Origin of the sequence: Nocardia sp. BSTN01, from assembly GCF_015354405.1 — a bacterium.
Classification (GTDB): Bacteria; Actinomycetota; Actinomycetes; order Mycobacteriales; family Mycobacteriaceae; genus Nocardia.
In genome coordinates, this window is sequence record NZ_JADKYP010000006.1 from 1 (window position 1) to 225,283 (window position 225,283).

At 68.2% G+C, this 225,283-nt stretch carries 225 protein-coding genes, 1 pseudogene and 2 riboswitches (1 of these 228 cut by a window edge); of the genes and pseudogenes, 114 read left to right on the plus strand and 112 right to left on the minus strand.

The window, feature by feature from the left end:
- Position 1 precedes the first annotated feature (1 nt).
- The gene (locus IRT45_RS07440; RefSeq protein WP_194805135.1) at positions 2-865 is read right to left on the minus strand and encodes an alpha/beta fold hydrolase; all 864 of its coding nucleotides are present in this window, start codon (positions 863-865) and stop codon (positions 2-4) included.
- A 233-nt stretch (positions 866-1,098) separates the two neighbouring features.
- On the opposite strand from IRT45_RS07440, the gene IRT45_RS07445 reads away from it, so the two are divergent.
- Positions 1,099-2,340, plus strand: a complete 1,242-nt coding sequence (locus IRT45_RS07445; RefSeq protein WP_194805136.1) for a cytochrome P450 — start codon at positions 1,099-1,101, stop codon at positions 2,338-2,340.
- A gap of 91 nt (positions 2,341-2,431) precedes the next feature.
- Positions 2,432-2,977, plus strand: coding sequence for a dihydrofolate reductase family protein (locus tag IRT45_RS07450; protein WP_228533921.1), 546 nt, complete (start codon positions 2,432-2,434; stop codon positions 2,975-2,977).
- Here IRT45_RS07450 and IRT45_RS07455 read toward each other — a convergent pair.
- Both IRT45_RS07455 and IRT45_RS07460 read right to left on the minus strand, forming a co-directional pair.
- A complete protein-coding gene (locus tag IRT45_RS07455) occupies positions 2,950-4,251 on the minus strand; it encodes a sensor domain-containing diguanylate cyclase (protein ID WP_194805137.1) in 1,302 nt (433 codons plus the stop codon). The two genes, IRT45_RS07450 and IRT45_RS07455, sit on opposite strands and share 28 nt — an antisense overlap.
- Before the next feature lie 135 nt (positions 4,252-4,386).
- Positions 4,387-5,475, minus strand: coding sequence for a terpene synthase family protein (locus tag IRT45_RS07460; RefSeq protein WP_194805314.1), 1,089 nt, complete (start codon positions 5,473-5,475; stop codon positions 4,387-4,389).
- 451 nt (positions 5,476-5,926) lie between these two features.
- Here IRT45_RS07460 and IRT45_RS07465 point away from each other — a divergent pair, with 451 nt between their 5' ends.
- The 5 genes from IRT45_RS07465 to IRT45_RS07485 all read left to right on the plus strand — a co-directional run bounded on the left by IRT45_RS07465 (position 5,927) and on the right by IRT45_RS07485 (position 11,622).
- Positions 5,927-6,676, plus strand: coding sequence for a 2-phosphosulfolactate phosphatase (locus IRT45_RS07465; RefSeq protein ID WP_309240830.1), 750 nt, complete (start codon positions 5,927-5,929; stop codon positions 6,674-6,676).
- A gap of 623 nt (positions 6,677-7,299) precedes the next feature.
- Positions 7,300-8,043: a hypothetical protein gene (locus IRT45_RS07470; protein WP_194805139.1), complete on the plus strand. Its 744-nt coding sequence runs from the start codon at positions 7,300-7,302 to the stop codon at positions 8,041-8,043.
- A 500-nt stretch (positions 8,044-8,543) separates the two neighbouring features.
- The gene (locus IRT45_RS07475) at positions 8,544-9,140 is read left to right on the plus strand and encodes an SMI1/KNR4 family protein (protein ID WP_194805140.1); all 597 of its coding nucleotides are present in this window, start codon (positions 8,544-8,546) and stop codon (positions 9,138-9,140) included.
- A gap of 130 nt (positions 9,141-9,270) precedes the next feature.
- The gene (locus IRT45_RS07480; protein WP_194805315.1) at positions 9,271-10,710 is read left to right on the plus strand and encodes an amidase; all 1,440 of its coding nucleotides are present in this window, start codon (positions 9,271-9,273) and stop codon (positions 10,708-10,710) included.
- A gap of 108 nt (positions 10,711-10,818) precedes the next feature.
- The gene (locus IRT45_RS07485) at positions 10,819-11,622 is read left to right on the plus strand and encodes an aldose 1-epimerase (RefSeq protein ID WP_309240831.1); all 804 of its coding nucleotides are present in this window, start codon (positions 10,819-10,821) and stop codon (positions 11,620-11,622) included.
- A 218-nt stretch (positions 11,623-11,840) separates the two neighbouring features.
- On the opposite strand, the gene IRT45_RS07490 is transcribed toward IRT45_RS07485, so the two are convergent.
- A complete protein-coding gene (locus IRT45_RS07490) occupies positions 11,841-12,293 on the minus strand; it encodes a MarR family winged helix-turn-helix transcriptional regulator (protein ID WP_194805141.1) in 453 nt (150 codons plus the stop codon).
- Between the two features lie 97 nt (positions 12,294-12,390).
- Between IRT45_RS07490 and IRT45_RS07495 the strand changes: the two genes are divergently transcribed.
- A complete protein-coding gene (locus IRT45_RS07495; protein ID WP_194805142.1) occupies positions 12,391-13,203 on the plus strand; it encodes an alpha/beta fold hydrolase in 813 nt (270 codons plus the stop codon).
- A gap of 76 nt (positions 13,204-13,279) precedes the next feature.
- Here the strand turns inward: IRT45_RS07495 and IRT45_RS07500 are convergent, their stop codons facing one another.
- Together IRT45_RS07500 and IRT45_RS07505 are read right to left on the minus strand one after the other, a co-directional pair.
- Positions 13,280-13,804 carry a hypothetical protein gene (locus IRT45_RS07500; RefSeq protein ID WP_194805143.1) on the minus strand — a complete coding sequence of 175 codons (525 nt, stop codon included), beginning with the start codon at positions 13,802-13,804 and terminating at the stop codon, positions 13,280-13,282.
- A 329-nt stretch (positions 13,805-14,133) separates the two neighbouring features.
- Positions 14,134-14,829, minus strand: a complete 696-nt coding sequence (locus tag IRT45_RS07505) for an MBL fold metallo-hydrolase (protein WP_194805144.1) — start codon at positions 14,827-14,829, stop codon at positions 14,134-14,136.
- A 60-nt stretch (positions 14,830-14,889) separates the two neighbouring features.
- Between IRT45_RS07505 and IRT45_RS07510 the strand changes: the two genes are divergently transcribed.
- Entirely contained in the window at positions 14,890-15,096 is a 207-nt protein-coding gene (locus IRT45_RS07510) for an SDR family oxidoreductase (RefSeq protein WP_194805317.1), read from the plus strand.
- 275 nt (positions 15,097-15,371) lie between these two features.
- On the opposite strand, the gene IRT45_RS07515 is transcribed toward IRT45_RS07510, so the two are convergent.
- Genes IRT45_RS07515 through IRT45_RS07525 form a run of 3 tightly spaced genes read right to left on the minus strand, consistent with a single transcriptional unit; the run spans position 15,372 to position 17,018 of the window.
- Positions 15,372-15,545, minus strand: a complete 174-nt coding sequence (locus IRT45_RS07515) for a hypothetical protein (RefSeq protein WP_228533923.1) — start codon at positions 15,543-15,545, stop codon at positions 15,372-15,374.
- A gap of 38 nt (positions 15,546-15,583) precedes the next feature.
- Complete coding sequence (locus IRT45_RS07520; protein WP_194805145.1) at positions 15,584-16,549, minus strand: TIGR00341 family protein; 966 nt, start codon at positions 16,547-16,549, stop codon at positions 15,584-15,586.
- A 19-nt stretch (positions 16,550-16,568) separates the two neighbouring features.
- Positions 16,569-17,018, minus strand: a complete 450-nt coding sequence (locus IRT45_RS07525; RefSeq protein WP_194805146.1) for an SRPBCC family protein — start codon at positions 17,016-17,018, stop codon at positions 16,569-16,571.
- Positions 17,019-17,105: 87 nt separating this feature from the next.
- On the opposite strand from IRT45_RS07525, the gene IRT45_RS07530 reads away from it, so the two are divergent.
- Positions 17,106-17,408, plus strand: coding sequence for a hypothetical protein (locus IRT45_RS07530; protein ID WP_228534034.1), 303 nt, complete (start codon positions 17,106-17,108; stop codon positions 17,406-17,408).
- 297 nt (positions 17,409-17,705) lie between these two features.
- On the opposite strand, the gene IRT45_RS07535 is transcribed toward IRT45_RS07530, so the two are convergent.
- Positions 17,706-18,602: an alpha/beta fold hydrolase gene (locus tag IRT45_RS07535; protein ID WP_194805147.1), complete on the minus strand. Its 897-nt coding sequence runs from the start codon at positions 18,600-18,602 to the stop codon at positions 17,706-17,708.
- 80 nt (positions 18,603-18,682) lie between these two features.
- On the opposite strand from IRT45_RS07535, the gene IRT45_RS07540 reads away from it, so the two are divergent.
- From IRT45_RS07540 to IRT45_RS07550, 3 genes are all read left to right on the plus strand, one after another.
- Positions 18,683-19,309, plus strand: coding sequence for a helix-turn-helix domain-containing protein (locus IRT45_RS07540; protein ID WP_194805148.1), 627 nt, complete (start codon positions 18,683-18,685; stop codon positions 19,307-19,309).
- A 140-nt stretch (positions 19,310-19,449) separates the two neighbouring features.
- Positions 19,450-19,644, plus strand: coding sequence for a hypothetical protein (locus tag IRT45_RS07545; RefSeq protein WP_194805149.1), 195 nt, complete (start codon positions 19,450-19,452; stop codon positions 19,642-19,644).
- Between the two features lie 213 nt (positions 19,645-19,857).
- Positions 19,858-20,259 (plus strand): hypothetical protein, encoded by a 402-nt coding sequence (locus IRT45_RS07550; protein WP_194805150.1) that lies wholly within the window; start codon positions 19,858-19,860, stop codon positions 20,257-20,259.
- 395 nt (positions 20,260-20,654) lie between these two features.
- On the opposite strand, the gene IRT45_RS07555 is transcribed toward IRT45_RS07550, so the two are convergent.
- The gene (locus tag IRT45_RS07555) at positions 20,655-20,993 is read right to left on the minus strand and encodes a hypothetical protein (RefSeq protein ID WP_228533926.1); all 339 of its coding nucleotides are present in this window, start codon (positions 20,991-20,993) and stop codon (positions 20,655-20,657) included.
- A gap of 1,126 nt (positions 20,994-22,119) precedes the next feature.
- Between IRT45_RS07555 and IRT45_RS07560 the strand changes: the two genes are divergently transcribed.
- A complete protein-coding gene (locus IRT45_RS07560; RefSeq protein ID WP_194805152.1) occupies positions 22,120-23,151 on the plus strand; it encodes a hypothetical protein in 1,032 nt (343 codons plus the stop codon).
- Between the two features lie 706 nt (positions 23,152-23,857).
- On the opposite strand, the gene IRT45_RS07565 is transcribed toward IRT45_RS07560, so the two are convergent.
- The gene (locus tag IRT45_RS07565) at positions 23,858-24,226 is read right to left on the minus strand and encodes a VOC family protein (RefSeq protein WP_194805153.1); all 369 of its coding nucleotides are present in this window, start codon (positions 24,224-24,226) and stop codon (positions 23,858-23,860) included.
- A gap of 544 nt (positions 24,227-24,770) precedes the next feature.
- Here IRT45_RS07565 and IRT45_RS07570 point away from each other — a divergent pair.
- The 3 genes from IRT45_RS07570 to IRT45_RS07580 all read left to right on the plus strand — a co-directional run bounded on the left by IRT45_RS07570 (position 24,771) and on the right by IRT45_RS07580 (position 26,787).
- Positions 24,771-25,565 carry an SMP-30/gluconolactonase/LRE family protein gene (locus tag IRT45_RS07570; protein WP_309240832.1) on the plus strand — a complete coding sequence of 265 codons (795 nt, stop codon included), beginning with the start codon at positions 24,771-24,773 and terminating at the stop codon, positions 25,563-25,565.
- Between the two features lie 326 nt (positions 25,566-25,891).
- Positions 25,892-26,323 (plus strand): SRPBCC family protein, encoded by a 432-nt coding sequence (locus IRT45_RS07575; RefSeq protein WP_194805155.1) that lies wholly within the window; start codon positions 25,892-25,894, stop codon positions 26,321-26,323.
- A gap of 17 nt (positions 26,324-26,340) precedes the next feature.
- Positions 26,341-26,787, plus strand: a complete 447-nt coding sequence (locus IRT45_RS07580; RefSeq protein ID WP_194805156.1) for a limonene-1,2-epoxide hydrolase family protein — start codon at positions 26,341-26,343, stop codon at positions 26,785-26,787.
- A gap of 223 nt (positions 26,788-27,010) precedes the next feature.
- Here the strand turns inward: IRT45_RS07580 and IRT45_RS07585 are convergent, their stop codons facing one another.
- From IRT45_RS07585 to IRT45_RS07605, 5 genes are read right to left on the minus strand one after another with little or no spacing between them, the layout of a single operon-like run.
- Complete coding sequence (locus IRT45_RS07585) at positions 27,011-28,069, minus strand: hypothetical protein (protein ID WP_228533928.1); 1,059 nt, start codon at positions 28,067-28,069, stop codon at positions 27,011-27,013.
- 28 nt (positions 28,070-28,097) lie between these two features.
- A complete protein-coding gene (locus tag IRT45_RS07590) occupies positions 28,098-28,874 on the minus strand; it encodes an acetoacetate decarboxylase family protein (RefSeq protein WP_194805157.1) in 777 nt (258 codons plus the stop codon).
- A gap of 1 nt (position 28,875) precedes the next feature.
- Complete coding sequence (locus IRT45_RS07595; RefSeq protein WP_194805158.1) at positions 28,876-29,676, minus strand: SDR family oxidoreductase; 801 nt, start codon at positions 29,674-29,676, stop codon at positions 28,876-28,878.
- Between the two features lie 13 nt (positions 29,677-29,689).
- On the minus strand, positions 29,690-30,931 hold the full coding sequence (locus IRT45_RS07600; RefSeq protein WP_194805159.1) for an NADH:flavin oxidoreductase/NADH oxidase family protein: 1,242 nt from the start codon (positions 30,929-30,931) through the stop codon (positions 29,690-29,692).
- Positions 30,932-30,962: 31 nt separating this feature from the next.
- The gene (locus IRT45_RS07605) at positions 30,963-32,354 is read right to left on the minus strand and encodes an NAD(P)/FAD-dependent oxidoreductase (protein ID WP_194805160.1); all 1,392 of its coding nucleotides are present in this window, start codon (positions 32,352-32,354) and stop codon (positions 30,963-30,965) included.
- Between the two features lie 147 nt (positions 32,355-32,501).
- Here IRT45_RS07605 and IRT45_RS07610 point away from each other — a divergent pair, with 147 nt between their 5' ends.
- Positions 32,502-33,083, plus strand: a complete 582-nt coding sequence (locus IRT45_RS07610; RefSeq protein WP_194805161.1) for a TetR/AcrR family transcriptional regulator — start codon at positions 32,502-32,504, stop codon at positions 33,081-33,083.
- A 197-nt stretch (positions 33,084-33,280) separates the two neighbouring features.
- Here IRT45_RS07610 and IRT45_RS07615 read toward each other — a convergent pair whose 3' ends face one another.
- The 3 genes from IRT45_RS07615 to IRT45_RS07625 all read right to left on the minus strand — a co-directional run bounded on the left by IRT45_RS07615 (position 33,281) and on the right by IRT45_RS07625 (position 37,195).
- Entirely contained in the window at positions 33,281-34,774 is a 1,494-nt protein-coding gene (locus IRT45_RS07615; protein WP_194805162.1) for a hypothetical protein, read from the minus strand.
- Between the two features lie 164 nt (positions 34,775-34,938).
- The gene (locus IRT45_RS07620; RefSeq protein WP_194805318.1) at positions 34,939-36,060 is read right to left on the minus strand and encodes an acyl-CoA dehydrogenase family protein; all 1,122 of its coding nucleotides are present in this window, start codon (positions 36,058-36,060) and stop codon (positions 34,939-34,941) included.
- A 124-nt stretch (positions 36,061-36,184) separates the two neighbouring features.
- On the minus strand, positions 36,185-37,195 hold the full coding sequence (locus IRT45_RS07625) for an AraC family transcriptional regulator (RefSeq protein ID WP_194805163.1): 1,011 nt from the start codon (positions 37,193-37,195) through the stop codon (positions 36,185-36,187).
- 150 nt (positions 37,196-37,345) lie between these two features.
- Here IRT45_RS07625 and IRT45_RS07630 point away from each other — a divergent pair, with 150 nt between their 5' ends.
- Positions 37,346-38,353: a zinc-binding alcohol dehydrogenase family protein gene (locus IRT45_RS07630; protein ID WP_194805319.1), complete on the plus strand. Its 1,008-nt coding sequence runs from the start codon at positions 37,346-37,348 to the stop codon at positions 38,351-38,353.
- 86 nt (positions 38,354-38,439) lie between these two features.
- Positions 38,440-39,360, plus strand: a complete 921-nt coding sequence (locus tag IRT45_RS07635; RefSeq protein WP_194805164.1) for an alpha/beta fold hydrolase — start codon at positions 38,440-38,442, stop codon at positions 39,358-39,360.
- A 5-nt stretch (positions 39,361-39,365) separates the two neighbouring features.
- Here the strand turns inward: IRT45_RS07635 and IRT45_RS07640 are convergent, their stop codons facing one another.
- From IRT45_RS07640 to IRT45_RS07655, 4 genes are all read right to left on the minus strand, one after another.
- Positions 39,366-40,766 carry a wax ester/triacylglycerol synthase family O-acyltransferase gene (locus IRT45_RS07640; RefSeq protein WP_194805165.1) on the minus strand — a complete coding sequence of 467 codons (1,401 nt, stop codon included), beginning with the start codon at positions 40,764-40,766 and terminating at the stop codon, positions 39,366-39,368.
- A 56-nt stretch (positions 40,767-40,822) separates the two neighbouring features.
- Complete coding sequence (locus IRT45_RS07645; protein ID WP_194805166.1) at positions 40,823-41,539, minus strand: polysaccharide deacetylase family protein; 717 nt, start codon at positions 41,537-41,539, stop codon at positions 40,823-40,825.
- Between the two features lie 46 nt (positions 41,540-41,585).
- On the minus strand, positions 41,586-43,601 hold the full coding sequence (locus IRT45_RS07650; RefSeq protein ID WP_194805167.1) for an SDR family oxidoreductase: 2,016 nt from the start codon (positions 43,599-43,601) through the stop codon (positions 41,586-41,588).
- Positions 43,602-43,918: 317 nt separating this feature from the next.
- Positions 43,919-44,599, minus strand: a complete 681-nt coding sequence (locus IRT45_RS07655) for a heme oxygenase (biliverdin-producing) (protein ID WP_194805168.1) — start codon at positions 44,597-44,599, stop codon at positions 43,919-43,921.
- 355 nt (positions 44,600-44,954) lie between these two features.
- Here IRT45_RS07655 and cutA point away from each other — a divergent pair, with 355 nt between their 5' ends.
- The gene (cutA, locus tag IRT45_RS07660) at positions 44,955-45,287 is read left to right on the plus strand and encodes a divalent-cation tolerance protein CutA (RefSeq protein WP_194805169.1); all 333 of its coding nucleotides are present in this window, start codon (positions 44,955-44,957) and stop codon (positions 45,285-45,287) included.
- Here the strand turns inward: cutA and IRT45_RS07665 are convergent.
- Positions 45,268-46,329, minus strand: a complete 1,062-nt coding sequence (locus tag IRT45_RS07665) for an XRE family transcriptional regulator (RefSeq protein WP_194805170.1) — start codon at positions 46,327-46,329, stop codon at positions 45,268-45,270. The genes cutA and IRT45_RS07665 overlap by 20 nt on opposite strands.
- Before the next feature lie 432 nt (positions 46,330-46,761).
- Here IRT45_RS07665 and IRT45_RS07670 point away from each other — a divergent pair, with 432 nt between their 5' ends.
- A complete protein-coding gene (locus IRT45_RS07670) occupies positions 46,762-47,076 on the plus strand; it encodes a hypothetical protein (protein ID WP_309240834.1) in 315 nt (104 codons plus the stop codon).
- A 286-nt stretch (positions 47,077-47,362) separates the two neighbouring features.
- On the opposite strand, the gene IRT45_RS07675 is transcribed toward IRT45_RS07670, so the two are convergent.
- The gene (locus tag IRT45_RS07675; RefSeq protein ID WP_194805171.1) at positions 47,363-48,112 is read right to left on the minus strand and encodes a helix-turn-helix transcriptional regulator; all 750 of its coding nucleotides are present in this window, start codon (positions 48,110-48,112) and stop codon (positions 47,363-47,365) included.
- A 270-nt stretch (positions 48,113-48,382) separates the two neighbouring features.
- On the opposite strand from IRT45_RS07675, the gene IRT45_RS07680 reads away from it, so the two are divergent.
- The 4 genes from IRT45_RS07680 (at position 48,383) to IRT45_RS07695 (ending at position 53,049) form a co-directional block, all read left to right on the plus strand.
- On the plus strand, positions 48,383-48,691 hold the full coding sequence (locus tag IRT45_RS07680; protein ID WP_309240835.1) for a hypothetical protein: 309 nt from the start codon (positions 48,383-48,385) through the stop codon (positions 48,689-48,691).
- Between the two features lie 244 nt (positions 48,692-48,935).
- Positions 48,936-50,780 carry an asparagine synthase (glutamine-hydrolyzing) gene (gene asnB / locus IRT45_RS07685; protein ID WP_194805172.1) on the plus strand — a complete coding sequence of 615 codons (1,845 nt, stop codon included), beginning with the start codon at positions 48,936-48,938 and terminating at the stop codon, positions 50,778-50,780.
- Between the two features lie 186 nt (positions 50,781-50,966).
- Positions 50,967-52,202, plus strand: coding sequence for a cytochrome P450 (locus IRT45_RS07690; protein ID WP_194805173.1), 1,236 nt, complete (start codon positions 50,967-50,969; stop codon positions 52,200-52,202).
- Between the two features lie 127 nt (positions 52,203-52,329).
- The gene (locus IRT45_RS07695) at positions 52,330-53,049 is read left to right on the plus strand and encodes a TetR/AcrR family transcriptional regulator (protein ID WP_062997415.1); all 720 of its coding nucleotides are present in this window, start codon (positions 52,330-52,332) and stop codon (positions 53,047-53,049) included.
- 52 nt (positions 53,050-53,101) lie between these two features.
- Here the strand turns inward: IRT45_RS07695 and IRT45_RS07700 are convergent, their stop codons facing one another.
- Positions 53,102-54,484 carry a threonine/serine exporter ThrE family protein gene (locus IRT45_RS07700; RefSeq protein ID WP_194805322.1) on the minus strand — a complete coding sequence of 461 codons (1,383 nt, stop codon included), beginning with the start codon at positions 54,482-54,484 and terminating at the stop codon, positions 53,102-53,104.
- A 201-nt stretch (positions 54,485-54,685) separates the two neighbouring features.
- Between IRT45_RS07700 and IRT45_RS07705 the strand changes: the two genes are divergently transcribed.
- Both IRT45_RS07705 and IRT45_RS07710 read left to right on the plus strand, forming a co-directional pair.
- Complete coding sequence (locus tag IRT45_RS07705) at positions 54,686-56,707, plus strand: acyl-CoA dehydrogenase (protein ID WP_375540068.1); 2,022 nt, start codon at positions 54,686-54,688, stop codon at positions 56,705-56,707.
- A 65-nt stretch (positions 56,708-56,772) separates the two neighbouring features.
- The gene (locus IRT45_RS07710) at positions 56,773-57,507 is read left to right on the plus strand and encodes a phosphatase PAP2 family protein (RefSeq protein ID WP_194805174.1); all 735 of its coding nucleotides are present in this window, start codon (positions 56,773-56,775) and stop codon (positions 57,505-57,507) included.
- 24 nt (positions 57,508-57,531) lie between these two features.
- Here IRT45_RS07710 and IRT45_RS07715 read toward each other — a convergent pair whose 3' ends face one another.
- Positions 57,532-58,425, minus strand: a complete 894-nt coding sequence (locus IRT45_RS07715; RefSeq protein ID WP_194805175.1) for a nuclease-related domain-containing protein — start codon at positions 58,423-58,425, stop codon at positions 57,532-57,534.
- A 90-nt stretch (positions 58,426-58,515) separates the two neighbouring features.
- The gene (locus IRT45_RS07720; RefSeq protein ID WP_194805176.1) at positions 58,516-60,210 is read right to left on the minus strand and encodes a GMC oxidoreductase; all 1,695 of its coding nucleotides are present in this window, start codon (positions 60,208-60,210) and stop codon (positions 58,516-58,518) included.
- Between the two features lie 272 nt (positions 60,211-60,482).
- Between IRT45_RS07720 and IRT45_RS07725 the strand changes: the two genes are divergently transcribed.
- The 7 genes from IRT45_RS07725 (at position 60,483) to gcvP (ending at position 67,615) form a co-directional block, all read left to right on the plus strand.
- On the plus strand, positions 60,483-61,052 hold the full coding sequence (locus IRT45_RS07725; protein ID WP_309240850.1) for a CDP-alcohol phosphatidyltransferase family protein: 570 nt from the start codon (positions 60,483-60,485) through the stop codon (positions 61,050-61,052).
- Between the two features lie 101 nt (positions 61,053-61,153).
- Positions 61,154-61,552, plus strand: coding sequence for a glycine cleavage system protein GcvH (gcvH, locus tag IRT45_RS07730; RefSeq protein WP_194805178.1), 399 nt, complete (start codon positions 61,154-61,156; stop codon positions 61,550-61,552).
- A gap of 220 nt (positions 61,553-61,772) precedes the next feature.
- Positions 61,773-62,243 carry an FHA domain-containing protein gene (locus IRT45_RS07735; RefSeq protein ID WP_036500944.1) on the plus strand — a complete coding sequence of 157 codons (471 nt, stop codon included), beginning with the start codon at positions 61,773-61,775 and terminating at the stop codon, positions 62,241-62,243.
- A 54-nt stretch (positions 62,244-62,297) separates the two neighbouring features.
- Entirely contained in the window at positions 62,298-63,071 is a 774-nt protein-coding gene (locus tag IRT45_RS07740) for a MerR family transcriptional regulator (RefSeq protein ID WP_104363541.1), read from the plus strand.
- 79 nt (positions 63,072-63,150) lie between these two features.
- A complete protein-coding gene (locus IRT45_RS07745; RefSeq protein WP_030517724.1) occupies positions 63,151-63,624 on the plus strand; it encodes a bifunctional nuclease family protein in 474 nt (157 codons plus the stop codon).
- Between the two features lie 229 nt (positions 63,625-63,853).
- Positions 63,854-64,444: a MerR family transcriptional regulator gene (locus IRT45_RS07750; RefSeq protein WP_051024556.1), complete on the plus strand. Its 591-nt coding sequence runs from the start codon at positions 63,854-63,856 to the stop codon at positions 64,442-64,444.
- 92 nt (positions 64,445-64,536) lie between these two features.
- Positions 64,537-64,632: riboswitch (glycine riboswitch) on the plus strand.
- Between the two features lie 169 nt (positions 64,633-64,801).
- Positions 64,802-67,615: an aminomethyl-transferring glycine dehydrogenase gene (gene gcvP / locus IRT45_RS07755; protein WP_194805179.1), complete on the plus strand. Its 2,814-nt coding sequence runs from the start codon at positions 64,802-64,804 to the stop codon at positions 67,613-67,615.
- A gap of 23 nt (positions 67,616-67,638) precedes the next feature.
- Here the strand turns inward: gcvP and IRT45_RS07760 are convergent, their stop codons facing one another.
- From IRT45_RS07760 to IRT45_RS07790, 8 genes are all read right to left on the minus strand, one after another.
- Entirely contained in the window at positions 67,639-68,151 is a 513-nt protein-coding gene (locus tag IRT45_RS07760; protein ID WP_309240836.1) for a helix-turn-helix domain-containing protein, read from the minus strand.
- 94 nt (positions 68,152-68,245) lie between these two features.
- Positions 68,246-69,919 (minus strand): VWA domain-containing protein, encoded by a 1,674-nt coding sequence (locus IRT45_RS07765; RefSeq protein ID WP_194805180.1) that lies wholly within the window; start codon positions 69,917-69,919, stop codon positions 68,246-68,248.
- Positions 69,920-70,024: 105 nt separating this feature from the next.
- Positions 70,025-70,285, minus strand: a complete 261-nt coding sequence (locus tag IRT45_RS07770; protein ID WP_194805181.1) for a WhiB family transcriptional regulator — start codon at positions 70,283-70,285, stop codon at positions 70,025-70,027.
- A gap of 55 nt (positions 70,286-70,340) precedes the next feature.
- Positions 70,341-70,889 (minus strand): HNH endonuclease, encoded by a 549-nt coding sequence (locus tag IRT45_RS07775; RefSeq protein WP_194805182.1) that lies wholly within the window; start codon positions 70,887-70,889, stop codon positions 70,341-70,343.
- A 52-nt stretch (positions 70,890-70,941) separates the two neighbouring features.
- Positions 70,942-71,073, minus strand: coding sequence for a hypothetical protein (locus tag IRT45_RS37460; protein WP_255535549.1), 132 nt, complete (start codon positions 71,071-71,073; stop codon positions 70,942-70,944).
- A 254-nt stretch (positions 71,074-71,327) separates the two neighbouring features.
- Positions 71,328-72,116 carry an NAD(P)H-dependent oxidoreductase gene (locus IRT45_RS07780; protein WP_194805325.1) on the minus strand — a complete coding sequence of 263 codons (789 nt, stop codon included), beginning with the start codon at positions 72,114-72,116 and terminating at the stop codon, positions 71,328-71,330.
- 134 nt (positions 72,117-72,250) lie between these two features.
- Entirely contained in the window at positions 72,251-74,434 is a 2,184-nt protein-coding gene (locus IRT45_RS07785; RefSeq protein WP_194805183.1) for a malate synthase G, read from the minus strand.
- A 362-nt stretch (positions 74,435-74,796) separates the two neighbouring features.
- A complete protein-coding gene (locus tag IRT45_RS07790) occupies positions 74,797-75,366 on the minus strand; it encodes a TetR family transcriptional regulator (protein WP_194805184.1) in 570 nt (189 codons plus the stop codon).
- Between the two features lie 97 nt (positions 75,367-75,463).
- On the opposite strand from IRT45_RS07790, the gene IRT45_RS07795 reads away from it, so the two are divergent.
- A complete protein-coding gene (locus IRT45_RS07795; protein ID WP_194805326.1) occupies positions 75,464-76,372 on the plus strand; it encodes an oxidoreductase in 909 nt (302 codons plus the stop codon).
- A gap of 69 nt (positions 76,373-76,441) precedes the next feature.
- Here the strand turns inward: IRT45_RS07795 and IRT45_RS07800 are convergent, their stop codons facing one another.
- Positions 76,442-77,449: a hypothetical protein gene (locus tag IRT45_RS07800; RefSeq protein WP_194805185.1), complete on the minus strand. Its 1,008-nt coding sequence runs from the start codon at positions 77,447-77,449 to the stop codon at positions 76,442-76,444.
- 97 nt (positions 77,450-77,546) lie between these two features.
- Here IRT45_RS07800 and IRT45_RS07805 point away from each other — a divergent pair, with 97 nt between their 5' ends.
- Positions 77,547-78,143: a TetR/AcrR family transcriptional regulator gene (locus tag IRT45_RS07805; protein WP_194805186.1), complete on the plus strand. Its 597-nt coding sequence runs from the start codon at positions 77,547-77,549 to the stop codon at positions 78,141-78,143.
- Between the two features lie 23 nt (positions 78,144-78,166).
- Here the strand turns inward: IRT45_RS07805 and IRT45_RS07810 are convergent, their stop codons facing one another.
- The 3 genes from IRT45_RS07810 to IRT45_RS07820 form a co-directional block, all read right to left on the minus strand.
- Positions 78,167-78,880 (minus strand): hypothetical protein, encoded by a 714-nt coding sequence (locus IRT45_RS07810; RefSeq protein ID WP_194805187.1) that lies wholly within the window; start codon positions 78,878-78,880, stop codon positions 78,167-78,169.
- A gap of 162 nt (positions 78,881-79,042) precedes the next feature.
- Positions 79,043-79,690 (minus strand): DUF305 domain-containing protein, encoded by a 648-nt coding sequence (locus tag IRT45_RS07815; protein WP_194805188.1) that lies wholly within the window; start codon positions 79,688-79,690, stop codon positions 79,043-79,045.
- Entirely contained in the window at positions 79,691-81,268 is a 1,578-nt protein-coding gene (locus IRT45_RS07820) for an LVIVD repeat-containing protein (RefSeq protein ID WP_194805189.1), read from the minus strand.
- 256 nt (positions 81,269-81,524) lie between these two features.
- Between IRT45_RS07820 and IRT45_RS07825 the strand changes: the two genes are divergently transcribed.
- Positions 81,525-81,899 (plus strand): hypothetical protein, encoded by a 375-nt coding sequence (locus IRT45_RS07825; protein WP_228533931.1) that lies wholly within the window; start codon positions 81,525-81,527, stop codon positions 81,897-81,899.
- A gap of 58 nt (positions 81,900-81,957) precedes the next feature.
- Positions 81,958-82,431 (plus strand): nuclear transport factor 2 family protein, encoded by a 474-nt coding sequence (locus tag IRT45_RS07830; protein ID WP_194805191.1) that lies wholly within the window; start codon positions 81,958-81,960, stop codon positions 82,429-82,431.
- A 16-nt stretch (positions 82,432-82,447) separates the two neighbouring features.
- Here the strand turns inward: IRT45_RS07830 and IRT45_RS07835 are convergent, their stop codons facing one another.
- From IRT45_RS07835 to IRT45_RS07850, 4 genes are all read right to left on the minus strand, one after another.
- Positions 82,448-83,350 (minus strand): 3-methyladenine DNA glycosylase, encoded by a 903-nt coding sequence (locus tag IRT45_RS07835; protein WP_228533932.1) that lies wholly within the window; start codon positions 83,348-83,350, stop codon positions 82,448-82,450.
- On the minus strand, positions 83,347-84,411 hold the full coding sequence (locus IRT45_RS07840; protein ID WP_194805192.1) for a hemolysin family protein: 1,065 nt from the start codon (positions 84,409-84,411) through the stop codon (positions 83,347-83,349). The genes IRT45_RS07835 and IRT45_RS07840 overlap by 4 nt, the downstream gene beginning before the upstream one ends.
- A complete protein-coding gene (locus IRT45_RS07845; RefSeq protein WP_194805193.1) occupies positions 84,404-85,786 on the minus strand; it encodes a hemolysin family protein in 1,383 nt (460 codons plus the stop codon). The genes IRT45_RS07840 and IRT45_RS07845 overlap by 8 nt, the downstream gene beginning before the upstream one ends.
- Positions 85,787-86,053: 267 nt before the next feature.
- Positions 86,054-87,490, minus strand: a complete 1,437-nt coding sequence (locus tag IRT45_RS07850; protein WP_039777986.1) for a GuaB1 family IMP dehydrogenase-related protein — start codon at positions 87,488-87,490, stop codon at positions 86,054-86,056.
- A 67-nt stretch (positions 87,491-87,557) separates the two neighbouring features.
- Between IRT45_RS07850 and IRT45_RS07855 the strand changes: the two genes are divergently transcribed.
- Entirely contained in the window at positions 87,558-88,016 is a 459-nt protein-coding gene (locus tag IRT45_RS07855; protein WP_194805194.1) for a PPOX class F420-dependent oxidoreductase, read from the plus strand.
- Here the strand turns inward: IRT45_RS07855 and IRT45_RS07860 are convergent.
- On the minus strand, positions 88,013-88,549 hold the full coding sequence (locus tag IRT45_RS07860; RefSeq protein ID WP_194805195.1) for a DUF1992 domain-containing protein: 537 nt from the start codon (positions 88,547-88,549) through the stop codon (positions 88,013-88,015). The genes IRT45_RS07855 and IRT45_RS07860 overlap by 4 nt on opposite strands.
- Before the next feature lie 145 nt (positions 88,550-88,694).
- On the opposite strand from IRT45_RS07860, the gene IRT45_RS07865 reads away from it, so the two are divergent.
- Positions 88,695-90,107: an ethanolamine ammonia-lyase subunit EutB gene (locus IRT45_RS07865; RefSeq protein ID WP_194805196.1), complete on the plus strand. Its 1,413-nt coding sequence runs from the start codon at positions 88,695-88,697 to the stop codon at positions 90,105-90,107.
- Positions 90,104-90,916: an ethanolamine ammonia-lyase subunit EutC gene (eutC, locus tag IRT45_RS07870; protein ID WP_194805197.1), complete on the plus strand. Its 813-nt coding sequence runs from the start codon at positions 90,104-90,106 to the stop codon at positions 90,914-90,916. Before IRT45_RS07865 ends, eutC begins: the two co-directional genes overlap by 4 nt.
- 121 nt (positions 90,917-91,037) lie before the next feature.
- Here the strand turns inward: eutC and IRT45_RS07875 are convergent, their stop codons facing one another.
- From IRT45_RS07875 to IRT45_RS07900, 6 genes are all read right to left on the minus strand, one after another.
- Positions 91,038-92,555, minus strand: a complete 1,518-nt coding sequence (locus IRT45_RS07875; RefSeq protein ID WP_375540072.1) for a DEAD/DEAH box helicase — start codon at positions 92,553-92,555, stop codon at positions 91,038-91,040.
- Positions 92,556-92,874: 319 nt separating this feature from the next.
- Positions 92,875-93,852, minus strand: a complete 978-nt coding sequence (locus IRT45_RS07880; RefSeq protein WP_194805198.1) for a M56 family metallopeptidase — start codon at positions 93,850-93,852, stop codon at positions 92,875-92,877.
- Positions 93,853-93,915: 63 nt separating this feature from the next.
- Positions 93,916-94,353, minus strand: coding sequence for a BlaI/MecI/CopY family transcriptional regulator (locus IRT45_RS07885; RefSeq protein WP_194805199.1), 438 nt, complete (start codon positions 94,351-94,353; stop codon positions 93,916-93,918).
- 77 nt (positions 94,354-94,430) lie between these two features.
- On the minus strand, positions 94,431-95,321 hold the full coding sequence (locus tag IRT45_RS07890; RefSeq protein WP_194805200.1) for an ABC transporter ATP-binding protein: 891 nt from the start codon (positions 95,319-95,321) through the stop codon (positions 94,431-94,433).
- A complete protein-coding gene (locus IRT45_RS07895) occupies positions 95,318-96,352 on the minus strand; it encodes an iron chelate uptake ABC transporter family permease subunit (protein ID WP_194805329.1) in 1,035 nt (344 codons plus the stop codon). The genes IRT45_RS07890 and IRT45_RS07895 overlap by 4 nt, the downstream gene beginning before the upstream one ends.
- A 245-nt stretch (positions 96,353-96,597) precedes the next feature.
- Complete coding sequence (locus IRT45_RS07900; RefSeq protein ID WP_194805201.1) at positions 96,598-97,668, minus strand: iron ABC transporter permease; 1,071 nt, start codon at positions 97,666-97,668, stop codon at positions 96,598-96,600.
- A 72-nt stretch (positions 97,669-97,740) separates the two neighbouring features.
- On the opposite strand from IRT45_RS07900, the gene IRT45_RS07905 reads away from it, so the two are divergent.
- On the plus strand, positions 97,741-98,448 hold the full coding sequence (locus tag IRT45_RS07905; RefSeq protein WP_194805202.1) for a hypothetical protein: 708 nt from the start codon (positions 97,741-97,743) through the stop codon (positions 98,446-98,448).
- 222 nt (positions 98,449-98,670) lie between these two features.
- On the opposite strand, the gene IRT45_RS07910 is transcribed toward IRT45_RS07905, so the two are convergent.
- Positions 98,671-99,996 carry a bifunctional o-acetylhomoserine/o-acetylserine sulfhydrylase gene (locus IRT45_RS07910; RefSeq protein WP_194805203.1) on the minus strand — a complete coding sequence of 442 codons (1,326 nt, stop codon included), beginning with the start codon at positions 99,994-99,996 and terminating at the stop codon, positions 98,671-98,673.
- 90 nt (positions 99,997-100,086) lie between these two features.
- Positions 100,087-100,629, minus strand: coding sequence for an OsmC family protein (locus IRT45_RS07915; protein ID WP_194805204.1), 543 nt, complete (start codon positions 100,627-100,629; stop codon positions 100,087-100,089).
- 214 nt (positions 100,630-100,843) lie between these two features.
- Between IRT45_RS07915 and IRT45_RS07920 the strand changes: the two genes are divergently transcribed.
- From IRT45_RS07920 to IRT45_RS07940, 5 genes are all read left to right on the plus strand, one after another.
- Positions 100,844-101,302, plus strand: coding sequence for a PaaI family thioesterase (locus IRT45_RS07920; protein WP_375540069.1), 459 nt, complete (start codon positions 100,844-100,846; stop codon positions 101,300-101,302).
- Between the two features lie 94 nt (positions 101,303-101,396).
- A complete protein-coding gene (locus IRT45_RS07925) occupies positions 101,397-101,699 on the plus strand; it encodes an urease subunit gamma (protein ID WP_063009767.1) in 303 nt (100 codons plus the stop codon).
- A 9-nt stretch (positions 101,700-101,708) separates the two neighbouring features.
- Complete coding sequence (locus IRT45_RS07930; protein WP_194805205.1) at positions 101,709-102,092, plus strand: urease subunit beta; 384 nt, start codon at positions 101,709-101,711, stop codon at positions 102,090-102,092.
- Positions 102,089-103,810, plus strand: coding sequence for an urease subunit alpha (locus IRT45_RS07935; protein WP_194805206.1), 1,722 nt, complete (start codon positions 102,089-102,091; stop codon positions 103,808-103,810). Before IRT45_RS07930 ends, IRT45_RS07935 begins: the two co-directional genes overlap by 4 nt.
- A 79-nt stretch (positions 103,811-103,889) precedes the next feature.
- Positions 103,890-104,552, plus strand: coding sequence for an O-methyltransferase (locus IRT45_RS07940; protein ID WP_194805207.1), 663 nt, complete (start codon positions 103,890-103,892; stop codon positions 104,550-104,552).
- On the opposite strand, the gene IRT45_RS07945 is transcribed toward IRT45_RS07940, so the two are convergent.
- Positions 104,542-105,111: a PadR family transcriptional regulator gene (locus IRT45_RS07945; protein WP_063906030.1), complete on the minus strand. Its 570-nt coding sequence runs from the start codon at positions 105,109-105,111 to the stop codon at positions 104,542-104,544. The genes IRT45_RS07940 and IRT45_RS07945 overlap by 11 nt on opposite strands.
- Before the next feature lie 113 nt (positions 105,112-105,224).
- Here IRT45_RS07945 and IRT45_RS07950 point away from each other — a divergent pair, with 113 nt between their 5' ends.
- Positions 105,225-105,623 (plus strand): nuclear transport factor 2 family protein, encoded by a 399-nt coding sequence (locus tag IRT45_RS07950; RefSeq protein ID WP_228533936.1) that lies wholly within the window; start codon positions 105,225-105,227, stop codon positions 105,621-105,623.
- Here the strand turns inward: IRT45_RS07950 and IRT45_RS07955 are convergent.
- Positions 105,617-106,348, minus strand: a complete 732-nt coding sequence (locus tag IRT45_RS07955) for a TetR/AcrR family transcriptional regulator (RefSeq protein ID WP_194805208.1) — start codon at positions 106,346-106,348, stop codon at positions 105,617-105,619. The genes IRT45_RS07950 and IRT45_RS07955 overlap by 7 nt on opposite strands.
- Positions 106,349-106,432: 84 nt before the next feature.
- Here IRT45_RS07955 and IRT45_RS07960 point away from each other — a divergent pair, with 84 nt between their 5' ends.
- Both IRT45_RS07960 and IRT45_RS07965 read left to right on the plus strand, forming a co-directional pair.
- Positions 106,433-107,959, plus strand: coding sequence for an MFS transporter (locus IRT45_RS07960; RefSeq protein ID WP_194805209.1), 1,527 nt, complete (start codon positions 106,433-106,435; stop codon positions 107,957-107,959).
- A 64-nt stretch (positions 107,960-108,023) separates the two neighbouring features.
- Positions 108,024-108,890, plus strand: a complete 867-nt coding sequence (locus tag IRT45_RS07965; protein ID WP_309240838.1) for an SDR family NAD(P)-dependent oxidoreductase — start codon at positions 108,024-108,026, stop codon at positions 108,888-108,890.
- A 9-nt stretch (positions 108,891-108,899) separates the two neighbouring features.
- Here IRT45_RS07965 and IRT45_RS07970 read toward each other — a convergent pair whose 3' ends face one another.
- From IRT45_RS07970 to IRT45_RS07980, 3 genes are all read right to left on the minus strand, one after another.
- Positions 108,900-109,727, minus strand: a complete 828-nt coding sequence (locus IRT45_RS07970; RefSeq protein WP_194805211.1) for an alpha/beta fold hydrolase — start codon at positions 109,725-109,727, stop codon at positions 108,900-108,902.
- Positions 109,728-109,865: 138 nt separating this feature from the next.
- Positions 109,866-110,843, minus strand: a complete 978-nt coding sequence (locus IRT45_RS07975; RefSeq protein ID WP_194805212.1) for a zinc-binding dehydrogenase — start codon at positions 110,841-110,843, stop codon at positions 109,866-109,868.
- Positions 110,844-110,876: 33 nt separating this feature from the next.
- The gene (locus tag IRT45_RS07980) at positions 110,877-111,440 is read right to left on the minus strand and encodes a TetR/AcrR family transcriptional regulator (protein WP_194805213.1); all 564 of its coding nucleotides are present in this window, start codon (positions 111,438-111,440) and stop codon (positions 110,877-110,879) included.
- Between the two features lie 147 nt (positions 111,441-111,587).
- Here IRT45_RS07980 and IRT45_RS07985 point away from each other — a divergent pair, with 147 nt between their 5' ends.
- The 4 genes from IRT45_RS07985 to IRT45_RS08000 all read left to right on the plus strand — a co-directional run bounded on the left by IRT45_RS07985 (position 111,588) and on the right by IRT45_RS08000 (position 114,613).
- Positions 111,588-112,442: an oxidoreductase gene (locus tag IRT45_RS07985; RefSeq protein ID WP_194805214.1), complete on the plus strand. Its 855-nt coding sequence runs from the start codon at positions 111,588-111,590 to the stop codon at positions 112,440-112,442.
- 34 nt (positions 112,443-112,476) lie between these two features.
- Positions 112,477-113,109 carry an urease accessory protein UreF gene (locus tag IRT45_RS07990; RefSeq protein WP_228533939.1) on the plus strand — a complete coding sequence of 211 codons (633 nt, stop codon included), beginning with the start codon at positions 112,477-112,479 and terminating at the stop codon, positions 113,107-113,109.
- 111 nt (positions 113,110-113,220) lie between these two features.
- Positions 113,221-113,934 (plus strand): urease accessory protein UreG, encoded by a 714-nt coding sequence (ureG, locus tag IRT45_RS07995; RefSeq protein ID WP_194805216.1) that lies wholly within the window; start codon positions 113,221-113,223, stop codon positions 113,932-113,934.
- Entirely contained in the window at positions 113,924-114,613 is a 690-nt protein-coding gene (locus IRT45_RS08000) for an urease accessory protein UreD (RefSeq protein WP_194805217.1), read from the plus strand. Before ureG ends, IRT45_RS08000 begins: the two co-directional genes overlap by 11 nt.
- A 129-nt stretch (positions 114,614-114,742) precedes the next feature.
- Here the strand turns inward: IRT45_RS08000 and IRT45_RS08005 are convergent, their stop codons facing one another.
- Both IRT45_RS08005 and IRT45_RS08010 read right to left on the minus strand, forming a co-directional pair.
- On the minus strand, positions 114,743-116,281 hold the full coding sequence (locus IRT45_RS08005) for an NAD(P)/FAD-dependent oxidoreductase (RefSeq protein ID WP_194805218.1): 1,539 nt from the start codon (positions 116,279-116,281) through the stop codon (positions 114,743-114,745).
- A gap of 138 nt (positions 116,282-116,419) precedes the next feature.
- Complete coding sequence (locus IRT45_RS08010) at positions 116,420-117,085, minus strand: TetR/AcrR family transcriptional regulator (protein WP_194805219.1); 666 nt, start codon at positions 117,083-117,085, stop codon at positions 116,420-116,422.
- A gap of 87 nt (positions 117,086-117,172) precedes the next feature.
- Between IRT45_RS08010 and IRT45_RS08015 the strand changes: the two genes are divergently transcribed.
- A complete protein-coding gene (locus IRT45_RS08015; RefSeq protein WP_194805220.1) occupies positions 117,173-118,636 on the plus strand; it encodes a cytochrome P450 in 1,464 nt (487 codons plus the stop codon).
- Here the strand turns inward: IRT45_RS08015 and IRT45_RS08020 are convergent, their stop codons facing one another.
- Together IRT45_RS08020 and IRT45_RS08025 are read right to left on the minus strand one after the other, a co-directional pair.
- Positions 118,637-119,527, minus strand: a complete 891-nt coding sequence (locus IRT45_RS08020; protein ID WP_309240839.1) for a tat pathway signal sequence — start codon at positions 119,525-119,527, stop codon at positions 118,637-118,639.
- Positions 119,528-119,653: 126 nt separating this feature from the next.
- A complete protein-coding gene (locus IRT45_RS08025; protein WP_194805221.1) occupies positions 119,654-119,860 on the minus strand; it encodes a hypothetical protein in 207 nt (68 codons plus the stop codon).
- A 363-nt stretch (positions 119,861-120,223) separates the two neighbouring features.
- On the opposite strand from IRT45_RS08025, the gene recC reads away from it, so the two are divergent.
- The 3 genes from recC to recD are packed head-to-tail and all read left to right on the plus strand — an operon-like array spanning position 120,224 to position 129,515.
- A complete protein-coding gene (gene recC / locus IRT45_RS08030; protein WP_309240840.1) occupies positions 120,224-123,688 on the plus strand; it encodes an exodeoxyribonuclease V subunit gamma in 3,465 nt (1,154 codons plus the stop codon).
- Complete coding sequence (locus tag IRT45_RS08035; RefSeq protein WP_228533941.1) at positions 123,685-127,638, plus strand: UvrD-helicase domain-containing protein; 3,954 nt, start codon at positions 123,685-123,687, stop codon at positions 127,636-127,638. The genes recC and IRT45_RS08035 overlap by 4 nt, the downstream gene beginning before the upstream one ends.
- Positions 127,635-129,515: an exodeoxyribonuclease V subunit alpha gene (gene recD, locus IRT45_RS08040; protein WP_194805223.1), complete on the plus strand. Its 1,881-nt coding sequence runs from the start codon at positions 127,635-127,637 to the stop codon at positions 129,513-129,515. Before IRT45_RS08035 ends, recD begins: the two co-directional genes overlap by 4 nt.
- A 21-nt stretch (positions 129,516-129,536) precedes the next feature.
- Here the strand turns inward: recD and IRT45_RS08045 are convergent, their stop codons facing one another.
- The gene (locus IRT45_RS08045) at positions 129,537-130,241 is read right to left on the minus strand and encodes a TetR/AcrR family transcriptional regulator (protein ID WP_194805224.1); all 705 of its coding nucleotides are present in this window, start codon (positions 130,239-130,241) and stop codon (positions 129,537-129,539) included.
- A 130-nt stretch (positions 130,242-130,371) separates the two neighbouring features.
- Here IRT45_RS08045 and IRT45_RS08050 point away from each other — a divergent pair, with 130 nt between their 5' ends.
- Together IRT45_RS08050 and IRT45_RS08055 are read left to right on the plus strand one after the other, a co-directional pair.
- On the plus strand, positions 130,372-131,943 hold the full coding sequence (locus IRT45_RS08050; RefSeq protein ID WP_194805225.1) for a succinic semialdehyde dehydrogenase: 1,572 nt from the start codon (positions 130,372-130,374) through the stop codon (positions 131,941-131,943).
- A gap of 37 nt (positions 131,944-131,980) precedes the next feature.
- A complete protein-coding gene (locus tag IRT45_RS08055) occupies positions 131,981-132,808 on the plus strand; it encodes an SDR family NAD(P)-dependent oxidoreductase (RefSeq protein ID WP_194805226.1) in 828 nt (275 codons plus the stop codon).
- A gap of 30 nt (positions 132,809-132,838) precedes the next feature.
- Here the strand turns inward: IRT45_RS08055 and IRT45_RS08060 are convergent, their stop codons facing one another.
- Positions 132,839-133,354, minus strand: coding sequence for an NUDIX domain-containing protein (locus tag IRT45_RS08060; protein WP_309240841.1), 516 nt, complete (start codon positions 133,352-133,354; stop codon positions 132,839-132,841).
- An 83-nt stretch (positions 133,355-133,437) separates the two neighbouring features.
- Here IRT45_RS08060 and IRT45_RS08065 point away from each other — a divergent pair, with 83 nt between their 5' ends.
- The 3 genes from IRT45_RS08065 (at position 133,438) to IRT45_RS08075 (ending at position 136,603) form a co-directional block, all read left to right on the plus strand.
- Positions 133,438-134,610, plus strand: coding sequence for an SPFH domain-containing protein (locus tag IRT45_RS08065; protein WP_194805228.1), 1,173 nt, complete (start codon positions 133,438-133,440; stop codon positions 134,608-134,610).
- Between the two features lie 63 nt (positions 134,611-134,673).
- Positions 134,674-136,095, plus strand: a complete 1,422-nt coding sequence (locus IRT45_RS08070; RefSeq protein WP_194805229.1) for a hypothetical protein — start codon at positions 134,674-134,676, stop codon at positions 136,093-136,095.
- 1 nt (position 136,096) lies between these two features.
- Positions 136,097-136,603: a hypothetical protein gene (locus tag IRT45_RS08075; protein ID WP_194805230.1), complete on the plus strand. Its 507-nt coding sequence runs from the start codon at positions 136,097-136,099 to the stop codon at positions 136,601-136,603.
- Positions 136,604-136,613: 10 nt separating this feature from the next.
- Here the strand turns inward: IRT45_RS08075 and IRT45_RS08080 are convergent, their stop codons facing one another.
- Both IRT45_RS08080 and IRT45_RS08085 read right to left on the minus strand, forming a co-directional pair.
- Positions 136,614-137,438: a putative protein N(5)-glutamine methyltransferase gene (locus IRT45_RS08080; protein WP_309240842.1), complete on the minus strand. Its 825-nt coding sequence runs from the start codon at positions 137,436-137,438 to the stop codon at positions 136,614-136,616.
- A 53-nt stretch (positions 137,439-137,491) separates the two neighbouring features.
- On the minus strand, positions 137,492-138,364 hold the full coding sequence (locus IRT45_RS08085; RefSeq protein ID WP_309240843.1) for a YdcF family protein: 873 nt from the start codon (positions 138,362-138,364) through the stop codon (positions 137,492-137,494).
- Between the two features lie 181 nt (positions 138,365-138,545).
- Between IRT45_RS08085 and IRT45_RS08090 the strand changes: the two genes are divergently transcribed.
- The gene (locus tag IRT45_RS08090; protein WP_194805232.1) at positions 138,546-139,394 is read left to right on the plus strand and encodes a bifunctional 5,10-methylenetetrahydrofolate dehydrogenase/5,10-methenyltetrahydrofolate cyclohydrolase; all 849 of its coding nucleotides are present in this window, start codon (positions 138,546-138,548) and stop codon (positions 139,392-139,394) included.
- On the opposite strand, the gene IRT45_RS08095 is transcribed toward IRT45_RS08090, so the two are convergent.
- Positions 139,395-140,135: a L,D-transpeptidase family protein gene (locus tag IRT45_RS08095; protein ID WP_194805233.1), complete on the minus strand. Its 741-nt coding sequence runs from the start codon at positions 140,133-140,135 to the stop codon at positions 139,395-139,397. It abuts the gene before it with no gap.
- A 140-nt stretch (positions 140,136-140,275) separates the two neighbouring features.
- Positions 140,276-140,932 (minus strand): cyclodeaminase/cyclohydrolase family protein, encoded by a 657-nt coding sequence (locus tag IRT45_RS08100; RefSeq protein ID WP_194805234.1) that lies wholly within the window; start codon positions 140,930-140,932, stop codon positions 140,276-140,278.
- Positions 140,933-141,163: 231 nt separating this feature from the next.
- On the opposite strand from IRT45_RS08100, the gene IRT45_RS08105 reads away from it, so the two are divergent.
- Positions 141,164-142,201 carry an LLM class F420-dependent oxidoreductase gene (locus IRT45_RS08105; RefSeq protein ID WP_194805235.1) on the plus strand — a complete coding sequence of 346 codons (1,038 nt, stop codon included), beginning with the start codon at positions 141,164-141,166 and terminating at the stop codon, positions 142,199-142,201.
- Positions 142,202-142,246: 45 nt separating this feature from the next.
- On the opposite strand, the gene IRT45_RS08110 is transcribed toward IRT45_RS08105, so the two are convergent.
- Positions 142,247-142,585 carry an STAS domain-containing protein gene (locus IRT45_RS08110; RefSeq protein WP_194805335.1) on the minus strand — a complete coding sequence of 113 codons (339 nt, stop codon included), beginning with the start codon at positions 142,583-142,585 and terminating at the stop codon, positions 142,247-142,249.
- Between the two features lie 270 nt (positions 142,586-142,855).
- Between IRT45_RS08110 and IRT45_RS08115 the strand changes: the two genes are divergently transcribed.
- Entirely contained in the window at positions 142,856-143,269 is a 414-nt protein-coding gene (locus IRT45_RS08115; protein WP_194805236.1) for a phage holin family protein, read from the plus strand.
- Positions 143,266-143,529, plus strand: coding sequence for a DUF3618 domain-containing protein (locus IRT45_RS08120; RefSeq protein WP_194805237.1), 264 nt, complete (start codon positions 143,266-143,268; stop codon positions 143,527-143,529). Before IRT45_RS08115 ends, IRT45_RS08120 begins: the two co-directional genes overlap by 4 nt.
- A 4-nt stretch (positions 143,530-143,533) precedes the next feature.
- Here IRT45_RS08120 and IRT45_RS08125 read toward each other — a convergent pair whose 3' ends face one another.
- From IRT45_RS08125 to IRT45_RS08145, 5 genes and pseudogenes are all read right to left on the minus strand, one after another.
- Positions 143,534-143,872 carry a hypothetical protein gene (locus tag IRT45_RS08125; protein WP_194805238.1) on the minus strand — a complete coding sequence of 113 codons (339 nt, stop codon included), beginning with the start codon at positions 143,870-143,872 and terminating at the stop codon, positions 143,534-143,536.
- Between the two features lie 453 nt (positions 143,873-144,325).
- Positions 144,326-144,990: pseudogene (locus IRT45_RS08130) on the minus strand (methyltransferase domain-containing protein).
- A gap of 46 nt (positions 144,991-145,036) precedes the next feature.
- Positions 145,037-145,783, minus strand: coding sequence for an SDR family oxidoreductase (locus IRT45_RS08135; RefSeq protein ID WP_194805239.1), 747 nt, complete (start codon positions 145,781-145,783; stop codon positions 145,037-145,039).
- Positions 145,780-146,802 (minus strand): phosphotransferase family protein, encoded by a 1,023-nt coding sequence (locus IRT45_RS08140; protein WP_194805240.1) that lies wholly within the window; start codon positions 146,800-146,802, stop codon positions 145,780-145,782. Before IRT45_RS08140 ends, IRT45_RS08135 begins: the two co-directional genes overlap by 4 nt.
- Positions 146,799-148,007: an acyl-CoA dehydrogenase family protein gene (locus tag IRT45_RS08145; protein ID WP_194805241.1), complete on the minus strand. Its 1,209-nt coding sequence runs from the start codon at positions 148,005-148,007 to the stop codon at positions 146,799-146,801. The genes IRT45_RS08140 and IRT45_RS08145 overlap by 4 nt, the downstream gene beginning before the upstream one ends.
- 130 nt (positions 148,008-148,137) lie before the next feature.
- Between IRT45_RS08145 and IRT45_RS08150 the strand changes: the two genes are divergently transcribed.
- On the plus strand, positions 148,138-149,034 hold the full coding sequence (locus IRT45_RS08150; RefSeq protein WP_194805242.1) for a TetR family transcriptional regulator: 897 nt from the start codon (positions 148,138-148,140) through the stop codon (positions 149,032-149,034).
- A gap of 2 nt (positions 149,035-149,036) precedes the next feature.
- On the opposite strand, the gene IRT45_RS08155 is transcribed toward IRT45_RS08150, so the two are convergent.
- From IRT45_RS08155 to IRT45_RS08180, 6 genes are all read right to left on the minus strand, one after another.
- Entirely contained in the window at positions 149,037-151,349 is a 2,313-nt protein-coding gene (locus IRT45_RS08155) for a SpoIIE family protein phosphatase (protein WP_375540070.1), read from the minus strand.
- On the minus strand, positions 151,339-151,971 hold the full coding sequence (locus IRT45_RS08160; RefSeq protein ID WP_194805243.1) for a SpoIIE family protein phosphatase: 633 nt from the start codon (positions 151,969-151,971) through the stop codon (positions 151,339-151,341). Before IRT45_RS08160 ends, IRT45_RS08155 begins: the two co-directional genes overlap by 11 nt.
- A complete protein-coding gene (locus IRT45_RS08165) occupies positions 151,964-152,362 on the minus strand; it encodes an ATP-binding protein (protein WP_174372303.1) in 399 nt (132 codons plus the stop codon). Before IRT45_RS08165 ends, IRT45_RS08160 begins: the two co-directional genes overlap by 8 nt.
- Before the next feature lie 17 nt (positions 152,363-152,379).
- Positions 152,380-152,754 carry an STAS domain-containing protein gene (locus tag IRT45_RS08170; RefSeq protein ID WP_030518329.1) on the minus strand — a complete coding sequence of 125 codons (375 nt, stop codon included), beginning with the start codon at positions 152,752-152,754 and terminating at the stop codon, positions 152,380-152,382.
- A gap of 12 nt (positions 152,755-152,766) precedes the next feature.
- The gene (locus IRT45_RS08175; protein WP_030518330.1) at positions 152,767-153,660 is read right to left on the minus strand and encodes an STAS domain-containing protein; all 894 of its coding nucleotides are present in this window, start codon (positions 153,658-153,660) and stop codon (positions 152,767-152,769) included.
- 152 nt (positions 153,661-153,812) lie between these two features.
- On the minus strand, positions 153,813-154,340 hold the full coding sequence (locus IRT45_RS08180; RefSeq protein WP_194805244.1) for a MarR family winged helix-turn-helix transcriptional regulator: 528 nt from the start codon (positions 154,338-154,340) through the stop codon (positions 153,813-153,815).
- Positions 154,341-154,591: 251 nt separating this feature from the next.
- Between IRT45_RS08180 and IRT45_RS08185 the strand changes: the two genes are divergently transcribed.
- Positions 154,592-156,268: a fumarate hydratase gene (locus tag IRT45_RS08185; RefSeq protein ID WP_194805245.1), complete on the plus strand. Its 1,677-nt coding sequence runs from the start codon at positions 154,592-154,594 to the stop codon at positions 156,266-156,268.
- Positions 156,269-156,324: 56 nt separating this feature from the next.
- Here IRT45_RS08185 and IRT45_RS08190 read toward each other — a convergent pair whose 3' ends face one another.
- Complete coding sequence (locus IRT45_RS08190) at positions 156,325-156,630, minus strand: putative quinol monooxygenase (protein WP_194805246.1); 306 nt, start codon at positions 156,628-156,630, stop codon at positions 156,325-156,327.
- Positions 156,631-156,686: 56 nt separating this feature from the next.
- Positions 156,687-157,481 (minus strand): helix-turn-helix domain-containing protein, encoded by a 795-nt coding sequence (locus IRT45_RS08195; protein ID WP_194805247.1) that lies wholly within the window; start codon positions 157,479-157,481, stop codon positions 156,687-156,689.
- Between the two features lie 87 nt (positions 157,482-157,568).
- Here IRT45_RS08195 and IRT45_RS08200 point away from each other — a divergent pair, with 87 nt between their 5' ends.
- Positions 157,569-157,934, plus strand: coding sequence for a nuclear transport factor 2 family protein (locus IRT45_RS08200; RefSeq protein ID WP_194805248.1), 366 nt, complete (start codon positions 157,569-157,571; stop codon positions 157,932-157,934).
- A gap of 19 nt (positions 157,935-157,953) precedes the next feature.
- Here the strand turns inward: IRT45_RS08200 and IRT45_RS08205 are convergent, their stop codons facing one another.
- The gene (locus IRT45_RS08205; protein ID WP_194805249.1) at positions 157,954-159,177 is read right to left on the minus strand and encodes an FAD-dependent monooxygenase; all 1,224 of its coding nucleotides are present in this window, start codon (positions 159,175-159,177) and stop codon (positions 157,954-157,956) included.
- 337 nt (positions 159,178-159,514) lie between these two features.
- Here IRT45_RS08205 and IRT45_RS08210 point away from each other — a divergent pair, with 337 nt between their 5' ends.
- Both IRT45_RS08210 and IRT45_RS08215 read left to right on the plus strand, forming a co-directional pair.
- The gene (locus tag IRT45_RS08210) at positions 159,515-159,913 is read left to right on the plus strand and encodes a PPOX class F420-dependent oxidoreductase (protein ID WP_194805250.1); all 399 of its coding nucleotides are present in this window, start codon (positions 159,515-159,517) and stop codon (positions 159,911-159,913) included.
- 75 nt (positions 159,914-159,988) lie between these two features.
- Positions 159,989-160,243 carry a hypothetical protein gene (locus tag IRT45_RS08215; protein WP_194805251.1) on the plus strand — a complete coding sequence of 85 codons (255 nt, stop codon included), beginning with the start codon at positions 159,989-159,991 and terminating at the stop codon, positions 160,241-160,243.
- A gap of 54 nt (positions 160,244-160,297) precedes the next feature.
- On the opposite strand, the gene IRT45_RS08220 is transcribed toward IRT45_RS08215, so the two are convergent.
- Positions 160,298-161,509, minus strand: a complete 1,212-nt coding sequence (locus IRT45_RS08220; RefSeq protein ID WP_194805252.1) for an FAD-dependent monooxygenase — start codon at positions 161,507-161,509, stop codon at positions 160,298-160,300.
- 95 nt (positions 161,510-161,604) lie between these two features.
- Between IRT45_RS08220 and IRT45_RS08225 the strand changes: the two genes are divergently transcribed.
- Positions 161,605-162,366 (plus strand): TetR family transcriptional regulator, encoded by a 762-nt coding sequence (locus tag IRT45_RS08225; RefSeq protein WP_194805253.1) that lies wholly within the window; start codon positions 161,605-161,607, stop codon positions 162,364-162,366.
- Here IRT45_RS08225 and IRT45_RS08230 read toward each other — a convergent pair.
- Both IRT45_RS08230 and IRT45_RS08235 read right to left on the minus strand, forming a co-directional pair.
- Positions 162,361-163,020: a hypothetical protein gene (locus IRT45_RS08230; protein ID WP_194805254.1), complete on the minus strand. Its 660-nt coding sequence runs from the start codon at positions 163,018-163,020 to the stop codon at positions 162,361-162,363. The genes IRT45_RS08225 and IRT45_RS08230 overlap by 6 nt on opposite strands.
- Position 163,021: 1 nt before the next feature.
- A complete protein-coding gene (locus IRT45_RS08235; protein WP_194805255.1) occupies positions 163,022-163,852 on the minus strand; it encodes a class I SAM-dependent methyltransferase in 831 nt (276 codons plus the stop codon).
- A gap of 144 nt (positions 163,853-163,996) precedes the next feature.
- On the opposite strand from IRT45_RS08235, the gene IRT45_RS08240 reads away from it, so the two are divergent.
- Entirely contained in the window at positions 163,997-164,275 is a 279-nt protein-coding gene (locus tag IRT45_RS08240; RefSeq protein WP_194805256.1) for a hypothetical protein, read from the plus strand.
- Positions 164,238-164,699, plus strand: coding sequence for a hypothetical protein (locus IRT45_RS08245; protein WP_194805257.1), 462 nt, complete (start codon positions 164,238-164,240; stop codon positions 164,697-164,699). The genes IRT45_RS08240 and IRT45_RS08245 overlap by 38 nt, the downstream gene beginning before the upstream one ends.
- Positions 164,700-164,750: 51 nt before the next feature.
- Here IRT45_RS08245 and IRT45_RS08250 read toward each other — a convergent pair whose 3' ends face one another.
- On the minus strand, positions 164,751-165,482 hold the full coding sequence (locus tag IRT45_RS08250; RefSeq protein WP_194805258.1) for a dienelactone hydrolase family protein: 732 nt from the start codon (positions 165,480-165,482) through the stop codon (positions 164,751-164,753).
- Positions 165,483-165,856: 374 nt separating this feature from the next.
- Here IRT45_RS08250 and IRT45_RS08255 point away from each other — a divergent pair, with 374 nt between their 5' ends.
- Positions 165,857-166,804: a decaprenyl-phosphate phosphoribosyltransferase gene (locus IRT45_RS08255; RefSeq protein ID WP_194805259.1), complete on the plus strand. Its 948-nt coding sequence runs from the start codon at positions 165,857-165,859 to the stop codon at positions 166,802-166,804.
- Positions 166,805-166,976: 172 nt separating this feature from the next.
- Here IRT45_RS08255 and IRT45_RS08260 read toward each other — a convergent pair whose 3' ends face one another.
- Positions 166,977-167,690 (minus strand): cation transporter, encoded by a 714-nt coding sequence (locus IRT45_RS08260; protein ID WP_194805260.1) that lies wholly within the window; start codon positions 167,688-167,690, stop codon positions 166,977-166,979.
- Positions 167,690-168,025, minus strand: a complete 336-nt coding sequence (locus IRT45_RS08265) for a helix-turn-helix transcriptional regulator (RefSeq protein ID WP_194805261.1) — start codon at positions 168,023-168,025, stop codon at positions 167,690-167,692. The genes IRT45_RS08260 and IRT45_RS08265 overlap by 1 nt, the downstream gene beginning before the upstream one ends.
- A gap of 115 nt (positions 168,026-168,140) precedes the next feature.
- Here IRT45_RS08265 and IRT45_RS08270 point away from each other — a divergent pair, with 115 nt between their 5' ends.
- From IRT45_RS08270 to IRT45_RS08285, 4 genes are all read left to right on the plus strand, one after another.
- Positions 168,141-168,476: a hypothetical protein gene (locus IRT45_RS08270; protein WP_194805262.1), complete on the plus strand. Its 336-nt coding sequence runs from the start codon at positions 168,141-168,143 to the stop codon at positions 168,474-168,476.
- Positions 168,473-168,892: a MerR family transcriptional regulator gene (locus IRT45_RS08275; protein ID WP_194805263.1), complete on the plus strand. Its 420-nt coding sequence runs from the start codon at positions 168,473-168,475 to the stop codon at positions 168,890-168,892. Before IRT45_RS08270 ends, IRT45_RS08275 begins: the two co-directional genes overlap by 4 nt.
- A gap of 41 nt (positions 168,893-168,933) precedes the next feature.
- A riboswitch (ZMP/ZTP riboswitch) is annotated at positions 168,934-169,011 on the plus strand.
- A 22-nt stretch (positions 169,012-169,033) separates the two neighbouring features.
- Positions 169,034-169,555: a GNAT family N-acetyltransferase gene (locus IRT45_RS08280; protein WP_309240844.1), complete on the plus strand. Its 522-nt coding sequence runs from the start codon at positions 169,034-169,036 to the stop codon at positions 169,553-169,555.
- 72 nt (positions 169,556-169,627) lie between these two features.
- Positions 169,628-170,251, plus strand: coding sequence for an HAD family phosphatase (locus IRT45_RS08285; protein ID WP_194805265.1), 624 nt, complete (start codon positions 169,628-169,630; stop codon positions 170,249-170,251).
- On the opposite strand, the gene IRT45_RS37705 is transcribed toward IRT45_RS08285, so the two are convergent.
- Positions 170,179-170,688, minus strand: coding sequence for a hypothetical protein (locus IRT45_RS37705; RefSeq protein WP_309240852.1), 510 nt, complete (start codon positions 170,686-170,688; stop codon positions 170,179-170,181). The genes IRT45_RS08285 and IRT45_RS37705 overlap by 73 nt on opposite strands.
- On the opposite strand from IRT45_RS37705, the gene IRT45_RS08290 reads away from it, so the two are divergent.
- Positions 170,650-171,189, plus strand: coding sequence for a uridine kinase (locus IRT45_RS08290; RefSeq protein ID WP_309240845.1), 540 nt, complete (start codon positions 170,650-170,652; stop codon positions 171,187-171,189). The two genes, IRT45_RS37705 and IRT45_RS08290, sit on opposite strands and share 39 nt — an antisense overlap.
- 158 nt (positions 171,190-171,347) lie before the next feature.
- Here IRT45_RS08290 and IRT45_RS08295 read toward each other — a convergent pair whose 3' ends face one another.
- Positions 171,348-171,560 (minus strand): DUF397 domain-containing protein, encoded by a 213-nt coding sequence (locus tag IRT45_RS08295; RefSeq protein WP_194805267.1) that lies wholly within the window; start codon positions 171,558-171,560, stop codon positions 171,348-171,350.
- The gene (locus IRT45_RS08300) at positions 171,557-172,426 is read right to left on the minus strand and encodes a helix-turn-helix transcriptional regulator (RefSeq protein WP_194805268.1); all 870 of its coding nucleotides are present in this window, start codon (positions 172,424-172,426) and stop codon (positions 171,557-171,559) included. Before IRT45_RS08300 ends, IRT45_RS08295 begins: the two co-directional genes overlap by 4 nt.
- Positions 172,427-172,764: 338 nt before the next feature.
- Here IRT45_RS08300 and IRT45_RS08305 point away from each other — a divergent pair, with 338 nt between their 5' ends.
- Positions 172,765-173,118, plus strand: coding sequence for a hypothetical protein (locus IRT45_RS08305; RefSeq protein WP_228533947.1), 354 nt, complete (start codon positions 172,765-172,767; stop codon positions 173,116-173,118).
- A gap of 343 nt (positions 173,119-173,461) precedes the next feature.
- The gene (locus IRT45_RS08310; RefSeq protein ID WP_194805270.1) at positions 173,462-173,674 is read left to right on the plus strand and encodes a hypothetical protein; all 213 of its coding nucleotides are present in this window, start codon (positions 173,462-173,464) and stop codon (positions 173,672-173,674) included.
- Between the two features lie 83 nt (positions 173,675-173,757).
- Here IRT45_RS08310 and IRT45_RS08315 read toward each other — a convergent pair whose 3' ends face one another.
- A complete protein-coding gene (locus IRT45_RS08315) occupies positions 173,758-173,985 on the minus strand; it encodes a hypothetical protein (RefSeq protein WP_194805271.1) in 228 nt (75 codons plus the stop codon).
- A 165-nt stretch (positions 173,986-174,150) separates the two neighbouring features.
- Here IRT45_RS08315 and IRT45_RS08320 point away from each other — a divergent pair, with 165 nt between their 5' ends.
- Positions 174,151-175,302, plus strand: coding sequence for a serine hydrolase domain-containing protein (locus IRT45_RS08320; RefSeq protein WP_194805272.1), 1,152 nt, complete (start codon positions 174,151-174,153; stop codon positions 175,300-175,302).
- Between the two features lie 21 nt (positions 175,303-175,323).
- Here IRT45_RS08320 and IRT45_RS08325 read toward each other — a convergent pair whose 3' ends face one another.
- The gene (locus IRT45_RS08325; protein ID WP_194805273.1) at positions 175,324-175,719 is read right to left on the minus strand and encodes a hypothetical protein; all 396 of its coding nucleotides are present in this window, start codon (positions 175,717-175,719) and stop codon (positions 175,324-175,326) included.
- 101 nt (positions 175,720-175,820) lie between these two features.
- Here IRT45_RS08325 and IRT45_RS08330 point away from each other — a divergent pair, with 101 nt between their 5' ends.
- Positions 175,821-176,279, plus strand: coding sequence for a MarR family winged helix-turn-helix transcriptional regulator (locus IRT45_RS08330; protein ID WP_194805274.1), 459 nt, complete (start codon positions 175,821-175,823; stop codon positions 176,277-176,279).
- A 16-nt stretch (positions 176,280-176,295) separates the two neighbouring features.
- On the opposite strand, the gene IRT45_RS08335 is transcribed toward IRT45_RS08330, so the two are convergent.
- Positions 176,296-176,763 carry a nuclear transport factor 2 family protein gene (locus IRT45_RS08335; RefSeq protein ID WP_194805275.1) on the minus strand — a complete coding sequence of 156 codons (468 nt, stop codon included), beginning with the start codon at positions 176,761-176,763 and terminating at the stop codon, positions 176,296-176,298.
- An 11-nt stretch (positions 176,764-176,774) separates the two neighbouring features.
- Positions 176,775-177,359, minus strand: coding sequence for an NADPH-dependent FMN reductase (locus tag IRT45_RS08340; RefSeq protein ID WP_194805276.1), 585 nt, complete (start codon positions 177,357-177,359; stop codon positions 176,775-176,777).
- Between the two features lie 158 nt (positions 177,360-177,517).
- On the opposite strand from IRT45_RS08340, the gene IRT45_RS08345 reads away from it, so the two are divergent.
- Together IRT45_RS08345 and IRT45_RS08350 are read left to right on the plus strand one after the other, a co-directional pair.
- Positions 177,518-178,006, plus strand: a complete 489-nt coding sequence (locus tag IRT45_RS08345) for a M15 family metallopeptidase (RefSeq protein ID WP_194805277.1) — start codon at positions 177,518-177,520, stop codon at positions 178,004-178,006.
- A gap of 219 nt (positions 178,007-178,225) precedes the next feature.
- On the plus strand, positions 178,226-178,468 hold the full coding sequence (locus IRT45_RS08350; protein WP_036501865.1) for a hypothetical protein: 243 nt from the start codon (positions 178,226-178,228) through the stop codon (positions 178,466-178,468).
- Between the two features lie 43 nt (positions 178,469-178,511).
- Here the strand turns inward: IRT45_RS08350 and IRT45_RS08355 are convergent, their stop codons facing one another.
- The 5 genes from IRT45_RS08355 to IRT45_RS08375 all read right to left on the minus strand — a co-directional run bounded on the left by IRT45_RS08355 (position 178,512) and on the right by IRT45_RS08375 (position 187,827).
- Positions 178,512-182,735, minus strand: a complete 4,224-nt coding sequence (locus IRT45_RS08355) for a TIGR02680 family protein (RefSeq protein WP_194805278.1) — start codon at positions 182,733-182,735, stop codon at positions 178,512-178,514.
- A 3-nt stretch (positions 182,736-182,738) separates the two neighbouring features.
- Positions 182,739-184,184 (minus strand): DUF2398 family protein, encoded by a 1,446-nt coding sequence (locus IRT45_RS08360; protein WP_194805279.1) that lies wholly within the window; start codon positions 184,182-184,184, stop codon positions 182,739-182,741.
- The gene (locus IRT45_RS08365; protein WP_194805337.1) at positions 184,184-185,692 is read right to left on the minus strand and encodes a TIGR02677 family protein; all 1,509 of its coding nucleotides are present in this window, start codon (positions 185,690-185,692) and stop codon (positions 184,184-184,186) included. The genes IRT45_RS08360 and IRT45_RS08365 overlap by 1 nt, the downstream gene beginning before the upstream one ends.
- 159 nt (positions 185,693-185,851) lie before the next feature.
- Complete coding sequence (locus IRT45_RS08370) at positions 185,852-186,616, minus strand: DUF2127 domain-containing protein (RefSeq protein ID WP_194805280.1); 765 nt, start codon at positions 186,614-186,616, stop codon at positions 185,852-185,854.
- 71 nt (positions 186,617-186,687) lie between these two features.
- Complete coding sequence (locus IRT45_RS08375) at positions 186,688-187,827, minus strand: XRE family transcriptional regulator (protein ID WP_194805281.1); 1,140 nt, start codon at positions 187,825-187,827, stop codon at positions 186,688-186,690.
- A 286-nt stretch (positions 187,828-188,113) separates the two neighbouring features.
- On the opposite strand from IRT45_RS08375, the gene IRT45_RS08380 reads away from it, so the two are divergent.
- Positions 188,114-188,419 (plus strand): hypothetical protein, encoded by a 306-nt coding sequence (locus IRT45_RS08380; RefSeq protein WP_036501858.1) that lies wholly within the window; start codon positions 188,114-188,116, stop codon positions 188,417-188,419.
- Between the two features lie 73 nt (positions 188,420-188,492).
- On the opposite strand, the gene IRT45_RS08385 is transcribed toward IRT45_RS08380, so the two are convergent.
- Entirely contained in the window at positions 188,493-189,353 is an 861-nt protein-coding gene (locus IRT45_RS08385) for a PAC2 family protein (protein WP_210743458.1), read from the minus strand.
- Between the two features lie 161 nt (positions 189,354-189,514).
- Between IRT45_RS08385 and metH the strand changes: the two genes are divergently transcribed.
- From metH to IRT45_RS08400, 3 genes are all read left to right on the plus strand, one after another.
- Positions 189,515-193,093: a methionine synthase gene (metH, locus tag IRT45_RS08390; protein WP_194805282.1), complete on the plus strand. Its 3,579-nt coding sequence runs from the start codon at positions 189,515-189,517 to the stop codon at positions 193,091-193,093.
- Positions 193,094-193,166: 73 nt separating this feature from the next.
- Positions 193,167-194,804: a serine/threonine-protein kinase gene (locus IRT45_RS08395; protein ID WP_194805283.1), complete on the plus strand. Its 1,638-nt coding sequence runs from the start codon at positions 193,167-193,169 to the stop codon at positions 194,802-194,804.
- A 25-nt stretch (positions 194,805-194,829) separates the two neighbouring features.
- On the plus strand, positions 194,830-195,495 hold the full coding sequence (locus IRT45_RS08400; RefSeq protein WP_194805284.1) for an HAD family phosphatase: 666 nt from the start codon (positions 194,830-194,832) through the stop codon (positions 195,493-195,495).
- Between the two features lie 6 nt (positions 195,496-195,501).
- Here the strand turns inward: IRT45_RS08400 and IRT45_RS08405 are convergent, their stop codons facing one another.
- Positions 195,502-198,003: an AAA family ATPase gene (locus IRT45_RS08405; RefSeq protein ID WP_194805285.1), complete on the minus strand. Its 2,502-nt coding sequence runs from the start codon at positions 198,001-198,003 to the stop codon at positions 195,502-195,504.
- A 267-nt stretch (positions 198,004-198,270) separates the two neighbouring features.
- Here IRT45_RS08405 and IRT45_RS08410 point away from each other — a divergent pair, with 267 nt between their 5' ends.
- From IRT45_RS08410 to hisG, 6 genes are all read left to right on the plus strand, one after another.
- On the plus strand, positions 198,271-199,131 hold the full coding sequence (locus tag IRT45_RS08410) for an arpA protein (protein ID WP_194805286.1): 861 nt from the start codon (positions 198,271-198,273) through the stop codon (positions 199,129-199,131).
- 28 nt (positions 199,132-199,159) lie between these two features.
- Complete coding sequence (locus IRT45_RS08415; protein WP_309240846.1) at positions 199,160-199,969, plus strand: class I SAM-dependent methyltransferase; 810 nt, start codon at positions 199,160-199,162, stop codon at positions 199,967-199,969.
- Complete coding sequence (locus IRT45_RS08420) at positions 199,966-201,780, plus strand: choline/carnitine O-acyltransferase (RefSeq protein WP_194805287.1); 1,815 nt, start codon at positions 199,966-199,968, stop codon at positions 201,778-201,780. Before IRT45_RS08415 ends, IRT45_RS08420 begins: the two co-directional genes overlap by 4 nt.
- 219 nt (positions 201,781-201,999) lie before the next feature.
- The gene (locus IRT45_RS08425; protein ID WP_309240847.1) at positions 202,000-202,587 is read left to right on the plus strand and encodes a GNAT family N-acetyltransferase; all 588 of its coding nucleotides are present in this window, start codon (positions 202,000-202,002) and stop codon (positions 202,585-202,587) included.
- 85 nt (positions 202,588-202,672) lie between these two features.
- Entirely contained in the window at positions 202,673-202,936 is a 264-nt protein-coding gene (locus IRT45_RS08430) for a phosphoribosyl-ATP diphosphatase (RefSeq protein WP_030518144.1), read from the plus strand.
- Positions 202,937-203,028: 92 nt separating this feature from the next.
- Entirely contained in the window at positions 203,029-203,880 is an 852-nt protein-coding gene (gene hisG, locus IRT45_RS08435) for an ATP phosphoribosyltransferase (RefSeq protein WP_194805288.1), read from the plus strand.
- Positions 203,881-203,901: 21 nt separating this feature from the next.
- On the opposite strand, the gene IRT45_RS08440 is transcribed toward hisG, so the two are convergent.
- Positions 203,902-204,765 (minus strand): RecB family exonuclease, encoded by an 864-nt coding sequence (locus tag IRT45_RS08440; RefSeq protein WP_194805289.1) that lies wholly within the window; start codon positions 204,763-204,765, stop codon positions 203,902-203,904.
- 83 nt (positions 204,766-204,848) lie between these two features.
- Here IRT45_RS08440 and IRT45_RS08445 point away from each other — a divergent pair, with 83 nt between their 5' ends.
- The gene (locus IRT45_RS08445) at positions 204,849-205,682 is read left to right on the plus strand and encodes a tRNA (adenine-N1)-methyltransferase (protein ID WP_194805290.1); all 834 of its coding nucleotides are present in this window, start codon (positions 204,849-204,851) and stop codon (positions 205,680-205,682) included.
- Between the two features lie 118 nt (positions 205,683-205,800).
- Here IRT45_RS08445 and IRT45_RS08450 read toward each other — a convergent pair whose 3' ends face one another.
- A complete protein-coding gene (locus IRT45_RS08450) occupies positions 205,801-206,388 on the minus strand; it encodes a nuclear transport factor 2 family protein (protein ID WP_228533948.1) in 588 nt (195 codons plus the stop codon).
- Between the two features lie 182 nt (positions 206,389-206,570).
- On the opposite strand from IRT45_RS08450, the gene arc reads away from it, so the two are divergent.
- A complete protein-coding gene (arc, locus tag IRT45_RS08455) occupies positions 206,571-208,331 on the plus strand; it encodes a proteasome ATPase (protein ID WP_194805292.1) in 1,761 nt (586 codons plus the stop codon).
- Between the two features lie 63 nt (positions 208,332-208,394).
- On the opposite strand, the gene IRT45_RS08460 is transcribed toward arc, so the two are convergent.
- On the minus strand, positions 208,395-209,126 hold the full coding sequence (locus IRT45_RS08460; RefSeq protein WP_375540071.1) for a peptidylprolyl isomerase: 732 nt from the start codon (positions 209,124-209,126) through the stop codon (positions 208,395-208,397).
- Positions 209,127-209,246: 120 nt separating this feature from the next.
- On the opposite strand from IRT45_RS08460, the gene IRT45_RS08465 reads away from it, so the two are divergent.
- Positions 209,247-209,927, plus strand: a complete 681-nt coding sequence (locus IRT45_RS08465; protein WP_194805293.1) for a TIGR00266 family protein — start codon at positions 209,247-209,249, stop codon at positions 209,925-209,927.
- Here IRT45_RS08465 and IRT45_RS08470 read toward each other — a convergent pair.
- Positions 209,924-210,451 (minus strand): NUDIX domain-containing protein, encoded by a 528-nt coding sequence (locus IRT45_RS08470; protein WP_194805294.1) that lies wholly within the window; start codon positions 210,449-210,451, stop codon positions 209,924-209,926. The two genes, IRT45_RS08465 and IRT45_RS08470, sit on opposite strands and share 4 nt — an antisense overlap.
- A 106-nt stretch (positions 210,452-210,557) precedes the next feature.
- Between IRT45_RS08470 and IRT45_RS08475 the strand changes: the two genes are divergently transcribed.
- Genes IRT45_RS08475 through IRT45_RS08485 form a run of 3 tightly spaced genes read left to right on the plus strand, consistent with a single transcriptional unit; the run spans position 210,558 to position 212,814 of the window.
- Entirely contained in the window at positions 210,558-211,307 is a 750-nt protein-coding gene (locus IRT45_RS08475; RefSeq protein WP_194805295.1) for a LamB/YcsF family protein, read from the plus strand.
- Positions 211,304-211,936, plus strand: a complete 633-nt coding sequence (locus IRT45_RS08480) for an allophanate hydrolase subunit 1 (RefSeq protein WP_194805296.1) — start codon at positions 211,304-211,306, stop codon at positions 211,934-211,936. The genes IRT45_RS08475 and IRT45_RS08480 overlap by 4 nt, the downstream gene beginning before the upstream one ends.
- 17 nt (positions 211,937-211,953) lie before the next feature.
- Entirely contained in the window at positions 211,954-212,814 is an 861-nt protein-coding gene (locus tag IRT45_RS08485) for a biotin-dependent carboxyltransferase family protein (protein ID WP_194805297.1), read from the plus strand.
- Between the two features lie 232 nt (positions 212,815-213,046).
- On the opposite strand, the gene IRT45_RS08490 is transcribed toward IRT45_RS08485, so the two are convergent.
- Both IRT45_RS08490 and IRT45_RS08495 read right to left on the minus strand, forming a co-directional pair.
- Entirely contained in the window at positions 213,047-214,648 is a 1,602-nt protein-coding gene (locus tag IRT45_RS08490) for an FAD-dependent monooxygenase (protein ID WP_194805298.1), read from the minus strand.
- Between the two features lie 51 nt (positions 214,649-214,699).
- A complete protein-coding gene (locus IRT45_RS08495) occupies positions 214,700-215,308 on the minus strand; it encodes a TetR family transcriptional regulator (protein ID WP_194805299.1) in 609 nt (202 codons plus the stop codon).
- Between the two features lie 114 nt (positions 215,309-215,422).
- Here IRT45_RS08495 and IRT45_RS08500 point away from each other — a divergent pair, with 114 nt between their 5' ends.
- Positions 215,423-215,791 (plus strand): arsenate reductase family protein, encoded by a 369-nt coding sequence (locus IRT45_RS08500; RefSeq protein WP_194805300.1) that lies wholly within the window; start codon positions 215,423-215,425, stop codon positions 215,789-215,791.
- A gap of 11 nt (positions 215,792-215,802) precedes the next feature.
- Positions 215,803-215,979 (plus strand): hypothetical protein, encoded by a 177-nt coding sequence (locus tag IRT45_RS37710; protein WP_309240848.1) that lies wholly within the window; start codon positions 215,803-215,805, stop codon positions 215,977-215,979.
- A gap of 12 nt (positions 215,980-215,991) precedes the next feature.
- On the opposite strand, the gene IRT45_RS36725 is transcribed toward IRT45_RS37710, so the two are convergent.
- Both IRT45_RS36725 and IRT45_RS08515 read right to left on the minus strand, forming a co-directional pair.
- Complete coding sequence (locus tag IRT45_RS36725; RefSeq protein ID WP_228533950.1) at positions 215,992-216,882, minus strand: DUF4873 domain-containing protein; 891 nt, start codon at positions 216,880-216,882, stop codon at positions 215,992-215,994.
- The gene (locus tag IRT45_RS08515) at positions 216,879-217,778 is read right to left on the minus strand and encodes a diiron oxygenase (RefSeq protein WP_194805301.1); all 900 of its coding nucleotides are present in this window, start codon (positions 217,776-217,778) and stop codon (positions 216,879-216,881) included. Before IRT45_RS08515 ends, IRT45_RS36725 begins: the two co-directional genes overlap by 4 nt.
- 99 nt (positions 217,779-217,877) lie before the next feature.
- Between IRT45_RS08515 and IRT45_RS08520 the strand changes: the two genes are divergently transcribed.
- The 8 genes from IRT45_RS08520 to IRT45_RS08555 all read left to right on the plus strand — a co-directional run.
- The gene (locus IRT45_RS08520) at positions 217,878-218,633 is read left to right on the plus strand and encodes a TetR/AcrR family transcriptional regulator (RefSeq protein ID WP_309240849.1); all 756 of its coding nucleotides are present in this window, start codon (positions 217,878-217,880) and stop codon (positions 218,631-218,633) included.
- 82 nt (positions 218,634-218,715) lie between these two features.
- Positions 218,716-220,215, plus strand: a complete 1,500-nt coding sequence (dop, locus tag IRT45_RS08525; RefSeq protein ID WP_030518124.1) for a depupylase/deamidase Dop — start codon at positions 218,716-218,718, stop codon at positions 220,213-220,215.
- A 182-nt stretch (positions 220,216-220,397) separates the two neighbouring features.
- Positions 220,398-220,592 (plus strand): ubiquitin-like protein Pup, encoded by a 195-nt coding sequence (locus IRT45_RS08530; protein WP_030518123.1) that lies wholly within the window; start codon positions 220,398-220,400, stop codon positions 220,590-220,592.
- A 26-nt stretch (positions 220,593-220,618) separates the two neighbouring features.
- On the plus strand, positions 220,619-221,437 hold the full coding sequence (gene prcB / locus IRT45_RS08535) for a proteasome subunit beta (RefSeq protein ID WP_194805342.1): 819 nt from the start codon (positions 220,619-220,621) through the stop codon (positions 221,435-221,437).
- On the plus strand, positions 221,434-222,216 hold the full coding sequence (gene prcA / locus IRT45_RS08540) for a proteasome subunit alpha (protein WP_194805302.1): 783 nt from the start codon (positions 221,434-221,436) through the stop codon (positions 222,214-222,216). Before prcB ends, prcA begins: the two co-directional genes overlap by 4 nt.
- A gap of 213 nt (positions 222,217-222,429) precedes the next feature.
- Complete coding sequence (pafA, locus tag IRT45_RS08545) at positions 222,430-223,788, plus strand: Pup--protein ligase (protein WP_181320965.1); 1,359 nt, start codon at positions 222,430-222,432, stop codon at positions 223,786-223,788.
- Between the two features lie 120 nt (positions 223,789-223,908).
- Positions 223,909-224,904 (plus strand): YafY family protein, encoded by a 996-nt coding sequence (locus tag IRT45_RS08550; RefSeq protein ID WP_157104306.1) that lies wholly within the window; start codon positions 223,909-223,911, stop codon positions 224,902-224,904.
- Positions 224,905-224,944: 40 nt separating this feature from the next.
- Positions 224,945-225,283 carry the start of a YafY family protein gene (locus IRT45_RS08555; protein WP_194805303.1) on the plus strand. Its footprint extends 666 nt past the window's final position, so 339 of the gene's 1,005 nt are visible here — the first part of the coding sequence; it begins with the start codon at positions 224,945-224,947; its stop codon lies beyond the right edge, outside the window.

A 225,283-nucleotide genomic window follows, 5' to 3' on the forward strand; every position in this document is an offset into this window, starting at 1 on the left:
ACTAGCGGGCGAGGAACGCCGAGACGGTCGCCTCCCACGCCTGCTTCTGCTCGATCATCACCCAGTGTCCGCAGTTCGGGAAGATGTGCACCTCGCCGTGGGGCAGGGTCCGCATCGCGATCAGCGACATGTCGACCGGGCTCACCCGGTCGTCGCGCCCCCACGTGATCAGCGTCGGGACGGCGATCCGGCGCAGATTCGCCCAGCCCGGCGTGACATCGGCGGCGCGCGCTCCCTCTGCCATGCGCGCCAGCGCCGCGCGGCCGTACATCCGCCGTGAATTCTCCAGGACGCCGGGTTCGGTGGCCTGCTGCCAGCGCTGTTCGATCAGCTCCTCGGTCAGCAGAGTCTGGTCGTAGACCATCGAGCGCAGCCAGGCGACCAAACTGTCGCGGGTCGGATTCTCGACGAATTCGCTGAGCCGGATGATCCCCTCGCCCGGCTGCGGACTGAAGATGTTCGTGCCGATGCCGCCGATGGTGACCAGGCGGTCGACTCGCCGCGGCGCGGCGAGAGCGAATTCCGTTGCCACGAAACCGCCCATCGAGTTGCCGATGATCCGGACGGTCTCGAGCCCGAGTCCGTCCAGGAACGCGGTGACCGCCAGCTGCGCCGACATCATCGGATGTGCCGCACCGAAGTCGTCGCTGACCCCGAATCCGGGGAACTCGAGCACCAGCGTGCGGTAGTGCCGGGCGAAGGTCGGCACATTACCGCTGAAGTTGCGCCAGCCGGTGACACCGGGCCCCGACCCGTGCAGCATCAGCAGCGGCGGGCCCTCGCCGCTGTCGCGGTAGCGCAGCACGCCGTGTTCGGTGGGCAGTTCCAGTAATTCGGGTACCGAGCGGGTATCGACGGAAGTCATATCCCGAGCCTGCCATCGCCGCGACCCGGCACTCCCGATATTTCCCGGTCAGCGGTCGCCGATCGGGGGTGAGACCGGAACCTTCCCTGCTTCACAGGCCTCATGAAACCGGTGCGGCGGTCGGCGAGAGTCCTTGCGGGACTGGGTCCGTTGATCGCGTCCGAGGGCGCGGTGATTGTGCTTGAATACCTCTAGAACCTGTTTCAGTCAGCGATGACGGTCCGGTGGTTGATATGCGTGCGACACGTCCCGATATCCCGGCGAATTTCGACGTCACGGATCCGGATATGTGGGCCCGGCGGGTGCCGGTCGAAGAGCTGGCGGAACTGCGTCGTGCGGCTCCGATCTGGTGGAATTCGAAGCCGCCTCACAGCGACGGTTTTCCGGACGACGGATTCTGGGTCGTGACCAAACACGCCGACGTCAAAGAGGTGTCTCGGCGCAGCGATGTGTTCTCCAATGCCGAGAACACCGCGCTGCCGCGCTACGGCGTCGAACTCACCCCCGAGCGGATGGATATGCAGCGGCTCGTCCTGCTCAATCAGGATGCGCCGCAGCACACCAGGATGCGCAAGCTGATCTCGAAAGGTTTCACCCCGCGGTCCGTCAACGGGCTGCGCGCGGAGTTGTCCGCCCGCGCCGAGGCCATCGTGGCCGCGGCCGCCGAGGCGGGCGCGGGTGATTTCGTCACGCAGGTGGCATGCGAACTGCCGTTGCAGGCGATCGCGGAATTGATCGGCGTGCCGCAGGAGGACCGGATGAAGATCTTCCGGTGGTCCAACGAGATGATCGGCTACGACGACCCGGAGTATGCGGGCGTGGACCCGCTGGCCGCCTCTACCGAACTCCTGGCCTATGCCTGGCAGATGGCCGAAGACAGAAAGTCGTGGCCCGCCGACGATATCGTGACCGAACTGGTCCACGCCGACGTCGACGGGGAAGCGCTGACCTCGGAGGAATTCGGTTTCTTCGTCATCCTTCTGGCCGTGGCGGGCAATGAGACCACCCGTAACGCGATCACGCACGGAATGATCGCATTCCTCGAAAATCCCGGCCAATGGGAGCTTTTCAAAACACAGCGGCCCAAGACCGCCGTCGACGAGATCGTCCGCTGGGCGACGCCGGTGAGTACGTTCCAGCGAACCGCGCTGGAGGACACCGAACTCGGCGGCGTGCGCATCCGGAAGGGGCAGCGGGTACTGATCGTCTACCGATCCGCGAATTTCGACGAAGAGGTCTTCGACGCTCCGTTCACCTTCGACATCACCCGAGACCCCAATCCGCACTTGGCCTTCGGTGGTACGGGCGCCCACTTCTGCATCGGGGCCAATCTGGCCAGACTGGAGATCGACCTGATCTTCAATGCCGTCGCCGACCACCTCCCCGACATCACCAAGCTGGGCGATCCGCGGCGGTTACGGTCGGGCTGGTTGAACGGCATCAAGGAATTCCAGGTGCGCTACCGGGGCGAGTGAAGGGCCGCCTGCCACCACCGGTTGGCGTGGACGCACCGAACCGCCGATGATTTTCGGCCGCACGCGTCGTCTCTTCTGCGAACTCGACAGAATGGATGAACCGATGCAGATCCTGGCCCGCCTGTGCATGACCGCTGATGGTTACGTGACGACTCCGGACGGCTGGCCGCCCCAGGTCGTGGACCCGGTGCACGGTCCGGGCAGTCACGGCATCGCCGAATTTCTGCGCACCTGCGAGGCCGCCCTGATGGGACGCACGACGTTCGAACCGGCGCTGTCCGCCGATCGCTGGCCGTGGCCGGACCTGGAGGTTTTCGTGCTGGGTTCGCGCCGGCCCGACGGCACGCCCGACGAGGTGACCATCGACGACGATCCGGTGCGGCTGCTGGAGAAGGTCCGTGCGACCAATCGCGGCGGCGATGTTCACCTGATCGGGGGGCCCGCCACGATCGAGACCTATCGCGCGCTCGGCGTGGTCGACAAACTCGAGCTCGTGATCCTGCCGTTCTTCGTCGGCAGCGGCGTACGCCTGACCGATTCGCTGGACCCGCGGACCGATCTCGAATTCGAGAGTTCGCGGCCGTTGGACGGCGGTGGCGTGGAGATCGTCTACCGAGTGTTGCCGGCCGCCGGATAATCGCTGTCGAAGCCCTCGCCGGCGGGCTCTGCAGCGTGGACGGTGTGCAGGATCCAGTTGCCGCGGGCGCCGGATTTGGCGTCGTACAGCGAGGTGTCGGCCGCGTCGAGCAGCCATTCGGGGTCCTTGCCGGCGACCGGTGTGACGACGGCGCCGATGCTGGCGGAAATGTGGAGCCTGTGCCCGCCGACGATGAGGGGGTGCGACAGTGCGCCGCGGAGGCGATCGGCGACAGCGGAGACCCGTCGCGTATCGGCCGGGGGCGGGATGAGGGTGACGAACTCGTCGCCGCCGATCCGGGCGACCAGGCATCCGTCGTCCTGCAGGCTGTCGTGCAGGCGACGAGCGACGGTGGCCAGCACCTGATCGCCGACACCGTGACCGTATCGGTCGTTGACCTCCTTGAAGTGGTCCAGATCGGTGAAGCACAGCCCCATCAGATCGTTCTCGCCGGCCGCGGAGATCACCGCTCTGAGCGTGTCGAGCAGGTGTCGGCGGTTGGGCAGCTCGGTGAGGGCGTCGTGGCGCGCCTGGTAGTGGAGCTGCTCCTGCAGTTGGTGGCGTTCGGTGACGTCCTCACCGATGGCGAGTAGATAGTCCGGCCCGAAGGCGCTCCGGACATAGGTGATCGCGAAGGTGGCCCATCCTGTGCTGCCGTCCGCGCGCTGGAGGCGCCGTTCGATCTTCGCGGTACCGGCCCTGGCCGGTACCAGGTCGTCGTAGACCATCTGGCGGATCGCGGCCTGGTCGTCGGGGTGGGCGAAGTCGTAGACGCTGATTCCGCGCAGCGAGTCGACCGGTACGCCGATCATGTCGGCCAGATGCGGATTGGCTTCCAGCAGAACACCGTTGGTGTCACCGATAGCGATGGCGATGGAGGCGTGGTCGAACACGAGCCGGAACCGGCGCTGGCCTTCCTCGACATCGTCGGCCCGGATCGCTTCGGCCAGGAAGTGGTGGCCGTGGCCGAACGCGACGAGCAGGGCGGCCATGCGCCGGTCGGTATCGGGGTGATCGCTGAATTCCGTGAGCCTGTGCAGAACCGGGGCGGACACGACCGGGACCGCCGGATCGGTGAGCCGGGCACCCGCCAGCGCCGCTCCCGCTCGGGATCCGGCGGCCGCGTCGAAGATCTCCGCGGTGAGACCGGCGTGCAGTTCTTCCAGCAGATCGCGCAGAAACGAAATTTCTACGTCGGCGTAGGAAGGATGGGCGGTGATCGTCGCGAGCGCGCGCTCCCATTGCTGGGCGAGTGCCGTGCTCAGATCATCCACTCCAACTCCCCATGTCCGATGCGCTTGTGCTGCTACTTCGGGTGCCCGGTGATACTCCCCTGGCTGGTACTGCTGATCGAGACGCTGCAATCAAAGGTACTGCATGCCCGATTCGTCACGTCATCGGCGGACTACTCAGGTGTGGTGGGCTTCGGCGAATATCGACCGGCCCTTGTAGCGCGAGGTGGCGCATTGCCACACCCAGCTCGCTTGCACGCATTGGTCGAGGTCGTCGGCATAGGCGGTGACGGCGGTGGCCAGCGGTGGACCGAGTGCGGCGCAGCGGTCCAGGAGGTCCTGGCGCAGCGCGCGGAAGTGTGTGAATCGCTCGCGCACGATCTGCGCCGCGCCGAGCACGGCGTCGGCCAGCGTCGCGCCGGGCGTATTGAGCAGCAGAATCGAGATGAGGTTGAAATCCGAACGGTCCACGATGACTTCCTTCTCGAAGGAGAAGACATCGTTCATCAGGGCGCCGACCTCGGCGGTCAGGCGTTCCAGCGTGCGGAGGTCCTCGGCGAGGCCGGCGGCCGTGAGCCGATCCCAGGGCAGGGTGGTGTCGCGTGCGAACTCGCACAGCTGGATGGCGGGGTACATCCCCGAGACTTCGTTTCGCAGGGCGATGTAGTCGTCGACGCTGAGCAGGTCACCGCGCGCGCCGACGTTCTGATCGCGGATAGCCGAGCGCAGGTGGTCGATCGTCGATGCGCGGAATCGCTGCAACCATACGGGCTCGGCTTGCTCGGTGAGGGTCGTCAGGAATTCGACGCTCGCCTCGACAATGGGCGTGGAGATGTCCGGCCGGATCCGGCCGGACTCGAATAATCGACACAGATGGTCGACCTCCCGCTGTGCCTGCGCACGTTCGTCCTCGGACAGATGGCTGAACTTCTCGCGTCCCACCGTGTCGTTGAGCGCGAACAGGATCGCGTTGTAGACACCGATCGTCGTCATCCGCGGTAGGTCTATCGTGCGCGGATGCAGGTAGGGTGTCATCGAATTGTAGGCGGCACCACCGCTTTCCAGCCAGATCCGGTGTCTGCGACAGAACGTCTCGACCGCCTCGCACGCCTCGGCGCCGAACCGGTTCGGCGCGAAAGTGTCACAGTATTCGGCGATATCGCAGTCGTCGGTGCTGAACAGCGCGCGCAGCGACCATCGATCCCCGTGCAGAAGTGACTGGTATTCGGTGTGCATGGCGGCGATATCCGATTCGAAATGAGGCATGTACTGCACGAACGTCTCCCAACCAAGAGCGGCATCAGCCGACCCTAAAGTATCGCCGACAGTTGGCGATACCCGGTACCAGTGTCTCATCGGACGCCGGACGCGCGAAGCGGACGCGTTTCAGAATTTGCCGCGGTGGGGATTGCGCTGGGCTTGTGGTTCAGGTTGGGGCCGAGACGAGTCGAGTCTTGCCTCGGTCCAAGGGGCACTGCGGTGCTGGTTGCTCCGCTTCGTCGTGATGGTGGCGTCGGCGCGGACCGCAGCGGCTCACGGTCGACTAAACAAACGACACGACTGCCGCGGCAGTACGATTCGCGACGGTGAGTGTCGACCTTTCGTCGGAGCCGGCGAATGTGGTCCGGCCGCCGGAGTCGTCGGGCCGCCCGTGGTGTAGCGCGGATCGTTGGTGTGGCGCAGCGATCAGCCCTGGCATCAGCGAAAGGTCATGGGAGTGAACGCAGGAATCTTCCGGCAGCAGAACTACCGCATCCGCCTCGAGTGGGGGCGGGAGGGAGTCGAGCAGCTCGGCCCGGAGTGCGGGGCACTGATCATCGTCGATGTTCTTTCCTTCTCGACATCGGTGGACATCGCGGTCTCCCGGGGCGGTCGGGTACTGCCGCTACCGCTGCGGCGCGCCGATCCCCGAGCCGCCGTCGTAGCCAAGCGAGCCGGTGCCGTGCTGGCCGCTGCGAAACACGACAGTGGATGGTCGCTGAGTCCCTCGTCCCTGGTCGAACTTCCGGCAGGCACGTTGCTGGCGTTGCCGTCACCGAACGGCGCGACGCTATCGGCCTGTGCCGCCCGATTCGATACGACTGTGTTCGCCGGCTCGCTCCGCAATGCCGATGCGGTCGCGACGGCCGCGATCGCCGCCGCCGGTGATCGGCCCGTCGGCATCATTCCGGCGGGCGAGCGGTGGGGAATCGTCGACGGGCCGCTGCGCCCGAGCCTCGAAGACCACCTGGGCGCGGGCGCGATTTCCGCCGCACTACTCGCGCACGATGGCGACGGCTCACCGGAGGCCCGACTTGCCGCCATCGGATTCCGCTCCGCGGCAAGCGAATTGCCCGCACTTCTGGCCGAGGCGATCTCCGGCCGGGAACTGACCGACATGGGGCTGGCTCGTGACGTCCACCTCGCCGCGCAGTGGAACGCCAGTACGGCCGCGCCCGTGCTGGTCGACGGAATCTATCGAGGGTGAACATATTCGAGCGATGCCCACCGTGCCATTGCGGCCGACACCGACCGGCATCTTCCGTGGGATGAGTGCGGTGTCGGTCGGGAAGGGAAATGCGCCGACCGGCAAATGCGGTAGAAGCTGAACTTGCTTGGTTCACCTATTAGGGCCGGGCTGTCCTTCAATTGAATGATTCCATCCCTGATTATTGGCATGTTAGCCTATAAATTTACTGATCCTGGCCCGAAACCAGCGCTTCCGATTTTTTCGCATAGAAGTGTTGTTCAACTCTGCTCGGGTGTATGGTTCATCGGTCGCATAAGGCAGATCTCGAAAGGCGGGGGTTTGATGAAAATCACGATGAAGATCGCAGCTTGCTCTACTCTGATAATCGGATTGTGCAGCACCGGAGTTTGCTCCGCTGAACCGAGCTCGGTGTCCGGTGACCCCGCGCAACCCGTTATAGCTGGGGCGATCGATATCTTCCGCACGCTCATGGATGACATACGTTGTTGGGGTAGCCCTGTGGCCTTTCCTGTCGGCAGTGGCGGCGGTGGTCTGCCGGGAGGAGTCGCGCCGCAGGATCAGCAGCAACAGACCTGGGTTTGCTTTCCGGACACGGGCTCGGCGGGGTAGGGGACATTTTCTTGCTGGAATCACCACCTACTGCCTCCGGGCCGGCCTCGGAGAATACCGAATATTCGGATGACGCGATCGCCGACGACAAGCGTGGCTCGGTACCTGAGAGGGTGGCGACCATCGGCGCCGGCCGTGGCGCCGGGCTGCTGTGGTGGCGTCATCGTCGAACCGATCGGGCGGCACGGAAAAAGCGTAAGAAGAAAAGGAAGAAGCCGGACTCTGCCATCCGAGCTGCTCGCATAAACCAAATTTCCTCCCTGGCGGCCGTGATCGTCACGGGAGTGGTCGCGATCGTGACGACTTCTCATACGGCGCAGTCGGCGTCCGACTCCGTCAGAGAACAGATACAAAGTGCAAATACGCGATCCCGAGAAGAGTTTCTGACAAAGGAACAAGAGGGGGCGTATACCGAGTACATGAACGCTTTGAACGATCTCATACAACGAGCTGACGTCGTGTCAAGGGCCCTGTCTTCACCGAGCCTTCCGGATAGAAGCGCTGTCTCCTCCTCGGGCGAGTGGAAGGAACTGCACGATGCTCACCAAACGGCTGTGAAAGCTCAGATAAAAATAAACTTTTTGTCTTCCGCCGGAGTCACCAAAGAGACGGACAAAATCGGGGGGCTTCTGGACAGGCTGGAGGCGCCGTTGATGCGGTTCCAGCCACTTGACCCGAATGTGGAAAAGGAGTTGATAGAAGCCGAGGAGGCCTTCGCCAATGCTGCCAGGGCCGACCTACACGCAGACGGCTGACAGCGCATGTTTGCCATCGAGCCCCCACCCTCCTCTGCGATGACTCGAGCCTTCATTGTGCGCTGGGGCTGAGCGCCCCGATCGCGTCGGTGTTCGCCAGTGGCGGCGGTCACTCTTGACCGATCGAAGTCGGTGACGTTAAGGGGTGAAATGTCGTCTTCGACAGGACGTTTCGTTAGCGAAACTGTAGCTGTTCTCGCTGTCGTCCTCGGCGTCTTCGGGATGCTGGTGGTCGCGGCGCCGGTAGGGTCTGCCGATCCGTCCGGAACTCGGGGCGATCAACACCGGCATCATTCGCGACTGGGACGTCGAGATCAGCAAGGTCGTCAGCGGCGCCAGAGTTGCCGACGGGATCCCGCAGCAGAACGTCTCGCTGGGCAAGATTCCGCTCTACGTCGGCGACAACGCCATCCCCGACTACATCCTGATGTGGGCGATCGGCGACCAGGGATGGAATCCCGGGCCCGTGCTGATCCAGAATTTCTCACAGGATCGAGACGATGACCGCCTTCGACGAGCTCACCACCTTCCTCCCGCCGCCACGGGCACGGCCGCCGGTGGCGTGGGAGGCGACCGAGGCCGAGCTCGGCGTCGAGCTGCCGGCCGAATACAAGCGGCTCTACGATGCCTACGGCGATGTTCTGTGGTGCAACGCATTCCGGCTGCTGGGCCCCGCGCCCGAGGAATGGGACGATCTCGCCGCCCGCACCCACCGAGCCCGCGGCGACCTGCTGCCACCGGAACAATTGCTGCCGCAATGGCAGCCCGCGGTGCCGGCCGGGGTGTCGATCGAACCGGCACAGCTGATCCAGTGGGGCGCTCACGAGGGCGGGGACTATCTGCTGTGGTACTCCGGACCGGATCCGGCGGTGTGGACGATCATCCTCACCAACGTCCACCAATCCGCGTGGTTGTTCACCGCCATGCCGGTCACCGACTTCCTGCTCGCCTGGACCACCGGGAGCCTCGACCTGGCCGGCAACGACTACTTCGATGTCGCCCATTACCTCGACGGCGAGCCGCCCTACTACGAGATCGACAATCCCGCAGGCGATCTCGCGGGCGATGAACCGATCCGGGTCCAAGCCACACCCTGAACCGACACGATCCACTCCTCGGAGGGCGGGTGCAGCGCTGCGGCGCAGCCGAATCGACGCGCGATCACCCGTGCGCCGAGTCGCTTCCCGATAGGGTGCCGGTGTGGATGCCTACACGAGTTCGGACGCGATGGCGCTGGCTGCGCTGGTGCGGTCGGGTGAGGCCGAGCCGTCCGAATTGCTGGAGGCGGCGCGGGCGCGGGCGGCCCAAGTCAATCCGCGGATCAACGCGATCGTCGCCGATGTCGATCCGGCCTGTGCTGTCGAGGTGGACGACGCGCCTTTCGCCGGGGTGCCATTCCTCATCAAGGACCTGCATCAACATCTCGCCGGCTATCCCACCAGCGGCGGTTCGCGGGCGCTCGCGTCGATTCCCGCGACCGAGAATGCCACGGTGGTGCAGCGGTGGCTCGATGCCGGGCTCGTCATCTTCGGTAAGACCAATACCCCCGAATTCGGTGCCAAGGGAATCACCGAACCGGAGTTGTTCGGTCCGGCGCGCAATCCGTGGAACACCGGCCACACGCCCGGCGGTTCCTCCGGTGGTGCCGCGGCGGCGGTGGCCGCGGGCATCGTGCCGTGCGCGGGTGCCGGCGACGGCGGTGGTTCGATCCGAATTCCGGCCTCGGCCTGTGGGCTGCTCGGGCTCAAAGCTTCTCGCGGTCTGATCCCGGCCGGTCCCGTGCACGGTGAGTATCTGGGTGGAACCGCCACCGATGGTGTCATCTCTCGTTCGGTACGAGACACCGCCGCCATGCTCGATGTGCTGGCCGGGCCGACTCGGGTCGTGCCGTACCTGGTGGCACGCGAGCAAGGGAGCTATCTCGCGGAGGTCGAACGCGATCCTGGGCGCCTTCGGATCGGCGTGTGCACAGCCAGTTCGGTCACTCCGGCCCCACATCCCGAGGCCGTGGCGGCGGCGAACCGAGCGGCCGAACTACTGGTGAGCCTCGGCCATGACGTGGTGGAGCTGGCCCGCGCTCCGTTCGATGACGCGGCCTTGGCCAAGGATTTTCTCACCACCTGGTTCGTCGAGTGTGCCTTCTCGGTGGACGAGGCCAAAGCGACTGGGGGCGTGGGGGAGGGGGGATTCGAACTCGATACGCGGCTCATGGCCGCGCTGGGGCGCGCGATCAAGCCCGTCGAGTTGACTCGCGCCGTCGAGCGGCGGCACCGGTACGTGCGGCGGCTGGCGGAATTTCACGAGTCCTACGACTTGCTGCTCACACCGACCACAGCGACTCCACCACCTCGGATCGGGGCGTTCGGCCTCTCACCGACGCTGCGCACCGCCCAGCGACTGTTGCTGACCGCCCGTGTCGCCGGGCTACTGCGCTGGACACCGATCGTCGACCAGCTCATCCACGACAACCTGGGCTGGGTTCCCTACACCCAATTGGCGAACATCACCGGCCGCCCCGCCATCAGCGTGCCACTGCACTGGACTCCCGACGGGCTGCCGATCGGCGTCCAATTCGTCGGCCGCCTCGGGGCGGAAGGACAACTCATCCGGCTGGCCGCGCAGCTCGAGCAGGCCCAGCCCTGGGCCCAGCGCCGCCCCAACCTCTGACCTGTCGTCGGTCGTCGGGACGGAAAGGTTGTGCGTGTAGGTCCGAATACAGCGCACCGCGTCCCGGTGTGGCCTCCTGGCTATCGGGCTTCGAACCGTATCGTCAGGGTGGTGACCAATGCCAAGCAGATCGTACGACTCGCACAGGGCGACGCTGCTGTCACCATCGACCCCGGCAACGGATGCCGGATCAGCAGCATGACCGTTGACGGCATCGAATTGCTCCGCCAGGGAACCGAATACGGCGCGTTTCCGATGGTGCCCTGGTGCGGCCGCCTCGCTTACGGCCGCTTCCGCAACGGTGACGACGTCCACCAGATGCCCATCAACCATCCGCCGCACGCCATCCACGGCACCGGCCGGGATTCCGCGTGGGACACCGCCCGAGCGGACGACACGACAGCTGCATTCACCGTCGACCTTGCTGATCCATGGCCCTACCCCGGCCGCATCACGCAGCTGGTAGAACTCGGCGGGAACTCTCTGACACTCACTCTGGGGATCGAAGCCTCGGCGGATTCGTTTCCGGCGCAGGCCGGCTGGCATCCCTGGTTCCTGCGCAACCTCGGCAAGGGCGAGGATGTCGAGATCGACTTTCGTGCGTCCTGGCAGGAATCCCGTGGCCGGGACTATCTGCCGACCGGTGAGCGCATCAACCCCCTGCCCGGTCCCTGGGACGACTGCTTCGGGATGCCCGACGGCGTCGATGTCACCCTGACTTGGCCCGGCGCCCTCGAACTGAAGGTCACCAGCGCCGCCGAATGGGTGGTCGTCTATGACCAGCAGCCCCGGGCGGTCTGCGTCGAACCGCAGACGGGGCCACCGAACGGCCTCAACACCCTCCCGCGACTGGTCACGCCCGTCGACCCTCTCGAGATCTCTACGACCTGGAGCTGGCGGCCCCTGACATGACGGCGCCGACCGACTCGGCAGGGCAAGCACGCCATTGATCTGTTTCCGGCGCCCCGGAACGGGAAATCGTTGCTACGTCGCCCGGTCGCCGCGGATTTTCGTCGCGCCGACGACTTGGGAGTGTCTTCGGCGCGGCGGCCCGGCAGCGGAGGCTGCTCACGTAGCCACCGCCTACGCGGGTGTGTGGTTCAGTGGTGGCGGCCGGTGCGGTCGCGCCGTTACTCGCCGGCGCGTTCCCGCGTGCCCTCGATCACCGCGTCTGGTCGGTCGCCGATTCGGTGGAGTAGTTCCAGAAGCACTGTTCGCTCGTGTTCGGAGAGTGCGGCGAACGACGCGGTCAGGACCTTGTCGGCGACGTCGTTGGCTGCCCGCAGGATGTGTTGTCCATGTGGTGTGAGGCGGTGTTCGATCGCGCGGCCGTGGCCTGGAGTGCGTTCGATCAGGCCACGTGCCTGCATGCGGGTCGCCAGTGTTCCGAAGGCTTGCTGGGTTTGGAAGGTCTCCTCGGCCAGAACTCGGGCGGAAGCTCCCGGGCTGCGGGCGATCGCTCGGAGGGCGTCCCATTGGGCGAGGCTGGTGCCGATCGCTGCCAGCTGGGTGTCGAGGGCGCGGTGGTGGCGGTATTGGGCCTGTTTGACGGCGCGGCCAAGGGTTTGGGGGTCGATCGGCATGGACATCAACGTAGCACCGCGTATAAGGTGGTTTTTATAAACATATTTAGTCGTCGGAGGCGGCGGGCGAGCCCGCGAGAGAAAGGGAGTGGTCGAGATGAGTGTCGACAGTGAGCTTCGGATGTTCGAAAAGGGCAGTGGCCCAATGGTTCTCGTGCTGCATGGCGGTGGGGGACCAGCTACCGTCGCGGGTCTGGCCGAACATCTGGCGGGTCGGGCGCATGTGCTGGCGCCGACACATCCGGGCTGGGACGGGACGTCACGGCCGCGGGATGTGACCAGCATCGGCGCGCTGGCCGAGTTGTACTTGGGCATGCTGGCGGCCCGGGGCGTGCGGGAGGTGGTTGTGGTCGGTTCGTCGATCGGCGGGTGGATCGCGGCCGAGATGTCGGTCCGAGACCGGGAGGGGCTTGTCGGCGGTGTAGTGCTGATCAATGCCACCGGAATCCGGGTCGAGAGCGAGCCGATCGTCGACTTCTTCGCACTCGATGCGCGTGAAGTGGCGGAGTACTCGTATCACGATCCCGGCCGGTTCTACCAGGATCCGGCGCTGGTGCCGGCCGAGCAGCTGGCCGCTCGGCGAGTGAATATGGCTGTGCTGCAATTGATCGCGCAAGATATGTGTGATCCTGGACTGGCGTCGCGGCTCGGAGGTGTCGACATCCCGGCGTTGCTGATCTGGGGTGAAAGCGACCGGATCGTGACGCCCGCCTACGGCGCGGCCTATGCCGACGCCTTCGGTAACGCTCGCCTCGAAATCATCGGCGCCGCAGGGCATCTACCACACCTGGAACAGCCCGAGGCCACCTTCGCCGTGATCGATACCTTTCTCGACGCAGCGCCGACCGGGCGGCAAACCCCCGAGGCGGGAGCGACCGCCGGTTTCGATCGGTGTGGCTCTACCCGGTGACCGAGGCCGGTCACCACGCCGGCGCGAGGGTTGTTCGTGAGCACATCCACGGTGATGGGTGTGCAAGCCCGCGCGGCTATCTGAGGATGATCGTCAGTCCGATGGCGGCTGCGACAACGGCGGCGACGATGAGGATTGCCGCGACGACCCGCGATGTCATCGGCAGTGCTGCCTGCAGGTGGGCGAGCATGCGATGTCCGGCCTCGGTGGGACAGAGCAGCAGCGCGATCACGAGTGCGGCGACGGGCGCAACCGCGATCACGACGAAGACCGTCGACAGTCCCAGGCGTGAGGCAATCGTCTCGTCGGCCATGACGGCGATGGCCCCGTAGAACGGTGCCGAGGTCAGCGACTGGGCCGTCCAGATGATCAGACCGATCGCGCTGGCCGCGACCGGATGCAGATCGCGATGCACCGGCAGCGACATCGGTGGGCGGAGGAATCCGTGCAGCGCCATACCGATGACCAGTAGCGCGACTATCACCACGATCACGGCGACAGCCGTCGGAGACAGAGAGTCGAGGGCTCGGTGTACCAGCTGCAGGATCACCGTGAACGAGAACACCAGGGTCAGCGCCAGCCCGCCGATCCCACCGATCATGAACGACGCGGCTGTCCTCGCATACGCCCACCGCGATGCGCTCGATATCCACACAAAGGAAACCGCAAGCAGCGCCAGAACATTCGCGGAGTCAACCACCGCCAGCGGAACAATCGAGAACAATGAATTCATAGCCCCGTGATTGTGCAGCAGCACGCCCACCACCGGCTCGAGGACCCCACCCGGATCACCTGACCGCAACCGCGGCGTGCTGGATCCGGAAGAAGGCCCGAAGGCCGCAGCGGCCATAGCGACGATCCTGACCATGTCGACAGTCCCGGACGGAACGACAGGCTGGTAATCGGGCGACCTGCCGATGCATGTGTGCGTCACCGGTCCGATCCGTGGCCTCGCCATGTGAGCAGGGGTGCGCCTGTAAGCACGTCACCGTGGCCGACGCAGACGACATCGACGTCGAGTTCGGCCAGCCGGCGGGTGGCTGCGTCGACGGCGCTGCTGTCGAGGTTGAACACACCAGGCATGGTGACACCACGCACATTGGCGAGCGTGTCGCCGGTGAACAGCACACGGTGTTGCGGCAGATGTAGCGCCACACTGCCCTCGGTATGGCCGGGAACTGCCAGAACCTCTGCGCCGCCGCCGAAATCGAGCACTTCGCCGTCGTGTAGCTCGTGGTGTACCGGAGCCGGACGCGGGGGTGCGCCCGGTTCGAGAGCCTCGGCGATCGGGCGTTCCCACTCGCGCAGAACCGGAGCCGGCTGTGGACGTTCGCCCCGCACGATGTCGGCGTCGGCATGGTGCGCCCAGATTTCGGCTCCCCACTCCGCGAGGTCGGCCGCCGAACCGATGTGGTCGTCGTGGGCATGGGTGAGAATGACCCGCCGCACCTGGTCGCGGGTGAATCCCCTAGCGTGCAGGCCCTTTTCGATCTCCCCGGCGGCACCTGGCAGACCGCTGTCGATCAGAGTCACCCCCTCGGGATCGCTCCACACGTAAACATTCAGGTCGTTAACCGGAGAAAACCGCAGCGCTGTCAGCTGCGGTAGCACGGATACGATCTCCATGCACCGCACCCTATCCAGAGCCGACGAACGTTCCCCGCTGATCTGCTGTGAGCAGACGCACTGGCGCCCGGCCCATTTCGCACACCGTTGAACGACAACGTCGACGACGATCCCTACGTCCAGGAATTTCTCGACCATCAAGTTCCGATGCGCAGGTGGGCTGACCCGGAGGAACTCGTCGGTGCCGCGGTCTTGCTCGCCAGTCCGGCAGCCTCCTACCTCACCGGCGCCGTACCGCCGGTCGACGGTGGATGGACCGCGCACTGAGCACGCCATCCACTGATGAAGCCGCAACGCGCGGACTGCTCGACGGTTGGCGGGCAGGCCAGTCGAACGCATCGTCCGGCTGTTGCGGCGAACAGGGTGCGGCTGATGCTGAGTACAACCACCGGGCCGGCTTTAGCAGCGATGCCTACCTCGCGCAGCTGTCCGATGAGTACTCCGCGCCGCCCGCGAACCCTACGCCCGGACGCCGTCTCGCCGAGGCTCGGTGAAATCTGGACGCATCTCAGGGACAGAATGTATACGATGGTCAACCACTTTCACACGATCGTCGGGACGCCACGTCTGGTCGTAGAAGGCGACCTCGGTGCCGTAGAGGCGCAGGGCGGGATGTCGTAATAGCCGTTGGTCGATTTCAACAGCTGGTCGGTTTCGGGCATGGTGCCGTCGGTGATGTTGTAGGCGGTGGTCGCCCAGAAGACGCCGGCCGGCACCCCTGGTGGCAGGCTGCGACCCTCGGCGTGGTGCGCGGTCAGCGTCCGGTGACGCGGTTGCCGACGGTGTGGACGACGACGACTTGCGGGTCCCAGGGTACGAGGTCGTCGACCGCGCGTTGCAGATCGGCGAGCGGCGGAAGTTGTTGCGGCCCGAGTATGGACACGGTCGCGGTCTCGCTGTGGAGGGTGACATCGGTGACCTCGGCACCGGGGCTGTCGCGCAACCAGTTTCGCGCGGCGTCGGAGATCTGCCCGGCCCACAGCGTGGAGAGGGAGTTGACCGTCATGGGCACGGCGACCAGTGTCAGTGCCAGGGCCAGTACGGCGTAGGCGCGACCGCGGCGGCTCTCGGTTCCTTCCTCTCGGCCGTAGCCGGCGACCACCAGCACGACCGTGGTGGTGATGATCATGGCCAGCACGTTGGATGCGAACAGCACGAAGGCGCCCAAAGCCAGTGCCGGCGCGCCGGATCCGAGGCAGACACCGACCACACCGAGCGGCGGCACCAGCGAGATCGCGATCGCCACCCCGGGCATCACGTCGCCGACATCCCGGCGGGTGACCGCCACGGCCGCCACCAGCCCGGTCGCCAGTGCCGCGGTCAGATCCATCAGTTTGGGCGAGGTGCGGCCCTGGACTTGCGAGTTGGACAGCACGTTGATCGGATTCGGGAGCAACTGCGCGAACAAGAAGCCCAGCACGACGACCAGCACCACGCCCGCGACGACCAGCACCGCGCTGCGCGCGAGCAGACGAGCGCGGCCGGTGACGATACCGAGCCCGATGCCGAGAATCGGTATCGACAACGGCGCCACGATCATCGCGCCGATGACGGTGGCGGTGGAATCGCCGACCACACCCGAGATGGCGATGACGGCCGAGAGCGCCAGCATCATCCAGAACGCGGACCGCTTGGAGGTGGAGTCTCCGACTGACATGTCCAGGCGATCGGTGAGCTCGTCCAGCGACCGCCGTCGGCTCGCGGGAAGCAACAGGTGCATGACCGTGGGCCCTCCGTAGCTATTCGGCGGGTGCGGCCTCGATGACCGCCTTCAACTGCTGCAAGTCTTTGCGGTTCGCGGACCTCATCGCCGGCGCGATCAGCGGTGCGACGAGCCGGGAGAATCCGGTGGGCTCGCCACGATTGCGCAATGTCATGATCGTCGAGCCGGTCGAGGTGTCTTCGAACGCGTAGGTCGTCTCCATGGGAAATGGGCCGTCGGTGGTCGCCATCACGAGCCGCTTGCCCGGCTCCAGAACGAGGATGGTGTAGGTGTAGGCGAGGGATCGGCCGAGGAAACGGGCTTCGAAGGCCATGGCGGAGCCGACCGCCAGCGGACCGGGTGTGAGCAGCCGGGCCGAGTCGATGTTCCGATACCACGCGGTGGCGTTGGCCGGATCCATCGCGTAGTCGGCGACCTGCTGCCGATACCGCCCGATCTCGATCGTGGTGGTGACATCCACGGGCACGGGTCGATGGTAGTTCCTCGATGCGCGGCGCCGTTGAACGTGCCGGACAGCGCGCCGCTCGGTCGCGGGTAGGACGGCGCAGGGGCCGTGCTGATCCTGCGCGACGTGCTGCAATGGCGGACCACCGAGGTCGCGGCACTGCTGGAGATGACGGCAGCCGCCGTCAACGGCGCGCTGCAGCGAGCCCGAGACCAGGTTCCGCTGAGCGAGGACGACGTGACCGAACCCGCCGAACCGCGGCAGCGAGCCCTGCTCGACCGGTATGTCACCGCCTTCGAAACAGCGGACGTCGATCGACACGCGCTGCACGTCTTGACCATCAGCGGCGAGGGCGTCAGCAGGATCGTCGCGTTCCACGGCTCCGGGCTGTTTCCGCTGTTCGGTCTCTGACCAGGCATCGGCATGTCCGACAAGGGAAACATCGCCCGACACGACGCCGTGCTGCACGCGCAGCTGCGGCTGTTCTGTCAACTCATGCTCGGTTCCGCCGATGCCGCCGACTGCGTAATTCACCAGATGTACCGTCGCGCACGCGATCACCACGACAAGTACGAGAGTTGGCCATCGGAGCGCGTTCACCTCTTCCGTCTCGCAGCCGAACTCTGCGGGGTCCCTCGAGACGGCCGGACCGGATATTCCGGCCCGGGCGCGGATGGCAGCGGCATGGAAGACTGAGCCGAGGGGTAGTCAGGTGGTGGCTTTGGGTGGCGCGGTCCAGTCGCGGATCGCGGCGACGAATTCCTCCGGCGCGTCGGACTCCACGTAGGTGCCCGCGCCCTCGATGATCACCGTCTTGTGGTCGGGGAAGGTCGCTTCCAGGCGATCGCGTTCTTGGCGGCGGAAGGCGATGTCCGCGTCACCCCACACGATCAGGGTCGGCAGGTGCGCCAAGCCGGGGAGGCCGGCTTCGACCTCGGCGAAGAAGGCGCGGCTGGCGAGAACCCGGCCGGGGAGGACGGCAGCGGCGTGGCGCCGCGCGGGTGTGCCCAGTGCCCGCCGGTAGTGGGTCATCTCGGCCGGGGTCGGTGTCCGCCTGCGGTGGCCGGTGGGGATGAACCCGTTGACGAGCAGGTTGAACTGCCGGACCAGCCACCGCGCGGGCGCTCCGCCGACGAGGCGACCGAAGGCCTCGAAGTGCAGCACACCGTTGACCGGCCAAGCCCAGGTGTTGGCAAGCACCAGCCGCTCGAAGACACCGTGTCGCCGCTGCGCGACCGCCAGACCGATCAATCCACCCCAGTCCTGACCGACCAGCGTGATCTCGTCGAGGTCGAGCGCGTCGACGAAGCCGGTGACCACGTCGGCGTGTTCCTCGGGCAGGTAACGGTACCCGGGTGCGGCCGTCGACAGCCCGAATCCCGGGTAGTCCAAGGCGATACACCGGAAGTCCTCGCGCAGCGCGGCGATCACCTCGCGCCACAGAAACGACCACGTGGGGTTGCCGTGCAGGAACAGCAGCGTCGGCCCGGCTCCTTCGTCGATGTAATGCACTGTGTGCCCGCCGATTTCGATGAAATGGCTCTCGAACGGGAACAGTTCGTCGTCGACCCAGGCGGGCCGAACGCCCTCGGTGATCTCAGCCATGGCGGCCCTCTCTCGGCTCGGCGCTACGATGGACTTGAGTTTTTCACGCTCACTTGAGAAGATCAAGCACGAGGGAATTGATGCGTAGTTACGGCCAGTACTGTGGGCTCGCCCGATCACTCGAAGTCGTCGGCGATCGCTGGAACCTGCTCATCGTCCGCCAGCTCCTCATCGCTCCAGCCCGCTATCGGGAGCTCATCGAGGGCCTGCCGGGCATTGCGACCAACCTGCTCGCCGATCGGCTGCGCGACCTCGAGGCGTCCGGCGTGGTCGAGCGACGACTGACCGGGACGGGCAGCACGGTCGAATATGCGCTCACCGCGTGGGGAGCCGAGCTACGTCAGCCGATCGAGAGCCTGATCCGCTGGTCCACTCCGCTGATGGTCCGTGGCGCCGAGGGCGATGCCTTCCGCCCCGAATGGCTCGCCCTCGCCGTCCCCGCCCTGCTCGACAACCGAGTCACGCCCCGCCCATCGGCGAGGATCGGCCTCGACATCGGCGGCCCACTACTCCAGCTGCGCTCCTGCGATGCCGGCTTCCAGGTCGGCCTCCATGACAGTGGTGACCTTGACGCCACTGTCCGCGCGGAGCCCGCCTGCATGCTCGGCCTCGCCGCCGGCGCCCTCACTCTCGACGACGCCCGCACCCTCGGACTGGTCGAGATCGACGGCCAGGAATCCGTTGTCCGCACCGTCTTCGCCGCCTGACAAATCCCGGCCACGACTCTCATCATCGGCGCCCCGGTCCCGCGAGAACGCCCCATCGCATCAACCAGCGGTGTTCCGGAAGCCGATCGGCCAACGGAACACCACCCTGCGAGGTTCGGTCCCAGGTCGAAACTGTTCCGGTGGAGCTATTCCGCGAACCGCAGGCAAGCCCGTTCGCGGTGGCGCCGCGGTTCGGGCCGGTGTCGGCGTACTGGGTCGAGCCCGGTCTGGTGGCGAGGGTGTTCTATCGGGAATTCACCACCACGATGCGGCATCCGAGCTGGGCCGGATTGCGCGCAGATCGAGATTTCCGCGATGTCGGGTTGCCCGTCTGACCGCTCCACCCGGTTCGCCTGGCGGCGTTTGGTTTGTCACTGCAGGACAGGATCAGGGACCGTGGGCGGACCGATCCCGGTGTCAGTGACCGCGTCAGGTCGCCGTCAGCGTGCTGTCAGCCAGGCCGGACACAGTAGGCACATCGAACACAGACAGCCCAGGCCATCGAACCAGCCGGGGAACTGCCACAACAGATTTCGAAGGAGCCAACTATGTCCGCTACTCTCGCCCTGACCGCCCAGGACCAGCTCACCGTGCGCACCGCCGCCTACGGCGCGGTCTGTCTGCTGGCCGCCGGATCGAGCAAGCCCCACAAGGCCGCCACCGCGGGATCGACGGCGCTGCTGACGGCGACCGGAACAGTCGGACATGTCCTCGCCGTGAAGTCGAAGGACATCGCACTGGCGGGCAAGTCGGTCGCCGAGCTCGCCGATCAGGTTCTGCCCGCTCTGGCGGCCGCGGTCGCGCTGCTCGAACAGTCCGATCCCGCCGAGGCCGACAACTTCCGCACCACCGTGCAGGTCGCGATCGAGGCCGCCACCGCCGACGTCCGCCCCAGCCCGGTCACCACCGAGATGATCCGCAAGATCACCGCCGCCATGCACACCGCATAAACCGCTACGGCCCCCGCACCAGCGGACACCGGGCCGCCAGTTCGCGAGACGTGAGGTCTGAGGCTGGCGGCGAGCCTGTCGCGCAGCTGCTGCTCGTCGCGGATCGGGAGCTTCCGCCAGGCGTCGTCGCCGAGCATGGTGCATCATCGCGGGCTATCGTTTCGGCGAATCCACAACTCGGGGAAGAGGTTTGGTCCGCTGCACGGCTGAAGCCTGAACAGCCGATATGGAGGACATCGAACTCGGGCCCGAGGTCATCGAGTTCGGCTTCTGTTCCGGTCTACGGGTTGCCAGTTGTCGTCGAACATCATGGGCCCCATCGTTCCTCGTGACGGGGCGATGCACAGCGCATCCTCCAGGCCGGCCTCGCGGTACACGGGCGGCGACCGCGGCGGTCAGCCGTGCATGACGACCTCGAGACGGGAAGCGTCGGGGAAGTGGGTACTGAGCGTGGTCAGCTCGATCGCGATCCGTCCCGGACCTGGGGCGAAGGATATCGAGTTGGTCTCGTTGTGGAACATGTGCCGGGACACGCTACCCACCCCACCGCTGTCCACATTGCGCCAGTTGACGACCGCGACCAGCGACGACCCGCATCCGGCGCTGCCGGTGCCGGCGATGTCGTCGGTCTGGTAGCCGATAAAGACCTGGTTGCTGTCATCGAAGATGTTGGCCTTGGCGTTGATGGTTGTCGCGCAGGGGCCGCCATCGAACTGTGCAGTCAGTGTCGGCATACCGGTGTGGGACTCGGCTGATGCCGGCGTGGCCTGGACCAGAAGAGCGCTACCGACGGCAGCGAGGATGGAAACGAAGGAAGGAGCGTGCATGGTGTCCTCTCGCAGTTCAGGGCCTACACGCTATCGACACACGGGTTCAGGTTCCAGGGACCACACCACCCTCGAGTCCTACTCTGACCCCCGGTAGGCGTCGGCGCAACCGTGCATCTTCTGGTGCAGCCCAGGATGTCTCGGTCGGTGCGTCAGATTGGGGTACACGGTCCAGGTTCGGCCGCCGTGGCGTGGCCTAAGCGACCCGATCCGCTCCACACACTGCCCGTTACGAAGCACCTGGAGCTCCACCGTCAGCGGATTCGAACCGATGCTGGCGGCGCGCAGCAGCATCGCGATCAGATGGCAGGCATGCCAGCACTGCGGCATCCCCTCCTCCGTCCGGTTCGGGTCGCCCACCCTCACGTCGAGGTCGCCAACCCGAGCACACGCTCCTCATGACGACCGGCCAGTAGATTCGCCGCCGGCCACTCCTTCACCAGCCTGTCCCACCGGCCCCCGCACCCTCGCAGACCGCAGTCGAGTCTTCGTTTTCGGCTTGCGCCCCTTCGATTTCGGCATCCCGAATGCCCCTCATGCCAGTAGTGTTGTGCGACAACGGTATCCGTAGAACCAGCGGTGTATGCATTGATTGGCCGTACCCTAGCCGGAGTCAAAGCCATGGTCCCCAGCGCCGGGTCTCGCCTACGGTCCGCTTCCCTCTACTACCGTCGTCGGATTCGCCCCAGCAGCTGTGAGTTGGGCGAAGAACTCGATGAGGTATGGAACGTAGGCGTGTGCGCTGCCGCTGGCCTTCGCCTCATCTGCGAGCGCGCCGAGGGCCCGCGCCGGCCACCGCCGCGGCTGGAGTGCCGGCGCGTCGGCCCCGCACGCCTGTCCAACATCGACGGACTTCGGGACCGGAATCTTTCCTGGGCGGAGTGGACGCCGAAAACCGCTGGTACGCAGCGCGTTTTCGCGCGTGGGAATCGTGTGGACGGCGGCTGGATCTACTCTCGTCGCGTCGATCGAGCTGCCGCTGCGTCCCCGAATTCCGCGCCCGGACCCAGCGGCCGGATACGAGGAGTTCGCGGTGACCCGAGGCGATGTTCATCTGTGTGGAAGTGTGCCGCTGCCGAATGCGGAGGCCGTGTTCGATACCGCCGCGCGGCGGCTGGGACCGTGGCTCAGCCGCATACCCGACGGTGAGACCGGCGAGCGGGACAACTTCACGGTCTGGCAGTTGCCGCGCATGGGCGCGCATCCGGATCTGGAGACGGTGCCGCCGCCGAGCCCGGAATACGGGCCCAGTGAGCGGGTGCGGCCCAAACCGGGCGTGGATCCCGCATCGATCGATTTCGGTGAGCTGGGTTACGCGCAGGCAGCGCTCGAGTCCTGGGGTGTGTTCCGCAAGCTGCGCGAACGCGGCGACATCGATGCCGGGGTGCGGTTCCAGGTCTGCCTGCCCACTCCGATCTCGGTGGTGGGCGCCTTCGTCGGCGATCCGCAGGACATTCTCGAACAGCGCTACGAGGCGGCTCTGCTCGCCGAACTCGGCCGCATCGCCGCGGAGATCCCGCACACCGATCTGGCGGTGCAGTGGGATTGCCCCGTCGAGTTCGCCATCTTCGAGGGGGTGTTCCCGTCGTGGTTCGGCGCCGACGACGACACTCGGCTGAGTGAGATCGTCGCCCGGCTGGTGCGCCTCGGCGCGGCGGTGCCCGGAAACATCGAACTCGGATATCACTTGTGCTACGGCGATTTCGGGCATCGTCATTTCGCCGAGCCCGCCGACACCGGTCGCATGGTGGCGGTGTTGTCCGGTGTGCTGGCGGCACTGCCGCGCCGGGTCGATTGGGTGCATATGCCGGTTCCGCGCTCGCGCGCCGACGGCGAGTACTTCGCACCGCTGGCCGAGCTGCACCTGCCGCCGCAGACCCGGCTGTACCTCGGACTGGTGCACGCCACCGACGGCCGCGACGGGGCCCTGCGCCGCATCCGCGGCGCCCGGGAAATCGTCGATGGCTTCGGTATCGCCACCGAATGCGGATTCGGCCGCCGGCCCGCCGAACACATCCCGGATCTGTTGGATCTGCATGCCGAACTGGCGGCCATGCTGTCGTGAAACCGGTGAACTCGGAGTGGACGGTGAAGGGGACCTGCTGGCCAATCGGCTGACAGCGGGATGCCCCGCCTGGGTCGTGGTCGGCGAGTTGGCAGCGACACGCGCAACCTCTTGTAATGCTGCCGGTGATCGGCCGAATCACTTTGCGGTCGTTGATGTTCGAAAGGAATCTCTGGGGAAGTTCGCAAATGGTTCGGCGTTGCGCTGATGAGTGTGGCTGCTACTCGAGCGCTGTGCGGGACAGCGAACGCGGCCCCGCTGGGTATCGCCTCGGGCTCTGCTGGGAGCGGTTCGAGTGATGGTTCCAGCGGCGGAGGCACACTGTGCAACGACGGCACCTCGAGTCCGGGCACCGGCGCCGGGACATGTTCGCACCACGGTGGTGAGGCGAGAACGAGGGGCATGTTCACCACGGCGGCGGCCACGGTCACCGGTAGACGCGAATCCGGTGCCGCTGTAGGTCTCGTGTGGGTGCGGGCGGGGAGATCGCTGCCGACTACCTCATGCGGCTGATCCGGCCTGCCGGGCCCGGGAGGCCGCACCAGCGTGGATGCACTCTGCCAGCTCGCGCGGCGGCGGGTCGGGTATTCGCTACTCGCTACCGTCCAGCCCGGGTTGCGCGGCCGGGCCGGTGTCCAGTAGTTGCACAGTGAGCCATGGCGGAATGTGCGCCGACGGCCTTGGGTTCGCCTGTTGGCCAGGCCGACTAGCCCCAGTTGGTAGCGAGGGTGAGGCAGAACGGGTGGCCGCTGGGATCGAGCAGCACCCGCCAGCTCTCACCGGGCTGAAACTCCGGCACCGTGGCACCCAGTTCGACCAGTTGTTTACTGGCGATCTCGAGGTCGTCGACCGCCAAATCCAGATGGAACTGTTTGCTGCCATTCTCGTTCGGCCAGGTCGGCGCCTGATAGTCCGGGATAGTGCCGAATCCGAGCGCGTGATCCGGACCAGTGAGCATGGCGTACTCGTCCTGCGCGTGTGTGATTTTCCAACCGAGCGCCGCCGCCCAGAACTCCGCGTCTCGCCGCGCGTCGGCACTGTCCAGAGTGAGCATTTTCAACGTGGCAACCGCCATGGGTTTTTCCTCTCCGCTACATGATTACTGTCATCAGCCTGCAACACCGACTCCGCACGCGATTGGAGAAACGCGACACCGGCCCTGCCCGAGATCGGCGGCCGTAAGCGGGTTCGCCGAGGCCCACGCGCCGAAGGTGACGCCGTCGCGACGTCCGCGGGCGAGGAAACGGTTAACCCCATATGTCACCTCCGGCTCGACGGTGGATCTTGCACAGCGCGGTGGGAACTATTCCGGCCGTTCCGATTCGCCGGGTCTGCTCGCCGCTTGCCTGATAGCCGTAGTTGTCCGCTGCCATATACCGAGATGCGGCGAACGAGTACCGGGCGGAGGCCCGCCGCCACGGCCTGCTCCCCGACGACGAATAGCCGCTAGTCAACTCGCTCAACCGAACTAGAGCGTAGGTTGAGTCGACGACGAAGGTGGGAGGAACACATTGCGGAACCTGTGCGCTGCCGCTGCGATCGTTGCGGTCATCTGCTCGGCGGCGCCAGCAGCACAGGCGGCGCCGGTGCCGATTTGTGGTGGCTGGCAAGCCGATACCGTGGCCTCAGGTCTGCAGCAGCTGGAGAATCTGGCACCCGATGGTCACCGCGGCTTCTACGTCTCCGGCGAATCACGCCTCTACCACATCGACGAGGCCGGACAGGTGCGCACCGTCCTCGATGATCTGCCGGTGCCGCGCGGTGTGCAGGTCGACGGCACGGACCTCTATCTGGCGACCGGTCGCGACGGCGCCGTCTCCCGATACGACATCCCTACCGGTCGCCTCACCACGCTCGCCACGATGACCGTCCCGAACGGATTGCTGCGCCTGCCCGACGGGGACATCCTCACCACATGGGTCGGCACCGACATCGGCGTTCCCGACACCGGTGTCTCGCGGTACCACCGCGACACCGCCACCGTGCAGCCGAACTGGTCACCGGTCCCGCGATCGGAAGGGCTGGCCCTGAGCCCGGACCACCAATTCGTCTACACCGACGACCTTTTCACCGGCCAGATCATCCGCATCCCCCTCGCCGCACCCGACCAATGGACCGTGGCCGCGACAGTCTCTGGCGGACTGCCCGGACTCGACGATCTCACCGTGTCACGCTCAGGCGACCTCTATGCCGCCGCGCACCTGACCGGACTCATCTACCGGGTCGACCCCAACACCGGAGCCATGTGCACGATCGATACCGGACTACCAGCCGGATGGGACGGCCCCAGTTCGGTACGGATCGCTCCCGACGGTGACCACTGGGCCCTGTACGTGAGCGGATTCGACGGCACACTGCGCCGGCTGCGCCCCCCAGCAGACACTGACCTGAAACCGGTACTCGTCCCGAACTGATCCGAGTGGTCCGCTTGGGTGCTTCTCCGCTTCGACGACAGGAGCGGTCGAGGCGCTGAACCGCGTCTGTCGCCAATCGTCGTCGGCACGGATTCGTGAGCGGGCAGCCGCCTGCCCTGCGTATCGACTCGTCGGCTGGACTGTGGGTGCTTCGAAGTGTCGCGACTCCTCGTGTCGAACTCGTCCAAGGTGTAACCGATCCTGGCATTGAAAAGCTACAGCATCTGTAGCTACAGTGATCAAGCCTTAAGTTACAGAAGCTGTAGCTTTTGCGGTGACCTGGCCGCGAAACTTCAGCGCCCTCTCGTCTCGAGCAAGGAGATCCGATGTCCCGTGTCCTCGCCACCGCCGAAGCGGTGATCGCCGCCCCACGCCAGGCCGTCTACGAATTCTTCGTCGACCGCGAACGTGGCAACGGCCAACTGCCCCTGGGATTCACGCTCGTCCGGCCCGGCGGCACAGAACGGGCCGGAGTCGGTGCGCGCTACCGCTTCGGGATCGGCAAGCTCGGACCGGTCGAAGAAACCATCGAACTGGTTCCCGCCCAGCGCATGCGCTACGAAGTCATCTCCGGTATGCCGGTTCGCCGGCATACCGGCACCATTTCCTTCGCCGACGCACCTACCGGCGGCACCACGGTCACCTATCAGATGGAATCGGAGCCCTCACTGCCCGCGCCCGCCGCCCTCGTCGAACCCGCCCTGCGCCTGCTGATCACCCGCTTTCTGCGGGCTGCGGACAAAACACTCACCACCTAGCCGAAGGAAGGATTCGCGTGACCACCACCGCTCCGACCACCGTCGTCAACGCCTTCCTGAAAGCATTCGAAGACGGGGACGTCGACGCAGCGCTCACCTTCGTACACCCCGACATCGTCTGGCGAAACCCTCGGCTGCCGGCCATCCGCGGCAAGAAGTTGGCCGCTGTCGTCTTCAGTCCCCTTCGCGGCATCGTGGGATTCGGTGTCGTCACCCACCACAGCTCCGTCGACACACCGACGCCGGGCCGGCCGGTGGTCCGCAACGAACGCACCGACTACCTGCGCGTCGGCGGTGTGGAAACCAGCTTCCACGTTTCCGGCGTCTTCGAACTCGCCGACGGGCTGATCATCGGATGGCGCGACGACTTCAGTTGGCCGAGCCTGTTCCGTGGAGCGTTCTCGAAATCGCCACGCCCCACGGATACACAGTGGCTCGCGCCACGCGACCCAGGCGACTGGTGAAACACCTTGTCCGAATGATCAATTCGGACGTCGCCGCAGAATCTCTCGGCTGACGTCGAGGGCCGAACGCAGGGATGCGGCGGCGTCGAGGCGGACACGCAGGGACTCGACCACTTTGGTAGCCGCCCGCAGCGCGATGGACGGAACAGGGGCGTGGGTCAGCGGTGGGTGATGGCGCGGTGGGTGAACGTCGGCGAGGTTCCCGGGTTGAGCCACGCCGCTGTCAGTTCGCTGGAGGGGAAGAATTGCAGGAAGCGTGGATCTTTCTGAGACACATCGACGATGGTCTTTTCGATGATGAGTGAGTTGTACTGTTCGCAGGTGGTCTCGAGGGTGTTGGCGTTGAGTACGACCTCGTGTCCCCATGATCGTGTGGTCCGCGCGAGGCCGGGGATGCGGGAGTGTTCGGGCGTGAGGCATTCGGCGGCAATGGCGTTTCACTGATCGCCCAGATCCCGGTGTCGGTGTTGAGCACCAGGGTTTGATTGCCCATCGCGTGTCCGGGTGTGGCGATCAGAGCCACGCCGGGACCCAGCAGCACGCTGCCGTCGAGCGGCAGGATTCTTTCCGGGGGTAGGTCGACGAAGGTCTGCGGTTGGTACCACGGGCGTTGGAAGGGGTGTAGGTCCGCCATGGCCTCGAGCTCGTCTCGCTGGGCGAGCAGAGTGGCATTGGGGAATGCGGGCGCTACGGGATGTTCGGGGCTGATATCCGGTTGTGGACGGGTGGTACCGAGCCAGCGACGCACGTCCTGGGTGTGCAGGTGGTCGAAGGCCAGGTAGTCGACCTGGGCGGGATCGACGCCGGCGCGACGGCAGGCGGTGAGTACGTCGGTGTGCTCGTGGGCGAACAGGCCACGCAGTGGACCGGGTGCGTAGCGGTTCATGTCGGCGAAATACGGTGTGTAGGAGTCGAGTTCGTGGTCGCTGGGTTCGAACAGCAAGGTTGTGGCGGCGCCGTCGCTGTCGGTCCAGCGGATGATCAGCATGCGGTTACTGATGGTGACGAACGGTACCGGACTCGCCGCGGCCCGAAACAGTCCGTATCGGGTGGGGTAGGGCAATGAGATCAGGTCGTGAGTGCGCACCGAGGTGGGGTGGCCGGTGGCGGCGAACTCGCGACGAAATATCGAAGCCGCGTCGCGGCATGCGCGCAGGCGTGGTCCGTAGCCGCCGGGGGCGGCGAGCGCCTTGTCGAACAGGTCGATTCTCGGGAACGGTGCTCTTCCCGTCGGGAGGGGGATGAGGACCGGTTCGGTGACCACACGGTCGGACAGGTTCATGGGGCTCTCCTTCTGCTCGACGGTGTGGTTACAGGACTCGGGGCCGCATCCGGCTGAGCATGAACAGTGGGGTCAGTGGCCGGACGGGGATGGGTGGGATCCAGACTCCCGGCAGGTCGACGCGGTGCAGTCGGGCTTCGACGACGCGGCCGATTCCCATCTGGTCGAGTGGGTCGCGTTCGGAGCCGGCGAACTCGAGCGTGAACTCGTCGATCCGGCGTACTTCGATGACGCGTTCGCGTGGTGTGAACGCCATCAACCAGGCGGGGAAGAGCCCGGCGAGGCCGGCGACGTTGCGGTGCGGGCGGCCCAGGATCGGTGGCGGATCCGTGAGGTTCTCACCGAGTCGCCCGCTCATGCGCAGTAGCGGGTGTCCGCGGCGGCCGGCTTCGGCGTGGATGTGAGTGCCGGTGAGGTTCCAGTCGATCGTGCCGAGTTTTTTCGGGTAGCCGAGGAGTTCGCGGCCGAGGATCAGGGCGACGTCGTCGTCGAGAATCATCCAGGGACAGTGAATTCCGGTGCCCTGCAGAGTTTTCACGTGTACGAACAGTCCGGCCTCGTGATAGACCGAGCCGTAATTGCAATCGGGAAACCAGGCGGTGAACAGGTCTGCGCGGGCCGGTTCGGCCACGCGCACACCGGCGGGCAGCCATTGCCGCATTCGTGCGGGGTCGATGTCGACCGTCGCGCTGAAGTAGTGGGCGTCGCGGTAGAGGCTGCGCCGTGGATCGCCGAGCAGCAGCGATCTGCGCAGATCGGCGACGAGTGAGCGGCCGGAGCTTCGGACGGCGGGTTCCCAGCTCATATCAGGTGACCTTCCGGTAGACGGCGCGCAGGACCGGACCGACCATGGCGCGCGGGGTGTAGTGGCCGCCGAGGGTTTGCATCTTGGCGAACAAGCCGGGGACCACCCGGCGGCGTCCGGCTGCCAGTCCTCGGAGCCCTTGCGTCGCAGCCTGTTCCGCGCTCACCCACAGTGGCGCGGGCACGAGTGCGTCGAGGCCCGGGGCCTGCGCGGCTTCGGCGTACTCGGTTCGCACCGGGCCGGGAGCCAGCAGTGTGCAGTGCACTCCGGTGCCGGCGAGTTCGGTGTGCAGGGATTCGGCGAAGGTATTGGCAAAGGCCTTGGTGGCGGCGTAGGTGGCGTTGTTCGGTCCGGGTTGATTGCCTGCGGTGGAGCCGGTGATCAGGATCGCGCCTGCCCTTCGTCGCAGCATTCCGGGCAGCACCGCCAGCGTGAGTTCGTGCACCGCAACCGCATTCAGTTCGACCTCCTGCCGCTCCCGAGCCGGATCGGCGGTGGCCAGTTCGCCGTAGGTGGCGAACCCGGCGTTGTTGCAGAGGATCGCGATCTCGCGCGTGGCCAGCTCGTCACAGAGTTCGGCGCGCCGGTCGCGGTCGGACAGGTCGACTGCGCGAATCTCGGCGTCGATCGCGAAGCGCCGGTGCAATTCGGCCGCCAGCATGCGCAGGCGATCCTCGCGGCGTGCCACGAGAATCAGCGAATGTCCTTGCTGTGCAAGAATTTCGGCCAGTGCGGTGCCGATGCCGGAAGAGGCGCCGGTGACGACGGCGCGGCTGGTGGGTGTGGGGTCGGGCAGACTCATTATCGCGTTCCGATCAGAATTGGGTGAGAGCGCGTGCGGTGACCATGGCCCCGGCGCCGATCAGGGTGCGGACCGCGCCGGGACTTGACGGGCTGGTGTCTCCGGCGGCGATGCGGCGGAAGTTGGCTGCGTGCCAGGCCAATTGGAGGTAGGAGTTGACCGGGGTGGCACCGGGGATCGGGATGCGTGGCGCTGTGGGTAGCGAGTCGGGCCGGTGGGTTCGATTCCGCAATTCGGTAGCGATGGCAGGCCGAACCGCGAAGGGGCGGCCGAGTCCGATGATGTCGACAGCGCCCTGTGCGAGGACCTCGTTCATGAAATCGAGGGTGCGGATTCCGCCGGTGAGCATGAGCGGCACAGATGACCGTGCCCGCAGGGCTTCGGCGTAGTGCAGGAAGTAGGCCTCCCGGGTGCGGGTGGAGTCCTGGACGACACCGGTCATGGCGGGCGCTTCGTAATTGCCGCCGGAGATCTCGAGCAGGTCGATGCCGGCCTGTTCCAGGGCGAGGGCTGTCTCGAGGGATTCTGCCTGTTCGAGACCGCCCTGTTGGAAGTCGGCGGAGTTGAGCTTCACCGACACCACCGCGGCGGGGCCGACGGCGCGGCGCACGTCGGCGACGACCTCGAGCAGTAGCCGCCGTCGATTCTGCGGTGTGCCGCCGTAGTGGTCGGTGCGCCGGTTGGCGATCGGTGACAGGAATTGCGACAGCAGGTAGCCGTGGGCGGCGTGCACCTGCACCCCCGAAAAGCCCGCTGCCACAGCGAGTTCCGCCGTCCGCGCGTAGCGTCGGCGTAGATCGGTGATGTCGGTGAGCGCCAGGGCACGCGGCTTGCGCAGATTGAAGCCCGGCGCGTGGGGCCGCAGCGCCGAGGGCCCGACGGGTCGCCGATGCAGCGGGCCCACCGCCACACGGCCCGGGTGATTGATCTGCATGACCATCACCGAGCCTTCGCGGGCGCCGGCGCGGGCCCAGTTGCGCACGGCCTCGAGGTTGCCGTCGTCTTCGAGGGTCACATTGCGGGGTTCGACATAGGCACGGCGGTCGATCATGACGTTGCCGGTGATCAGTAGTCCGGCGCCGCCGCGTCCCCATGCGCTGTAGAGCCGGATCAGGTCGTGACCGGGAGCGCCGTCGAGGCGGCCGAGTTGCTCGCTCATGGCGGCTTTGGCAATGCGGTTGGGTACGCGGACACCGCACGGGAGGCCGAGCGGGCTGTCGACGGTCGTGGTGACCGGTCGGTTCCTGGTGGACATGATGGTCTCCTTGTGCTGTGAGAGAACGAGATCAGGCGTTGCGGCGCACGGCGGCCAGCAGCGGGCGCAGCAGCGAGGGCGACAGTGGGATGCGCTCGATGTCCGGTAGCTCGGGGCGCGCACGCGCGCCCGGCGATGGTGGGGTGGCGATGCCGAGACGTGCACGCAACAGCATGAGGGTGGACACGATGCGGATCAGTCGGCGGCCACGCACGACGTCCCAGCGCAATTCCGGCCCACCGGCCAGAATCTGCGCTGAGGGCTTCGACACCATCGAATACAGATTGCCGACCGGCTCGTGCAGGCGCTGTTGCAGCAGCGCTGCTTCGGCGAGCAGTCGCGAGCTGTTCATCAGCAACATCCCCGCACCGGAGCGAGGCGCGACCAGTCCGGCGAAGTACAGATTCGCCAGGCCCGGCGCGAACGTGTGCGACACCAACCGTGGCTGGCCGTTCTCCCATTCGAGCAGGCCGTCGCGCAGGAACGGAAACGTGGTCTTGAAGCCGGTCGCCCAGACGATGGTGTCGTATTCCGCGCTGGTGCCGTCGACGAAACGTACTGTGCTCCCGGTGAACCCGGCGATCTCGGGCCGGATGGCGATACGCCCGTGTTTGAGGAAGTACGGCAGTTGCTGGTTGACGACCAGGTCCTGCTCGAAGATGCGGTGGGTCGGCTTCTCCAGGCCGAAACTGCCGTAACTGCCCATCCCGAGTGCGACGATCGTCCGAAATACCGCCTCCTGCACCACTTTCGGCACCGGTATGGAGCCGACATCGAATTTGCTGCTCGGGACGCCCATCACGTATTTGGGGATGAACCAGTAGCTTCGGCGCAGCGACAGCTCCGCGGTGCCGAAGGTCAGCGCGGACTCCACCGCGAGGTCGCAGCCGGAGTTCCCGGCTCCCACGACCAGTACCCGCGGCCCATCCAGATCCGCGGGACGCTTGTAGTCCTTGGAATGGATCTGCTTACCGGCGAATTCGCCCGGGTACGACGGAATCCGGGTGTCCCAGTAGTGGCCGTTGGCGACCACCACACCGGTGTACTCGCGTGTCTCGCCGGTGCCGAAACTCACCCGCCACCCGGCCGATCCGGACTGGTTCACCGGCTCGACATCGGTGACGAGCATGCCGAATTCGATGCGCCGTTCGAGTCCGAACTCGGCCGCGAACGTGCACAGGTAGTCACGCATCTGAGCGGCACTGGGGAAATCCGGGTAGTCGCGAGGCATGGGGAAGTCCGGATATTCGGTGACATCGCGGGCGCTGATCAGATGGGTGGAGTCGTAGACCCCGTGTGACCAGTTGCCGCCGACGGCATCGGTGGCCTCGACGTGGTCGTAATCCAACCCGAGATCGGCGTATGCCTTCGCCACGGCCAACCCGGTGTAGCCGGCCCCGATGATGCAGTACCGAAATGGCACGGCCTCTCCTTCCAAAAGCTACAGTCTGTGTAGCTACAGTGACTGTAGTATTTGGGACCGACGGAGGCGCTGTCAAGCGGCGGTCCGGAACGGAGAGGTGGCGAAGACACTGTGGCCGAGCGACGAAATCGCACATACGCACCGCGTATGGCACCCGAGCAACGCCGGGAACAACTACTCGACGCGGTATTGCGGGTGATCGTGGAACAGGGCGTGCACAAGGTGTCCATCGACACCGTGGCGCGCGCGGCCGACGTCAGTCGCCCCGTGATCTACGGACTGTTCGACGACTCCGAACAGTTGCTGCGCGCCTCTCTCGACCGCGAGGAAGCGGGGGCGCTGGCGCAGATTGCCGAGGTGGTCGCGACCGTCGAGGCCGGCACGGACCCCGTCGACGCGCTGCTGGGCGGGTTCGACGCCTTCCTGGCCGAGGTTCAGGCCGCGCCCGACCGGTGGCGCGCCATTTTCCTCATCGCCGATGCCAGCACGCCGGCGTTCCGTCGGCGCATCGACCGTGCGAGGCAGAGCTTCCTGGGCGCTGTCGAGAACTTCGTTCGGTCGAGCACGCCGGCGCGACAGCCCGCCGGTTTCGACGCCGCGCTCACCGCTCGCATGCTCTACGCACTGTTCTGGGAGGCCGGGCGCCTCGTCCTCGCCGATCCGGAAGCTTTCCCCGCCAGTCGAATTCGGGACTACGCGAGGAGTCTGGCTCGAATCCTTCCGACGTAGCCAACTTGTGGCGATGTGACGGGTGCCATCGGGTATGGCAGGTCGGTGTGTGTCGAGACGCGCCGACTGTGCGACCAGTTGAAAGGCGGTGCGGCACGGCTCATGGGGCTGTTGCACGGAGAGGCGACGTCGGACCCGAGCGTGTGGAAGGTTCCTGTGAGTAGCGCGCGTCGCCACCACATACGCGGGTGTCGGATTCAGTGGTGGCGGCGCGTGCGCGCGAGGCGGTGGGCGCGGTCGTGGAGTTGGTGACCGGTTCGGCTGGCGATCCAATGCACGGTGAACGGAACAGGTCGCTGGATGGCGGCTCGGAGGCGGTCTCGGGCGGGTTGGGAGATGGGAAACGCGCCCACGACGCCGGTGGTGAGTGCGCTGGTCACCGCGTCGACGGCTCCTGTGCAATCGGACACGATGCGGAGCGGCCGGGTGCGGAGTTCGAGTGCTAGTGCGGCTTCGCAGATCGCGATGACTTCGCCTTCTGTGGCCGAGTTCGCCGCTGTGCAGTGGCCGCTTCCGGTTCGTCCATCGGCGGCGGTCCAGCCGTAACCGCCGGTGGCCGCATAACCTGACGCGTCCACGGCGACCTCGAGTGGCTCATGGCTTGTGTCGTCGAGGGGACTGCCACCCGTGGCCGGGTCTGCAGGTATGAAACGCGGCGCGGCCCAGGGTATTTCGGCGAGCAGCTCCTCGGCGAGTTCTGCTGCGGCACTGAAGTCGAAGTCCTCGCGTTCCCACCGGACACGATGGGCGATCACGACGCTGCGAATGCTCTGCCACAGAATCGGATTCGCCTCGGCGAGTGCCGTCCTCGCATCAGCGTGGCACTGCTCGACAAGGCCGCCCTCATCGGCGTTCACCTGTGCGGCCACGGCGTCGCGGAGTTCGTTGTACAGGCGCTGCGCGACGCTGCGGTGTACTCGCAGTGACGCGAATTCTTCATACAATTCCCGCAATCGGCTCAGTTGGCCCCGGCTCGGACTCGGGCCGGCTCGGCGGGCGCGGTCGCGGATGCGCTGCATATCTGTTCGTATACCGACCTCGACGCGGCTGAGTGCGCGCCACCAACGCTCGATGACGGGGTACTCGTCGAGGCCTGCGATGTATTCCTTGGTGAGCGAGCGCCGTACGGTCCCGTCGAATGCGTCGTCGGGGAGTGCGAGCAGCCGTTGCGCATCGGCAGAGACGGTGGTTGTCATCCATCCGTGCTCGACCGCCCATGCCCACCAGTTGTGTGTGGGCAAACGTCCGCGCCCGGGTTCGGCGCCGGCGGATGCGATGGCGAGGTCGAAATGGTGCGAATAGTCTTCGGGCAGTATCAGTTTCAGTAGCCACGCCGACATGAGGTCGAGATCTCGCGGCGGTTGTGTGGCTCGGTGCCGATTTCCTCGCTCCGCGCGCAGCTCCTTGATCACTGCTACGCGCAACGTCTGGGCTTGTTGATACGCGCGGGCCACGGTCTCGCGTCCGCGAACCTGGTGGGACAGAGTGAGGATTTGCAGCTCGCCCTCGAGTATGGTCTGCGCGTAATGCAAGCCGTCGGCGCGTGCGTTCCGAAGGGGCGGGCTGTGCAGCGCGCTGAGGGTCTCGGGTGACGCGGTGCCCTCGATTTCCGACCAGCAGGCGGCAGCCAAGACGTCGAAGTCGGACAACAAAGAGTCCAGCAGCGACGTCGAGCTCCGGGCACCTGTCATGGGGCGAAGATAATCCGCCGCACCGACACATTCGGTTCGTTGCCGGGGTCTTCGCACGACCCCGAGGAGTGTCCGATTGATCCGATGGCGATTCCGGTGAGAGACGGGCGAAGCCGGGCCGATGGCCGCTCCCTGACCCCGAAAACCGCCTCTCACCAGGCAATCTACAAGCTACGCCCGATAATCAGCTTCATAATCTCGTTCGTCCCCCCATAGATCTTCTGAATCCGAGCGTCCGTGAACACCCGCGAGATCGGATATTCCGCCATATACCCGTACCCGCCGAACAACTGCAGGCATTCGTCGGCGACGCGGCACTGCTGTTCGGTCAGCCACCATTTCGCCTTGGCTGCGGTGGGGATGTCGAGTTCGGCGCGGAGGTGTTTGGCGACGCAGTCGTCGAGGAAGGCCCAGGCGACCGAGGCGACGGTGTCGCATTCGGCGAGGGTGAACTGGGTGTTCTGGAAGTTGAAGATGGGTTTGCCGAAGGCCTGGCGTTCCTTGGTGTAGGCGACGGTCATCTCGACGGTCTTCTCGGTCGCTGCCGCGGCGGCGACGGCCAGGATGAGGCGTTCCTGGGGGAGTTGCTGCATGAGCTGGATGAAGCCGGTGCCTTCGGTGGCGCCGAGGAGGTTGGTCTTCGGGACGCGCACGGCGTCGAAGAACAGTTCGCAGGTGTCCTGGCCGTGCTGGCCGACCTTCTCCAGGTTGCGGCCGCGGCGGAATCCCTCGCGGTCGGTTTCGACGGCGATCAGCGACACCGATTCCGCGCCTTTGCCTTCGGAGGTCTTGGCGGCGACGATCACCAGGTCGGCGAGCAGGCCGTTGGAGATGAAGGTCTTGGCGCCGTCGATGACGTAGTGGTCACCGTCGGCCACCGCGCGGGTACGGATGCCCTGCAGATCGGAGCCGGTGCCCGGTTCGGTCATGGCGATGGCGGCGACGATCTCGCCGGAGGCCATCTTCGGCAGCCACGCCTGCTTCTGTTCCTCGGTGCCGTAGGCGTTGACGTAATGCGCGACGATCGTGGAATGCACCGGGTTGCCGAGGCTGGGCGCCATGGCCCTGGTCTGTTCGATCGCGATCACGGCTTCATGGGCGAAGGTGCCGCCGCCACCGCCGTACTCCTCGGGGATGGAGATGCACAGCAGGCCCAATTCGCCTGCGCGATTCCAGATTTCGCGGTCGACGTGGTGCTGGCGTCCCCAGCGATCCTCGTTCGGTGCGCATTCCTTCTCGAAGAATCGGCGCGCCAAATCGGTGAGCGCGTCGAGATCTTCGTCCATCCACGGGGACCGATGCACCGGCACGGGGGAACTCCTCTGGTCGAATACAGTGTTCGTTCGCCAAGGTAGGGGTGCGCCGCGCGGCAGCCAATGACCGCTGCGCTCGATCTTGTGACCGGATCGCTCAGGGTGCGGCGGGGCCGCGATAGGAGCCGGGGGAACTGCCGGTCCAGCGCCGGAACGCGCGGGAGAAGGCGCTGGGTTCGGAGAAGCCGAGCCGTCGCGATACCGCCGTCACCGTCTCGCCGCGCACCAGGGCCGCGATCGCGGCATCGCGCAGGATCTGTTCGCGGATGCGACTGGGTGAGGTGTGTTCGTCGCTCAGTTTGCGGCGCAGTGTCGCGGGGCTGACGGCCAGTTCGCCGGCGATCTGCTCGACGCCGGGCCAGTGCCGTGGTCCGCCGCGTTCCAGGATCCGGCGTACCTGCGCCGCGGTGGACACCGAATCGTCTCCGCGGCCGATCACGGCCTCGGGTGCGTTGCGCAGGAAGCGCAGCAGATCGTCCTCGTCGCGTACGAGGGGCGCGGTGAGGACGGCGGCATCGAAGACCAGGGCCGGTTTCGGTGCCGAAAAGCGCACCGGCGCACCGAAGATCAGGTCGTAGTCGTCGAGATCGTTGGGTGGATAGGGGACTTCGACGCGCAGCAGTCGCAGCGAGCCGCCGGCCGACCAGTCCAGGAAGCGGTAGACGACCATCAGCATGGTGTCGATGATCAGGCTGTGCGGATGGCGGATATCGCTGAGGTCGAACGCGATTCGTGCTTCGCCGGCGTCGGTGCCGAGCCGCAGCGGCGGAAATCCGGGAAGGGCCTTCTGGAACATCCGGAACCGGTGCAGCGCGGCGGCGAGATCGCGGGAGCCGAGCAGGGCGAAGCACACGAGCCGGAAGGTGCCGCGCGGCATCGGATGCCGGCCCAGCCCGAGTAGTTCGTCGTCGGTGCTGCGCCACAGCTGCTGTACCAGGTGCACGGCCTGTCCGACGGTGACGCGGGCGCGTCCCTGATTCAGCAGTTGCGGCGCGATCCCGGCTTCGGCGAGCAGTTCCCCGGTGTCCCAGCCGCGCAGGCGCGCCAGGTCGACGATCGCGTGCACCCGTCCGATGGGCAGGGTGAAGGCGGTCGACGGCGCGGGCACGCAGCGACGCTATCAACGCCGCGCACCGGTGGTCGTGACCGCCTCGGCGGCCGGATCCGCGGGGTTCGTCGGCGCACCCGACTACCATCGATCTTCCCGCAGTGGCGCGGGCGTTCCGGTGTCGGAAGGAGTGCGATGAATCCTGCGACGATGGCCGCCTGGCAGGTGGTGCGGCCCGGCCCGATCGATGAATCCCCGCCGGTCCGCGCCCGGATCCCGATCCCGGAGCCGGCCGCGGGCGAGGTGCTGGTGCGGGTGCTGGCTTGCGGGGTGTGTCGCACCGATCTGCATGTCGCCGAGGGTGATCTGGCGGTGCATCGGCAGCGGGTGGTGCCCGGCCACGAGGTTGTCGGGGAGGTGGTCGCGGTGGGCGCGGGGGCGGGGGCCGTCGCGCCTGGTGACCGGGTCGGTATCGCGTGGTTGCGCAGAACCTGCGGGGTGTGCGCGTACTGCCGGCGCGGCGCGGAGAATCTGTGCCCGAATTCGCAGTACACCGGATGGGATGCCGACGGTGGTTATGCCGAATATGCCACGGCGCCCGCCGATTACGTGTATCCGCTGCCTTCGGGATACGCCGATGCGGAGTTGGCCCCGCTGCTCTGTGCCGGCATCATCGGCTACCGGGCGCTGCGGCGTGCGTCGCTGCCGCCGGGAGGACGCCTCGGCATCTACGGTTTCGGCGGCAGCGCGCATCTGGCCGCGCAGGTCGCTCTGGCTCAGGGCGCCGAGGTGCATGTGATGACCCGCGACGCCGCCGCGCAGGAGCTGGCGCTGGCGCTGGGCGCGGCGTCGGCGCAGGGTGCGGCCGATCCGCCGCCGGTGCCGCTGGATGCGGCGATTCTGTTCGCGCCGGTCGGTGATCTCGTCCTGCCCGCGCTGGCGGGGCTGGATCGTGGCGGTGTGCTGTCGATCGCCGGCATCCACCTGACCGATATCCCGGTGCTGAACTATCAGCGGCATCTGTTCCAGGAGCGCGAGATTCGTTCGGTCACCGCCAATACCCGCGCGGACGGACGTGAATTCCTGGAGTTCTGCGCCCGGCACCGGATGCGGGTTCGCATCAACCCCTATCCGCTCGAATCCGCCGACCGGGCTTTGGCCGATCTGGCACACGGCCGGTTCGCCGGTGCGGCGGTGCTGCTTCCCGGCGCGCGGTGACCGCACCGGCGGGCGCCCGGCACCCGGTACCATCGAATTGGAACGTGTTCTAATTCACGACCGGGCCGGCGAGGCAGGAGGATGCGATGGCGGCGGAGCGGCAGGCGGCGGGCAACGGTCGCGGGGCGGTCGGCGGGCGCTTCGGTACCCGCGTATCGGGTACGAACTCGGTGCCGGCCGGCCGGATGGTGGATCTGCCCGGGCGCGGACGGACCTATCTGGTCGACATTCCCGGGCCCGAGGGCGCGCCGACGGTGATCCTGTTGCACGGGCTGGTCACCACGGCGATGCTGAACTGGTTCCCGGCCCTGGCGGAGTTGTCGGAACACTATCGGGTGGTCCTGTTCGACCAGCGGTGGCACGGGCACGGAATCCGTTCGCCGCGTTTCGATCTCGACGATCTGGCCGACGACGTCGTCGCGGTCGCGGAGGTGACCGGCGTGGATCGCCCGATCCTGGCGGGGTACTCCATGGGCGGCATCGTCGCGCAATCGGTCGCGCACCGGCGCCCGGACCTCGTCGGCGGCCTGGTGCTGTGCGCGACGACCTACCGCTTCCGGGAGAAATGGCGGGAACGGCTGTTCCACGGCGGGATGGCGCTGCTCGCCGGGGTGATGACCGAGACGGCGGGGCGTCGCGTGGCGGAGGCGGCGACCAAACTGCCACATATGCCCGAAATATCTTGGGAGACAGGGCGAATGGATCGGTGGGCGCTGGCCGAGCTGCGCACCATCAGCGGATGGGCGATGACTCAGGCGATCGCCGAATTGGGGCGCTTCGATTCCTCGCCGTGGCTGTCGAGCCTGGATGTGCCCACGGGCGTGGTGATCACGACACACGACCACGCGCTGCCGGTCTATCGGCAGCTGGAAATGGCGACAATGATTGCCGGAGCGGAGATTTTCCTCGTACCGGCCGGACATGCGGCCTGTGTACTCGAGGCGGACGCCTTTGTCCCGGTGCTCCTCGAGGCCTGCGCGGCGGTGGCCGCTCGGCGGGAGAGCTGACGCGCTCAGCGCTGGGCGTGTGCCGCCTTCAGGAGCGCGGAGATGCTGTCGTGCACGGCGTCGGCCATCCGGTCCGGATCGGGGACCAGTTCACGGCAGGCGATGAAGCCGAAATCCAGATCGCCGTTGGCCGACAGCACCGTGACGTTGAGGCCCGCGCCGTGGAACACCGGGCCGAACGGGAACAGCGAGTCGATGCGGTGGCCGAGGAAGTACAGCGGCTGCTGCGGTCCGGGCACATTGGAGATCACCAGGTTGTGCACCACCGGATGCCGTTCGGCGAGTTTGAACGACGAATAGGCGCGCACCGCGATCCGGAAGGTGTTCGGCGGGGCGTATTCGGCCCAGTCCTGCAGGAAGTCCGCGCCCAGAACCTCGTGTTCCTCCTTCGCGCCGACATTGGCCTGCGCGATCAGCCGCAGCCGCTCCACCGGATCCTCGACGTCGGTGTAGAGCTGAGCGAACAGCGTCGACACCTTGTTGACGCCGCGTTCGTGCCGTGTCGTCTCGTGAGTGGAGACCGGCACCGAGGCGATCAGCGAGGTCTCCGGCAGATCGTCGTGTTCGCTCAGATATTGCCGAAGCGCCCCCGCGATGACGGTGAGGACCACGTCGTTGATCTTCGCACCGAACGCCGCCCGGATCTCCTTGATATCGGCGAGCGGGGCGGTGGTGAAGGCGACGCTGCGATGACGGGTGATGGTGCGGTTGAACGGCGTGCGCGGCGCGGTGAACGGAATTGCCATCCCCTGCTTGTCGGAGCGCCGGCGCTGCACCATGCCGCCGAGTTTGCCCAATGTCTTCGGCACCATGCCGACCACGCCGAGTTTCGTCGGCATTCGCACCAGGCCCTCGGCGGCGAGGGCGAGATCGTTGGGCTCGTCGGACTCCGTGTGGCTCTCGGCCGGCGGATCGGGGTAGCGCACACCCGGTTCGGCATCGCACAGATACGCCATCATGTTGGCGCCGGTGACGCCGTCGACGGCGGCGTGATGGTATTTCGACACCACGGCGACCTTGCCGTCGGCCAGGCCCTCGATCACCCACATCTCCCACAGCGGCCGGGTGCGGTCCATCGGCTGCGCGGCGAGGTCGCCGACGAGTTCGGCCAGCTCCTTCGGCCCGCCGGGGGAGGGCAGCCCGAGGCGGCGGACGTGGCGGTCGAGGTCGAAGCCGGTGTCGGTGACCCAGACCGGGTGATCGAGGTCGAACGGGACCCGATGGACGCGGCGGCGCATGGAGGGGATCAGGTGCAGGCGGCGCCCCAGTTCCTCCTTCAGTGCGGTGAACTCGTAGTCCGTCCCGTCGGCGGGCGGGTCGAGAATCAGCAGCGCGCACACGTGCAGCAGTTGGGTGTCGGTCTCCAGGTACAGAAAGCTGGCATCCAGCCCGGTCAATCGCTCCATACCTATAGACTATTAGAACACGTTCTAGTTTTGGCCGAAACGGCCGGGGAGTTCGGTCACATTCCGGTGGGTTTCGTGCCAGCGATCAGTTGCGAGACGGTCACGAAACCGTAACCGCGCGAACGGAGTTCCGCGACAATGCGCGGAATCGCCGCCGCTGCGGCCGGTTGGTACATCGCATGCAACAAGATGATCGACCCCGGCCGGGCGCGGTTCACCGTGTCCGAGACTATGACATCGGTGCTCGCGCCGCCGGTGGAATCGGATTCGACATCCCACATCACGGTGGTGCGATCGTGGTGCGACAGATACCAGGGCAGGGTGACCAGCTTCTTCCCGTAGGGCGGGCGGAAGGTCACGGGGCCGTGGTATCCGGTGCGCTCGATTTCGGCGTCGGTGCGCTCGACCTCGTCGCGGACCGTGGCGGGAGTGACGAATACGAGCCGTCGATGGGTGTAGCTGTGGTTACCGAGCTCGTGTCCGGCGGCCGCGATCTGCGCACCGTAGTCGCGGTGGGCGGCCAGGTCACGGCCGACGAGATAGAAGGTGGCCGGAATATGTTCGGCGGCAAGAGTTTCCACAATAGCGGGGGTGCGGTCGGTAGGGCCGTCGTCGATGGTCAGCGCGACGACCTTTGCGGCGGTGTCGACGCGGTCGATCAAGCGGCCGGCGACTTGGAAGGTCCGCGAATTCATCAGGACGTAGGTGCCGATCGACAGCACCGCCGCGAGGACGACGACGAGCGCGCCGCCGAGCAGAAGCCTGCGTTTCACCGGCGAAACCTACCACCGGACACCAGGTCCGGTGGTAGGTCCGGGATCACCAGTTCAGGCCGGGCAACCGGTTGACGATCCGCGCCGCGGGGGTCGGCAGTCCCATCAGCGGCTGCACCACCGGTGCGAGCGCCAGCAGCGGGCCGCGGCCACCGGTCTCGGCCGTGTCGCTCGATGCGGTGCGGCCGTGTCGGGCCGCTGCGGATTCACCGGTCCGCCGGAAGCCCTGGTGCAGAATGGCTTTCTTCACCGAGGGCATCACCGTGTCGATGACCTGGGCGAAGGTGCCGATCGGTGTGTCGATGCGCGCGGGCCGCTCCTCGAGGGCGCGCACCACGATGGCCGCCGCCTGTTCGGGACTGTGCACCGGCAGCGATCGGTACGCCTCGGTCGGCGCGATCATCGGTGTGCGCACCAGCGGCATCCGCACCGAGGTGAACGTGATGCCGGCGTCGGCGTTCTCGACCGCCGCGATCTCGCTGAAGGTGTCCAGTGCCGATTTGCTCGCCACATAGGCGGCGAAACGCGGCAGTTTGGTCTGCACCGCGATCGAGGAGATGTTGACGACGTGGCCGAAGCGGCGTTCCCGCATGGCCGGCAGCAGGGCCAGGATCAGCCGCACCGCACCGAAGTAGTTGACGGCCATCGTCCGCTCGAAATCGTGCATGCGATCGGTGGAGTTCAGCACCGAGCGACGGATCGAACGCCCGGCGTTGTTCACCACGTAGTCGACGTGGTGATGGTCGGCGAGCACCTGCTTGACCAGCAGCTCGACCGCCTTCTCGTCGGTGATGTCGCACGAATAGCTGTAGGCGTCACCGCCCTGCTCGCGCACCTGGGCGGCCGCTGCCTCGAGTTCGTCGATCCCGCGCGCCACCATCAGCACCGTCGCACCCCGGCGCGCCACCGCATGGGCGGTCGCCAGGCCGATCCCGGAGGAGGCGCCGGTGATGAGCACGATCCGGTCGCGCAGCCGGTCGCCGCCGCCGTGCCGGCGTGCCCGGTCGGGATCCAGATGTGCGCGCCAGTACCGCCACAGATTCTCGGCGTAGGTGTCGAAGGCGGGGACCTCGAGATCGGTGCGGCGCAGCAGCGCCCGGGTGGAATCGGAGACGAATTCCGACGCGAACGAGGTGTGCGGGGCGACCTCGGCGGGAATGCCGAACTGGGTCAACAGGAAATCACGCGCCGCGGTGACACCGGGCAGGCGGTTCAGCGTCGCCAGTGCGGTGTGACTGCCCGGAACCGGGCCCACGCCACCCGATGCGCCGGCGGCCCGCGAGAGCGCGCTGTAGATCTCGGTGAACGGCTGCGGACGCGGATTGACCAGGTGGAAGGTGCGCTTGTTCAGACCCGGGCGGCCGATGAGTTCGACCATCGCCTGGGCGACGTAGTCGACCGGGACGATATTGGTCGCGCCCAGATCCGGCAGTGGCAGCGGCAGCCCGCCCGGCAGTGCGGCCAGCCGCGCGATGGCGGGGAAGAAGTAGTACGGACCGTCGATCTTGTCCATCTCACCGGTGCGCGAATCACCGACCACGATGGCCGGGCGATACACTCGCCAGCGCAGCCCGGAGCTCTCCCGAACCAGTCGCTCCGCGGCGAATTTCGTTCGGTGGTAAGGAGATTCGAGATTCTGACCGAGATCGAAATCGTCTTCGAAGAATTTTCCGCGGTGGTCACCGGCCACCGCCACCGACGAGACGTGGTGCAGCATCGCACCCAGTTCGGTGGCGAGCGCGATCACCGCGCGGGTGCCGTTCACATTCGCCGCATAGGCGGATTCCTCATCGGCGGTCATGTCGTAGACCGCACCCAGATGCACCACGTGCTGTGCGGCCGGCGGTTCGTCCACCAGGCCCAGAGCCTTGGCTGTCAGGTCTCCGACCAGCGGAAACACTCGGTCGGTGGCGTTCCATCGGGCCGCGAGTTCGGCCAGTTTGGCCGCCGAGGCCTCACGGACGAGCACGTGCACCACGGCGTCGGTATCGGCGGAGAGCAGTCCTTCCACCACGCGCCGTCCCAGAAAACCCGTTCCACCGGTCACGATATAGGTGGCCATAACCCCTCCTTGCATGTCGAACATGTTGTCGCACAACGTTGTTCGTCCGACATGCATCGGTGGATGCGGACTGAACGAAGCGGCCTCTATCAGAATCGAGGGCGCTGTAGGAACCCCTGCGTGCCTAACTGGTGAGTAACTTTAGCTGGCACCGAGTTGTGCCCGCAACCAAACGGCGCCCCCTGTGGTGTGGGACTTGTCACCACGTGGGAGCGCCGATCGGTATGTGTAACAACGATTTTGATGTAACTCGGAGACGCATCTGGCTACCAACTAGCAACCTTCCGGTCGGTTGTCCAAGAATGTCGCAGGCGGGTTCAGCCCTCGCGGCGGACCGGGAATTCGCTTGCCAGATCGGCGAATACGGCACTGTTCAGATCGAAGGCGCGCCGGCACTCGCCGAGCACCCGCTGCTTCTCCAGATCGTCGACGGCCAAGTCGTCGAGCAGGGTGCGGTAGCCGCGCTTGAAAGCGGCCGGATTCGCGATCTGATCGAAGACGTAGAAGCGCACCCCGTCGCCGCGCTTGGGCAGCTGCCACAGCTTCGCCGCGGTGCCGCGAATGACCTGACCGCCTGACAGATCGCCCAGATAGCGGGTGTAGTGGTGGGCCACATACCCCGCGGGCCAGTGCAGCGCGCACTCGGTGATCCGGGCGGCGTACTCGGCGGTCGCGGGCAGGGCGGTGATGTCGTCGCGCCACTGCGGCCCGCCCAGATGTGCCAGATCGTCCTCGAGATGGGCCAGGCGCGCGAGTTCGGGCCGGATGAACGGACCGGCGACCGGATCGTCGGCGAGCACGTCCCAATGCGCCTCGAGTGCCTGGTAGATGTGCCAGAGCTGGCCGGTGTAGCGATAGAAAGCGCTCACGTCCAGAGCGCCGCCCAGCATGTCGCTCATGAAGGTGGAGTTCTCGGCGCGTTCGTGCTGTTCGGCGGTGGCGGAGCGGATCTGCGCGGAGAACGGCACGGGCTGCTCGGTAGAGGTGGCGTCCGGCATGATCGGAGATTTCCTCGCTTCGTAGGACGACAAGTATGGGCAACCTAACTTCGCCTCCGACGATACCGGGCAACGAGCGCGACGGAATCAAACTTTCGGACGAAAGAGGTCGGTTCCGGGAGGTTCCCCGAGGTTCCGCCCGGTTCCGCTGTCATGCAATCCGCACTCCGGCGAACCGTGCGGCACCTGCCCGAACGGAATGCTTCGTGACATGTAGGTGACACAGAACGGCTCGCGCTCCACGTGAAGAAGTGCTGCCGCGCCCGCCCCGCCGGCTGGCCGCGGGCCCAGTTTGTGCACTCGGCTGGCGTCGTGAATCGCTCAGCGGCGCAACGCTGGCCGATATGGTGGCCGCATGGCGACAGCGCGGGTATGGGCAGTGACATCGACGACGCCGACCGAGCATGATGCGCGAGCGATCGCGCGAGCGGTGGTCGGTGAGCGGCTGGCGGCGGGAGCGGAGATTTCGGGGCCGGCGGTGTCGGTGTTCTGGCATCTGGGCGAGCTCGGTGAGGGCCAGGAATGGCGGATGACGTTCCGGACGGCGGCCGCGACGCGGGACCGACTCGCGGGGCGGATCCGAGAGTTGCATCCGTGGGACAGTCCTGAAGTGACCGCGACGCCGGTGGAATGGTGCCTCGATACCTACGCCGAGTGGGTGGAACGAACTACAGGCGCGCCGGAATAGGCGGCCGCACAGCCGCGGTGCGGCGCGCGAGCTCGGCGCCGCCATCGATTCCGGCGACGACACAACGCTGTGTCACGTCCCGAAGCCGCGCGACGGGCCGCGCGGAGGCGACTCTCCCGGCCAGGGCGAGCGCCTGCTCTGTGGTCGACACGGCGGCGGTGTCGGCGCCCGCATCGATGTAGGCATCGGCCAGCCAACTCAGATACAGGGCTTTGTCGCGGGCCCAGTGGTCCGGGTAGGTGGCAAGGGCGCGCTCGAGCGGACCGATCGCCTGGTCCGGCCGGCGCAGTACCGACCACACGCGCCCGGTCATGATGTCGAGTTCGGACTGATCGACCCACGCACACCAGGGCGGGGCGTCGGTTTCGTTGTCGTTGTCCTGCAACGCGTCGCGGGCCGTTTCCAGCGCGCGGGCCGCGCCGTCGCGGTCCCCGGCAGTGGCCAGCGACCACGCACGCCGCGATTGCAGCAACGCGCGAGCCTTGGGCGGGGCGTCGGCGCCGATCGCCTCACAGGCGGAATCTGCGGCCCGTACGGCGTCGCTGGTGCTACTGGCGTACGTGATGTGCACGAACGCGTTGGCGGCCAGCTCCCTGCTCGCTACTTCGTCGGCGGCGCGGCGGCTGTACTCGAACAGGTCCACCGCGGTCGCGGTGAATCCGGCATCGAACGCGGCCCACCCGGCCTGCCGGCCTTGCTCGGCGGCGAGCTGGGTGAGCTCGCGCTGGGTGCCGAGCGAGTAGCTTGCGCGGCTGAGTGTCTGTTCGGTGCGCGCGAGCTCGGCGAAGTACACACGGAACGTGTCAGCTCCGCCGAGATAACTGTCGACGTCGACCAGCCGCGCGAATCTGTCCCGCATGTCCGCGATATCGGCCGCGCCGACCCGCCCGGGTACATCGGTGAGCGTTACTGCGGCGGCGCCGACACCGGCCAGTGCCAGGAAATCTCTACGTTTCGTAGCATCGTCCTTTTCGCCATCGCGTCTGGTCCGCTTCGGATGCAGACCCAGCGCATCGGGTGTTTCTAATCCCAACACTGCCATGAGTGCTGCGCGTGTTTCGCCCCTGGGCCAAGAAATTTCGCCGCATTCGATCCGCGATACCGCCTGCGCGTCGAATGCGGACGCGCGGCCGGTGGCACGTTCGATATGCCGACACACCACCTCAGCCAGCTCGCCCTGAGTCCATCCCCGAGCCAGCCGCAGCGATCTCAGTACATCGTTCATCATCGGTTCCCCACGAGCGCCCGCCGTTATTTGCCCACTGTTTTGCGCTGTCCCGCAACGTCCGCCAACACGATCCTGGACGTGGCTCCGACGCCGGGCGCCGCGAAACCCCGGCGTCGGTTCTTCCTACTCGATGGCGGAAGGGTGTGTGATGTGGGTTCTATTCTTGCTCACCGCAGGGCTTTTCGTGCTCACTGTGGCATTGTTCCGGCTTCCGCTTCGCGGAGAGCGCCGCGAGGAGGGCCCACAGTGAGGGACGCGCGCCCGATCGCGCTGGGCTGGGTGCATCCGGAATCGGTTGCGCTGGACTGGGACATGGCCCAGGTTCGGCGCCTGGCGCGCCACCTGGGCTACGCGTTGGTGTGGCCGCCGGAGACGAGTCGGATACCGCTGCCCGACCAAGCGCGTGAAGCGCGCGCCGAAGCGGTGATCATTCCGTCGACCGATCACGTCGGCATCCTCACCCTGCACGCTGTGATGTGCGTAGCCGATGTCGAGACCGTGACGCCGCGGTTGTCTTTCTCTAGGTGGCCGACCAAACTGCGATCGGACGACAGGACATGATCTGACTCGGCCATCGTCGCGTCCGCGATCACCGTAAAGCACCCTCTTTGGCCGCTCTTGATTCCGGGCCGCTGAGCGGTGAACAAATCGTGCAAACCTCACCGGCTTTGCGAGTTTTCCGCCTTTTTCGCGGAGGTTTGCACGAAAAGTTCAGCACAACTGCCGCCGCCCCCGTGTTCCCTGCGGATCGGGGCGCGGTGGTGGACACGGATCGTTCGTGGGCGCGGTGTTCCTGCTCGAGCAGGGCGAGCATGCGATGTCGGTGGCGCGGTAAAACCCTTGCAGGTCAATCGCTTTGGGGAGGGCGGTCGAACTTCTCGATCGTGGCTTTCGATGTCGATCGGTCCTGCAGGACCAGCTCCCACGGGCCCACGTTCACGTCGAAGTTCTTGCCGAAGCCCACCCACTTGCCCGCAAGTCGGGTGGCGGTGAGTTCCGAGAGCAGCTGGATCGCCCCGAAATACCGTGCGCCCTTGTAGTAGCCGCTCTGCGCGGTGGTTTCCGACCAGGTGCCCGTCGCGATATGCCCGTCGAGGGTTAGGTCGAGTTCGAGTGTGCCCGCGGCCGACTTCGGCAGGCTGCGGACGGTGAGCCGCTGTTCGTGCTGGAGTACGACCACGTAGTGCGACGAGGTGAAGGTCTGTTCGCGGCCGGAGGAGTAGAACTCGTAGCGGGACAACCAGATTCCGGAGTACGTGCCGGCATTGGGCTGCGGTGCGGCCTGGCCGGGATGGCGCTCGCGGGGGACGTCGCCGATGGCCGAGTGGACTTCGTGGCCGGCCGTGTCGTCCCCGGACAGGCTGCGTCCGGCCATCACCGCGCCGAATCCGAGGCTTTCGATGGGCAGGCGCATCACCTGCTCCAAGGCGCGCGCATGCGACGGGCGGGGATTGGCGGTCGCGCCGGATTCCCATCGCTGGACGAGTCGTTTCGTCGCGCTGGCACATCCGGCCTCGCGCAGCATGCGGGCGAGATCATCCTGGCTCAGCAGTCGTGCCGTGCGGGCGGCGCGCAAGGCGACGTTCGGCGTTCCCATGCGCCCACCGTAAAGCAATGACGCCTGAATGTCGCCCCGTTTGTGTGCCGATTGACGCCGTTTTCGTCGTCGCCCAGCGGCCGTGGTCCGCGCGAATCTGGTCGCAGCCGCGAGAGCTGTGGTTCCCGATGCCGCGGCGTTCCGAACCGGACAGCGAGGGGTATGTGCGATGTGGATATTGTTTTTGCTCGCCGTGGGATTGCTCGTATTGACTGTCGCGCTGGTACGCGTTCCGCTGCGTGGCGAGGTGCGTCGCAGGGATCGCCGGTCGTGAGCGATGCGCTCCCGGTCGCGCTGGGGTGGGTGCATCCGGAGTCGCCGTGTCTCGACTGGGATATCGCGCAGGTGCGCCGGCTGGCGGAGCGGCTGGGCTATCGGCTGGTGTGGGCGCCGGAGGCGAGTCGGATACCGCTCGCCGATCAGGTCCGGGCGGCCGGTGCCGAAGTCGTAATCGCGCCGTCGACAGAACATTTCGACTTCCTCGCGCTGAATTCGGTGATGGCGGTCGCCGACGTCGAGACCGTGAACCCGCGGCTCTCCTTTGCTCGGTGGGCTACCGCAGGGCAACCCGACCGGTAGCGGAAGTTGGGGCGGGGTGACGATAGGGGTGGTGGCGCGTGCGGCCGGGGCAGTCCGGTACGGCGGAACCGGCCGATTTCCACACGTTCGCCCGCCGCGTGCGAAGAGAACTATTCGGGCGAAAGCGGCGAGTTCGGACAAGTTCGGACAAGTCGGGCGCGGGGTGGCACGGCTGAGAGGCCTTGTGTTACAACGGTTTTACGCATCGTTCACTAAGCTAACTAAATTTTGGAGAGGCGGCGGAATGTGCGGAATCGCGGGCTGGGTGGCGTTCTCGGACGACCTCACCCGGCAACAGGGGGTTATCGATGCGATGACCGAAACCATGGCCTGTCGCGGGCCGGACGGGCGAGGCACCTTCGTGCGTGAACACGCGGCACTGGGGCACCGGCGACTGGCCATCATCGACTTGCCGGGCGGGGCGCAGCCGATGACCGTGCCGACTCCGTCGGGTGATGTCGGCATGGTGTACTCGGGCGAGGCCTACAACTTCCGGGAGCTGCGCGACGAACTGCGCGCTCTCGGGCACACCTTCGACACCGACAGCGACACCGAAGTGGTGCTGCACGGCTACCTGCAGTGGGGCGAGTCGGTCGTCGACCACCTCAACGGCATGTACGCCTTCGCGATCTGGGACGAGCGCGACCAGAAGCTGGTCATGGTGCGCGACCGGATGGGAATCAAGCCGTTCTACTACTACCTGACCCCCGACGGCGTGCTGTTCGGCTCCGAACCCAAGGCCATCCTCGCCAACCCGCTCGCGGCGAAGACGGTCGATCTCGACGGCCTGCGCGAGCTGTTCGCCATGACCAAACAGCCCGGCTGGTCGCTGTGGAAGGGTATGGCGGAGGTGCTGCCCGGCACGCTGGTCACGGTGGACCGCAACGGAATTCGCACGCGCACCTACTGGCGGCTGCGTGCCGTCGAGCACGCCGACAGTCAGGACCGGACCATCGCGCGGGTGCGCGAGCTGCTGACCGATATCGTCGAACGTCAGCTGATCTCCGATGTGCCGCGCTGCGTGCTGCTGTCGGGCGGACTGGACTCGAGCGCGATCACCGGACTGGCCGCCGCACGGCTCGCCCGCGACGGCGAACAACTGCGCACGTTCTCGGTGGATTTCGCCAACCAGGAGCAGAACTTCGTTCCCGACGAGATGCGCGACACCCCGGATTCACCGTTCGTGCGGGAGGTGGCGGCGCTGGTGCGCTCGGCCCATCGCGACGTGATGCTGAATCCGGCCGATCTGGCCGATCCGGCGGCGCGGCGCGCGGTGGTCACCGCCCGCGACATCCCCGTCGGTTTCGGCGATATGGACACTTCGCTGTATCTGCTGTTCGCGGCCATCCGGCAGCAGTCGACCGTGGCACTGTCGGGGGAGTCGGCCGACGAGGTGTTCGGCGGGTATCGCTGGTTCCACGACGAGGTGGCGCTGAAGGCTGACAACTTCCCGTGGCTCGCGTTCAACAGCGCCCTGACCGGCGACGCACGCTGGCAGATCCTGAACCCGGCTCTGCGTGAACGGCTGCGGCTGGAGGAGTTCGTGGCCGACCAGTACAGCGCGGCGGTGGCCGAGGTCGAGCACCTCGACGGCGAATCCGAGGTCGAACACCGGATGCGGACCGTCTGCCACCTGCACCTGACCCGGTTCGTGCGCACGTTGCTCGACCGCAAGGACCGCGCGTCGATGGCGGTCGGCCTCGAGGTGCGAGTGCCGTTCTGCGACCACCGCCTGGTCGAATACGTCTACAACACCCCGTGGTCGCTGAAGACGTTCGATGGCCGGGAGAAGAGCCTGCTGCGGCATGCGGCCGAGCATGTGCTGCCGGAATCGGTCGTGCGGCGGGTCAAGAGCCCGTACCCGTCGACGCAGGACCCGGGCTACGCGGCGGTGCTGCAGCAGCAGGCGAAACACGTTCTCGCCGAGAGCGATTCACGGCTCTTCGACCTCATCGACCGGCAGTGGTTGCAGCGGGCGGTTGCCCTCGACCCGGCGGGCCTCGACAGCGCCGTGCGCGCCGGATTGGACCGCATCATCGATCTGCACACCTGGCTGGAGCTGTATTCTCCGCAACTGCAGCTGGATTGAGCGCTCCTCCGGGCCGGCTCCGACCTCGGGTCGGGGTCGGCCCGGACGCTGTCCGCGCTGTTCAGAGGTGGTGCCGGAGGTTTGCCCGGGTGCCGGAACAAGCTCGTGAACATTATTTACTAATAGGTGTTCACAAAACGGGTGTGGTGTGGTTCACTCCTAGGAACGTGTTCCAAAGGAGGTACCGTGTCCGCGCCGTCTCTGCCATCCATCAGTCACGATTTCGACTTCACCGATCCCGATCTGCTGTCGCACCGCCTGCCCGTGGCCGAATGGGCCGAACTGCGCCGCACCGCCCCGGTGTGGTGGGTCGACCAGCCCAACGGAGTGAGTGGCTTCGACGACGGCGGCTACTGGGTGGTGAGCCGGCTCGACGACATCAAGGAGATCTCGAAGAACTCCGAGGTCTTCTCCACGCAGGAGAACACCGCGGTGATCCGCTTCAACGGCGAGATCACCCGCGAGGAGATCGAGATCCAGCGGGCCATGCTGGTCAACACCGATCCGCCGGCGCACGACAAACTGCGCCGCATCATCTCGCGCGGCTTCACCCCGCGTGCGGTGGAGAGTCTGCGGGGCGCGCTGCGCGAGCGCGCCGAGCGGATCGTGCACGAGGCGAAGAAGACCGGCGGCGGCGACTTCGTCCAGCAGGTGGCCTGCGAGCTGCCGCTGCAGGCGATCGCCGAACTGCTCGGCGTGCCGCAGGAGGATCGCGGCAAGCTGTTCGAGTGGTCCAACCAGATGATGGGCTACGACGACCCCGAGTACGCCGACAGCTACAAGATGGCCAACGCCCAGGTCATGGGCTACGCGTGGAACCTCGCCGAGGAGAAGCGCAAATGCCCGGCCGACGACATCGTCTCCCAGCTGCTCAACGCCGATATCGAGGGTGAGGCGCTGGGCTCGGAGGAGTTCGCGTGGTTCGTCATCCTGCTGGCCGTGGCCGGTAACGAGACCACCCGCAACGCCACCACCCACGGCATGAAGGCGTTCGTGGACAATCCGGCGCAGTGGGAGCTCTACAAGGCCGAGCGGCCGCGCACCGCGCCCGACGAGATCGTGCGCTGGGCGACCCCGGTGATCGCGTTCCAGCGAACCGCCTTGTCGGACACCGAAATCGGCGGCCAGGCCATCAAGAAGGGCCAGCGGGTCGGCCTGTTCTACTCCTCGGCGAACTTCGACGAGGAACGTTTCGACAAGCCGTTCGACTTCGACATCATGCGGAACCCGAACCCGCACGTGGGATTCGGCGGCACCGGCACCCACTACTGCGTCGGTGCCAACCTGGCCCGGCTGCAGCTGGATCTGATCTTCAACGCCATCGCCGACGTGATGCCCAACCTGCGTGAGGTTTCCGAGCCGGTCCGGCTACGCTCGGGCTGGTTGAACGGAATCAAGAGCTGGCAGGTCGCCTACGAGTGAGCGCCGCGGCCGCCGGGGGCAGCGTCCTCGGCGACCCCGGTCTCCGGCGGCCCAGGACACAGTGTGCGCACCGGCCTCGACGTACCCGTGACGTCGAGGCCGGTGCGCATGCGACGAAGGACGACGCATGACAGCCGCACGACGGGGCCGGATGCCCGCGGTCAGCGACGCCGATATCCGGCGCGTGGCCCGCACGCTCCTGGTGGAGCAGGGTCCCGAGGCGGTGACCCTGCGCGCGATCGCGCGTGAGTTGGGTATCACCGCACCCGCGTTGTATCGGTACTACGCCTCGCGCGATGATCTGGTGGGTGCGCTGCGCAGCGATATCTGCGCCGACTTGGCACAAGAGCTCGCCGAACAGGTGGCCGAGCTGCCCGAGGACGGCATGGTCCAACTGTTCGCCATCTGCAAGGGTTTCCGGCAGTGGGCCCTGGCTCACGCCCACGAGTTCACGCTCGTCTTCGCCTCGCCCGCCGGTGGTTCCGCCAGCGCCATGCGGCAATTCGACGAGCCGTTCGGCCGCATCTTCCTGGAGGCCGCGGGCCGGCTGCTGACTACTTACGACATCGTCACCCCGCCGACCGACGTGATTCCGCACGCGCTGCGCGAAGATCTCGTCGGATTCCAGACCGAACTGCTCACCGTGCTCGCCGAATCGGGGCAGAAGTTCCCGGCCGAGAAGCTGGATCTGGGCGTCACCTATCTGATGATCCAGTTCTGGGCGCGGCTCTACGGACACGTCACGCTCGAAGTGTTCGGCAACTATCCGATGCCGGTGGGTAATCCGGACGCCCTGTTCGATGCGACGCTGGCCGATCTGGCCCGCTCCATCGGATTCGCGGCCTGAGGCATCCACCGAGAAATCGGTCCTCCGGCCCGGGGCCGCGAACCCGTCGGTCTCAGGTGAAGTCGTCGGGGCGCACCCCGGTGACCCGCCGCAGGATCCGCGGCCGGCGCAGCCACCGGGCGAACCACTCACCGAGCGTGATCCCGCCGCCGAGGGCACAGCCGACCACCAGCGCGGCGAACATCTGATTCAGCCCGACCAGCAGATCGTCGTTGATCAGCGCGAACAGGCCCCGGTAGACCTTGAGACCGGGAAGCAGCGGAGTGATGCCGGCGATGGCGACGACCAGTGGAGGCGTCACCGCACGGCGGGCGAGCAGACCACCGGCGAGACCGATCGCGGTCGCCGAGACCGCGGCGGCGATCACCGGTCCGAAACCGGCGTGCTGCACGAACAGGTAGCACACGGTGATTCCCGCACCGCTGATGGCGGCGACGGTGAGGGCCCGGCGCTCGGCATAACAGGCCAGGGCGAAGGCCGCCGCCGCCACCGCACCGGCGGTGATCTTCAACGGCAGATTGGTGATGTCGTAGGACGGCGACATGTCGATCGGCGGCACCTGGGCGCCGAAGGCCTGGGCTCCGCGCAGCGCCAGACCGACGCCGCCGATGATCGCACCGGTCATGACCAGTACTTCCAACATGCGCGCGGCGGCGGTGATCGGTGCGCCGGTGATCGCGTCCTCGACCGCACCGACCAGTTGTAGACCACTGAGCAGCACGGTGATTCCGGCCGCGACGATCAGACTGGGATTGGTTTCCAAACCCTCGGCGAAGGTTTGCAGCAGGATCGCGGGCAGGGTGGCGATGATGCCGCCCATCATGTTCTGGAAGAAGAACGGCAGGCCGCGCTTGTTCAGCTCGCGGTTGCATCGGTCGATCAGCAACGTCGTGGCGAAACTCACGGCCGCGACCAGCACGCCACCGCCCAGCAACAGCGCGATGGATGCCGCCAGCAGCGACCAGCCGAAGGTGGCGACCCACCGGTTGTAGGGGTGCGGCGCGGTGGTGATCGCGTCGAGCGCGGCGTGCGCCTCCTGGGGCGGCACCACCTCGCGGCGGATCCGCCGGGTGAGACGGTCGACGGCCGTCAGGCGAGTGAAGTCCAGCGAGCGGTACTGCACCACGCGCATGGTGCTGGCGGGTGGCAGCGACGGACCCCGGTCGGCGGAGATGCGAATCGAGTTGTAGGTCACGTCGATATCGCATTGCGCCAAACCATATGTGGCGGCGATGAATTCGACCTGCGTGCTGGTGTCGGTCACGGCGGTGCCCGAGGCGAGCACCACCTCGCCGACCCGTTCGGCCAGGTCGAGTACCTCGGTTACCGCGGCGTCGTCGGTGAGATCGATCGGCTTCAGCGGGGCCGGTGCCTCGACCACCGAGTCCACCGTGGCGCGCCGCTGGGCGACCAGCCGATCGGTTACCGCTCCCATCGCCCGATGCCACAACGAACTCGGCCGGGTCTCCGGCCCCGTGCGGACGAGTTCGGGCTCCAACTCATCTGTCACACGACACACCGTAGTCGGCGCCGATCCGCGGTCGCGGGTCAGCTCCCTCTCCCCGGCGGGAGTGGCGAGCTGGGCAATTCGCTGGTTATCACCGGCGTGTCCGCCCTCCCGCTACAGTCGATAACCATGGGCACCGATACGGCTATGGGTACCGAAGCAGCAGATTCCGTGAGATCGAACTCCGCGCAGCCGGAGGCCGGGACATCGATCACCGGGTCATCGAAGACCGGGAAGTCCACCGCAGACCATTTGCGGGCCGCGCTCGACGGCCCGTGGCGTGAGGTCCGGGAGCAGGCGCGCCGGCAGCTGGTCGACGACCGGTTGTTCGGCGATCCCTATCTCGACTACCGCCAGGCCCGTGCGCGGGTGCTGGAACAGATGCGCCTCATCGCCGAATTCGGTTATGCGGAAAAGGGTTTCAGCCTGGAACACGGGGGGACCGGCGATCCCGGGGGTGCCGTCACCGGTCTGGAAATGCTCGCCTACGCCGATCTGTCGCTGTGGGTGAAAGCCGGTGTGCAGTGGGGCCTGTTCGGCGGCGCGGTGGAAAATCTCGGCACCGACCGCCACACCGACGTCGTCAAACGACTGCTGTCGCTGGATCTGCTCGGCTGTTTCGCGATGACCGAATCCGGGCACGGCAGCGATGTGGCGAATCTGGAGACCACCGCCACCTACGACCCGGCGACCGGCGAATTCGTGGTGCACAGCCCCACCGCGTCCGCCCGCAAGGACTACATCGGCGGCGCCGCCGAACACGCCCGGATGGCGGCGGTCTTCGCCCAGCTGATCACCGGCGGCGAAAGCAGGGGCGTGCACTGCTTCCTCGTGCCCATCCGCGACGAGGAGGGCAACGATCTGCCCGGCGTGACCACCTCGGATTGCGGTCTCAAGGGCGGTCTGCCCGGTGTCGACAACGGACGCATCGAATTCGATCATGTCCGGATCCCGCGGGAGAATCTGCTCAACCGCTACGCCGACGTCGACGCCGACGGGACCTACCGCTCCGATATCGAGAACCCGAGCCGCCGGTTCTTCACCACCCTGGGCACGCTGGTGCGCGGGCGGGTCAGTGTCGGTGGGGCGGCCGCCGCCGGGGCGCGGGTGGCGTTGAGTATCGCGCTGCGCTACGGCGACAAGCGCCGCCAGTTCTCCGATCCGGACGACGGCAGCGAAACTCTGCTGCTGGACTATCGCAGCCATCAGCGCCGGCTGTTTCCGCATGTGGCGCGCGCGTTCGCGCTGTCGTTCGCCCAGAACGATCTGGTGCGGCGCATGCACCTGGTGCAGACCGGGCAGAATCTGGACCCGGAGGCGCAGCGCGCGCTGGAGAAGCGGGCGGCCGGCCTGAAGGTCGCGCAGACCCGCCACGCCACCCGATCCATCCAGGAATGCCGCGAATGCTGCGGCGGCGCAGGCTATCTCACCGAGAATCGGTTGGTCACCCTGAAGGCCGACACCGACGTGTTCACCACCTTCGAAGGTGACAACGTCGTGCTGACCCAGCTGGTGGCGAAGGAACTGCTCACCGCCTACTCCGACGAGGTGCGTGATCTCGACGCGCTCGGCTGGGTGAAGTTCGCGGCCACCATGGCCCGTGACGTGGTGCGCGAGACCTCGGGTGTGCGCCAGCTCATCCAGCGTCTGCGCGACCGCTCCGACGACGGCGTCGACGAGGGTGATCTGTCCCGGCGTTCGGTGCAGCTGCAGCTGTTCGCCGACCGCGAAGACTATCTGACCCGCACCGCCGCGCACCGGCTGCGCGCGCGGGCCCAGGAGACCGGCCCGTTCGAGGCGTTCAACAACGCGCAGGACCACATCCTCGCCGCCGGTGAGGCGCATATCGACCGGCTGGTGCTGGAAGCGTTCATCGAGGGCATCGCCGATATCGAGGATCCGGACGCGCGAGCGCTGGCCGACACGGTCTGCGATCTGTTCGTGTACTCCACCATCGAACAGAATCAGGCCTGGTACATCATGCACCGCTTCATGTCGGTGGACCGGGCCAAGTCGGTGCGCCGCGGTGTCAACGAACTCGTGGACCGGTTGCGGCCGGAGTCGGCCACCCTGGTCGAGGCACTCGGCGTGCCCGAGGCCATGCTGCGCGCGGCGATGCTCGACGACGCGAGCGTGCACCAGGGAGCGTGAACCCGGGCTCGATATCGGCGGCCGGTGAGAGTGGGGCCGTAGCCGGCCGCGGCTATGGTCGAGAGGTGTCCGCTCCACCGCCGGTCGCTCGATATCGAGCCCGTCTCGTCGCCGCCGCCGTCACCCTGATCGGCCTGCTGATCACCGTGACGGTCCCCCTGAGCTTTCCCGCCGGCGGGGGACCGACCACGTTCGACAGCGCGATCGATGATCGGGTGCACGAGAGCCTGGACGCGCATCGGGGTATCTACGACGCGCTGGTGGTGCCGAGCGACGCCTATATCGTGTTGCCGCTGTTGCTGATCGGCGTGCTCTGCTGTGTCCGGCGGCGCGACTGGTGGGGTGCCGGATTTCTGGTGGTCGTCCCCGAGCTGGTGGTCGCGATCAACACCTGGGCACTGAAACCACTGTGGGACAGGCATTTACAGCACTATCTCGCCTATCCGAGCGGGCACACCGTCCAATTCGTCGCGATCGCGACGGGTGTGCTGCTGGTCGCCGCCACCGTGCGTTGGCGCATCGTCATCGGCGTGGTCGCCGCGCTCGCGCTGGCGGCCGTGGCGGTGGGCATGGTCGGTCGCGGCTATCACTATCCGACCGATGTAATCGGCGGCACCGCGTTCGCGATCGCGGCGGTGACCGCGTGCTGGACGGTGACGACGACGTTGCGCCTGCGGTACGAGAACCGGCGGTTTCGCGGACAGGTCGCCGACGAGACCGGCGCCGCCGAACAGGCGAAATCGGGTGGCGACGATGTCGTCGGGGACACCGATCGCGCGGCGGGCTCGCCCGCGGCCTGAGCCGGCGGGCGCATCCGGTCCGGCTCAGCCGGGCCCGAAGTTCAGGACCAGTGAGATCACGAACCAGACCACCCAGGCAGCACCGATGAGCATGCCGATCGCGAGCAGGATGCGCAGCGCCGCCCGGCCGGGATCGATCCGGTCGGCCTCCTTCGGATACAGGTTCCACGGGCTGTACCAGGGCATGGTGATCGCGACCGGGCGCCCGTAGGACTGATCGGCGTGGGCCTGTTCCTCCAGGAACGCTTCCGCCTGCGCCTGCTGCGGGCCGCCGTACCACAGCGTGGTGTCCACCGGTCCGCCGAAACCTTCAGCGACGAGATCCTGCGGGGCGGGCAGATACGGCAGGATGCCCAATCCGCGGAAGGTGAGCGCGACCTCGTTCACCGTCCACTGCGCCCGGCCCTGCGAGGTGAGCGCGGTCAGGCAGTCGGCCAGCCGCCTCGGGTCGTCGCCGAGCACCACCTGGAAGCCGGGATCGTTCCACAGCTGACGGATCGTCGGATTCGCGCCGTGCGGCGGCACCACCACGACCACGCCCTGCACCACGCGCTGGCCCAGTCCGCGTTCGGCCAGCCAGTTCTGCAGCGCGTGAGTGTGCTCGCGGGAGCGGTCCAGCGGTGTGCCGCGGTCGCCGCCCTCGAAACTCACCACGTGCCCTCCGACCCGCCACGGGCCGTTCAACGGGACCTCGAGGTCGCCGCTCACCCGCTCGACCAAGGCCTCGGCCTCGATCACCACGCAGGTGGTCGGCGTCCAGATCACCGCATCGAACTGATGCAACCGGTCGGCGTAGAACAGGCTGCAGTTGACCGTTGCCACGCCCTGCGGGTCGTCCGGACCCTTCCAGGTGCGCAACCAGTCGATGAGGGTCCGCTCGGCCAGGGTTCCGGCCGCGTTCTGCACTCGCACGAGCATTGGCGACCGCCCTTCCGTCGACACTCGATACCGGAAAGCATAAGGGGCACTACGGGTCCGGGGGAGACTTCGACGCGCCGGCGTCGGCGGTCAGTGTTCGGCGGGCGCGGGATCGATCGGCGCGATGGGCAGTCGCAACGCGCCGGGCGCGGTGTCCGGCACGGTGGCGTAGTACGGGGCGACCGGGTCGATGCGGCGGTAGGCCGCGCCGAGTTCCGGCCGCGGATCGGCTTCACCGTTGTTGGGCCAGAACGCCATCGCGCGTTCGGCCTGCGCGGTGATCGTCAGCGACGGGTTCACCCCGAGATTCGCGGTGACCGCGGATCCGTCGGCGATATGCAGTCCGGGGTGGCCGAAGACGCGCTGGTACGGGTCCACCACCCCGCTCTCGGGCCCTTCGCCGATCACGCAGCCGCCGATGTAGTGCGCGGTGGCGGGGATGTCGAACACATCCATGACGAGACCGTGCACGTCGCCGTCGACCTTCTCCCCGAATCGGCGGCCGACCTCGTGCGCGAGCGGAATCCAGGTCGGATTCGGTTGGCCGGTGCCCTGTCGGGTCTTCAGCTGCCCCCAGCGGCGGAACGAGGTCAGCGAATTGTCCAGTGACTGCATCACCAGCAGGATCACCGACTTCTCCGAGGCATGGCGGGCGTTGAGGCTGCGCGCGAACACCAGCGGGTGCAGCACGATGGCCAGCAGGAAGCGCAGGAATCGGAACGCGCCGCCGTCGACGATCGGCACCGACATCGGGAACAGCGCGTTCTGTCCCTTGCCGTAGTGGCAGACCTCGATGTGGGTGTCGGGCTCGGGGTGGATCGAGGAGGTGATGGCGATGCCTTCGGCGAAGTCGCGCCGCTGCCGGCTGACCACATTGAGGATGGCCTCGGAATTGCTGCGGGTGAGCTCACCCAGCCGGGGCGAGAGGTTGGGCAGCACCTTGTCGTCGCGCATCTTGTGCAACAGCTTCTGGGTGCCCAGCGCCGCGGCGGCGAAGACGACCTGCTCGGCGGTGAAGGTCTTGCGGCCCTTGCGAACCCAGCGGTCCGCACGCTGCGTCTCGATCGCGTAGCCGCCGCCCACCATCGGCCGGACACGGGTCACCGTGGTCAGTTCGAAGACCTTGGCACCGGCCTGTTCGGCGAGGTACAGGTAGTTGGTGGGGGTGGTGTTCTTGGCGTTGTGCGGGCAGCCGGTGAAGCAGCGCGCGCAGTGGATGCAGCCGCTGCGGCGCGGGCCGGCGCCACCGAAGTACGGGTCGTCGACCTCGACGCCGGGCTGTTCCTCGTTGAAGAACACGCCGACATTGGTGGGGTGATAGGTATCACCCACGCCGAGATCGTCTGCGATGGAACGGATCACCTCGTCGGCGGGCGTCACGCGCGGATTGGGCGCCACGCCCAGCATCCGCTTAGACTGGTCGTAATAGGGCGCCAGTTCGCTGCGCCAGTCGGCGATATGAGCCCACTGCTTGTCGGTGTAGAAGTTCGGCAGCGGTTCGTAGAGGGTGTTGCCGTAGATCAGCGAGCCGCCGCCGACGCCCGCGGCGGAGAACACCGCGCACTTGCCGAGCAGGCTGATCCGCTGCGGGCCGGTCAGACCCAGGCGCGGCGCCCAGATCGACTTGCGCACATTCCAATTCGACTTCGGGATGGACTCCGCGGGCCAGCGCCGGCCGGATTCCAGCACGGCCACCCGATAACCCTTCTCGGTGAGGCGTAGCGCACTGACGCTGCCACCGAAACCGGAGCCGATCACTACCACGTCGTAGTCGAAGTCGGGCATGTCTTCCTCTCGTCACCGCATTCACAATGAAACGATTTACGACTCATTGTGTCACTCGCTAGTGTGCCACCCGGCCGGATGCGACTGATAAACCTATCGTGCCGCCGCACCCGTCGCGGCGTGCCCGAATGGCGCGGCGCGATCGGTTCGGGTAAGCAACAGGCGTGAGCAACCGACCGGCCGGCGGGTCCGGCCCCGACCATCAGGCCTCCGAGCGTTCGCAGCCCGCGCGTGAACCCGCGGATGTCGCGGCCGGCACGGAGACCGACCGCATTCTCACCGTGCCGAACGTGCTGAGTGTGTTGCGGCTGATCGGCGTGCCGGTCTTCCTGTGGCTGTTGCTGGTCCTGCATGCCGACGGCTGGGCGTTCGCGCTCCTGGTCGCCAGCGGCGTCACCGACTACCTCGACGGCAAACTGGCTCGGCTGCTCGACCAGTACTCGCGGCTGGGCGCGCTGCTGGACCCGTTGGTGGACCGGTTGTATCTCATCGCCACCGTGCTCGGTCTGCTGGTGCGCGGAATTCTGCCGTGGCCGTTCGTGGTCGTGCTGATCGGGCGTGACCTGATTTTGAGCGCGACGCTGCCGATCTATCGCCGCCGCAATCTCGATCCGCCGGAGGTCATCTATCTCGGCAAGGCGGCCACTTTCGCGCTGATGTCGGCGCTGCCGTGGTTGCTGGCCGGCCAGATGGATTGGGCGGCGGCCGGTTTCGGCCGGGCGTTCGGCTGGGCGCTGCTGTGGTGGGGAATCGCGGTCTACGTGTGGACGGGTCTGCTGTATCTGCGCAAGGCCTTCGCGGTCGCTCGAACCATACCTGTTGCGCCGCGAGCAACTTCGTAGCGGGTGTGGCGATCCGCCGTGTCGGTCCGGGTCGATAGAGTTGTGCCGAACGCCGGTCGGCCGACGCCCGTGAAAGGACGCCCCGTGAGAGGAATCAGCCTGTGACCAACCTTCCCGAGGACCTTCGCTACACCGAGGAACACGAATGGGTGCAGCGGATCGCGCCGAACCGTGTCCGGGTCGGTATCACCGACTACGCGCAGTCGCAGCTCGGTGATGTGGTGTTCGTGCAGCTGCCGGCGGTCGACACCGTGGTGTCTGCCGGCGAGGCGATCGCCGAGGTCGAATCGACCAAGAGCGTCTCGGAGATCTATGCCCCGATAAATGCGAAAGTCGTTGCGGCGAACGAGGATCTCGACTCCGAGCCGGAGTCGTTGAACGCCGACCCCTACGGTGACGGCTGGATGTTCGAGCTGCAGATCGACGACGCCGAGGCGCTCGATACCGCCCTCGGCGCATTGCTCGATGCCGCAGGTTACCAAGGAGTTATCGAGGGCTGAGTCAGCCTTCCCAGTTCTACCTGCACGGGTGCGGCCCAGCAGGGTACGGTCAATGCCAACAGATGTGCCGGCGGCCGGTGCCGGGAACTCTGCCGGAACTTGCCGGTGACACCTGACAGCGCGACAGCCGGTCGCGATGGGTGGCGACGGTCGAGGGCAGTGCGCTCGGAATTGGCGCCGGATACCGGTACGGAAAATCGGTTCGAGGAGGAGAGCAAGGGTGAGCGAGAACAAAGACCCGGGATACGGGGAGAGCGCGGCCGAAACGACTTCGGTGTTCCGCGCTGACTTCCTCAACGAGGTCGACGCGTCGCGCTCCGGTGAGCAGACCGGCGAACAGCCGGTGCAAGGGGTCGAGGGGCTGCCCGCGGGTGCCGCCCTGCTGGTGGTCAAGCGCGGTCCCAACGCGGGGTCGCGGTTTCTGTTGGATCAGCCCACCACGTCGGCGGGCCGTCACCCCGACAGCGACATCTTTCTCGACGATGTCACCGTGTCCCGTCGGCACGCGGAGTTCCGGCAGGACGAGGACACCTTCCAGGTCGTCGACGTGGGCAGCCTGAACGGCACCTACGTCAACCGCGAGCCGGTGGATTCCTCGGAGCTGCAGAACGGTGACGAGGTGCAGATCGGCAAGTTCCGGCTGGTCTTCCTGACCGGGCCGCGGCCGCAGGTCAACGAGCCGAGCGCATAGCGGCCGAGGCGGATTCCACTGATGACTGGCGCAGCGCAATGGACACGCGGAGGAATGTCGATCGGCTCCGTGCTGGACCTGCTGCGTCCGGATTTTCCGGACATCACCATTTCCAAGATCCGCTTCCTCGAATCGGAGGGGCTGATCCGCCCGGAGCGCACGCCTTCGGGATATCGCAGATTCTCGGTCGCCGATGTCGAGCGGCTGAAGTTCGTGCTGACCGCGCAGCGGGATCAGTATCTGCCGTTGAAGGTGATCAAGGAGCAACTCGAAGCGATCGACCGCGGCGCGGCGACCCTGGGTGTGCGCGAAGCGCGGGCCCGGGCCGACGGCGCCGGTGTGGACGGCTCGGGGCGTGCGCCCGAGTCCACCCGCACGGTGGGTGCTCCCGCGGCGCCCCGGCGGCTGGGCGTGGTGCCCGGTGAGGTGTCGCCGGACGAATTGCGTCTCGATCACGAAATGCGCGTCACGCGTGCCGATCTGCTGGAGCAGGCCGGGATAGATGAGAAATTTCTCACCGAACTGATTCGCGCCGGGCTCATCACGCCCGGCGCTGCCGGATTCTTCGACGCCGAGGCTGTCACCTTGGCTCGCACCGCTCAGGCGATGAGCGAATTCGGTTTGGAGGCACGGCATCTGCGGGCGTTCAAGCTGGCAGCGGACCGGGAGGCGGCGATGATCGCCCAGATCGCCGCGCCGATAGCCAAGAGTCGCGACGCCGATGCCCGGGCCCGCGCGGAGGAGACGGTACGCGAGTTGGCGGCGCTGTCGCTGACGCTGCATACCAGCTTGGTGAAGACGTCGGTGCGGGCTTCCCTCGGCGGCTGAATTCTTCGCCTAGACTCGGTGATACGGCCTGCCCAGCTGGGCTCGTGCGGGCGGCCGGCGAGTATGGGAGGCCAGTGCGATGAGTGAAATGCGTGTGATCGGCATCCGGGTCGAGCAGCCCCAGAACCAGCCCGTGTTGCTGCTGCGTGAAGAGTCGGGCGACCGTTATCTGCCCATTTGGATCGGTCAGGCCGAGGCGACCGCCATCGTGCTCGAGCAGGAGGGGGTGACCCCGATCCGGCCCCTGACCCACGACCTGATCAAGATCTTGATCCACGACCTCGGCCACACCTTGAAAGAGGTGCGAATCGTGGATTTGCAGGAGGGAACCTTCTACGCCGACCTCGTCTTCGACAACGACGTGCGGATCTCCGCGCGTCCGTCGGATTCGATAGCTATCGCCTTGCGGGTCGGTTGCCCGATCTACGCGGAGGAACCGGTCCTCGAGGAAGCCGGGCTGGTGATGCCCGACGAACGCGAGGACGAGGTGGAGAAGTTCAAGGAGTTCCTCGAGTCGGTGTCACCGGACGACTTCAAGGCCACCGACAGCTGAGCTGTCGTGGAAGACACCGACAGCTGAACCCGGAATCCTTCATCCGGATCACCGGCTATCGCGCGTGGCGGTCAGGTGATCCCGAACTGTGCTCTATACCTCACGTAGAGGGTGAGAAACACGCCGCACGCGGAGTTTGGCTCCACGCCCGTGCTGCCGAGACAATCGACAGAGTAGCCTCGACAGTTAGGCCGTTGTTCTTCTTCGGCGATGCAGTGAGGGAGTAGCAGTGGGAGACCGACCGCAGCAACCAGCACCCGACCCGCGGCCCACCGCGGTCGTGCAGCCAGGGCTGTTCCCTGACGACACGGTGCCCGACGAGCTGGTCGGTTACCGCGTCCCCAGCGCATGCCAGGTGGCCGGTATCACCTACCGGCAGCTCGACTACTGGGCCCGCACCGGGCTCGTCGTCCCCTCGATCCGCAGCGCCACCGGTTCCGGCAGCCAGCGTCTGTACTCCTTCAAGGACATCCTGGTCCTCAAGATCGTGAAGCGGCTGCTCGACGCCGGCATCTCACTGCAGAACATCCGCATCGCCGTCGATCATCTGCGCAGCCGCGGGGTCGAGGATCTGGCCGGGATCACGCTGTTCTCCGACGGCACCACCGTCTACGAATGTTCCTCGCCGGAAGAGGTCGTCGATTTACTGCAGGGCGGGCAGGGCGTGTTCGGCATCGCCGTCAGCGGAGCCATGCGCGAGCTGACCGGCGCGATCGCCAACTTCCCGGCCGAACGCGCCGAAACCCACGAGGCGAGCGACCGGCCCGAGGACGAATTGGCCTACCGCCGTAAGGCTCGCGAGAACCGTAAGACCGGATAATCGTCCCCCGCCGAATGTGACGGAGCCGACTGCGCGCTGAGCTGGGTCGGAAACATGGCGTTTACCGCGCACCGCTTAGACTGAGGGTGCGTCGCCGCCGTGCGGGAGAGTTCCGGGGTTCGTCCCGGACGCCGAAGGAGCAGCACCTCCCCGTCAATCTCTCAGGCATCAGGGACCGTACGGAGTTCGACGCCTCTGGAAAGCGGCGGCCGCACACAATGCGGGCCGCCCGCCCATGGGGAAAGGGATCGCGCGCGACCCCGAATCTCTCAGGCGCCACGACAGAGGGGGAGGGCCGACAGTCGTCGACGGTGGCACCCGGGGTGCCGGTCGACCCGCCCGAGCCTTGGAGCTGCCGTGACCCGTAGTTTCGCCGACCGCCACATCGGACCCGACACCACCGAACTCGATCGGATCCTCGATACCGTCGGCGTCGGGTCGATGGACGAACTCGCCGCGCGTGCCGTTCCCGCGAGCATTCTGGATGCCGCCGGCGAGACCGGGCTGGACGTGCTGCCGCCGGCGGTCTCCGAACACGACGCTCTGACCGAGCTTGCGGCGCTGGCACATTCGAACACCGTCGCCACGTCGATGATCGGCCTCGGTTACTACGACACTCTGACCCCGCCGGTGCTGGTCCGCAATCTGCTGGAAAACCCGGCCTGGTACACCGCCTACACGCCGTATCAGCCCGAGATCAGCCAGGGCCGGCTCGAGGCGCTGCTGAACTTTCAGACCATGGTCTCCGATCTGACCGGGATGGAGGTGGCAGGCGCCTCCATGCTGGACGAGGCGACCGCCGCCGCCGAGGCGATGACGCTGCTGCAGCGCGCCAACCGCAAGAGCACCTCCCAGCGACTGCTCGTCGATGCCGACCTCTTCCCGCAGACCCGCACCGTGCTGACCACCCGGGCCGAACCGCTCGGCATCACGCTGGTCGAGGCGGATCTGAGTTCCGGCGAGCTGCCCGAGGGCGATTTCTTCGGCGTCGTCCTGCAGACGCCGGGCGCCTCCGGCCGGATCGCGGACCCGGCCGCGGTGATCGCCGCGGCCCACGATCGGGGTGCGCTGGTCGCGGTCGGCGCCGATCTGCTGGCGCTGACGCTGATCACCCCGCCCGGCGAGCTGGGCGCCGATGTCTGTTTCGGCACCACGCAGCGATTCGGTGTCCCGCTCGGCTTCGGCGGTCCGCACGCCGGATATCTCGCGGTGCGCACAGCGCACGCGCGGCAACTGCCCGGCCGCCTGGTCGGCGTCTCGGTGGACGCCGACGGCGACCGCGCCTACCGGCTCGCGCTGCAGACCCGCGAACAGCACATTCGCCGTGAGAAGGCGACCTCGAACATCTGCACCGCGCAAGTGCTGCTGGCGATCGTGGCCGCGATGTACGCCTCCTACCACGGCGACGACGGACTGCGCGCGATCGCCCGGCGGGTGCACGGTCATGCCGAGCGGCTCGCCACCGGGCTCGGCGACGCGGTCGTGCACGAACGCTTCTTCGACACCGTGCTGGTCTCGGTGCCCGGCGGAGCCGAGGCCGTGGTGGCCAAGGCGAAGGGACGCGGGATCAATCTGCACCTGGTCGACGCCGATCACGTCTCGGTGGCCTGCGACGAGGCGACGACCGAGGCTCAGGTCGCGATCGTGCTGGAGTGCTTCGGCGCCGACGCGGTGCCGGAGACGGCCGCGCTGCCCTCGATCGAGACCCGCACCTCGGCCTATCTGACCCATCCGGCGTTCACCCGTTATCACACCGAAACCGCGATGTTGCGGTATCTGCGGCAGCTGTCGGACAAGGATATCGCCTTGGACCGCAGCATGATTCCGCTCGGTTCGTGCACCATGAAGCTCAACGCCACCGCCGAGATGGAGCCCATCACCTGGCCCGGTTTCGCGCGGCTGCATCCGTACGCGCCGGTGGAGGACACGCCCGGGATGCTGCGCGTGATCGAGGATCTGGAGCACTGGCTGGCCGCGGTGACCGGTTACGACCGAGTGAGTCTGCAGCCCAATGCCGGCAGTCAGGGTGAGTACGCGGGATTGCTCGCGATCCGCCGCTATCACCTCGACCGCGGCGACACCCACCGCGACACCTGCCTGATCCCCTCCAGCGCGCACGGCACCAACGCCGCCTCGGCGGCCATGGCCGGACTGCGGGTGGAAGTCGTGAAATGCCGGGACAACGGCGATGTCGATCTGGACGATCTGCGAGCCAAGATCGCCGATCACGCCGACCGGCTGGCCTGCATCATGATCACCTATCCGTCCACCCACGGCGTGTACGAGCACGAGGTGGCCGAGTTGTGCGCGCTCGTGCACGATGGGGGCGGACAGGTGTATGTCGACGGGGCGAATCTGAATGCTCTTGTGGGACTTGCCCGCCCGGGACGCTTCGGCGGTGACGTCTCGCATCTGAACCTGCACAAGACCTTCTGCATTCCGCACGGCGGCGGCGGTCCCGGTGTCGGTCCGGTCGCGGTGCGCGAACATCTGGCGCCGTATCTGCCGGGCGATCCGCTGCAGCCGGATTCGCACGCGGTGTCCGCGGCGCGGTACGGATCGGCCTCGATCCTGCCGATCACGTGGGCCTACATCCGGATGATGGGCGCCGACGGATTGCGCCGGGCCACCCTGACCGCGATCGCCTCGGCCAATTACCTTGCGCGACGGCTGGATCCGCATTTCCCGGTGCTCTACACCGGCGAGGACGGCATGGTCGCCCACGAGTGCATTCTGGATCTGCGCGAGATCACCAAGCGCACCGGCGTGACCGTCGACGATGTGGCCAAACGCCTGGCCGACTATGGATTCCACGCCCCGACCATGAGCTTCCCCGTCGCCGGCACGCTGATGGTCGAGCCCACCGAGAGCGAAAACCTCGACGAGCTCGACGCTTTCGCCGACGCGATGATCGCGATCAAGGGCGAGATCGACGAGGTCGCCGCCGGGACCTGGCCGGTGGAGCAGAGCCCGCTGCGCGGCGCCCCGCACACCGCCACCGCCCTCGTCGGCGACTGGAACTATCCGTACAGCCGGGAAACCGCTGTCTATCCGTTGGGTGTGCACTCCGGACGGCCCAAGGTGTGGCCCGCGGTCCGGCGCATCGACGGAGCCTTCGGTGACCGCAACCTGGTGTGCTCGTGCCCGCCGCTCGAGGCGTACACCGACTGAGATACGGGGCCGAGCGCGGGCGGTCACTCGCCGGCGGCGACCGCCTGCGCGTAGGCCTCGGCGAGGCGTTGGGTGGCGGTCGGCCGGCCGGTGTCCGGACGTGCGATGCCGAGATGGCGTTCGCGCAGTTCGTCCATGAATTCCGCCCACAGCTGCGGGCCGCCCGCCTCGAGCAGTTCCGCGCGTACCCGCAGTTCGTGGGTCGTCGGACGATGTCGCAACCCCCAGGAGGCCAGGGCGACCAGTACCGGAACCAGCTGGATGGCGGGTTCGGTGAGGCTGTAGGTGGCTCGCTGACCGCGGCGGACCTCGTCGCGGGTCAGCAGTCCGGCGTCGACGAGGGTTTTGAGCCGGTCGGCGAGGATGTTGGAGGCGATGCCCTCTTCCGACTGTGATTGCAGCTGCCGGAAATGGCGGCGGTCGCCGAACATGATGTCGCGCAGGACCAGCATCGTCCACCGATCACCGACCACCTCGATGGCAGCGTTGATCGGGCAGCCCGACCGCTGTTCCGCCGGCAGCTGTTCCTCGGACACCGCACCTCCTTCGTCAACTGCTTGCATCCTACTAGCACTAGGGGTGGTTGCTCTCTAGTGCTAGCGAATGGCAAGCACTCAACGCGCTGGAGCGTTACGGCGTGGTCAGCGCGTGGTTGACGGCGGTGCCGAAGGTCATGTCGTCGGAGGTGGTGACCTTGGTGTAGGTGCCGCCGGTCTTCTGGGCCAGGTTCTGCAGGGTCTGCCCGCCCTGGCCGCCGATGACGATCACGTCCACCCGCACCGGATGCGCGGCGTCGGTGGCGCCGGTGATATCGGAGATCAGCTGGTCCCCGGTCATCGGGGAATTGTCGTTGGGGCCGCCGGTGATGAGCAGAACCGAGTTGGTCTTACCCGAGGAGTAGTTCTTCACCGCGCTGCGATAGGCGGCCTCGAGCGAGGGGTAGGTGCGGTCGGTACTGGAACCGGCGAGCGTGACATTGCCCAGGGCCGTGGACAATTCGCTGCGATGCTGCGGGGTGAGGGCCTGGGTGGGCGCGACCATCCGATAGGGGTTGCCGTCGGTCAATTGGTTGGCGTAGATCCAGGCGCCGGCGCCGAAATCCGGCGGCATGGTGTCGAGGGTCGACTGCACCGCGGCGAGAGCGTTGTTCAATCGCGACATCGACCCGTCGTTGGCGGCCATCGACGCCGAGGTGTCGATGAGAATCGTGGCTTGTACGCCCAGCACCGGGTGCGCGAGGACCGACTGCACGCGATCGAGAACCGATTTCGCCGGCACCGCGACGGGTGTGGCGGCCGCGGCTCCGAAACCATTGTCGGTGAACAGCTTCTGTTGGTCGGGAGCACGCAGGAAGTCGGCGAATACGCCGGCGACTAGGTTCTGGGTCTTGTCCACCCAGCTTCCGGTGAGCATCGCCGCGGGGTGATCGGCGACCGGCGCCGCACCGGTCGGATGGAACAGAGCGACATTCGGCCGCGTCTTGGCTTGCTGCTCGGTAACTGCTACGGCGTGGATGGAGGAGTTGGGGCCTTGTGCGGGATCGGCGACCGCGGCCAGCGCGGAGGCGGTGTCGCCGGATTCCGGTGCGGCGGCGGCCAATCCGGAGATGGCGGCGACGACCTGACCGGACGCGGCGGCCTCATCGGTCAGCGGATCGGAGCCGGAGACGGCCGAGCCGACCGCCACCGCGGCGGCCAGCGAATCGTCACCCGGAGGCATCGCCATCCGCAGCGGACCCCAGCTGCCGAGGCCGATATCGCCGAGCGACCCGCGCTGCAGTCGCGCCAGATCCGACCAGCTGAGGTCGGCCTTCTCCATCGCCTGAGCCAGCGGGGCGGGGGCGGCCACCGCGATCGGGCTGACAGCGATCGACGCCGGGGTGCCCTGGACCAGTCCCGGCACCCGCATCTGCTCGACCGCGCGCGACGAACTCGGAATCCAGAGACCGGGTTGCGGGCCGAGCTTGGCGTCCCAGTTCGGTGCGGTGAGCCCGGTCACCATCGCGGCGCTGGTGCGTTCGGTGACGGACACCTTCGCGCAGTGGTCGCGCACCTGGGGGTGCGTGGCGTTGTAGCGGTCGGCGGCGGCGCGCACGGGAGCGGCGATATCGGGATCGACGGTGACGGCGAGAGTGACCGGACCCTCGATGCACTGACCGGCGGCGCTGCGGTTCTCCGATGCCGAGCGATTGCTGAGCCAGAACCAACCGGCTACCGCCGCGATCAGCAGCAGGACCGCCACCACGGTGATAACCAAACCTTTGCTGACGCCCCGTGATCCGTCCGCGCTGCGATGTGTGCCCACGATTTTCCAGTGTATGGTCACGCGAAAACCGGCGCTCGACCAGGATCGGTCGTGCGCCGGCTCGCGGATCGTGCGAGTGGCGTGGACCACTCGCACGTCTCGTTGTCAGTCGCGGAGCAGCTTGCCGCGGTCGAATTCGTGACCGCCCCACACACCGGACTGGCCGGTGGTGGCCGCGAATTCCGCGCACTGCCGGCGAATGGGGCAGCCGGCGCAGATTCCGCGCGCGTAGTCGAAGTCCTGCGACGGGTACGGGAACCACGCATCGTGGTTCGGGTCACCCTTGCAGGCCGCCTGGTCCCAGGTCTGTGTATCCGAGACCGGGAGCAGATCCACCAGGGTGAGTGCCGGAGTCGTAGTTGTCATATCGGATCCCTCCTTTCTCGGGATATGGGGGTATTCGCTGTGTGCCGGAGGCTGTTCACTGTGCGCCGGAGGCGACGAGGTCCTTCCAGATCCGTCGCTGCCGTCGCTGCATGTCGGTGGGCGCCTTGGGTTCCCAGAGCAACCGCATCCCGGCCTCGTCCGGGGTGCGGTCCGCCTTGCGGGTGTTGCACGGTCCGCACGCCGCGATCAGGTTGTTCCAGGTGTTGGGTCCGCCCCGGCTGCGCGGGCGGATATGGTCGACGGTGCGCGCCCAGCCGGCGCAGTATCCGCACCGGTGCTCGTCGCGCCGCAGTACGCCCGCGAGGGTGGCCCGGCTCTCGTCGTGCACGAGCACGCTGTGCTCGAGGTAGACGTAGCGCAGCAGCCGAATCGTCTGCGGCAGAGCGATTTCCAAATGCTTGGAACGAATCGGGAAATGCGGTTGCCGCTCGGCCACGGTCTCGGCGGTGCCGCTGATCACCAGCACCACCGCGCGGTCGGCGCCGATGTCGGTCAGCGCCTCGTAGGAGGCGTTGAGGACCAGCACCTGGGCGTGTATCCAGTTGTCGGGAGTAAGGGGTCTTTCGGCGTGACGAGACAGCATGGGAGTCACCATGTTTCGTGAAAGGCGGAACGAGAAGGAAGGCGGGAGCCGGTCAGGCTTGCTGGAAGAGGGGGCCGGATTCCCGGTCGGCGTGCCGCAGCATGTGCTGCGACCGCTCGACGCCGGTCGAAAGTCGCTGTCCGGCAAAACTGTTCATCTCGTCGCGCATACTCTTCGAATACATCCGCCACCTCCTCCTTCCCGTTACTCGTCGAGTGGTCCCGCTGTGCCGGCGGGACCGGTTGATCATCGTTGTCATGGTGACACAGCGTTACCGCCGTTGTCGGGTCATTTTTTTCGCCGCCGCAGGCGATCCGGCGGGCAACGCGAACCCCCCGGCGCGGAGATTACAGCGCGGGCGGTGTTCGAACTATTCCCTGATCTCGCGGGGTCGTGTGTGTGCGTTCGGCCACTTCGTGACCGCCGCAGGGTGCCGGATCAGTGGGTTCGGTCTCCGGCCGGGTGCATATCTCGGCCTGCGCGGTGCAGCCCGAATCCGCTCGTGTCGCGGCCCAAGCCGTCCCGGAGTCGCAGGCTGCGGTCGTAATCGCCGCCGGCCTGGGTGCGGTAGGGAATCGGTTCGATCTTCTCGATCCGACTCAGTCGTTCTCGCAGGTCGGCGGCGATATCTGCGAAGCGGCCGGAGTCGACCCGGATGGTGCCGTGGACGAGGAACGGCGGCAGCACATCCATGCCGGGGTAGTAGAGGATGCCGTGGTGGATCGGAAAGAGCAGGTCATCGATGTGGCCGTTGATGCCGCGTTCGGAGTAGGCCGGTTCCCGTCCGCCGATGGATACCACCAGCATGGCTCGCCTCCCGCTCAGCGCGCCCGCGCCGTATCGGGGCAGCGCGGTGCTGCCGGACCCGTAGGCGAAGCCGTTGGTGAACACCCGGTCCACCCAGCCCTTGAGGATGGCCGGCATCGAGTACCACCACAGCGGGAAGTGCATCAGCACCACCTCTGCCCAGCGCAGTTTGTCCTGTTCGGCCCTGATATCGGCGGCCAGCGTGCCGTTGCTGTACGCCTCGCCGGAGGCCTGCATGAAGGTGCCCGCACCGGATTCGCCGAAATCGGTGGCATCGGCCTGCGCCTTCCACCCCATCGCATACAGATCGCTGACCACGACCTCATGCCCGGCATCGCGAAGGTGGTGCACCGCAACATCTTTGAGAGCTCCGGTGAGCGAATCGGGTTCGGGATGCGCGTACACGATCAGAATTCGCATATGTGCCGACAACGGTTCGACGCCGCCGCGCATTCCCGCGCAATCCCGGAGACGGCGCAACCCCGGTCGCCGACGACGACCGGGGTTGCGATGCCGGGCGAGTTCGCCGCGACAGAGTCACGACGAGTCTCGGATCAGCCCTTCGCGGCGAGTGCCTTCGCCTCGCGGCGGCGGCGGTGCAGGATGGGCTCGGTGTAGCCGTTGGGCTGGCAGGTGCCCTCGAGGATCAGTTCCTTGGCGGCCTGGAAGGCGATGCTGCCGGAGAAGTCGGGGGCCATCGGCTTGTAGGCCGGGTCGCCGGCGTTCTGCCGGTCGACGACGGGAGCCATCCGCTCCAGGCTCTCGACGATCTGCTCTTCGGTGACGATGCCGTGGCGCAGCCAGTTCGCCATCAGCTGGCTCGAAATACGCAGGGTCGCACGGTCTTCCATGAGTGCGACATCGTTGATGTCGGGCACCTTGGAGCAGCCGACGCCGTGGTCGATCCAGCGGACCACGTAGCCGAGGATGGACTGCGAGTTGTTGTCCAGCTCGTTGCGGATCTCCTCGGCCGACCAGTTGGTGTCGGTGGCGAGGGGGATCTCGAGGATCTGGTCGACGGTAGCGCGGGCCCCGCCCTTGGCGATCTCGGCCTGGCGCTTGAACACGTCCACCAGGTGGTAGTGGGTGGCGTGCAGGGTGGCGGCGGTCGGGGAGGGAACCCAGGCGGTGGTGGCGCCGGCGCGCGGGTGGCCGATCTTCTGCTCGAGCATGTCGTGCATCAGATCCGGCATGGCCCACATGCCCTTGCCGATCTGCGCCTTGTGCGGCAGTCCGTCGGCCAGGCCGTTGTCGACGTTCCAGTCCTCGTAGGCGAGGATCCACTGCTGCTTCTTCATCTCGGCCTTGCGGATCATCGCGCCGGCCTCCATGGAGGTGTGGATCTCGTCGCCGGTGCGGTCGAGGAAGCCGGTGTTGATGAAGACCACGCGGTCCTTCGCGGCCGCGATGCAGGCCGCCAGGTTGACCGTGGTGCGGCGCTCCTCGTCCATGATGCCGACCTTGAGCGTGTTGCGGGCCAGGCCCAGCACATCCTCGACCCGGCTGAACAGCTCGTTCGCGAAGGCGACCTCGTCGGGGCCGTGCATCTTCGGCTTCACGATGTAGACCGAGCCGGTGCGCGAGTTGCTGACCTTGGCGTTGCCGTTGAGCGAATGCACCGCGATCAGCGAGGTGATCAGGCCGTCGAGGATGCCCTCGGGAACCTCGTTGCCCTCGGCGTCGAGGATCGCGTCGGAGGTCATCAGGTGGCCCACGTTGCGCACGAACAGCAGCGAGCGGCCGTGCAGCGTCACGTCGTTGCCGTCGAGGCCGGTGTAGACGCGGTCCGGGTTCATGGTGCGGGTGAAGGTCTTACCGCCCTTGCTGACCTCTTCGGCCAGATCACCCTTCATCAGGCCCAGCCAGTTGTGGTAGCAGAGCACCTTGTCCTCGGCGTCGACCGCAGCGACCGAGTCCTCGAAGTCCATGATGGTGGTGACCGCGGACTCCAGCACGACGTCCTTGACGCCGGCGTCGTCGGTCTTGCCGATCGGCGATTCCGGGTCGATCTGGATGTCGATGTGCAAACCGTTGTGGCGCAGCAGGATCGAGCTCGGTGCGGACGGATCGCCCAGGTAGCCCACGAGGGCCGAGGAATCGGCCAGGCCGATGTCGGTGCCGTCCTCGAGGGTGACCTCGAGTTCACCGTCGACGATCTTGTAGGCCTTGGAGCCGACGTGCGAACCGGTGATCAGCGGCACGGCGTCGTCGAGGAAGTTGCGCGCCCACTCGATGACCTTGTCGCCACGGACCTTGTTGTAGCCGGTGCCCTTCTCCGCGCCGTTGGCTTCGGAGATGGCGTCGGTGCCGTAGAGCGCGTCGTAGAGCGAGCCCCAGCGCGCGTTGGCGGCGTTGATGGCGAAACGCGCGTTGCTCACGGGCACCACCAGCTGCGGGCCGGCGGTGGAGGCGATCTCGTCGTCGACGTTCTGGGTGTCGATGGCGAAGGGCGCGGGCTGCTCGCGCAGGTAACCGATCTCGGTGAGGAACTGCTTGTATGCGGCCTTGTCGTAGCCGGCGCCGGGGTTCTCGGCGTGCCAGGCGTCCAACTTGCCCTGGATCTCGTCGCGTTCGGCCAGCAGGGCGCGGTTGCGGGGAGCGAGATCGTTGATGACACTCTCCGCACCGGTCCAGAACGCGGCGGAATCTACGCCGGAGCCGGGGAGCGCCTCGTTCTCCACGAAATCGTGAAGAACCTTGGCCACCTGGAGCCCGCCGACCTGAATCCGCTCTGTCATCTACTGCCTCATTTCGAGAAAGCCGGATGGAAAAAGTACGCCTGTCATGTTACCCGTGGGTAGTTGCGTGGTCGCGGTCGGCATCGATCGAGCAGGGCCGATTGTATCGTGGGCCACAACTGCGGTCGGGTGCCCCAAGGTACGCGGCGGGTTCGTCACGCGGGAGGCAGCGTCCAGACCAGCGCCATGCTGAACGGATGGCCGAGCAGATCCGTCCATTTCGGCTTGGTCGCGAGCCAGGCCTCCTCGACCAGCGCCTCCGCGGCCTCGTCCAGGCGCCGGCTCGATGTCGCCCAACGACAGCGGTTTCGCTCCGCCTGATCGAGACAGAAGGGACCTCGCAGACCGGACGGGCCCGGCTCTTATCCCCGCATCGGCGGTGAGATCAGGGTTGTGACCGCGTCGAGCACGAGGCTACGGCGTTGGGATTCGGGTACCAATCGCGCGATGTCTTCCGCGGGCTGATGCCACATGTTCGCGACTGTCAACACCAAGGCCAGGATGTGCGCGGCGGGTTGTGCTGTGGTGACCGTCCCGCGTTGTTGAGCCTGTTCGATGGCCTCGACCTTCGCTCGCATCGACTCGGCCACCGAAGCGCGCTGAGCGGAGTCGCCGCGCAGCAGGTGGTACCACATCAGGAACCGCATGACCTCGGGATGGGCCCGTCCGGCATCGTAGAGCTGACCTGCGTATTCGGGCAGTCGGTCGGCGTCCAGCGGTACGGATGCCACCGTCGTGTCCACGATCATGTCGAAGATGGCGTCGAACAGTTCGTCTTTGCCCTTGTAGAACGAGTACACCAAACCCGCGCTGATTCCCGCGCGCTTGGCCAGTCGATCGATGCGCGCGCCGGCCAGGCCGAACTCTGCGAACTCGGTCAGCGCGGCGTCGAACAGTTGCTGTCGTTTCGCTTCGGGATTCCTGGTGGGCACACCGTCAACGGTAGTTATTGAACGTTCATTTGACAAAGCTCGGTCAGCGTCAGATGCTACTAATGAACATTCATTCAACAAGGAAGATGTGATCTGCATGGTCCAGTGGACACCGGACGACATCCCTGATCAGACCGGCCGCACCGCCCTGGTCACCGGCGCCGGCAGTGGGATCGGCCTCGAGACGGCCCGCGTTCTGGCCAGGTGCGGCGCGCGGGTCCTCCTGGCCGGCCGTAACCAGGCCAAGCTCGATGAGGCGGTCGGCATCGTGCGCGCCGCGGCACCGCAGGCCGAGACCGACACCCTGCTCCTGGATCTGTCCGACCTCGCCTCGGTGCGCCACGCGGCCGAGCGAATCGCCGAAACCGAGACCGTCGACCTGTTGTTCAACAACGCCGGGGTGATGAACCTGCCCACCCGGGTGACCACCCGCGACGGGTTCGAGATGACCGTGGGCACCAACCACCTCGGGCACTTCGCCTTCAACGCTCAGGTCTGGCCCGCGCTGCGCCGCTCGGCCGGAGCTCGCGTCGTCACCGTCAGCGCGATCGCCGCACGCTGGCCCATCGGCACGCTCGACGACCTGATGAGCGAGAACCGCTACCGTGGCATGGCCGCATACGCAAAGTCCAAGCGCGCCAACATCGTCTATACCCTCGAACTCGCCCGTCGTACCGCCCACATCCCCGTCGACGCCGTCGTCGTTCACCCCGGGGCGGCGATGACCGGCCTCCAGCAACACGGCACAGGACCGCTGACGCGCCTGTTCACTCCGCTCGCAGCGCGCCTGCTGATGGGTTCCGCCGCCGGGGCCGCCTGGCCCTCGCTCTACGCCGCCACCAGCCCCGATGTCACCGGCGGAGAATTCATCGGTCCGGCCGGACGCGACCAGACCTCCGGCACCCCCAGGCCCGTGAAACTCCCGAAAGGCATCGTCGATACCGAACTGGGCGCGCGATTGTGGGCCGACAGCGAACGACTCACCGAAGTCACCTTCGAGCCCTGAGCGAGACGCCCCACCGCCGCGGGTTCAACTGCTCAGCTCTTGCGGCACAGCGAGGGGAGTGCGGGGTAATCACGCCGTCCGGGCGAGCTGCGCGGGTGTGGCGTCGTGCGCTTGATCGGGAAGGTCGCGGGTTCGCCGGGGAAGAATTGCCAGCAACAGCCCACCCGCAGCCCAGCAACTCAGCACCGCCAGCGCCGCTGCCGAGCCCGAGCCACCGAAATAGGCGGTCGAGCGTAGGGCGGTGGCGGCCGCGCCGGGCGGGAGCAGGGTTCCCAGGGTGCCCCAGCCGGTCGGCAGCAGTTCCGGTGCGGACATGGCGCCGGAGAGTGGAATGCCCAGTGCGACAAAGGTTGCCGCGCCCAAACCGATCCCGGCGAGGCCGAGCACGGCACGCAGGCCGAGCAGTGTCAGTGCGGTCGCGCCGATCGCCAGGGCAACCACTCCGGCGTTGACGAGGTAGTTCCCGGTCAGCACGTCGAGCCAGGTTTGTAGGACGGCGGTGACCGCGAATCCGGCGACGAGTGCCACGGCCACGGCCGCGCCGATCCGGGCCGCTCGGTCCAGCGTCAGCAGTGACAGGGCGGCGCCGGTCAGCAGGCCGCCGATGACCATCGGAACCAGGGTGAGGCCGAAGACCGCGCCGCGCGGATCGGCGGCCGGTGCCGCGACCACATCGGTGATCACCGGAGTCGGCGAAAGCTGTTGCGGCGCAGCGGTTCGGCTCATGCCGCGAGCGGCTTCGCTCAGGGCTTGGGCGACAGCCGGACCGGCCGCGGAGGCGGTCAGCACCTCCGGTCCGTTCGCGCCGATCACGATGGCGCCGTAGATATCGCGATGCTCGATGGCCTGAACGGCCGTCGAGCGGTCGGGATACGTCGTCGTGTCGATCGCCGAATCCCCGAGGGCGCCGAGCCCTTGGCGCACCTGTTCGACGGCGGGGGCCGGGCCGGCCAGGCCGACCGGGAGGTGGCGTGGGGCCAGGTTGCTGGTCGGCCAGGCGAAGGCCGTGACCAGCACGGTGATGAGGGCGGACAGGGCCAGAACCGGTCCGAGAACGGTGGCGGGCGACGGTCGCATCGCAACTCCAAAGAGAAGGAACGTTCTTTTTGTGGTTCGAGCATGCGCGCGCAGACGAGTGATTGTCAAGAACGAACGTTCTTTTTATGATGCGGTGATGCCGCGACTGACCGAAGAGCGTCGTACTGCCCGGCGCGACCAGCTCATCGCCGCCGCCGTGCGGTGTGTGGCCCGCGAGGGATTCCACAAGACGACGATGTCCGCGGTCATCGCCGAATCGGGGATGTCGGCCGGTGCGGTCTACGGCTACTTCGCCTCCAAGAACGACATCATCCGCGCGATCGCCGACTCCGTACTCGGCCGGATGACCGCGAATCTGGCGCGGCTCACCGAAGGGGCGACCCCGGTGGCGCCGATCGACGCGCTGGAGTCGGTGCTCGGGCAGATAGCGGAACTCGCCCGCGACGGCGATATTCCGCGCGTCGCGGTGCAGGCGTGGGCGGAGGCCGGACGGGACGAGGCGGTTGCCGGGATCGTCCGCGAACGGCTGACTCAAGTCCGGGCCGCCTGGCGGGAGTTGCTGCTGCGCGCCTGCGAGGCCGGATTGCTCTCCGCGGCAACCGATATCGACGCTCTCGCCCAGGTCATGCTCGGCGCGATGATGGGATTTCTGCAGCAGTACCTGTTGATGGGCGACGTTCACCCGAAGGCCTACGCCGCTGCCTACCGCAGTCTGGCGGGCGCTGGAGAGTAGGCGAACGCGAGACGGGAGAAACGCTACTGCCGGGGCTCGATCCACAATGCTTCGGCCAGGACGCGCAGATCGCCCTTCGGCGTGGAAATGGCCACGCCGACAGTGTGTTTGCGTCCCGACGCGGCGATCGGCCAGGACCACACGAGGTATTTCTCCCCGGCGCGCACCGGTCCGATGCGACGGGTGGTGAGGGCGGCCGTGAGGCCCCCGGGGGACATTCCGGACAGTTCGATGGCGGCCCAGCCGCCGGGACAGTCGACGGCCGACCAGATATTCTCCGTGGTCAGATGTCCACCGGGCCCGGCCAATTCGGCATCGGGAACCCAGGCGGCCGCGACGAGGTCCTGGTCGCGCAGCCGCCACGGATACAGCCGCAGGCCCCGGCCCGGCGTATTCGTGGTGCCGCAGCCGTAGCAGTCGGCGACGGCACGGCCGGCGGCGAACGAATCGCGCGACGCGGCGACCGCATCCTCCCAGGTGGGTGGCGGCGTGACGGCCAATTCCACCGAACCTGGACTTGCCTCGGTGAGGACCGTACCGTCGGAATCGGTAAGCACACAGCCCGATTCGGTATCGGTGATCTGCACCGGCGTCCGGACCGGAACACCGCGCCGGAAGTCGACACGCACCTCACCGCCGACACGATCGGCGAGCATGCCCGCCACGTAGCCGCCGAACGCCAGATCCGGATAACCGTGGATATGCGTGGGAATGGTGATCGCCGTACCGACAGTCATTCGCGTCCGAACCTCTCGATTGTGTGCCGACCCAGGGACCATAGCGGCACCCACCGACATATCTGCGCCGGCCGGGAAGTCACTCCGGCCCACCGGCCGTTTCGCGAGCTCACCGAGCGGGCGGACACCGCAGCCGTGTGTGCCTGCCACCGTGCCGGAAGCCTAGGGCAGTGGTTGTGCGCCGCGCTGGTTCAGCATCAGCGCGATCAAACCGGTCTCCTGACTCTGGGCGATGAGCATGGCCCGGGCCTGCTCCTTCACCGGACCCGAGGTGATCTGCTGATCGGCGGCGCGAGCCATCGCGACACCACCCTGGTGGTGGCGGTACATCAATTGCAGGAACAGCACTTCCGCATCGCGTCCGCGAGCGGCCGAGAGCCGATCCAATTCGGCCATGGTCGCCATCCCCGGCATGCCGGGTGAGGTGGCAGGAGGCGTTGTGCTCATCGAATGATGATGAGCCGCAGTCGTATCCGGGGTCATCCAGGCCATCGGCCGGTCCGCTGTCGGAGCGGCGTTCGCCAGGCGCAGCCATCCGAGCATCGTGCCGATCTCCACCCGCTGTGACTGGTCGATCTGCTGCGCCAGCCGCGATACCTGGGGGTCCACACCGGGATCCAGACGTTGCACCATCTGGATCGCCTGCTGGTGATGAGCCGTCATATCCTGGGCGAAACCGATCTCGGTGGCATCGAGAACCGGTGCGGCGGTGTGTTTCTCGGGCAGAACGACCGGGCGCAACGCGGCGCCGATCACCAGCAGGATCAACGCCGCGGCCGCGTAGGACCCCCAGCGTAGCCACCGCGACATCTAGGACCCCACGATCGACTGCTGGTCGGCGGGGGGTGAATACACGTCGTTGTCCAGTTGCAACACCATGAAACCGTTGTCGTTGCAGGAGGTCCACAGCTGGCTGCCGTGCCATTCCGGGGGCGCGAAACACCAGTCGGAGGACACGTCACCGAAGGCCAGCATCCCGGTGCGCGGCGACAAGGCCTGGGCCGGATCGAATTTGCCGTCCAGAATGGCGCGCGCCACCGAAAAGCCCTCCAGCGCAGGCGGTCCGATCAGCGAACCCAGCGCGTGCGGGGAATTCCACAGTTGCAGATTCTGCGCCGTGCGGGCCGGAGGATTGAAGTAGGCGATCTCGTGCACCCGGAACGGATCGCGCACATCGAATACCCGGATGCCCGACGATTCCCAGCCGCAGGCCAGCGCCGTCGGATTCTCGGGACGGTCGGCCGCGCAGTAGTGCGGATCGTAGGAGAACACCGACCCACCCATCGAGGAGGCGAGCATGCTGTCCTGGTTCTCCGGCAGATCGATCCGCAACTTGATCTTCTCGACGACCTTGGGATTGTTCTCGTCGGAGATGTCGACCAGTTTCACCCCGCCGGCTCCCGCCTCGTCGACGGTGAACAGATACGGTGTGCCGTCGTAGCTGACCGGCACGCTGTGCTGGGTCGCCCAGCCGTCGGTCCAGAACACCCGGCCGATGTGGTTGACCTGCGGATTCGGATCGCGACGCTGAACCGCGCTGATATCGAGCACGGTGAATCCGGCCAGTGCCGACAGATACATGCGATTGCCGTCGGGGCTGATGCCGAAGCCGTGCGCCTCGATGCCGGTGAGCCCCTGCCAGATCACGTGGGGGTTCGCCGGATCGGTGAGGTCGACCGCGCTGACGAAGCCGGGGGCGATACCCGAGGCCCAGTAGGTGCGGCCGTCGGGGGAGAAGCCGCCCTCGTGGGTGGTGATGGGCAGGGGCATGGCCAGATTGGTGCCGGGTCCCGGGTTGAGCAACCGCGGATGTGCACAGTCGGAAATGTCATAGACCGACAGGTAGCCCGTGCCCTCCAGGAACGGAACTCCGGTGCCCACCAGCAGTTTCCGTGCGGTGTTGACCTTCAGGCTCTCCCAGGTGCCGGCCATCATCGCCGGTTCCGTGAGGGTGGTGCTCAACACCGGATGCGCCGGGTCCGAGGCGTCGATCACCTGCACACCCTGAGCGGGACCGAGCAGATCGCCGGGGAAGAACGAGCCGGTGTAGGAGCAGTGGTCGTAGGTGGTCGAGGTGATACCGGCGCCGTGCCCGGCATATCCGCCGACGAACGACATATTGCAGGTATAGCCCTGCGTGCTGCGACCGGAGGCGCGGTCGGCGGCCGGAACGTCGCCCTGCATACCGGTTTCCGCCCGCGAGCCGGGACCGCAGTCGGCCGGGGGCACCGCGACCTTGCCGATATCGAGGAATTCCTGCACCTGGGTGGCGATATCGGATTGCAGATCCGCCGACGCGCCGCCGACCGGCAGGATCGCGGCCGCGAGTACGGCCGCGGCCGCCGCGATGAGTGGTTTGGGCGTGCGTCTGCCAAAGCTCCGCGCCATTGCGGGACCCCCACTTTCCACAGTGAAACGGGCTGGGCGTCACCGCCGCCGAGATAGTCGGTACCACCGGTTGCGGGCAACGCATCGAAACGGTAGCTCAGCCACCTTCTCATCGGGTCGGTTTTCGGAGAAAGCGGTCCGGGTGCTCCGAGCTGTTGCGCCGCAGCAACACGTGAGACAAACTCTGCGCATGGGAATGAAACACGTTGCAGTCATATCGGGTGCGGTGGCTGCCGCGTTGAACGCCGGAGCGGGAATGGCTGCGGCAGCACCGAATCCGGCCGATACGCCCCGGCAGGCCGTCGCCCGCGCATATATCGACGCGCTGGTTTCACACGATGCGAGTGCCGTACCGTTCGCGCCGGACGCCACCCGTGTCGAAGCCGGGCTGCAAACGGGCTATTCGGGGCCGCAGCTGACTCAGGAGCTGAATCACGGCGTCCAGTATTCGGTGATTCAGGACATTCGCGATGTGCGGATGACCGAATGCGGTGATGTGGTGACCGCACGGTATCTGCTCGACTCCGGTGTCGCCGGAGTGCGGCTGATGACCGTCGACATCACCGAAACCTTCGTCATTCCCGACGGCACCATCCACACCATCAACGCCACCATCGACCCGGTGGTGTGACCGCGCGCGGCGCGGGATCGGAAAGCACCGGAATTCAACCGGAGAGCGAGGAAAAGGTATGTCCGACAACGACGAACCGCGCGCGGTAGTGCTGCGGCTGTGGGCGGCGCTGGCCCGGCGCGACTGGGACGCGGTGGCCGCATCGCTCACCGAGGACTGTATCTACCTCGACGTGCCGACCGGTCCCACGCTGGCGGCGAAGGGCCCCGCCGACACCGTCAAGCGCCTGCGCATCGGGCTGGCGGGGCTGGCCGAATACACCAATCACGACGGTCTGCTGGTCGCCGAGGGACCGGACGTGATCTACGAGCACTCCGAAACCTGGGTGTGGCCGACCGGCGAGCGCGCCGAACTGCCCTTCGTCTCGGTGCACCGCGTGCGCGACGGGCGCGTCTCGTTGTGGAAGGACTACTGGAACTTCGAGACGCTCACCTCGGCGGCGCCGTCCACCTGGCTGACGGATTTCGCGGCGGCGGATATGTCGTGGATCTACGACGCCACGGCGGAATTGAGTATCCGGCGCGCGAGCTGAACCGCTCACCGCGCGGTCAGGACGACGCGAGCAGGGCCCGGCAGCGGGCGAGCAGTTCGGTGCGCAGCGGCTCGGCCCGCCGGGCCAGCTCGGATTGAGCGCGGACGTATTCCGCACGGCCGCCGGGGGTTTCGATGGCGATCGGCCGATAGCCGTAGTCGGTGAGATCGTAGGGGCTGGCGCGCATATCGATCTCGCGGGCGGCGCAGGCGAGGGCGAAACAGTTCAGCAGCAGATCCGCATCGATCAGCGGCACCAGTTTGAACGCCCACTTGTACAGATCCATGCCCGCGTGCAGGCAGCCGGGCTGTTCCCGGCGGACCTGGTCCTCGCGGGTGAGTCGTTCGGTATTGCGTGGCGCGGCCTCGGGGGTGAAGAAGCGGAAGGCGTCGAAGTGCGTGCAGCGCAACGACATCGACTCGACCACGGCATCGGTGCCGGCACGTCCGAGCCGCAGCGGGACCTGCCGGTGGCGCACGTCGTCGCTGCGGTAGACCATCGCCCACTCGTGTAGTCCGAAGCAGGACAGGTGCGCCGGCCGGTCCGCGGTCGCCGACAGCAGGGCCGCCACGAATTCCACGGTGTCGCGGCGGCGGTCGAGAAAGGCCGGGTCGGCGGTATGGACCGGTCCGCCGGGCGTCTCGACCCGGTGGTAGCCGCGGCGCTGCGCGTACTCCTCGGCGTCGGCGAGCGCCACGCCGAAACCGGGATGCCAGCGGCGCAGCTGGGCCGGTTTGTGACCGTAGTAGGTGAACAGGAAGTCGATCACCGGATGTTTGCCGCCGTGGGCGCGTTGGCGCAGGTACGGGCCGACCATATCGTCGACCCGTTCCCGATGCGCCTGCGCGCGGGCCCGCCACCGGTCCGGCGGCAGGACCCGAAGCGCTTGCGCCGCAGCCGGTGTCGCGTCCACGGTCATTCCGCCACCCGGTGGGTGGCATCGCGCACGGTGCCCACGAACTCTTCCACCAGATCCTCGAGCGCGACGATGCCGACGGTATTGCCGCGGGTATCGATGACCCGGCCCAGATGGCTGTTGGTGCGGCGCAACCGGGCCAGCGCCTCGTACAGCGTGGTGCCCATGCTCAGCGTCGGCAGCGGCCGGATATCGGTGCGCGGGATCGGTGTCGACGGTCCGGCCGAATCGTCGGCCACCTTGTCCAGCACGTCCTTGACATGCAGATAGCCCACCAGCGAGCCGTCGCCGGCGCGCACCGGATAGCGGGAGAAGCCGGTTTCGGCGACCGCGGATTCGATATCGCCGAGGGTGGTGCCGTCACCGCGCAGCGGCACACACCGCGTCTTGGCCAGCGGCACCATCACATCGGCGACGATGCGGTCGGTGGTTCCCAGCGCCTGGGTGAGGCGGCGGTGCTCCTCCTCGTCGATGAGCCCTTCCGAGCGGGATTCGCCGATCATCTCCGCCAGCTCCACCGACGACACCGTGGCGTCGAGCTCGTCCTTGGGTTCGATGCGCAGCGCGCGCAGGGTGAGATTGGCGGCCAGGTTGTACAGGCCGATCAGCGGGCGGGCCAGGCGCAACCACCACAGCATGATCGGGACCAGCAGCAACGCCACCCGCTCCGGCCCGGCCAGGGCGATGTTCTTCGGAATCATCTCGCCCATCAGCATGTGCAGGATCACCACGAGTCCCAGGGCCAGTGCGAATCCCACCGGATGCAGCAGCTGATCCGGCACACCGACCAGATCGAACGGGCGCTCGAGCAGATGCGCGATCGCCGGTTCGCCGATGCGGCCCAGCAGCAGCGAGCAGATGGTGATGCCCAGCTGAGCGGCGGCCAGCATCATCGACAGATGCTCGGCCGCGCCGATCACCGTGCCGGCTCCCCGCTTACCTTGGGCGGCAAGGGTTTCCAGCCGGTCGCGGCGGGCGGAGATGAGCGCGAACTCGGCTCCGACGAAGAAAGCGTTGGCGCCGAGCAGGACGACGGTCAGCAACAGTCCGAACAGATCACCCATGGCTGAGCTCCCACGTCGTCACCGCATCGGCGTCCACCGGCTGCATCAGCACCCGGTCGATGCGTCGTCCGTCCATTCGTTCCACCCGGGCCAGCCAGCCGCCGTGGGTATGCGGTTGCATCGCGTGCCCGTTGGTCGAACTGGGGGTGGGCAGCAACACCTCGTCGCCGGCCACCGGAATCCTGCCCAAGGTGGTCAGGACCAGTCCCCCGAGGGTGTCGTATTCACCCTCGGGCGCGTCGTAGCCGGTGGCCCGCGACACCTCGTCGATGCGCAACAGGCCGGAACAGTTCCAGCCCAGGGCGGTGCGGCGCACGTCGAGTTCCTCCTCGTCGTGCTCGTCGCGGACGTCGCCGAGGATCTCCTCGATGATGTCCTCCATGGTCACCAGGCCCGCGGTGCCGCCGTATTCGTCGACGACCAGCGCGAGCTGCATCCCGTCGGCGCGCACCCGCTCGAGCACGGTGTCACCGTCGAGGCTGGCGGGCACGATCGGCACCGGCCGCGCGATCGAGGACAGCGCGATCGTGCCGCGCTGCGCGCCCGGATACAGGAACGCCTGTTTGACGTGCACGATGCCGAGGGTGTTGTCCAGATCGCCGTCGATGACCGGAAAACGCGACAGTCCGGTGCGGCCGGCGGCGGCGATGAGATCGGTGATGGTGTCGTTCTGATCCAGCGTTTCGATCTTCACCCGCGGCGTCATCAGGTCTTCGGCGCTGCGCTCACCGAACAGCAGCGAGCGATCCACCACGAGGGCGGTGCGCTGATCGAGCGAGCCGCGCATGGCGGAGGTGCGCACCAGCGAACCCAGCTCTTGAGGTGAGCGCGCCGACCGCAATTCCTCGGCCGGTTCGATGCCCAGCCGGCGGACCGCCCAGTTGGCGGCGCCGTTGAGCAGTTTGATCAGCCAGGAGAAGGCCGTGGTGAACACGATCATCGGACCGGCCGTCCACCGGGCGGTGGTCAGCGGTTTGGCGATCGCGATGTTCTTGGGGACGAGCTCGCCGTAGGTCATCGACAGCGAGGTCGCCAGCACGAGCGCGATCACCAGCGAAATGCCCTGGGCGGTCCCGGGGCCGACGCCGAGCGCGGTGCAGATCGGCTCGATGAGCCGGGCCAGCACCGGTTCGGCGATATAACCGGTGACCAGGGTGGTGATGGTGATGCCGAGCTGCGAGCCCGACAGCTGGAACGACAGGGTGCGATGCGCGTGGCGAACCTGACGGGCGCGACGGTCACCCTCGCGGGCGTGCGCCTCGACGGTGCTGCGCTCGAGTGCGGTGAGCGAGAATTCGGCAGCGACGAAGATCGCCGTGCCCGCGGTGAGCGCGATGAATCCCAGCAGGCTGACGATGGTGAGCACTACGGACACGATCGGCACCGCCCACCGGGTAACGGAGGATCTGCGGAGACGGAGGCGCCGGGTTGGTCACCCGGCTCGGTAGAGGAGCCCTCCTGTGTGGCGCCCTCGGACGCGGGTGACAACTGGTTCCTTTCGCAAGTGGACGAGCCGAAACAACAACGCAATGCCGGTCGGCGGAGCTCCGCCGGTCGGCACAGCCTATGTTACCGGGATCCTCGCGGCGCGACCGAGCGGTACGGCGCGCCGCGACCCCTCCGGCGCCGATCGTGGCGGGCCTCACCACCCCGAGGGCAGCGGGCGTCCTTCGGCGAAACCGGCGGCCGACTGCACGCCGAGCACCGCCTTCTCGTGCAGTTCGGCGAGCGTGCGGGCCCCGGCGTAGGTGCAGGCGCTGCGCACGCCGGAGCAGATGTGGTCGATGAGGTCCTCGACGCCGGGTCGTTCCGGGTCCAGCCGCATCCGCGAGGAGGAGATGCCCTCTTCGAACAGCGCCTTGCGCGCGCGATCGAATCCGCTGTCCGCGGCCGTGCGGGCGGCCACGGCGCGCTTGGAGGCCATGCCGAAGCTCTCCTTGTACGCGTTGCCGTCGCGGTCGACGCGCAGATCGCCGGGCGATTCGTAGGTACCGGCGAACCAGGAGCCGATCATCACGTTGGACGCGCCCGCGGCCAGTGCCAGCGCCACGTCACGAGGATGGCGGACCCCGCCGTCGGCCCAGATGTGCACGCCGAGATCCTTTGCCGCCGCGGCACATTCGGCGACCGCGGAGAACTGCGGGCGGCCGACGCCGGTCATCATGCGGGTGGTGCACATGGCGCCCGGACCCACGCCGACCTTCACGATGTCGGCCCCGGCCTCGGCCAGGTCGCGGGTTCCGGCGGCGGACACCACATTGCCCGCCACCAGCGGCACACCCAGTTTCAGATCGGCGACCGCGCGCAGCGCCTCGAGCATCTTCTCCTGATGGCCGTGGGCGGTGTCGATGACCAGGACGTCGGCGCCGGCGTCGACCAGCGCCTTCGCCTTCCCCGGAATATCGCCGTTCACCCCGACCGCGGCCGCGATGCGCAGTGTGCCGTGACGATCCACGGCAGGGGTGTAGATGCCGTCGCGGACCGCGCCGGTGCGGGTCACCACACCGGCGAGGGTGCCGTCGTCGTGGACCAGCACCGCGAGACCGGCATGGGCGGCCTCGAGCCGGTCGAAGATCTCGCGCGGCGAGGCGGTGGCGGCGGCGCTGACGAAATCGGCGTCGGCGACGGTGCGCAGCCGTGCGAACCGGTCCACGTCGGCGCAGGCCGCTTCGGTGACGACACCGACCGGCTTGTCGTTCTCGACGATCACCACGGCGCGGTGGGCGCGCTTGTGGATCAGCGCCAGCGCGTCCGAGACCGAATGATCCGGCCCGAGCGTGACGGGCGTGTCGGCGGTGAGCGAACGGCTCTTGACGAAGGAGATGGTGTCGGCGGCCGCGGTGATCGGCAGATCCTGCGGCAACACCACGATGCCGCCGCGGCGCGCGACCGTTTCGGCCATGCGGCGCCCGGCGACCGCGGTCATGTTCGCGACCACGATGGGGATGGTGGTGCCGGTTCCGTCGCTGGTGGACAGGTCCACATCGAACCGCGACGACACATCGGTGCGATTGGGTACGAGAAACAGATCGTCGTAGGTGAGGTCGTACGGCGGCGTGTGTCCTGGGAGAAACTGCACTCCGGCCATTGTAGGGGAATCGATCATGGCAGGGTGGGTGCGAGAGGACGTCGAGAAAGGATCGCCCATGCCACGGATCGCGACCGCCACCGAGGTCGACCGGACCGAACTGCTCGACTTCGCCCGCGCGCGCCACCGCGGCGTCCTGGTCACCACGCGCGCCGACGGCGCCCCGCAGATGTCGCCGGTGACCTGCGGCGTCGACGACGCGGGCCGGATCGTGATCTCCACCTATCCGGGGCGGGCCAAGACCCGCAACGTCCGGCGCGACCCGCAGGTGTCGATCTGTGTGCTGTCCGACGACTGGGACGGTCCGTACGTCCAGATCGACGGCCGCGCCGAGGTGCTCGACATGCCCGAAGCGCTGGACGGACTGGTGGACTACTACCGCTGCATCGCGGGTGAGCATCCGGATTGGGACGACTATCGCGCGGCGATGGCGCGGCAGAACAAATCCTTGATCCGCATCGAGGTGCAGCGGTGGGGGCCGGTCGCCACCGGGGGATTCCCGCCTTCGCGGGATTAGGCGGCGCCGGGGCGGTCGCGGCGGAGCAGTCGGCGCCACCACGGCGGGCGGTTTCGGCCGCCGTCCCGATGCCGGGTGGAAGGGCTTGCGGGAGAGGTCTTTCCGCTTCCGGAGGTCGGCCGTTGCCGGATGCGCCGGTCGGCGCGCCAGCGTGCGACGACCTCGTCGGCTCGCGCGGGTGCGAGGCGGACGTGCGGTCCGTGCGGCATCCGGATCCATTCCACGATGCGATGGTTGAGATCGGAGACGTAGGCGCGGACCTCGGCCTCGGAGTCCATCTCCGCGACCCGCTCGGGCAACCGCTCCAGATCGCGGCGCAGTGACAGCGAGGTCGGCAGCAACGCCTCACCGCCGACCCCCTCGCGGCGCAGGTAGTTGTTCAGCCACCAGTTCTCGTCGTACGGCTCGCCCATGCCGGGCAGGGGTTTGCCGGTCCCGGCCAGATTGTCGAATTCGCCGCGCTCGGTCGCCTCGCGGATCTGCTTGTCGATCCAGGATTCGAATCCCATGCGGGCCGGTTTGCGTTCGGTCATGCGCGCCTCCCGTACTGTCGGAGTGCTTACCCGATCGTAACGCGTTGGGACATAACGGACATCGCAGGGTGCGGGCGCGGCGGTACGCTGGCAGCCACCACCGGCGGTGAGGGTGGACAGGACGCGCGTATCCGGAGGAGACCCGATGACGCGGTATCAGCAGACCCTCCACGGCCGGACCTACGCCTTCGACGGGCTGGTCGACCTGCTGGCGAAGGCGACACCGCTGCGCAGCGGCGACGAACTGGCCGGGTGCGCCGCGAGTTCGGACGCGGAGCGCGCCGCCGCGCAATGGGCGCTGGCCGAGGTGCCGTTGCGCGAATTCCTGAACGATCCGGTGGTGCCGTACGAGACCGACGAGGTCACCCGGCTGATTCTCGACAACCATGATCGTGCCGCCTTCGCGCCGATCGCGCGACTGTCCGTCGGCGGGCTGCGGGACTGGCTGCTCGCGGTGGCCGCCGGATCGGAGCCCGCCGCGGTATTGCGTTCGGTGGCAGCGGGATTGACGCCGGAGATGGTGGCGGCGGTGAGCAAACTGATGCGCAATCAGGATCTGATCGCGGTCGCGCGGGCCGCCGAGGTGCGCTCCGGTTTCCGCACCACCATCGGACTGCCGGGGCGGCTGGCCACCCGGTTGCAGCCCAATCACCCCACCGACGATCCGCGCGGTATCGCCGCGGCGGTACTCGACGGATTGCTGCTCGGCTGTGGGGATGCGGTGATCGGCGTGAATCCGGCCACCGACTCGCCGCGAGCCGCCACCGAGCTGCTGACGCTGCTCGACGAGGTGCGGACCCGATTCGACATCCCGGTCCAATCCTGCGTGCTCGCCCATGTGACCACCACGCTGAGGCTGATCGAGGCGGGGGCGCCGGTGGACTTGGTCTTCCAGTCGGTCGCGGGGACCGAGGCCGCGAATGCGAGTTTCGGGGTGAATCTGTCGCTGCTGCGCGAGGCCGACGCCGCCGGACGATCGCTGGGTCGCGGAACCGTCGGCGACAACGTGATGTATCTGGAAACCGGGCAGGGCTCGGCATTGTCGGCGGGCGCGCACCTCGGTACCGGCGGCAGACCCGTCGATCAGCAGACACTCGAGGCGCGAGCGTACGCCGTCGCGCGGGAACTGGAGCCGTTACTGGTCAACACTGTCGTCGGGTTCATCGGCCCGGAATATCTGTACGACGGCAAACAGATCGTGCGAGCCGGACTGGAAGATCACTTCTGCGGCAAACTGCTCGGCCTGCCGATGGGCGTCGACGTCTGCTACACCAACCATGCCGAAGCCGATCAAGACGATATGGACACCCTGCTCACGCTGCTGGGCGCGGCCGGCGTCGCGTTCGTGATCGCGGTGCCCGGGGCCGACGACGTGATGCTCGGCTACCAGAGCCTGAGCTTCCACGACGCGCTGTACGTGCGCCGGCTGCTGGGACTCGCGCCCGCGCCGGAGTTCGAGCAGTGGCTGGTGGGGCTGGGAATGCTGGACGCGGCGGGCGGTATCGCCGCGGTGGAACCACTGAGCTCGCCGCTGCGGGAATTGGCGGGGCCTCGATGAGCGTGGAGCATCGGGATGGGAGTCGGCCGAGTGCGGGCAGCGAACTTTTCTGGCGGGAATTGCGTGGGGTGACCCAGGCACGGATCGGGCTCGGGCGCACCGGTGATGCGCTGCCCACCGCGCGGGTACTGGAATTCCGGGCCGCGCATTCGGTGGCGCGCGACGCCGTGCACACCTCCGTGGACGTGGATGCGTTGAGCGAACGGATCGCCGCGCTGGACATCGGGACGCCGATCCGGGTGCGCAGCCGGGCGCGCGACCGCGCGGAGTATCTGCGCAGGCCCGATCTCGGACGCGAACCCGAGGACTCCCCGGAGATACGAAAGCCCTTGTCGCCCAGTACTTTCGACGTGGGATTCGTGCTGGCCGACGGTTTGTCTCCGCGTGCGCTCGCGACACACGGCCCGAATCTGCTCGCTGCCCTGATCGACGAACTCGCCCCGCACTACGCGCTGGCCCCGCCGGTGATCGCGACGCAGGCGCGGGTGGCGATCGGCGACCCTCTCGGCGCCGCTCTCGGCGTACGCACCGTGCTGGTGCTGATCGGCGAACGCCCCGGCCTGTCGGTGGCCGACAGTCTCGGCATCTACCTCACCCACCACCCTCGCCCCGGCCGCACCGACGCCGAACGCAACTGCGTGTCGAATATCCACCCGCCCGAGGGCCTGGGGTATCGGCAGGCCGCGGCGGTGGTCGCGGGTCTGGTCGCGGGTGCGCGTGCGCTGGGACGATCCGGCGTGGACCTGAAGGACGGGTCGGGCGCCGATGCGGTGAAATCCGCTGTGGTGGAAGGTATTTCGAAGGGCTGACGCCGCAGTGACGCTGCACGGTCGAAAGCCGTTCTCTGCAAGTCGCAGTCGGAAACTGGGTCCGACGTCGGTGGTTGGCACGCTGCCGAGTCGATGGGGTGGGGTTGTCCCGGTAGGTGATTCAGTTGGCGCGGCGGTTGCGGGAGTGTGGCGGCCGGTTATTTCGCCGGGGCCTCGCGCGTGTGTCGGCTTCTTGCGTGTCGACCGCCCGAGCCGGGGCGGCGGCCGGATCCGGGAGCGGGCGTCCGGTCGGCGGGCGGGCCCCGGCCAAGTCGGCGAGCCGGGAGTCGCCCGACCGCGCGCGCAGCTGCTCGAACGGCACCGCGGCGTCGCGGAGCACGGTTTCGGTGCCCGCATCGGTGCTGATCGTGATGATTGTTCCGGCCGCGCCGGCGCGGCCCGTGCGGCCGGAGCGATGCAGATAATCCTTGGCGTCGGCGGCGGGATCGACATGGACCACCAGCGTGACGTCGTCGACGTGGATACCGCGCGCGGCCACATCGGTGGCGACCAGCACCGGTGCCACCCCGGAGGAGAAGGCCGCCAGGGTGCGGGTGCGCTGCGCCTGACTCAGCCCGCCGTGCAGCGCGACGGCTCCGACCCCAACCTCCCGTAGCCGCCGCGCGAGTTTGTCCGCGCCGTACTGGGTGCGCACGAAAAGCAGGGTGCGCCCGTCCCGTGCGGCGATCTGCGTGACCACGGCGCGCTTGTCGGATGCTCGCACCTGTACGAGGTAGTGGGCGACCTCGGCTGTGCCGGAAGGGGAGAACCCACCGAACTCGCTGCCGGTGCGCGGGCTACCGGCACTGTCGGCACTGTCGGCCGGAGGGAGGTCGGCAGTCGTGTTCGCACCGGCAGCCGGAGCGTCGGCCTTCTCGGGCGCAGCCGCCGAATCCCTTGCCTCGAGGCGAGATTCGGTCCGAGATGCACGTGCGGCTCGTCCTTGTGCCGATCCGGCCGGCCGCCCGGACGTCCCGGAATCGGTGCCGGTTTCGGACGCACCCGGCGCGCGCGCCGAGTCCCCGGTCGCGCGCCGTGCCGCGGTCGTCGTCACGTCGTGGTGGACGGGGTCGTTCAGATAGGTGTCGACCAGCGTGTCGACGGCGGCGTCCAGGGTTGCCGAGAAGAGCAGGTGCTGGGTGTCGGCGGGGAGGAGGTCGAGGATCGCGCGAATCTGGTCGATGAAGCCCAGTTCGGCCATGTGGTCGGCCTCATCGACCGCGACCACACGGACCCCGTCCAGGCCGACCTTGCCCTGGTCGATGAGGTCGGTGAGCCGGCCGGGGGTCGCGACCAGCAGGTCCACGCCGCGGGTCAGGCGATCGGCTTGCCGTTTGATCGGTACGCCGCCGACGGCGGTCGCCACTCGCAGGCCCAGCGACAGCGCCGCCTCGTCGAGGGCGGCCTCGATCTGCGCGGCCAGCTCTCGGGTCGGGGCGAGGACGAGGGCCCGAGGACGACGTGGTGCCGACGCCCCGCGCCGCAGCCGGACCAGCATCGGCAGGCCGAAGGCCAGTGTCTTGCCGGAACCGGTGGCGGCGCGTCCCAGCACATCGCGACCGGCGAGCACATCCGGAATCGCCGCGGCTTGAATGGGAAAGGCAGTCTCGAGACGTCCGCGCCGCAATGCCTGAACCAGTTCGACCGGCAGGCCGAGGTCCGCGAATCCGGGCCCTGCGAGCGTGGTCCGTGAGGCGGCCGGATCCCGAGCACCGTGCTCGCCCGGCGATGAGGTCGACGCTTCGGTAACGCGGGCGGCCCGGCGACCGTCCTTCGGTGCCCGGTCTTCGGCGCCGGACGTGCGGTCCGATCGTTCTATGCGCTCGCCCGTCGGCCGCCCGCCCGCGGTCCGCCGGGAACTTTCCGAGGATCGCGCGCGCTGAGGTCCGCCGCGTCCGAAAGGCTTGTCGCCGCGGTTGTTCGACTGCCGGCCGCGCGCTCCCGGTGAACGCCGTCGCTCAGGCACTCAGCAACCGGTTCAATTCGACCAGCCACGGAATCGCCACCGCGAGGGTCGGAACCACCAGGATCGCGGCGGCCGTCACATAGGCCGCGGTCGCGACGCGCAGATCGCCGAGCGGACCGGTCAGGCGTTGAATCCGGATGAGTGTCGTGGGCCCGCCGGCGGCCATGGCTCCCTGCGGGGCGGTGGAATTCGAGCAGGTCACCAGGGCGCGGGCCAGCGGTGTCGGGCCGGTGACCTTGACGGCGGAATCGTCGGCGAGCAGTTCGATCAGCAGTTTCGCCGAATCCAGTGCGGATTTGCTGCGCACCACCCGCGGGAACGCCTCGTGCGCGGCGGTGAACGCCTCCAGCACCAGGTCGTGGCGCGCCCGCAGATGCGAACGCTCGTGGCTCACGATCGCGGTCAGCTCGGATTTCGACAGATTCGCGAACGTGCCCTGGCTCAGCACCACGCGCCGGCGCAGACCGGGCAGGCAGTAGGCGATGGGTTCGGCGGCGGCGAGGACGCGGATATCCGCGGCTCGGGTACCGGCCAGTGGTGAGGTCGCGATCAGATCGTCGTGGGTCGGGTCGCCACCCTGGTCGAGCAGGTCGACAAGCATCCGGTGCCGGGCGCGGCGGCGGCGGGTGTGCACGCCGACCCGGATCGCGGCATAGATCAGGCGCGCGCCGACCAGCAGGGTCAGCGCGAAGACGACGACGTAGATCAGCCAGAGCCCCAGACCGAGCGCGTCGATCTCCTTGGTCGGGGAGGTGGTGGGGCGGCCGTCGGGTCCCGGGACGAGCAGCAGGCTGGCGATGGCCAGCCCGGATCCGAATGCCGACAGCACCGCCGCCAGCGCGACCGCCTGCCACAACACCAGCGCCGCGCGGGGTGTCCGGTACGGCCAGGTGGCTCGGCTGAGCAGAGCCGGGACCGGTCCCGCGAGAAGCAAGGCGAGACCGGCGAAGACCGGCGCGGTTGCGTTCATACTCAGCTCACTGCGTTGTGGGGCCAGGGGCCCGAGATCGCGGCGGCGGAGAGCACCACGCAGCTACTGCGGCGGGGCGACTCCGTTGTCGTCGGACGCGGTGTTCTCGTCCTCGGACGGGGTGCGCGCGGTCTCGGTTGCTTCGAGCTTAGCGAGTGCATCCCGGAGTGCGGCAGCCTCGTCCTTTCCGACCTGTTCGACGAAGTGCACGAGCGCGGCGCGCCGGGAACCGACTTCGTCGGCCTGCTGCAGCGCGTCGACCATCAGACTGGCCACGAGTTCGTCGCGCGTGTGCACGGGCGCGTATCGATGTGCCCGGTCGTCGCGCTGCTGCACGACCAGATTCTTCTTCGCCAGCCGCTGTAGCACCGTCATCACCGTGGTGTACGCGAGCTCGCGGCGCGCGGCGAGGGCTTCGTGGACCTGCCGTACCGTCTGCGGTTCATCGGCCGACCACAACTGGTCCATGACCGCTTTCTCGAGTTCACCAAGACCTGCCATCCCTCCAGCTTACGGAGGCAACGACACAAATGCGTACTACAGTTCGTCGTAACCGGTCGGTAGCTGTGTGGGATTTTTCATAGCGCGGTCGGGGAACTCGTCTCGGCGTCGGCCGCACGGGGCCCGCCGATCGCGCCGACTACGTGGCGCGCGCCGATCGGCACGATCATCGGGCGCTCCGATACGGGATCGGTGTGCACCTCGGCACGCAGCCCGAAGACCGTCCGCAACAGTTCGGTGTCGATCACCTCGCCCGGCGCGCCCTGGGCGACGATGCGGCCCTCGCGCATGACGATCAGCCGGTCGCTGTAGCGGATGGCCAGATTCAGATCGTGCAACACCATGACCACGGTCCGGCCCAGATCGTCGTGCAGCCGGTCGACGAGGTCGAGGACCTCGAGCGAATGGGCCAGATCCAGATAGGTGGTGGGCTCGTCGAGCAGCAGGATGTCGGTGCCCTGGGCCAGCGCCATGGAAATCCACGCCCGCTGGCGCTGTCCGCCGGACAGTTCGTCGAGGGTGCGGTCGGCCAGTTCCGCCACGCCGGTCTGGGCGAGGGCGTGCGCGACCTCGGTTTCGTCGTCGGCCGACCACTGGCGCAGCCAGGACTGATGCGGATGGCGCCCGCGCGCGACCAGATCGGCCACGGTCAGGCCTTCCGGTGCGACCGGGGTCTGGGGCAACATGCCGACGATGCGGGCGACGTCGCGGGTTTTCATGGTGGCGATCGCCTTGCCGTCCAACAGGACTCGGCCCGCGTTCGGCCGCAGCAGGCGGCCCAGCCCGCGCAGGAGTGTGGATTTGCCGCAGCCGTTCGGTCCGATCACGGTGGTGATGAGGCCGGGCTCGATATCGACGCTGAGGCCGTCGACGATGACGCGGCCGCCGTAGCCAAGGGTGATGTTCTCCGCGGCGAGGCGGTGCGCGTCGTCGTTGCCGGTGCTCCGGTGCGGGGTTCGGGTGCTCACAATGTCGCCTTCCGGTTCACGCGTATCAGCAGCAACAGCAGGAACGGTCCGCCGAACGCGGCGGTGACCAGGCCGACCGGCAGATCGACCGGTACGACGGTGCGGGCCGCGACATCGGCGGCGACCACGATCAGCGCGCCGGTCAGGGCCGAGCCGATCACGGGCTCGCCGGGAGTGCGCAGCAGCCGGCGCGCGATCTGCGGCGCGGCCAATCCGACGAAGGCCAGCGGGCCGACCGCCGCGGTGGCCAGCGCGGCCGCCGCCACCGCGGCGCCGATCAGCACCAGCTGCTGCGCCTGCACGCGCACACCGAGCGCGCGGGTGGTGTCGGAGCCGAAGCGCAGCGCGGCGAGAGTGCGCGCCGAGCCCGCCGCGATGGCGACCACGACGACGAGTCCGGCGGCCGCGGCCGCGGTCCGATTCCAGTCCGCGCCGTTGAGCGAGCCGGTGAGCCACAGTTGCGCCCGGGTGGCGTCATCGAGGCTCGCCCGCGTGACGAGCCAGTTGATACCGGCCAGCAGCAGTGCGTTGACCCCGATCCCGATGAGGATGAATCGCATTCCGCTCAGCCCGGTGTCGCCGCCGCTGTTGCGCCCCAGCGCCAGAACGCCGATGAGTGCGGCGGTGCCCAGCCCGCCTGCCAGCGCCGCGAGCGGAACACCCAGCGACGCCACGATTCCGGTGGCGGTGCCACCCGCTCCGGCCAGGACCGCCACCGCGGCGAAGCTCGCTCCGGAGGTGATGCCGAGGACGTCGGGACTCGCGAGCGGATTGTGCAGGATCGACTGGGTGATCGCGCCCGCGATGCCGAGCGCCGCCCCGGCCACCAGCGCGGTCACCGCGCGCGGCAGTCGCGATTCCATGACGACGTAGCGCTGCGAGCGGGTCCCGCCGCCGGTCAGCACGTCGAGCACCCGCCCGAGCGCGATGTGATAGTCGCCGACGGAGATGTCGACCACGAACAGCACCACGATCGCGGCGGCCAGGGCCAGCAGCGTCAGCAGCATCGAAAGACGAAGGACCGCAGACATTCCGGCGATTCGCACGGCCGGCCGGACCCGGGTCAGCTGCGCGCCGGATCGGCCCACGTCGGGAGCGTTGCTCGAATCGCCGACGGAGCCGGACGCCGCCTCGACAGCACTGGGGGAGCCGTCGCCGCCGAAGCCGGACACCGCCTCGGTGCCGGCGTCCACGGTTCGTTCGTCTCCGGTGGTCCCCGCCCCGGTATTCGATTCCATGCCGGTGGAGTCCGGAGTGCGGATATCGCTGCGCGCGTTCACAGTTCGGCCACCTTCCGCCGGCGCACGAGGGCGATGAAACAGGGTGCGCCGATCGCGGCGAGCACGATACCGGCCTGCAACTCCCCGGGTGGTGCGATCACCCGGCCGACGACATCGGCCAGCAGCAGCACGATCGCGCCGAGCAGCGCCGAATACGGAATCAGCCAGCGATGATCGGGGCCGGTGATCATGCGGCCCAGGTGCGGAACGACCAATCCGAGAAAGGCGATCGGGCCGACCGCGGCCGTCGCGGCGCCGGTCAGCAGCACCACCGCGGTCAGGCCGATGGCGCGGTTGCGCGCGATGTTCACCCCGAGTCCGCGCGCCACGTCCTCGCCGAGTCCGATCGCGTTGAGCCCGGGCGCGGCCAGGATCGCCAGCACCGCTCCCGCGAGGATGAACGGCGCCACCTGCGCCGCCACCGCGGGTTCGTGCCCGGCGGGTGTGCCGACCACCCAGAAGCGGTAGGTGTCCAGCGCGGCCGGATCGAGCAGGATCACCGCGTTGGTCAGCGCCTGTAGCAGTGCGGTGACCGCCGCCCCGGCCAGGACCAGCGTCAACGGGGTGGATCGGCTGCCGCCGGTCGCCGCGGCGCCGAACACCACCACACCCGCCACCAGCGCCCCGGCGAAGGCGAACCAGATGTACTGGCTCGGCTGGGTGAGCGCGAACAGATGGATGCCGAGCGCGGCCAGGAACGCCGCGCCCGCGTTGAGGCCCAGCAATCCGGCATCGGCGAGCGGATTGCGCGTGTAGCCCTGGATCAGCGCGCCGGCGATACCGAGTGCGGCGCCGGTCAGCAGCGCGAGAACCGTTCGCGGCAACCGCAATTCGCGCACGATCCGATCGGCCTGCCCGTCCGCCGGGCAGGTGAACGGCACGCCGTCCGGGCAGGAGACGGCGTGCCAGATCTCGGCGGGGGACAGGGATTTCGCGCCGACGGCGAGTCCGGCGACGACGGCGAGCAGCAGCACCCCGGCCAGGAGTGCCAGGCCGGTCGCGCGGCGACGGGGGGTGATGACTGCGGCGGACACGGCGGCGAACGACTCCTGGGTGACGCGTTTCATGGCGATAACAAGTCTGGTAAGCCTAACCTATCTTCCGTTGTCGACCGTAATGCCGAACGTTGAGGGGGTTCGATGTCCGAACCAGTGACGATTTTCCCGGCTCGCCGTCTCGAGCCGGCGTTCGAACAGATCTGCGTCCGGCTGCGCGCGTTGCAGCCCGGTCATCCGCGGGTCTACGCCATGGCGGCGATGGCCGAACAGGGTCGCCGGCGCTGGTGGCGATTGGCCGAGGGGGTGCGCGAAGGTCGCATCGAGTTGATGTATCGCCGGCATGCCGCGGAGATGGTCAGCCCCGGGATCGCCGCCGAGGTGGTCGCCACCGCGCTGATCCATGCCGTGGTCGGCCGGGTGGTCGCGCTGGCGGTCTGTGACAACCGGGCTTGGGATCCCGGGCTCGAGAATCTGTGGGTGCACACCGACAACGACGGCGGGCTGGACTGGGCGGGCCTGTCCGACACCACGATTCGCGTGGTGGCGGGTGATCCGCTGGCCGGGCGCCCGGGGGTGGTGACGCTGCCGTGCGATCGGGCGCTGTCGGTGTGGCTGGCCCATCGCTGCGAGGCGGCGCTGACGCTGGTGTGCGAAAGCCTGTACCGCTGTGCCGGGCTGAGCCGGGCGCGATTTTGGAATCTGGTGGGCGAATCCATCGTCGGCGCCGCCACTTACGTGCCGGAACTGGCGCGGACCGGCGCGGATGCCGGGACCGAGCGAGGGCAGGCGCTGCTGCTGGCGCTGGCCGATCGAGGGTTGCCGGTACGTCGCTCTTGCTTGGTTAGGTAAGCCTGACCTACACTCAACTCGGCGTCCGGATCGAGCGAGAGTCCCGAGGGCTGCGGTCGACTCCCCGGTCCACTGCCCGCGGCGGGCCCTTCGTCAGGAAGGGTCCGCCGCGTCGTTTCCGAGGCGTCCACTCGCGGATCCCGATGTGCCGGTGCGTGTTTCGCAGACACGACGATGCCCGGCCCACCGCCGGGATGGCGGCGAACCGGGCATCGGCGAGAACTAGTGGGTGGCGGCGAAACCGGTCCGCAGGTCGGCGAGGATGTCCTCGATCCCCTCGATACCCACCGCGAGCCGGACCAGGCCCGGCGTCACACCCGCGGCCAGCTGCTCCTCGGGAGTCAACTGTGAATGCGTGGTCGAGGCCGGGTGGATGACCAGCGAACGCACGTCGCCGATATTGGCGACATGGCTGTGCAGGGTCAGCGCGTCGACGAACCGCTTACCGGCGTCCACACCGCCCGCCAGCTCGAAGCCGACGATGGCGCCGGTGCCCTTCGGGGCCAGCTCGCGGCCGCGCTCGTACCACGGCGACGACGGCAGACCCGCGTAGAAGACGTTGGTCACCTCCGGCTGCTCGGTGAGGAATTCCGCGACCGCCTGCGCGTTCGAGACGTGCCGCTCCACCCGCAGGCTCAGCGTCTCGAGACCCTGGCTGATCAGGAACGCGTTGAACGGCGCCACCGCGGAGCCGAGGTCACGCAGCAACTGCACCCGCGCCTTCAGCGCGTAGGCCGGCGCCCCCAGATCGGCGAACACCGCGCCGTGGTAGCTGGGGTCGGGGGTGGTGAAGCCGGGGAAGCGCGAGTTGCCCTGTTCGTCGGTCACCGTCCAGTCGAAGGTGCCACCGTCGACGATCACGCCGGCGATCGCCGCACCGTGGCCGCCCAGGTACTTCGTCGCCGAGTGCACGACGATGTCGGCACCGTGCTTCAGCGGCTGGATCAGATACGGGGTCGGCACGGTGTTGTCCACGATGAACGGCACACCGGCGGTGTGCGCGACCTCGGCCAGGCCCGGCAGGTCCAGGATGTGGTTCTGCGGGTTGGACACCGTCTCGCCGTAGATCGCCTTGGTGTTCGGGCGGATCGCGGCGCGCCACTGATCCAGATCGTCGGGATCTTCGACGAACGACACCTCGATGCCCAGCTTCGGCAGCGTGTAGTGGAACAGGTTGTAGGTGCCGCCGTAGAGGCGCGGACTCGACACGATGTGGTCACCGGCGCCCGCGATGTTGAGGATCGCGAAGGTTTCGGCGGCCTGGCCCGAGGACAGCAGCAGCGCCGCCACACCACCCTCGAGGGCGGCGATGCGCTGCTCGACCGCGTCCTGGGTGGGGTTCATGATGCGGGTGTAGATGTTGCCGGGCTCGGCCAGACCGAACAGCGCCGCCGCGTGATCGGTGTCGCGGAAGGTGTAGGAGGTGGTCTGGTAGATCGGCAGCGCGCGAGCGTTGGTGGTGCCGTCGGGAATCTGGCCGACGTGGACCTGCTTGGTTTCGAAGCTCCAGTTCTGCGCCGGATCGTTCGGCTCGACGGAGTCGGTCATGGGTTTCAGCTCCAAAAGGTGTAGATGGGATGGGTCGTCGCGCATGAGGCGGCGGTGCGCCGCCCCCAAGGATGCCCGATTCGCGAAGAATCAGGCGGGAACTGTGGAGTTTTCCAACTCGGCAGTGATCAGTGTGGTCAGCACGGGCGTCGGCCCGGTGGAGATGTCGAGAACCGGGCAGTGGGCGTCCACGGCGGCCTGCAGTTCAGCGTAACGCTGCGCCGGTTCCGGGCCGTCGATGTGCACCGTCACCCGGACCTGCTGGAATCCGGCGCGCACGGTATCGTCGAGGCCGAAGAAGCCGCGCACGTCGAGGTCGCCCTCGGCGTCGATGCGCAGACCGTCGACGACGATGCCCAGCCGCTGTGCCCAGAACCGGTAGGTCACCACCTGACACGAGATCAGCGCCGCGAGATAGAACTCGACCGGATTGGGCGCCGTGCCCGCGCCGCCCAGCGCGGCCGGCTCGTCCACCCGGACCGTATAGGTGCCGGCCGTGACGGCGCTGCCGACGGCGCCCTCCGCGATTCCGGCGGCGGAAAACAGGACCTGCGCCTTCGCCGGATCGCCGGCCACAGCCTGTGCGGTGGCGTCGACGATATCGTTGAGCGGAGTGTCCGATGCGGCTGTCATGGCCGCCACGGTAGGGGCGCGCGGGTGCGGGAGCGAGGGTTGCGCTCGCCGTGATCACAACCGTAGCCGGATCGCTGTGAGTGCGTATACCCCTGCGGTACAACGATTTTCACATGTTATCACCAGGTGTGCTGCTCGATTACCGGGCCCGCGCGCGCCCTGGGGCGCGGCACCGCCGTACCGGCCGGTACTCAGGTGGTGTAAGTGTTTTTCCATGACACAGCACGACCGATTCGAGGCTCGCTCCCTGGCGGATGTCACGCCCGAGCAGATGACCCGCTACAGCGAGGGGACCTTCACCGACCTCATCGGTCTGAAGTACACCGAGGTCCGGCCCGATCGCGTGGTCGGGGAGTGGGTGGTCTCGCCGCAGCTGCATCAGCCGGCGGGCATCGTCAACGGCGGGGTGTACTGCACGATCATCGAAACCCTGGCCAGTGTCGGCGGCGGTGTCTGGTTCGGCGACCGCGGACATGTGGTCGGCGTCAACAACAACACCGACTTCCTGCGCGCGGTCCGCGAGGGCAGTCTGCGCGGTGTCGCCACCCCGATTCACCAGGGCCGATCGCAGCAACTGTGGCAGGTGCAGATCACCGACGAGCAGGACCGGGTGGTCGCGCGCGGGCAGGTGCGGCTGCAGAACCTCACCGCGGACGGGGCGGCCAAGAGCTAGCGCCGAAGCCGAGCGCCGACCCGACGACGAGCGCACCCGGTACGGCCGTGCCAAGATATCGAGCACCGTACGTCCGAGCAGCCGAGGAGGCGATGTGCGTCTGTCACCGCACGAGCAGGAACGGCTGATGCTCAGCTACGCGGCCGAACTGGCGCGGCGGCGGCAGGCGCGCGGGCTGAAACTCAACCATCCCGAAGCCGTCGCGATCATCACCGACCACGTCCTGGAGGGCGCCCGCGACGGCCGCACCGTCGCCGAGTTGATGTCCTCGGGCCGCACCGTGCTCACCCGCGACGACGTGATGGCGGGTGTGCCGGAGATGATCCCCGACGTGCAGGTCGAGGCCACCTTTCCCGATGGCACGAAACTGGTGACCGTGCATCACCCGATCGGCTGAGGGGCACCGATGAGCGCGATATCCGCCGGGAGCGGCCCGGTGCCGGGAGAGTATCTGCTCGGCGCCGACCCCATCGAGATCAACGCCGGCGCCGACCGGATCGAACTCGAGGTGGTCAACACCGGCGACCGGCCGGTGCAGGTGGGCAGTCATGTGCACTTCCCGCAGGCCAACACCGCCCTCGAATTCGACCGGGTCGCGGCACACGGCCGCCGCCTCGACATTCCGGCGGGGACGGCGGTGCGCTTCGAACCGGGTCTGGCGCAGCGCGTTTCGCTGGTGCCGCTGGGCGGCAGCCGCGAGGTGTACGGGATCGGCCCGGAGGCGCCGGGGCCGCTCGGCCCGGTGGTGAACCGGTCCGGTGAGACGGACGGAAGGCCGGTCGACCGATGACGGAACTGTCCCGCGCTCGTTACGCCACACTCTTCGGCCCCACGGTCGGGGATCGAATTCGCCTGGCCGACACCGATCTTCTGATCGAGATCACCGAAGACCGCTGCGGCGGACCCGGCCTGGCCGGTGACGAGGCCGTCTTCGGCGGCGGCAAGGTCCTGCGCGAATCGATGGGCCAAGCTCGTGCCACCCGCGCCGAGGGCACGCCGGACACCGTGATCACCGGGGCGGTGATCGTGGACTACTGGGGAATCATCAAGGCCGACATCGGCATTCGCGACGGCCGCATCTGCGGGATCGGCAAGGCCGGAAATCCGGAGACCATGGACGGCGTGCATCCGGATCTGGTGGTGGGCCCGTCGACGGAGATCATCGCCGGCAACGGCCGCATCCTCACCGCCGGCGCGATCGACTGCCACGTCCACTTCATCTGCCCGCAGTTGCTCGACGAGGCGCTCGGCGGCGGTATCACCACCCTGATCGGCGGCGGAACCGGGCCGGCCGAGGGCTCCAAGGCCACCACGGTCACTCCCGGCGCGTGGCATCTGGGCCGCATGCTGGAGGCCACCGACGGCTGGCCGGTCAATATCCTGCTGCTCGGCAAGGGCAACACCGTGCGTCCCGAGGCGATGTGGGAGCAATTGCGCGGCGGCGCCGGCGGATTCAAGCTGCACGAGGACTGGGGGACCACCCCGGCAGCGATCGACGCCTGCCTGCGGGTGGCCGATGCCGCCGGAGTTCAGGTCGCGCTGCATTCCGATACGCTCAACGAGGCCGGATTCGTCGAGGACACTCTCGCCGCGATCGCCGGGCGGGCCATCCACTCGTATCACACCGAGGGCGCCGGCGGCGGGCACGCGCCGGACATCATCACCGTCGCCTCGCACCCGAATGTGATGCCCAGCTCGACGAATCCGACCCGCCCGCACACGATCAACACTCTCGACGAACATCTGGACATGCTGATGGTGTGCCACCATCTCAATCCGGCCGTGCCCGAGGATCTCGCCTTCGCCGAGAGCCGGATCCGGCCCTCCACCATCGCCGCCGAGGATTTGTTGCACGATCTGGGCGCGATCTCGATGATCGGCTCCGATTCCCAGGCGATGGGCCGCATCGGGGAAGTGGTGATGCGGACCTGGCAGACCGCGCACATGATGAAGGTCCGCCGCGGCGCGCTGCCCGGCGACGGGGCCGCCGACAATCATCGGGTGCGTCGCTATATCGGGAAATACACGATCTGCCCGGCGGTGACACACGGTCTGGACCACGAGATCGGGTCGGTGGAAGTCGGCAAATTGGCCGATCTGGTGCTGTGGGAGCCGGCCTTTTTCGGTGTGCGCCCGCATGCGGTGCTCAAGGGTGGCGCCATCGCCTGGGCCGCGATGGGTGATGCCAACGCCTCGATCCCGACTCCGCAGCCGGTGCTGCCGCGGCCGATGTTCGGCGCCGCGCCGGTGGTCGCGGCGGGGACGTCGCTGCATTTCGTCTCCCCGCAGGCCGTCGAGGACGGACTCGCCGAGCGGCTGCGGGTCCGGCGCACACTCGTCCCGGTGGCCGATGTGCGCCGCCGGACCAAGAGCGATCTGCCGCTCAATGACGCGATGCCGCGCATCGAGGTGGAACCCGACACCTTCACCGTGCGCATCGACGGCGAGGTGTGGGACCAGCAGCCGGCCGGCGAGCTGCCGATGGCGCAGCGCTACTTCCTGTTCTGAGCCCGCGCGGCGCTGCCGTGAGGGTGCCGCCGACGGCGCTGCGCTGCACGGGCCGGATGGCGGTGGCACACTGGCCGATATGACGAATGCCGAATGGGGCGCGGTCGACCGCTACGTCGTGGACACTCTGATCGGGGACGCCGATTCCGATGTGGCGCAGGCGAACTCCGAGGCGGGGCTGCCGCCCATCGACGTCTCGCCGGCGCAGGGCAAATTCCTGTATCTGCTCGCACTGTCGGCCGGGGCACGGCGTGTCCTCGAGATCGGCACGCTCGGCGGGTTCAGCACCTTGTGGCTGGCGCGTGCGGTGGGACCGCAGGGGAGCGTCGTGACCCTGGAATACGATCCGCACCACGCCGAGGTGGCCCGAGCCAACCTCGATCGCAAGGGTGTGGGGGAGCGGGTGGAGATCCGGGTCGGTGCGGCGCTGGACACCCTGCCCGCGGTCGCCGAGGACCACGGCGAGCCCTTCGACCTGGTCTTCATCGATGCCGACAAGGTCAACAACGCCAACTATGTGCGGTGGGCCTTGCGGCTGACCCGGCCCGGTTCGGTGATCATCGTCGACAATGTCGTGCGCCGCGGTGCCCTGGCCGACGGCGATCCCGGCGATCCCGCGGTCCGCGGGGCCCGGGAAGCGCTGGGACTGCTCGCCGACGAGCCGCGGCTCGAGGCCACCGTGCTGCAGACCGTGGGCAGTAAGGGCTGGGACGGATTCGCCTACGCCGTGGTCACCGGCTGACCGGCGCCGAATCGCCGTGCCCGACCCGGTCGGGACGGTCGGCGAGTTCGGTCCAGAAATCCACGTACGCCTGTTCGTGGCCGATGCCGAGTTCCAGGATGCGGGAACGGGATTGGGCGCGCACGGTATCGGCCGGGTCGATCTCGGCGTGCATGGCGCGGTAGCGGTCGAGCCAGCGGCGGTGCTCGGCCGCCTGGCGGCGCGCGAGGGCGACCACGTCCTCCGGTGCGCCGAGATCGGCGAAGAACAGTTTCACCTGCGCCGGATCACGCGTCTCCGGCGGCGGGCACCCGGGGTCGGCCAGCCACGCGCGTAACGCCTCGCGTCCGGCGTCGGTGAGCTGGAACACCCGGCGCCGGCGGCCGGTCTCCTCGGCGTCCTCGTGCAGTAGGCCACGCTCGGCCAGCCGGGCCGGAATGCGATAGAGCTGCGCATGCGGCACCGGCCAGAAGTAGTCGACGCTTTCCTCCATGCGCGCTTTGAGTTCGTAGGGGGTGAGCGGGCCGTGCCGGGCGATGAGCCCGAGCACGATATGGTCCTGCGCTCCCAGATCCGCCATGGTCGTCAGCTTTCGGTTCGGCACGTCTCGGTTCGGAACGGCATTGACACGGTCTCACTGAGACTATAGCTTCATATCTGCCATACCGTATCAATGAGACTATTGGAGTGGACATGCGTGCGTACGGAATCGAACTCTTCGACCGGTGGACGGCGATGTGGAACGGGGAACTGGAGCTCGCGAATCGAATCATGGCTCCGCACTTCACACTTCGGTACGCCCAACCGGGCGCGGAGGCATACGACACCATCCACGATCCGGAGACGTTCGCGCGGCAGATCGCGGCCTTCCGCGCGGCCGCGCCCGGGCAGCGATTCGAAACCCAGGGCGAGGCGGTCGTCGAGATCGACGACCGCCGTACCGGGACCGTGGCGCGGCCCTACGGTTCGCGCCGGCCGGTCGCGGACGGTGAGATCGCCGTGAGCGGCACCGATATCCTGCGCGTCCAGGACGGACTGATCGTGGAGGTCTGGTCGGTCTCCGGCGGGATCGAGGGCCGGTCGTACTACTGAGCTCCGGGTCGGTTGTGGCGTGCGGCGAAACCGTCGCACATCGCCGACAGGCCCGAATGCAATTGCCGCACAGGATCGAGCAGATCGCCGAGTCCGGTGCCTTCGAGGGGCGCCAGCGCGGGCGGGCTCGGCCAGCGCGGGGTGCCCTCGAGAAGTGCCGTCAGGCCGGAGGATTCGTCGTGCTCGTCCTCGCGGGCGGCCAGAATGGTGGCGCTGACCTGCTGGAGAGCGATCCCGGCGATATAACTCCAGACCTCGAGAGCCATCGCGGTGGCCTCGCGGCGATCATCGGTCAGTTCGAGTAGCCCTTCGGTCAGCCAGCCCAGACACGCCAGGCTGTGTGGGCCGAAGTTGTAGCGTGGCACCGCGAAGGTGAACAGCACCCACGGGTGGAGCCGGTAGAGCTGCCAGTCGATGTCGGCGGCCGCGCGCACCCGGTCGCGCCAGGTCCAGCCCGCGTCCGGCGCCGGGTACGGATAGCGGCGCGCGACCTCGTCGGTCATATCGGCCAGCAGTGCGTCCTTGTTCGGTACGTGCCGATACAGCGACATCGCGCCCACGCCCATCCGCTCGGCGATGCGGCGCATGGACAGTCCGTCGATGCCGTCCGCATCCGCGAGTGCGATGGCGGTGTCGACGATCGCCGCTCGCGTCAGCCGCTCGGGCTGGGGGCGACTCGGAGAGTCCGAAGGTGCCGGTGAGGAGGGGTGGGAAGGTTTCGGCATCGAAACTCGCTTTCCTTTCTGCGGCCGGATGCGTACGCTGTACCCGGGTCGCGTACGACGTACGCACGAGATGAAGGATAGGTGATGGTCGGCATTGAGACCTCGGCGGCGGGCTACACCGCGCCGAGCGCAACCCCCCGGCGGGCGTGGCTGGGTCTGGCGGTGTTGATTCTGCCCGTGCTGCTGGTGTCGATGGACATGTCGGTGCTGTACCTGGCGATGCCGACGCTGACCGAGCATCTGGACCCCTCGGCCGAACAGCAGCTGTGGATTCTCGACATCTACGGATTCATGATCGCCGGACTGCTGATCACCATGGGCAATCTCGGTGACCGCATCGGCCGGCGCAACATATTGCTCGCCGGCGCAACGGTTTTCGGCATCGCCTCGCTGCTGGCGGCCTTCGCGCCCAGCGCCGGGGTGCTGATCGCGGCGCGCGCGCTGATGGGTGTCGGCGGTGCGACGCTGCTGCCGTCGAGCCTGGCGCTGATCTCGAGCCTGTTCCCCGATGCCCGGGCCCGCGGCACCGCGATCGGCATCTGGACGGCGTTCTTCGCGGGCGGTTCGGCGGTGGGACCGGTGATCGGCGGCCTGCTGCTGCACAAGTTCTGGTGGGGTTCGATCTTCCTGATCAATACGCCGGTCTTGCTGGTGCTGCTGGCGCTGGGACCGCTGCTGCTGCCCGAACATCGCTCCGTCGGTCGCGGACCGCTCGATCCGGTGAGCGTGGTCATGTCCATCGGCGGCATCCTGCCGCTGGTGTACGCGGTGAAACGGGCCGCGGCCGAGGGCGTCGACGCGGTCTCGGTGGTGCTCGGACTCGCCGGTATCGCGATCCTGGTGGCGTTCGTGCGGCGCCAGCGCACCCTCGCCGAACCGCTGCTGGATCTGAGCCTGTTCCGGCGCGGACTGTTCCGGGTGGCGATCGGGTCCTCCACGGTGGGCATGATGTCGCTGGCCGGCATGAGCTACCTGACCAGCATGTATCTGCAGTCGGTGGCCGGACGCGACGTTCTGGGCGCGGCACTGCTGGGTATTCCGGCGGCGATCGCGGTGTTCGTGTGCTCGATGGGCGGGGCGCGGGTGGCGCGCCGGCTCGGCACGCGCGGCTCGTTCGTGCTGGCGTTGAGCGCGGCCGCGGTCGGCAATCTGCTGTTGCTCGGCATCGGCGTCGACGGCGGAATCGGCTGGTACATCGCCGGATCCACCATCGCGGGTCTGGGCTACGGCATCGTGTTCACTCTGGTGTCGGAGGTCGCGGTGTCCTCGGTTCCGGCCGAACGCGCGGGATCAGCGGTCGGTATCTCCGAAACCAGTTTCGAACTGGGTAACGCCCTGGGGTTGTCGCTGCTGGGTTCGCTGGCGGCGCTGGTGTTCCGATCGGGTGGCGATTTCGCCGACACGCTCGGCGAGACGCTCGTGCGCCACAGCGGCGATTCGGCCGTGATCCATGCCGCGCAGAGCTCGTTCGTCACCGGAATGCACACCGCGCTGGCGGTCGGTGCGGCATTGCTGATCATGATGGCGGTGACGGCGGCGGCGACCTCGGGCCGGCGGCGACGTCGCGCGGTCGCGGTGGATGCCGCGTCCGCGGCGGCGGCAGGGCGCTGACCGGTTCCCGGTCGCGGTGACGATTCCGGCCCGCGGGGCCGAGCGGCCCAATACAGTTTCGGCTGTGACAGATACCGCCTCACCGGGCCGTCCGCTGGCCGAGCGGGTCGCGACGCGGTTGTTGTATCCCACGTCGCGACCCCGGGACGCGGCGTTGCGTGACGCCGTGTCCGGGCGGGTCGTGCTGGTGACCGGAGCCTCACACGGCATCGGGAAGGTCGCCGCCGCCAAATTCGCCGCCGCCGGAGCCGTGGTGGTGATGGTGGCGCGCTCGGCGGCGGAGCTGGAGGCCGTGGCCGACGACATCACCGCGGGCGGCGGCATCGCACACACCTACAGCACCGACCTGACCGATATGGACGCGGTGGACAGCTTGGCCCGCGACATCCTCGCCACGCACGGGCGGGTGGATGTGGTGGTCAACAACGCGGGCCACTCGATTCACCGCTCGATCGAGCAGTCCTACGACCGCTTCCACGACTTCACCCGGACCATCGATATCAACTACCTCGGGCCGGTGCGATTGCTGCTGGCCCTGCTGCCGGCGATGCGGCAGCGTGGCCGCGGACATATCGTCAACATCTCCACCTGGGGGCTGCGCATGCCGCCGGCGCCGCGGTGGGCCGCCTACGGCGCGTCGAAGGCGGCGTTCGACCAGTGGTTGCGCACGGTGGCGACCGAGGTGGCGGCCGACGGCGTGACCGCCACATCGATCTACATGCCGCTGGTGCATACCCGCATGAGCGCGCCCACCGATTTCGGCTCCATGCCGGGGCTGACCGCCGCCGAGGCCGCGGATCTGGTGTGTCACGCCGTCGTCGCGAAACCGGTGGAGATCTCACCGTGGTGGAGCGGTCCGCTGCAGGCGTGGACGGATCTGACCCGCGGTCCGATGCAGCGGCTGATGGCCCGCAGCATCCGATTCACCTGAACCGCTCGCTCAGCTCTGCAGGAACGCCAGCAGATCGGCGTTGAAACGCTCCTTGTCGCCGGGGACCAGGGCGATGCCGTGCGAACCGCCCTCGTAGACGGTGAGCGTCGCGTCCGGGATGATCTTCGCCGCCTTGCGGGCGGTGGCGTCGATGGGCACGATCTGATCGTCGTCGCCGTGCACGATGAGCGTCGGCACATCGAACTTCTGCAGGTCGGCGGTGAAATCGGTGTAGGCGAAGGCGTCGACACAGCGCACTCCGGCCTCGATCGCCTCGTGCATCGCCATGAACCAGAACGCGTCGCGGTTGCCCTGGGTGGCTCTGGTGCCCGGCCGGTTGGCGCTGAAGAAGCCCTCGGAGGTGTCGCGCCAGAACTGCGAGCGTTCGGTGAGAATGCCCTTCTTGATCTGATCGAACACCTCGTCGGGCACGCCTTCGGGGTTGTCGGTGGTGCGCGCCATCAGCGGCGGGATAGCCGACAGCAACACCGCGGACCGCACGCGTCCGGTGCCGTGGCGGCCGATGTAGCGGGCCAGTTCGCCACCACCCATGGAGTGCGCCACCAGCGTCACATCGCGCAGGTCCAGCCGGGTGAGCAGATCGTTGAGATCGTCGGCGAAGGTGTCGAAGTCGTATCCGCCCCACGGCTGCGCCGACCGGCCGTGTCCGCGGCGATCGTGCGCGATACCGCGAAAACCGTTGTCCGCGACGTGTTTCAGTTGATCGTCCCAGGCATCGGCGTTGAGCGGCCAGCCGTGGATGAAGACCACGGGGCGGCCCGAACCCCAGTCCTTGTAGTAGATGTCGACCTCGTCACGCGTCGTGCACACAGGCATGGACGAAACCTCCTCCGCGTGCGCCCGCCGGCCTCGGTCGCGGGCCGTGAGAACGAGACGCGACCTCCAGCGTAGGAGCTGCGACCGAGGCGAAGGGCTACGAATCGGTTACGCCAGCAATCGGTCAGCTACCGATAGTTACGGCTCGAGGACGACCTTGCCGACGGTGGCGCGATCCTCGAGGGCCCGGTGCGCGGCCGCGGCGTCTGCGAGGGCGAACCGGTGCACCGCCGGGCGCAACCGCCCGGATCCGGCGGCGGCCAGGGCGCGCGTCTCCAGCGCCGCGATTCCGCCGCCCCGTTCGAGCATTTCCGGGCCGAGGACCGATCGTGAGGTGATGCCGCGGGCGGCGAGCTCATCGGGTGCGAATTCCAGTGCGGCATCGCTCCAGCCGAAGACGAGATGGGCGCCGCCGGGTGCGAGCAGCTCCACCGCGGCCCGGCCGGCCGCGCCGCCGACCCCGTCGAAGACCCAGTGCGCGGGCCGCTCGCCGAAGCGTGCGCGCACCGCGTCCGGCCAGCCCGGGTCGGTGTAGTCGAGGGCGAGGTCGGCGCCGTTGTCTTCGACCGTGGCGACCTTGGCCGCCCCGCCGGCCAGTCCGACGACGGTGAGTCCGGCGGCGCGCAGATACTGCACGAGCAGGGTGCCGATTCCGCCCGCCGCGGCCGGCACCACCGCGAGCTGTCCCGGCTCGATGTCGCCGGCGAATCCCAGGATGCCCAGGGTGGTTCGGCCTGTGCCGATCATCGCCACCGCCGCGGCCGGATCCAGTGCGTCCGGAATCCGGTGCAGCCGTTGCGCATCCGCGACGGCCAGTTCGGCGTAGCCGCCCGGCGCCGCGCCCAGGTGGGTGACGACCGGAGTGCCCAGCAGCTCCGCGTCGACGCCGGAGCCCACGGACTCGACGACGCCCGCGACTTCCCGGCCGGGGATCGTCGGCAAGGGCGGACGTGGGTAGGGGCCCGGCAGGCCGCGGCGTAACTGCGTGTCCACCAAGTGGATTCCCGCCGCGGCGACGGTGATCCGGACCTGTCCGGCTCCCGGCGGTGGGTTGGGGACCGTCTCGTACCGCAGGTTCTCGGCCGGGCCGAATTCGTACAGGCGTATCGCTTTCATGAGCACAGCCTGCAACCTCGATCATTGTTGAGGTCAAGTGCGGGCGGACATGTCGCGCTCGGCGCCCACGCCGCGCAGCAGGGTGTCGACCACGATGTCGGCCGCGCGGGCGGGATCGAGGTAGGGGAGATTCTCGGCGGCGTTGACCATCAGCTGTGCCAGCAGAGTCGATACCCAGCCCTCGGGGAGGCCGGGGCGGAGCAGGCCTTCGTCGGTGGCCCGGCGCAGAAAGGCGTCGACCTCGGCGATCAGCGGTGCGCGGCGTGCGCGAATCGTCTCGTCGGCCACCAGTCTCGCCGTCTGCACCGGCCAGCGGCGGTTGACCCCGATGACGGCTTCGACGTACCGGTGCAGGGCGACCGCGACCGGCGCCTCCCGGAGCCGGGCGCTCGCGACGGCTTCCTCGACCGCGTCGTATCGAGCCTGATAGACGGCCGCGAGAAGTTCGTCGCGCGAGGCGAACCGGCGGTAGACGGTGCGCCTGTCCACGCCGGCTTCGGCGGCGATGGCCGACAGGCTCGCGGACGGATCGCCGGCGAGCAGCCGGGCGCCGGTGGTCAGCACCAGTTCGATATTGCGGGCGGCGTCAGCTCTCACGGCTTCAATGTACACAGCTATGCAGCGGAACTACCAAAAATCGCCCCGTCGAAGCAGCGAAACTTGACATAAGTGCTACATTGATGTGGCAGTTGAAATTGGCCGGTCGCGCCGACAGCGCCCGGACCGGAGGACGGAGAAGAGAACATGGCCGGAACATGGCTGATCACCGGTGCGTCGCGGGGCCTGGGACGCGAGCTGACCGAGGCCGCCCTGGCCGCCGGGCATCGGGTCGTCGCCGGTGCGCGTCGCCCCGAACAACTCGACGAGGTGGTCCAGCGCTACGGTTCGCGGATCCTGCCGGTGCGATTGGACGTCACCGACCCGGCGGCGGCCGAGGCCGCCGTGCGCGCGGCCACCGAGACCTTCGGCTCGCTCGATGTCGTGGTCAACAACGCCGGATACGCCGACAGCGCCCCGATCGAGGAGATGGCCGCCGACGATTTCCGGGCGCAGGTCGAAACCAGCCTGTTCGGCGTCGTGCACGTCACCCGCGCCGCGCTCCCGGTACTGCGGGCCCAGCGCTCGGGGACCTTCGTGCAGATTTCCTCGATCGGCGGCCGTGTCGGTGGTTCGCCCGGGCTGGGCGCCTATCAGACAGCGAAATTCGCGGTCGAGGGATTCTCCGAAGTGCTGGCGAGCGAGGTGGCCCCGTTCGGGGTGCGGGTCGTGATCGTCGAGCCGGGCGCCTTCCGCACCGACTGGCAGGGCGCCTCGATGACCATCCATCCGGTGGGCGCCGACTACGAGGCGAGCGTCGGCGCCGTCCACCGTTTCCGCCGCGACAACGACGGATCCCAGCCCGGCGACCCCGCTCGCGCAGCCCGCATCATCGTCGAGGTGGCCGCCTCCGACGAACCGCCACGCCGCCTGCTGCTGGGCAGTGATGCGCTGGCCGCGGCCAGGTCGGCCGGACAGGTCCGGGCCGAGGAAACCGAGAAGTGGGCCGCGGTGAGCGCCTCGGCGGACTTCGCCGCCGCGGGCCGACCCGCGCGGTTCTAGGATCGGAGATCGTGCCCGGCCGCAGGAGATGTCCATGAGTCTCGCGATGGTGATGTCGCTCGCCGACTCGCGGCTGCCCATCGGCGGGCATGTGCATTCGGGCGGGGTCGAGGAGGCCATCAGCTCCGGGCTCGTGCGTGACCTCGACACGGTGGCGGCCTATCTGCGGCGCCGGATCCGCACCACGGGTCTGGTCACGGCGTCGCTGTCGGCGGCGGTCTGCGCGGAAGCCCTGCGGCCCTCGGCGGCCGAGGCGGAAGCCGATGCCCGTACCCCGGCACCGGCGGCACGCACGGCGTCTCGGGCACAGGGGCGCGGACTGTTGCGGCTAGCGAAACAGGTGTGGCCGCAGCATGATTGGCCCGCCCTGGGCATGCGGCCGCATCTGTCCACGGTCTTCGGTGTCGTGGGCCTGGCCGCAGGGGTGCGGCCGGTGGAGATCGCCGGGGTCGTGGTCTATACGACGATGACCGGAGCCGCCACCGCGGCACAACGACTGCTCGCCCTCGACCCGGCCGCGGTCGCGGCGATCACGCTGGAGCTGGCTCCACTGTGCGACGACACTGCCCGCACGGCCACGATGGGCCCGGCCGCCCTCTCCGATCCGCTCGGTGACGTGCTCGCTCAGCGCCACCTCGACCGCGAGATGCCGCTGTTCGCGTCGTAGCCCGCGCGGCGGAGCGACCGCCGGCCGGACATTCGCCGCCCGGGAGGTAACACCGGGTTCACATGAATCGGCCACGATGATCGTCGAGAGTCGACGCCCGAAGGAGAGCACATGCCGCCCCATCTGATCGACGGCGAACCGCACGATCACGCCCACGACCGTCCCAAGCGGGTGCGGACGCCGGGGGAGCCGGTGCGCATCGGGATCGGCGGGCCGGTCGGATCCGGGAAGACGGCGCTGGTCGCGGCGCTGTGCCGGCAGCTGCGCGCGGAACTGTCGCTGGCCGTGCTGACCAACGACATCTACACCACCGAGGACGCCGACTTCCTGCGCCGGCATGCGGTCCTTCCCGACGAACGTATCAGCGCGGTGCAGACCGGCGGCTGCCCGCACACCGCCATTCGCGACGACATCACCGCCAATCTCGACGCCATCGACGATCTGATCGAGGCGAATCCGCCGCTGGATCTGATTCTGGTCGAATCCGGCGGCGACAACCTCACCGCCACCTTCTCCGCGGGCCTGATCGATGTGCAGATCTTCGTCGTCGACGTGGCCGGCGGCGACAAGGTGCCGCGCAAAGGCGGTCCGGGCGTGACGTTCTCGGATCTGCTGGTGATCAACAAGACCGACCTGGCGCCGATGGTGGGCGCCGACCTCGAGGTGATGCGCCGCGATTCCGCGGCGGTGCGCGCGGGCCGCCCGTTCGTCTTCAGCTCGCTGACCGAGGATCCGGCCGCGACACCGGTGCTGGCGTGGGTGCGCGATCAGCTGGGGGCGGTGGCGGCCGCCGAGGCCGCCGGGGAAAGCGCTGTTGCGCACTGAGATTCGCATCGTCGCGCGTGCCGGGGCCCGGCCGTGGTCGGCGGCCACCGGCGCGCTGGCGGTCCGCTGCACCGGACCGGATACGGTGCATCTGATCGGTGCCGCGGCCACGCCGCTCGGCGGGGACGAACTCGATATCCGCATCGTGGTCGAGCCCGGTGCGCGTCTGATGGTTCGCTCGGTCGCGGCGACGATCGTGCTCCCCGGTCGCACGACCCCGTCGTCCACGGCATCGTGGACGTTCGACGTCGGCGCGGGCGGGGAACTCGATGTCGATCCGGAACCGACGGTCGTCGCCGGGGGAGCCTGCCATCGTGCCGTCACCCGGGTGCGGCTGGCCGCCGACGCCCGGGTCCGTATTCGCGAACGCGTGCAGATCGGCCGCACCGGCGAGGATCACGGCGGCTGGTGCGGCGACCTCATCGCCGACACGTCGACCCTGCCGCTGCTGCGGCATCGCCTGGAACTCGGCGCCGGCACCGCCGCTGACGACCTGCTGTCGGCCCCCCGCGCGCTGTCCAGCGAGCTGCGATATCCCGACGACGCCCCCGCCGCCACCATCGGTGTGGCCGCCGCGGTGCTGCCGCTGGCAGCCGGGGGTTCGCTGTCGACGTGGACGGGCGCGCGGCTGTCCGACACTCCGGCGAACCTTCGCTGTCGCGCCGCCGCAGCGGGGTGAGCCGGGACATCGGGCTCGCTCCGGGAACCGGGGAATCGATCGTGCTTTCGCGGCCGATGCGAATGCACAAGGGCCGCAAGCGCTTCGGCTTACGGCCCTCGGTAGTGCTCTGGTGAACAGGCGGAGTCGTCAGCCCGCCTTCGGCTGCGACGAGCCGGAGGTAGTCGACTCGTTCGAAGCACCGGACTGGCTCGTCGCAGTGGACTCGCTCGAGCCCGCGGCCTTTTCGCCGTCCGGCGTAGTGGCCGCCGGTTTCGCCGGCGGCTCACCCGGTGCGGCGGGAGGCGTCGTGTTACCGACCTCGGCCTCCACTTCCCGGGCGTCGGTTTCGTTGCCGTTCATGGCCTCGAGTGCCAGCCGGGCGAAGACCCACTGTTCGGTGGCCGCCATCTGCCCGCGGTTGCGGCCGAGGAAGGCGACGAACCACTGGAACACGGTGACGGTCCGGCTGCGGTAGCCGATCAGGTAGTACAGGTGCAGCACCAGCCAGATGAGCCACGCGAGGAAGCCGGAGAACTCCAGCTTGCCGATCTGACAGACGGCGTTGAACCGCGACACCGTCGCCATGCTGCCCTTGTTGAAGTACTTGAACGGCTTGCGCTGATCCGGGGTCTGCTTACCGGCGACCTCGGCCTTGATCTGCTTGGCCGCGTAGGTGGCGCCCTGGATGGCGCCCTGCGCCTGGCCGGGGACGCCGGGCACCGCCATCAGGTCGCCGACGACGAAGACGTTCGGATATCCCTTGATGGTCAGATCCGGTTCGACCACGACCCGCCCGGCGCGGTCGGTTTCGGTGCCCTTGGACCGTTCGGCCAGCATCTTGCCCAGTTCGCTGGCCTGCACTCCGGCCGACCACACCTTGCACGCCGATTCGATGCGACGCTCGGTGCCGTCCTTGTCCTTGACCGTCACGCCGCGGGCGTCGACATCGGTGACCATGGCGTTGAGCTGGATTTCCACGCCCATCTTCTCGAGGCGGCGCTGCGCCTTGCCGCCGAGTTTGGGTCCCATGGGCGCGAGCACCGCACCGGCGCCTTCGACCAGCAGGACGCGCGCGTCGCGCGGATCGATGTTGCGGAAGGTGCCGACGAGGGTGCGGTCGGCGAGTTCGGCGATCTGGCCGGCCAGTTCGACGCCCGTCGGTCCGGCGCCGACCACGACGAAGGTCAGGAACCGGTCGCGTTCCTCCTGGGTCTTGGCCAGTTCGGCCTCCTCGAACGAGCCGAGGATGCGCGCGCGCAGTTCCAGCGCGTCGTCGATGGTCTTCATCCCCGGCGCGTAGGTGGCGAACTGGTCGTTGCCGAAATAGGACTGCTGGGCGCCGGTCGCGACGATCAGGCTGTCGAAGGAGGTGACGGTGTCCTGGTTGAGCAGTTTCGACGTCACGGTCTTGTTCACCAGGTCGATATCGTGGACCTCGCCCAGGATGACCCGCGTGTTGTGATGTTTACGCAGCACGATGCGGGTGGCGGGGGCGATCTCACCGGTGGACAGGATGCCGGTGGCGACCTGGTAGAGCAGCGGTTGGAACAGGTGCGTGGAGGTCTTGGAGATCAGTACGACATCGACGTTGTCGTGCTCGAGATGTTTGCACGCGAACAAGCCGCCGAAGCCGGATCCGATCACCACCACGCGGTGGCGTCGGTTCTCGACAGTTTCGGTTCCCATCAGCGCTCCTCGCCGGACGTTCGGTCTACGACAGGCTCAACGGTAGTCGGCTGCCCGGAGGCAGTCACGACGAGCACCGAATGTCGGCGCGTCCGCGCCTCGGGCCCCGGTTTCGGCCCGCGCGGGGCGGGTATGCGTTCATTTCGGCACCGGCTCCGCCGCGCCCACCAGCGGCCCGACGAGGCGGTCGCCGCCGATGCTCTCCACGGTCGGCCACAGGAAGGCCGCGAGCTGGTCGACGAAGTCGGCGCGGGAGCGGCTCGGCTGCTGTATCCAGGCCTCGGCCGACATCAGAATGGCGCCGACGGTGGCGGTCGCCCAGATCCGCGCCAGCGCCGGGTCGGCGTCGAGGCGGCGCAGGATGATGTCGAAAATCGATGTCGCCCAATCGGTTACGCGGGTGAAGAACGGCCGGTGCTCGGCGTCGCCGCGCTCGAGCCGCTGCATCATGACGTGGTGCAGGTTGGGATTGGCGTCGACGAAATCGCACATCAGGGTCACCACCGCCCGCAGCAGCTGTTGTGCGGGTAGCGGCTGGGCCAGCAGGCGGTCGGCGGCGGCGATGATCGCGTTCATATGTCGCTCGGCCAGCGCATCGATCAGCGCCGGGAGGTCCGGGAACACCGCGTACACCGCGGTGCGCGCGTATCCGGCCTCGGCGGCGACCTGCGCGATCGTCATGCGCGCTCCGGAGCCGGCCACCACCCGCTCGGCCGCGTCCAGGATCTCCGCGCGCCGGCGGCCGGGATCCCGGGGTGGCCCGGGCGGCCGTCCTGGACGCCGAATTTCTGTGTCCCTTGTCACAGCGCGATTCTACCTCTAATGTACGAGGTGTACTTTTCTTGCGGCCGGGCGGCGTGGCGCGGCCGCTGTGTTCGGGAGGCATCAGTCATGGTCAGCGTCGACCCGCGTCCCTCCGCCGCCGAGCGAGAGAACATCGGCTTCATCGAAATTCCGGACGGCCATCCCATCGACCGGCTGCTGCACCGATTACCGGCCCGGGAGCAGGTCCTGGCGACACCGCCGCGGGGCAGTGCGGCGTCGGCCGTGCGCGGCGACGCCGGACTGCCGGTGCTGGGCCGTTCGCTGCAGTATCTGCGCTGGGGTCCGGCCGAGATGTACGACCGCTACCGCCGCTACGGCCCGGTCAGCTACAACAAATCCTTCGGTATCGACCGCGTCCTGGTCGCCGGTCCGCAGGCCGTCGACGAGGTACTCGGCAAGCGGCGCAACGATTTCGGGCAGGGCTGGGACTTCCTGATCGGCTCGTTCTTCCGCCGCGGACTGCTGCTGCTGGAATTCTCCGAGCACATGTTCCACCGGCGCATCATGCAGCAGGCGTTCACCCGCGAGCGGCTGGAATCGCATCTGGCGCAATTGAGCCCGGTGGTCGAGGCCGCGGTCGAGCGCTGGAGTCCGGCAGGTGCGCGCACCCTGCGGCTGTATCCGACGGTGAAAGATCTCACTCTGGAGATCGCCACCGAAACCTTCATGGGCGTCGATGCCGGACCGCAACGGCATCAGCTCGGACAGGCCTTCCTCGACTGCACCCACGCACCGCTGGCCCTGGTGCGCTATCCGGTGCCCGGCGGTGCGTGGCGTGCCGGCCTGCGCGGCCGCCGGACGCTCGAGGAGTATTTCACCGCGATGGTGCCGCACAAGCGTCGCGAGGAGGGTGCGGATTTCTTCTCCGCGCTGTGTCACGCGCGCGCTGAGGACGGTGCGATGTTCTCCGACGCCGATGTGGTCAACCACATGATCTTCCTGATCATGGCCGCCCACGACACGACCACCACCACCGCGACCTCGGTCGCCTACTATCTGGGCCGCCACCCCGACTGGCAGCAGCGGGTGCGTGCCGAGGCGCAGGCACTGTTCGACGAACTCGACGGCGCGCCGCCGACGATCGCCGACCTGGATCGCCTGCGGGATCTGGATCTGGTGATCAAGGAGAGCCTGCGGCTGGTACCGCCCGTGCCGGGCCTGGTGCGCCGCGCCGTGCGCGATACCGAGGTGGCCGGTCACTACATTCCGGCCGGCACCCACGTCGACGTCGCCTACGGCGTCAACCACCTGATCCCCGAATTGTGGTCGCATCCCGCGCGTTTCGATCCGGAGCGATTCACCGAGGGCCGGCGCGAGGACAAATCGCACCGGCTGGCGTGGATGCCGTTCGGCGCGGGAGCGCACAAATGTATCGGCATGCATTTCGGCACCCTCGAGGTGAAGGTGGTCATCGCGGCGATGGTGCGCGCCTACCGCTGGCACATCCCCGACGACTACCTGATGCCGTGGGGCTTCAACACCATCCCGTTCCCGCGCGACGGGGCGCCGATGCGGCTGTCGCGGCTGTGACTAGCGACCGGCGAACAGCAGCTGCGCGACGTGGGTGGTGGTCTCCTCGCCGTCGGTGTAGCCGCCCTGGTCGCCGAGCGAGTTCATCACCGCGAGGGTGTAGCGCTCACCGGGCCCGGCGAAGCCGACCGAGTTGACCACCCAGCCGCCGTTCTCGTCGGACCAGCCGTTCTTGAGGCCGGGGTGGTTGGCATCGCCGGCGCCCCATACGCCCCAGTGCTGGTTGGTGTCGACCTTGCGCATCCGATCGAGCAGATAACCGCGGTCGTCGGGGTGCATGTGGTCGAGCACGTTGCTCATCAGCCGGTCCAGATCCGACGGCGTGCACTGCTGAAAACCCCAGTCCGGGAACAGATGTCCGTTGCCGTTGGTCGGGCGCGGCACCAGGCCGGTCATCCCGTTGGCACGGAAGGCGTTGTTGAACGCCTGCCGGTCCGGGCCCGCGTACTTGTTCCACAGGAAGTCCGCCGCGGCGTCGTTGGAGGTCGCCAGCATGGACTCCATCTGGGTGCGGTCCTCGGGCGTCAGCGCGATCGCGCCGACGCGCGCCCGGTTGAGCAGATCCTCGGCGATCGCCAGTTTGATGGTGGAGGCGGTCCAGAACAGGGTCTCGGCGTTGCCGTTGGCATAGGTGCCGCCGGTGACGCGGTCGCGCACCACATAGCCGGTGACGCCGGGCCGGGAGGCCAGATAGTTGTCGACGGCCGCGATCCGGCTGCTCATATCGCAGTCGAAGCCGTCGCGGCAGCCCTGCATACGCAGCGGGACGGCGGCGGCCGGAGCGGGATCCAGCACGGGGGTGCCCGCCATCAGCGCGGCGGCGACGACGCAGGCACCGGCGGCCAGGCGGGTGGTTCGAATGCCGCGCGACGCGGTCCGGGGATAACGCACGGTGAGCCACAATAGCCACAAATGCGCCGATCACGCACGTCTTGAGGTCGGCCTGCGGATGTGCTAGCTACGCGGAGATCGTTGCAGGCCAGCGCATTTCGGCCATATCGACCGCAACGGCGCAGGTCAGGGGAATGCCGCGAGCAGTTCCTCGACGCTGCGGCCGTTGAGCCGATAGCAGTGCTCGAAGGCCTCGGAATGTTCGTCGCGAGCCCAGCTGTGCAGCACCACGCCGCGGCCGTAGTGCCGGGAGTTGATCAATTCCCACGTCTCGCCCGATCGCCGTACCGTGAACCCGGATCTGGGTACGAGGGGGACCACCGTCGCAGACATGAATCGAACCAGCCTTTCGATACCGCTTCTCCCGAAACCTCCCCGCGGAGCACTGTGGCACACGACGGACCCGGTGTGCGGGTGACACGCGGTGGCGAATTGCGTTCGTGATAGCCGAATGGTCATGATGGCCGGATTCGATTGTGTTGCCGAATGTTTGGTGACATGCTGCGAAGAGCGGCAAATCGGTGGTAACGGGCGGTGACGGATCGGTTGCGGATGGCTCGTACCACCGCATCGGCACGGTGCGGCGCTCCGAGACGGGTCGGTGCCGCCGGGAGCGGTGGCCGGGTTTGTAGGATCGGGCGCGCCGCATCACCGCGACAAAGGATCGCGCGCGAGGGACAGAGAGGCGGTGCGCAGGTGCTGCACATCCACCGGGCCGAGTCGGCGCGCACGCTCGCCGACGCGCTCGCCGCGATGCTGTCGCACCCGCTGCCGGATCCCTTCGCCGCCGAGGTCGTCGCGGTCGGCGCGCACGGCGTGCAACGCTGGCTCAACCAGCGGCTCGCGGTGACCCTGGGCGCGCGGAGCGGTGACGGCGTGGCCGCCAACATCGACTATCCGACCCCGGCGTCGCTGGTCGCCGACATCTCGGCCACGGCCTCCGATATCACCGCCGACGCCGACCCGTGGGCACCCGACCGGCTGGTGTGGCCGGTACTGGCGGCGATGGACGCCGCGATCGGCGAGCCGTGGGCGGCGGTGCTGGCGCGGCATCTGGGCGTGGGCGCCGGCCCGGCCGAGGCGTACCGGGCGGGGCGGCGGCTGAGCACCGCGACGCATATCGCGACCCTCTTCGACACCTATGGCACCACCCGCCCCGCCCTGATCGCCGACTGGGCCGACGGCGCCGACACCGATGGCTGCGGCGCCGACCTGCCCGACGATCTGCGGTGGCAGCCGCGACTGTGGCGGCGGGTGCGCGAGGCGATCGGCATTCCCGCACCCGCGCAGCGGCTCGACGCCGTCTGCCGCCGGCTGCGCACCGACCCCGCGAGTATCGATCTGCCGCAGCGTCTTTCGGTTTTCGGACTGCCTCGGGTCGCGGCCGCGCAGCTCGCGGTACTCGAGGCGGTGGCCGAACACCGGGACGTGCACCTCTGGCTGGTCCATCCCAGCCCGGCGCTGTGGGAGCGGTTGCGGTCCGGCACGGCTGCCGCGGCGGAGGGTGCCGAGGTCGGCCGTCCGGCGGCAGGTGGCGTGGCCGGATACGACGAGACCGCGGCAGGCGCGGTCGGGCTCGCGGGTGCGGCGACGATCGTGCGAACCCGTTCCGCCGCCCCCCGGCGGGTGGTGGCCGATCCGATCGCCCGCCATCCGCTGCTGGCGGCGCTGGGCCGTGACGTGCGCGAGGTGCAGCACAGGCTGGCGACCGTGGATTTCGTCGACCAGCACCACCAGCCGGGCTCCGGTGTCGAAAAGGGTTCGGGCACAGTGCTTTCCGAGGTCCAGGAGGCCATCCGCGCGGACCGCTGGCCGCCGGTGGCGTGCGACGCCGACGACAGCGTGCAGATCCACGCCTGCCACGGCCCCGCCCGGCAGGTGGAGGTGTTGCGTGATGTCCTGCTCGGCCTCTTCCAGCGCGATCCCACCCTCGAACCGCGCGACGTGATCGTGCTGTGCCCCGATCCCGACGGCTACGCCCCGCTGGTGCGGGCGGCCTTCGGCCAGGGTCCCGCCGCTCTCGACGACCCCGACGCGAACCCCGCCCACGGCTTACGGGTGCGCCCCGCCGAACGCAGTGCCGGCGCGGCGAATGCGGTGCTCGCGGTGCTGGAGGATCTGCTGGCGCTGGCCGAGGGACGTGTCGGGGTCACCCAGGTGCTCGACCTCGCCGCGACCGAACCCGTCCGGTGTCGCTGCGGATTCGACGACGACGATATCGAGCGGCTGCGCGAATGGGCCGCCGAAACCGGCGCCCGCTGGGGGATCGGGCAACGGCAGCGGCAGGCCTTCGGACTCGCCGAATTCGGCCAGAACACCCTCAACGCGGCGGTCGATCGCATTCTCCTCGGCGTCGCCGCGGGGGAATCGGGGGAGGACTGGCTGGATCTGGCGCTGCCGCTCGACGACGTCGACTCCGGCGATGTGGATCTGGCCGGGCGTTTCGCCGAATTCGTCGACCGGCTCGCGGTGTGCGTGCGCGATCTGAGCGGTCCCACCCCGGCCGAACCCGCCGGCACACCGCGCCCCGCCCGGCAGTGGCTGCAGATCCTGCATCGCGCGCTCGATCTGCTCACCGATCTACCGGCCGCCGCGGCCTGGCAGGGAGTGCAGGCGCGCCGGGAGCTGGCCGCCGCCTTCGAGCACGCGGATGCGGCCGAGTTGCGGCTGCCCGATGTGGTCGCCGCCCTGCGGGCGCGGTCCCGGGCCCGGGCGCCGCGCTCCAATTACCGCACCGGTGAGCTCACCGTCTGCGCGCTGGCGCCGATGCGGTCGGTGCCGCATCGGGTGGTGGTGCTGCTCGGGCTCGACGACGAGGTGTTCCCGCGCACCGGCGGCATCGACGGCGACGACGTCACCGCGCGGGAACCGCTTGTCGGAGAACGTGATCCGCGCAGCGAGGATCGCGGGCTGCTGCTCGATGCCGTTCTCGCCGCCGAACAGCATCTGGTGGTGCTCTACACCGGTGCCGATCCGGTGACCGGTACGTCCCGGCCGCCGGTGACACCGCTCGCGGAACTGATCGACGTGGTGCGCGCCCACCGCGGGACCGGTGAGGTGGTGCGCCGGCATCCGCTGCAGGCCTACGACGGCCGCAATTTCGACGCGTTCGACCCCTTCGGTTTCGACACCCTCGCGCTGGCCGCGGCCCGCGCCGCGGCCCGCCCCGCCCAACCGAGCCCGCCGTGGCTGCCCGGCCCACTGCCCGCCGTGGCGCGCACGGATGTGGAACTGGCGGAACTGGTGTCGTTCGCCGAACATCCGATCCGGGCCTTCCTGTGGCAGCGGCTGGGCATCCGGGTGCCGGAGGAGGACGAGGACATCGACGAGCGCCTGCCCATCGAACTGACCGGGCTGGCCACCTGGAACATCGGCGAACGCATGCTGGCGGCCCGGCTCACCGGCGCCGATCCGGGCGCCCTGCGCGCCGCGGAATGGCGGCGCGGCACCCTGCCGCCGTTCGGTCTCGGCGCTTCGGTGCTGGCCGAGGTGGAGTCCACCGTCGACCGGCTGGCGCAGGTCGCCGCGCCCCTGCAGCAGGCGCCGGCGCGCACCATCGATATCGCGGTGGACCTGGGGTCGGGGCGGCGGCTGACCGGGACGGTCGCCGATGTGCACGACGACGCCGTCGTGCGCGCCACCTATTCGCGGCTCGCGCCCAAACATCGGATGGCGGCGTGGGTGCGGCTGCTGGGCCTGGCCGCCACCGAACGCCATCAGGGCTGGCAGGCCGTGAGCATCGGGCGCGGCAAGTTCGGCCGCCCGGCCTGGCGTTCGTCGCTGACCGCACCGGCCCCCGCGCTCGCCGCGGACCTGCTGCGCGAGCTGGCCGACCTGCGCGAGGAGGGCTTGGCCGAACCGCTGTCGTTCGCGCCGTCGGCCTCGGCGGTGTATGCCGAACGGCGCTGCCGCGGAGCCGATCTCGACTCCGCTCGCGCCGCCGCGGAAGAGGAGTTCTACGGCGGGCCGAAGGGGCCGCGCCCGTTCGGTGACCACACCGACCGCTACCTGACCTACATCCGGGGCCCCGAACCGACCTTCGAGCAACTGGAAACCCCGCTGCCCGAACCGGACCGCTACGGCGAGACCACCACGTTCGGCTCGGTGGCCCGTCGACTGTGGAATCCGCTGCTGGCCAACGAATCCCAGGGGCAGCCATGACCGAGGAACTGTTCCCCGTCACCGATCTGCGCGCCCCGGAAGCGGCGGCGCACACCACCACCCGTCGCCGACGCACTCGCGATGCCGATGAATCGGCCGATGCCGCTGAACTTTTCGCCATCGACGAGGTCGATCCGGGGAACGGTGCGGACCTTCCCGATACGGCTGATGAGCCCTCCGGCGCCGGGGCCGACAGCGGTGCCGAAGACCAGCGCAGCGGTGGCTCGGAGGTCGCCCGCCGTGTCCCCGACGCCGACAACGCCGGGGCCGCTCTGACCGACGAGCGTGCAGATGCAGGGAAGGTCCAATCCGAGACGGACAGAAACGCTTTCGCTGTGGCCCCGGACGCATCGGGTCGCGCCGCCGACACCGATGCCGACGGGCGGCGCAGTGGTGGTGAATTCGAGCTCGCCGACTGCGAACCGGGAACAGCGAATGCCGAGAAGCGCTCGGCCGGCCGCGGTGCCGATGACGTGCCACATGCGGATGGTCGTGTGGCCGTGCGATACGTCGCCGTGGAACCCGAACCGGCGCCGGTCCGCTCGCCGTCGAACGGCCGTGACACTGCCGCAGGAAATACCGGGCGCACGAACGCGCGGCGTTCGGCGGGCGTCGCCGCACGGCGTTCCGCCTCGTTCGGCCAATTCGATCTGTGTGGTGACTTGCCCACGGGGACAACGGTTCTCGAAGCCAGCGCGGGGACCGGCAAGACCTACGCCATCGTCGGGCTCGCGGTGCGGTTCGTCGCCGAGGGGCTGGTCGACATCTCGCAGCTGCTGCTGGTGACCTTCAGCCGGGCGGCGACCCAGGAGTTGCGGGAACGCACGCGGGAGCGGTTCGTCACGGTCGCGGCCGCGCTCGACGATCCGGAGGCCGCGCGCGCCGGAACCGACGAGCTGATCGCCCATCTGGCCGCTGCCGATCCGGCCGAGGTGGTGCGGCGGCGCCGGCGGCTGGTCGCGGCGCTGTCGGATTTCGATGCCGGGACCATCTCCACCACGCACGGGTTCTGTCAGCGCATGCTCGACGAACTCGGCATCGCGGGCGAACACGATCCGCGGGTGCGGCTGGTCGAGGGCATCGAGGAACTGGTGAGCACGGTCGCCGAGGACCTGTACCTGGCCCGTTACGCCCGTGGCGGCGCGCCGATGCCGGTGCGCCAGGCACTGTCGCTGGCGGCGGCCGCGGTGGCGGACCGGCGCGCGCGGCTGGTGCCGGGGGAGGAGCTCGGCGATCACCCGGCGGCCGAGGCGGCGGCGTTCGCGGCCGCGGTGCGCGCGGAAGTCGATCGGCGCAAACGGCTTTCGGGCATCCGCGACTTCGACGACCAGCTGGTGCTGCTGCACGACGTACTCGCCGACCCGGTGCACGGCGAGCGCGCGTGTCGCCGCATCCGCGACCGCTTCCGCGTGACACTGGTCGACGAATTCCAGGACACCGACCCCCTGCAATGGGACATCCTGCGGCGGGTCTTCCACGACCACACCACCCTGGTGCTGGTCGGCGATCCGAAACAGGCGATCTACGCCTTCCGCGGCGCCGAGGTCCTCAGTTACCTGGACGCCGTCGCCCACGCCGACACCCGCCGCGAACTCGATACCAACCGCCGCAGCGACGCCGGTCTGCTGGCGGCACTGCACCACATGCTCGGCGGCGCCGCCCTCGGACATGCGCAGATCACGGTGCCGCCGGTCACGGCGGTGCGTCCGCACAGCCGGCTCACCGGGCCCGGCGGCGCGGCGGTTCCGTTGCGGCTCAGGTGCTTTCCCCGCCAGGGCGCGGGAGCGTTGAACGGCAGCGGGTTCCCGGTGGTGGGCCGCCAGCGCGATCGGGTGGCCACCGACCTCGCCGCCGATATCGTCCGCACCCTCGAGTCCGGCGCGCGCATCGGCGACCGTGCGCTGGGACCCGGCGATATCGCCGTGCTGGTCCGCACCCGCGCGCAGATCGACCTGGTGCGCGCGGAACTGGACCGCGCCGGAGTCGCCTCCGTACTCGCCGGTGGCGCCAGCGTTTTCGCCACCCGCAGCGCCACCGACTGGCTGTGGGTGCTGCGCGCGCTGGAACAACCGCACCGCGGTGACCGGGTGCGGCTGGCGGCCACCACCCCACTGCTCGGACTGTCCGCGGCCGATATCGACGCCGGTGGCGCGGATCTGGTGGGCCGGCTCAGCACTCAACTGCGCGATGCGGCCCGGCTGTTCGCGCGCTCCGGTTTCGCGGCGGTGTTCGACCGGCTGTCCGCCCAGGCCCAGCCCGCGCCGCGACTGCTGGCCCAGAGCGGCGGCGAACGGCGCCTGACCGATCTGCGGCATATCGCGCAACTGCTCGACGAGGTCGCCGCGCGGGAATCGCTCGGGCTCACCGCGCTGACCCGCTGGCTGGCCGACCGGGTGCGCGATCCGGCCTCGGGCGCGGTCGCGGGACGCAGCCGCCGCCTCGACCGCGATGCCGCCGCGGTGCAGATCGCCACCGTGCACGCCAGTAAGGGCCTGGAATTCCCCGTCGTCTATCTGCCCTTCGCGTGGGACGGCGCGAAGAACCCCAATCCGTCGACGCTGCTGTTCCACGACGGCGAGGAACGGGTCCTGGACGTCGGCGGCCCCGAGGCGCCCGGTTACGCCGAGCACCGCCGTCGCTGTGAGTCCGAGGAAGCGGGGGAGGAACTGCGGCTGTTGTATGTCGCGGTGACCCGGGCGCAGTGTCAGGTGGTGGCGTGGTGGGCGCCGGCCTACGGTACGGCCGCCGCGCCGCTGCACCGGATGATCCTGGGCCGCGACCCCGGCAGCGCCGAGGTGCCGGCCCGCAGTGAGGTGCCCGCGGATCCGATCGTGCTGCAGCAGTTGCGCGAATGGGCCGCGGCCGCCGGCCCCGGCCTGATCGAGATCGAGCCCGTCCGCGCGGCGGTGGAGGCGCAGCTGCGCACCGAACGCGGTCACACCGGCGACAAGGCACTCGAGGCCGCGCGGTTCACCCGCTCCGTCGACCACGACTGGCGCCGTACCTCGTACTCGGCGCTCACCGCCTCCGCGCACGAAACCGCCCACGCTGCAACGGATTTCGTGACGCCGGATACCGTCGAGGGCGGCACCGACGAGCCGCTGTCCCCGGCGCCGGAACTCGGTCCCGGCCTCGGAGCTGGGGACGAATTCGCCGGTGCGGCACCGTCGTTGATGAACGACCTGCCCTACGGCGCCGAATTCGGCACGCTGGTGCACGGCGTGCTCGAGCGGGTCGACACCGATGCGCCGGATCTGGCCGCCGAGGTCCGGTTGCGCTGCGAAGAGGCCGTCGAGCAACTCATGGCCGGTATCGATCCCGGTGAACTCGCCCGCGCGCTCGTCGCGGTGCTGCGCACGCCGTGCGATCCGGTCGCGTTGGCCGACATCCGGTCACGGGATCGGTTGAACGAACTGGAATTCGAACTGCCGCTCGCGGGCGGTGACGATCCGGTGGCGGAGCGGGTGACGGTCCGGCGCATCGGCGCCCTGCTGCGCGAACATCTGCGGCCCGACGATCCGTTCGCCACCTACGCCGACGCCCTCGACCTGCTCGACGACATTCCGTTGCGCGGATATCTGACCGGAAGTATCGACGCGGTGCTGCGGATCGACGGCCCCCGCTTCCTCGTCGTCGACTACAAGACCAACCGGCTCGGCACCGGTGAGCTCACCGTCGCACACTATCGGCGCGACCGCATGGCCGAGGAGATGATGCGCTCGCACTACCCACTGCAGGCGCTGCTGTATTCCGCGGCGCTGCACCGCTATCTGCGCTGGCGCCTGTCCGACTACGACCCGGCTCGCCACCTCGGCGGGGTGCGCTATCTGTTCGTGCGCGGCATGATCGGCCCCGCCACCCCGCCCGGCCACGGTGTCTTCGACTGGGATCCACCGGCCGAACTGATCGTGGAGCTGTCGGATCTGCTGGCCGGCCGGGAGGGCCGATGACCGCGATCGCCTTGGCGCAGCGCGCCACCGGACTGCTGCGGACCTTCAACACCGCCGGGGTGTTGTCGGCGGCCGATGTGCACGTGGCGTTGCGGCTGGGCAGGCTCGGCGGTGAATCCGGGGAGCAGGTGCTGCTGGCCGCCGCGCTCGCGGTGCGTGCGGTGCGGTCGGGATCGGTGTGCCTGGAATTGCGGCGCATGCACGAAATCGGTGTCGACGGTGAGGGTTTCGATCTCGGCGAGGCGGAACCGATCGATCCCGCTCTGCTGCCCTGGCCGGATGTCGACAGCCTGTGCGAGCAGTTGCGCGTGAGCCCGCTGGTGTGCGGCAGCCCGGCCGGACCGCTGTGCCCGCTGCGGCTGGTCGACTCCGAGGGCGGCCCGCTGCTGTATCTGGACCGCTACTACCGGCAGGAGCAGACGATCCGCGAGGTGCTCGCGGAGCGTGCGCACGGGCATCCGCTCGTCGACCCGGACACCGTGCGCCGGGAACTGGACCGGCTGTTTCCCGGCACGGGCGGGCCCGGCGCCGCCCCGGACCGCCAGCGCATCGCCGCCGCCGTCGCCGCCACCAGCTGGACCACGGTGGTCGCCGGTGGGCCCGGCACCGGTAAGACGCACACCATCGCCCGCATCCTGGCACTGCTGGTCGCGCATCAGCGCGCGGTCGCCGACACCGCGCCGCTGCGTATCGCGCTGGCCGCGCCGACCGGCAAAGCCGCTGCGCGCCTACAGGAATCGGTGCGTGAACAGGCCGGCGATCTCGACCTGCCGGAGCTGACCGCGGCCACCGTGCACCGGCTGCTGGGCTGGCAGCGCGGCGGCACCACCCGCTTCCGCCATCACGCCCACAACCGGCTGCCCTACGACGTCATCGTCGTCGACGAAACCTCCATGGTGTCGCTGACCATGATGAGCAGGCTGCTGCCGGCCGTGCGCCCGGACGCCCGCCTGGTCCTCGTCGGCGATCCGGACCAGCTCGCCTCGGTCGATGCCGGTGCCGTCCTCGCCGATCTGGTCGCGGGCCCGGTGGCCGGCCCGCCGAATCCGATCCTCGAGCGGATCCTCGACACCGGTTCGGGCCCGGTGGCCGGTGCCGAAGACCTCAGTGAACGGGAACAAAACCGATTGCGCGGCGGCATGATTCGCCTGACCCGCGGCCGCCGGTTCGGTGGCCGGATCGCCGACCTGGCGGTAGCGGTGCGCGCCGGCGACGCCGAGACGGCGCTCGCGCTGCTGCACGACGGCGGTGCGGAACTGTCGCTGCACGAACCCGACGACATCGCCGATGTGCGCGCCGACGTGGTGCGCGCCGCCCGCGAATCCACCAGCGCCGCCGAGGCCGGGCACGCCGCGGCGGCGCTGCGGGCGATGGAATCGCATCGCCTGCTGTGCGCGCACCGGCAGGGACCGTTCGGTGTCGAACGGTGGGACCGGATGGCCGGCGGCTGGGTCGCCGCGGCCGGAATCGGCACGGAATCCGCTGCCGGACAGTGGTTTCCCGGACAACCCCTGCTCGTGACCGCCAACGACCACGAGGCCCGCATCTACAACGGCGACACCGGTGTCATCGTGCGGTCCGCCGACGGTGGCCTGCGTGCGGCGCTGCAGCGCGGCAGCGAACCGTATCTGGTGCATCCCACGCAGTTCCCGGGTGTCACCACGGTGTACGCGATGACCATCCACCGCAGTCAGGGCAGCCAGTACGGTGCGGTGACGATCGTGTTGCCGGGCCCGGAGTCGACGCTGCTGACCCGTGAACTGCTCTATACCGCGATCACTCGCGCCCGGCAGCGGGTGCGGATCATCGGTACCGCCGAGGCGCTCGAGGCCGGGATTTCCCGGCGGGTGCTGCGGGCGAGCGGGTTGCGCGGCTGATCCGGGGCGTCGTCGCGGGGTTCAGCTCTGTACGGGCAGGAAGATGCCCGGAATCGTCAGGGCGAGTTCGACATCCTCGCGTCGGCCGAGGGTGACCAGCACCGTGCGGATCATCGTCAGCCGGGCCTCGGCGACCGCCTCGGGATCCGGGTCCGCGCCCGGTGCGGTGGCCAGCGACACCTGGTAGACCACGAATGCGCAGACCTGCAGGGCGGTGTCGAGGTCCAGCGGTGCGGGCAACTGCCGTCCCAGCACCGCGAACTTCTCCCGCACCAGCGCGCGGATATCGTCGAAGGCCTGCTCCCGGTACGCCGAGACCGGTGAGGCCGGATCGTGCAATTCCGCGAACACCGGGCGCAGCATCGGCCCGTGTCCCCGGGCCCAGTCCAGGTAGGCGTCGATGATGCCGATGCCGAGTGCCACCGGCTCCTCGGACTCCTCCAGGGCCCGGCGGATACCGCCCACCAGGCCCTCGTTGGACTGCGTGAGGACCACGTCGAGCGGGGCCGTGGCGTTGGCGAAATAGCGGTAGAAGGTGGGTCGCGAGATCCCGGCCTGTTCGATGATGCGCGCGACACTCAGTCCGCGCGAACCGGATTCGGTGAACACCGCGGCGGTGGCGGCGACGATGCGGGAACGCACCTCGTCGGCCTGTGCGGGCGTCTGCGGCGGCCGGCCCCGGCGAGCCGCGCCGTTGTGAGTGGTGACCACCCCGTCCTGCGGCATCCGTGGTACCTCCCTGATCGGTTGTGCGGACTTGACATGGCCCGGCATCGCCCCGTTAATCTAACATCGGTGTTAATCTAACACTGGTGTTCAACAAATTGTTGACGCCTGCCGACCGAGAGGGCCGACAATGACGACCGCCCCAGACCTCGCCGCTGCTGCGGCCCTGCCGCAGGAGTTGGTGGATCGCCTGCTCGCGCACGCCACCGCGGGTGGCGCTCCCTCGGTAGTGGTCTCCGCCCCGGCCACCGGCGCGAAGATCGCCGATCTGCCGCAGTCGTCCACCGCCGATATCGAGTCCGCCTTCGCGACCGCCCGCAGCGCGCAGCGGCAGTGGGCGCGGGTTCCCGTGCGTGAGCGCGTGGCGGTGCTGCGCCGTTTCCACGACCTGGTCCTGGCCGAACAGGACACCATCCTCGACATCGTCCAGACCGAGGCCGGCAAGTCCCGCGTGCACGCCTTCGACGAGGTCGGGGATGTGGTGGTCAACGCTCGCTACTACGCCGCCGCGGCCGAACGGCTGCTCGCCTCGCGCAACCCGCGCGGTGTGCTGCCGGTGCTCACCAAGGTCGAGGTCCGCAATCGGCCCAAGGGTGTGGTCGCGGTGATCTCGCCGTGGAACTACCCCTTGGCCCTCGCCGTGTCCGACGCGCTGCCCGCGCTGATGGCCGGTAACGCCGTCGTCGCGCGACCCGACAACCAGACCGCGCTCACCGCACTGTGGGCGATCGACGCCGCCGAACGCGCCGGCCTGCCCGCCGGGCTCTGGCAGGCGGTACTGGGCCGCGGCTCGGTGATCGGCGGTGACGTGATCGCGCGCGCCGACTACGTCGACTACACCGGTTCCAGCGCCACCGGCCGGACCATCGCCCGGCAGGCGGGGGAGCGGCTCATCGGTTACTCGCTCGAACTGGGCGGCAAGAATCCGCTGCTGGTACTCGCCGACGCCGATGTGAGCGCGGCCGCCAAGATCGCGGTGCGCGCCTGTTTCGCCTCGGCCGGGCAACTGTGCGAATCCATCGAGCGCATCTATGTGCACGACCGCGTCTACGATCGATTCGTCCGCGAATTCACCTCCGCCACACAGGCTTTGCGGCTCGGCTCGGCGCTCGACTACTCCTACGAGATGGGTTCGCTGACCTTCCCGCGCCAGCTCGACACGGTCACCGAACACGTCCGGGACGCCGTCGCCAAGGGCGCGACCGTACTGGCCGGCGGCCGCGCGCGGCCGGACCTCGGCCCGTACTTCTACGAGCCGACCGTCCTGGCCGGGGTGCGACCGGGGATGACCGTCTACCGCGAGGAGACCTTCGGCCCGGTCGTCTCGATCTACCGCGTCCACAGCGACGACGAGGCCGTCGACCAGGCCAACGACACCGCCTACGGTCTCAACGCCAGTGTGTGGAGCCGCGATACCGGACGCGCCCGCGAGATCGCCGCCCGCATCCACGCCGGATCGGTGAATGTGAACGAGGGCTTCATCGCCGCGTGGGGCAGTGTCGCGGCCCCCTCCGGCGGGCTCGGCATCTCCGGCAGCGGTCGTCGCCACGGGCCGGAGGGGCTGCTCAAATACGTCGACACCCAGACCATCGCGGTCCAGCGCGCGCTGCCGATCGCGCCGCTGCCGGGCATGTCGGAAGCGCTGTGGGCGAAGACCATGACGCTCTACTTCGGCGTGATGAAGGCGTTGCGGCAGAAATGATCTCGCCCGCTCGGGCATATCGGGAAAGGGAACGAATATGGATACGGTCGCGGGCAAGCGGGTACTGATCACCGGCGCGGCGATGGGCCTGGGCAAATCCTTCGCCCAGCGGGCGGTACGCGAACAGGCCGCCGACGTGGTGCTGTGGGATGTCAACGAGACCGCGCTGAAGCAGACCGCGGCCGAACTGTCCTCCGGATCGGTGAGCCGGGTGCACCAGTACGTGGTCGACGTCTCCGACCAGCAGTCGATCATCGAAGCCGGCGCCGCGGTGCGCTCGGAGGTCGGCGACATCGACGTGCTGGTCAACAACGCCGGAATCGTGCGCGGCAACGGCTATTTCTGGGAAACCGGGAACCGCGCCGACATCGACAAGACGATGGCGATCAATGCACTGGCGCCGATGTACATCGCGCTGGAATTCCTGCCCGCGATGGTGAACCGCAGGACCCCGGCGCGAGTGCTGAACATCGCCTCCTCGGCGGCGCTGGTCGCCAATCCGCGCATGAGCGTCTACGCCGCGTCCAAATGGGCGGCGCTGGGCTGGTCGGATTCGGTGCGCCTGGAACTCGAGCAGTCCGGCAACGAGCACGTGAAGGTCACCACGGTGTGCCCGACCTACATCAACACCGGAATGTTCGACGGCGCCAAGGGTTTCTTGTTCACGCCGATCCTGGAGCAGGAAGAGGTCGTCGACACCGCGTGGCGGGAGATGAAGAACGGTGCGGCGCTGGTCGTGCTGCCGTGGACCTCCCGGCTCAACCGCGCCATCTCCGGTCTGCTGCCGCTGAAGGTGCGCGACTACTACCTGAACAAGGTGGGCGTCTACCACTCGATGGACGAATTCACCGGTCGCAAGTCCTGAGGCCCAGTCGATTCCAGTGGCTTCGCCGATTCACGAGGTGTCGCCGGGCCGGTCGCGCCACGGGAGCGTGACCGGTTCGGGGGGAATCCGCCCCGCCAGCAGCTCGCCGAGGAGCCCGGCGAGTCCGAGTGGGTACACCTCCTGATCGGTGCTCGCGAGCTCATCGACACTCCACCAGCGGAATTCGTCGATGGCCGTACTCTCGTAGGCCAGCAGGCCGCTCGTGTCCAGGTCGGCGCCGCCGGCGGGCAGCCGGTAGAAGAAATAGTCCTCGCGGAACATGCCCGACAGCCATCCGGGAATCTCCAGATGCCCGGCCGCCACCGCGACCTGCGGTCCGAGATCGGCTGCGCTGACCCGCAATCCGGTCTCCTCGCCCAATTCCCGCGCCGCGGCCTCCGCCGGCGACTCGGCCGCATCGATCCCGCCGCCGGGGGTGATCCAGTACAGCGGATCCAGCGTGCCGCGATAGGCGATGAGCAGAATCCGGTCGTCGGCGTCCGCGAGGATCACCCGTCCCGACCTGCGCACGTATCGCTGCTCCACAAGCCTCATGCTAGCGGCCGCGGCGAATCCGTTTGTGCCATACTCTGCGCGGCGGAATGCGCCGAGGGAGGACGGGAGTACGCATGGGCCTGATGGACAAGATCCGCGGTGAATTCGTCGACATCATCGAATGGCTCGACGATACGAATTCCACGCTGGCGTGGCGATTTCCGCGCTACGACAACGAGATCAAGAACGGCGCCGAACTGATCGTGCGCGAGGGCCAGCAGGCCGTCTTCGTCTACCGGGGGCAGCTCGCCGACCGCTACGAGCCCGGCCACTACGCCCTGACCACGGAGAACATGCCGATCATGTCCACCCTGCAGGGGTGGAAACACGGGTTCAACAGCCCGTTCCGGTCGGAGGTGTATTTCGTCAACACCCGACCGGTCACCGATTTCCGCTGGGGCACACCGCAACCGGTGACGGTGCGCGATCCCGACTTCCGCATGGTGCAGGTCCGCGCCAACGGCACCACCATCGTGAAGGTGGTCGACCCGGCCGTCTTCCTGCGCCAGGTGATCGGCACCGAGAGCGTCGTCGACATGGAGCAGATCACCGATCTGCTGCGGCGCACCGTCGCGCTCGCGTTCTCGGACATGGTGCTCGCCACCGGTCTCGGCGCGATCGATCTGCAGGGGCGCCAGGTCGAATTGTCCGACAAGCTACGCGAATTCGTGGCGCAGCGGGTGGCGTCGTTCGGACTGGGCGTCGACGCGGTCACCATGACCATCTCGCTGCCGGAGGAGATCCAGCAGGCGATGACCCGCGGTGTGGCCCGCGGTGTCGAGGCCAGTGGATTCGCCGACAATGTCCGCGATCCGAACCGGTACCAGCAGGTGCAGGCGGCCGACGCGATGCTCGCCGCCGCACAGAATCCCGGCGGCGCTGCGATGGGCGCGGCGATGCAGGCCGGGATGGGCGTCGCCCTGGGCGGGCAGATGGCGGGCGCGATGCAGGGCGCATTCGCCCAGCCCGCCGCCGGTTACGCCCAGCCGGGTCATGGGCAGCAGCCGCCGCCGCTTCCGGTGCACCAGCAGTTCCACATCGACCTCGACGGGCAGGCCGCGGGTCCCTTCCCGGTGGATCAGTTGCGCCAGTTCGTCGCCGCCGGACGTCTCAGCCCGCAGACCAACGTCTGGACCACCGGCATGTCCGCGTGGGCAGCGGCCTCGACCGTGCCCGCACTGCAGTCGTTGTTCGGCGGTCCGCCGCCGCTGCCCGGCACGCCGCCCCCGCCGCCTCCCGCAGGCTAGCCGCACACCAGCCGACCCGGGGGACCGATGAAAGACCCACGCCCACAATCGAACTCGTATCCGGTGCCGCCACCGCTCCTGGGCAGCCACGGCGAACCCGAGGGCATGACGCCGCCCCCGCTGCGCCCACCTGCGCTCGACGGCTATCACCAGGCAGAGGGTATGACGCCGCCTCCGTTGCGGCCGCCCGCGCCGGGTGGTTATCGGGGGACACCGCCACCGGTGGGCGTCGGTGCGGGATATCCTGCGCCGGTCGCCGGTCGTCCCGGACCGCCACCGGTCACGAATCGCGGGCCAGGACTGGGCGGCGGCCCGGCCGCAGACCCGGCGATGCTGCACCGGACCGAGCTCACCCGGACCTACCCCTGTGCCGCCTGTGGCGGCCAGTTGGTGTTCGATATCGCCTCGCAGCAGTTGCGGTGTCCCAGTTGCGGAAACTACTCGCCACTGTCGGCGCCGCGGGCACCGGTCGTCGCGCGGGATCTGCGGCAGGCGATGGGGGAGTTGCGTGCGCTGCAGGCCGTGACCACCGGACCGGAGGTCACCGGGGAACGAGAAGTAAAGTGCCAGAATTGCGGTGGCACCACCACATTCGTCGGCAGTCTGACCGCGACCCGCTGCCCCTACTGTGCCACCCCGATCCAGCGCGACGACGTGCACAACGCTCCCGCCCGGTTGCCGGTGGACGGAGTCGTCCCGTTTCGCATCGACGAAAAGGCCGCGCGCGAACGCGTCGAGAAGTGGGTCTCCGGACGGTGGTTCGCGCCGACCGCGTTCAAGAAGTACAAGCGGCTCGGTTCGCTGGCCAGCGTCTACCACGCCTATTTCACCTATGACGCCGACGTGCACACGTGGTATCGCGGTGAACGCGGCGAGGAGTACACCGAACGGTACTGGGACGACGGAGAGCTGAAGAGCCGCACCGAAATCCGCTGGTATCCGGCGATGGGCGAGGTCGGCAACCGGTTCGACGATCTGCCGATTCTCGCCAACGACATCGACGACAGCGCCCGCGTGGCCGAACTCGAACCCTGGCCGGTCGCCGACGCCACCGGCTATTCGCCGGAGTACGTCGCCGGGCATCTGGCCCGCACCTACGATCGCGACGCCGAGCAGATGTTCCCGCTCGCCCGCACCCGGATGGAGAAGGTCATCGAGCAGACCGTGCGCGCGGACATCGGCGGCGACCGCCAGCGCGTCCACGATCTGCGGTCGAGCTGGAATTCGCTGGCGTACAAGCACATTCTGCTGCCGATCTGGCTGCTGACCGTGGTCTACGCGAACACCCCGTTCCGGGTCTACATCAACGGCCTGACCGGTGAGGTGGTCGGGCAGCGGCCGTGGAGCAAGGTCAAACTCGCCGCCTTCGTCACGGTTGTCACGCTGCTGATCATCGGCGCGGTCGTCGCCTTCTCGATGTGGCACGGCGGCGGAACCCACTATCACAGCACCGGCCACACCACCGTCGTTCATCACGGGAGCTGACATGTTCGTGCTGCTACTGCTCGTGCTGGTCTTCCTGGTGATCGTGGGCGGGGCGGTCGCGGTCGGCGCGGTGGCCCTGGCGCATCAGCGCCGCCGTATCGCCGCCGAGAACCAGGTGGTGCCGGGCACGGCCACCCGCGCCCCGTCCGCGTGGGCGCGATCCCACGACCCGGAGGCCCGCCTGCACCGGCGCCTGCGCGATGCGATGGCGGCGTTGCGCGCGGTGACCGCGTACGACACGGCGGCAACGGTGACCCTCCGGGCCGATCTGGAGCAGTCGGCACTGGCGCTCGACGACCACCTGGTCGCGATCTCGATGCTGCGTCCCGACGCGCGGACCGCGCAGCGGGCACAGGCCGAACGTGCGGTCGCGGCGGTCGAGGCGGGTGTCGCCGACTATGCCACGGCGGCAACCCGGCCGGATCTCGGTGCGCTCGAGTCGGATCTGGCGGGAGTGCGGGCGCGGTTGCGCACGGCCGACGAACTCCGCCGCGGCATCGGCAGCTAGCTCCCGCCGCTCAGCCGGCGGGTGTCCTGGTTCCGCACACCACGGTCGCGCCGTAGTCGGACGATTCCGCGATCGCGGGCCGCAGCCCCGCTGCCGCGACGATCGCGGTCGCGGTGTCGATCTGGACGGTGCCGATCTCGACCAGCATCCAGCCGCCGACCGTCAGCCACCGCCCGGCGGCATCGGCGACGCGGCGCAGCACGTCGAGTCCGTCCTCGCCGCCGTCGAGGGCGGTGCGGGGTTCGTGGTCGCGGGCTTCCGGCGGCAACCGGGCGATCATCGCCGTCGGCACATACGGGGTGTTGGCCAGGAGCAGATCCACGCGTCCGATCAGTTCGCCGGGCAGGGCGGCGAACAGGTCGCCCTGGAACACCTGCGCGCCCAGCGGTTCCAGATTGCGCCGCGCGCACGCCACCGCGACGGTGTCGATATCGGCGGCGACCAGTTCGACGTCCACCCCGCCGGCGCGCAGGGCGGTCGTCGCCGCCAGGCCCAATGCACCGGAGCCACAACACATGTCGACCACGGTGCGCCGTTCACCCGGCCGGGCGGCGGTGCGTTCGAGTGCCTCGTCGATCAGGAACGCGCTGCGCTGCCGCGGCACGAAGACGCCTGGGTCGAGCGCCACCCGTACGCCGCGAAAATCGGCCCAGCCCACCAGATATTCGAGCGGGATGCCGTCGACGCGGCGGGCGACGAGGGCGGAGAGCTCGCCGGGTGCGGATGCGGCCTGCCGGAGCAGGGCCGCCTCCTCCTCGGCGAAGACGCATCCGGCGCGACGCAGATCCGCCACGATCGGGTCGGTGCCGGATTCTTCGGCTTCGGGGTCGATCACCCCATCATTGTCGGCACGGCGTCAACCACATTCTTCCGTGCGCGAGCGCCGGGCTAGCGGGCCGACGGCAGCAGGAAGGTGCGGGTCGCGTCGAGATAGATACCGCGTTGAGCGGTCCTGCTCGGCGGCGGCAGCTGCGACACCAGCTGGTCGAGCGAGGTCATCGCCCCGACCACACGGGTGCCGGCGACGATGAAATCGGCCACCGCGCGGCGGATGTGGTTCGGCGAGGTCACCACGACCGCACTGGTCGCTCCGGCGTCTCGCAGCATCTGGGTGCTGAACAGCGCGTTCTGCACGGTCGAATTGGCGCGGTCCTCGACCAGCACACGGGAGGCCGGAATGCCGTGGCCGATCAGCCAGCCCGCCATCGCGGCCGCCTCCGGCACGCCGTTCTGCGGATTGCCGCCGGTCACCACGATCGGCGACATCGGCGCCGCGACCGCCTGCAACCACGCGGCGGTGAGCCGGTTGACCAGTTCGGGGCGCAGACTGCCGTCGGGGAGCAGCCCGTAGCCGAGCACCACGATGCCGGTCTGCGGGCCGACCAGCGCCGGCAGCGGATTGGGCAGGGTGCCCACGGCCGCGCCGATGGCGCCGATGAGGTTGCGGGCTCCCTGAGCCATGCCGGGGTCGATGGTCGCCAGCCGGTTGAACGCGGTTTCGCGGGTGAGCAGATCGCCGGTGTAGTCGGACCAGATGCCCTGCAGGGCGAGCGCCTGCGCGTCGTCGGGAGTGCTGTCCAGCAGCGAGCGCAGGTCGGCGAGACCTGCCGCGTCGTTGCCGTTGACGAAGTTCTCCTGCGCGGAGTTGTACAGCGGCGCGGGTCCGTCGGCGGCCGTGGCCGTCGTGGTGAGCGGTCCGGCCAGCAGCGCGGCCGCCGAGGCCGCGACGAGCAGATGTTTTATACGTCTGGCGATGTTCACTGCAGTTGTCACCTTTCCGGGCGAGCGGGATCCCGCGTGGGTGGGGTGGGGCGTGGGCACAGCCGTGCCCACCATACGACCCGAATCGGTGCGGGCCCCGGATTTGCCCCCGCTCGAGTCGGCATTCGCGGGGGGTGGCGGTGGCCGTCGGCGCAGGTGCGCGGCCCGATAGGGTGGCCGGGTGGACACCATACCGCTGACCGGCAAACAACTCGCCGCCGACCTCAACGCAGAGACGAAGAACCGCGCCGCCGCACTGGCCGAAGCCGGGGCCGCCCCCCGCCTGGTGCTGGTGGTGGCCAACGACGATCCGGCCAGCGGGTGGTATGTCAACTCGTTGCAGCGTGCGGCCGGACGACTCGGAATCGACTGCGAGACAAACGATCTCGGTGCACAGGCGAGTGCCGCGGAGATTCGCGGAGCGCTGGCGAAACTCAGCGAGGATCCGGCGGTGCACGCGGTGATGTTGCAGACACCGCTGCCCGCCGGTGTGGAACTCAACGACGTCAGTTCCGCCATCGCCGCGGCCAAGGACGTCGACGGCGTCAGCCCGCTGTCGCTGGGACTGCTCGCCGCCGGACTGCCCGGCTTCCCGCCGGCCACCTCACAGGCGGTGGTGGAGCTGGCCAAGCATCACGACATCGCGCTGTCGGGCCGGCATGTCGCGGTCGTCGGCCGGTCGAACGTGGTCGGCAAACCTTTGGCACAGCTGCTGCTGGCGGAGAATGCGACGGTGACGGTGTGTCATTCGCGGACCACCGACCTGCCGGCGGTCACCTCGGCCGCCGATATCGTGGTCGCGGCGGCCGGGCGAGCCGGACTGATCGGTGGTGACCACGTGCGCGAGGGCGCGGTGGTCATCGACGTGGGAACCAACGAGGGTCCTGACGGTGGCATCGTCGGCGATGTCGACGCCGGCTCGGTGGAAGGCCGGGCAGCGGCACTGAGTCCGGTGCCCGGCGGTGTCGGGCCGGTCACCACCGCGCTGCTGATGCGGCACGTGGTGGAGGCGGCCGAAGCGACGCGCTGATCACCAGTGGGTGGTCACCGGATCGCCCACACTCACGTTGTCGTAGTACCACTCGGCGTCGGCAGGGGCCAGGTTGATGCAGCCGTGGCTGACATTGGAATTACCCTGCTGGCCGACCGACCACGGCGCCGAATGCACGAAGACGCCGCCCGAGGTGAGCCGTTCGGCGAATTCGCCGGTCAGGTAGTAGCCCTCCGGATCGTCGAGCGGAATGCCGATGGTGCGCGAGTCGAAGATGATGGTGCGGTCCTTCTCCATCACGGGGAAGGTGCCGACCGGTGTCTCGCGCCCCGGCTTACCCATCGAGGCGGGCATGACCCGCGGCGCCTGTCCGGGAATGAACACGGTGAACGTGTGCGCGGACATGTCGGCATCGGCGCTGGTCCCGCCGTCGGTCCGGAATTCGGATCGGGCGTTGCCCGCGGTCACCGTGAATCGCGCGTCGGCCGGCAGGTATCCGGTGGAGTTCCAGACCAGTTCTCTGTCGTTGGTCCAGGAGAACGTTCCGGCCTGGGCGCCGACGTGCACGGACCGTTCGGCGCGGGCGCGATCGGTGACGGGTGCGGTGAATCGGACGGTGATCGGATGGGCGATTCCGACGACGGCGCCGTTGCCCGGTGAAATCGACGCCACGGATGTGGTCTGCGGTGTGGCCAGCACCGCTGCCGCGGTGCCCGTGGTGACTGCGGCCAGTACTGCGATGACTGTCGCCAGGAACACATGACGCATCATGTTCCTCATGGCTCCACCCCCTCAGGTGGTTTGCGTATCAGGACCTCGATCCTAGTTCCGGATGATCATGGTCGCCGGAATAGTTTTCGCTTCGTAACGACAGTTACGGTGTGGCAAATGAGGTTTAGCTGAGGGGTGTGGTAGCGCGATCAGCCGACGACGGCAGCGAGAACGTCCGTGTGCAGCGCGTCCGCGCGGGCGAAGATCTCCTCGATGCGCTGCAGCGCGGGCGCGAACTCCTCGGCCTCGTGGTCGCCGAGCGAGCCGACGTTGATGGCGATATTCAATTGTGAACTGGCGGCGGCGGCACGGGCGGCATCGGCGGCGGCGCCGATGTCGGTGACCACGTTCGGATTGCCGATCGGCAGCAGATCCGCGGCCAGCGAGAGCACCTCGTCGGCTTCGGCGACCACCGCGGCCGGCACCCGCGCGGCCTGCAACAGCGCCGAGGCGACCGCCTCCTTGCGGGCCGCGATCTGCTCGTCGGTGTCCTTGGGCAGTTTGTAGGCCGCCCCGACCGCGGTGAAGGCGGTGGCGTCGGCATCGGCCAGGGCGAGTGCGCGCTCACGGGCGGCGTCGGCCGCCGCGATGATCCGATCGATCGCCGGGCGGTTGTCGGCATCCTTGGCGCGGGTGGTGTAGCGGGCCACCATCGCCACCAGGGCGGCTCCCTGGGCGGCATGCAGGGCCGCGACCGCACCGCCGCCGGGGGCGGGGATCTTGGCGGCGAGATCGTCCAGGTAGCGGCCGATCGTCGACTCTCCGAACGTCGTGGTGTCCGGCGACGATGCGGTGTCCTGAGACATGCTGCGGGGCCTCCCGTTTCGAGGAATCGGCGTGCGTACGCCGATAACCGTACCGGGCCGCGCGACCGGTCATCGAGCGGGCCGCGCCGCCCTGTCGCTGACGGCGTGCGGGCGGTGTGCAGGATGGAACCCGAGGCCACCCCGGCCGCGATCGCGGATCGCGGTTTGTGGCGGGCGGTGCAGTGCGATAACGTCACTGCAACTAGTTGCATATGAACGGAGTTGCATAAGATGCGGATCGGGTTGGGCATCAACTATGCGGGGGGGTTCAAGGAGGTCGCGGCCGAGGTCGCCGACCTGGAACGAGCCGGCCTGGACATCGTCTTCGTGCCCGAGGCCTACTCCTACGACGCGGTCAGCGGACTGGGCTATCTGGCGGCCAAGACCGAGCGGGTGCAGCTGGCCTCGGGCATTCTGCAGCTCTACACCCGCACTCCCACGCTGACCGCGATGACCGCGGCGGGTCTGGACTACGTCTCCGACGGCCGCTACGTCCTCGGCCTGGGCGCCTCGGGTCCGCAGGTCATCGAGGGATTCCACGGCGTGCCCTACGACGCGCCGATCGGCCGCACCCGCGAGGTCGTGGAGATCTGCCGCAAGGTGTGGCGGCGCGAACGCCTGGAATACCAGGGCAAGTACTACACGATTCCGCTGCCCGCCGAACGCGGCACCGGACTGGGCAAGCCACTGAAGCTGATCAACCATCCGGTGCGTGACCGCATCCCGGTACTGCTGGCCGCGCTGGGGCCGAAGAACGTGCAGTTGGCCGCGGAACTGGCCGAGGGCTGGCAGCCGATCTTCTTCCTGCCGGAGAAGGCCTGCGACGTGTGGGGTGAGGCGCTGGCCGCCGGAAAGGCGAAACGCGATCCGGAACTCGGCGAGCTCGACATCTACGCCGGACCGGCGCTGGCGATCGGCGACAACGTGGAGCCACTGCGGGAGTTCGTCAAACCGCATCTGGCGCTCTACATCGGCGGTATGGGCGCTAAGAGCAAGAACTTCTACCACTCGCTGGCCACGCAGTACGGTTACGGCGCCGAGGCCGACCGGATCCAGGAGCTGTATCTGGCCGGTAAGAAGGATGAGGCCGCCAAGGTCGTCCCCGACGAGCTGGTGCGCGACATCTCGCTGATCGGTTCGGCGAGCTTCGTCGCGGAGCGGGTGGCGGCGTTCCGGGAGGCCGGTGTCACGGTGCTGAACGTGGTGCCGCTGGCCGCGACCGCGGGGGAACGGGTGAAACTGATCGAACAGCTGCGCGAGCTGGTCTGATCGGTCCGGCCGGCAGTCCGTTCCCGGTCTGCCGGCCGTCTGCGCTCAGCCCTGGTGCAGCGCCGCGAGCGCGGCGTCGAGCGTGGGATGCAGGGCGAACACCTGATCGAGATTGGTCAGTTTGAGCTGTCTGCTGGTGGCCGGTCCCTCGGCGACCAGGACGATGCGCGTCTCGGAGCCGGCCCGCTGATGGGCGGCCACCAGCGCGGCCATTCCGGCCGAGGCCAGGAAACTCACCTGCAACAGGTCGATGATCAGTGCCGCGGGTTTACCGCCGAGGGTCGCCTCGATCGCACTCTCCAGTGCGGGAGCGGTCGCAAGGTCGACCTCGCCGGCCACCGTGAGCACGGTCGCATCGTCGTGCACGCTGACCGAGGTGGTCATCGCGTCGGCGAGGGGATACGCGTCTCCGGAAGTATTGGTCACGGTTGTCAATCTACCTGCTGGGTACTCGGGACTCTCTCCGGCCGGGCAATTGCTTTCCGGCGCAAGGAGTTAACCGCCCGCCGCACGCTAAATCCGTCGCCCCCGCGCACCGGAGGAGGTGTCGTCACGGATTTCGCGGGTATCGCGACCGACAACGGGACAGGCGGTTCGCTCGCGGGCGGAGCGAGCTCGCCCGATTCGATCGGTGCCCGGAGGAGTGGTTGTCAGATGTCGCATATCGAGAACGGCCGAGCGCCGGAGACGGCGTCGGTGGCCGAATTGGTCGGCACCACCACGGAGCAATTGAGCCGGTTGGTCCGCGAAGAGGCGAAACTGGCGGTCGTCGAGGCGCAGGGCAAGGCCAAGCGGCTGGGCGCCGGTGCGGGGATGCTCGGCGCCGCCGCCGTGCTGGGGCTGGCCGTCCTCGGCGCCCTGGTCGCGGCCGCGATCACGGCCCTGGCGCTGGTGCTGTCCGTCTGGGCTTCCGCGTTGATCGTGGCCGCGGCGCTGGCCGTGGTCGCCGCCGTCCTCGGCCTCCTCGGGCGGACGAGCATCCGCAAGGGGAGTCCGCCGATACCCGAGCGGGCCGCCGCGAACGTCCGCGAAGACGTGGCCGTCATCAAGGAGAGGACTCGGCGATGAACATCCCTTCCGATCCGGAAGCGTTGCGTTACGACCGCGATCTGACGCGCGAGGAGCTGGGCCGCACCGTGCAGGCGCTCAGCGACAAGCTCGACGTGCCCGGTCGCACCCGCGAGCGGCTGCACCGCGGTGCCCGATCCGCCCAGGACAATGCGGACCGGGCCGCGCAGGTCGTCAAGCAGATCCCGCTACCGGCGATCGGTCTGGGCGCGGCGGGCGCGGTCGCCGCGGTGTGGCTGGTGCGGCGGAAGCGGTCGTGACGGGTCAGACCGCGCCGCCGGCGCCGGGCGGCTCCCCGAGGGGCCAGCGCGCGTAGGTGCGTTCCGGCCGGACAGTGATCACATCGGTCACCTCGATGAGTTCGGCGGGGACGATGGCGCCCGGGAAGTGGTCGAGACTCGGCACGATCACCGCTTCGGCATCCTGGGTGATCGCCGCGCCGATCAGGAACTGCACCGGATTGTCGGTGCGATCGCCGAAGGTGACCGTTTCCGCGAGGGTGTATCCCAGACGTCTTGCCAGACAGCGGATCTGCGCCGCATCCCATTCCTGGTGCAGGCGTGAGACTTCCGTGCGCAGAAAGCCGAGTGCCAGAAAAGTCATGGCAGTCCTCCTCGCGTCGTCCGCAATCCGGAACCACCGGCGACGTGGTGTGCGCCCGCCGTTCGGTTCCGCCGCTGTACCTCTCGCGGACAGACCCGCGAATACCTAGCAAACTCAGAAGGTATTTCCCGATCGTGAAAGCGGGCAAACCCCTGTCCGGGGGTTGACGCCTGCGTTCGTCCGGTGCGGTTTGCTGGGATCTGCCGGGTCATTCTCGACGTGAAGGCGGGTTTTCCGTTGATCTTGGGAACGGCGGCGTCGCCCCGGGAGGGGTAGTGAGGTCATCTGCATCGCCTCATCGTGTCCGCTCCCCGGTGAAGCGAACACCCGCTAGCGACGGCGAGTGCGGGCGCGCTCCCGCGTGGAATGCCGTTCCTTCTCGAATCGGCCGCAGCAAATTCGCAGCTAACTTGCGGAAACGGCGCCAGTGGAGCCCGACAGCTGCCCGCCGGTTCAGATCTTGACGGCGTCGAACAGCGTGCGCGAGGAGTGAGCGACGAACGGCCCCTCCCGCCGGATCCGGTCGTCCAGTTCGCGCAGCCGGTCGCGATAGCGCTCGACGGTGAATCCGGGGACGAGCCAGATCACCTTGCGCAGGAGGTATACGACCGCTCCGATATCGAAGAATTCCATCCGCAGCCGTTCGTGGCGCAGGTCGACGATCCGCAGCCCCGCGGCGCGCGCCACGGCGGCTTCGTCGTCGTGGTGCCGCCGGGCCGCAACACCCGGGCAATCTCGGCCCACCGGACCACGGCCGGATGCCGGCTGGTCACGAGATCGAAGGCGGCGTCGGCGAACGGGAGCGGTGCGTCGTCGGCGGTGGCGACCACCACGGCCCCGCGCGGATGCAAGCGCGCGGTCGCCGCGGCGGCGTTCGGCGGCCACGATTCGGTCGCCGCCATCGTCGGCGGGAACGTGTCGGCCTCGGCGAGCACTTCGCCACCGCCGGTCTCGAGGTCGAGTGCCGCCGTCGCGGTCGCCAGACGCGCGCTCATCGATCGCTGATAGCCCCACGACGGCCGCTGTTCGGTGGCCCGCCCGCTCAGCCACTCGAAATCCCAGCCGTCCACCGGTGCGGCCGCGGCGGCATCGAGCAATTCCTCGAAAGTGCGCTCCATCCGTCGCATTCTGCCGCCGGACCGGAATCCGGCGGCAGCGAGGTCGCTAGGCGCGGTAGGCGTCGGTTCCCGCGCGGGACAGCACGATGTTCGGGACAACCGCCCGCGACGACAACCGCAGCAGGGCATCGACTATTTCGACGATGTCGCCGACGGTGAGCATCTGCTCCGGCGGGATGCGATCGTGGATCCAGGCGCTCATATCGGTGTCGACATATCCGGGAGCGAGGGTGGTGGCGCTGATGCCGTTACCCGATTCCTCGGCGTTGAGGGTGGCGATCAGGGAGATGAGCGCTGCCTTGGCCGCGCCGTAGACGGCGAGTCCGGCTTCGGCGTAGACGCCCGTGATCGACGACAGCGCGATCACTTTCGCGCCGCGGTCGGGTGCGGCCGCGGCCGCGGCGCGCAGCATCGGCAGTGCGCCCTGGATGAGCTGCAGCGGCGCGCGCAGATTGACCGCGAGGGTCTTGTCGAAGCGCCGCACGGAAGTGTCGGCGAGCGGACCGGCGGTGCCGACACCTGCGTTGAGGATCAGCGCCGACAGGGTGCCGAACCGGTTCGCGTGCTCGGCCACCACCCGCTCGACGCCGTCGGTATCGGACATGTCGGCGGCCACGGCGATGACGTCCGCCGCGCCGGCCGACCGCAGTTGCGCGGCGACCTCGTCGAGGCGTGCGGCATCTCGGGCGGTGACGGTGAGCGAATAGCCTTGTTCGGCAAGGCGATTCGCGATCCCGAGCCCGATGCCGCGGGACGCCCCGCTGATCAGGGCGGACTTGTGATTTCCGGTCACTTCCGGACTCCTTTCAGCGCGCGCAGCCCGGCGGCCATGAACTCCGGTGTCGCCTCGGCCGCGCGTTCGGCGGCGGAGCCCGCGTCCGAGCCCCGCAGCGCGCGGTGGGTGATGCCCTCGCCGATGACGCCGAGCTTGAAATTGGCCAATGCGAGGTAGAAACCCCAGTCACCGAGATCGCGGCCCGACGCCGTGGCGTAGGCCTGGGCGAGATCGTCGGCGCCGGGCATGCGGTCGCTGGTCCACGCGGCCGGCGATCCGAGCACCAGATCGAAGATCGGTGCCCGGTACACGCACATCAACGCCACATCGGTGAGCGGATCACCGAGGGTGGACAGCTCCCAGTCGACGACGGCGCGGACCCGGCCGGGATCGCGCGCATCGAGAATGGTGTTGTCGATGCGGAAGTCGCCGTGCACGATCGAGGCCGCCGACCGGTCCGGCACCGCCTCGGCCAGCGCGGCGTGCAAGGCCGCTACGTCGGGAAGTTCGCGGGTCTTCACCCGTTCCCATTGGGAGGCCCACAGATTCACCTGCCGGGTCACGAATCCGTCCGGGCGACCGAACTTTTCGAGTCCGACCGCGACCGGATCCACGGCATGCAGCTCGGCCAGTACCCGGACCAGTTCATCGACGGCGGTGTCGATCTGGGTGTCGGTGAGTGCGGCGAGATCGTCCTGATCGCGGATCACGGTGCCGTCGACGAACTCCACGACGGTCATCGGCGCGCCGAGTGTGGCGCCGTCGGCGTCGAAGGCGACCGTCTTCGCCACGGGCACCGCCGATTCGCGCAAGGCATGGGTCACCGTGAACTCGCGGGCCATATCGTGCGCGGACGGGGTCAGCCCGGCGACCGGCGGGCGGCGCACGACCCATCGCGACACCTCGTCGGCGGCGACGAAGGTCAGATTCGACCGGCCGCCGCTGATGAGCTCCACGCGCAGTTCACCGCGCATGTTGACGCCCTGCTCCCGCAGGAACCGCTCGAGCGCGGCGACGTCCATTCCGGGCAGGCTCATTCGGCTTCTCGCAATGCGCGCTTCGCGGCGCCGACCGCGCGCTTGGCGATCGCCCACCGATGGACCTCGGACGGTCCGTCGTAGATTCGGAAGGGCCGCACCTCACGCGACAGCCGCGCCAGCGGCAGGTCGCCGGACACGCCGAGGCCGCCGCACATCTGCATACTGCGGTCGACGATCCGGAAAATGGCCTCGGCGGCAAAGGTTTTCGCGATCGAGGTGGCGTTGGCGGCCGGTTCGCCGCAGTCGAGTTCCCAGCAGGCGCGGGTCAGCAGCGCGCGGGTGGCGGCGATATCGATCTCGTTGTCGGCGATCATCTTCTGCACCATGCCGAGGTCGCCGAGGCGCGAACCGAAACCCTCGCGCCGGGCCACGTGCGCGACCGCGACGTCGTGTCCGCGGCGGGCGGCACCGAGCCAGCGCATCACATGCGTCATGCGGGCCGGGCCGAGGCGGACCTGCGCGTATTCGAAGCCGCGGTCGACCTCGCCGAGGACGGCCGCGTCCGGAACCAGCAGGTCCTCGAAGAAGACCTCGCAGTGCCCGCCGACCATCGAGCGATCCAGCGTGTCGAGGTGGCGTCCGACCCGGATGCCGGGAGTGTCGGCCGGTGCCAGGAACATGGTCGCGCCGCCGCGCTGTCCCGGTTCTCCCGAGGTGCGGGCCATGATGATGAAGAAGCCCGCGCCGTCGGCGCCGGTGATGAACCATTTGCGTCCGTTGATCCGCCATCCTCCCTCGGCGCGGACCGCGCGGGTGGCCAGCGCCGACGGATCCGATCCCGCGCCGGGCGCCGGTTCGGTCATCGCGAAGGCGGACCGCACGTCGCCGTGTGCGAGCGGCGCGAGATACTGCTGCTTCTGCTCCGGGTTCGCGATATGCGCGAGCATGTGCACATTGCCCTCGTCGGGGGCGGCGATATTCAGTGCCGTCGGGCCGAACAGCGAATAACCGGCCTCCTCGAAGACCGGCGCGCGGTCCGACATCCCGAGACCGTGGCCGCCGTATTCGACCGGCGCGTGCGGCGCGAAGACACCCGCCTCGCGCCCGGCCTGCTGGAGTTCGACGCGGAACGCGTCGCCACCGGCCGCGGTGATGTCGCCGTCGTGCGCATCCTCGAGCGGCAGCACCCGGTCGCGGATGAAGTCGCGGGTACGTTCGGTCAGTTCGTGTACCTCGGGCGGCAGGGACAGCTCGATCGCCACGTCCACTCCTCGATCTCAGTCGCCGAACGATCGCTCGGCGATCACCTGTCATGCAGACTCGCATGTCTCGATAAAGCCTGTCAATTCGGTGTTCTGCGCCCGCCCAGAGTGTTCAGGTATTCTGAACATTATGGACGGTGCGGAGCAGGATCGACACAATGTGGGCAGCCGGGTGCGGCAGGCGAGAACCGATGCCGGGCTGTCGCTGCGCGCGACCGCGGAACGCATCGGTGTCAGCCCGGCCACCCTCAGCGCGATCGAGAACGACAAGACCGGCGTCTCGATCGCCCGGCTGCGTGCCCTGGCCGCGGCGCTCGGCACCACGGTCGCATGGCTGATCGACGAATCACCCGCGCCGCGGCCGGCCCGTCCGCGCCCACGAACGAGCGGTACGCCCGAGGGCGACACCGCCCGTGCCTGGCGCGAGTTCCCGCCGCTGGACATCGATCCGGTCCTGGCCGCCGCCATCGATTCCTTCGTCGAGACCGGATATCACGGCGCGACCATGCGGTCGATCGCCCACCGCGCCGGGATGAGCGTGCCCGGCGTTTATCACCACTACCGCGACAAACAGGAACTTCTCGTCCACGCGCTCGACCTCACCATGGACGAATTGCATTGGCGCACAAGGGCGGCGCGCGGCGAGGCGATCGGTGGCCGCGAGCGCCTGATCCGCGTGGTCGAGGCCCTCGCCCTGTTCCACACCCACCGCCGCGAACTGGCCTTCATCGGCGCGAGTGAGATGCGCAGCCTCATGCCGGACAATCGCCGGCGAATCACCGCATCCCGCAACGAGATCCAGTATCTGCTCGACGCGGACATCGACACCGCCCTGGCCGAGGCGAACCTGCCCGCCGCGCACGCGCGTGTCGCGGGCCGGGCCATCGCCACGATGTGCACGTCGCTGCCGCAGTGGTTCCGGCTCGACGGGCCCGCGACTCCCGAGCAGATCGCCACCGAGTACGCCGATTTCGCCCTCGGCCTCCTCGGCATCGAGACGCGAAACCCGGTGCGGGCGACGAACTGAGCTCAGACCCTGCTCGCCGCCGAAAACGTCACCAGCGGCAACTTCGCGGTCAACCGCACCCGCGTGCCGGCATCGGTCTGCTCGATCTCCACCTCATCGGCGAGGGCGCGCATCATGGACAGTCCGCGCCCGCGGGTGCCCGGATCCTCGGGCTGCGGCCGCCACGCCCCGGTGTCGACGATCTCGAGGCACACCGCGCCGCGCACATGGGCGGCGGTGAGTGTCACGTGGCCGGAAGCGTCCGGGGCATACGCGTGCTCGATACTGTTCGTGCAGGCCTCGTTGGCGGCGGCGACCAGATCGGCGGCGAGGTCGTGGCCGACGGCGGCCGCGGACAGCCACGACGTCAGCGCGCGGCGCACACCCGACAACCGTGCGGGTTCGGCGGGGATGTCCAGGTGCAGCGGCTGCGGCGGCTGGCGATAGACCACCATCGCGATATCGTCGTCGTAGCCTGCTTCCGGGCGCAGCCGCGACAGCACCGCGTCGGCCACCTCGCGCGGCAGATGCGTTGCGGCGCCGGACAATTCGTCGGCGATCTGCTCGAACCGGATGTCGATGTCGATTCCGCGCTGCTCGACCAGGCCGTCGGTGAACAACACCAGCGTCGAACCGGGTTCGATCGCGGTGGTCGCCTCGGGCCGGTTCGGGGTGTCGAAGGTGGCCAGCGGGACCGCGCGCCCGCCTTCGAGCAGCCGGCCGGTCTGCCGGGGCGACGCGAGTACGGGCGGCATATGCCCGGCACTGGAGTACCGCACCAGCCCGCGCGCGGGATCGAGGATGGCGGCGCAGACCGTCGTGCACATGGCGCCGGGGATGCGGGCGGCCACCGCGTCCAGTTCGGCCAGCAGCTGGGCCGGCCCGGCGCCGCGCAGCAGCAGAGCCTGTGCGGCGGTGCGCAATTGGCCCATCACCACTGCCGCCGACAGGCCGCGGCCGACACAGTCGCCGACCACGATGCCCAGGGTTCCGTCGCGCAACTGCACCACGTCGTACCAGTCGCCGCCGATCTCGAGCGGGGGGAGTGCCGGTTCGTAGTGCACCGCGAATCCGGGCGGCAGTTCGAGCGGCCCCAGCATGGCCCGCTGCAACGTCAGCGAGGTCGAGCGGGCCTGGTCGAAGTTGCGGGCGCGCTGCACGGCGAGGCTGAGGTGGCCGACCAGCAGCGAGAACAGCGCCCAGTCACCGGAGCTGATCGCCCGCGGCGCCGCGAAGCGCACCCACAGTGCGGCGTCACCGGTTTCGCCCAGCGGCGCCACGATGCCCTCGGAACTCGCCGCGCCTTCGGGGATGGCGAACATGGCGCGATGCGGCCGCATCCGGGTGCGGTCCAGCAGCGCCCGCGCCCGCGCGTCGATCACCTGACGGGAGACGGCGTCGCCGCCGGCCACCGGGCCCGAGACGTACAACTCGGGTGCGGTCTGGCGATTCGCCCACATCGACACCACCGCGGTTTCCGCGCCGATGGCCCGGCGCAGTTCCTCGAGGCCCACCGACAGCACCTCGGCCACCGTGGTGGCGGCGCCGACGGCGGTGGCCAGCAGCGATACCGCCTGGTCGCGGGCCTGGGCGTCGTGTTCGGCGGTCACGTCGCGGATGGTGCCGACGAAGAGCCGCTCGTCGTCTTCCGGATTGCGCAGCGACGACGTACTCACCGCCAGCCACACCCGCCGCCCGTCTCGGTGGCGGGCCGGCATCACGAATCGGGCGGCCTCGGTGCCCAGCGCCGGATAGTGCGTGGCCGATTCGTCGTCGGTCCACGGATGCGGCAGTGGGTAGGGGACAGAGTCGGGCCCGTAGCCGGTCAGCGCTCCGAAGGCCGAGTTGACCTCGGTGATGGTTCCGTCGTCGGCGGCGACGAAGAAGCCGTCCTGCAGCGACTCCACCAGGGCGGTGCGGAAGGCGTCGCGGCCCTCGAGATCCTCGGCGCGCAGCCGCTGCAATTCGTAGCTGCGGGTGCTGTCGAGAAAGCCGCGGGTGGCGACATCGAGCGCGGCGAGGGTTTGCAGCAGGAATTCGAGCGCCGCCTGCGCGCGCTGCGCGGCATCACCGTCGAGTTGCTGCGCCGCGGGGCCGGCGATCAGACCTTGTTCGTCGAGCAACCGGAAGTGGTGCTCGGTCAGATCCAGAATGCTCACCCCCTCGACCAGTGCGCGCCGGCCGAGTTCGTACCCTTCGGCGAGCGTGTTCTGCGTGGGTGAATCCATGTGCAGCCGAAGCGCATTCGCATACGCCTCGCGGAACGCGGCCAGCACCGCGCTCATCGCCGCATCCGGGCTGCGCTCGTCGGCCGGCCCGACCGGCTCACGACGCACCCGCGATCGGACCGCGGTGACGCGCGGCCAGCACCAGCGCGTCGTCGGTGTCCTTGACGTGATGGCGCAGGATGTCGTCGGCGATATCGGTGGTCGGCCGCGCCAGATCCAGGGTGTCGACGAAATCGCTGACGATGCCGTCGGTCGACATCACCAGCACATCGCCGGGCCGGATCGCCACGGTCTGGGTCTGCAGATTCGGCGGCAGCAGATAGCCGACGATTCCGCCGGTCAGCAGCGCCGTCGCGCGGACCGCGGGCTTGCCGGGACCGATGGCGACCACCCGCGATTCGACGTTGCCGACCCCGAGCCAGTGCAGTTCGTCGTCGCCGGTGAACAGCACCAGCGAGACCGCCGCGCCCCGGGTGTCGGCCATCGCGCGATGACACAGCACCATCAGCACGTCGAGCGGTTCGGCGCGATTGTCGGCCAGGACCTGCGCGGCCCGGTCGGCGGCATCGGCGGCCGCGGCCCCGTGTCCCAATCCGTCGAGCACCGCGAACAGCACCGATCCGTCGCCGGCGTCGAGTACCACCGACCGGTCGCCGGAGACGCGCTGACCCGGCAGGGGCCGGCCCGCCACCGCCCATTCGACAGTGCCGACCGATCCGTCCTCATGCACCGGTGGGTACCCACTTCCACATCTCCACCAGCGTTCCCTGTCCGGGCGCCGACTCCACGATCAATCCGTCCATCAGCCGTCGCGCGCCGGGTAATCCCAGCCCGAGTCCGCGGCCGGTGGAGTAGCCGTCTTCCAGAGCCCGGGGGATGTCCCGGATACCCGGACCCTGGTCCTGGGCCTGTACGACCAGGGCGCGGCGGCCGTCGCGCTCCTGCACCGCGACCCGGATCTCACCGGTTCCGGCGTAACTCGTGATATTTCGGGCGATTTCGGAGATGGCCGTGGAAATCATGGTGATGTCGGTCAACGTGAAACCCAGCTCGGCAGCCAGCTCCCGCCCTGCCTGTCGCGCGGTCACAATGTCGCCCGACACCTTCACCGCTATCACCATGTTGTCGGAGGCCACGATCACCGACCGCTTCGCCGGCCGTTGGGCAACTGTCTGTTGAGCCAGGCCAGCCCCTCCTCGAGGTCCAGAGCCGTATGCATGCCCTCGAAGGTGAGACCCAGCTGGACCATCGCGAACGCCACTTCGGGCTGCAGACCGACGATTACCGTCTCCGCACCCCGCAGTTTGGTCATGTGCGCGATGGTACGCAGGGAGCGCGCGGCGAAGGAGTCCATGACGTCGATCGCCGTGACGTCGACGATGATTCCCTGGGCACGATACTTGCTGACGTAGGTCATCAAGTCGTCCTGCAGGCGTTCGGTATCGGCATCGGTGAGCGCCGATTGCACGGACGCGATCAGGTAGGTGCCCTGCTTCAGAATGGGTACCGGCATGAGGGGCCTTGACTACCGTCCGTCGCGGTCGGTGAGTCTCGAGATCTCGTAGCCGAGCAGTCGCTCGGCCTCCTCGATACCACCCTGTAGGTCACCGACCGCGTTCATCTTCGTCAGATCGAGGCCGATGGTGACCAGCGCGAGCGCGATCTCCGACGAGAGGCCGGTGATGATGACGTTGGCACCCATCAGATTCGACGCGTCGACGGTCTGTACCAGGTGGTTGGCGACCGTGGAGTCGATCATCGGAACACCGGTGATGTCGATGACGACCACCTTGGCGCGGTTGGCGCGGATCGCGCGCAGCAGCTGTTCGGTGAGCTGCCGGGCGCGCTGGCTGTCCAGCACGCCGATGATCGGCAGAATCAGCAGCTGCTCGCGCACCTGCAGTACCGGCGTCGAGAGCTCGCGGATGGCTTCCTGCTGCTGGCGGATGACGCGCTCGCGCTCCTGCACGAACGAGATGGCCACGGTGTTGGCGATCCGGTTGGCCGCGGGCTCGTAGGCGTCCAGTACCCGCTTGAGCAGTTCGAAGTCGGACTGGTACTTCTCGAACAGGCTGCGCGCGAGCACATCTCGCAGCAGCAGCACGATGCCGACGACCTCGTCGGTTTCGACGCCTCGCGGGATGATGCGTTCGGACAGGTCGCGGGCGTAGGCCTGCAGTGCCTCGACGCTACCGGTCTGCAGCGCCTCGACGTAGTTGTCGTAGATGGAGGTGGCCTCGGAGAAGATCTCCTCCGGGGTCATCGCGGTCAGCAGTGCGGCGTCCCCGATACGACGTGCCCATTCCTCACGTAGTTCCGTGCGGTTTTGGCGCAGATGTTCGACCAGTTGTGGCAGCAGATTCTCGACCGGACCTGCCGGTATGGAATCCGGAGAGAGGCCGATGGACACGTCGGACATGAAAACTCGTGCCCCTTTCCTAAGGGAGGTCGGTTCGTCGGGGTCGCTCGTACGTGGCTGCCGTCGAGAAGCCGCAGTCGAGCCTAGTCTCACTCGATACCCGCTGGCGACCAATCGAAACATGTCGCGAAGGTGTGTGCTCGGCCACCCCATCAGCCGGGCTGCGGACTGGGCTCGCGAGGTACGGCGCCGCTGTGGTCGATGCAGGCCGCGCCGCCCGGGTCCGGCGCGCGATGATGGGTCAGCAACGTGTCGTAGATATCGGCGAGGGCGGCCAGCTGGTCGCGGTCGAGGACGTCGATCATGTGCCGGCGCACGCTCTCGACGTGGGCGGGAGCGGCGGTGGCCAGGACTTCGGCGCCCTTCGGAGTGAGGACGGCGGCGGTGCGGCGGGCATCGTCGGGGATGGCCTCGCGGGCGACCAGCCCGCGCTTCTCCATGCGGGTGATCTGGTGGGAGAGCCGGCTCTGCGACCATTCCAGCACCGAGGCCAGTTCGGCGAAGCTGCGCCGGTGGTCGGTGGCGTCGGCCAGCCGGGCCAGCACCGTGTACTCGACGTAGGTGAGATTCGAGGCGCGCAGGGAGTCGCGGCCGACGGCGGCGGCGATGAGATCACGGGTGAAGACGAAGCCGAGCCACGCTCGCGTTTCGAGATCGTCGAGCCAACGGGGTTCGGTCACGATTCCTCTCCAGGGTTCTGCGTCGGTCATGGTATTGCCTTCCCGCTGCCGGCGATACCCGAACTCGCGGTATCGGATCGACACCTACACCCACCACCTTGAAGGTGCAACCTTTGTGCTCCGCAATGAAGATTAGGCTGGCCTGACCTCGGTGTGACGCGGTGTGCTGATTAGAGTCGGAGCGTTGTTTCGGCCGAGAGCGGTTCTCCCGCCGGCCGAGTGCACCCGCAGACACACAAGGAGTGCGATTCGTGACCGCGCCTGAGTTCCGCTATTCGGATCTGCTTCCCACCGGAGCCGACGAGACCCCCTACCGGTTGCTGACCACCGACGGCATCAGCACATTCGAAGCGGGCGGACGCACGTTCCTGCAGGTCGACCCCGACGTACTGCGGATGCTGACCGCCGAGGCGATGCACGACATCAGCCACTATCTGCGCCCGGCGCACCTGGCCCAGCTGCGCAAAATCATCGACGATCCGGAATCCTCCGGTAACGACCGCTTCGTCGCGCTGGATCTGCTCAAGAACGTCAACATCTCCGCGGGCGGCATCCTGCCGATGTGCCAGGACACCGGCACCGCGATCGTGATGGGCAAGAAGTCCGAGGGCGTGCTCACCGGCGCCGACGACGCGGAATGGATCTCGCGCGGTGTGTTCGACGCCTACACCAAGCTGAACCTGCGGTATTCGCAGCTGGCGCCGATCACCATGTGGGACGAGAAGAACACCGGCTCGAACCTGCCGGCGCAGGTGGAGTTGTATTCCACCGCAGGCGATCCCACGCATCCGGCCTACAAGTTCCTGTTCATGGCCAAGGGTGGCGGCTCGGCGAACAAGTCGTTCCTCTACCAGGAAACCAAGGCCATCCTGAACCCCACCCGGATGCTGGAATTCCTCGACGAGAAGATCCGCTCGCTGGGCACCGCCGCCTGCCCGCCGTACCACCTGGCCGTGGTCATCGGCGGCACCAGCGCCGAATTCGCGTTGAAGACAGCGAAATACGCCTCCGCGCACTATCTCGACGCCATGCCCACCGAGGGGTCGATGGCCGCGCACGGCTTCCGGGATCTGGAGCTGGAGGAGGAGGTCTTCAAGCTGACCCAGTCCTTCGGTATCGGCGCACAATTCGGCGGCAAGTACTTCTGCCACGACGTGCGCGTGATCCGCCTGCCGCGCCACGGTGCGAGCTGCCCGGTCGCGATCGCGGTGTCGTGTTCGGCCGACCGGCAGGCGCTGGCCAAGATCACCCCCGAGGGCGTATTCCTCGAGCAGCTGGAACGCGAACCGGCGCAATATCTTCCGGAGCAGACCGACGAGATCCTCGGCGGTGACGTGGTGAAGGTCGACCTCAACCGGCCGATGTCGGAGATCCGCGCCGAACTGTCGAAGTATCCGGTGAAGACGAGGCTTTCGCTCACCGGTCCGCTGGTGGTGGCCCGCGACATCGCGCACGCCAAGATCAAGGAGCGCCTCGACGCCGGCGAGCCGATGCCGCAGTACCTGCGCGATATGGCCGTCTACTACGCCGGCCCCGCCAAGACTCCCGAGGGTTACGCGTCCGGCTCGTTCGGCCCGACCACCGCGGGCCGCATGGACTCCTACGTCGACCAGTTCCAGGCCGCGGGCGGTTCGTTCGTGATGCTCGCCAAGGGCAACCGCTCGGCGCAGGTGACCAAGGCGTGCAAGGAGCACGGCGGTTTCTACCTCGGCTCCATCGGCGGCCCCGCCGCCCGCCTGGCCCTGGACTGCATCAAGAACGTCGAGGTCCTCGAATATCCGGAACTCGGTATGGAAGCGGTCTGGAAGATCGACGTCGAAGACTTCCCCGCCTTCATCGTGGTCGACGACAAGGGCAACGACTTCTTCGCCGAAACCCAGAAGCCGATCGCGCTGCGCGTGCGGACGCGCTCCAAGGAACGGGTCTGAGGTTCGGCCCGGGCCGCTGTCGACAGCGGCCCGGGATCACCCGCGGCTGAAAGGGACTAGAGGGCGCCCTTGTCCGGGTCGCCCGCGGGGACGGCTTCGAGGACCTGAACGTCCAGCGAGCCGGTGACCAGCCCTTGGAGTCCTTCGTTCAAGGCTTTGAGGTTGGGGGAGCCGCCGTGGGCGCCCAGCGCCGCCATGTCCCGCCACTTCTCGACGAATACGAAACGGTCCTTGCCCCGGTGCAGGGCGTAGCGCTCACACCCGTCCTCGTTGTGGACTTCCGGGATGAGGCGGGTGAGGACTTGCGCGACCTCGTCGAATTTGTCGGGCTTCGGGGTGATGGTGGCAACGATCACAGGCATAACGCGGAGGGTAGCAGCCGGCCTCGATGGGCGGCCCGCGTCTCGGGTGGGGTCGGCTATCGCGGATCGTCGGTCGTTCCGCTCGTCTGGAAGAACCGCCGGGTCGTGAGATCGGCGGGGAAATAGGCTTCGATGGCGATCTCGTCCAGCGTGATGTCGAACGCCGCGCCGAACGTTGTCACGGTGTTGATCAAGCACAGCTCGGTTCCGCGATGTGCGAGCCGGATGTGCAGCGCGATCTCGGTGGGGTCCGGAGGCGGGGGCTCGTGCGCGGGGCCGAACTGCGCCAGTTCCGCGTACAACGCGTGCAGCCGCGGATCTCCCGTGCGTGCGGCCTGGTGGGCGAGCCGGGGCAGCAGATATCCGCGCACCTGGTCCAGGTTGCGGAGTCTCGGCGCCAGCCCGTCCGGATGCAGTCCGACGCGCATCATGTTGATCGGCGGTCCCAGCAGCGCCGGGTCGGCTCCTTGCAGGAATACGTCGACGGCGCTGTTGGCCAGCAACAGATTCCAGCGACGGTCCACCGCGAGCGCCGGATACGGCTCGTGCCCCAGCAGCACCTGCTGGACGGTCTCCCGAGCTCGGGCCAGATCGGGGTCGTGCAGGGGATGCTCCCGGAAAACCGGCGCGTGCCCGGCGGCGACCAGTAGTCGATTGCGTTCCCGCAACGGCACCCGCAGCTGCTCGGCCAGGTGCAGGATCATCGCGCTGCTGGGAATCGTGCGTCCCGTCTCGACGAAACTGATGTGCCGAGGCGACACCTCCGCCTGAATGGCCAGATCCAGCTGACTCAACCGGCTGCGGTGCCGCCATTCGCGCAACAGTTCCCCGATCGGCCGGTCGCTCGTCATGCTCGGCGTCTGCTCTGTCACCGCGCGCCGCCGCCATTACATGGCATGTAATCGACGCGCCCCGCGCATATCCGCAACAGTCGCCCCATGGACAGAACCGACAAGCAACTCGTCGTCGACGGATTCCGAGAGTTCGCGGCAGGAAATATCGACGTACTCCGCACCCTGCTGCACGAGAACTTCATCGAGCACAGCCCCGGAAACAAGAGCGGGCGTGACGAATTCATCGAGTTCATCACCACCGCCCCGGTCGCCGGCGCAGCTCTCGACCTCGCGCGGGTCATCGCCGAGGACGACTACGTGGTGCTGCATTACCGCATGTCTCCCGGCGGCGATGAGCCCGACGTCGCCGTGGTGGATATCTGGCGGCTCGAGGACGGGCGGATCATCGAACACTGGGATGTGGTCCAGCCCGTTCCGGAAGCCGATCGGATTCCGAACGGGATGTTCTGAACTGCGGCCCGGCGGTGGTCTACCGCACGGCGGCCGATGACGTGGTCGGCGCGGCTGTGCTCCTGGAGTCGGGAACCCCCGCGTAGTCGGGCAGCTCGACACCGTTGAGCGCGCGTTCGATCAACTCGGCGAACCACTCGCCGGTGAAATCGGGGCTCGGCTCCGAGTCGGTGCCGGGGACCTCGCGGCTGCGCGCGTGCAATCGGCCGATCTCCTGGTTGGCCTCGACGTAGGGGCGCATCTGTTCCTCGTAGCGGGCGAATCCGATTTTCGGGTCCCAGTCGGCGGCGGCCAGTTCTCCGGCCAGCAGGTAGGCACCGACCAGGGCCAGCCCGGTGCCCTGTCCGGACAGCGGTGAGGAGCTGAACGCCGCGTCCCCGAGCAATCCCACCCGGCCGCTGGACCATCGGTCCATCACGACCTGGGCGACCTGATCGAGATAGAAGTCCGGAGTGTCGTCCAGGTGCGCGAGAATGCGCGGAGTCAACCAGCCCATGCCGGCCATCCGCTCTCGGAGCAGGCGCTTCTGGGCCTCGACGTCGCGGTAGTCGACGTCGAGGTCGGCGGCGGTGAAGGAGAACATGGCCATGGCCTTGGTGGCGTCGGGGATGGGTCGCAGACCGGCGGACCGCCCGGACTCCTGGTAATCGATCAGCCAGCGCTCGAGCCCGAACTCGTTGGGCACGGTGTAGAAGGCCAGTGCCTGCCCGAGGTGACGGATGAACTGCTCGCGCGGGCCGAAAACCATCGCGCGCAAAGCCGAGTGCAGCCCGTCCGCCCCGATCACCAGGTCGAAGCGCCGCCGATCGCCGCCCGCGAAGACGACGTCGACCCCGTCCGCGTCCTGGGTGATTTCGGCGATCCGATCGCCGAACAGGTACTCGGCACCGTCGTGGGTGTCGTCGTAGAGCACCCGGGACAGGTCCCCGCGCAGGATCTCGATTTCGGAGATGTATCCGTCGCCGCCGTCGTCGTCCGCGCGAAAGGTCTCCAGCACTGTGCCGTTCGCGTCCACGGTGTACGCGCCGGCGGTCTCGGTGCGCGCGGCGCGCACCGCCGCGTCGAGTCCCATCCGCCGGATGACCTCTCTGGTCACTCCGCGCGCGTCCACGGCCTGACCGCCGGGTCGCAGTCCGGGCGCCCGCTCCACCACGGTCACCTCGGCGCCCCTTCGGACAAGCCAGTGGGCCAGCGCGGGCCCGGCGATGCTCGCCCCCGCCACCAACACTCTCGTGCCGCTCACAGCGCCCCCTGCTCATCCGTGCCGATTACCGAACTCATCTGCTCCCGCTCGGGTCCGTCGGTGCCCATCGTTGCCTCCCTGCGCTTGTCCCCGCGCTGGAACGGGCCCAGCGCTGTCGGTGTATCCAGAGGTGTCGACGGCGGCATCGCAAAGAATTCATCGGTGCCGCCGGGATCGCTGTGCCTGCTCGGCTGGAACGGTCTGTGCAGCGTGCTGATTCGGGAGCCATCCGCAGTCCCGAAGCGGAAAATCTAGCAACACTAGACAATCTATCGGCATCTAGGTTACTGTCGCTCTAGTCGCTAGCGTTGGTAGATTTCATTGAGGAGTGATCGACATGACCTTCACCATCAACGAGCAGAAGTTCCTCGCCGAGGCCGGCATCGGCCGCTTGGCCACGGTGTCGCCCGACGGCGTCGTGCAGAACAATCCGACCAACTATCGGGTGAACGCCGACGGCACCATCGACATCGGGGGTATGCGGATGCGCGCCAGCCGGAAGTATCGCAACGTCGAGGCGGGAAGCCGCGTGTCGTTCGTCGTCGACCAGCAGGTTTCGTTGGAGCCGTACGAAATTCGCGGCATCGAGGTACGCGGTACGGCCGTCGCGCTCGACGACGAGGAGCCCCCGTTCCCGCCCCAGGAACGCGCGGTCATCCGCATCCACCCCGACCGGATCGTCTCCTGGGGCATCGACAGCGGATCCTTCGACTTCACCAGTCGCAAGGCCGAATAGTCCCGCATATCGAACGCCGCCCCTCGATGATCTCGCGGCTCGTGTAAGAGCGGGACGGGCGGGAACCACTGCGGTATGACGGAGAACACATCGGATTCAACCACGAAACCCGCCGAGACGGTCACGCCCGAGCCGGATGAGGAAACCCGCGAGCGGGCCAAGGAGGAAGCCGGCAAGCTGGACGAAATCTACGAGCCGGGTGCACGCGCGAGTGTCGTCGTACCCGGGACCGACGGCATGGTCGCGGGCACCGCCTTCGCCGACTCGGTCGACGAACAGATCACCGAGAACAAACCGCCGGACGAACTGCGCAAGGACAAGGATTCCTGATTTCGGACGACGTCGACCGACATCGACGGCGAGCCGGTCCGTAGCCGATTCGGCTCATTCCGCGATCGAAGCTGCCGGCAGGTCGTAATCGGGAAGCTGCTCGGTGGCCCGGGGAGCCATGATGCGTTCCATTCCGGCCATCGATTCCAGCAGCGGCAGGCGAGCGATGAGATTGCGCACCGCGATGCCGACCCGTGTTTTCGGTGCCATGAGCCGCAGGTTGGGGCCGATCTGTTGTTTGCGGTCGACCAACGGCCGGTGGGCCTGCTCATAGCGACGGAAGGCGAGGCGATGGTCCCCGGCGGCGGCTGCGAGCTCACCGGCGAGCCGGTAGGCCCCGATCAACGCCAGCTCGGCCCCCGCGCCGGAGGCCGGAGACGCGCAGTAGGCGGCGTCGCCCACCAGGACGACCCTGCCGATCGACCATGACCGCATGTGGACCTGGCCGAGGGTGTCGATGTAGGCGTCCGGATCGGCGAGTACACTTTTCAGCAATTCGGGCACGTGCCAGGCGTTTTCGTCACGGAACTCGGAGGCGAGCAGCGCCCGCGCCGCCTCCTGGTCGCGCGGATCGATATCGCGTCGTGGACTGCGGAACATGAGATACGCCTTGGCTCGAGTGTGATTGCCCGAGCGGTAGATCCCGGCAAAGCGTCCTGGCGTATTGAAGACCGTCATCCACCGATCGGGTCCCAGCGCCGAGTCGGCGTTCCCGAAGGCGAAGTAGTGGTCCATGTGCCGGACGTAGTCGGACTCCGGGCCGAAGACCAGTCGCCGGACCGTCGAGTGCAGGCCGTCGGCTCCGATCACCAGGTCGAAGCGTCGCCTCGGCGCGTGCTCGAAGGTGACGGTGACACCGTCGTCGTACTGCTCGAGCCCGCGGATGGAGTCGCCGAAGATGTACTCCACGTTGTCGGCGGTGAGGTCGTGCAGGATACGGACGAGATCGCCACGCATGATCTCCGCCTCGGTGCTGCCGTACTTGTCCTTGATGCCCTGCATATCGATCCGGGCGAGGTCGCGTCCGTCGGCACGGACGAACCTCATTCCCGCGACGTCGGCCGCGCAGTCCCGCACCCGTGCCATGATTCCCATCTTGTCGGCCACCTCGATCGCCTGATCGCGGATATCCACCCCTTGCCCGCCGGTCCGCAGCCCGGCTGCTCGCTCGACCACCGTGGGCCGGAACCCGTGTCGCGCAAGCCAGTACGCCAACACCTGGCCGGCGATACCGGCACCGGAAATCAGAATCCGCTCGTTCTTCACCGCGTCCTCCTTGTTTCATAATTACTGACCAATGGTCAGTGGCTACACGATAGGGTGCTGACCGCCGGTCAGTCAAGGGGTTAGGATCGAGAACCGTGACTGACGATTCGCGTACTCGAATCCTGCGCACCGCGCTGGAGATGTTCGCCGAACGTGGCTACCATGCGGTATCCGTGCGGGAAATCTCCGAGCAGGTCGGTCTGACCAAAACCGCTGTGCTCTATCACTTTTCGAGCAAGATCGACATCGTCGTCGCTCTGGTCGAACCATTGCTGGCAGACACCGAGGCCATGCTCGAATCCGTCCGGTCCATCCGGAATGCGGACGCACGACGGTGGGCGGTGGCCGAAGGGCTCCTCGACACCTGGCTCCGGCATCGGTCAGTGCTGCGGATCCACATGCAGGACCAGGCGCTGTCGGCCGATACCGCGACCTATCGGCGGCTGCGTGACATCGCCCTGACCGCGCAGGGACTGCTCGCCGGCCCCGACGCCGATTTCACCGCGCGAGTACGGGCCGCGCAGATCTACGCGGCGCTCAGCGACCCTGTGGTGTTCTTCGCCGACCAGCCCGAAAGGCAGGTGCGCGCAGCGATTCTCGACGGCGTGCACCGACTGTTGGGTGGGCCACCGCCTCGTGAGACTGTCAGTCGGCCGGAGCGGCCCGTCGACACCGCACGACCCCGAGCGGGCCGCGGCCGCCCGGGCGCGATGACCCCGGACATGGTCGAGTCCGCTCGCCGCATGCGGGATTCCGGCGAATACACCGTCGACGAGATCGCCGCGACCCTGGGCGTATCCCGCGCAACCGTCTACCGGAATCTCACAACTTCCCGCGATCGCCCCAACGTCTCATAAAGACTCTGTTTTTGATACGTGCAACTCCGGTTTTGGGGCGCCTTGATCCGAGAGTGCTTCCAGCCACGGATGGCCCGAGTGCACTCGCGACAGCCACCCGGACAATCGGGATCGCCGCGATGTGTCCAACGCGGGGAGCGCGTGCAGGAAGTCGGCCTCGTCCTTGGCTCGCCGGGCTTTCGCCTTGAACAGGAGTACGACCTCGGGGATCACGTAGGGGATGCCGTCGGCGGTGTGGAGAATCAGCTCCTCGTGGGACAGGGTGATCGAGGCGTCGCGGCGGCACACCCACCGGTCCCCGCAGTGTGGCTCGCGGAATACGTCGAGGCGATAGAGCCCCGTCGCGGGTTCGCGCAGCCACGTCTGATGGTGGTTGCCGGCTTGCTCCGGGTACGGCCAGGCGTGCCCGTCGCCGATGACGTCCCATTCGTAGCCGGGGAACGCCTCCGCGATGTCGTCGAACCGCTCACGGGGAATACCGATTTCGAGATCGGAATGCGTACGACCGAGGCCGCCGACGAACAGATCCAGCGCCCACCCCGCCGCGATGTACCAACATGTAGGGATACCCGACAGTCGTTCGGCGACTTCACTGGGCGTCCAAGCTTTCCAGAGGCGGTCGCATTCCTGGACCGACAACGGGCGTCCGGTCATCTCAGGTCCCTTCACATCGGACGGGTCGACTGCTCGTCGCACATCCTGCCCTTCGCGGCTCACGACTGACCGCGAGTGTCGGGGCGTACAGGACGAAGAACAGGAAGCACAGGAATCTGTTGTCGGTGCTCTCTCCGAGCACCTCGGGAATCAGATCGCGAGCGGCGGGCAGGGCCGGCGGTTCGCTGATGACGCCGATGCGGAAGCCGGCTGCGGTGAAGGCGTCGGTCATCGCGTGTAATGGCCGGTCCCAGAAACTCAGTCGGGCGGTCTGCCCGCCCATGCTCCATTCGTCGATCCGGTTGCGGGTCCGGAAATAGTCGGTCGAATCCCCGGCCAGACGTTGTCCGAGGAAGTTGGCGAAAGGATGCTCGACCGAGACGATGAGCCTGCCGCCGGGGACCAGCACGCGTCGCAGTTCGGCGAGAGCCGGTCCCCAGTCCCGCAGGTAATGCAACACCAGAGACGCGACGACGTCGTCGAACCCGCTGTCGGGAAAGGGCAGCGGGTCGGCCAGATCGGCGACTCGCAGGTCCGCGTCGGCGCCGAGGTGTTGTCGGGCCTGCTCCAGAATCCGGGCACTCGAGTCGATGCCGGTCACGACGGCGCCACGGTCGCGCAGCGCGGCGAACAGGGGACCCGGACCGCAGCCGACATCGAGGATTCGCCGCCCTGAGACGTCCCCGGCGAGTTCCAGGATCGCGGGCCGGTTGTAGTAGGCGTGCACAAGGCCGGTCTCGTTTTCTGCCGCGTAGCCCTCGGCGATGCTGTCGTAGCCGCTCACCCGCATCGGATCGGCGGGACGTGCCTGGCCTTCCGGAACTGGAGTCATGCCCCATCCTGACATGCAATCAGAGGTGCGCGGTGTAAAGCTTTGTCGGCCAACCATTTCGGGCAATCGGCTGAAAAATCAAAGAAGTTCTGTCGTGATTCGAGTGTGAAAGCTGCCTGAGCAGCCGCTCGATAGAGTCAGCACATGCCCGAGTTGATCGCGCCGACCGCACGCCTTCACCGCGCCTGGCTCGATGCGCATGCCGAGTGGGGCCCTGGCTTCCATGAAGACGGGTTCGGGTTGACGCCCGCCGACGAGGTCGACGCGCAGGCCGGCTTCACAAAGTGGGTGGAACGACTGGCCAGTGACTCACCCTCTTCGCGCGGTAGTGCCGATCGGCACGGGCTGCTCGAATATCCCTCCGGCACTTGGCAGGCTGTTGTTCATGACGCCGAGCGATCTCTTCTTCCAGCTGGGAGCTGAGCGCAGACGACAGGTTCATCTGTCGCTGTGCGAGGATGCGCTGTCGATTTGGGTCGATTACGTCCGGGGGGAGCCCCGCGAGCTGCGCTATCGCGACTCGGTTGTCGGGATGCGGCATCTCGTGGAGGTCGAGCTTCCGGCCGATGCCCTTCGCTCCGCTCGGGCCGGGGTGGATCTCGCGGGGGTGCGCGATCGCTATCTCGAGCCCATTTGCGCGATGCAAGACGATGATCTCGTCTTCCCCGATCCGGTCGAGTTCGCTTACTACGCGATCTACAACTGTTTTCGCAAGTACGCCCGCGGTGACGACATCGAGGATTGGCTGATTGTCAACCAGGCCTTGTCGGCTCACGACATCGACGAGGCGGCGCCGCGTTTGACGCGCACGATCGACGATGTCGTCCGAACCGGGCTCGAGAACTGATCGACGGTCCGGCCGGCAGCTCCTCGCTGCTGTCGGCCGGACCGCCCGTTCTCACTTCAAATGCCGTGCGAAGAAACGACTTCCGTCGTCTCCCTCGAACTGCGGGACGCCCGTGTGGCCGCCCATATTGGCGTGCAGCGTCTTCTCCTTCGAGCCGAGGGCGTCGAACAGGTCCAGGGCCTGCTGCCGGTCGTTTCCTTCGTCGTCCCACTGCAGCAGGACCAGCAGCGGAATGGTGACCTGCCGGGCCTCCTCGAACATGCTGCGGGGCACGTAACTTCCGGCGAACAGAACGGCGGCCGCGATGCGCGGCTCGACGACCGCCAGCCGGACTCCGATGCCGATCACCCCTCCCGAGAACCCGACCGGGCCGGTGATTCCGGGCAGCGACAGGAGGGCGTCCAGGGTCGCCTGCCATTCCGGTACCGCCTTGTCGGCCAGCGGAAGGATGAGCCGGTCCACGATCTCGTCGTCGACCGGCTCGCCGGCCTGCACGGCTCGGCGCAGGTCGGCGCGGGCTTGTTCGGCGGCGGCGGAAGGGGGCCGGTCACCGCTGCCAGGGAGTTCGATGGTGGCTGCGGCGTAGCCTTCCGCCACGGCATGCCGGGCCCGGCCCGCCAGCCGCGGATACATCCTGCGCAGTCCGCCGGGATGGCCGAGCAGGATCAGCGGTGTCGGTGCGGAGGCGGAAACAGGCGTCCACAGGATGCCGGGGATCTCGCCGAGGGTGAACTCGTGTTCGAGGACGTCGTCGCCGAGACGCTGTTCGGAAGTGAAGTTCATGGTCGTGCCTTTCGGGAGTGCTCTCGCGGCGCTCCCGGACGACCTATCGCCCGACCGTGACCCCGGAGGGGAGCACCCATGTCGATACTGCGTTCACGGGTACCACCTCCTCGTTCTCTTGCACGGTCCCGGGAAAGGTAGCAGCGGTCCCAGTTGCCCGGCAACAGGTTTTCGTACCGATTTACGGCTACTTACACGTCTAGCGCGTCAAACTTCTTGGCAGGCAAAAGATTGACCCAAGACATTCAGGTGAGTGTTTGGGAGTATGTCGTCGGCGGTGTCGCGGGTCGACACAATCGCGTAGCCGTCGAAGCGACAGTCTCGCCGCACGGAAGAGATTCCTCCGCCCCGCCACAGGAAGTAGCCAGGTTGATATGAGCGAAGAACCGACCACCATCGAACTCGACGAGGCCGTCTTCACCGGACCGCCCAAAACCCTGGCCAGCGGGCTGGTCAAAGCCTTGCGGCCACGTCAGTGGGTGAAGAATGTTCTGGTGCTGGCCGCGCCTGTGGCCGCGGGCACGATTCCGGGTACCGACACCTTTGCCGTCTCCGATCTCACCCGCGATCTGCACATCGGTATCGCGTTCGTGGTGTTCTGCCTGGCAGCGTCGGGCATCTACCTGGTCAACGACTCGCTCGACGTGGAAGCCGATCGAGCGCATCCGACCAAACGCTTCCGCCCGATCGCCGCCGGCGTGGTTCCGGTGCGTGTGGCCTACGCGCTGTCGGTGGTGCTGCTGACCGCCTCGATCCTGATCTCGTTCGTGGCGACTTGGCAGCTGGCCGCGGTGATGGGTGCTTACGTCTGCATCCAGCTGGCCTACTGCTTCGGTCTCAAGCATCAACCGGTCCTCGATATCTGCGTCGTGTCATCGGGCTTCCTGTTGCGTACGGTTGCCGGTGGTGCGGCGGCGAGTATTCATCTGTCGCAATGGTTTTTGCTGATCGCGGCCTTCGGTTCGCTGTTCATGGCCGCGGGCAAGCGCTATGCCGAGTTGAAAATCGCGATGGACACCGGCGCCAAGATTCGTAAGTCGCTGCAGTACTACACGCCCACCTATCTCCGTTTCGTGTGGACTTTGTCGGGCACGGCGGTGGTGGTCTTCTATGGGCTGTGGGCGTTCGAGGCCGATCACAAGGACAACCCGTGGTTCGCGATCTCGATGATTCCTTTTACGATCAGCATCCTGCGTTACGCGGTCGACGTTGATGGGGCCGGAGCTGGTGAACCAGAAGAGATCGTGCTGGGCGACCGCATTCTGCAGTCATTGGCCCTGGGGTGTGTCGCAACAGTCGGTGTGGCCGTCTACCTCACCTGAGCAGACATATGAGGCACTTGCCGCGTCATGAGCGGACGTCATCGCACTGGCTCGACACGCCGACGACCTGGAATCGGCATTACCGCACGTTGAGCGCGGTCGCTCCATCGCCAGCGTAAACCTCATGACCAGCGAGGTCCTGGCAGGATCTTGACGCAAGACTCACGCGGGATCAAGGGTGCTGGTGGTCGCAGCAGTCGCAGGCGTGGTCGTCGGTCTGCTGTGCCGCTGGGGTGGGGCAGCAGGTGTCGCCGCGCCAGGCGTTCACTCCCTCCTTCACCGCGATCAGGGCGATGACCAGTGCGGCGATCGGATCGGCCCACGACCATCCGAACAGGGCATTGAGTAGTAGGCCGACGAGTAGTACCGCGGACAGGTAGGTGCAGAGCAGGGTCTGTTTGGAGTCGGCAACCGCGCTGGCGGAGCCCAGTTCGCGACCGGTGCGTCGCTGCCCGGCCGACAGGATCGGCATGATCACCAAACTGACTGCGGCCAGCCCGATTCCGATGGGGGAGCGGTGCGCTTCATCGAGTCCGAGCAGGCCGCGGATCGAGTCGGCGGTGACGTAGAGCGCGAGAGCGAAGAACGAGAACGCGATGATGCGCAGCGCGATCTTCTCCCGGGCCTCCGGGTTCGGTCCGGCGAACTGCCACGCCACCGCGGCGGCGGAGGACACCTCGATCACCGAATCCAGTCCGAATCCGATCAGCGCGGTCGACGACGCCCGGCTGCCCTCGGTGAGGGCGATGATCGCCTCGAGGACGTTGTAGGAGATGGTCGCGGCCACGAACCAGCGGATCCGCCGGGCCAGCACTGCGCGCCGCTGCGACGACGGACCGGCCGCCACGGCCGACGGTGTGCCCGGCATGCCCAGCGACCGCGACATCAGCAGCAGCCCTCGCTCTCGGCGGCGGGGCAGCAGGCCGGATCGACCGCGAGCACCAGCCCGAGCAGGTCCCCGAGAGCGGCGGCGATGCGGCGGTCGGCGAGTTCGTAACGGCTACGCCTGCCTTCGGGGACCGCCACGACCAAACCGCATCCGCGCAGGCACGCGAGATGATTGGACAGAATCTGCCGGGAGACCCCGATCTGCTCGGCCATCTCCGACGGATAGGCCGGGCCGGTGCGCAGGCTCAGCAGAATCCGGGTGCGGGTCGCATCCGAGAGGGCGTGCCCGAAACGGGCCAGCGCATCGGTATGGGCCACGGGCAGAGTCTGCATACCCGTACGGTACATCGAAATCTGTATACAGAAAATTATGAATGGTTCTGCATTGTCGTCCTCGGCTGAATCTCGAGTTGCATCCGGTACCGGGGTACAGGTTTACCGTCGATCCATGACGATTTCGCCGGCTCGGAACAGCTGGGTGCCGTCGGCCTGCACCCTGCCCACGGTCGAGCAGCCGATCCGTGTGGCCGAGTTCGATCGCTTCTTCGCTGATGCGGTCCGTGCTGTCCGTCGACCGGACCCGCACCGGCTCGAACTGATTCTCGCCTCCGACGCCGAGCCGCGGGCCCGGGACCTCGCGGCGCGGGAGACCAGCTGCTGTTCGTTCTTCGTGTTCGACTTCGGCGCCACCGAAGAAGGGCCGGTGCTGAGTATCGGTGTGCCACCGGCCTATTCGGCGGTGCTCGATGCATTCGCCGCGCGCGCCACCGGCGGTGCACGGTGACCGCGTTGCGCACCGGCGAGCTCGCGGCCGCGGCCGGAGTGAACATCCAGACTCTGCGCTACTACGAACGCCGCGGCCTGCTGGCAGAACCGCAGCGCACCCTCGGCGGGCACCGCCTGTATCCAGAGGAGGCGGTGACGGTGCTGCGGGTGATCAAGGCTGCCCAGCGGCTCGGATTCAGCCTCGCCGAGGTCGCAAACCTGCTCTCCAGCACCGGCCACCATCGGCGCGATGCCGGATTGCGCGCCCGTGCACGGGCCAAGCTCGCGGAGGTCGATGCCAAGCTGGCCGAACTCGGCGCGGTCCGCGACACCCTGCGCGCCGCGCTGGCCGCCGGATGCGAGGACCTACTCGCCTGTAGTGAAACGCGCTCTTGCCCAGTTTCTTTCGAGCTGCTGCCCGATTCCGGTACTTAGCGGATCGGTAGTGCGAGGCCGCACGAAAATGTCAGTAGCCTTGGTGGCAACGCGACTGGCGTCGGGTGGGTGACCACCGGGGAGCGTGAGTAGGGACATCGACCGCCTGGGTGCTCCATCGCTTCGATGACGGGAGCCTGTGTGCTGGAGATCGCCCGTGCCCAGATCTGCGATGTCGACCAAGTGATCAATTTGCGTCACGCCGTTGAAGATTGGCTCGCGAGTCGCCGGATTGTGCAGTGGGCCCCGCGCGAGATACCGGAGTCCGTGTTCTATGGTCAGGTCGCCGCCGGTGAGTACTACGTCGCGCGCATCGACGGCCGGCCATCGATTGTGGGTGCGTTCCGGCTGCTGTGGAGCGATCCGGTGATGTGGCAGGACGGCGTCTTCGCTGGATATGTTCATGGGCTGGTCGTCGACCGTGGTCATGCCGGCCGCGGGATCGGCCGTGCATTGCTCGGCTGGGCAGCCCGGACTTCTTGCGAGGCGGGGGCGAACTTGTTGCGGTTGGACTGCGTCGATACCAACGTTGCGCTGTGTGCGTACTACCGCGCTGCGGGGTTTGTTCGGGTTGGTCGCCGAGGCTTGGGGGGCTCTCGCGGGGTTGTGCTGTTTCAGCGGTCGCTCGCCGAGCCACCCTACGACGCGAGTAGGCGGGAGTGAGCGCGAGGCACGAGGCGATGTTCGCCAGGTGATCGATCCGTTGCCGAGCAGCACAGCGTTAGACTCGCGGCTATGGGGGTACGAGCGGTCATACTCGATATCGGTGGAGTTCTCGAGGTGACCTCGGAGATGACGTTCATCGGGGAATGGCTCGACCGGCTGGGGTTGGCGCTCGATGAAATCGGGCCGGAGCTGGTCGAGATCTGGGGCGCGGGTGAGCTCGGTGCTGTCACCGAATCGCAAGTGCGAGAGGCGATCTGCACCGGTTTGTCGGTTGATCAGCAGGTGGCGGATGCGGTGATCGCAGACATGTGGGAGCAGTACCTCGGGGCCGCGAACACAGAACTCATCGATTATGTGGCCATGTTGCGGCCTCGATTCCGGACGGGGCTGTTGAGTAACAGCTTCGTGGGTGCACGCCAACGCGAGAGCGCCGCTTACGGGTTCGAGGAACTCGTCGATGACATCGTGTACTCCCACGAGGTCGGGATGGCCAAGCCCAATCCCGGGATCTACCTCCTCGCATGTGAGCGACTCGGGGTCGAGCCCGGCGAGGCGATATTCGTCGATGACTCCGAGATGGCGGTATCCGGAGCTGAGTCGGTAGGCATGACCGCCATCCTTCACACGAGTAATGCGGTGACTATCTCGACGCTCGAGGCACTGTTGCGGCAGAGCAGGTCCGATCCGCGGTGAACTTCCGCAGCTTCGTCCGAGGCACGGAAGGCCGACTGACATCCCCGTACGGCTTGTTCACTGACAGGTTCGTGCCGGTTTCGCAGGAGAGTGCCGTAGTCGATAGCGTCGGCGGTGGTGAGTGTGCGTTGCTGCTGGAGGTCGTGGCGGATCTGGTCGGTGCCGCGGCCGGTGATGTCGGCCAGTCGCTCCACCTGGGCGTCGGGCATGGCCCGCGCGTGTTGAATTCGCGGTTCGATGTCACCGACGGAGCGCGCCCGTATGGCGATACTTGTTCGATGGTCGATGTTTTCCAGACGATCGCCGCACGGATATTGGAAGGCGCTGCACTCGGCCGTGCCTTTGTCGCTGTTGACGGCGTCGATGGCAGCGGGAAGACCACATTCACCACCGAACTCGTGAAGCGGCTTCACACTCGGCCCGTGATCGTGCTGCATGTCGATGATTTCCTGAACCCGTCCGTGGTCCGGCATGCGCGGGGCCGACGATCACCGCAGGGTTTCTGGCTCGATTCCTACAACTACCGCGCACTGCGGAGTGACGCACTCGACCCACTGCGGTCCGGCGGTGATGGTTGGTATCGCACCGCTTCTTACGATCCCGGCTCCGACACCGTCGTCCGTCCGGCCGCGCGTCTCGCACCGCGTAAAGCGGTGGTGGTGGTCGAGGGACTGTTCCTGCATCGAGACGAACTCGTCGACATCTGGGATATGTCGGTTTTTCTGGACGTGCCGTTCGAGGTGACGGCCCAGCGGATGGCCGAACGCGACGGCACTCACCTGGACCCAGAGCACGAGACGATGCGTCGATACGTCGACGGACAGCGACTGTATTTCGAGCGTTCGCAGCCGTGGGCACGAGCCGACATCGTCATCGACAACTCCCGATTCGACCATCCACGCATCATCGCTCCGGAACACGCCCACCTCGCCCATTAACCGGGCCGGCACGCCGAGATCCGGCGCCGGTGGCGAGCCGCGCCGCTGCGCCGGGCAGGACTGTGGCGCAACACTTTTCGTCCTCAGCTGTTTCTGGAACCGGAGTAGTGCGGAATCACCGACTGCGAGCCGCCCGGCCGACTCGCTGCGCCGGCCGACTACGCCTGCGGTTGGGAGAACCCGCCGTTCAGCATCGTGCCGGTGAAGGCGTCCCACTCATCGGCGGTGAAAACGAGGGCGGGGCCGCCCGGATTCTTGGAATCACGAACGCCGACGTCGCCCCTGTCGAGGAATGCGATTTCGACGCATTCTCTTGTGGCGGTGCTTCGGCTGCTCTTGAACCACTTCGCGCCGGATAGATCAACCGTCATCGCAAATACTCCTTCGCTACCTGTCGCAACAAGGCCCTGCTGGCCGTCGCATCCAGGGAGGCGAGCTGCATCTCCTCGTATACTCCAGCGTACCGGCGGACGGAAGCAGATTTTTCCAAATACAAATTGCCGGTGAAGGTTTCAACATAGACGACAGTGCGCGCGCGATCGTTGAACCGCAGAACGACGAAGGCGCCGACCGGATCACCCAGGGGGACTCCGGAGCTGAACGGAAGGACTCGGACCTCGACGTTCGCGCGGGTGCTCATGTCCGCGACGTGGCGAATCTGAGAGCCCATAACTTTGGCGCTTCCGACGATTCGCCGAAGCGCCCCCTCATGAATCACCACCTGGAGTCCGGCGGGACGCACCTTACGGGTGATGAGAAGCTGTCGCCGGAGCTTCAGCCGCAGGCGACGGTCGACTTCTTCCTCGGCGGCTTCGGGCAGCGCAGTGCGAATCAGTGCTCGGGCGTAGTCCGGGATCTGGAGTAGACCGGGAATCAGGTCTGGTTGGTATGTGGCGACCTCCTGCGCTCCCGTCTCCAGCCCCACGTAGATGTCGAAGTCGGCGGGAATCAGGTCGTCCCATTCGTGCCACCAGTTCTCCGTATCAGCTTGCTGGGCAAGTCCTTTCATCGCCTCGATCTTCTCCGGATCGAACTCGTACAACCGGCAGTACGCCTCGATCTCGGGAACCGACAGCTTCTGCGTGAGCCCCTTCTCGATACGCATCAACGTGGGCGCTGAGCGTCCGATATGTGCCGCGGCCTCGGCCAGGCTCATGCCGGTTTCCTCGCGGGCCTGCCTGAGGTAGTAGCCGAGCTGGCGTTTCGGCAGAGACAGCGGTTCCCCGCGTTCGGCCATCGAATGCCCCCTTTCTATGCATTGCGAAGTGAAATGGTGCCTCTTGATTCCTGTAATCCGTCCTGGCGCTTTGCGGCACTTCCGGCGGGATTTCATGTCGCGTACCCGGACCAGGCCGGTCGATGGTCTTCTGGTGCTGCGACCACGACCGACGCGAAGCCATGACCGCCCCTGCGGTCGGCGCAAACAGAGGAACCTGACGAATCGCTAGTGCGGCTACAGGTGGAGTGCGCCACCTGTGCCACGGCTACCGCACATGATAGCCGAGTTGTACCGGCGCGGCGAGTGTCGGTCGTGAATTGCCTTCCAGCCCAACGTCATCGAAGGAGATGCCACCAGTGCCGTACTCGCCGATCGACGAGGATGCTCTCCTCGCGCTACCGGGTATCTGCGATCTGTCGCAGATCGAACTGGCTCACGATCTGATGCAGCATCATCGGACCTGCCGAATCGAGCAGTGCGCGTGGAAACAGGTGGCCTACCGGACGCTGGTGCATTTCCGGAGGGTCGAGCCGCCGCGGTTGAGTCCGCGCGAGCGTGCGCACCGGCGCGGCGTCGAATTCCTGGTCGGCAGTGGCGTTTCCGATTCGTCACGTCAGAACGTCGTGCCGATCGAGACGTTCCAGCAGGTGCTCGCCGGGCTGACGGAACTGGCAAATAACATGCACCCGAACGTCATTCGTGACCGGTAACCAATGGGGACATGGAACGTCCTGTCGAGCGTTATCACGGTGCTGTCCGGGTGCGGCGTCGTGCTGCTCGCCGTCGGATGCTTCTGGCCCGGCGATGATCCTCCGCGTACGCGCCACGTCGATCGATGGGACGGCGCGAACCCAGGGCCGCCGATCGCGCGGCTCACGGACTGGAGTTGTGCCCCGCCCGTCCGGTCCTTCACTACGGCCGAGGCCCACCACTGGATGCAGATCCATCGCGATCACGACTGCCCGCGCAAGCGTGCGGCCTTCGCCGCGCTGGTCGCGGCCGGTCGCATTCGTCCCGATTCCACTCGCCCGAACACCCTCAGGAGCGAAGACGATGAGTGAAAGCGAGACGAATACCTCGGCAGCGCAGGCAGATTCGATGCCGGAACGAATTCGCGAGCTTACCGCGCGCGCCGAAACCGCCGACTACGTTCTCCTCCGCAGCCTCCGTCCGCAACCGGAATGGAAACTGCTGGACAGGGAAAGCGGGGAAGAGGTCTTCCGTGCCGACGAACTCGACGCGATCGAACAATGGCTCGATTCGTGATCCGCACTGCTACGACGTCGCGAGGGGGATGCGGCAGCGGGTGACGTGAATACGGTGCGGTGGACGGGCTCGGTCACCGGCAGTCAGCGAAACGTCGATGTGGCCGTTGCCCACCGCGACCGTTTCGCGCGGTGCCGGCCGGTGGGTGCGACGCCGCCTTGGCGCACCATGCGCCGCCGGGTCACCTCGTCGGCCTGGGCGGGGATTCGTCGCGTTCGTCCCGGCGCGAGGGAGGCGACTGCGACCAGTGCGCTCGCCCCCAGCGCGGCGGCCAGCGGCACCAGGGCGTTCGCGGTCAGCGGAAGGGCCATGACTGCCTCCTCGTCGTCGGGTCGACAGAGCACACGACCGCTTCGCACGTTATCGGGTGATCGAGGCTCACGGCAGGGCGACACGCCGCCGCGCATTTCGCCCGGCGCGCCGAGGTTCCGCGGCGAACACCGGCCATGCTCTCTGTAACGTGTTCTAATTTCGGCATGACCGACGTGCAGGGATGGGTGGATCCGGCCTTCGAGGCGGTCCGGGAGGTGTTCGCGGCCAACCTGGCCGAGGGACGTGATCTGGGCGCCTCGGTGGCGGTGTGTGTGGACGGACGACCCGTGGTGGATCTGTGGGGCGGCGTCGCGGACGAACGCACTGGGCGACCGTGGGAGCAGGACACGGCATGCGTGGTCTTCTCGTGCACGAAAGCGCTCACCGCGACGGCGGCCCTCGCCGTCGCGCAGGACGTCGGCATCGACCCGGATGAGCCGGTCGCGCGGTGGTGGCCCGAATACGCGGTCGCCGGTAAGGAATCCACGACACTCACCGACATGCTGACCCACCGGGCCGGACTGCCCGTCTTCGAGCGGCCCATCACCGTCGCCGAGGCCGCCGATCCGGAACTGATGGCACGCACTCTCGCGGCGCAGCGCCCGATCTGGCGGCCGGGCGACGAACACGGTTATCACGCATTGACTTTCGGCTGGCTCGTGGGCGAATTCGTTCGCCGCCACGCGCATTCGACGGTCGGCGAGTATGTGCGCGGCCACTTCGGCGCGGATCTGCGCATCGGCGTCTCCGCGGAGGCGGCCGCGCAGGCGGCGCGTCTGGCCCGCCCGCCCGCTGCCGAGATGGTGTGGACGGACGACAGCGGGCCGATCGATGCGGCCGCGGCGGCCCGGTTGGTGGAGGCGTATCGCGATCCGGATTCGCTGCTGATGCGCTCCTCGTCCAATCCTGCTGCCGCATACAACAATTCGGAGGTCCTGGCGGGCGGGTGGCCGGCGTCCGGTCTGGTCGTCACGGCTCGTGCTCTCGCCGGCTTCTATCGCGACCTCGTCGCGGGAACGCTGCTACCGCGGGCGGTCCTCGCGGAGGCCACACGAGAGCGGGTGCGCGGGGTGGACGCGGTGCTGCAACTCGAGACGGCCTTGGGCTGGGGATACATGCTGCCGTCGCAGAATTTCGTGCTGCCGGATACCGCGGCACCCACCGCGTTCGGGCATCCCGGCGCGGGTGGCTCGATCGGCATGGGCGATCTCGACAACCGGGTCGCGATCGCCTTCGTGCCGAATCTGCGCCGTGACTGGCTCGCCGGTGACCGGCGAGCCTACGAGCTGGTCGCCGCCGTCTACGATTGCCTCTGATATCTCCGGGGTCTCGCGGATTCAGGCGAATGCGGCCGCTCTGCGGAGGGCGTCGAGGGTGGTTTCGGGTGAAGTGTTGAAGCAGAACCGGATTCCCGGCGCTGCCGCGGCGACGAGATTGACGACGCGTTCGAACAACAGGGTGTGCTCGGGGACGGCTCGCACCGCCCCGCCCACCATGACGAGGTCGAACGATCGGTCCGCCAGCACCGCGCGGAGGTCGTTCTCGGCTTCGTCGGGCGAGGCGGAGACCAGGCACGGTGTGATGTCGAATTCGGTGTCCCGGAGGGCGGCGTTGGCGGCGTCGACCCGGGCTGTGAGTTGCTCCTCGTCCAGATCGGGAAAGCGACTGTAGTCCAGCGCTCGTGGATGCAGTCCGATGGTCAGTGCGCGGAGGCGGGCGGCGGGATCGGTCATCGTGTCTCCTCTGGGAAAGGGAATGAGAGCTTGTGCACGTGGGACGATGGGCCTGCTCGGCGATTTAGCTTTGAAAGCAAAGGTATTTGAGGGAGAAAGGTATGTCAACGGAGAACGACGGCCTGTCCCTGGACGACAGCGTCCGGGCGATGGTGCTACTCATGCCGCGACTGGTCGGCCGGGCCAAACGCCTGCCGGTTCCCGAAGCCCTGCGATCATTCGATCTGGCACCGCGCCACCTGTCGTTGTTGACATATGTGCTGTTCGACGGGCCGCTCCCGGTCAACGAACTGGCGAGGCGACTGGAGGTGGCGCCGACCACCGTGAGCCTGATGATCGGCGACCTCAGCCGCCAAGGTGTCCTGGAGCGCCGCACCGACGACAACGACCGGCGGCGCACCCTCGTCGCGATCGCCGACGCGCACCGAACGGCCGTGGCGGACTGGCTCGGCGGTGCGGATCGGGGGTGGCGCGCCGCGCTGGGCCCGCTGACCGCGGAGCAGCGGGCCCTGGTCATCACGACACTGCGCGCCTACGAGGAAGCCGTCTCAGCCGGCTGACACCGCGGAAGCCCGGTCAGGGTTCGAGATCGACGACGCCTGTGCCGCGGGCGATGTCGAACGGCACCGACACCTGGTCGTGCGCGATCAGCCAGACGCCGTCGATCTTTCGCATTCCGTAGGTGACGCGGACCCACATACCGCTGGTGGCCACCCCGTTCTTCATCGTGCCGTGCAGTCGCGCGAACCCGTGCCCGAATGCCACGTCCTCGCCCACGGTGAACGTCAGGTCGCGAATCTCGTAGTTCACGTCCTCGAAGAACAGGAACACCTTGGCCCAGTTGTCCAGTTTCGCCGCGATGCCGACGTGCTGGAGTGGCGGCTCGACATCGAAGGACACGACGTCGGTCGCGTACGCCTGCCGCACCGCGTCGAGATCCTTGGCGCGCAGTCCGTCGATCACCCGGTCGATCTGCCGGCGGATCTCGGCTTCCTCGGCCGCGATGCGGTCGGCGCGGGACTGAAAGTCGTTGGATACGGTCATGTTTCGACTCCTCAGGAATTGGCGAGAGTGGTTTCGGCGCCGGCCCGCAGCGAGGCCAGCGCGGTGCTCCAGGCGATGACTTGGCCCAGTGTCTTGTCCAGCGCGGCGCCGTGATGGTCACGCGGGGTGAAGGTGGTGTGGTTCTCGAAATCGGTGAGCACCGAGATGGCGACCTGATAACCCACATCGGCCATGCCCAGCGACCCGCAGACGGCCCGCAGTTGCACGACCGCGCGGGCGCCGCCGTTCGCGCCGTAGGAGACGAATCCGACCGCCTTGTCGACCCACTCGGCGAACGCGTGATCGAGGGCGTTCTTCAGCACCCCCGGCATTCCACCGTTGTATTCGGGCGTCACCAGGACGAAACCGTCGAACGGTGCGATCCGTTCTGCCCAGGCCCGGGTGTGCGCATGCACCGAGGGGCCGAACATCGGCGGCACCGGCTCGTCCAGATGCGGCAGCGGGTGATCGCGCAGATCGATCAGGTCGAACTCGGCGTCGCCGCGACGCGATGCCGAGTCCAGAACCCACTGCGCGATCTGGGCACCGTTGCGGTTGGGGCGGGTACTGCCGAGGATGATGCCGATTCTGGTCATTTCCGGAACTCCTGGATGGCTGAAAACCTGTACGTCCTTCCGACGACGCAGCCGCCCGGAATGTCAGGCGGTGGGTGTGCCCGGCGGCTCGCGGTCGCGACGGTGGGTCGGGACCTGGTTGCGCGGTGTGCGGATCGGCGCTGGTTACGATCGTTTTCATGCTGCGAGGACTTGCTGGTACAGCCGTGGTGGTCGGTGTGGCTCTGGCCGGGGCCGCGGGGCCGGGGCTGGCCGAACCCACCCCCACCGCATTCGCCGCCGGCACCGAAGGACTGGATCCGCTGCTGGCCGCCGCCTACACGATGGCCGAACGCCAGGCTCATCAGCAGGGCGTGCCGCTCGAGATCGTGTCCGGTCACCGCACGCGCGACGAGCAGGAACAGCTGTGGGAGCAGGGCATCGCCACCTACGGCGGCCCCGACGCCGCGCGGCGGTGGGTGCTGCCGCCGGACGAATCCACGCACGTGAGCGGCAAGGCGATCGACGTCGGCCCGCAGCAGGGGGCGCAGTGGTTGCAGGACAACGGAAATCGGTGGGGGTTGTGCCGGACATTCGACAACGAGTGGTGGCACTTCGAGTTGCAGACCTTCCCCGGCGCCGCCTGCCCGCCCCGGTGGCCTGACGCCAGTGTCCGTCCGCACCGATAGCGCGAAACTCGCGAATCGGATAGCTACCAACCGGTATTCAGCAAACTTTCGGAGACACGCCGATTGTCCTGTCCAATACCGGTGTGGCGCACTCGCGGATGGGGCACTGTAAATGTCTGGCGGTTTCCCGGCAGACGGGCCGGGACGCTCGAAGCGATGGAGGTTCGGGTGCGAGGGCGGGTTCCGGTACGGCGGAGCGGTGCGATACGTGGCAATGCGGTGCACAGCGAGACCGGGCCGGAGATACCCACGGTCCAGCTGATCCCCGAGACCGGTCTGGCCTCGATTCCGTGCGGATGGCTGCTGCCGGAACTGCCCACCGCACTGCTCATCGCGGTCTTCGTCGGCACCGGCTGGGTCGGCTACGCCGCCTCCGACCGGCCGATTCCCGATCCGCCGCTGACCGTCGTGGTCGCACCCGGCGACCGGGATTCGTTGTCGGTCACCTTCGGCGATCGGTGAGCCGCGCCGGGAGCGAATATGCCCGGCGCGCAACCGGTTACGCTCAGCTGGTCGGTTCCAGTGCCTCGTCGAAGGTGATGCCTCCCTCGACGGTGTGCGGGGTGCGGCGCCGGTTGGGCGAGCCCAGGGCGGTGGTCAGATCGGAGCCGTCGTGCTCGGCAAGCAGCGCCGAGGAATCCCAGACCAGCAGGGTCGCGCTGACGGTGTTCTCGGCCGCCGAATGGGCGAGATCGTAGTGCGCGCACGCGGGCACGTGATCGTAGGTGATCCACAGGTCGTAGCCGGTCATGAACAGGTCCAGATCGAAATCGACCGAAAGGCCGAGCAATTCGCTGCGACCGTTGTCGTCGACGCCGGCGAACGCCTCGTCCAGCGCGAGCAGTCGCGGCGCCTGCGGATCGGCCGAATCCAGCATCACGTGCGCGGCGGCGAACAGCGGAAGATGCAGCGACACCGACTGTTCGCCACCCGAGAGCGCGCTGTGCCGCGCCACGGTGAGCCGATCCTCGGAGCCGTCGGCGGTCACCAGGGTGAACGAGAACACCCGCCAGGTGCGATAGTCCAGGGTGGTCGCCAGGATCTCCGGATAGGACCGTTCCGGATGGGCCGCGCGCGCCGCACGGATCTCGGCGGCGAAATGCGCACGCACCGTGGCCAATTCGCCGGGTCCCAGGTCGGCAGCGGCCCGGTCGAGCAGCTTGCACACCGCGCGCGCCGACTCCGACAGATTGTCGGCCAGCACCCAGTGCACGCCGATGGTGTTACCCGAGGACATGCGCCGCTGCTTCATCTCCGCGCCCATCCGGGCGATGAGATCGCGGGCATCGCAGGTGCGTTCGTGGATCTGCTGCGCGAGTCCGGTCAGCAGCGCGTCCTCGAGAATGCGGCGCTCGGCATCGGTGAGCAACAGTTCCTGATCGGCGCGGGCCGCGGCGATGCGGTCGGCGAAGTCGGCCAGCGCCGCCATCCCGTTGTCGTCGTGCACCTGCACCACGGTCAGGCCGTCGGCGGCATCCCACTGCAGGCGGTAGTCCTGGCGCGCGGAGGCCAGTGCGGCGTCGAATTCCTGCAGTGCCGCGGTCACCGCGCTGCGGGTCGACTTGCGGGCCGACTCCCCGGCGCGCACGGAAGCGGTGGCGGCGCGGAGGTTGTCGAACAACTCGTGCACCTCGACGGGCAGGACAGCGGTCTCACCCTCCGGCCCGCCGGATTCGATGCGATACAGCAGCTGATCGGCGGTCGACCAGGCCGCCGGTGAACTCGGCCACCGGCTCTCGGTGGGCGCGCCCAGCAGCGAGAGCAGATCGGCCCGCGCGTAGGGGGCGAGTTGGCGGACGTCGCTGAGCAATTCGGTCAGCGCCGTGCCGAGGGACTCGTGAGCGGCGCGATAGGCGCCCTCGGCCGATCCGACCGCTTCGATCGCCTCGGCGGCGGCCTTGCGGGCGGCGCGCTGTTCGGCGCGGGCGGCGTCGATGCGCTCGCGGGCCTGCTCGAGTTCGCGGTCGATATCGGCGGCGTCGGCGCCCAACGCCTCGCGCAGCGTCTCGAGTTTGCGCGACTGCTCCTCGTAGCCGGCTCGGGCGGCCTCGGCCTCCTCGGCGAAAGCCTCGGCCAGATCCCGGGATTCGGCGAGCCGGTCGTTCGCCTCACGGGCGCGTTCGGCCTCACGCTGCTGGTCGCCGCGCAGCCGCAGCAGCGCGGTGCCGGTGTTCTCGAAATGGCGGACCGCCGCGGCGAGCGCGTCCAGTTCCGCGGGGTCGCGAGGCGCGTTGCGGGCGGCGGCGACCGCGCGCACCTTCTTGTCGGCCGCGGTGAACGCCGAGACGGCCTGGTCCAGATCATGTTCGGCCTGCGCGGCCGCCTCGGTATGCGAGCGCAGCACCCCCGCCGCCTCGGAGACCGACCGCAGCGCCGCGATCACCGCACTGCTGCGCGGCAACTCCTTCGCGGCGGCCGCCAGCCGGGCCAATTCGCCGGAGGCCTCGTCGGCGTCCGCGCGGGCGCTCTGTTCGGCCTGTTCGGCGGCGGTGATCTCCTCGGTCAGCTCGGCCAGGCGCCGTTCCCGGCGCCGGGCCCGCGCGGTGGCGCCGATGAATTCCGCCTGCGGCTTGTGGTGGCGGCCGAGTTGCACACCCTGCCGGAAACTCCCGTCGCCACCGACCGCGACGAGGTTCTCGGACACATGAGAGTCGTTGTCGCTCAGCGCGATCGAGGCCAGGATGTCGGCGAGATGGATGCGCGAGACCGCGGCGATCGGCGAATCGGAATCGTCGCCGACACCGTCCTCGACGACCAGCAGTTGCGCGAGCGTGGGACCGACGGGCCGTGCACTGGGCGGGAGCGGCGTCAGGAAGACGTCCGAATCAGTCTGCGGCGCTTGGTCGTTCGCCGCGACCCAGGCGTCGAGCAAGCCCGCGGCCTGCACGGCGGCCTCGATCCCAGCGGCGCGCTCGGCGTCGACGTCGTCGGCGAAGCGCACCAGCCGCCACAGTGGCGCACCGGCACGGGTGGCCCGGGAGTCGGTGCGGCTCTGCGGTGCCGGGGGCGCGTCGTCCTGTTCGGCCGCGACCCGCTGGCGTTCGGCACGCAGCGCCGCGGCGCGGTCGCGCGCCTGATCGGCGGCCGCGCGAGCCTGACGGCGGCGGTCCCGCAGCGTTTCGGTGAGCGATTCGCTGTGCTCGGCCAGCACCTGCGGCAGCGGCGGCGCATCGTCACCGCCGGACTCTGCGAGTGCGGCGTCGAGCGCCTCGAACAATCCGGCGGCCACGGGGGAGTGCAGGTCGCGATGGATGTCCCACCAATTACGCAGGGACGCGGCGGTATTCGCGCGCGCCAACGCCACCGCGGCCTCCGCCTCGGCCAGTTCGGCGGTGGCGGTATCACGGTGGCGGCCCGCGCGTTCGACGGCGCGTTCCGCGCGGGTGCGGTCGGCCGCGGCGGCATCGGCCACCGTCAGCGCCTGGCGCACCGCGCGCACATCGGCGTCGCGTTCCTCGGCGTGACTGCGCACGGTAGTGGTGAGCTGTTCGGTGCGGGCCTGTTCCGGCAGCGCGGCCCAGGCGATTCCGGCTTCCTCGGCGGCCGCGCGCAGTTCGTCCTCACCTCGGGCCAGAGCCGCGGCGGCGGTGGTGACCGCGGCGGCGGCGCGTTCGTATTCGTCGCCGCGCTGGTCGGCCGCCTGCTGGGCCTTGGTCGCCTTGTCGCGGTGGACCGCCGCCGAGGTCTCCAGCCGCCGCACCGCATCGGCCAGATCGTCGAGCTGCTGCTTGCCCTCGTAGGCGTTGGAACGCTGCAGCGTCTCCCGATCGGTCAGGGCCTGCTCGTAGGCGCGATCGGCCTCCTCGGCTCGATGCTCGGCCGCGGTGCGCTCGGTCTCGCGTCGCTGCCGCAGTGCCGCGGCCGCGAACAGCGCCGTGCTGCCGTGGGTCACCGCGTCCAACCTTGAGCGCACCTGGTCCACATCCGACTTTGCCTGCACCGCAAGGTATTTACGATAGACGTCGACGAAGGTGCGAGTGGCGGAATCGGCGGCGACCAACCCCTCGAGCGTGCGGCCGACCTCCTCCATATCGCTGAACGAGCGGGCGGCGTCGAGGATCAGCTGATCGTCGAGCGGACGCAGACCGTCGGTCAGCGCCTGCGACAGTCCGCGCGGATCGAGGTTCTTGGCCAGCTGCGGGCGGCGCAGGGTCAGAATCAGATTGATCAACTGGTCGTAGCGCTGCACACCGAGACCGAACATGCGCGCGTCGATCGCGGCGCGATAGTCGACCGGGCGGTCCACGATCGCGTCGGTGCCGATCTGCTCGGCCAGCTGTTTGCGGGTGAAGGGCCGATCGTCGGGACCGATCAGCGAGAAGTCCACGCCCACCCGGCCGTCGGCCACGAAATACCACCGCGTCACCTTGTCCGAGGACCGGGTGGCACGCATCCCGATGCCGACGGTCACCACCTCGGGCTCCGACCAGCGCCCGCGCGCGAATTCCATCCAGACGTAGGAATAGGCCGAATCCTGTTTGCGATACAGCAGATTCGACTTCATCGTGCGCTCTTCACCGGCGAACGGATTCAACCGGCGCGGCTCGATGCGGCCGTCGAAGACGAAGGGGAACAACACCTCCAGCGCCTTGGTCTTGCCGGAGCCGTTCGGCCCGCGCAGCACCAGCCGTCCGTCCGCGAAGCAGAATTCCTGATCCCGGTAGTCCCACAGGTTGACGATCCCGGCGCGGGTGGGAATGAAGCGGACACCACCGTGAATGAGGTCCATGGGTTACTCCGTCCCCTTTCCTGAGGTCCTGGATCCCGCCGCGCCGGCCGATGCGGTCGCCGGTTCCCCGGTGGCGTGCGCGCCCAGCGATCGCGCCGAGGCGAACAATTCGGATTCGGCCCGCGTGCGCACGGTGACCACCGCGCCACGGTAGCGAGCGAGCGCGGGCAGGGCCAGGACACCGCCGTCGACCGTCTCCACGAGGGACAACCGCGCCAGCAGACCGACCACCTCGGTGGTGAGCCCGCCCACATCGGCCTGCCACTGGGCGGCGAAGGTCGAACCGTACCGCTCGGTGAGCGCGTGCACCGTCGCGCGAATCCACTCGTCGTCGACGAACGGATGGGTGATCGGCTCGGGGCCTTCTTCGTCGTCGGCCGGATCTTCGGCGTCGACGGGTTCCTGCGGCGCCGTGACCAGGGGCGCGAAGACCGTGGCCGCCGGAATGGCGGCATCGAGGCCGTCGGCGATGCCGGTGGCGGCGGGCGGGCGCGGTCGGCGTGGCAGCGGATCATCGATGTCGAGGACCCGGTCGGCGATCTCACCGATCAGCAGCAGCGCCACCTGCGCGAGCGTTCCGGTGCCGGGGAAGCGCACATCGGAGAACCGCCCCGAGGTGTCGATCAGGGCCACGCCCTCACCGCGGCGTTCGGCGCGCAGCCCGGTCAGCAACTCCACCTCCGCCACGATCTTCTCGCTGCCCAGCGCGGATTGCTCGGCCGCACCGAGGGTTTCGGTATAGACGACCGGCAGTTCGATCAGCGCCCGCCGTACCCGGCGCGCGGCCGCGGCCCGCGACGGCACGGAAGTCGTTGCGGCGGAATCGGTGTCGTCGGCGAGCAGCGTACGCACACTGTGCAGATGCTGCAACGCGCGCGGTGGCCGGAAGATCGCGAACACCACCGAGCGGTCGATGTCGTAGAGGGCCTCACCCGCTTCCGGGTCGGCCGCCCAGCCGCCGGCGTCGCCGTCGGCGAGGGACAACGCGCCGCGGGCGGCCAGCCACGCCACCGCGTCCACGAACGCGTCCCGGTCGGCGGCCCGTTCGGTCGACAGTTCCAGCCCCTCCACCCGCACGGCGTAGGCGGCGACCTGATCGGCCAACTCCGACAGCGTGATCTGGTCACCGGCGCGACCGAGCGCGGCCAGGGCGAGCGACAGATAGGCGTAGCGGCGCCGGTCGAAGACGCGATCGGCGGGGGTGCGGGCGGGCCGGCCGGTGTCGAGCCGGTCGGAGATCGGGAACAGCCGCGCCGTGGTCTCGGTGACCTCGAGCCGGTAGCCGAGCAGTTCGGCCATATCCTCGCGCAGTTCGGTGGCCCAGCGCCGAATCAGCGGCAGCGCAATGCGATCCGGGAAGGTCCGCGTCACCAGATGATTGGCCAGCATTACCCGGGCGGCGCGCTGGTAGCTGTCCAAGGCCAGCGGGTCGATGGTTGTCGCGTGCATCACGACCGCCCGGAGGCGGTACGGGCGCGGGAATTCTCGCGCACCTCGAGCCGGCGGTGATCGAGATACAGCAGACCCTGGGCGGTACGCACCACCGTGGACCCGGGATGTTCGCGGACCGTCAGCGTGACGCCGCTGTCGGAGCCGGTCGTGCTCACCCGGCCGCTCACCGGAACCCAGGCGGTGGAGGCGGCGTCGAGCAGTCGCAGCAAAACTTCGGTTTCACGTTCGTCCAGGACCCGATCGTGCACGTTGGCGGCGGCCAGCGACATCGCGGCCGCCGCGCGGGCCCGCTGCGTCTCCAGTTGTGCCTGGCGCAGCCGCCGCACCCCGGCGTCGTTGCGCACGAGCCGCGCGGGCGCGCCCGGAGTGGGCTGGCGGCCGGTTTCGGCGAGCGTGCGCGCGATCTCCAGCGGCGCTGCCTCCCACCAGGATCGGTGAGCGGGAATGATGTCGGCGTCGGGATGCTCCATCGACAGATGCCGCGGTTTGCCCAATCCGAATACGACGTCGAACAGGGCGTGCGCGCTGTCGGTGGTGGGCGCGGCGGCGAACCAGCCGGCCAGATGCCGCAGCGCCGACTCCCGGCTCACCCCGCCCTTGCGCGTTTCGGTCACGCGGCGCAGCAGCGACAGCACCGCGGCGATCGCGCTCATGGTCGCCTCCCGCAACCGTTCGGCCTCGGTCGCCGGCGCGGATTCGGCGCCGGGGTCGGGCGCACCGCGATCGCGGACCGCGACGAACCATCCGCGCAGCCCCTGCCAGCGGGCCCGCCAATCCGCCTCGCGCGCCGCGACGTCGAGCAACACCCGCTCGTCACAGGACGCGGCCCGGCTGATCAGCGACTCGGCGCCGGTGTCGTCGACCTCGGCGATCGCGGCCGCCAGCCGGGGCGCGTAGCGAGCCAGATCCATACTGAATTCGCGCATATGCGCCAGCAGCGCATCCTTGTGTGCCAGAAAGGCTTCCGGCGTGGCCTCGGTCGTGCGGACCAGATCGCCGAGGGTCAGATAGAAATGCGCCGCGCGGTCGGCCAATTCGGACAGCGCGGTGTCGAGCCGCTTCAGGATCCGATACACCCGCTCGGCGTCGCCGTCGCGATTGGCCTGCGCCAGCGCCTGCAGATCGGCCAGCAGTTCCGGAAGCACCAGCCGCGAGAGTGAGGCCTCGTCCAGGCGCGCGCCCAGTACCTCGTTCACCGCCCGATACGCCTGAAATCCGGCCTGCGAGAACTGATAGACGTAGTGCCGGTTGCGATATTCGGCGAGCGTCGCCGCGCGGGTGCCGTCGTAACTGCGTTCCAGCACACCCCAGGTGTGCAACTGCTCGAGCAGCGGACCGATCTCGGTGGCGGTGGAATGCGGGGCATCCGGCATCCGAGCCAGGGTGTCGGCCACATCGGAGGCGTGCAGCAGCACCACATAGGCGGCGCGGGCGTGGTCGAATGCGCGCAGCACCCACAGATAGTCGTTGCGTTTGTCGGCGGTGGCGAAGGAGAACAACCGCAGCCGGTCCGCGCCCTCGATCACGGTCTCACCCCGGGTGGGGGAGACGCCGTCGAACAGTGCGGGTTCGGCCGGCAGCAATCGGTCAGCGGACTCGGTCACCGGCACGAGCGTAATACCTGCCCGCGCGCCGCGGCGGCGCACCCGGGCCTCGGCGTGCCGTCACCCCGCCTCGGTGGCGACCGCGGAGCGTTCCACGGTCAGCAGGCTCTCCTCGCTGTGCTCGCGGTGGTAGGCGGCGCCACCGCCGTTGAGGCCGAACAACCGCTTCGACCACAGCAACCAGAGCACCGCGGCGACATTGATCACCAGGGCACCGGCGCGGACGACGGTGATGCGCTCGGTGAGCTCATAGATCTCGAGCGGCAGGAACAGCGAGGTGGCGATCACCGCGAAATACTCACCCCAGCGCTGCACGTACCACAGGCCCACGGCCTCCACGAATTCGATGACGGCATACGCCAGCAACCCCACCGCGATCCAGGTGAGCACGGTCGGTGACAGCGTCCAGCCCTTCTCGATGAACGCGACGATCTTGGAATTGTCGGGATTCCAGCCGATCTGGTCGGCGAGCGGGCGGATCAGCGGCAGCTCCCGATCGAATGCGGCATGCAGTTGCTCCTGCGAATTGCGTACCTTGAACACCCCGGCGGCCAGCACCACGAACACCAGCCCGCGGATCACCCGTTCGGCGGCCAGCAACCGCATGATCAGCCGGTCGCGCAGCAGCCGCCCACGCGGCACCTCGGGCGCCGCATCGGCCGGGCCGCGCCCGCGCGGCTCGCCGATCACGAAATTCCCGCAGCGCAGACACCGCCAGGCCTCACCGGCGGCCGTCGAAACATGCAGGCGCGCAGCCAGTTCCGCTTCGTCGGGGGCGTAGGTGGCGTGCCCGTGCCACGAGCAGCTGCGCAGACTGAAGTCCATTCGTCGCAGCGTACAACCCCGGCGGCACCCTGCAATTCAGCGGCGCAATTCAGCGGCGCAACGCCATCCGCTCAGCTCATCGACAGCACCCGCAACTGCTCGAGATAGGTGCGGGTGCGGGGATCGGACGGATAGCGTTCGATCATCTCCCGCGCCGCCTCGCCCGCGATCCACAGCAGCGACGGCAGCGAGCGGCGCTTGCCCTCGAACGCGCGCATCGCCTCGTCGACCGCGAGCTCCAGATCGCGATCGCGAACCGCCACCACGGCCAGGGTCAGCTGTGCCTCGGAGACGCGCATCGGCTGACGGACCGAACCGTCGAGGCCCGTGGCGCTGCGGATCACCTGGCGGGCATAGGCTTCCGCCGGGCGATTGTCACCGGCGACCCGGGAGCAATCCATGGCGTAGAAATCGAATTTCTGCGCGTCGACGACGAAATGGTTGTCCAAATTTGCCGGATTGTCCAATTGTCGCAAGATATCTCGGCCGCGTTCGAGCGCGCGTTCCATCGCCTCGCGATCGCCGATGCGCGCCCACGCCTTGGCCTGCTGCGCGGCCAGTTGCACGCCGACACCCATACCGCGGCAATTGTCGAGGGCGGACTCGGCCACCTCGATCGCGCCGCGGTAATTGCCCTGGGTGATGGCGAACCACGCCGCCATTTCCGCACCCCAGCCGACGATTTCGGGATGTTCGGCCTCCTGGCCCAGCGACAGCGCCGCGCGGCGGGTCGCCTCCGCGGCGGTGCGCCGGCCCAGGTCGTAGTCGACGCATCCGACCAGCAACGCCACCCAGCCGGCGAGGACCAGCACTTCGCGATGCTGCGCCAGGGTCAGCCGCCCGTCGAGCAGCGAGGTGATGCGCCGCAGCCACGCGGTGCCCTCGGTATGCAGTTCGTGCGGGTCGGCGAAGGGATATTCGCAGCACAGCCGCTCGGCGGTGATGCGAATGGCATCCAATGTGGCCGAAGAGATGTCGGACATCCGCAGCCGGCCGATGAACTCCAGCGTGTCCATTCCCGTTGACGACAGAAGTTCGTCGTCCCGATTGGGGCGCGCCTTGGGGAAAAACGCCGCGGTGACGGTGTCGAATGCCGCGGCGATGATCGGCGCGTAGAAATCGTCCGGGCGCGACTCGCCCGATTCCCAACGGCGCCAATTGCGTAGGAGGGTACTGTCTGTCGGCAGGTTGTGGGATGACTTCGCGCGCATCGCGCGGACGGCATCCGCTTGGGACCACCCCCGCGCGTCTCGTTCGGAGCGCATCCTGACAGCCCAGACGGGTCGATCGTCACTCACGGCCACGTCTGTAGTATCCCACCAGTTAACGCCGGTGGACCCGATAGGGCACGCGGTTGTCCGTCATTGACATCTGCAATTGCATTTGCAGATGACGGATGCTCGATTCGGGCGGTTTTCCCGTCCACAGCAGGTGATCCGCAAGCAGGTGATCCACAACAGAACAGCGAGTCCCTTACACATCCAAACGGAGGTTCGGGTGGAAGCGTTGATCTATGGATACGTGCGTGACGACTTAGCCGACGGTCACGCCGCCGAGCTGGAGGATGCGATGTGCACCCTGGCCAGCGAAGTCGGCCTCTGCTTCGCCGCGACGTTCCATGAATCGACCCAGGGTGACGGCGCCGCGTTCGCCGAGCTCACGGCCGAGCTGAAGCGGGCCGAGGCACACCATGTGGTGGTTCCGTCGCTCGATCATCTTGCGGGCCAGACCATTCCGCGCGACGTGCTGATCGCGAAGCTGGCCCACGACGCGGAAGCCCAGGTGCTGACCATCGAGACCTGACCGAGGGTGGCCGGTCGCCGGACACGCCTCCGCGGGCCTCGCCCGCCGGCCGAGTGTCCGGCGCCGCCACCGGTTACAGGCCGAATCCGCCCTTGCCGCCGCCACGCCGGCGCAGATACTTCTCGAATTCCGCTGCGATCGCGTCGCCGTCGATCTTGGCCATCGCGTCGTCGAGGTCGACCGCGGCATCGCCGCGCTCCTCCAGCGATCGCACGTATTCGGTGACCTCCTCGTCACCCTCGGTCATCTCGTCGACCGCGGACTCCCAGTCCTCGGCCTGCGCGGGCAGCTCGCCCAGCGGCACCTCGATATCGAGCACGTCCTCGACCCGGCGCAGCAGCGCGATGGTCGCCTTCGGATTCGGCGGCTGGGAGACGTAGTGGGGAACCGCCGCCCAGAACGAGATGGCCGGCACGCCCGCTCGCACACATGCGTCCTGCAACACGCCGGTGATGCCGGTCGGTCCCTCGTAGCGGGTTTGTTCCAGACTGAACTGTTCGGCCGCTTCCTTGCTGTAGGCGGTGCCGGTGACCGGGACCGGCCGGGTGTGCGGGGTGTCCGCGAGCAGTGCTCCCAGAATCACCACCGTCGTCACCTGCAGTTGCTCGATCAGCTCGATGATGTCGGAGCAGAACGCTCGCCAGCGCATATTCGGCTCGATGCCGTGCAGCAACACGATGTCGCGCTCGCTACCGGGAGGTGAGCACACCGACAGGGTGGTCGAGGGCCACTGGATCTCGCGGGTCACGCCGTCGACCTGGCGTACGGTCGGCCGATTGACCTGGTAGTCGTAGTAGTCTTCGGAATCCAGTTCGGCCAGCGGTTCGGCGTCCCAGATCAGTTCCAGATGTTCGACGGCGCCGCTGGCGGCGTCGGCCGCGTCGTTCCAGCCTTCGAAGGCGGCGACGAGAACCGGATCACGCAACGTCGGCATTGCCGGATCGGATGAGGCACTGGGGTTCACCCGGTCAGCCTACGGCGTGGCGGCGGTATCGTTCACCGCATATTGCGGGATATCGCGTGTCGAGGGCGATGTGGTGTGGCCGCCCGGTCCGGTGGTCAGGATTGTCGGGGCCGCCCACTACTCTGGGGTACATGTCTGTGTCCTCCCGCGCCGAGTTCGATACCACGTTGCTCGACACGCTTGCCCGGCGTGTCGTGATCGGCGACGGTGCGATGGGCACCATGTTGCAGGCCGCGGATCTGACGCTCGACGACTTCCGCGGCCTCGAAGGATGCAACGAGATCCTGAACGAGACCCGCCCGGACGTGCTGCGCGGCATCCACCGCGCCTATTACGAGGCCGGCGCCGACGCGGTCGAGACCAATACCTTCGGCTGCAATCTGCCCAACCTGGCCGACTACGACATCGCCGACCGGATCCGCGATCTGTCCGAACGCGGCACCCGGCTCGCCCGCGAGGTGGCCGACGAGATGGGCCCTTCCGGCGACGGCACGCCCCGCTACGTGCTGGGATCGATGGGCCCCGGCACCAAACTGCCCACCCTGGGCCACGCTCCCTTCGTCGCGCTGCGCGATGCCTACACCGAGGCCGCGCTGGGCATGCTCGACGGCGGCGCGGATGCCATCCTGATCGAGACATGCCAGGACCTGCTGCAGGTGAAGGCCGCGGTCACCGGCAGCCGCCGGGCGATGGAGCGGGCCGGGCGGCGCATTCCGATCATCACCCACGTCACGGTCGAGACCACCGGAACCATGCTGGTCGGCAGTGAGATCGGCGCGGCGCTGACCGCGATCGAACCGCTCGGTGTCGACATGATCGGTCTCAATTGCGCCACCGGCCCGGACGAGATGAGCGAACATCTGCGCCATCTGTCCAAGCACGCCCAGCTGCCGGTATCGGTGATGCCGAACGCGGGGCTGCCGGTGCTGGGGGCCAACGGCGCCGAATATCCGCTCACCCCGGGCGAATTGGCGAGCGCCCTGCACGGCTTCGTCACCGAATTCGGCCTCGCGCTGGTCGGCGGCTGCTGTGGCACCACCCCGCAGCACATCCGCGAGGTCGCCGACGCGGTCGCGAATGTGGCTCCGGCCCAGCGCAATCCGGAGCACGAGCCGAGTGTGTCCTCGATGTACACCTCGGTGCCGTTCGAACAGGACGCCTCGATCATGATGATCGGCGAGCGCACCAACGCCAACGGCTCCAAGGCTTTTCGTGAGGCGATGCTGGCCGGTGATTGGCAGAAATGCCTCGACATCGCCAAGGATCAGACCCGCGACGGCGCGCACATGCTGGATCTGTGTGTCGACTACGTCGGCCGCGACGGCAGCGTCGACATGGCGGAGCTGGCGGGCCGGCTCGCCACCGCCTCGACGCTGCCGATCATGCTCGACTCCACCGAGCCGCCGGTGCTGCAGGCCGGTCTGGAACATCTGGGCGGGCGGTGCGCGGTCAACTCGGTGAACTACGAGGACGGCGCCGGGCCCGATTCGCGCTTCCAGCAGATCATGCGCCTGGTCGCCGAGCACGGCGCCGCCGTGGTCGCGCTGACCATCGACGAGAACGGCCAGGCCCGCACGGCGGAGCATAAGGTGGAGATCGCCGAGCGGCTGATCGCCGACATCACCGGCAACTGGGGACTGGCCGAGAGCGACATCATCGTCGACTGCCTGACCTTCACCCTGGGTACCGGACAGGAGGAATCGCGTCGCGACGGCATCGAGACCATCGAGGCCATCCGCGAGCTCAAACGCCGGCACCCGCAGGTGCAGACCACCCTCGGCCTGTCGAACATCTCCTTCGGCCTCAACCCGGCCGCGCGGCAGGTGCTGAACTCGGTGTTCATGCACGAATGCGTGGAGGCGGGGCTGGATTCGGCGATCGTGCACGCATCGAAGATCCTGCCGATCAGCCGGATCCCGGAGGATCAGCGCACGGCCGCGCTGGATCTGGTCTACGACCGGCGCCGCGAGGGTTACGACCCGCTGCAGACGCTGATGGCCATGTTCGAGGGCGTCTCAGCGGCCTCGGCGAAAGCCTCGCGCGCCGACGAGCTGGCCGCTCTGCCGCTGTTCGAACGCCTGGAGCGGCGCATCGTCGACGGCGACCGCAACGGCCTCGAGGAGGATCTGGACGCGGCGATGCAGGACGTGCCGCCGCTGCAGATCATCAACGAAACCCTGCTCGCGGGTATGAAGACCGTCGGTGAGCTGTTCGGCTCGGGTCAGATGCAGTTGCCGTTCGTGCTGCAGTCCGCGGAGGTCATGAAGACCGCGGTGGCGCACCTGGAACCGCATATGGAGGCCACCGACGACTCGGGCAAGGGCCGCATCGTGCTGGCGACGGTCAAAGGCGATGTGCACGACATCGGCAAGAACCTGGTCGACATCATCCTGTCCAACAACGGCTACGAGGTCGTGAATCTCGGTATCAAACAACCGATTTCGGCGATCCTGGACGCGGCGACCGACAAGAAGGCCGATGTGATCGGCATGTCCGGCCTGCTGGTCAAGTCGACGGTGGTGATGAAGGAGAACCTCGAGGAGATGAACACCCGCGGGGTCGCCGACCAGTTCCCGGTGCTGCTGGGCGGCGCGGCGCTGACCCGCGCCTACGTCGAGAACGATCTCACCGACGTCTACGCCGGCGATGTGCACTATGCCCGTGACGCGTTCGAGGGCCTGCGCCTGATGGACGACATCATGACCCGCAAGCGTGGCGGCGCGGTCGATCCGGACAGCCCCGAGGCCGAGGCCGAACGCGCCAAGGCCGCCGAGCGCAAGGCCCGCCACGAGCGGTCCAAGCGCATCGCGGCCGAGCGGCGCGCCAAGGAGGTACCCGTCGAGGTGCCCGAGCGCTCGGACGTGGCCGCCGACCTGCCGGTGCCGGTGCCACCGTTCTGGGGCACCCGGGTGATCAAAGGCCTTGCGGTGGGCGAATACTCGGGCCTGCTCGACGAGCGCGCGCTGTTCCTGGGCCAGTGGGGTCTGCGTGGACAGCGCGGCGATGAGGGACCCAGTTACGAGGATCTGGTCGAATCCGACGGCCGCCCGCGGCTGCGGTACTGGTTGGACCGGTTGTCCACCGAGGGCGTGCTGCAGCACGCGGCGGTGGTCTACGGCTACTTCCCGGCCGTGTCCGAAGGTGACGACGTGATCGTTCTCACCGAACCGGATCCCGCTGCGCCGCAACGGTATCGGTTCACCTTCCCGCGTCAGCAGCGCGACCGGTTCCTGTGCATCGCCGACTTCGTGCGCTCGCGGAAGCTGGCCACCGAGCGTGGCCAGGTCGACGTCCTGCCTTTCCAGCTGGTCACCATGGGGCAGCCGATCGCCGATTTCGCCAATGAGCTGTTCGCGGCGAACAACTACCGCGACTACCTCGAGGTGCACGGCATCGGGGTGCAGCTCACCGAGGCGCTGGCGGAATACTGGCATCGCCGGATCCGGGAAGAGCTTGTGCTGGAAGGACATTCGGTTGCCGACGAGGACCCCGCCGAGGTGACGGATTACTTCAAACTCGGCTACCGTGGCGCACGCTACTCCTTCGGTTACGGCGCCTGCCCCGAACTCGAGGACCGCGCGAAGCTCGTGTCGCTGCTCGAGGCGGACCGGATCGGCGTATCGCTGTCGGAGGAGTTGCAGCTGCATCCGGAACAGTCGACCGACGCCTTCGTTCTGCTGCATCCGGAAGCCAAGTACTTCAACGCGTAAACTTTGAGCGTTTCCGTGCGTCACACATAGTGGTGGGGTGCTCGGCGTGTGAGCGCAGGAGGGGTTCGACACCATGACTTCAGATCGGCTGATCGCCGGGCGGTACCGACTGGCCGATCCCATCGGCAGCGGAGCCATGGGCGTGGTGTGGCGCGCCAGTGACGTTCGGCTGCGACGCACCGTCGCGGTCAAGCAGCTGTTGCTGGCGCCCGGACTGACCAAGGCGCAGGCGCTCGAAGCGAAGATGCGCGCCATGCGGGAGGGACGCATCGCGGCACGGCTGCACCATCAGAACGCGGTCACCGTCTTCGACGTCGCGGAGGAGGACGGCCAGCCCTGGCTGGTGATGGAGTACGTCGACGCGCAGAGCCTGGCGGCGCTGATGCGCGACAAAGGCCCGCTCGAACCGCGCGAAGTGGCCCGGATCGGGGCGAAGGTCGCCGCGGCGCTCGCGGCCGCGCACGACGCCGGCATCGTGCACCGGGACGTGAAGCCCGCGAACATCCTCGTCGCCGACAACGGGACGGTGAAGATCACCGACTTCGGCATCTCGCGCGCCGTCGGCGACGTCACGGTCACCTCGACCGGATTCCTGGCCGGCACCCCGGCGTATCTGTCGCCGGAGATCGCGCGCGGTGAGGATCCGGAACCGTCGTCCGACGTGTTCGCGCTGGGGTCGACGCTGTATGCCGCGGTCGAGGGCGCGCCGCCGTTCGGTGAGGGCGACAACCCGCTCGCGGTGCTGCATTCGGTGGTCAGTGCCAAGGTGCCCGAGCCGAAGCGCGCCGAATCGCTGGGCCCGGTGCTGATGAGCCTGCTGGCCGCCGACGGCGCCGACCGGCCCACCATGCGGGAAGCGCAACAGGCGCTCGAGGCCGTCGCCGACGGCCGAACGGCCGCGTTGGTCCCCGCGGCCACCAATGTGCTCCCGCAACCGGGCGCCGACGCCGCCGCGACCACGGTGCTGTCCACGCCCGAGAAGACCACGGCCGCTGCCGCCCCCACCCCAGGCGCGACCACCGCGAAAACGCCCGCGCCGCAACCGAAACCGGGCCCGCTGCGCGACCGGCGGATCTGGGCGGCGGCCGCTGCGGCCGTTCTCGTGGTCGCGGTGATCATCGGATTGGTGGCGACGTCCGGGTCCGATGACAACCACACCGCGGCGGCGGGGAACGGCACCACCTCGGCGCCGGAGCAGCCCTCGGCGACCGCCTTCGCACCGCCCGGCGCCGCGACCCCGGATGCGCCCGGCGGATCCTCGTCCAATGGTGCGGGTGGCAGCGCATCGCTCGGTAGCCCCGTGCCCAGCGGACAGACCCCGCCCCCGGCGCCGAACGGCGTCCCGGCGCCCGGTGCGAGCGCGTCCCGGACGGCCCCGCCCGGAACCAGCGCTCCCTACGGCCCGGCCCAGTCGGCCGACGTCGCGGGCTTCATCTCCGGCTATTACGGCATGCTGCCCGGTAACACCAGCGGCGCCTGGGCCGAACTGGCACCGTCGTACCAGTCCCAGACCGGCGGCTACGCGCAGTACTCGAATTTCTGGTCGACGGTGTCGTCGGTGCGGGTCGGCGGGGTGACGCAGAGCGGTCCCGGGCGGGCGGTCGCGACGCTCACCTATACCCTGAAGAACGGGACCGTCACCTCCGAGAGCCGCTGGTTCACGGTGGATACGGCCACCGGCCGGATGCTCATCACCGCGTCGGGAACCTGATGCGGAATCGGAAGGAGAGCTCCGGATGACCGTGGCCGCCGTGCTGTGGGATATGGACGGCACCCTGCTGGATTCGGAGAAGCTCTGGGATATCGGTGTGCGCGAACTCGCCGCAGAGCTCGGCGGCCGGATGACCGACGCCATCCGGCACGCGCTGATCGGCGCCGACGCCCGCAACGCGCTGCGGATCCTGTTCGACGGGCTCGGCCTGGAACTCGACCCGGCGGCGATGCTCGCGGCGGGACAGTGGCTCGAGCGCCGGGTCACCGAACTGATGGCCGGGCCCATTCCGTGGCGGCCCGGTGCGCAGGACGCGCTGGCCACGCTGCGGGCGGCGGGCCTGCCGGCCGCGCTGGTGACCAACACCAAACGATCGATCACCGAGTTGTGCCTGGAAACGCTGGGCCGTCACATGTTCGACGTCTCGGTCTGCGGCGACGAGGTCGACAGCGGCAAACCCGCGCCCGATCCCTATCTGCGCGCCGCGGGGCTGCTCGGCGTCGCCCCGGAAGATTGTGTGGCCGTGGAGGATTCGCCGACCGGTTCGGCCGCCGCGCTGGCCGCTGGTTGCCGGGTGCTGGTGGTGCCGTGTGAGATCGCCGTCCCGTCGCGGCCCGGACTGGAATTTCGCGAATCGCTGGTGGGTCTCACCGTCGACGAGCTTGCCCTGGTTCACGCCGGCGCGCGCTGACCCGCGTCACGGAGTTCGCGCTGCGGGCACGGCACGGAGCCGGCGTGGCCGCGGTTGGCCGACGTCCCGGGACTCGCGCGGCACCCGCGGTGCGATCTCGGCGCGCGAGACGACCGCGAGCTTCCGCAGGACGGCCGCGATCTGCGCGTCCACCGTGCGCGCCGAACTGCCGCGATGGGCGGCGATGGCGCTGTTGGTCCACCCGGCCGCGGCCAGCGCGGCGACCTCCTGCTCGGCCCGGGTCAGCAGATCCCATTCCGGCGCGTGCGGTGTCACCGCGTCCTCGTCCGGCACGGCGATGTCGCAGGCGAGCCGGCTGATCTCCCGCAGCGTCGTGCACACCTCGGTGCCCTCGCGATACGCCGCGTCGAAGGTGCGCCCGCCCAGGAGCTGGCGGATCCTGTCGGCCGCGCGGTCGGTCTCCGCTACGAAGGGCCGCAGCTGCGCGATGTCGACGCCGAGCCGGCGGCGCAGCGCCGCGGCGGCGCCGAGCAGTCGCGCGATCTCCACGGCCGTGGTGTGCGGCGCGGCCGCAGGTGGCGCGTCGAGGGTGAGCCGCGCCAGTGCCCACGCCCGCGCGTGGACCGACCACACCACCCCCCAGGTGTCGCGGGTCGCGACCTGCCGCGCCAGGGTGGTGGGCGCGGCCGCCGCGGCCCGCCGCGCGTCGCCGTGCAAGGTTTCGGCGATGATGCGCGCGATCTCGGCCCACGACTTCGCCCAGTCCGCACCCGAATCCGCCGCCTCGAGGTGGCGGGCGGTCACGGCGAGGGCCTGCTCGGGCGTCCCGAGGAAGGCGGCGGCGAGTGCCTCGAACAGCGCGCTGATCGCCGCGTGCCCGTAATCCGCTGCGGTGGTGAACATTTCGCGAGCGCGGGACAGTAGTACCAGCGCGCGCACATCCTGGTCGACGAGCATCAGCCGGCAGCCCAGGGTGAAGACCACCGGCGCCGGCAGCGGCACGTCGGCGGTGGGGTCGGCGGCCAACCGTGCCCGTGCCGCCGGATCGGGCACCGCGGCCGCCACACAGCGATCGAGCAACTCCTCCGCCTCACCGGGCAGACCCTGGCACAGGCAGATCCAGGCGATCGTCGCCATCGCGCGGATCCGCAGCGGCTCGGGCGCGGATTTGGCGGCGGCCAGTGTCTTCTCGGCACGGCGCCGTGACTCGCGCAACGAACCCCGGAAGAAGGGCACGTGCAACGCGATCATTCCCAGCGCGATCTCCAGCCCCGCCACCGCGTCGTCGGGCGAGTCCAGGCTGCGGTCGATCGCGATCAGCAGGTTGTCCCACGACGCGCGCGCCCACTGCGGCAAGCGGCCGTCGCCGTCGTCGGAACTGGTGATCCGGTCGAGGTAATAGCGGCGATGCCGGTCCGCCAGCCGCCGCGGCTCCCGCGAATCGCGTTCGGCCAGGCGCTCCCGGGCGAACAGCCGCAGACTCTCCAGCAGCGAATAACGCACCTCACGGGCGCTCAGATGCACGGTGACCAGCGATTGGTCGGCCAGCCGTTCGAGCAGTTCCTCGACCTCCGCGGCGGCCGGCCCCGCCGCGGAACCGTCGGAGCCATCGGGCCCGGCACAGACGGCTACGATCGCGTCGAGGTCGGCGCCCACCTCGAGGCCCGAATCGTCCTCGGCGTCGGCGGGATTGACGTCGTATCCGGGTGCGAAGACCGACATCCGCTCGAACAGCAGCCGTTCGCGCGCGTCGCACAGTTCGAACGACCACGCGATCACGTCGGTGATACCGCGATGCCGGGTGTCCGCGCCGACCAGAGTGGCGGGCGGCCAGTGCAGGCGGGTGTCGCCGGCGCGGCCGTCGAGATCGCGCAGGATCACGGCCGGCGGTCGCCGCCGCAGCCGCGCCGCGGCGAGCCGGATGCGCAGTGGGTAATGGTGCAGATGCCGGCAGATGGAGGCCACGGTGCCGGCGCTGTCGGGGCTCAGCACGGTACCGGTCAGGGCCGCGCGCTTGTGGAACAACTCCACGGCCTGGGCTTGCGTCAACGGCGGGAGCGGCAGGAGTTGCTCGTCGATCCAGCCGAGGGGTCGACGGCTGGTAGCCAGCACCGTCAGGCCCGGCACCGTCTCGATCAACTCGGCGATCACCTGCCCCGCGCCGTCGGTGACGTGTTCGCAGTTGTCCATGACCAGCACCGGGGGCGCGGCGGCGGCAGCGAGGGTGTCGCTCAGGGCCGGCCAGGGATCCCGCCCGGAGAAGTCGTGGTCGGCGACCGCGCGCACCACTTCCTCGGCCACTCCGGCCGCGTCCGTCCCCGCCGCCAGGCGCGCCAGGCGCACCCAGTGCACGCGTCGCTCGCCGGTCCTCGGCAACCGGTGCACGGCCTCGGTGACCAGGCGGGTCTTACCCAGACCACCCGCACCGATCACGGTGATCAGTCGCGCGGGCCCGGACAGCAGGGTCGCCAGCCGCCCCAGTTCGGGTTCGCGGCCGATGAATTCGTCGGAGGTGGTCGGGACGGTGCCCACCCGCAGTGGCGCCATCTCGCGACCCTACCGCCCGTGAGCGCCGGAGGGACGGGCAGCGGTGCGTCGTGGCGTTGTGGTCGCGAATATCGCTGGCGCACACGGTTACTCGAGGGTTTGTGAGGTTTCCCAACGATATCGGGGAATCCGCTGTGGATCGGCGTCCGGCAGGTCACAATGATCTTCATGGCGGCGACAGGGGGTTGTGGCGACGTGGGTGAAACGGTCCGGGTGAACGGCGAAACGGCTGGGGGAGAAGGGGCTTCGGCAGGGGCTCGCGGCGCGGTGGACGGACCCTCCCTCGCTGCCGTCGTCGATACCGAGCGTTATCCGCTCGACGCGCCCGGCAGCGCGCGGTGGGACGAGGTGGTGCGCCGAGCGCGCGACGACCTCGCCGCCGACGGCTGCACCGTGCTACCCGGATTCGTGCGCCCGGACCTGCTGGCCACGCTGCGCGACGAGGGCGCCGAACTCGCCCCGCACGCCTACTACACGGTCGAGAAGGTCAACGCGTACAACATTCCGCTCGACAGCGACCTGCCTCCCGACCACCCGGCCACGATCGTGCTCGAGCGCGGAAACGCCTTCGTCGCGCGGGATCTCATTCCCCGGACCGCGGTGATCCAGGTGCTCTACACGAGTGCGGCGTTTCAGCGATTGGTCGCCGAATGCTTCGGTCTGCCGCAATTGCACGAATACACCGATCCGCTGGCGGGGTTGTGCCTCAATGTGGTCGCGCCCGGGATGTCGCATCCGTGGCATTTCGACACCAACGAATTCACGGTCTCGATGCTGACCCAGGAGCCGGACGCGGGCGGGGTCTTCGAATACTGCCCGCGCATCCGGACGCCGGAATCGGAGAATCTGGCCGATGTGCGGGCGGTGCTCACCGGATCGGGCGAGCCGCTCGTCCGGCGGCTCACACTGCGCCCTGGCGATCTGCAATTGTTCCAGGGCCGTTTCTCCCTGCACCGGGTCTCACCGGTGGAGGGCGCCACCCAGCGTCACAGCGCGATCTTCGCCTACAGCGACCGCCCGGGCATCGTGGGCGCGGTCGAACGCACCCGGCAACTGTTCGGGCGGGTTCTGCCGGACCATCTGGCCGCGGCGGGCAATGCCGTACGCGGCGACCGACTTCTCGACTGATCACCCGTTCGACTCAGGAGGATCGCCCGTGACGGTTTCGATGCACAGCACCGGAAAAGCCTCGTTCGACGACATCTACGACCGCCCCGATCCGAGCGCCTACTGCCGCCGGATGGCCGAATTGGACTACTGCATACCGGAATTGGCGAAGCCCGCTTTCCTCGAACTGTTCGCCGACTACGAGGCGCACACCGGTACCGCGCCCACCGTCCTGGATCTGGGTTGCTCCTACGGGGTGAACGCGGCGCTGCTGCGCTTCGGCACCACCGTCGCCGATCTGGCCGAGCACTACGGTGACGCCGACACCGCCACCTGCATCGCCCGCGACCGCGCCCGCCTGGCCGCCGACGACCGGCTGCCCGAGATCCGCTTCATCGGCATGGACGCCTCCGCGCCGGCGTTGGACTACGCGGCCGCCACCGGACTGCTGCACGAGACCGTCCACGCCGATCTGGAGGCGGGCGATCCCACCGAGGCGCAGCGCAAGATCATCGGGTCGGCGGATCTGGTGATCTCCACGGGCTGCGTCGGTTACGTCACCGGCCGCACCCTCACACGGGTGGCCCGCGCGCACGGTACCCGGCTACCGTGGATGGCACACTTCGTCCTGCGGATGTACGCCTTCGAACCGATCGCGCGCGAACTCGCCGCCCTGGGGTACCGGACCGAGCGCCGTCCCGGCACCTTCCGGCAGCGTCGCTTCGCCTCCGCCGCCGAACAGCAACAGGTTTCGAATACGCTGACCGCCAACGGAATCGATCCGACCGGCTACGAATCCGACGGCTGGCTGCACGCCGAACTGTATATATCCACACCGACCCCCGAGGACCGCCCGTGACCGACCGTACCTTCGCCTTCGACGATCAGCTGCCGCGCGTGCCGCTGCCCACGCTCGACGACAGCTGTGCGCGTTTCCTGCAGTGGTCGCGGCCGCTGCTGTCGGAGGACGAATACGCCGATACCGAGCGCGCCGTGGCCGATCTGCTGCGCGCCGACGGTCCGGCCCGGATCCTGCACGCCGATCTGGAGCGGTTCGACAGCAGTCCCGGCGTCGGCAGCTGGCTCGACGAGTTCTGGCCCTCGCGCTATCTGGGCCGGCGCGACCGGATCGCGGTCAACGCCAACTTTTTCTTCCTGTTTCGCAACGACACGCCACTGGCGCAGTCCACCTCGGACCAGCAGGCCGATCGCGCCGCCGCGTTGATCACCGCCGCGGTGAACTACAAACTGCTGCTCGATCGGGAGGAGATCCCGCCGGTCGTGCAACGCGGAGCGCACTTTTCGATGGCGCAGAACAAATTCCTGTTCTCCGAGACCAGGATTCCGGGCGATCCGCAGGACAGCGTGCGGGTGCCCTACAGCCACGACTGGCCCGGACCGTCGCAGGCGCGCCACATCGTGGTCTTCCACCACGGCGCCATGTTCCGGATGGAGGTCATCGGCGCCGGCGGTGCGCCGCACGCCCCGGAGGACCTGGCCGACGGGCTGCGGGCCGTGCTCAAGGCGGCGCCCGATCAGCTGCCGGTCGACTCCTCCGCCGGGCATCTGACCACTATGGCGCGGGCCGAATGGGCCGGTGTGCGTGGCCGTCTGCTCGAGGATCCGGAGAACGCGGCGGCGCTCGAGGTGATCGAAACCGCGCTGTTCTGCGTCTGTCTCGACGATGTGAGCCCGGCCGATCAGCTCGCGGCCAGTGATCAGCTGCTGCACGGTGACAGCGGTAACCGGTGGTTCGACAAGGCGGTCTCGCTGATTGTCTTCGCCGACGGCAGCGCCGGTATCAATGTGGAGCACTGCGGGCTCGACGGCACCACCATCCTGTCGTTCGTCGACCGGCTGCTCGAGACGCCGGCCGCCGAACATGCCGCGCAGTCGGGTGCGCAGCCGCAGGGGTTGCCCTCGGTGGAGCCGATCGAGTTCCGGCTCGACGATCGGTTGCGTGGTGAGATCTCCTCGGCCGCAGCCGCATTCGCTCAGTTCGTCGCCGACAATGCCACCACCACGGTGTCGTTCGACCACTTCGGCACCGGCCGCGCCAAGCAGCTCGGCATTTCGCCGGACGCCTTCGCGCAGTTGAGCTATCAGCTCGCGCATCAGCGCAGCAAGGGAATGGTCGGGGCCACCTACGAATCGATCGCGACCCGGCAGTATCGCAACGGCCGCACCGAGGCCATGCGCGTGATCACCCCGCAGATCCTGGATTTCGTTGCCACCATGGACGATTCGTCGGCCGATGCGGCGACGAAGCTCGCCGCCGCCCGGGCGGCCGCGACCGCCCACGTGGAGCGGGCCAAACAGTGCCAGCGCGGTGAGGCGCCGGAGCAGCATCTATGGGAGCTGCAGTGGGTGCAGCGCCGGCGCGGCGCCGAACTGGGCGCCACCGAGCCGATGCCGTTCTTCGACAGCCCGGGCTGGATCATCACCCGAGACGACTATCTGAGCACGAGCTCGGCGCCCTCGGCGAACATCGAATACTTCGGTTTCGGCTGCACCAGCCCCAAGTGCATCGGCATCGCCTACGTCCTGCTGCCGGATCGCTGGAACATCTATCTCGCGACACCGAAAGCGGTGGCGGAGCAGATGTATCGGTTCGCCGACGAACTGCGGACCGCGGTGTCGGAGCTGGAGGAGCTGCTCGCCTCGGCCTGATGGGTGGACTACACCCGAGCCGACCGACACCCGGACCGGGAGACAGGCGGCTCGGGTGTCGGTCGTATCGGGGGATGGTCGCGGCGAATCGCTGTCGCGCGAGACTGTCTCGGCCGCACCGAGTTTCGGTCCGCAGGTACCGTCACCGGAGCGCAGGCGCCGTGCCGGGTCGGTCTCGAGCCGAGATGGGCGTGCACTCGGATTGATAGTCTCGTTCCCGTGGCCGACTCGGTGATGCCGCTGTTCGCCTGGCGTCGGGTGACACCGGCGGATTTCGCGCTGCTGGGACATTGGCTGGCGCAACCGCATGTGCGGCGGTGGTGGCATCACGACTTCGACGCCGCATCGATCGAACGCGATTTCGGCCCGACCGCGCGCGGGGAGGTGGCCGCCGAGGATCTGCTCGTCAGCGCCGACGGCGAACCCGTCGGGCTGGTGCAGCGGATCCGCTGGGCGGACTGGCCCGAGTACGTGGAGCAGATGCGGCCGATCCTCGACGTGCCCGGCGAGGCCGTGTCGCTGGACTATTTGATCGGCGAGCCGGGGCGAGTGGGCCGCGGTCTGGGTTCGGCGATGCTGCGCGCGGTCGTCGCGGCGAGTTGGGGCGACTATCCGCGCGCCGACTGCATCGTCATCCCCGTCGCGTCCGCCAACCGCGCGTCCTGGCGGGCGCTGGAGAAGGCCGGTCTGCGCCGAGTCGCGGCAGGAGAGCTGCCGCCGGACAACCCGATCGACGATGGATGGCATTACATCTATCGCATCGATCGTCCCCGCGAGGCTCCGGCATCGACGACCGCCGGACGGTGACCACGCGCACACCCGCGGCAACCGCGGCGCCCGCGCCGATAACCGATTGCGGGACATATGCGGTCGTCTGAAAGAATGGCCTCCCGTGAAGACTTTCGAAACCCTGTTCGCCGAGCTGCAGGATCGTGCGGCCAACCGTCCGGAAGGTTCCGCAACCGTGGCGGCATTGGACGCCGGGGTCCATGCGCAGGGCAAGAAGGTGATCGAAGAGGCCGGTGAGGTGTGGATCGCCGCCGAACACGAGACCGACGAACAGCTGGCCGAAGAGATCTCGCAGCTCCTGTACTGGGTGCAGGTGCTGATGGTGGGCCGCGGTCTGCGGCTCGAGGACGTGTACCGACATCTGTGACGGGTGAGGCCCGAGCCGCCACGGCTCTCGGGCGACACGGTTCGACCGTTCCCTGACACATCTGTCCGCCACCCGTCCCGAAAGGACACACCATGCTTCGCGTCGCAGTCCCCAACAAGGGCTCACTGTCCGAATCGGCCGTCGAAATTCTCACCGAGGCCGGCTACCGCAAACGCAGCGATTCGCGCGACCTGTCGGTGATCGACAACGCCAACCAGGTCGAATTCTTCTTTCTCCGCCCGAAGGACATCGCGATCTACGTCGGGTCGGGACGCCTCGACCTCGGCATCACCGGCCGCGATCTGGCCCTGGATTCCGGCGCCCCGGTGCAGGAACGCCTCAGTCTCGGTTTCGGCCGCTCCACCTTCCGCTACGCCGCCCCCGCCGGGCGCGAATGGAAGGTCGAGGACCTCTACGACAAACGGATCGCCACCAGCTACCCGAATCTGGTGCTGCGGGATCTGCAGCGCCGGGGCATCGAGGCCGAGGTGATCCGGCTCGACGGTGCGGTGGAGATCTCCATCCAGCTCGGCGTCGCCGATGCCATCGCCGATGTGGTGGGCTCCGGCCGCACCCTGCGCCAGCACGATCTGGTCGCCTTCGGCGATTCGCTGTGCGATTCGGAGGCCGTGCTGATCGAGGCCACCGGTTCCGATCGCGGCGACAAGGCCCGCAACCAGCTCATCGCCCGGGTCCAGGGCGTGGTCTTCGCTCAGCAGTACCTGATGCTGGACTACGACTGCCCGAAGGATCTGCTGGACCGCGCCGCCGCGATCACGCCCGGGCTGGAGTCGCCGACCGTCTCCCCGCTGACCGATCCCGACTGGGTCGCCGTGCGCGCGCTGGTGCCGCGCAATCAGGGCAACGACGTGATGGATCAGCTCGCCGAACTCGGCGCCAAGGCGATCCTCGCCACCGATATCCGTTCCTGCCGCGCCTTCTGACGTCGACGGACGGCGCCGCGGTCACGGGTGCGGCACCGTCGCCGCGGCATCGTCCGGCCAGCCCGGATACGGCGGCGGAGTACCGCCGTAGGCCGGGCACAGGGAGCGGTACTCGCAGAACTTGCAGCTCCACCCGGGCCGCGGCGGGAAATCTCCGTCGCGGCCGGCGGTGGTGATCGCCGCCCACAGGGCCGACACGATGCGCTCGAACCGGACCAGTTCGTCCGCGTCCGGCGCATAGGTCAGGATCTGCCCGTCGCGCAGGTACAGCAGCCGCAGCTGGGCCGGCGCCACGCCGCGGGTGCGGTACATGATCAGCGCGTAGAACTTCAGCTGGAACAGCGCCTTCTGCTCGGCATCGGGCGCGGGAGTGCGGCCGGTCTTGTAGTCGACGACGCGCAACCGGCCGTCCGGCGCGATATCGATGCGGTCGACATATCCGCGCAGCGGCGATCCGTCCGCCAGCCGGACCTCCACCAGCGATTCGCAGGATTCCGGGTCGAATCCGGTGGGGTTCTCGAGGTGGTAGTAGCCGCGGACCAGGCGGCTCACCTCATCGAGAAACGGTGGGAGACCGCCTTGTTCGAGCACCACCTCGATCTCGGGGCGATCTGCCAGCAAACGCTGCCAGGCCGGCTCCACCAGCGCCGCGGCCCGCTCCGGAACGCGTTCACCACTGGGTAGCCGGTACAGCGATTCCAGCACCGCGTGTACCACCGTTCCGCGTACGGCGTCGCGGCCGGGAGTTTCCGGAATGCGGTCGATCGCGCGTAATCGGTATTTGAGCGGACATTGTTTGAAATCGATTGCCCGCGAGGGCGACAACGCCGGTCCGCGGGAAACGGCCGGTAATTCGGGCGGGGTCGCCGTCGGTGGTGCGGACATACCTGGCAGGCTATCGGCGGGTACCGACACATTCCGCGGCGCGTTACCGCCGCCGGAAATGACGCACAGGAGAACGGAGATTCATGACGGCCAGACGGACCGGCCCATTCGCCACGGGGGACCGGGTGCAGCTGACCGATGCCAAGGGCAGGCAACACACCGTCGTCCTGGAGCCGGGCAAGGAGTTCCACACCCACAAGGGACCGATCCGCCACGACGAGCTGATCGGCGCCGACGAGGGCTGTGTGGTCCAATCCGCCAACGGCACACCGTATCTCGCGCTGCGGCCGCTGCTGGTCGACTACGTGCTGTCGATGCCGCGCGGTGCGGCCGTCATCTATCCCAAGGACGCCGCGCAGATCGTGCACGAGGGTGACGTGTTCCCCGGCGCGCGGGTGCTCGAGGCCGGCGCCGGATCGGGCGCGCTGACCTGCTCGCTGCTGCGCGCGGTCGGGCCGAACGGCAGTGTGCGCTCCTACGAGATCCGCGAGGACCATGCCGAGCACGCCGTCCGCAACGTCGAGCGATTCTTCGGCGAACGCCCCGACAACTGGACGCTGACCCTCGGCGACGTCGCCGACCACGACGGCGAGCAGGTCGACCGGGTGGTGCTGGACATGCTCAAACCGTGGGACGCGCTACCCGCGGTATCGCGCGCGCTGATCCCCGGCGGGGTCCTGATCGTCTACGTCGCCACGGTCACGCAGCTGTCGGAGGTCGTGGAGGCGCTGCGTCAGCAACAGTGCTGGACCGAGCCGCGATCCTGGGAGTCGCTGGTGCGGCCGTGGCATGTGGTCGGCCTGGCGGTGCGTCCCGAACACCGCATGCAGGGGCATACGGCCTTCCTGGTGAGCGCCCGGCGCCTCGCCGACGGCGTGGTGGCACCCAAACCGCAGCGGCGGCCCTCCAAGGGCTGAGCGGGCGACTCAGGCGTCGTCCCTCCGTTTCGCTGTGCTCGGCTCGATCGGCAGCCCCCTACCGACGATGCGGCCCCGGTTCGCGCCTGGCGAAACCGGGGCCGGTGTCATGCCTCGATCAGGGCTGGCAGGGCGCCATACCCATGGCCAGGATCTGGCACGCGGAGGCGTCCGACAGCTGCCAGCCGGCGGCCGAGTGCTGCCAGGTCATCGGCATCGGGCCCGCCGGGCCGTGCGGGGAGGTGATGGTGACCTGGCCGGTGGCCTGGTCGCCCTCGGTCTTGATGTCGGCGACGGTGAAGGTGATGGTGCCGTAGTTGGCCAGCCCCTTGGTCATGGTGTCGATGTTGGCGGCGCGCTTGTCCCCTCCGACCACCAGTTTTTCCTTCTCGGTGGTCGGCTTGGCCGGATCCACGAAACCGTTGAGGGTGGCCTGCAGTTCCTCGGCGGTGGGGGCGGGCGCGGCGGCGGCGCTCGTCGCGGCGGCCGAGGCCGAGGTGGCCGTGGTGGCGTTCGTCGGCGTGGAGTCCTGGGAATTGTCGGACCCGCATGCTGTCATAGCGGTAACGGCGAGCGCGGCGAACGCGGTAGCCGTAGCAAGACGCAACCGGCGCGAACCGGAAACACCGGCGGTCCGCGTGGCGTTGCTCCCGGTGCGGGTACTGCCGCCGAAGGGAGTAACGCTGTGGCGGGTAGGAAGGAGCATCGACTAGACCTTTCGGTTCGGTCCGGCGAAATCGCTCGCCGAATGCAGGTTAGGGCAGGCTAACATGGTGGCCCGGGCCGGTAGACCGCAGCTGAGATGTGATCACGACGAAACCATGTCGGAAAGCGAGAACGGTTCGCGCCCGGTAGCGTTGATAGACCGGGACTGGGAGGAGCAGCATCATGAGCCCCATCGAGAATTCGGATTCGGCGGCCTGGAGAGAACTCGAGGTGGTACGCGCCGAGGCGGCTGCACTCCGTAGGCAACTCGCCGACTCGCCGGATCGTTCAAGGGAATTGGAAGCTCGTATCGATTCGCTGACGATTCGCAACACCAAACTGATGGACACCCTCAAGGAGGCTCGTCAGCAGTTGGTGGCGCTGCGTGAGGAGGTCGATCGGCTGGGCCAGCCGCCCAGCGGCTACGGCGTGCTGATCGGTGTGTACGAGGATCAGACGGTCGATGTGTTCACTTCCGGACGCAAGATGCGCCTGACGTGCTCGCCGAACATCGACACCTCGGAACTGCACTACGGACAGACCGTGCGCCTGAACGAGGCGCTCACGGTCGTCGAGGCCGGCACCTTCGACCGGACCGGTGAGATCGGCACCCTGCGTGAGGTCCTCGACGACGGCCGTCGCGCCCTGGTCGTGGGTCATGCCGACGAAGAACGTGTCGTCTGGCTGTCGGGCCCGCTGTCGGCGCTGGTCGACGCGGACGACGTCGAAGATCCGAACGCGCCCGTGCGGCGGTTGCGCCCGGGTGATTCGCTGCTCGTCGACACCAAGGCCGGGTTCGCGTTCGAGCGCATCCCCAAGGCCGAGGTCGAGGATCTGGTGCTCGAAGAGGTGCCCGATGTCGGTTACGAGGACATCGGTGGCCTGGGCCGCCAGATCGAGCAGATCCGCGACGCGGTGGAGCTGCCGTTCCTGCACAAGGATCTGTTCCGCGAATACGCGCTGCGCCCGCCCAAGGGTGTGCTGCTCTACGGTCCGCCGGGCTGCGGTAAGACCCTGATCGCCAAGGCGGTCGCCAACTCGCTGGCGAAGAAGATTGCCGAGGCGCGCGGTGAGGACGCCAAGGAGGCCAAGTCCTTCTTCCTCAACATCAAGGGTCCCGAGCTGCTGAACAAGTTCGTCGGCGAGACCGAGCGCCACATCCGGATCATCTTCCAGCGGGCTCGTGAGAAGGCCTCCGAAGGCACCCCGGTGATCGTGTTCTTCGACGAGATGGACTCGATCTTCCGAACTCGTGGTTCGGGTGTGTCCTCGGATGTGGAGACCACGGTCGTGCCGCAGCTGCTGTCGGAGATCGACGGTGTGGAGGGCCTGGAGAACGTCATCGTGATCGGTGCGTCCAACCGCGAGGACATGATCGACCCCGCGATCCTGCGGCCGGGCCGTCTGGACGTGAAGATCAAGATCGAGCGTCCGGATGCCGAAGCGGCACAGGACATCTTCTCCAAGTACCTCACCGAGCAGCTGCCATTGCATGCCGACGACATCGCCGAATTCGCCGGCGATCGGCCCAAGTGCGTCAAGGCGATGATCGAGCGGGTCGTGGACCGGATGTACGCCGAGAGCGAGGACAACCGCTTCCTCGAGGTCACCTACGCCAACGGTGACAAGGAAGTCCTGTACTTCAAGGACTTCAACTCCGGCGCCATGATCCAGAACATCGTGGACCGTTCCAAGAAGTACGCGATCAAGTCCGTGCTGGAGACCGGCAATCCCGGTCTGCGCATCCAGCACCTGTTCGATTCGATAGTCGACGAGTTCTCCGAGAACGAGGACCTGCCCAACACCACCAATCCGGATGACTGGGCACGTATTTCGGGTAAGAAGGGCGAACGGATCGTCTACATCCGGACGCTGGTTACCGGTAAGAACGCTTCGGCGAGCCGGGCGATCGATACCGAATCCAATACGGGTCAGTACCTCTAGGAGTACCGCACACACACGAAGGCCGCGCCCGCATCGCGAGCGCGGCCTTCGCCGTATCCGGTGTCAGCGCCGGGCAGTGGCCACCGAGTCGAGCACAATATCGGTGGCCGGTGCGCCGTCGCCGGATCCGTCCTTCACGCCGCCCGCGGCGATGTTCTGCAGCACATCCATACCGCCGGTGATCCGGCCGAACGGGGTGTAGTTGGGCGGCAGTTTGCTGTCGGAGTAGACCAGGAAGAACTGGCTTCCGTTGGTGTTGGGGCCGGAGTTGGCCATCGCGACCGTTCCCGCCGGGTAGGTCGCACCGGCCAGGTTCTCGTCTCCGAACCGGTAGCCGGGACCGCCGGTGCCGGTGCCGGTCGGGTCACCGCACTGCAGCACGAAGATGCCCTCGGTGGTCAGGCGGTGGCAGCGGGTGTGGTCGAAGTACTGCTCGCCGGCGAGGAAGGCGAACGAGTTGACCGTATGCGTCGCCCGTGCGGAGTCGAGGGCGACGGTGATGGTTCCGCAGTTGGTTTCCAGCGTCGCGGTGTAACCGGCGTTGGGGTCGATGGTCACCGCGGGTTCGGCCGGCCACTGCTTGCCGTTGGGCTGAGCGTCGCCGGGTGTCATGCAGCCGGGAGCCTGGGTGTGCAGTGGCAGCGGGGCAGCCACCGCAGTGGTGCCGCCGGCCAGCAGCGCGATCGCCGCACCCGCCGCCGCCAGGCCGCTGCGCACCGGCAATCTGCGCGATCTGCGGTCGCGTCGGGCGGAGTGGTCGAGATCGGACTGCGAGTGTGGGATATCGATACGCACCGGGGCGGGCCTCCGAGTTTCGTCTCGTGATTCGGTTCGGTCGCCCGGCATCATCGCATGCCCGGCCGCCGGGTGCGGGTGAATGAACATCCCGCCCCCGGCGCTGCTAACGTCGCGGCCATGCAGGTGGTGTTGCGGCATAATCCGTCGTCCACGGTGGCACGGTGTTTTCTCGCCGGTGGGGAGCCGTTGCGTGCGGAAACCGGTGCGATGGTGGCCCATTCGGCCGGAGTGAGCCTGGCCGCGAAGGCCGAGGGCGGATTTCTGGCGGGGCTGAAGCGTTCCGTGCTGGCCGGTGAGTCGTTCTTCGTGTCCACGTTCACCGCGCCTCCGCAGGGCGGCTGGGTCGATGTCGCGCCGGCGTTACCCGGTGACATGCTGGCGCTGCCGATCGCGCCGGACCGCCCGTACTTCATCAGCCGCGGCGGCTGGATCGCCAATTCCCATGGCGTGCAGGTGGAAGCGAAATGGGGCGGTTTCGCGAACATGTTCGGCGGCGAGGGCGGATTCGGCCTGCGCGCCCGGGGGCAGGGCGAGGTCGTGGTCGGTGTCTTCGGCGCGATCGACGTGATCGATCTGCAGCCGGGTGAGTCGGTGACCATCGACTGCGGCCACGTGGTGGCCTACGACCTCGCACTGAAATTCGGTATCCGCCGGGCGGTTTCGGGTCGTTCGCTGCAATCGATCACGTCCGGCGAGGGGCTGGTGTTCGACTTCACCGGTCCGGGCCGGGTGCTGCTGCAGACCCGCAACCCGGGTGCGTTCGCGGCCTGGGCCGGTGCGGTCACCTCGTCCGGTTAGGCCCGATTACGCGGGTGCAGCAGGTCGCCGATCAGAACTCGGGTGTCGGGGACGAACGGCCAGCCGGGATCGCTCAGATGCTCCCACAGCTGGGCGTCGGTCCACCACCAGCCCGCGGCGATCTCCTCCGCCTGCACGGTGATCGGCCCGTCGGAGCGGATCTCATAGGCGAACAGGTGGCACCGCATCGGGCGGCCCGCCCAGCTGCCGTCCCAGGACACCCGGGCCAGCGGCCGCGGGTCCGCCGGAGCCGCAACGATTCCCAGCTCCTCACCCAGCTCGCGCGCCGCCGCGGCGGCGGGATCCTCCCCGGGGGCCAGCACGCCGCCGGCCAGGCAGTCGTGCATTCCGGCGAACACCATCTTCGTATCGGTACGCCGATGCACGTAGATGCGGCGCCCGTCGAGCGATCGCACCAGCACGCCGGCGCTGGCATGCCACAATCCTTCGGCATACACCTCGGCGCGTTCGGCACTGCCGGTCTCGTTGCCGCGGCCGTCGTAGACGGCGATGACCTCACCCATTCCCGCCACCCTAGGCGGTGGGCGGGGGAGAATGCGCCCACGGTGGCGCATCGGCGGCCAGCGCGGACGATGGTGGTAGGACAACGGCGAGGCGAGGTGATGCTCCGTGGTGATCGATCTGAACAGCGATCTCGGGGAGGGGTACGGTCCGTACACGATGGGCGACGACGAGGCGCTTCTCGACGTCGTGACCAGCGCCAATATCGCCTGTGGCTTCCACGCCGGGGATCCGGTGATCATGCGGCGCACGTGCGATCTGGCGGTCGCGCACGGGGTGCGGATCGGCGCGCACATCTCCTATCGCGACCTCGCCGGATTCGGCCGCCGCGAGATGGCGGTGTCCCCGGCCGAGCTGACAGCCGAGTCGATCTATCAGATCGGCGCGCTCGACGGCTTCGCCCGGGCGGCCGGTGATCGGGTGCGCTATGTGAAACCCCATGGTGCGCTGTATCATTCGGCGGCGTCCGATCCCGCTGCGGCCGCGGCAGTGGTGGTGGCGCTGGTCGCCTTCGGCCAGTTGAGCCTGCTCGGGCCCGCCGATTCGGAGCTCGCTCGCGCGGCGGAGGCGGCCGGAATCCCGTTCCACGCGGAGGGTTTCGCCGACCGCGCCTACACCCCCGAAGGCAGGCTGGTGCCGCGCGGGCACGCCGGTGCGGTGCTGGCCGCGGAAGCGGCGCTGGGACAGGCGGTGTCGATCGCCGTGGACGGACACGCCCACACGGTGGCCGGCGACCCGGTGCGCGTCGAGGTGCGCAGCCTGTGCGTCCACGGCGATTCGCCCGATGCCGTCCGGATGGCACACTCGATCCGGCAGTCGCTGCTGGACAAGGGCGTCGAACTGCGGAGCTTCACATGAGCGCGGTGACCGTGCGGCCCGCGGGCGACCGCGCGCTGCTCCTCGAACCGGCCGACGCCGCCCAGCTGCCGCTGCTGCTCGACCACCTTCGGCGCACGCCGATCGACGGGGTGGCCGACTTCCTGCCCGCCGCTCGGACCGTCCTGCTCACGCTGTGTCCCGGTATCGACCCGGCGGTGATCGAATCCCATGTGCGCGCACTGGATCTCGCGCCGGGCGCCGATTCCGACAGCCTGGCCGCCGCGGAGACGGTCACCGTCCCGGTGTGCTACGACGGTCCCGACCTCGCCGATGCCGCCGAACTGCTGGGCATCACACCCGGGCAACTGATCGAGCGGCACACCGGTGTGCCGTGGCGATGCGCCTTCATCGGTTTCGCCCCCGGATTCGGCTATCTGCATGCACCCGACGCCGAGCTGTCGGTGCCACGACGCCCGCAGGCCCGCACCGCGGTCCCGGCAGGTTCGGTCGCGCTGGCGGGGGGATACAGTGCCGTCTATCCGCGTAGTTCGCCGGGCGGCTGGCAGCTCATCGGCCGTACCGACCTGGTCCTGTGGGATGCGGCGCGGCCGGAACCGGCGCTGTTGCGCGCGGGTACGCGGGTCCGGTTCGTGGCGGTGGATCGGTGAGAGCCCGGGCGGCGCGGATGCGCGTTCTCGAGCCGGGAGCGCTCAGCACCGTGCAGGATCTCGGGCGGCCGGGCTGGTTCCACGCCGGGGTCGGGGTCTCCGGGGCCCTGGACCGCCGGGCGCTGCGTCTGGCGAACAGGCTGGTGGGCAATGCCGAATCGGCGGCGGCCATCGAGTGCGTGCTGGGCGGGCTGAGCGTGGAATTCGACGCCCCGGTCGTGGTGAGCGTGACGGGCGCACCGGTGCCGATCAGCGTCGGCCGCCGCGCCGAACCGCCGGCGTCGGTGCTGTTCGTCGCGGCAGGGCAGCGGGTGCGGATCGGTACGGCCGAGACGGGGCTGCGGTGCTATCTGGCGGTGCGCGGCGGCGTCGCGGTGGAGCCGGTACTCGGATCTCGCAGCCGGGACACGATGGCGTGCCTGGGCCCCGAACCGCTGCGCCGGGGAGACACCCTGCCGGTCGGCGCTCCGCCGCGTGGCTGGCCGACCGTCGAGCTCGCTCCGGTCGTCCCGCCCACCGGGGGAACGCTGCGGGTGCGGGCCGGGCTCGGGCCGCGCGCGGACTGGTTCCACAATCCCGCCGATCTGTTCACCGGCGCCTGGGAGGTCTCCACGGACACCGACCGGATCGGCGTACGCCTGGACCGCCACGGTGAGGCCCCGCCGCTGCGGCGGGCGAACGATGCCGAATTGCCCACCGAGGGAATGGCTTTGGGTGCAATTCAAGTGCCACCCGCGGGCCGCCCGGTGGTCCTGCTGGCGGACCGGCCGATCACCGGGGGGTACCCCGTGGTGGCCACGGTGATCGACGCCGACGTGGATCTGCTCGGTCAGGCCCGGCCCGGCCAGCTGATCGAATTCCGTTGCTGGCAGCGCTGATCCGCCGCACGGACGGGTCGGAACACCTCTCGAGGGGGGACAGCGGATTGGTCTGCGGGGCGACGCCCCGGCGGCCGGAAACCGGGCCGGGTCGACACCCGGCTCGGCTTCGTCGGCAACACGCGCGATGTCACGATCTTCGGCTGCACCGGCCCGACGCAGCCGTGGTCGCGGATATGGCCGGAGTGGATGCACCTGTGACGCCGATGCGCGACCGCACCGCGGGTGGGCCTCACTGGGTGTGGGCCGGGATCGGCGCGGGACCGAACCAGCGGGTGAGCGCGCGAGGCAGACCGCCGGCTGTTGCATCGTCGGTAGCCCATGCGACGTACCCATCGGGACGCAGCAGAATCGCTGCCGGTGTACTTGCTGCGGCCGCGGTGTCGACGGCCTGGTTCGAGGAGGGACCCGGATCGAGAGTGAGTGTGCCGGAGACGATGTCGACCCGCGCACGCCACCCGTGCGCCGAGGCGGCCGCTGTGCCCGTGGCGTCGATCAGCAATGGCCGCGCGGGGTGCAGCAGCTCGGCAACCCGGGTGGTGCCGCCGTCGGTGGTGACCGTGTAGTCGGGCACCAGATATCCGGACAGGCGATGGTCGTCGCCGACGTCGTAGCGGATGTCGGATCCGGCCAGGAGCTGGGCGAGGTGTAAAGCGACCTCCGGGATCCGTACCAGCTCCCCGAAGAGGTCGCGCAATCCGGTGACCTCGGGCCCCGGTGCCATCAACGCGCTTTGCGCGAGACTGTGCATCATCACTCGCTCGGCCACCGGGCGGCGTTCGCTTTCGTAGGTGTCCAGCAGTCCGGCCGGTGACCAGCCGTTGACCTCCGCCGCCAGTTTCCAGCCCAGGTTGACCGCGTCCTGCAGTCCGAGATTCAGTCCCGGGCCACCCATCGCGGAGTGGACGTGCGCGGCGTCTCCGAGCAGGAAGATCCGGCCGTCGCGATACCGCTGCGCCACCCGGGTGTTCTGACCGACGTTGCGGCGCAACGCATGCGGACCGGCGCCGGCCGGCGGTTCGATCGGCACGTCGGCTCCCAGCACCCGCTCGACGCTCTCCCGTAGCTCCGTGAAGGTAACGGGTTCGTCCTCGGCCGGACAGTGGTCGGTGCCGTATTCGCTCACCCCGATCATCGGCCGCCCGGGCATCAGCTCGGCGAAGAGGAACATGCCCTTCTCCACGCGGTTGTGGCCGAAGTGGAACCGCCCCACGTCGGGAATGTCGATGCCGCCGTCGGGTGTGCGCAGCCGGTCCGGGACGGTGGCATGGCCGAATCGGGACACGCGGTCGGTCACGGTGCAGCCGGGGAAGTCGATGCCGGCCAGCTTGCGCACCGTACTCTTCCCGCCGTCCGCGGCGACCAGGTAGCGGGTGCGGATACGATAGCCGCCGTCGGGACCGTCGACGGTCGCTACGACATGGTCGGGATGGGATTCGAGATCGCGCAGGCTGTGCCCCCACCGCACCGCCACGCCCAGTTCCCGCGCGCGGGCGGCGAGCAGCGCGAGCAGGTACGGTTGCGGAATGGGCAGGCCGTATATCGGATTGTCCGCCAGTCCGGCCAGGTCCAGCCGCAAGCCGCTGAACGAATATCCCGGCAGCGGTGCGGGGCTCGTGGGCGCACGGTCGCCGACGGCGGGCTGGTACAACCCGCGCATATCCATCAGCCGCACCACCTGCCCGATGAGACCGTTGGCCTTGGGTTCGGTGCTGGGTTCGGGCAGCTTGTCCAGGACCGCCGCCGTGATCCCGCCAAGAGCGAGTTCGCAGGCCAGCATCAGCCCGTTCGGCCCGGCACCGGAAATCAGGACATCACAGGTGTTTTCGGACATGACGAATCAGACCCCTTGTCGGATAAGCGGTTTCGAGGGAGGGAGAAAAGTTCAGTGGGGTTCGGGCAGGCCGGCCGCGACCAGTTCCAATGCCTGGCTCGTGAGCGCGGTGATCGAGGTCGGAGGATCGCACCGGGGATAGACCTCGATCGCCGACACCAGCGCCGCGAGCACGGCTTCGGCGACCAGCCGTGGGTAGAGCGTGCCGGGGTCGGTGCCGGTGCGTTCGGCGATCACCTCGGCGAAGGCGTCGGCGGTGGTGCGGGTCAGCACTGCCTGCGCCTCGGGGCTGGCGATGAGCTTGCGCACCTCGGCCTGCCGGTCGCGCGGCGGGGGATCGGCGTCGAGCCCGTCGACCCGCAACGGTTCCAGCATCGCCTCGGTGATCGCGGTCCACAGCGGCTCGCCGGCGGGCCGGGCCCGCAACAGTTCGATCCCCCGGTGGATGCGGTCGATCTGCCGGTACGCCAGCGCCTCGTATTTGCTGGCGAAGTAGTTGGTGAACGTGCGCACCGATACGCCCGCGCGGGCGGCGATATCCTCACGCAGCACCTGGTCCAGACCGCGTTCGAACATCAGCTCCAGTGCCGCATCGCTGAGCGCACGCCGGGTATCGAGCTTCTTGCGTTCCCGCAGCCCCCGAGCCGGGTCCCTGGTCATGATCTCAGTATCGAGGAAAGTGGGAGACACTTCAATAGTGCACGACGAGAAACTTTGCCTTTCAGGCAAAAATATTACCCCGCCGCTATCGGCCGGGCGCGCTAGGGTTCGGCTATGACATCCGGACAGACGCAGATCTGGCACAACCCCCGCTGCTCGAAGAGCCGCGCGGCCAAAGCCGCGCTGGACGAGGCCGGTGTGGACTACGTCGAGCTGCGATATCTCGATGATCCGCCGACCGCCGATGATCTGCGGAAGGTGCTGGCACAGCTCGGCCTTGAGCCGTGGGACATCACCCGCACCGGTGAACCGGACGCCAAGGAGCTCGGCATGCCGGGCTGGTCGCGTACGGAGGCCGACCGCGAGCAGTGGATCGAGACACTGGCGAGCAATCCGAAGCTGATTCAGCGACCGATCGTGGTCACCCCCGACGGCCGGGCCGTCGTCGCGCGGGACGAACAATCGCTGAAATCGGTGCTGTAGACCTCCATCCGGTGCGGGGCCGGAGAACGACCGGCTGCGCGGCAACCACTTCGGTGTGCCGCGGCATTACCCGACGGACGCTGGGGACTCCCGGCGCCGAGCCGCTGATCGTCGGCTTCGACGTGGTCGTTCTCGACGGTGATCGCATTGCCCGCGTGCACGGATTCCTGGACAAGATTCCGGGCTGACCGTCCGCAGTGTCAATGAATGCCGTTGTCCGCCAGGGGAAAAGGCGGCCGCCCAATTCCGGCGATCCGCAGATTTCCCCACGGGTCGCGCTCCTGCAGCCGGCCCGCGGCGGGCTCGCCGCCCGCGATCCGCAGCGACACCGCACCGCGTCCGGGGTCGGGCAGCAGGTCCGCCTCCGTCGCGGTGAGACGGCCGTACCAGTGGTAGTGACCGTCGATCGGGTCCGGATGCCCGTTCAGCGCGACCGTCACCGCGAGTTCGGCGCCCGGTCCGTCGAGTACCGCGGGACCGGCGTACTCGCAAGCGGGCGCGCGATCGGCGGCGACGGTCGTATCGAAGTGACGGCGATCCGGTCGCGGCAACCTCCGGCCGAGGCGGGGATTCGCTGCCCAGCGACGTGCCGATTCGTGCTGCACGGCACGTCGCAGCTGGATTCGGGTAGCGCCGGTTCGGCACATCGCCACGATGCAGCGCGCGGCGTATTCGGCGCGGACCTGCACCGGATGGTGCGGCCAGTGCGCGCCGGCGGGGGAGTGTGTCCAGAACAGGTTGGGCATCTCGTGCATCGTCGTGCCGAGATGGGCCACCCGGCCGTCGCTCAGCAGCGTGTGCAGGTCGGCGCCGATTCCGGTGATGCGGCGGGTATCGAGGTCGGCATCGGCCAGGATCACCACCGACGCCGTGGTCGTGCCGTCGTCCGAGCGCAGCCGCCAGCGGTCGTGTGCGCCGTCGAATTCCATGGTGTGCACCGCGGCCGGTGGCCGATCGGCCGCGAGCGCGGTCGAGCCCAGGACGGCGATGTCGCGAATTCCGTTGCGCCGCAGCGTCGCCGCGACGACCGGCGCCGACGGCCGGGCCGCGACGACAGCCACGCCGCCCGCGCCGTGCCGGTCCGGCCTCATGCGAGCAACCCCCGCCGCCGCCAGAGTAGCTTGCCGATCGGGCCGAGCAGCCCGTTCTCGTCCAGGAACGCACCCAGGTCGGCGCCCCCGGCCGCGAGCATGCGGTGCGCGTGCGGATTGGCCAGCGCCGCGCGCACGGCCGCGCGCCCGTCCAATCCGGCGCGAATGTACATGTGCCGGTTGGTGATCAGCCGGACGAACAGCGGAGCGGCCACCGCGACACACGTCCGCACGTAGGCGCGTTCCGCGCGCGACATCGCCGGTACGCGCCGGGCGAGGGCGTCGCGGGCGAAGCCGATGTGGCGCGCCTCCTCGGTGACGTGCACGCGGAACGTGCGCGCCACCACCGGCTGCAACTGCGGATCGTCGATCGTGCGGCGTTGCAGCGCGTCGAAGATCTCCTCGCCCACCAGCGCTCCCACCCACACCATCGGTCCGTGCAGAAGCAGTTGCAACGACGAGATCGCCAGCCGGGCAGGGGCTTTGGGCCAGTAGGGCCGGGCGTCGATGCGGTCGATCAGTTTGCCGAACATGGTCATGTGGCGGCATTCGTCGCCCATTTCGGTCAGCGTGTAGTGCGAGCGGTGCGAGGTGGGATCGCCGTTCATCAACTCCCGCAACAACAGCCGGTTCAGGATGTTCTCGAACCAGATGCCCACCGACAGGATGTTCGCGAGTTCCTGCCGCGACAGCTCGCGCCGCTGCTCGGGTGACATCGCGTTCCACAGGTCGGTGCCGTAGAGGGAGACCACCTCCGGTGGCAGGAAGAATTTGTCCGGATCCAGCGGGGCGTCCCAGTCCAGATCGACGACCGGGTCGTAGGACTTGCGGACCGAACCGAGCAGCAGGCGCTGCGCGAAGGTATCCCGCGGGAGCAGGGTGGCGTCGTTGCCCATGACTGCGCTCCAAACGAATCGAATTACCGAGACAGGCTGTAACATCAAGGTTAGTGAGACGAGGTGTATCGGTCAATACCGCATGAGTATTGTTGACATGTGAGTGAAACCGGTGGACAACGGCCCCCGCGGCGTGCGGAACGGTCCGTGGCGGCCGGTGTGGACGGTCGCAGTACCCGCTGGAACGGGCACAAACAGCGGCGGCGTGCCGAGGTGATCGAGGCCGCGGTCGCGGTGATCGAGGAGAACGGCGCCGAGGTGTCGGTCCAGCAGATCGCCGACCGGCTGGGCCTGCCGCGTCCGGTGGTGTACCGCCATTTCGACGGGCGGACCGATCTGGACGAGCAGATTCGCGGCCGCATCCTGGAATCGCTGCTGACTCAACTACTTCCGACGCTCCGGGCGGACGGAACCGTCAAGGACGCGGTGCGCGGAGCGGTCGGCACCTATGTCGGCTGGGTGGACTCGCATCCGCAGCTGCACCGATTCCTGGCGGCGAGTGCCCCGCAAGGGGATTCGTCGCTCGCGCTGGCCGGGGCACGCGACCGCATCGGCGCCCGGCTCGCGGATCTGTTCGCCACCGCCGCCGCACGCGTCGGCATCGACCCGGTGCGGGCCCGGCCGATGGCCTTCGGGATCGTCGGATTCGTCGACGGGGTGGTCAACAGCTGGCGCGCCGACACCGCCTCGGCGCTGGGGTCGGAGCAGATCGAGGCGATCGTGACCGAATCGGTGCTCGGGCTGCTGGAGAGCAATGCACGCAGTCTGGGGGTTCCGCTGGACCGCGACGCCACCGTCGCCGACCTGGTCGCACGGTCCGAGGCGGCGGCCCCGGACCCACTGGCCGTCAACTGAATTCGCGACGCCGCACGGCGCGGTGACGGGCCACCGCACCCGGGCGGCCCCGGGGATCGTGCGCGTCGCCTAGGCTCGACCCATGCAGCGCATCATCGGAATCGAGGTCGAGTACGGCATCTCGACACCGACGGAACCTTCGGCGAACCCGATTCTCACGTCCACCCAGGCGGTGCTGGCCTACGCGGCGGCCGAGGGCGTACCCCGGGCCAAGCGCACGCGCTGGGACTACGAGGTGGAGTCGCCGCTGCGCGATGCCCGCGGCTTCGACCTGGGCCGGCTCAACGGGCCGGCGCCGGTGATCGACGCCGACGAGGTCGGCGCGGCGAACATGATCCTCACCAACGGCGCCCGCCTCTACGTCGACCACGCGCACCCCGAATATTCGGCTCCCGAGGTCGTGGACCCGCTGGACGCGGTGATCTGGGACAAGGCGGGTGAGCGGGTCATGGAGGCCGCCGCCCGCTATGCCTCCAGTGTGCCGGGTGCGCCGCGTATGCAGCTCTACAAGAACAACGTCGACGGCAAGGGTGCCTCCTACGGCACCCATGAGAACTATCTGATGAACCGCGATACGCCGTTCAACCAGATCATCGTCGGCCTGACGCCGTTCTTCGTCTCCCGCCAGGTCGTCACCGGGTCGGGGCGGGTCGGCATCGGGCAGTCCGGCGACCACGCGGGTTTCCAGCTGTCGCAGCGCTCGGATTACATCGAGGTCGAGGTGGGCCTGGAGACCACCCTCAAGCGCGGCATCATCAACACCCGCGACGAACCGCACGCCGACGCGGACAAGTACCGGCGGCTGCACGTGATCATCGGCGACGCCAACCTGGCGGAATGGTCGACCTACCTCAAGGTCGGCACTACCGCGCTGGTGCTGGATCTGATCGAGGCCGGCGAGGACCTGTCGGACCTGCAGCTGGCGCGTCCGGTCACCGCCGTGCACACCATCAGCCACGATCCCAGCCTGCGCGCCACCGTCGCGCTGGTCGACGGCCGCGAATTGACCGGCCTTGCGCTGCAACGGATCTACCTCGACCGGGTGGAGAAGTTCCACGACCGCGAGGGCACCGACGACGCCCGCGTGACCGATGTGCTGGAGAAGTGGGCGCATGTGCTCGACCTGCTCGAACGCGACCCCATGGACTGCGCGCACCTGCTCGACTGGCCGGCCAAACTGCGCCTGCTCGAGGGTATGCGCAGCCGCGAGGGCCTGGGCTGGGCGGCGCCGAAACTGCATCTGATGGATCTGCAGTACTCCGACGTGCGCCTGGACAAGGGGCTCTACAACCGCCTGGTGGCCCGCGGTTCGATGGAGCGCCTGGTCTCCGAACAGCAGGTCACCGACGCGATGACCAACCCGCCGACCGACACCCGCGCCTACTTCCGGGGCGAATGCCTGCGCCGCTTCGGCGCCGATATCGCGGCGGCGAGCTGGGATTCGGTGATCTTCGATCTCGGCGGTGACTCGCTGGTCCGCATTCCCACCCTGGAGCCGCGCCGTGGGACGAAATCCCACGTCGGCAAGTTGCTCGAGGGCGCGGGTACGGCCGCCGAACTGGTCAAGCAGCTCACCTCCTGAGCGGGTGGCCGGGCCGCCGGCGGCGCGCTCGTGCCGGGGTGGCCCGGCGTGCTGTGACGTTGCGGCGGGGGCACATTGCGAGGTAATCCGGCATGTTGTCACCGTCGCTGGGTAGTGTTGAGGGACGAGCATCGGAGGTTTCCGATGCTCGCCGATGATCAGTACAGAGGAGGTCGGCTGCTATGGCACAAGAGCAGACCAAGCGCGCCGGTGGTGGCGACGAGGACGACGACGCGGCCGGTGTCGAGGCCGCGGGACAGGAGCGCCGCGAAAAGCTGGCCGAGGAGACCGACGACCTGCTCGACGAGATCGATGACGTGCTCGAGGAGAACGCGGAGGACTTCGTGCGTGCCTACGTCCAGAAAGGCGGCCAGTGACAAAAGGTGACCCCTTGCGGCTCCACATGGGGTACGCCCTCTCGTCATTCTCCGAATATCTGCGGGAAAACGCGCCGGAACTGTTGCCGGGCAACGGTTTCGGGCGCGCCGCCGGCGGTAACGGCTCGGCCGGGGATCTGGCGCCGCACGGCACCACGATCGTCGCGGTGACCTACCGCGGCGGTGTGCTGATCGCCGGTGACCGCCGGGCCACTCAGGGCAACCTGCTGGCCAGCCGCGATATGGAGAAGGTGTACATCACCGACACCTTCTCCGCGGCCGGTATCGCCGGCACCGCGGGCGTGGCGGTCGAGATGATCCGCCTGTTCGCGGTGGAGCTGGAGTACTACGAGAAGATCGAGGGCGTGCCGCTGACCTTCGACGGCAAGGCCAACAAGCTGTCGAAGATGGTCCGCGACAATCTGCCCGCGGCACTGCAGGGTTTGGCGGTGGTGCCGATCCTGGTCGGTTACGACCTCGAGGCCACCGATCCGGAGCGGGCCGGCCGCATCGTGTCCTACGACGTGGTCGGCGGCCGCAGTGAAGAGCGCTTCGGCTACACCGCCACCGGTTCGGGCTCGATGTTCGCCAAGTCGTCGTTGAAGAAGACCTACAGCCGCGATATGGACGAGGACCGCGCACTGCGCATCGCCGTCGAATCGCTGCTGGACGCCTCGGACGACGACACCGCCACCGGCGGCCCGGATCTGCAGCGCGGTATCTTCCCGACGGCGATCGTCATCAATGCCGAAGGGGCGCTGGAGGTTTCGGACGAGCGGCTCGAGCAGATCGCGCGCTCGATCGTCGACGAGCGGGTGGCCGAAGAAGGGAGTGCGCGTCCATGACACTGCCGTACTACGCGTCGGCCGAACAGATCATGCGCGACAAGACCGAACTTGCGCGCAAAGGCATCGCCCGGGGACGCAGTGTCGTGGTGCTGGTGTACGACAAGGGTGTGCTGTTCGTCGCCGAGAATCCCTCGGCGACGCTGCACAAGGTGAGCGAGCTCTACGACCGCATCGGATTCGCCGCGGTCGGCAAGTACAACGAGTTCGAAAGTCTGCGTCGTGGTGGAATCCTGCAGGCCGACCTGCGTGGATACCAGTACGACCGGCGCGACGTGACCGGGCGGGCGCTGGCGAACATGTACGCCTCCACCCTGGGCACGATCTTCACCGACCAGCTCAAGCCCTACGAGGTCGAGATCTGCATCGGTGAGGTCGGCTATCCGGAGCAGGAGTCGAATTCGGTCCTGTACCGGATCAACTTCGACGGCTCCATCGTCGACGAGCGCGACTTCGTGGTGATGGGCGGCAATACCGACCCGATCAGCACCGCGCTCAAGGACACCTTCCAGCCGGGCCTGGAGTTGCGGGCCGCGATCCGCACCGCCGTGGACGCCCTGCAGAAGGGTTCGCCCGACAACAGCGACAAGGACAAGCGCGGTATCGCGGTGTCCTCGCTGGAGGTGGCGACGCTGGAGCAGGCCCGCCCGCGCCGGGCTTTCCGCCGCATTCCGCACGCCTCGCTGGAGACGCTGCTCTCCGCCGACGGCGCGGCGAGTGCGGGGGAGGAGAACGCCGAGCCGGAGACTCCCTCCGCCGGAGATCCCTCCAACCCGTAACCGCTGGTAGCGGGCTCGAATCAGCCGCCCGGCCCCATCCTGTGATCGTGAGGATGGGGCCGGGCGGCTGTCGTCTGCGGGGAGTACCCGCACCACGAACCCGGTGCTGCCGGCGGCGTCGCGGCCGGTAGAGCCCATATTGTTGTGAACCCGTATGCAACCGCTTGCTCGCACAGCCACTTTCGCCGTTCGCTTTGCCGTAATGTCGATGGTGTGCAGCGACGAATTATGGGGATCGAGACCGAGTTCGGGGTGACGTGCACGTTCCACGGTCACCGTCGGTTGAGTCCTGACGAGGTGGCCCGGTATCTGTTCCGCCGGGTGGTGTCCTGGGGCCGTAGTTCGAACGTATTTCTCCGCAACGGAGCGCGGCTCTATCTCGATGTCGGTTCCCATCCGGAGTATGCGACGGCCGAATGTGACTCGCTGGTTCAGCTGGTCACCCACGATCGCGCGGGTGAGCGGGTGCTCGAGGAGTTGCTGATCGATGCCGAGCAGCGCTTGGCCGAGGAGGGGATCGGCGGTGACATCTATCTGTTCAAGAACAACACCGATTCGGCGGGTAACTCCTACGGCTGCCACGAGAACTTCCTCGTGGTGCGGGCCGGCGAGTTCTCCCGGATCTCGGATGTGCTGTTGCCGTTCCTGGTGACCAGGCAGCTGATCTGCGGTGCCGGAAAGATCCTGCAGACGCCGAAGGCGGCCACGTTCTGCCTGTCACAGCGGGCCGAGCACATCTGGGAAGGGGTGTCGTCGGCGACCACGCGGTCGCGGCCGATCATCAACACGCGCGACGAGCCGCATGCCGACGCGGAGAAGTACCGCCGCCTGCATGTGATCGTCGGCGACTCGAACATGGCCGAACCCACCACGATGCTGAAGGTGGGTACCGCGGCGCTGGTGCTGGAGATGATCGAGGCCGGGGTGTCGTTCCGCGATTTCGCGCTCGACAATCCGATCCGCGCGATCCGCGAGGTCAGCCACGACCTGACCGGCCGCCGACCGGTGCGGCTGGCGGGCGGCCGGCAGGCCAGCGCGCTCGACATCCAGCGCGAGTACTACGCCCGCGCGGTCGAGCATCTGCGTAATCGCGAGCGCGATCCGCAGGTGGACGCCGTGGTGGACCTGTGGGGTCGCACGCTCGACGCGGTCGAGGCGCAGGACTTCGCGAAGGTCGACACCGAGATCGACTGGGTGATCAAGCGCAAGCTGTTCCAGCGCTACCAGGATCGGTACTCGATGGAGTTGTCGGATCCGAAGATCGCCCAGCTGGATCTGGCCTATCACGACATCAAGCGCGGCCGTGGAGTGTTCGATCTGCTGCAGCGCAAGGGTCTGGTCAAGCGGATCACCGAGGACGAGGCGGTCGATGCCGCGGTGACAACTCCGCCGCAGACGACACGGGCTAAACTGCGCGGTGATTTCATCACCGCGGCGCAGGAGGCGGGCCGCGATTTCACCGTCGACTGGGTGCACCTGAAGCTGAACGATCAGGCGCAGCGCACGGTCTTGTGCAAGGACCCGTTCCGGTCCGTGGACGAGCGCGTGGATCGGTTGATCGCCTCGATGTGAGGGCCGACGGCCCCGCGGCGGTTCGCGGGGCCGGTCGATCCGGCTGCCGGCGGCGATATCCCGGCGCGGATCGGTGCGGTGGTGCACCGTCGTTCCGGGAGTCCGATTACTCTGTGTCGGGTGGCGATTTCCAAGGTCGAGCGGCTGATGAATCTGGTGATCGCGCTGCTGTCGACCCGGCAGTTCCTGACCGCGGAGCGCATTCGCGACAGCGTTGCCGGCTACGAGGAGTCGGCCAGCGACGAGGCGTTCAGCCGGATGTTCGAGCGCGACAAGAACGAACTGCGGGATCTGGGGATCCCGCTCGAGGTCGGCCCGGTGGGCCGGTTCTCCGGGCAGGAGGGCTATCGCATCAATCGCGATGCCTACGAACTGCCCGATATCGATCTGACCAGCGCGGAAGCGGCGGCGGTCGCGGTGGCGGTGCAGTTGTGGGAGTCCCCGGAGCTGGCCAGCGCCGCGGAGAGTGCGGTGCTCAAGCTGCGGGCCGCCGGGGTGCATGTCGACGCGGACGCGGCCTCGGCGTCGGTGCCCGCGGTTCCGGCCCGCACCCGGGGCTCGGAGGCCGCGCTGGGCAAGCTGCTGGCGGCCATCGACGCGGGGCGGGCGGTGCGATTCGAACATCGCGTCACGCACAACGCGCCCTACGCCACACGCGATGTGGAGCCGTGGGGTGTGGTGACCCGGCACGGACGCTGGTATCTGGTGGGCCACGACCGCGACCGGGACGCCGTGCGGACCTTCCGGTTGTCGCGGATCGGGGCCGACGTCGAGGTGTACGGGCCCGAGAACGTGGTGCACAAACCGGCGGATGTGGATCTGCGTCAGATCGTGGCGCGGGTGACGGGTGCGGCGCCGGTGACCGGATCGGCGACGGTATGGGTGGCGCAGGAGCGCGGGCAGGAGATCCGCCGGCTGGGCGTGGTGATCGCCGAGGAGACGGTCGCCGGTCGCCCGGGTTCGGTGGTGGAGGTGCCGGTGCGGTCGCGGGACTGGCTGGCGCGGCTGATCACCGGTCTCGGCCCGGATGCGCTGGTGCTGGCCCCGGAGGATCTGCGGGCCGATGTGATCGCGCGGTTGCGGTCGGTACTGGAACGGACGGAGGTGTCGGCATGAGACGCGCGAGCGTCGCAACGGCCCGGGCGGGGGTGCGGCGATGAGCAGCCGATTGTCGACGCGGCTGTCCCGGTTGCTGAATATGGTTCCGTACTTCCTCGCGAATCCGGGGATCAGCGCGCCCGAGGCGGCCGCGGAACTCGGGGTCAGCACCAAACAGCTGATGAGCGACCTGAATCAGCTCTGGATGTGCGGTCTGCCCGGTTACGGTCCAGGCGATCTGATCGACCTGTCGTTCTCCGAGGAGAGCATCGAGGTCACCTTCTCCGCCGGTATCGACCGTCCGCTGCGGCTGACCTCGATCGAGGCGACGGCGCTGCTGGTGGCCCTGCGCTCGATCGCGGATCTGCCAGGCATGGTCGATCCGACCGCCGCCCGG

What these genes read in the sequence shown, in the direction of transcription:
- IRT45_RS07440 (WP_194805135.1), bottom strand. Translation starts at nt 865, where the DNA reads ATGACTTCCGTCGATACCCGCTCGGTACCCGAATTACTGGAACTGCCC.
- IRT45_RS07445 (WP_194805136.1), top strand. Translation starts at nt 1,099, where the DNA reads ATGCGTGCGACACGTCCCGATATCCCGGCGAATTTCGACGTCACGGAT.
- IRT45_RS07450 (WP_228533921.1), top strand. Translation starts at nt 2,432, where the DNA reads ATGGATGAACCGATGCAGATCCTGGCCCGCCTGTGCATGACCGCTGAT.
- IRT45_RS07460 (WP_194805314.1), bottom strand. Translation starts at nt 5,475, where the DNA reads ATGCCTCATTTCGAATCGGATATCGCCGCCATGCACACCGAATACCAG.
- IRT45_RS07475 (WP_194805140.1), top strand. Translation starts at nt 8,544, where the DNA reads ATGACCGCCTTCGACGAGCTCACCACCTTCCTCCCGCCGCCACGGGCA.
- IRT45_RS07480 (WP_194805315.1), top strand. Translation starts at nt 9,271, where the DNA reads ATGGCGCTGGCTGCGCTGGTGCGGTCGGGTGAGGCCGAGCCGTCCGAA.
- IRT45_RS07490 (WP_194805141.1), bottom strand. Translation starts at nt 12,293, where the DNA reads ATGCCGATCGACCCCCAAACCCTTGGCCGCGCCGTCAAACAGGCCCAA.
- IRT45_RS07495 (WP_194805142.1), top strand. Translation starts at nt 12,391, where the DNA reads ATGAGTGTCGACAGTGAGCTTCGGATGTTCGAAAAGGGCAGTGGCCCA.
- IRT45_RS07500 (WP_194805143.1), bottom strand. Translation starts at nt 13,804, where the DNA reads ATGATCGGTGGGATCGGCGGGCTGGCGCTGACCCTGGTGTTCTCGTTC.
- IRT45_RS07505 (WP_194805144.1), bottom strand. Translation starts at nt 14,829, where the DNA reads ATGGAGATCGTATCCGTGCTACCGCAGCTGACAGCGCTGCGGTTTTCT.
- IRT45_RS07520 (WP_194805145.1), bottom strand. Translation starts at nt 16,549, where the DNA reads ATGCACCTGTTGCTTCCCGCGAGCCGACGGCGGTCGCTGGACGAGCTC.
- IRT45_RS07535 (WP_194805147.1), bottom strand. Translation starts at nt 18,602, where the DNA reads ATGGCTGAGATCACCGAGGGCGTTCGGCCCGCCTGGGTCGACGACGAA.
- IRT45_RS07540 (WP_194805148.1), top strand. Translation starts at nt 18,683, where the DNA reads ATGCGTAGTTACGGCCAGTACTGTGGGCTCGCCCGATCACTCGAAGTC.
- IRT45_RS07550 (WP_194805150.1), top strand. Translation starts at nt 19,858, where the DNA reads ATGTCCGCTACTCTCGCCCTGACCGCCCAGGACCAGCTCACCGTGCGC.
- IRT45_RS07555 (WP_228533926.1), bottom strand. Translation starts at nt 20,993, where the DNA reads ATGCCGACACTGACTGCACAGTTCGATGGCGGCCCCTGCGCGACAACC.
- IRT45_RS07565 (WP_194805153.1), bottom strand. Translation starts at nt 24,226, where the DNA reads ATGGCGGTTGCCACGTTGAAAATGCTCACTCTGGACAGTGCCGACGCG.
- IRT45_RS07575 (WP_194805155.1), top strand. Translation starts at nt 25,892, where the DNA reads ATGTCCCGTGTCCTCGCCACCGCCGAAGCGGTGATCGCCGCCCCACGC.
- IRT45_RS07585 (WP_228533928.1), bottom strand. Translation starts at nt 28,069, where the DNA reads ATGAACCTGTCCGACCGTGTGGTCACCGAACCGGTCCTCATCCCCCTC.
- IRT45_RS07590 (WP_194805157.1), bottom strand. Translation starts at nt 28,874, where the DNA reads ATGAGCTGGGAACCCGCCGTCCGAAGCTCCGGCCGCTCACTCGTCGCC.
- IRT45_RS07595 (WP_194805158.1), bottom strand. Translation starts at nt 29,676, where the DNA reads ATGAGTCTGCCCGACCCCACACCCACCAGCCGCGCCGTCGTCACCGGC.
- IRT45_RS07600 (WP_194805159.1), bottom strand. Translation starts at nt 30,931, where the DNA reads ATGTCCACCAGGAACCGACCGGTCACCACGACCGTCGACAGCCCGCTC.
- IRT45_RS07610 (WP_194805161.1), top strand. Translation starts at nt 32,502, where the DNA reads ATGGCACCCGAGCAACGCCGGGAACAACTACTCGACGCGGTATTGCGG.
- IRT45_RS07615 (WP_194805162.1), bottom strand. Translation starts at nt 34,774, where the DNA reads ATGACAGGTGCCCGGAGCTCGACGTCGCTGCTGGACTCTTTGTTGTCC.
- IRT45_RS07620 (WP_194805318.1), bottom strand. Translation starts at nt 36,060, where the DNA reads ATGGACGAAGATCTCGACGCGCTCACCGATTTGGCGCGCCGATTCTTC.
- IRT45_RS07630 (WP_194805319.1), top strand. Translation starts at nt 37,346, where the DNA reads ATGGCCGCCTGGCAGGTGGTGCGGCCCGGCCCGATCGATGAATCCCCG.
- IRT45_RS07635 (WP_194805164.1), top strand. Translation starts at nt 38,440, where the DNA reads ATGGCGGCGGAGCGGCAGGCGGCGGGCAACGGTCGCGGGGCGGTCGGC.
- IRT45_RS07640 (WP_194805165.1), bottom strand. Translation starts at nt 40,766, where the DNA reads ATGGAGCGATTGACCGGGCTGGATGCCAGCTTTCTGTACCTGGAGACC.
- IRT45_RS07650 (WP_194805167.1), bottom strand. Translation starts at nt 43,601, where the DNA reads ATGGCCACCTATATCGTGACCGGTGGAACGGGTTTTCTGGGACGGCGC.
- IRT45_RS07655 (WP_194805168.1), bottom strand. Translation starts at nt 44,599, where the DNA reads ATGCCGGACGCCACCTCTACCGAGCAGCCCGTGCCGTTCTCCGCGCAG.
- cutA (WP_194805169.1), top strand. Translation starts at nt 44,955, where the DNA reads ATGGCGACAGCGCGGGTATGGGCAGTGACATCGACGACGCCGACCGAG.
- IRT45_RS07665 (WP_194805170.1), bottom strand. Translation starts at nt 46,329, where the DNA reads ATGGCAGTGTTGGGATTAGAAACACCCGATGCGCTGGGTCTGCATCCG.
- IRT45_RS07675 (WP_194805171.1), bottom strand. Translation starts at nt 48,112, where the DNA reads ATGGGAACGCCGAACGTCGCCTTGCGCGCCGCCCGCACGGCACGACTG.
- asnB (WP_194805172.1), top strand. Translation starts at nt 48,936, where the DNA reads ATGTGCGGAATCGCGGGCTGGGTGGCGTTCTCGGACGACCTCACCCGG.
- IRT45_RS07695 (WP_062997415.1), top strand. Translation starts at nt 52,330, where the DNA reads ATGACAGCCGCACGACGGGGCCGGATGCCCGCGGTCAGCGACGCCGAT.
- IRT45_RS07700 (WP_194805322.1), bottom strand. Translation starts at nt 54,484, where the DNA reads ATGGGAGCGGTAACCGATCGGCTGGTCGCCCAGCGGCGCGCCACGGTG.
- IRT45_RS07705 (WP_375540068.1), top strand. Translation starts at nt 54,686, where the DNA reads ATGGGCACCGATACGGCTATGGGTACCGAAGCAGCAGATTCCGTGAGA.
- IRT45_RS07715 (WP_194805175.1), bottom strand. Translation starts at nt 58,425, where the DNA reads ATGCTCGTGCGAGTGCAGAACGCGGCCGGAACCCTGGCCGAGCGGACC.
- IRT45_RS07720 (WP_194805176.1), bottom strand. Translation starts at nt 60,210, where the DNA reads ATGCCCGACTTCGACTACGACGTGGTAGTGATCGGCTCCGGTTTCGGT.
- IRT45_RS07740 (WP_104363541.1), top strand. Translation starts at nt 62,298, where the DNA reads ATGTCGATCGGCTCCGTGCTGGACCTGCTGCGTCCGGATTTTCCGGAC.
- IRT45_RS07745 (WP_030517724.1), top strand. Translation starts at nt 63,151, where the DNA reads ATGAGTGAAATGCGTGTGATCGGCATCCGGGTCGAGCAGCCCCAGAAC.
- IRT45_RS07770 (WP_194805181.1), bottom strand. Translation starts at nt 70,285, where the DNA reads ATGACAACTACGACTCCGGCACTCACCCTGGTGGATCTGCTCCCGGTC.
- IRT45_RS07775 (WP_194805182.1), bottom strand. Translation starts at nt 70,889, where the DNA reads ATGCTGTCTCGTCACGCCGAAAGACCCCTTACTCCCGACAACTGGATA.
- IRT45_RS37460 (WP_255535549.1), bottom strand. Translation starts at nt 71,073, where the DNA reads ATGTATTCGAAGAGTATGCGCGACGAGATGAACAGTTTTGCCGGACAG.
- IRT45_RS07780 (WP_194805325.1), bottom strand. Translation starts at nt 72,116, where the DNA reads ATGCGAATTCTGATCGTGTACGCGCATCCCGAACCCGATTCGCTCACC.
- IRT45_RS07785 (WP_194805183.1), bottom strand. Translation starts at nt 74,434, where the DNA reads ATGACAGAGCGGATTCAGGTCGGCGGGCTCCAGGTGGCCAAGGTTCTT.
- IRT45_RS07795 (WP_194805326.1), top strand. Translation starts at nt 75,464, where the DNA reads ATGGTCCAGTGGACACCGGACGACATCCCTGATCAGACCGGCCGCACC.
- IRT45_RS07800 (WP_194805185.1), bottom strand. Translation starts at nt 77,449, where the DNA reads ATGCGACCGTCGCCCGCCACCGTTCTCGGACCGGTTCTGGCCCTGTCC.
- IRT45_RS07805 (WP_194805186.1), top strand. Translation starts at nt 77,547, where the DNA reads ATGCCGCGACTGACCGAAGAGCGTCGTACTGCCCGGCGCGACCAGCTC.
- IRT45_RS07810 (WP_194805187.1), bottom strand. Translation starts at nt 78,880, where the DNA reads ATGACTGTCGGTACGGCGATCACCATTCCCACGCATATCCACGGTTAT.
- IRT45_RS07815 (WP_194805188.1), bottom strand. Translation starts at nt 79,690, where the DNA reads ATGTCGCGGTGGCTACGCTGGGGGTCCTACGCGGCCGCGGCGTTGATC.
- IRT45_RS07820 (WP_194805189.1), bottom strand. Translation starts at nt 81,268, where the DNA reads ATGGCGCGGAGCTTTGGCAGACGCACGCCCAAACCACTCATCGCGGCG.
- IRT45_RS07825 (WP_228533931.1), top strand. Translation starts at nt 81,525, where the DNA reads ATGGCTGCGGCAGCACCGAATCCGGCCGATACGCCCCGGCAGGCCGTC.
- IRT45_RS07830 (WP_194805191.1), top strand. Translation starts at nt 81,958, where the DNA reads ATGTCCGACAACGACGAACCGCGCGCGGTAGTGCTGCGGCTGTGGGCG.
- IRT45_RS07835 (WP_228533932.1), bottom strand. Translation starts at nt 83,350, where the DNA reads ATGACCGTGGACGCGACACCGGCTGCGGCGCAAGCGCTTCGGGTCCTG.
- IRT45_RS07840 (WP_194805192.1), bottom strand. Translation starts at nt 84,411, where the DNA reads ATGGGTGATCTGTTCGGACTGTTGCTGACCGTCGTCCTGCTCGGCGCC.
- IRT45_RS07855 (WP_194805194.1), top strand. Translation starts at nt 87,558, where the DNA reads ATGCCACGGATCGCGACCGCCACCGAGGTCGACCGGACCGAACTGCTC.
- IRT45_RS07860 (WP_194805195.1), bottom strand. Translation starts at nt 88,549, where the DNA reads ATGACCGAACGCAAACCGGCCCGCATGGGATTCGAATCCTGGATCGAC.
- IRT45_RS07865 (WP_194805196.1), top strand. Translation starts at nt 88,695, where the DNA reads ATGACGCGGTATCAGCAGACCCTCCACGGCCGGACCTACGCCTTCGAC.
- eutC (WP_194805197.1), top strand. Translation starts at nt 90,104, where the DNA reads ATGAGCGTGGAGCATCGGGATGGGAGTCGGCCGAGTGCGGGCAGCGAA.
- IRT45_RS07880 (WP_194805198.1), bottom strand. Translation starts at nt 93,852, where the DNA reads ATGAACGCAACCGCGCCGGTCTTCGCCGGTCTCGCCTTGCTTCTCGCG.
- IRT45_RS07885 (WP_194805199.1), bottom strand. Translation starts at nt 94,353, where the DNA reads ATGGCAGGTCTTGGTGAACTCGAGAAAGCGGTCATGGACCAGTTGTGG.
- IRT45_RS07895 (WP_194805329.1), bottom strand. Translation starts at nt 96,352, where the DNA reads ATGTCTGCGGTCCTTCGTCTTTCGATGCTGCTGACGCTGCTGGCCCTG.
- IRT45_RS07900 (WP_194805201.1), bottom strand. Translation starts at nt 97,668, where the DNA reads ATGAAACGCGTCACCCAGGAGTCGTTCGCCGCCGTGTCCGCCGCAGTC.
- IRT45_RS07905 (WP_194805202.1), top strand. Translation starts at nt 97,741, where the DNA reads ATGTCCGAACCAGTGACGATTTTCCCGGCTCGCCGTCTCGAGCCGGCG.
- IRT45_RS07910 (WP_194805203.1), bottom strand. Translation starts at nt 99,996, where the DNA reads ATGACCGACTCCGTCGAGCCGAACGATCCGGCGCAGAACTGGAGCTTC.
- IRT45_RS07915 (WP_194805204.1), bottom strand. Translation starts at nt 100,629, where the DNA reads ATGACAGCCGCATCGGACACTCCGCTCAACGATATCGTCGACGCCACC.
- IRT45_RS07920 (WP_375540069.1), top strand. Translation starts at nt 100,844, where the DNA reads ATGACACAGCACGACCGATTCGAGGCTCGCTCCCTGGCGGATGTCACG.
- IRT45_RS07930 (WP_194805205.1), top strand. Translation starts at nt 101,709, where the DNA reads ATGAGCGCGATATCCGCCGGGAGCGGCCCGGTGCCGGGAGAGTATCTG.
- IRT45_RS07935 (WP_194805206.1), top strand. Translation starts at nt 102,089, where the DNA reads ATGACGGAACTGTCCCGCGCTCGTTACGCCACACTCTTCGGCCCCACG.
- IRT45_RS07940 (WP_194805207.1), top strand. Translation starts at nt 103,890, where the DNA reads ATGACGAATGCCGAATGGGGCGCGGTCGACCGCTACGTCGTGGACACT.
- IRT45_RS07945 (WP_063906030.1), bottom strand. Translation starts at nt 105,111, where the DNA reads ATGGCGGATCTGGGAGCGCAGGACCATATCGTGCTCGGGCTCATCGCC.
- IRT45_RS07950 (WP_228533936.1), top strand. Translation starts at nt 105,225, where the DNA reads ATGCGTGCGTACGGAATCGAACTCTTCGACCGGTGGACGGCGATGTGG.
- IRT45_RS07955 (WP_194805208.1), bottom strand. Translation starts at nt 106,348, where the DNA reads ATGCCGAAACCTTCCCACCCCTCCTCACCGGCACCTTCGGACTCTCCG.
- IRT45_RS07960 (WP_194805209.1), top strand. Translation starts at nt 106,433, where the DNA reads ATGGTCGGCATTGAGACCTCGGCGGCGGGCTACACCGCGCCGAGCGCA.
- IRT45_RS07970 (WP_194805211.1), bottom strand. Translation starts at nt 109,727, where the DNA reads ATGCCTGTGTGCACGACGCGTGACGAGGTCGACATCTACTACAAGGAC.
- IRT45_RS07975 (WP_194805212.1), bottom strand. Translation starts at nt 110,843, where the DNA reads ATGAAAGCGATACGCCTGTACGAATTCGGCCCGGCCGAGAACCTGCGG.
- IRT45_RS07985 (WP_194805214.1), top strand. Translation starts at nt 111,588, where the DNA reads ATGGCCGGAACATGGCTGATCACCGGTGCGTCGCGGGGCCTGGGACGC.
- IRT45_RS07990 (WP_228533939.1), top strand. Translation starts at nt 112,477, where the DNA reads ATGAGTCTCGCGATGGTGATGTCGCTCGCCGACTCGCGGCTGCCCATC.
- ureG (WP_194805216.1), top strand. Translation starts at nt 113,221, where the DNA reads ATGCCGCCCCATCTGATCGACGGCGAACCGCACGATCACGCCCACGAC.
- IRT45_RS08005 (WP_194805218.1), bottom strand. Translation starts at nt 116,281, where the DNA reads ATGGGAACCGAAACTGTCGAGAACCGACGCCACCGCGTGGTGGTGATC.
- IRT45_RS08015 (WP_194805220.1), top strand. Translation starts at nt 117,173, where the DNA reads ATGGTCAGCGTCGACCCGCGTCCCTCCGCCGCCGAGCGAGAGAACATC.
- IRT45_RS08025 (WP_194805221.1), bottom strand. Translation starts at nt 119,860, where the DNA reads ATGTCTGCGACGGTGGTCCCCCTCGTACCCAGATCCGGGTTCACGGTA.
- IRT45_RS08035 (WP_228533941.1), top strand. Translation starts at nt 123,685, where the DNA reads ATGACCGAGGAACTGTTCCCCGTCACCGATCTGCGCGCCCCGGAAGCG.
- recD (WP_194805223.1), top strand. Translation starts at nt 127,635, where the DNA reads ATGACCGCGATCGCCTTGGCGCAGCGCGCCACCGGACTGCTGCGGACC.
- IRT45_RS08045 (WP_194805224.1), bottom strand. Translation starts at nt 130,241, where the DNA reads ATGCCGCAGGACGGGGTGGTCACCACTCACAACGGCGCGGCTCGCCGG.
- IRT45_RS08050 (WP_194805225.1), top strand. Translation starts at nt 130,372, where the DNA reads ATGACGACCGCCCCAGACCTCGCCGCTGCTGCGGCCCTGCCGCAGGAG.
- IRT45_RS08055 (WP_194805226.1), top strand. Translation starts at nt 131,981, where the DNA reads ATGGATACGGTCGCGGGCAAGCGGGTACTGATCACCGGCGCGGCGATG.
- IRT45_RS08065 (WP_194805228.1), top strand. Translation starts at nt 133,438, where the DNA reads ATGGGCCTGATGGACAAGATCCGCGGTGAATTCGTCGACATCATCGAA.
- IRT45_RS08075 (WP_194805230.1), top strand. Translation starts at nt 136,097, where the DNA reads ATGTTCGTGCTGCTACTGCTCGTGCTGGTCTTCCTGGTGATCGTGGGC.
- IRT45_RS08095 (WP_194805233.1), bottom strand. Translation starts at nt 140,135, where the DNA reads ATGAGGAACATGATGCGTCATGTGTTCCTGGCGACAGTCATCGCAGTA.
- IRT45_RS08100 (WP_194805234.1), bottom strand. Translation starts at nt 140,932, where the DNA reads ATGTCTCAGGACACCGCATCGTCGCCGGACACCACGACGTTCGGAGAG.
- IRT45_RS08105 (WP_194805235.1), top strand. Translation starts at nt 141,164, where the DNA reads ATGCGGATCGGGTTGGGCATCAACTATGCGGGGGGGTTCAAGGAGGTC.
- IRT45_RS08110 (WP_194805335.1), bottom strand. Translation starts at nt 142,585, where the DNA reads ATGACCACCTCGGTCAGCGTGCACGACGATGCGACCGTGCTCACGGTG.
- IRT45_RS08115 (WP_194805236.1), top strand. Translation starts at nt 142,856, where the DNA reads ATGTCGCATATCGAGAACGGCCGAGCGCCGGAGACGGCGTCGGTGGCC.
- IRT45_RS08120 (WP_194805237.1), top strand. Translation starts at nt 143,266, where the DNA reads ATGAACATCCCTTCCGATCCGGAAGCGTTGCGTTACGACCGCGATCTG.
- IRT45_RS08125 (WP_194805238.1), bottom strand. Translation starts at nt 143,872, where the DNA reads ATGACTTTTCTGGCACTCGGCTTTCTGCGCACGGAAGTCTCACGCCTG.
- IRT45_RS08140 (WP_194805240.1), bottom strand. Translation starts at nt 146,802, where the DNA reads ATGAGCCTGCCCGGAATGGACGTCGCCGCGCTCGAGCGGTTCCTGCGG.
- IRT45_RS08150 (WP_194805242.1), top strand. Translation starts at nt 148,138, where the DNA reads ATGGACGGTGCGGAGCAGGATCGACACAATGTGGGCAGCCGGGTGCGG.
- IRT45_RS08165 (WP_174372303.1), bottom strand. Translation starts at nt 152,362, where the DNA reads ATGGTGATAGCGGTGAAGGTGTCGGGCGACATTGTGACCGCGCGACAG.
- IRT45_RS08170 (WP_030518329.1), bottom strand. Translation starts at nt 152,754, where the DNA reads ATGCCGGTACCCATTCTGAAGCAGGGCACCTACCTGATCGCGTCCGTG.
- IRT45_RS08175 (WP_030518330.1), bottom strand. Translation starts at nt 153,660, where the DNA reads ATGTCCGACGTGTCCATCGGCCTCTCTCCGGATTCCATACCGGCAGGT.
- IRT45_RS08190 (WP_194805246.1), bottom strand. Translation starts at nt 156,630, where the DNA reads ATGCCTGTGATCGTTGCCACCATCACCCCGAAGCCCGACAAATTCGAC.
- IRT45_RS08195 (WP_194805247.1), bottom strand. Translation starts at nt 157,481, where the DNA reads ATGACGAGCGACCGGCCGATCGGGGAACTGTTGCGCGAATGGCGGCAC.
- IRT45_RS08200 (WP_194805248.1), top strand. Translation starts at nt 157,569, where the DNA reads ATGGACAGAACCGACAAGCAACTCGTCGTCGACGGATTCCGAGAGTTC.
- IRT45_RS08210 (WP_194805250.1), top strand. Translation starts at nt 159,515, where the DNA reads ATGACCTTCACCATCAACGAGCAGAAGTTCCTCGCCGAGGCCGGCATC.
- IRT45_RS08215 (WP_194805251.1), top strand. Translation starts at nt 159,989, where the DNA reads ATGACGGAGAACACATCGGATTCAACCACGAAACCCGCCGAGACGGTC.
- IRT45_RS08230 (WP_194805254.1), bottom strand. Translation starts at nt 163,020, where the DNA reads ATGACCGGACGCCCGTTGTCGGTCCAGGAATGCGACCGCCTCTGGAAA.
- IRT45_RS08235 (WP_194805255.1), bottom strand. Translation starts at nt 163,852, where the DNA reads ATGACTCCAGTTCCGGAAGGCCAGGCACGTCCCGCCGATCCGATGCGG.
- IRT45_RS08240 (WP_194805256.1), top strand. Translation starts at nt 163,997, where the DNA reads ATGCCCGAGTTGATCGCGCCGACCGCACGCCTTCACCGCGCCTGGCTC.
- IRT45_RS08245 (WP_194805257.1), top strand. Translation starts at nt 164,238, where the DNA reads ATGACGCCGAGCGATCTCTTCTTCCAGCTGGGAGCTGAGCGCAGACGA.
- IRT45_RS08250 (WP_194805258.1), bottom strand. Translation starts at nt 165,482, where the DNA reads ATGAACTTCACTTCCGAACAGCGTCTCGGCGACGACGTCCTCGAACAC.
- IRT45_RS08255 (WP_194805259.1), top strand. Translation starts at nt 165,857, where the DNA reads ATGAGCGAAGAACCGACCACCATCGAACTCGACGAGGCCGTCTTCACC.
- IRT45_RS08260 (WP_194805260.1), bottom strand. Translation starts at nt 167,690, where the DNA reads ATGTCGCGGTCGCTGGGCATGCCGGGCACACCGTCGGCCGTGGCGGCC.
- IRT45_RS08265 (WP_194805261.1), bottom strand. Translation starts at nt 168,025, where the DNA reads ATGCAGACTCTGCCCGTGGCCCATACCGATGCGCTGGCCCGTTTCGGG.
- IRT45_RS08270 (WP_194805262.1), top strand. Translation starts at nt 168,141, where the DNA reads ATGACGATTTCGCCGGCTCGGAACAGCTGGGTGCCGTCGGCCTGCACC.
- IRT45_RS08285 (WP_194805265.1), top strand. Translation starts at nt 169,628, where the DNA reads ATGGGGGTACGAGCGGTCATACTCGATATCGGTGGAGTTCTCGAGGTG.
- IRT45_RS37705 (WP_309240852.1), bottom strand. Translation starts at nt 170,688, where the DNA reads ATGCAGCACGATCACGGGCCGAGTGTGAAGCCGCTTCACGAGTTCGGT.
- IRT45_RS08295 (WP_194805267.1), bottom strand. Translation starts at nt 171,560, where the DNA reads ATGACGGTTGATCTATCCGGCGCGAAGTGGTTCAAGAGCAGCCGAAGC.
- IRT45_RS08300 (WP_194805268.1), bottom strand. Translation starts at nt 172,426, where the DNA reads ATGGCCGAACGCGGGGAACCGCTGTCTCTGCCGAAACGCCAGCTCGGC.
- IRT45_RS08310 (WP_194805270.1), top strand. Translation starts at nt 173,462, where the DNA reads ATGAGTGAAAGCGAGACGAATACCTCGGCAGCGCAGGCAGATTCGATG.
- IRT45_RS08315 (WP_194805271.1), bottom strand. Translation starts at nt 173,985, where the DNA reads ATGGCCCTTCCGCTGACCGCGAACGCCCTGGTGCCGCTGGCCGCCGCG.
- IRT45_RS08320 (WP_194805272.1), top strand. Translation starts at nt 174,151, where the DNA reads ATGACCGACGTGCAGGGATGGGTGGATCCGGCCTTCGAGGCGGTCCGG.
- IRT45_RS08325 (WP_194805273.1), bottom strand. Translation starts at nt 175,719, where the DNA reads ATGACCGATCCCGCCGCCCGCCTCCGCGCACTGACCATCGGACTGCAT.
- IRT45_RS08330 (WP_194805274.1), top strand. Translation starts at nt 175,821, where the DNA reads ATGTCAACGGAGAACGACGGCCTGTCCCTGGACGACAGCGTCCGGGCG.
- IRT45_RS08335 (WP_194805275.1), bottom strand. Translation starts at nt 176,763, where the DNA reads ATGACCGTATCCAACGACTTTCAGTCCCGCGCCGACCGCATCGCGGCC.
- IRT45_RS08340 (WP_194805276.1), bottom strand. Translation starts at nt 177,359, where the DNA reads ATGACCAGAATCGGCATCATCCTCGGCAGTACCCGCCCCAACCGCAAC.
- IRT45_RS08345 (WP_194805277.1), top strand. Translation starts at nt 177,518, where the DNA reads ATGCTGCGAGGACTTGCTGGTACAGCCGTGGTGGTCGGTGTGGCTCTG.
- IRT45_RS08355 (WP_194805278.1), bottom strand. Translation starts at nt 182,735, where the DNA reads ATGGACCTCATTCACGGTGGTGTCCGCTTCATTCCCACCCGCGCCGGG.
- IRT45_RS08360 (WP_194805279.1), bottom strand. Translation starts at nt 184,184, where the DNA reads ATGCACGCGACAACCATCGACCCGCTGGCCTTGGACAGCTACCAGCGC.
- IRT45_RS08370 (WP_194805280.1), bottom strand. Translation starts at nt 186,616, where the DNA reads ATGGACTTCAGTCTGCGCAGCTGCTCGTGGCACGGGCACGCCACCTAC.
- IRT45_RS08375 (WP_194805281.1), bottom strand. Translation starts at nt 187,827, where the DNA reads ATGCGCGCGAAGTCATCCCACAACCTGCCGACAGACAGTACCCTCCTA.
- IRT45_RS08385 (WP_210743458.1), bottom strand. Translation starts at nt 189,353, where the DNA reads ATGCCGACGTTGCGTGATCCGGTTCTCGTCGCCGCCTTCGAAGGCTGG.
- metH (WP_194805282.1), top strand. Translation starts at nt 189,515, where the DNA reads ATGTCTGTGTCCTCCCGCGCCGAGTTCGATACCACGTTGCTCGACACG.
- IRT45_RS08395 (WP_194805283.1), top strand. Translation starts at nt 193,167, where the DNA reads ATGACTTCAGATCGGCTGATCGCCGGGCGGTACCGACTGGCCGATCCC.
- IRT45_RS08400 (WP_194805284.1), top strand. Translation starts at nt 194,830, where the DNA reads ATGACCGTGGCCGCCGTGCTGTGGGATATGGACGGCACCCTGCTGGAT.
- IRT45_RS08405 (WP_194805285.1), bottom strand. Translation starts at nt 198,003, where the DNA reads ATGGCGCCACTGCGGGTGGGCACCGTCCCGACCACCTCCGACGAATTC.
- hisG (WP_194805288.1), top strand. Translation starts at nt 203,029, where the DNA reads ATGCTTCGCGTCGCAGTCCCCAACAAGGGCTCACTGTCCGAATCGGCC.
- IRT45_RS08440 (WP_194805289.1), bottom strand. Translation starts at nt 204,765, where the DNA reads ATGTCCGCACCACCGACGGCGACCCCGCCCGAATTACCGGCCGTTTCC.
- IRT45_RS08445 (WP_194805290.1), top strand. Translation starts at nt 204,849, where the DNA reads ATGACGGCCAGACGGACCGGCCCATTCGCCACGGGGGACCGGGTGCAG.
- IRT45_RS08450 (WP_228533948.1), bottom strand. Translation starts at nt 206,388, where the DNA reads ATGCTCCTTCCTACCCGCCACAGCGTTACTCCCTTCGGCGGCAGTACC.
- arc (WP_194805292.1), top strand. Translation starts at nt 206,571, where the DNA reads ATGAGCCCCATCGAGAATTCGGATTCGGCGGCCTGGAGAGAACTCGAG.
- IRT45_RS08465 (WP_194805293.1), top strand. Translation starts at nt 209,247, where the DNA reads ATGCAGGTGGTGTTGCGGCATAATCCGTCGTCCACGGTGGCACGGTGT.
- IRT45_RS08470 (WP_194805294.1), bottom strand. Translation starts at nt 210,451, where the DNA reads ATGGGTGAGGTCATCGCCGTCTACGACGGCCGCGGCAACGAGACCGGC.
- IRT45_RS08480 (WP_194805296.1), top strand. Translation starts at nt 211,304, where the DNA reads ATGAGCGCGGTGACCGTGCGGCCCGCGGGCGACCGCGCGCTGCTCCTC.
- IRT45_RS08485 (WP_194805297.1), top strand. Translation starts at nt 211,954, where the DNA reads ATGCGCGTTCTCGAGCCGGGAGCGCTCAGCACCGTGCAGGATCTCGGG.
- IRT45_RS08490 (WP_194805298.1), bottom strand. Translation starts at nt 214,648, where the DNA reads ATGTCCGAAAACACCTGTGATGTCCTGATTTCCGGTGCCGGGCCGAAC.
- IRT45_RS08495 (WP_194805299.1), bottom strand. Translation starts at nt 215,308, where the DNA reads ATGACCAGGGACCCGGCTCGGGGGCTGCGGGAACGCAAGAAGCTCGAT.
- IRT45_RS08500 (WP_194805300.1), top strand. Translation starts at nt 215,423, where the DNA reads ATGACATCCGGACAGACGCAGATCTGGCACAACCCCCGCTGCTCGAAG.
- IRT45_RS36725 (WP_228533950.1), bottom strand. Translation starts at nt 216,882, where the DNA reads ATGAGGCCGGACCGGCACGGCGCGGGCGGCGTGGCTGTCGTCGCGGCC.
- IRT45_RS08515 (WP_194805301.1), bottom strand. Translation starts at nt 217,778, where the DNA reads ATGGGCAACGACGCCACCCTGCTCCCGCGGGATACCTTCGCGCAGCGC.
- dop (WP_030518124.1), top strand. Translation starts at nt 218,716, where the DNA reads ATGCAGCGCATCATCGGAATCGAGGTCGAGTACGGCATCTCGACACCG.
- IRT45_RS08530 (WP_030518123.1), top strand. Translation starts at nt 220,398, where the DNA reads ATGGCACAAGAGCAGACCAAGCGCGCCGGTGGTGGCGACGAGGACGAC.
- prcB (WP_194805342.1), top strand. Translation starts at nt 220,619, where the DNA reads ATGGGGTACGCCCTCTCGTCATTCTCCGAATATCTGCGGGAAAACGCG.
- prcA (WP_194805302.1), top strand. Translation starts at nt 221,434, where the DNA reads ATGACACTGCCGTACTACGCGTCGGCCGAACAGATCATGCGCGACAAG.